Genomic DNA, 230,686 nt, shown 5'->3' with positions numbered 1-230,686 from the left:
GGCAGCTACGTGCGCTACGGCGGCAACTCACGACCGCGCAGCGGCAAACCGAAGAGCAGCATTTGCTCACTCGGTTACTGAGATTACTTGCCCACCGCCGGCCGCGGCGCATCGCAAGCTATTACCCCATGGGCGCTGAAATCAACCCCACCATTCAAGCTGGGCAGTGGCGCGAGGATGGCGAGTTGTATTGGCCGCAAATTCGGCATACCGGGCTGCGTTTTGCCGCAGCCAATAGCAAGCAACTGGAACAAAGTTCAGTCGGCGCTTGGCAGCCAACAAATAGCGCCCGAGCAGCTCCGTTATGGTCGTTCTCTGCAGTGGTCATGCCACTGCTGGCCTGCGACCGTAGCGGCTACAGACTCGGTCAAGGCGGTGGCTACTATGATCGCGCCCTCGCCCGCAGCGCTTGGCATCGCCCCCTACTGGTCGGAGTCGGCTATGACTGCCAGCTGGTAGCAAAACTTCCGCACGAGCCGCATGATCAAACTCTGGACCTTTTTCTCAGCGCCTCCCATGCGCTGGCCTTCACACCCAAAGGACACCGATGGCTTACTGGCTACTGAAATCCGAACCTGATGTTTTTGGCTGGGATCACTTGCTGCAGTGCAAAGATCAGCGAGAGCCCTGGGACGGGATTCGGAACTACCAAGCGCGCAACTTCATCCGCGATCAAATGCGTGACGGCGACTTGGCCTTTTTCTACCACTCCAATTGCAAACAACCCGGCATCGTTGGCATCGCAACCATTCTTGGCGACGCCCGGCCAGACCCTACGGCCTTTGACCCAGATTGTAAATATCACGACCCCAAGAGTGATCCAGACAACCCCCGCTGGTTCTTACGCGATGTACAAGCGCTAAGACCGCTCAAACGGCCGATCACTCTGCATGAACTTAAAGCGCGTGCAGAGGAATTAGGGGACTTTCCACTGGTACGGCGTGGCAACCGGCTCTCCGTCATGCCCGTGGCGCCAGAACACTGGGACATGATCCTACACATGGAAGAGCAGCCCGCAGCCGATTAGAGCCGGCTACGGTCTGAGCGCAGGGTACCGTAGGGCATATCGAAGCGGCGCGGAGGACTGCGACCTAGCAGACCAACATCCCAAGCCAATGCCCAGTAAGGGATGACGGACTCAAGCCAAGCCATTGTGCGAGAAACAAAAAGGCCGCCCGAATGGGCGGCCTTGTTATTTGCAGCACCTAATATCAGCGCTGTTGTTGGGTTACTGCGGGGTTGCCGTCAGTAGGTAGCTGCCAGACCCCGCATAGGATTCAACCAACCAGCGATAGGTCCCGCTGGAGGCGTTATAGCTGATGGACTCATTGCTGCTGCTGGTCGTCGCACTGGCCACATTGCTCCAGGTACAGCCGAAGAGGAAGCCGCACCCATAACGCTGCAAACGCAGATCGAAGTCAGCGCTTGAGGGGCCCACGAGTTCACCGCTCAGCGTGCCGCCAGGGAAGTCGAAGCCTCCTTCAGGATGAATATCGCTATCGCCAGAGCCATTGAGCGTGCCGCTGTATTCCGTGCAACCGGAGCAACCCGCAGGCGCAGCGCTCACCTCCAGCGTCTCTGTTTGCGAGTCGGATTGACCAGCACTGTCGGTGACCGTCAGGCGCACGGTGTAGCTACCATCGCTGCCAAAGCTGTGGCTTACGGCCACTCCGGAGGCGACATTGCCATCGCCGAAGTCCCAGGCGTATGCCAAGTTGGTGCCATCATCGCTAGACGCGCTGGCGTCAAAACTACAGCTCAAGGCATCGCAAGTGCTGTCGAAGGCTGCGACTGGTGGCTGATCGACAGGCTCACTACCACCACCGTCGGCCGGCACATATAGCAGCAAGTTCGGCGTCCCAGCGCTGACCTGAGTCAGGGTTCCCGGCGTTGCCTGAGCGACCACCACATCGCTGACCTGAGCGGCGTTCAGACTCGGAGCTTGGTCGAGCTCGATGGCCACAGCTCCGGCCACATGCGGCGCCGCCATGGACGTACCACTGAGCAGCTTGGAGCCGGCGTTGCTGTTGTGATCGGCCGCGCGAATGCTCGAACCAGGCGCGAAAATATCAACACAGCTACCGTGGTTTGAGAAGGATGACTGGCGGTCAGCACTGTCGCTAGAGGCAACGGTCAATGCCAGAGGCTCTGCGGCTGGTGAGGTGTTGCACGCATTCGCACTATCGTTACCCGCGGCAACCACGGGAAGTACCCCCGCTGCATAAAGATTACGGGCGGCTTCTTCTTGCGCACTTGAACGCCCGTTCAGCGTTCCCAAGCTGAGGTTTGCCACAGCTGGTTTTTCGGCGTTTTCCGCCACCCACTCCATGCCAGCAATAATGGCACTACCGGAGCCCGAGCCCAAACAATCCAGCACGCGAACTGCATGCACAGTGGCACTTTTGGCAACCCCCCAAGTGGTCCCCATGGCCGTACTCGCAACGTGGGTTCCATGGCCTTCACAGTCCTGCCAAGCGTCGGGGTCCGGCGCGAAGAATAGCCCGCTGGACACAAAGTTACGCGAAGCACCTACCCGGCCTGTAAATTCAGCATGATCTGGGTTGATGCCAGTATCAATGACATACACATGGGCACTGCTTCCAGCCGAAGCTGGGTAGGTGTAACTCCCATCCAGTGGCAGATCCTCTTGGTCAACACGGTCCAAACCCCAAGTTGCATTGGTTTGCGTACCAAAAGCCACCACTTGGTGATCCTGCTCAATAGCCTTGACCAGGGGATTTTGAGCCAAGAGCTGAGCCTGTGTGGCGTCCATGCGCACGGCAAAGCCCTGCAGCACAGTGTCGTATTCAAATAACAGCTGGCTACCCGGGATGCCAGCCAAGAGGGATTGAACGGTCGAGCTGATGTCACTGACCTGCGCGGCATCCATAGTCACAATGTACTGGCCGTGAATGCGGCCTTCGTCAATAGCGGCCTGCGCACCGCCTACCACGGCCAGACCGAGCGCTAAGCTCGCAAGCTGTTTATTCATGGGTTCTCCAAGTGTTCTGTCCGCGATCGCTCATGGCGCCCGCGGAGGACGTCGGTTCTCACGCTGCTTCCCAGCGCCTCTCTACAGTCGGCGCTTTGTCCGTGATTGTCTGTAGTGAGCCCTGACCGTAGGGCGTAGTGAAATCTGCACGTCCACGTGGTGGTCCATGCGCAGCGGCGCAGCCGCTCCAGCCTCAGCACCCAGGTTGAGGCAAAGAACCCTGGGGCAAAGCCCCGATTGGGCACTAAGCCGCCCTAGGATAAAAACAAGCGGTAAGCCGGGTTTTGCGTTTCTTCGCTGTAGCGATAACCGATTCGGTCCATGACTTCCCGACACGCCGCAAGATCCGCCTCAGGAACCTGCATTCCGCAAAGGACTCGGCCGTAGGCTGCGCCATGATTACGGTAGTGGAACAGGCTAATGTTCCAACGATTGGCGACCGCTTCAAGAAAGTCCAATAGGGCACCCGGTCGTTCGGGAAACTCGAATCGAAACAAGTGCTCATCATGGGCCTGCGCCGACCGGCCGCCAACCATATAACGAATGTGTACCTTCGCCATCTCATCGCCGGATAGATCGGCCACGGTGAGACCAGCTTCCCGCAGTTCAGCCACAATGCGTGCGCACTCTGCGGTACCAGAGCTGAGCTTCACCCCCACAAACACATGGGCTTCGGAAGCATCCGCGAGTCTGTAATTAAATTCGGTGATGGCCCGCCGGCCCAAAATTTTGCAAAAGCGCAGGAAGCTGCCTGGCTCCTCCGGAATGGTGACCGCCAATAATGCTTCGCGATGCTCACCCAACTCTGCCCGCTCCGCGATATGCCGTAGACGGTCAAAATTCACATTGGCGCCTGAGTTAATACTCACCCAGGTCTGCTGACGCAGCCCGGGATACTTTTCTCCATAGGCCTTCAGTCCGGCCACCGACAGCGCCCCGGCAGGTTCCAGCATGCTGCGGTTATCTTCAAAGACATCGCGCACAGCTGCGCAAATTTCGTCCACGCTGCAGGTAATGACCTCGTCCACCAGGGATTGCGCTGCCGCAAAGGTATGCTCGCCAATGCGTTTAACCGCCACCCCATCAGCGAACAACCCCACCTGGGGCAAGGTGACCGGCTGCCCAGCCGCCATGGCAGCAGCCAAACACGCCGCATCGTCTGGCTCGACTCCGATGATGCGGGTCTGGGGAGAGTGTGCCTTCACCCAAGCCGCGATTCCGGCCAACAACCCTCCGCCGCCAACGGGTACGAATATGGCATCCGGTCGCGTGGGGCACTGTTCTAGAATTTCGCGCCCCACCGTGCCCTGCCCGGCGATCACTAAGGGGTGGTCATAAGGTGGCACGTAGGTGAGACCCTGCTCCTCTGCCATACCCTGCGCATGCGCATTGGCCTCGTCAAAGGTGTCCGCATGCAGAATCACCTCGCCGCCGAGGGCGCGCACCGCATCCACCTTGATGGAAGGCGTGGTACGCGGCATGACAATCACGGCCCGCATGCCCAGCTCACGTCCTGCCAGGGCCAAGCCTTGAGCATGATTGCCGGCAGAAGCCGCGATGACCCCGCGTGCGCGCTGCTGCGGACTTAAGGACACCGCCATGTTGTAGGCACCACGCAACTTGAACGAGCGAACCTCTTGCAGATCCTCGCGTTTGAAATACACCTCGTGGCCCAGGCGTTGACTCAGCTTGGGTGCCCGTTCCAATGGGCTTTTGCTGGCGACCGCGTAGACATTTGCCGCAGCGATCATAGCGGGGTAATCCGGTGACATCGGCTCCGTCCGACTGGCGACCTAATCCCGCAGCATACCCAATCCGCGGCTCAGACATTGTTATGGTGTGCGGCCGATTGATGAATTTCTACGCAAGAGAAGCAACAGAGTGACGAATAGCATTCGCATTGGTTTTATCGGCGGCGGCAACATGGCCGAAGCCATCTTCAGCGGCATGATCAAGCAAGGCTTTGCCCCCCAGTCCATCATCGTGAGCGTGCGTAGCGAGGAGACCCGGGCTCGGCTGGAAGCCGATTACGGCGTGCATGCCGTGTGCGACAACGCCAGAGTCATCCGGGAAGCGCCTATGGTGATGCTCGCGGTCAAGCCTTATCAAATGCGGGAGATGCTGCAGCCCCTGCAGGGCCTGTTGGCAGAGCAGCAACCACTCCTCGTGTCGGTGGCGGCCGGCCTGAACGTAGAACAGCTTCAACGCTTTGCCGGAGGGCCTTTACCCACCGTGCGCTGCATGCCCAACACCCCCTCACTGGTGGGCTATGGCATGAGCGGATTGTTTGCCTCTGCCGAGGTGTCCGCCGAGCAAAAAAAGGCCACCACCCAGGCCATGCAGAGCGTGGGCGCCGTGCAATGGTGTGATGCCGAGCATGAAATCGACATTGTCATTGCCTTAGCGGGTAGCGCCCCTGCGTACTACTTCGCCATGATGGAGCACCTGGAGGCAGTGGGCCTGCGTCTGGGCTTATCTGCGGAGCGCAGCGCCGAGTTAGTACGCAAAACCGCCATGGGCGCAGCCCAGCTCGTCAATCAAACCGGCACCGCTCCTGGCGAGCTCCGGCGCAAGGTGACCTCGCCCAACGGCACCACAGCGGCGGCTCTGCAGGTGCTCATCGATCATGATTTTGCCGGCCTATGGGACAAGGTCGCTGATGCAGCAATTGCCCGCGCCGAGGAGCTCACACAACAACTTGACGCCGACTAAACCCTGGTCGCCCAAGCTCTTCCGCATGCTTTATTGCACAATGCCCAAGGCCACGAGCGCGAGCCGATCTGACACAATCTCAGTGTTTCGCTCTCGCTGCTTCGTGTCATCATCGGTTGAATCATGAGTCCGCTAAACGACGCCTCGCTATTTTTAGTCAATACCGTGTTCGGCCTGTATGTATACACGCTGATTGCGCGGTTTTTGCTGCAAGCCAGTCGCGCCGACTTCTACAACCCTTTGGCCCAGTTCATCTGGCGGGTCACCAACCCTGTGGTGCAACCTCTACAACGCTGGATTCCGCGCTGGCGTAGTTGGGATCTGGCAACCCTGGTCTTTGCTTGGGTGGTATTGGTGGTCAATTTGAGCTTGGACTTTGCACTGCTAGCAGTGGCTTGGTCGCCTACGGTGATCGTGCTGGCCGGACTCAAGCTCGTCCTGATGTTCATGACCTTCTACACCTTCAGTATTTTGATTCAGGCCGTGATGAGCTGGTTTGGGGCCGCAGGTCACAGCCCCGCTTATGGCCTGCTCTTTGCCCTGAATGAGCCTTTGCTGCGACCGGTCAGGCGTCGCCTGCCCCCCATCGGTGGACTGGACCTCTCTCCGCTTCTCGTGATCATCGTCTTGCAGGTCTTATCGATTTTGGTGCCATTGGCACCCGTTCTGCGCTAGTTCCTGCGCATGACTGCTGCACCCGGGTCAGTCGGGTTAGTCCAACCCGAGGATATTCACTTCGCAGAGCCGCTGCCCTTGGATTGTGGCAGTGAACTTCCGCATTACACCCTGCGTATCGAGCGCTACGGGCAACTCAATGCCAAGCGCAGTAATGCGGTGCTGATCTGCCATGCCTTGTCGGGGAACCATCATGCCGCCGGCATTCACCATGCCGATGATCGCAAGCCCGGCTGGTGGGATGCCTGTATTGGCCCCGGCAAGCCCATCGATACCAATCGTTTCCATGTGGTAGCCCTGAACAATATCGGCGGGTGCTCTGGCTCCACGGGCCCGTTAAGCACTGGACCAACCGGCGATGCCCCTTGGGGGCCAGATTTCCCCATAGTGACCGTACGTGATTGGGTGCGATCCCAAGATCGTCTACGAGAGCGCCTGAGCATCCCCCGATGGCAAGCCGTCGTCGGTGGCTCGCTGGGAGGAATGCAAGCCCTACAGTGGGGTATTGATTATCCGGAGCTTGTCGCGCATGTGGTCGCCATTGCCGCTGCTCCGCGCTTGTCCACGCAGAATATTGCTTTCAATGAGGTTGCCCGGCAGGCCATCCTGACCGACCCAGAATTCCACGGCGGGCATTACCTCAAGTATGGCGCTCGCCCGGCCCGAGGCTTGGCATTGGCTCGTATGCTGGGGCACATCACCTATCTCAGTGATAGTGCCATGGCGGATAAATTTGGGCGGGAGCTGATGAGTGGCCAACCGCAATATCGCTTTGAGCCTGAGTTTCAGGTGGAGAGCTATTTGCGCTATCAAGGCAGCCGCTTTATTGATCAGTTCGATGCCAATACTTACTTGCGCATGACCAAGGCCTTGGATTACTTCGATCCCGCACGAGACTATGGCGGGGACCTCGTTGCCGCGATGGAACGCATGCAGGCACAGCTGCTGCTTCTGGCCTTTTCGCGGGACTGGCGCTTTTCCCCGCAACGCAGCGAAGAAATTATGCAGGCAGCTGTACGCGCCGGACGCTCGGTGAGCTACGCCTGTATTGACTCGCCATTGGGGCATGACGACTTCTTGGTCCCGGTTCCTGAATATCTGCAAATTTTTAGTGCTTACATGCGCCGCGTGGCCGAGGACTGTGCATGAACAGCGTCATCACACCCAACAGCTTGCGTAGCGACCTCGCAGTCGTCAGCCAGTGGGTGCAGCCAGGGGCTCGAGTCTTGGACCTGGGATGTGGCGACGGCGCCTTACTGGCGTACCTGCAGCAACAACGTCAGGTGCAGGGCTATGGCTTGGAGCTGAACCCAGACAAGCTCCAACAATGCTTAGGCCATGGCGTGAATGTGATCCAGCGCGACCTTAACGCGGGCTTGGACGATTTTCGCAACCAAAGTTTCGACGTCGTCATCCTCAGCCAGGCCTTGCAGGTGGTGGAGGCTCCTGATGCCCTGCTCCGCGACATGCTGCGCGTGGGCCGCCAAGGCATTGTGACCTTTCCAAATTTTGGGCATTGGAGTACCCGCCTGGGCCTGCTCCTCAATGGCCGCATGCCAAGAACGCGCAGCCTTCCTGCACATTGGTATGACACCCAGAACATTCATTTATGCACATTGAAAGACTTTGAAGCCCTGTGTGCGGAGGAAGGTTTTGCCATCGTTCGCCGCGCGGTCACTGATGCTAATCATCAGCACAACGCTGGAGCCCGCATCTGGCCGAATTTAAGGGCGGAAGTAGGCTTGTATTTGTTGGAAGGAGCCGGAGAATGAAAAGCTGGTGGACTGTTTTTGCGGTACTAGGCGCGCTGTGGGCGGGGACCGCATCCGCTGAGCAAGCCATCCGTAGTGGTGATTGGGTACTGCACTATATGACCCTGAACACCACCGAACTGACGCCAGATGTGGCCAAGACTTATGGCGTGCGTCGCAGTAAGCGTCGCGGTTTGCTGATGCTCAATCTGCAAAAAGCCCAGGGGCCGGTGAAGAGTTACGATCACAGTGCGGAAGGCACCATTCGCAACCTCGTTGGGCAAACCAAAATTGAGGAGCAGCGACGGGTTGAGACCAAAGACGCCATCTACACTTTGGTGACCTTTTCTTATACCCACCTGGAAACGCTACGCTTCGACTACCAAGTGCAGCCTGAGCAGAGTGCGGAACAAATCAGCCTGAAATTTCATCAGCAGATGTTTACCCCAGGCCGTTAAACCCAGGCGTAGTACTCGCCCTTTTGCCTCAGGAGCTCAGCTCGTCCGGTGCGGCTTCATGCACCGTGAGTAGAGGCGCAGTTTCCATCATGTGCCGGTCCGCTTGGCGGATCTTCAGCCCCAAATTGGTTTGTGACTCGGCATAGTGCAGGGCATTGCGTAAGGAAATACGCCCCTGCCGATATAAGGCATACAAGGTCTGGTCAAAACTTTGCATCTGTTCATCCGGCCCCCGCTCCATGGCGTCGCGAATGTCTCCAACGCGGCCGTCGCGAATCAAGTCCGCTAAATAGGCGCTACGCGCAAAATAGTCCGTGGCCAATACACGACCACCACCTTCGGCGGGGAGCAGGCGCTGCCCAATGACACTTTTGAGGTGCAAGGCCAAGTCCTGAAACAGCTGCTCTCGCGCATGCTCGGGGAACATATTCACCATCCGCTCCAAAGCTTGGTTGGCGGAGGTGGCATGCAGAGTCGCCAGGCAGAGGTGTCCTGTGTCGGCAAACATGAGTGCATGCTGTGCCGACTCCCGGTCACGAATTTCTCCAATGACAATCATGTCTGGAGATTGGCGCATTGCACTGCGCAGCGCTTGAGCGAAGCTGGGCGTATCTAAGCCAACCTCACGCTGATCGACGATGGAGCGCGCATGTTGGTGCACATATTCCACCGGATCCTCAATGGTCAGAATATGGCCGCCAGCCCGTTCAGCGCGATGCCGCACCATAGCCGCCAAGGTGGTGCTCTTACCCGATCCGGCCGCTCCAACCACGAGGACCAGACCGCTTTGAAACATGGCGGCCCGACTCGCCACCTCTGGCAGGCCCAACTGATCAATTTGTGGCACTTGCGCGGGAATGCGGCGTATTGCCATCGCGACTTCTGCACGCTGCATGTACAAACTCACACGGAAGCGACCTAAGCCTGACAGCACCACAGCAAAACTGATGTCCTGTTGGACTTCAAACTCCTTTTGCTGCGCTTCGGTCATCATCCCAAAGCCCACCTCGCGCAGTTGCGCAGCCGTGAGCGCTGCGGTTTTCACAACATGACTACGCCCGTCAATCCGCACATGGGGCGGAGCACCCGCGCTCAAGAAGGCATCAGAGGCTTTCTGCGTATGCATTAATTGCAGAACAGCGCGTATATCCATCGGCAGAGAAGTCTCCTGTAGCCGCTGGCCCAGAACCAAAGGCAGTGAAAATTCAGCTCCAAGCACTGCAAGGCATAGACCACCGTCAAACACGCTCGGCTAAGCACAGCTTTGCAGCTCGCAGTACCATGCGCGGTGTTTTTATTGTCGCGGTGACCCCATGCGCCTACTGAACTTCATCGGCTTCGTATTCGCTGCAGCTGCGCTATTGGCTTGTGGAGCCGCAAATTCGCCAGATGGCGGAGTGCAAGCCGAAAGCGCATGGATTCGCGCTAGTGTGCCCGGCTCCAAAGTAAGCGCCGGATATTTGACGCTACGCAACACCAGCTCTGAGGATGACGCGGTCGTTGCCGTGGAGATCCCGGGTGTAGGCAAAGCCGAGGTTCACAGCATGAGCCACTCTGAGGGCATGATGCGCATGCGCCCACTCGAGTCCCTACCCCTTCCCGCAGGGCAAACAGTTCAGCTGCAGCCTGGCGGAACCCATCTCATGTTGATGGGTGTGGAAGAGGCGTTTGAACTCGGAAGTCAGCGTTCAGGCCGTATCCGGCTACGCTCCGGCCAGACCCTTGAGCTGCGCTTCGATATTCGCAACCAAGCGCCAAACTCATGAGTGATCGTCTCAGCATCGAGCGCGAGGGCGCACTCGCCATCGTGACCCTCACCCGACCTGAAAAACGCAATGCGGTGGACTGGCCCATGCTTCGCGCTTGGGTAGACGCGCAAAAACAGCTTCAGGACGATCGCACCCTACGCGGAGTGATCATTCGCGGAGCTGGCCCATCTTTTTGCGCCGGCCTGGACTTCCCCACCTTTTCGCGTCAACCCGCGCGCATTATTCAGGGCTTCTTGCAGCCGGGCGGTGACGGTACCAACCTCTTCCAGCAGGCCTGCCTGGGCTGGCGCAACTTGTCCGTTCCGGTCGCCGCAGTCATTCAAGGCCATTGCTTTGGTGCTGGGTTACAACTCGCCCTAGGCTGCGACTTTCGCTTTGCAACTCCTGAGGCCCAACTGTCGATCATGGAGATCAAATGGGGATTGATCCCTGATATGAGTGCCAGCATTACCTTGCGCGAGCTCATTCCCATGGACCTGGCTAAGCGCTTATGCATGACTGGCGAAGTCTTCGATGCGCCGCAAGCCCAGCAGTGGGGCTTGGTGAGCGAGGTTGATGATAGTCCTGAGGCCCGCGCTCGCGAGCTGCTGGATCGCATCAGCCAAGGTTCTCCCGATGCTGTGGCCGCTAGTAAGCACTTGCTCCAAGAAACGTGGATGGCTGACAACGGCGAAGCACTCGCGGCTGAACGTCGTTGGCAGCGCCGAATGCTGACCGGCCGCAACCAACGTGTGGCGATGAAACGCAATATCAAAGGTGCTGATATGCCCTTTGAGCCCCGCCGCAAAGGTCTATAAGCCATGGCTCAACCACGCACGTCAACGAAGCGGAAACGAGCCCGCACTCAGGCCAAGCGCGATCAGCTTCCAGCACCAGCTGAGCGAGATCGTGACAGCGCTCTGGTGCCGGCCATGGAAATCGGTCGCGGTCTTTTTGGTCGCTTGCAGAATTTTGCCGCAAGGCTTCCCGGCGCCGACTTGGCGGCAGAAGCCCTAGCCAGCGCCGAACAAATCGCCATCCGCGAACTGCGTAATCGTCTACATGACCTGGATGATGACGAAAAAGAGGCGATTGAAGACACGCCGGCCAGCCTGGCCAAACGCCTGCACCCACAGATTCTGCTGTCCAGCCTGTTGGATGAGGCCGTAGAGCAACACCGCGACGAAGCCCTGCGCTGCGCCTACACCGCAACCTTGTTGCAGCTCACGCCAGACCAGGCCTTGTTGTTGGCGGCCCTGTCTGACGGTGGCAGCTTCGCCCTGGTGCACCTCGTCACCGCCTCGGCTTTAGGCCGAGGTGAGCGCGTCGCCGGCCACTTTTGCACCCTGGCGCGCAAGTCGCCCGTCAAGGTCCGTGAGCATGTCCCTCGCCACATTGTGCATATGCAGCAGCTCGGCTTGGTACAAACCGGGCCGGAAGACAAAAGCTTGGAGATGGATTACCAAACCTTGGAGGGCGACCCCCAGGTTCGTAAGCTGATCAGCGAAGGTCGCGGCCAGGGCCGCAACTTGCGCCCGCAACGACAAAGCCTGCGCATTAGTACTTATGGCCGCGACTTATGGGATTATTGTGCGTCGGGAACCGCCGCGAAGGGACCAAAAAGGTCTGGCTAAGGGCGCCCGACCAGCAAAGGGTTGGCGCTGATCATATTTGGGGAGACTTACAACATGCTCACTCAGGCATGGGCCGATTTTCAAGCAAATATGTGGCTGTATCTGTCGATGCCCCTGACCAGCGGCATTGTCGGCTACGTCACCAACGTCATCGCCATTCGCATGATGTTCCACCCCCTGGAGTTTGTGGGCATCCCTCCCTTTTTGGGCTGGCAGGGCATCGTGCCGAAAAAGGCCGGCAAGATGGCGACCATCTCCTGCAACACCCTTGTCCCGCACCTCGTCACCGAGGAAGAGATCTTCGCGCGCCTGGACCCGGCGCGGGTCACGGAGGAAATCGAAGGCCCCATTGTCTCGATTATTGAGAACATTACCGACGAGGTCATGTATCAATATGAGCCGGTCATTTGGGAAAACACGCCCAAGGCTGCGCGCCGGCTGATTCTGTCACGCATTAAGAATGACGCCCCCGAAGTGGTGGAGTCGGTGATGGCTGAAATTCGCGAGAACGTGAATGAAATGTTCGACCTAACCGACATGGTCGTAACCACACTCAGCCGGGATAAACAGCTGATTAACCGCGTATTTTTGGAGGTGGGCAAAGAAGAGTTCACCTTTATTGGGCGCTCGGGCTTCTATTTTGGCTTCCTCTTTGGTCTGGTACAGATGGTGGGCTGGACCTTCTTCAAGGCCGACTTTCAACTACCCCTTTTTGGCCTACTGGTGGGCTATCTCACCAACTGGATCGCACTGCGCATGATCTTTAGGCCGCAGCAACCTCGCCGCTTCGGCCCCTTCCTCGTGCAAGGCCTGTTTCATAAGCGGCAACAAGAGGTGGCGCGCGACTACGCACAGCTGATTGCGGACGAAATCGTCACCCCCTCCCACATCATTGAAGCCGTCCTCAAAGGGCCCTATTCGGATCGGGTTTTCAGCATGATTTCCCGGCATGTCAAAACCATCATCGACGAACAGTCGGGCTTGGCCAAACCCTTTGTTGCCTGGACGGTAGGCACGAAGCGCTACATCGACATGAAAAATGAGGTGGTCGATCGACTTGTCGCCACCCTGCCCCAGGCCGTAGCCCATGTGGACCACTACGCGACGCAGGCCATGGATATCTCGCATACCTTGAGCGAGCGGTTGGGAGCCTTATCGCCGGATCAGTTCGAAGCCATGCTGCGCCCGGCCTTTGAAGAAGATGAATGGATGCTCATTGCTGTGGGCGCAGGCTTGGGCCTGATGGTGGGTATTGGCCAATTGCTCATGTTTAAAGCGCTTTCGGTGGCGCAAACAGCGGCGCTGGTAGGTGGTCTCAGCGCGTTGGCATGAATGACTCGGTCTGGTGGATGACTGCGGCAGCCTTTGTGCTGGGCATGGTGCTGCCTTGGTGGCAGATGCGTCGGCGCATTCGCCGCCGCTTTGCTCAGCGCCTACAGGAACAGCTAGGTCAGCAAGAATCGCCTTCTCAGCCCGACAGTCACGTCAACAACACGCCTGGAGATTTGCAAAAACCGAGGAAATCCGCACAATCCTAGGCTTGGAGAACCACAGGACAACCAATCTCATGGCGAATACCACTGCCTCTGCGTGGAAGACACTGGCATTGCTCTCGGCGGCGCTATGCATGCTACCACTGAGCGGATGTGACGATGACGACAACACCGATGCCAGCAACGACGAAGTTGTTGTGCTGCCCAGCGTTGCTTTAAACAGCCGCGATGATGTGATTAAGGCCGTGGCAAGCGTATGGGCCTACGCCCAGCCCTATGTCGCGGAGTCGGCCCCAGTGCGGCCACAACCTCAAAGCGGCGAAACTGAGGGTCAAGTCAGCGAAGACTGTGCTGACGGCGGCTCGGTCACTTTCGATGAAGACCTGGCCATTACCACCTACGACAACTGCCGCAACTCTGTGGAAAGCACAGAGACTGTGGACGACGGCGAAGGCAATAGCGTGGAAGTGCAAGTCGTAGATCGCACTGTGCTCGACGGTGTCTTTAGTGAAGACTGTGCTGAGGACATTCAAACCAGTGCCGATCGTTGTCTGACGATCGTCCCCTTGGTCACGGAAACCGTCCAGGAACGCACCCAGGGTGAAGGCGACGATGCTGAGACTACAACCAGCAGCACGCGCAGCGACCAAGCAACCTTCATCGGCGTCGTCGACATGGACAACGGCTACCAATTGCTCATTAAGGATGACCGCAGCGACCGCCGCACCCAAACCGATGGCAGCCGCAGCGAAGTCCGCAGTCAAATCGAGGACTTCCGTTTAGGTGTGGCCAACACTGGCGACGCGGACAACCCTGCATTTGTGTTGGAGCTCGACGGCGAGATCAATTTCGACGACTTAGCCGATCAAAGCTGCTCCACTGGGTTGGTACGTATCGGCACTGGAGAGCCACTCAGCGTGGACCCCGCTGCAGGCACGGCGCCTAGCGCCGGGGAGCTGCTGCTGTCTACGGCCGATGTGGGTGGTGTGGGTGTTAGCTTTGCCAGCAACGGTGACATTAGTTTCCGCCTCGGCGGCGAAGCCCTCAGCGCAACCGCTGAAGAGCTTTCCCAGGCCTGCGTTGGTGCCTACGCGGCTGCCACTGATAACGAGGACGATGGCGGCGATAGCATCTTCAGCGGCTGCCCCTTCGATCCCCTTGCCTGCTTCACCTTCTAAATGTAGAGCCTGCTGCGGGCTCGTTGCTACGAGCCCGCAGCCATTACGACAACAATAACTCGTTTTAACGGAGCCTCTGGCGATTCCGCCAGGAGGAGACGCCATGCACAATCTACGCGTGTTCAGCCCGCTCCTCGTAGCGGGCGTGCTTCTGTCTGCCTGCGGCGGCGAACCCAAAATCGGCAATGGGAATGATGGCTCCAGCCCGCCCGTCACAACCTCGCGCAGCGGCACCCAAGAGCATGTAGTCATTAGTTCGCCCGTTGATAGTGCCAACATTTCCTTCGAGCTCTTCGAGCCCGATCAGGTAGATCCTGGGGGTAGCTACCCGCTCATCCTGCATGGCCACGGTTACGGCGGTAGCCGCATCCAAGAACGTAGCGGTTTACTCGCAGCACTCACCGCCGCCGGCTACTACGTCATCTCCATAGACCAACGCGGCTTTGGGGATTCGGGCGGTGATGTGCGCGTCATGTCACCAGATTTTGAGGGTCAAGACCTCATTCACATTCTGGACTGGGCAGAAAGCCTACCCGGCCTCGCCCGTGACAGCAGTGGCAATATGCGGCTCGGTGCCTATGGCAGCAGCTATGGTGGAGGTTTCCAACTTCTGCTTCTGGGCGCTGATCCCAAGAACCGCTTGGATGCCCTTGCGCCGGACATCACCTGGCATGACCTGCGCTACAGCCTCAACCCCAACAACGTCATTAAGTCCGGCTGGGTATTGGCCCTGGTCGCGGGGGGAGAGTCTGGGTCCGGGTTCCGTCAAGATGACTTTATTCGCGAAAGCCTCGTCCAAGGCTTGCTCAGTAATGAGTTTCCCGCTGCCGCCAGCAACCTGTTCGCGTACCACAGCCCTGTCTACCACTGCGAAGGCCTAGAGGTGGAGGAGCAAGATTTTCTCCTCGCTATGCCAGATCCAGGGCTGGTACCCTCCCGGCGGCTTCCCAAGGTGGATGTGCTGCTCACCCAAGGGATGCGTGACACCTTGTTTAACTTCAATGAAGCAGCCGCGAATCTCGCCTGCTTAACCCAAATGGGCAGTCGCGTGCGATTGTTGACGCATGAAACCGGCCATATTCTTCCCGCTTCGGTGCCCGATGATATAGCCGACCAAATCGATCCTGCTTTTGCTCTGGTGACTCCACCGGCCTTCCAAAGCGCCGGCGGCACTCGCAGCTGCGGCAATATTTCGCTCGACAGTGCCACTTTGGCTTGGTTCGACGCCAGCTTAAAGGGCCAGGAAGCCGCCTTCTCTGCCATCACCGCAAACCTGAATGGCATCTGTATGAGCTTAGCCGAGGGTGATGCCATCGAGTTGGATCGGATCCCACGGGGTGGGCGCGGCTTCTCTGTGGATATTAATACCCCGCAACTCAACTCAGCCCTCGCCGTGGCTGGTTCGCTGACTGGAACCGTAGCCCGTGACCTGGTTCTTGCAGATATCCCGCTCGGCATTGCGGGCGCCGAAGGCGCGGTAGTTGCGGGCATACCGCAGCTGGCCCTCAATGTGATAGACGCCCTGGGGATCGGCCAAAGCGAATGCATTGCGCCGCTTGCCCAGGCCTCATGCGATCCAATCTACTGGCTAGCCCTGACTCACCGCCGGCAGGGCGAGCAGCAGCGCAGCATTATTGATGACCAACTCACCCCCCTACGCGGCTTTGGCCAACATGGGGACAATCTACAACCCTTAGACATGACGGGCGTCGCCGAGCGGCTCGCCCCCGGCGATGAGCTTGGTTTGCGAATCTTGGGCTTCCATGCCCAGTACCCGGTGACCTGGTCACGCGACATTGCCGTTCCAGCCGCCACTATTTCAGGTGAAGTATCCATTCCGGTCATTGACGGCAGTCTCGACGCTGTCCCCTGATGTCGTCCGCTGATTTCATAGAACTAGGTCTGACCTACCATCGGGAGACCTGTGGTCAGCCGCAATAGGTGTACACGCATAACTCACCACCGCTTTATGCGGGGTTTTTTTTGACCTTCAATCCATTTCGCGCGTAGGGCGCTCTCGCACAAACAGTTGGCACAGCTTTCGCTGGTGGGGTGGCTCAGAACCTTCATTGAATGCTGCGGTGATTGTGCAGCGGAGAACGTCATGTCCACACGACTGCCCTACAGGCTTCGCCGTCCCTGCGCCGACAATGCTGCGCCTCAACATCGCTCTGCTTTGCCTGAGGCCATCCTTGGCCTGCTGATGCTGCTCGGCGCTTGTGGTGGCGGGCCCACTGAGTCGGAGCGCGCGTCTGAGCACAGCCCGGAAAAACACTTTGAGCTCGTCGAAGCCACGTTGGCCGACGTGCATGCTGCGCTTGCAGGTGAGCAGCTGTTGGCGGACGGCAGCACCTTGAGCTGCGAAAAATTGGCGCAGATGTATATCGATCGCATATTGGCTTATAACGATCACCCGCAGCCTAACGGTGGCAGGCCCATTCGAGGGGCGCTCTACATCAACCCTCAGGTCATCAACCAGGCCATACAGCTCGACCAGCTGTATGCACAAGACAGCGGGCCGGGCTCGCGCAGCCTCCACTGTATGCCCGTACTCCTCAAAGATAACTACGACACAGTCGATCATCCATCCACGTCTGGCTCTTACGCCATGTTGGGGCACCAAGCCGGGGTCGATGCTCACTCCGTGGCCGGATTGCGCCAAGCCGGAGCATTGATATTGGGCAAGGCCAACCAGGATGAGTTTGCCTTCTTCACCACGGGCTTTTCCGCACGGGCCATTCAGGTCAGTAATCCTTACAACACCGCCGAAAGCCCTGCGGGCTCCTCCTCCGGTACAGGGGCGGCCATAGCCGCCAACTTTGCCCTCGGTGGTACCGGTAGCGATACCTGCCAATCCATTCGTCACCCCAGTTCAGTCAATGGACTGGTCGGCATTCGTCCTAGTGTTGGGGTTATTTCGCAGCATGGGATCTTCCCGCTGTCACACGCCCGTGATACTGGCGGCCCGATGACGCGCACCGTCCGTGATGCCGCTTTGATGCTCGAGGCCATGGCCAGCGTAGATCCACGCGACCCCAAAACTCTAGAGTTTCCAGCAGACCAGCGCCCTAGCAGCTACGGCCAGTTCTTGGACCGCGAGAAGCACGGGGTCGCTGGTCGTAACATCGGCGTACTCCGTCAATTGGGCAACAACACCAGCCCCGCCGGCACGGGTGCCCAGGCAGAACTAATGGCTGCTGCCATCGATGACCTGAAGGCACTGGGTGCCAATATCTTTGATATTTATTTGCCAAATTTTCAAAGTCGGGGGGCTGGCTCCGCCCACTTCGACATGAATGACTATTTCAATGTCTTTGAGTCCGAGGGTGGCACCAGCGCCCGCCGCTGCGTCAGCAGTAGCCGGGCGACCTCCAGCAATGATCGTGCAGACTGCCGATTAGACCAGGGCATTGTTGAAAGCCTGCGGGTCGGCCCACGCAGTGCAGCCCTCATGCTCAGCACCGGGCTGGGCGACCCAGACCGAGATCAGTCCGCAGATGAGCTCCAAGCCATTGCCGATGAGCGCGCAAAAGTGACGTCCATTATGGACAACTTAGTCGATGAGCAAGGCGAAGCAGTGCTCGATGAGCGTGGTCAGCGCGTACGCCTGGACGCCTTCATCCTGTCACCCGGCCCCAGTGGAGGACGAACTTGCGACTTGGGCTCCACCACCCAAATGGGCAGTATCGTCGTTCCCATTGGCGTAGATCCAAGTGTAGGAGTACCGCGTGGGATGGAAATCTTTGTGCGTCGCTTCGATGAGGCCACGGCAATCGGTATTGCTTACGACTACGAGCAAGCCACACTGCACCGGTTCCCTCCAGACATCGTTCCCAGCCCTCTGACCGCCTTCCCCACTTTGCAGGCCTTCAATGCCGCGCAACAACAAGCCTTGATGACTGCAACTTCGGTCGCCCCCGAGGATGTGGACCTGGAGACCTACTTAGAGGCCCTGATTGAACTGCTGGGCCCGGTGAGTCCCAGGCCGTGAAAGCGGATGCTGGCATGGCTTAGCGCCGGCGCTCATAAGGCTTACCGTGCAAACCACCGGATTGTTTATTTCTGGGCATCCCCAAAAAGGTACCCATATTGTCATCTTGATCTTGGACAGCCTGAGGTTGCTCCGCAGTGCCAGACTCGGCCGCTGCAAGCCGCCGCAACGCCTTCATACAGGCTGACGCCGCCGCTTGACGAGCAATTGCGGCGCGTTCTTCAGACCACTGCGGGTCCGCAAGCTCCATTTCCGCCATGGTGTGCTCCACAACGGACCGGCAGTCTGCTGTGGAGGCTTCGCCTTGAACGGCGTGAGAGCTGCTGACACACCCAGCTAAGAGCAACCAAACGCAGATAGGGCTATGACGCATGAAGCGGCTCCAGAGTAAGTAGGCCCTGCAGTGTAACGGCAGCCTGCCGATGACCTTGCCCCATTCTGGTGCGCCATCGCCATACGCATCATTCAGGGCTGAAGAGGTATGCAGCCTAAAGATGCTTCTACAGTATTTTTCTTATTTTCTATCAATGCTTTATTGAAGTTGGCCTGATTCCTGCTCCACCTGACCCGACTGCCAGCAGGCAGATCGCAACGATTGAAACAAACAACGATTGGACAGAAGGGATCACCATGATGAATAGCAAGCGCTTTGCACAAGCAGCTTTGATCGCGGGGGTGGCGGTCAGTGGATCAGCCATGGCCGAGTTAAGTGGTAACTTAACGGTCAACAACAACTACGTATGGCGCGGCCTCACGCAAACCACTAACGAAGCATCTGTTTCGGGCGGCATGGACTACGCTCACGAATCAGGCTTCTACGCTGGCACCTGGATTTCCAACGTGCAGTACGGTGCCGACGATAACTACTCTTACGAGCACGATCTGTACTTCGGCCTCTCCGGCGGTGACACCGTCGCTTGGGATGTTGGTTACCTGTATTACAACTACGATAACGACACCAACTTTGACTTTGGTGAGGTGTACTTCAGCCTAGGCATGGGTGGCTTGAGTGCTACCGCTTACGTGTTGACGAATACCGAAGCTGCAGAAGGCCCCGGCCAAGACTTTGGAGCTGGCGAAGCCACCTACTTGTCGCTGGACTACGGCTTTGAAACGGCCAATGGTCTCGGAATCTCCTTCCACGTGGGTAGTCACGACGGTGATTTCGTAGAAGCCTTCAACGGCATCGAAGGGTACATGGACTACAACGTTACCATCGCCAAAAATGGCTTCGGGTTGATGGTCAGCAAAACCGATATCGAAGAAGACGAATCTACCGGTTCTCAGGGCTCCCCTGGGCTGAGCAACGACGACTTCAAATTTGTCGTGTCCTACTCGGTCGATTTCGATCTGAACCCTTAATCGGGTGATGCGAATTTCCGCTGGCGCTGCCCAATCAGCGCTAGTGGGATTAAAGAAGGGGCCGCAAGGCCCCTTTTTTATGGTGCGATCAAGCGCGCCTCGGCGCTGGCTGATGGCTCTGGCTCACCATGAGCTGTAGATCTTGCAAGGCGACCCGCACCCGCTCTTGATACTCCACAAGCTGCGCATCAGTGGCCGACTCCGGCACGAAAATGGGCTCACCGTAGTGCACATCAATGCGGGTAAACGGATACGGCAGGCGAAAACGATCCCAGCTGCTAAAGCTCCAATATTGTCTGGGCATTGGCAAATACGGGATGATGGGCAGCCCGGTTTGCCGCGCCATATCTACAATTCCTGGTTTCACCTGATAGATGGGGCCCCGAGGACCGTCTACGGTCACCGCCCCGGGCAAGCCTGAGCGCAGGGCCTCGATCATGGCCTGCTTGGCTGCTTGTCCACCTTTATCACGCCCCTTACTGCGCGAGCTCCCACGGGCCACTGTATGGCCCAGGCTTTCACATAAATGCGTAACCGGGTTGCCATCACCGGAGCGAGACACGATCACCACATGACGTCGTCCGGTTTGCGCCAAGATGCCCGCGAATAGGTTTTGGTGCCAAATCGCCAGCAAACAGTGCTCATGACCGGCTGGGCCACGAACGCCAGGCTGGCCCTCCCAACGGAAGCGGTAGGTGGCAGCCAAACTGCGCACCACACCCGTAATTAGTATGGACATATCCCTTCCCAAGGCGCCCCAAGTTGGAGCAAATAGAAAAATCCCACGCAAGGTCTGCGCCATGGCGTGTTGTCGGAGAAAGCCGCCGGCGAAGCCATTCTGAGACCTGAGCTGCCCCTCAGCTCTAGCGAGCCCCAACGAGGCTGCTCGACACCGAAAAACGTGTATCCGCCACCACAGTAGGCGCGTCCGAAGGGCTAGGGCAGAAACCCAAGCTTGACTTCCGCACGGGCGAATCGCTGCGAGCTACGACCATCGACTGCGGCCGAGCATGACTAGTTCGCCGCTGCAGCCTGCGCGGGCGACAAAGACCGGCAGCGCCCCCTTCGCGACGACCAATCATTGGCGGAAGACAACAGAAGACGAAGGCAGGCCTTAGGTCTTCATCCGCTAGATGAACCCGAGCTGACCGTGGTCAGCAGGAAAGACCTTAGCTGGGTTCGGGGATGCGCGCCGGCCATGCACTGGCATCCAGGTAATTGCGGTATCCATGCCAAGCCGCATGCCCCAATAGCGGCAACAGCACCCAGCCAGCCAGATACAAGGTGAGCACGTCGATGACCACGACAGCGACGATGATGGTGCCCCACATCAGCATCGCAGGTTTGTTGCGCAGCACGGCGTTCACACTACTCAGGACTGCCGTAATCGTGTCGCTGCGCCGGTCCAGCATCATCGGTAAAGAAAAAGCACTGGCACTAAACACAACGACGCAAAATATGGCTCCGACCGCCGTACCAACACCTAAAAAGCTCAGCCAGCTCTGCCAGGAGTCGCCTTGCCCAGCCGGAACGAAGACGCTAACCATCATGGCCGAGCGCGCCCAGAGCAGAAAAACGACGAGCAGCACCAAGGCGAAGACCATAGCGTCCCCCAGGGCCTCGCGGGCTAAATGCAGCGTGGAGCGCAGGCGCACGGGGTGAATATCCATCGCCCGCTGTGCACTGGCCGCGTAGAGACCCATGGCCAAAATGGGGCCCAAAAAGACAAATCCACTGATGAGCCCCAAATACAGGCCTGCGTTGCCCCAATACCAAGTCGCAATACTCAAGGCCCAACTGACCATTGTCATAAGGCCGCCATAACTCAAGCTCACGACAGGATTGGCGCGGATGTCTGCCCATGCCAACCTCAACCATTGCCAAGGCGCTGTGATGGGGATATCCCGGCAGGGAGCCAACATTGGGGGGCTAGAGTCGTCAGAGGCCATGCAAACAAGAGGACCAGGCGAGTCTTGATCCTACTCCCCCCAACCACCCTAGCCCAAGGCCGAGCAATGGACTCAGGATGACCAGCAGCTGGTGCCACCCGCTAGCGCCGGCCACAGATGCGCTTTCAGCGTTGCGGCCCGCAAAGAGCAGGAGGCGCATAACCCGGCCGCGTCATGGGCTGGGCAATTCAGCCGCAGACCGCAGGGCGCGGCACAATCGGCTCAAACACTAGATGTGACGCGAAACCAACACACCAAGCTGGGAGCCAGACATCACAATACTTCGCCACATTTGCGCCCATGGCCCCATGTTGGCTGGACCCAAGTCCCGCGCTTCATCGCGGTGGGAACACTCATCCTCACGAAAGCGGCTGAGCTGCTGCTGCAGCGCCCTCGCGTGTGGGTAGGACTCCAAGGCCTGTAACTGCGCGGCATAGTGCTGATCGACCATGCTTTCCACCGCATCGATGCTGCGATACACCATAAACGCGCCGCCCAATGCGCTTAGCGCTCCAAGCGTCCAGCCGGCCAATCGCCATATTGGCAGTAAGCGGCTGCGCTCCGCGGGCGGTAGCCAAGCCTCAAAAAAGGCCAAATGGCGCTGCTCAGCACGCAAATGCCCACGGGCAAAGCGGCGTACAGCCGGGTTCATACTGCAACTTAGAATGCCGCGGTAAATCCACACCGCGCCGGTTTCGCCAGCGTGATCTGTGCGCAGCTCGGCGCGCAGGGCCGGCGGCAGCTCAAGCTCGCTCCAGCTGGGAATCATAGGCTGACCGGCCAGCGTAGCTGCACCCACCAAGCCACGATCACCAGCAGCTGCAGCATATTGATGCTCACAGACAAGCGATGCCCGCGGGCAAACAGCCTTTGTGCATGGCGGTCCCCTTGCAGCATCTGATCTCGGGCCCTATTGATCCGCGGCATCAAACGCTGGCGAACCCACAAGGTGCTCAGCGCAACCGCAGCGAAAGTAGCACTAAGCCAGAAGGAGCTCAGCATAAAAGCCGCCGCCAACAAGCCAGAAAGCACAATCAGGTACAGGTAGTAACGCGGAAACAGAGCGCGTAAAAAGCGCCCTGCAGGCTCATCTTCCAGGACGATAAAGACAGTAGGAGCCACCACTAGCGGGAAGAAAATCATACCGCCAAGGAGCAAGGCCAAGAGGGTGTCTGTCAACATCGGTAACAAAGTCATAAGGAGTCCACGTAGAGGGTGTTGTTTTTACGCTTCAGCAGCCCTGACAGATGTCGTAGACGAGGGCTCAGCTCTTGATAAGGTAGTGAATGAATTGTCACGACACTGCTAGATGACCACCCGATTTCTCAGTCTTGTTTTCCTTGGACTCGCTGTTCTAAGCACTCACGCCAGCGCCGCTGACCGCATCACAGGTGCACCCTTTGCCACTCGGTCGGAGGTCTTGGCCCGTCAGGGAATGGCCGCGACGAGTCACCCACTCGCCAGCCAGGCTGCCCTTGATATTCTCAAAGCCGGCGGCAGCGCCGTCGATGCCGCCATTGCAGCCAATGCTGTTTTGGGCCTGGTGGAGCCGGTCGGCAATGGCATCGGTGGCGACCTTTTCGCCATGGTCTGGGAGGCTGACGCGGAAAAGCTCCATGGTTTAAATGCCAGTGGCCGCTCCCCCAAAAGTTTGGACTTAGCCAAACTCAAAGCTCTGGCACCCGACGGCATTCCGCCCTATGGGCCGCTACCCGTCACCGTTCCTGGCTGTGTGGACGGTTGGTTCACGCTGCATCAACGATTCGGCAAGCTCCCCATGGCGCAGGTGCTAGCGCCTGCTATTCGTTACGCCACTCAGGGCTTTGCAGTGACGGAGTTAGTCGCGTACTACTGGGATAAGTCCGTGCCGCGGCTGCAAAGTTATCCTGGCTTTGTGGAACAGTTCACGATTGATGGGCGCGCGCCAGTCAAAGGAGAGATCTGGCGTAACCCACAATTGGCCCGTACGCTCCAGGCCCTGGCTGATGAAGGAGCTGAGGTCTTTTACCAAGGGCGGATTGGCCGTCAAATCGGGGAGTTCATGCAACGCCATGGTGGTTTTCTCAGCCCCAAAGATATGGCGGAGCACCGCTCAGAGTGGGTAGAACCGCTGAGCATTAACTACCGCGGCTATGAGGTATGGGAGCTCCCCCCAAACACGCAGGGGATTGCTGCATTACAAATACTGAACATCCTGGAAGGCTTCGACATTCGGGCCGCCGGCTTTGGCAGCCCCGAGCATCTGCATTGGCTTATAGAAGCCACCAAGCTGGCCTTTGCCGACCGCGCAAAGGTCTATGCAGACCCTCACTTTAGTCCGGCCCCCATCAAGACTCTGCTCTCCAACCGTTATGCCCGCCAGCAACGCAAGCGTATTGAGCAAGGTTCGGCGCTCCAAACCGTGACTTCGGCTGTATTGGAACAAGCTGGTGACACCATCTACCTCACCACCGCGGACGCCGAGGGCAACATGGTGTCGCTGATTCAGTCGAATTACCGCGGCATGGGCTCTGGCATGGCGCCAGATGGGCTGGGCTTCATCTTACAAGACCGGGGGCAGCTGTTTTCCTTGGACCCACAGCATGCCAATGTCTATGCGCCGGGCAAACGCCCCTTCCACACCATCATTCCTGCCTTTATCACCCATAAGGGAAAACCCTGGGTGAGCTTTGGCTTAATGGGCGGCAGCATGCAGCCCCAAGGACATGCCCAAATTGTCATGAACCTGATTGATTTCCAAATGGGCCTTCAGGAAGCTGGTGATGCGCCGCGCGTGTTTGTGAGTGGGGCCACCAGTCCGACGGCTGATCACAAGGTATCGATGGTTGATGGGGGTCGCGTTCACCTAGAAACGGGCTTTGACTACACCAGCATTCGCCAGCTCATGGACTGGGGCCATGATGTGGGCTACGCCCATGGCCCTTATGGTGGCTACCAAGCCATACAACGTTTGCCCAATGGCGTGTATGCCGGCGCCTCAGAGTCCCGCAAAGACGGCATGGCTGCTGGGTACTGAGCGGCAAAGGTCAGCAGGCCCAATAGATGCGCCCATCGCGCCGCAGCGCAGCGCTGCAGCGGTCAAGACGGGGCCGCTGACCGCCCCTTCGGCCTGATTGATGCGCAAAAAAAAGAGCCGGCAATCGCCGGCTCTGTTGAATCTTGCTTGTTGCAGAACCCTTAACTCGGGAACACCCGCAAGGTGCTGTGCGTGAGCTGGCGCAGGATCCGCACCACCTGACAGGTGTAGCCGAACTCATTGTCGTACCACACATACACCACGCAGCGGTTCGGTGCCGTTTGCGTTGCTGGGCCATCGACAACCCCAGTGCTACGCATGCCCACGAAGTCGCTGGATACCGCATCAGCCGCCTTGGAGAAGCCAATTTGTTTTTGCAGTTCTGAGTGCATGGCCATATGACGCAGGTAGTCGTTCAATTCCTCCGTGCTCGGGCTGCCCTCTAGGTTCAAGGACAACACGGCCAAGGAAACGTTTGCCGTTGGCACCCGCACAGAGGACCCCGTTAACTTCCCAACCAGTTCCGGCAATGCCTTGCCGACCGCCTTGGTGGCTCCGGTTTCGGTCAGCACCATATTCAGCGGTGCACTGCGTCCGCGACGATTGGCACCGTGATAGTTATCAATCAGGTTCTGGTCATTCGTGTAGGAGTGCACCGTCTCCATATGGCCGCTCACAATGCCGTACTTGTCATTGATGGCTTTGAGCACGGGCGCGATGGCGTTGGTGGTGCAGGATGCTGCGGAAATGATCTGATCGTCGGCGGCAATCATGTCCTGATTAAGGCCGTGAACGATATTTTTTAGGTCGCCTTTGCCAGGGGCGGTGAGCACAACCTGGGAAATGGCTCCGGAGCTCAGGTGCCGACTGAGGCCTTCCTCGTCACGCCACGCCCCGGTGTTATCGACCAATACAGCCCCGGAAATACCGTGAGCTGCGTAGTCCACGGCTTCTGGTTTATCGGCATAGATCACCTGCACCCGTTGGCCATTAATGATCATGGCCTGATTTTCACGATCTACGTCAATGATGCCTTTGAAGGGTCCATGTACGGAATCGAAGCGCAATAGGCTGGCCCGCTTTTCCAGATCATCGCCCTTGCCTTTGCGGACTACGATGGCGCGCAGCCGTGCCCCATGTTGGCTGCCGGGGCGATCGCAAAGCAGACGCGCCACGATACGGCCGATACGACCGAAGCCGAATAGCACCACATCTTTTTGTTCGGCATGCGGAGCGTCTTCTTTGGTGGCTTCTAGCGCCGGCGCTAACTCGGCCTGCAAAAAGGCCTCCAGAGTCAGGCCCGACTCAGCACTACGAAAGCGCGTCGCCAACTTGCCCACGTCCACATGCGCCCGCTCTACTGGCATACGCCCCAAAAGCTCAACGATTTTTAGGCTCTCACTGGGATGAATCGCTGCATCTTCTACTTGGCGGGAGAATTCATGCGCCTTGAGGATGTCACTCACCGCCCGCTTGACCAGTAACTGCCCGTATACCGAGACTTCTACCGAGCGATTGCGGTAAAGCTGACCAACCAGGGGAACCATGGCCTCCGCCGCCCGCTCTTCGTCATCCCATTGAGCAATTGTCAGGTCCAGATCTGCACTCGTCATCCGCATCGTTCCTCATCGTTAACCCTGCTCCGGCTGCATCAAAAAGTGTCGCGCACTGTGCGCGACAACTCTGCGCAACTCCAGCAGGAGCGCTAAAAAGGCCGCTATTTTAGCCTGAGGTAGCCGCTTAAGCACCGAGCCCCCAAAACAAAAAAGCCGGACATGCCTTACGACATATCCGGCCCTGGTGGCATCGTGTGAACTAGGTGGCCATTAAAGGCTGCTTTTCCAGCTTCGGCTGGGGCAGCCTCAATACTCGCAGGCGAACATCCTTAAACCAGGATCTGCGAGCGGCGTGCATCCCCAGCGACAACTGAGGTAGCCACCAGTTCACCCCGCAACGGGATTCCAGCAAGCCTAAATAGCGATAAAGCTAGGCTAGGCATACTTGGGATGCGAGCTGAACTAGGTACCACCGTTCAGTCAACCTGACCCACCATGAGGAAGGTGGGCCAGGCTTGATCCATCGAGGAGGTCGACGTCCGCTTAGAAGGACATCCCAACGTTCAGCTTGTAGAAGTCACCTTCTTCGCCGCCAGCAGCATCGATCTGGGAGCCAGCAGTGAAGCGGGCGAACAAGCCGGAGTCCACGCTGAACTGCACGTAAGGACCGAACCACTTGTAGAGAACGGTATCGCCATCCGCACTAGGAATGTCTAACCACTCATAGTGCAGACCGCCTGATGCGAAATCGGCGAACTTGTAACCACCGTTGATCCACAAGTGGAGGAAGTCGTTACCGTCGCTATCCGCAGTGGCGATGTAGTAACCGTTGTACGACTCGAGTTCGAAGTAATCATCCGAGTAGTTGATGGTCAAGCTGGGGACGATACCGTCGCCAAAGTTGCCTGCACCATCGGATGGGCCAGATTGCAGCACACCGTTGGTGATGCCCAGTTGTGGCTTCACATTCAGCTTGCCATCCATGTACTTCAGGTTCACACCAGCGCCGAACTCAGTCCAGAGGTCAGCACCACCGGGGGCGTTGCTGGCGAAGTCAGGCGTGGTCCAGAAAATACCGTAGAAGGAGAAGTCCATATTCTCGGACAACGCCATCAGGCCGTTAAAAGAGGGGTAAAAACCGAAGAAGCTATCCTGGTTGAGCATCACCGTGTAAGAGCTCTCTGGAACCATCAGCTCTTGAGCGGGGGCAACGGTGGCTACACTGGAAAGGCCGGTGACGGTCATCGCGAGTGCGGCCTTAGCCAGCCGCGCAGATACGATCGACATAGTGATGTCCTCTGTAATGATCTTTGTTGAAGGAATCACCAGCCTTTACGACCCTGGGCCGCACGCAATACCTGCCGCCGCCAAGGGACGTGCAGGTCTGGCAAAAGGGATAAAGCAACCGCCGTGCCAATTTTCTCGAGCAGCGTTCAAATCACGTCAATACGAGGATGTGAAGCGCCAGCGAGTACCACAATGGCTAGGGACCCTGAGCGGTCGCACCATTTTGGTGCCCACCCTTGTGCATCGCACAACAGCGAGGCAGACCCCTTATGCGCGTGGAATCGCAACCATATGGTTGTCAAATTGCCAATTCGGCATGAGATAACGCTCTTGCGAAGCACCGGCAATCACGCCATGGCCGGAGCTGGCCCACCAAGAATCACCCTGAGCCGCCACTCCTGACACATCCGCCAAAGGCCGACTCTGCAAAGCCGCGCCGCTCAAGGCATCCCAAACTCCCATGCGCCCCGAACGCGGGCTGGTTGCCAAGACCTGCCCTTTATTCGCCTGCAGGTGAACACTCAGAACGTAGCCATACCACGCTTCCCAACCCTCGACGGGAGGCTCCAGCATGACCAAGGGGCCGTTACTGCGCGCGCGGCCCAATAGTGGGGTTTGAGCTAGAGGGCCATCGGCATGCTGGAAACCGACAAAAACCCCCTGTGGCCCAACGTCCAGATGTCGAATGCTGAGCTTGGGATCCGCCAAGGTATCAATACGCTTAACACCGCCGGTCGCTGCATCCAGCCAGGCCAGATTAGGCGGCTGCTCGGCGACTAAGCGCTTGTCATCGCCGTTGGCGTACTGCTCAGCGTAACCGCCATTTGCAACCACGAGACAATCTCCATGCAGGGCGCACTCATGGGGGTCCAGTCCGGCTGAAGACCAGCGCTGCTCTAGCCGCGCACGGCCCCAATCAAACTGGAGAATTTCGCCGCGAGGCTGGCCATGTGTCGCATAGGAGGTGGCCGACACCCAGACCTGCTGTCCATCAGCTGCAAATAGTCCATGTCCATTAAATTGGGCCTTATTCGGCACAGCCAGGGTGCGCAGTAGCCTCCCATCCTGGGCTGCAATAATCCACACCCATTGCCCTGGCCGCCGAGCGAAGACTGCGAGGTGATCGCCACCAGGGCTCACAGCAATCGCATGACCACGCGCCGGCAAGAGGCAATCCCAGTACACCTCGGCCGTCACCGGATCGAAGGCAACCACCGCATAACCGCCACTTGTCTTGCGAACACAGCTCACCAGCATTCCCTGTCGGGATCGGGTGATGTGCCAAGCAGAACCACCGGCCCCCAGCAGCGCGCCCGCCGCCAAACCACCCAGAAGCTGACGCCTACGCATTCAGACTCAGTCGCCGTCGTCGCTGTTGAAGCCACTCCCGGTACGCACCGCAATGGCGTGACTCACTACTTCAAAGATTTCCAGCCGCACCTGATCGCGATCCACTTCTGGCTGAGCTAGTAAGGCCAGAGCCGTTGCTGGATGCACCACCACATCTTTCATGTGGTAGCAGTCCACATTATTGGGCATGGGCGGCAAGGCGCCGTCTTGGTGGTAATCGCGCTCGATCACTTCTGGGTCAAGTTCTGACCAGCGCGACTCGATTTTTGCAGCCTCCTCCAGATAGCGCTGACAATCGGGAACCGCAGTCACGTAGTCCGGTACGACTGAGACGCCCAAGTCCAGCATGCGCTGCGCCATTGGTCGGAGCTGCTGGACCGAAGCATCGGCTTCTATCCCCTGCAGAAAATCCCGAGCCACCATTTCATACTCTGCCAGAGCCTTCTTTGAGGCCGGCGAAACGCGGGCCATAGCCTTGGAACTGCTCTGGCCGACTTGCGGAGTCGCTGGCTGCGCGCCGGTGTCTTTGTCGCAAGCACTGAGGACCAAACTCAGTGTCACCGTGAGGAATGCGAATCGGAAGTTATGCATAGCTGCCTCAACCATTTCAAGCCAAATCCATCGCCCTCAAAGACGCCCTAGCGGGTCTTAAGCAGCGAGAAAAAGAACAAATCACTTTGGCGCCATCTTATCGAACATTCCCGCAGAATCGCATCTGCTATTGCTTTTGCGAATGGTTCCCATTATTATTTATTCACAGATGAAGTCTTCCCCCCAATCCAAGTCCACCTCGCAAAGTGTGGCGATCTGTCCGAACCCGCCCAGGAGGCGGGTTCTTTTTTGCAGCAGAGCGGTGCTCATCCGTGTCACAGTGCCACGCAGAGCTCGCCCCGTTTCATGTTCTAGGAACAACCCATGCTGCGAATGGCCCTTTACATCATTACTGCCAGTCTATTCCTCACCGCCTGTGAGCCAGCAAGCCGCTGTGACCGACAAATCACGCGCGCCAGCCAAGCTGTAGACTCGGCCCGCGCGGCGAAGTCCGGCCTTGCGAAACTCAATGGCGACCTGTTGCAAGCCTCGGCCAAAATTGCCAGCGCTGAGGCCAAGCGAATTGGCAAAGACTACGAGGGCTGCATCGCTGAAGCGCTCGCCGCCGCTGATCTGGCCAAAAAGGCAGCGAATCCTTAAACCAAAATCAAAGGGCGCTCTGGCCGTTCACTCCACATTCTGCACCTGCTCGCGCATCTGCTCGATGAGCACTTTCAGGTCTACAGCCACTGCCGTGATTTCGGCGTCTAATGACTTGGAGCCCAAGGTATTGGCCTCGCGGTTGAACTCCTGCATGTAAAAGTCGAGCTTGCGGCCAACGGGTCCGGCCTTGGTCATGACTTCGCGCACGGCCTGCACGTGGCTGCCGAGTCGGTCTAACTCTTCGTCTACATCGGCGCGCTGCGCGAACTGGGCCAGAGCGTTATCGCGACGCTCTTCGTCCATGTCGGAAATATCTTTGAGGCGTTCAGTCAGCTTTTCGCGCCAGCGGCGAGTTTGCTCTGGCAGACGTGCGCGAACCCGCTCCACATTGGCCTCGATAGCTTGCAGACGCTCTTCAAGCATGACGGCTAAGCGCTGCCCCTCTTCTGCGCGGCTAGCACACAATGCCTGGATAGCCTCGTCCAGTGCTGCCATAACCTGAGCCGCAACGGTATCTGCATCGACGTCAGTTTCCTTAAGAACTCCCGGCCAACGTAATAAGGCCAGCGGGTCCAAGGCCGCCACAGAGGGCAGCTTCTGGCTCAAGGTAGCGTAGGCCGTGCCCAGCTGATTCAATACCGCCTCATCAAACTCGAGCTGGGCCTGCGGCTTGGCGCTACCGTCCAGGCGCATATTCACATCGAGCTTGCCACGCCCAAGGTCTTTGGCCAGACGTTGGCGCACTGCGATTTCTGTACTCCGCAACTCCTCCGGCTGGCGAAGGAAAACCTCCAGGTAACGATGGTTCACGCTGCGAATTTCTAAGCTGAGCTCACCCAGCTCAGTAGAGGCCTGAATACGGGCGTAGCCGGTCATGGAATGCAAAGTGGCTGTGCTCATGAATGAGGTGCGTAGGAAGTAAAGCGTTTTAGGATACAGGGCTGAGGTCGCTATACTCCGGCGCCCATCATCAAAGACTGCATTTATGCTCCGTCACGATCATCGTAGCGCTGACACTCTCCGCGACATTTCCATCGAGGCTGGCGTTTCCCGCCATGCCGAAGGCTCCGCGCTCATTCGTGCCGGCCATACTCAAGTCATGTGCACTGCCAGCGTGGAAACCCGCGTGCCACCTTGGCTGCGCAACACGGGTAAAGGCTGGGTGACGGCTGAATACGGGATGTTGCCGCGCTCCACTGGTGAACGTATGGGCCGCGAAGCGGCGCGAGGTAAACAAGGTGGGCGCACCTTGGAAATCCAGCGGCTCATCGGGCGTTCCCTGCGCGCAGCGGTCAACTTGGAAGCTTTGGGCGAAGTATCAATCACGGTTGACTGCGACGTCATCCAAGCCGATGGCGGCACTCGCTGCGCCGCAATTACCGGTGGTTATGTGGCTTTGGCTCAGGCCCTGGATCATGTGCACAAAACGCAAAAGCTCAAACGTCACCCATTGTTTGGACAAGTTGCCGCCGTATCCGTTGGTATTGTGAATGGCGACGCCGTGCTGGATTTGGATTATGTGGAAGACTCCGCCGCCGAAACCGACTGCAACGTTGTTATGAATGAGGCCGGCGGCCTCATCGAGGTCCAGGGCACAGCCGAGGGACACCCCTTCCTGCGCAGCGAGCTGGACCGCATGCTGGATTTGGCCGAAGGCGGAATTCGTCAGCTGCACGAGATTCAAAAGCAGGTGCTTGGGCGTTAAATGATGGACAGGATCGTGCTGGCCTCTGGTAATGCAGGCAAGCTGCGCGAGCTCAGCCGCGCACTACTGCCCTTGGGTGTGGAGCTATTGCCCCTGTCGGATTTTACGAGCACCCAAGCGGAGGAGACAGGGCTAAGCTACGTGGAAAACGCTCTGATCAAAGCGCGCCACGCCGCGGACGCAAGCGGTCTGCCGGCATTAGCCGATGACTCAGGCCTCAGCGTCGACGCCCTCGGCGGTGCTCCTGGGGTTTACTCCGCTCGCTACGCTGGTCCAGAGGCGGACGATGCAGCAAACCGCGCCAAGCTGCTGCAAGCCCTGGCCGAGCAGCCACAACGAACAGCTGCTTTTCATTGTGTTTTAGCGCTGGTGCGCTCAGCCCAGGACCCCCTACCTCGAATTGCTCAAGGCCACTGGGCCGGTGAAATCCTGCGCGCCGAACGCGGCGACGGCGGGTTTGGCTACGATCCTGTCTTTTTTGACCCTGATCTAGGCTTAAGCGCCGCCGAGATGAACCCCGAGACGAAGCAAGCGCGCAGTCATCGTGGTCATGCTGTGCGCCAATTACTGGATCAACTGCGCCGCGCATGAGCCTGCCGCAGCCCGGCGCGTACGTACACCTGCCCTGGTGTGTGCGCAAATGTCCCTACTGCGACTTCAACTCGCACAACCTGCGTGACGATAGCGACTACGTTCAATACGTTGATGCAGTACTCGCCGATCTGCAGTGGACTCTCAATGAGCAGGCTTGGCGCCCACTGCGCAGTGTGTTCTTCGGTGGCGGCACTCCCAGCCTCTGCCCTCCAGACCAAATCGGCCGCATTATCCAGGCATTGAAAACTGGCCCCGGGCTGCATCCCGCGACTGAGATCACCTTGGAGGCCAACCCTGGCACAGCTGACGAAGCTCACTTTGCCGGCTACCGGCAGGCAGGCGTTAACCGGCTCTCGATTGGTGTGCAAAGCTTCCAGGACGACAAGCTCAAAGCCCTGGGACGGATCCACGACCATCAGGCAGCGGACCGCGCCATCGCACTGGCCCGTGCTGCCGGCTTCGACAATATCAACATCGACATCATGCACGGCTTACCAGGCCAGAGCTTGGAAGACTCCCTGTTCGATTTGGAGCGCGCTCTAGACCACCAGCCCGAGCACTTGTCCTGGTACGAGCTCACTTTAGAGCCACAAACAGCCTTTGCACGCCACCCCCCAGAACTTCCGGCGGAAGATGTTCTAGCCGCCATAGAACGCCAGGGCAGACGCTTACTGCGCGGAGCCGGATTCCGGCGCTACGAGATTTCGGCCTGGGCCCAACCCGGCCGCCGCGCTAGGCACAACCTCAACTACTGGCGGTATGGCGACTTTCTGGCCCTGGGCGCTGGCGCCCATCAAAAACACACTGGCGCCCATGGCCACATCCAGCGCAGCGCCCGGCAGCGTGCTCCGGGCCGATATTTGGCTTGCGCCGGAAGCGCGCAGGTTCTCAGCCAATGCTCGCAGCCAACGCCAGCCGACCGCCAGGAAGAGTTCTTGCTCAATGCCTTCAGGTTGGTGCATGGCTTTAGTCTGCGCCAGTTCGAACAAACCACTGGCTTGGAACGCGCGCGCCTAGCGCCCGGTCTGGCGCAGGCGCAGCATTTAGGCTTGGTACGGCAGTCCAATAATCGTGTACAACCCACGGCGTTGGGACTACGCTATCTCAACAGCTTGCTGATGTGCTTTGCAGAGGCCACCAACGCAGGGTAGAATGCGCAGTTCTCTGGTACACCTTGTTAATGGGGCCACGGCCATGAAAGCCGACATTCATCCGCAATACGAAACTGTTACCGTTACCTGCAGCTGCGGTAACACCTTTGAAACCCGCTCCACCCTGTGCGAACCGCTACAGGTGGAAGTGTGTTCTGCCTGCCATCCGTTTTACACCGGCAAGCAGAAGATCCTCGACTCAGGTGGTCGGGTGAACCGCTTTAAGGAGCGCTACGGCAAGTAAAGCCGCCTCGATCACAGCCACGTTTCACCGCTACTGACTGCAACGGATCGCCAGCATGACAAACCGGGTTCAAGCCGCACTGGATTACCACGAAAAGCCACAACCCGGAAAGCTGGCGATCTCTGTTACCAAGCCCTTCACGACTCCTGAAGAGCTTTCCCTGGCGTATTCGCCTGGGGTCGCAGAACCCGTCAAAGCGATCATGGACAACCCGGAGGATGCGTACCGCTACACCTCCAAGGGTAACCTTGTGGGTGTGATCTCGAATGGCACCGCTGTACTGGGTCTGGGTAATGCTGGCCCATTAGCCTCCAAGCCTGTCATGGAAGGCAAGGCGGTGCTGTTCAAGAAGTTTGCTGATGTCGACGTTTTCGACATCGAAGTCGATGCGGCCGACCCTCAGGACTTCATCAATACGGTGGCGAGAATTGGCGCCACCTTCGGCGGCATCAATCTCGAAGATATCGCGGCACCGCATTGTTTCGAGATCGAACGTGCGCTGCAGGAGAAGATGGACATCCCCATCTTCCACGATGATCAACATGGCACCGCCATTATTGTGATGGCCGGCCTACTCAATGCCCTGGAACTGCAGGACAAGCATCTTGGTGATGCGCGCATCGTCTGCCTCGGGGCCGGCGCCGCCGGCATAGCGAGCCTCCGTCTGGCCATCGCCATGGGCGCCAAGCGCGAGAACATTTTTGTGATCGACCGGCAAGGGGTCATCCAAAAATCGCGCGGCGACATGGTCGACTTCAAGGCCGAGTTCGCCCAAGACGGCGGGCCACAAACCTTGGCCGAGGCCATGCAGGACGCCGATGTGTTTATTGGCGTATCGGGGCCAGGCTTGGTGACACCGGCGATGGTGCAAAGTATGGCGGCGCGCCCCGTGGTATTTGCCCTCTCCAACCCCGTACCGGAAATCATGCCGGACGAGGCTAATGCCTGCCGGGATGATCTCATCATGGCGACTGGCCGCAGCGATTTCCCCAATCAGGTGAATAACGTCCTCGGCTTCCCGTTTATTTTCCGCGGGGCTCTGGATGTCCGCGCTCGCGGTATCAACACAGAAATGCACATCGCCGCCGTCGAGGCCCTGCGCAACTTGGCCCGCGAGCCTGTGCCAAATTCGGTTCTCGAGGCCTATGGACGCAGCGAATGGTCCTTTGGTCGCGACTACATCTTGCCCACGCCCTTGGATCCTAGACTCATTGACGTGGTGCCGGCGGCGGTTGCTCAGGCCGCAGTCGTATCCGGGATTGCCAGAACAGGCTACCCTAAGCACTATCCAGCGCGCTGATCTTGCCGCCGAGCGGCGGCGGGATCGGGTTGCGCGACGAATTTAGTGACTTTTTTTAAAACGCGAACTAGGAGAACTCTTCCGATGAGCGCCAACTATCAGTTCACCGGACCGGATGGCCAAAGCCTGACCGATCTGCCGGTGGTTGAAGGAACAATGGGGCCCAAGGCCGTCGACGTCCGTGGTTTGTATGCCAATACCGGCATGTTTACCTATGACCCCAGCTTTAACTCCACCTGCTCCACCGAGTCGAAGATCACCTACATCGACGGAGCCAAAGGTGTGCTGCTCTACCGCGGCTATCCTGTGGATCAGCTGGCCAAGCATTCCAGCTTTATTGAAGTCTGCTACTTGCTGCTCTATGGGGAACTACCCTCCCCAGCCCAGCTGGAGGAGTTTGATACCGCAATTCGTTATCACACGATGATTAACGAGTCACTGCGAAGCTTCTTTAATGGCTTCCGCTACGACGCTCACCCTATGGCCATGATGGCTGGAGTGGTAGCTAGCCTGTCGGCCTTCTACCATGACACCACCAACATTCATGATCCGGAGCATCGCAACATCTTTGCTCGGCGCATGATTGCCAAAATCCCAACCATTGCGGCAGCAGCCTACAAGCGCAGTGAAGGCCAGCCCTTCATGTACCCGCAAAACAAGTTGGATTACTGCTCTAACCTGCTGAACATGCTATTTGCAGTGCCAGCAGAAGAATATGAAGTGGATCCCATTGCAGCCAAAGCACTGGACGTACTCTTCATTCTGCATGCCGACCACGAGCAAAATGCCTCCACCTCTACAGTGCGGCTAGCGGGCTCCACCGGCTGTAACCCCTACGCTGCAGTGGCGGCTGGCATTACAGCCCTATGGGGTCCTGCGCATGGCGGCGCTAACGAAGCTGTGCTGCGCATGCTGGACCAGATTGGCGATATCTCCCAGGCTGATAAATTTATCGCCAAGGCGAAGGACAAGAACGACCCCTTCCGCCTGATGGGTTTCGGCCACCGCGTGTACAAAAATTTCGACCCACGCGCCACCATCATTCGGGAGTACTGCCACCAGGTCCTAGAGCACTTGGGCATGGAGAACGATCCTAAGTTCGAATTAGCGCTCAAGCTAGAACAGGTTGCCTTGGAAGATGATTACTTCAAAGAGAAGAAGCTCTACCCCAATGTCGACTTCTACTCCGGCATCATCTACAAGGCCCTTGGAATTCCTGTGTCTATGATGACGCCGATGTTTGCCATTGCCCGCACCGTGGGCTGGGCAGCGCACTGGCAGGAAATGACCGCAGACCCCGGCAACCGCATCGGCCGTCCTCGTCAGGTTTACACGGGCGCACAGCCCCGGGACTACGTGGACTTGAGCAAGCGCTAAGCCGCATAAGCGCCGGAAAAAAGCACCCGTCATGGGTGCTTTTTTTTTGGGGGCGATCTCAAAGGAAAACGCTTCATTCCCTGCCCCATATCGTTTTGGTGATCCACCCTCGGCCTGGTGCAACCTCAGAGCCCTCTGAGACATTGATGGAGGCTCCGCTCTGCAGCGAGGCTCAGGCGTGTGACTCCCCTCTGAGCATGCATTCATGGAGGGCGCCGCAGGCGCCCAGAGTGACGACACCCCTTCGGCCATGGACGACCGCATGGAGCCTATCGGCTCAATGAGCAGCCTGCCCTGAGTAGTCTTTCCCGGTTGATTCACCGCTAGAAGAGAAGGTTAAACAGGACGCGTACGAGGCCTGCTCATACAAGCAGAACCTGCATTGGTTCTTTGGTGACCCATGGCAACCATGCTCTCTCCAACCCCGAACAAAACGTAGTTATTCGAAGGGCCACGATTGAGATTCACGCTGATTGCCGCGTTGTGGCGCAATCAGCTCGCGGCTTGCAATTCCTCTAAGCTCCAGCGCGTCATGGGCCGACCATCGATGATGGAGGCAGGCGACCAACGCCGATCTTGCTGCGAGAATATTGTGATCTCCACCTCCGGCCCACGCCCATCGCCCAAACAGCACATGGGAAGAATAAGCTCGCGCCCGTCTGGATGGCGCAGCCGAGCTTCATCTTCTTCGTAAGGCCAGCCGCGATCTGCCAAAAAAATGTCTACCTGTTCGGCGGGGTCGGAAAAAAGGTGCAGCTCCAAGGGCGAGCGCTGCGTCGCCAAACCACTCACTGCCGCGCCCACTACACGCGGATCAAAAACGCTGAGGGATGGCATCAAACGCCGCGCCAGCGCACGTAATTCCTGTAAGTAGGCGGCCGTCTCTTCGCCAGCAAACAGCTCCAGATAAGCCCTCAAGGCCTCAGCCACTTCCAAGTTTGAGGGCATCTGAGGGCGCCTCAGGCCTAATCCAGATACCGCCTTTTGTTTGGCAAAAGCCCAGTCGCGGATACCCGCCTCGGCCAACAGCCGAGCTGCTTCTTGAGCAATGTCAGCGCGCTGTTGCTCCCGCCCAGGCAGGGTGTCGTGCAGGGAAGTCATAGACCTCAAAATAGCTCATCTAAGAGCTCCTCTGCAGCGTCTTCCTCAGGACTGGATGAGGTAGCCGCCGCGGCTGGCCCATTTTTGCGCGGCGCCTGGTCGGGTAATTTGCCCTCCAGGAACATCTCTTCACGGCCATCGCTGGCCAACAGCCCGGTCTCCGGATCGATGCGCGCGATCACGACGCCCGGAGGGGGTAAAAATTCCTTGGGTGGCAATCCTGGTAAGGCCTGCGCCATGAAGTCCATCCAAATGGGCAACGCGGCACGCCCACCTGTTTCGCCCCGCCCCAAGGGGGTGAGGTCATCAAAACCAATCCAGGTCACTGCCACCAAATCTGGATGGAATCCAGCAAACCAAGCGTCCCGCTGTTCATTGGTGGTGCCGGTTTTACCAGCAATGTCCTTTCGTCCTAGGGCACGCGCCTTGCGCCCGGTCCCGCGCTGGATTACGTCGCGCATCATGTCCCCAACAATAAACATGTTGGCGGCTTCTAAAGCGCGTGGCGCCGGGCTGAACTGCGGCTGCGAGGGTAGTCCGGCTGGCTCGGCCGCAGCCTCTATAGACGCGTCATCCACGGCAACCTCGGCGACCGGCTCTCCGGGTGGGTTCTCTAGGCTATTGGCGGCGGCCTGCGGTGCCTCCTCACATTCCGGACAAGCCTTTAATACCTGGGCCACTTCCACAACCGCTCCGTCAGCGGTTTCCACACGTTCAATGAACCATGGCTCCACCACAAAGCCTTGGTTGGCAATGACGCTGTAGGCCTTGGCGATGTCCTGCGGGCTGAATGTGCCACTCCCCAAGGCAATAGACAGGTCGCGCGGCAGGTTTTGTGCATCCAAGCCAAACTTCTGCGCATAGTCGCGAAATTCCGCGATTCCTACCCGTTGCAAAACCCGTATCGAAATCAGATTACTGGAACGCACCAAGGCCTCGCGCAGGCGAGTCGGCCCGCGAAAACGGCCATCATAATTTTCCGGGCGCCATGCACCACCCAAAGCGGGGTCATCGAAGACCACCGGAGCGTCATTCATGACCGTAGCCGTGGTGAGTCCAGACTCCAGCGCCGCCGAATACAACAAGGGCTTGAAACTCGAGCCCGGCTGGCGTTTCGCTTGAACCGCCCGATTAAATTTACTGAGGAAATAGTCGTAACCGCCGACCAGAGCGCGGATTGCCCCGGTTTGCGGGCTCATAGCAATCAGAGCCGACTGGGCCTGGGGGGCCTGCGCCAATTGCACGTCGGACTCCGACCCCCGCAAGTAGGCCCAATCTCCCGGCCGCAAGTCTTGCCTGGCGGTGCTCCACGGTATCTGGTCGGCAATCAGGGCATGCAGCTCCCCTTGAGCATCCAGAACATGCCACTGGTGAGCCTGCTCATCAGTCTGCGGGCTCACCGCTACCACCAAGGCGGCCTCGAGGCCAGCCACGTCAGGCATGTCTTCCAACCACTGCGTGGCCCAGGCCATGCGCGTATCCAAACTCGCGCCGAGAATGCGCTGTGCATCGAGATTAGTCGGCAACTCGGTACGCCCAGGAGCGCCGCGCCAAGCGTGTCTGGCGTCATAACTGAGTACACCAGCGCGCACCGCTTCTGCGGCCGCGCGCTGCAAGGAAGCATCAATGGTGGTGTAGACGTTCACCCCGCTGGTGTACACGGCCGTACCGTAGCGCTGCACCAACTCAGCCCGCGCCATCTCGGCCACGTACTGCGCATCCAAGCTGATGTCACTAGCAGCCAGGGCTTGCTTAACCGGCACCGCCTTGGCAGCCAACTCCTCCTGCTCCGTAATACGGCCCAATTCGCGCATCCGCCGGAGAACGTAGTTTCTGCGCAGCTCAGCGCGCCGCGGATTGGCCACCGGATTGTAGGCAGACGGTGCTTTGGGCAGCCCTGCGATCATTGCCGCCTCCGCCAAACTCAGCTCATCCACCGCCTTGCCGTAATAAATCCGTGCCGCCGCCGCCACGCCGTAAGCCCGTTGACCCAAGAAAATCTTGTTCAGATACAGCCGCAGGATTTCTGTTTTGGCAAAGCGCTGTTCCAACCGAAAGGCCAACAAAATTTCCCGAATTTTGCGTTCGTAGCTTTTTTCGTTGCTCAAAAACAGGTTGCGCGCCAATTGCATGGTGATGGTCGAGCCGCCCTGCGCCTTTTCGCCCGTGGCAATCAACACCCAAACCGCGCGCAACAAGCCTTGATAATCGACTCCAGGATGCTCGAAAAACCGATCATCCTCGGCGGCCAAGAAGGCATCAACCAACACCGGGGGAACATCCTCCCAAGCCAGTGGTTCACGCCGTTCTGCACCGAACTCGCCAATCACTGTTCCGTCCCTAGCCAGTACCCGCAGGGGCTGATGCAACTGCAGCTCCTGGGCTTGCTCCACCGGCGGCAAATCACGTGAGAAGTACAGCAGCACGGCCGCGACTGCGAGCAAAGCGAGCAGCCCCATGGCCACGCCGGCCAGCAGCAACGGTTTCAGGAATCGAGCCATGGAATAAGCCTGGGTTGGACGGTGTGCAGGAAAAGCGCAGACGATGCAGTAAGAACCCGAAGGCGAACACGCCAAGCGCGCATGCACCGCTACAGGCTCCTTATGGATTGCGTAGTTGTGCAAGCCCTGGATCGATAGTTTACCTTTGCAGACTTAATGCGCACAGCGAGCGCCATTGGGAGAGCGCATGAGGCGAAACATCCGATTGTTTGGGGGGAAGGACCACAGCCTCGTTGGGGTGGATATCAGCAGCGGATCCGTCAAAGTGGCGGAGATGCGTCCCACGAGTCACGGCTTTGAGCTGTTGGCTTGCGGGCGGGCTGACCTGCCAACGGGAGCGATGAATGATCGACAGGTTGCCGAACCCGAAGAGGTCGGCAAGGCTCTGTCGCGGCTACTACGGCGACTGAATGTCAACAGCCGAGACGCTGCTGTGGCTGTGACTGGCAGCCCTGTGATTACCAAAGTGATCACCCTTCCAGCCAGCTTGTCTGAGCGGGACATGGAGGAGCAAATCCGTTTGGAAGCGGACCAGTACGTTCCGTATCCTATTGAAGAGGTCAACCTGGATTTCACCGTGCTCGGGAATGCCGAACACGCTGATGGCCAGCTGAAGGTGATGTTGGCGGCCTGCCGTTCTGAAACCATCGACGAACGACTGGCAGCGGTTGAAGCGGCCGGCATGACGGCCAAAGTTGTCGATATCGAAGAGTTCGCGCTGGATAACGCTATTCTGCACTTCGCCATTCCACCGCAAAGCCACGGGGTCACGCTTGTGTGTGACATCGGCGCACATCACACCCTGTTATCGGTGATCGATGGGCATAGCCCCATCTATAGACGTGAGCAAAACTTTGGCGGTCGCCAGCTCACCGAAGACATCATGCGTCATTACGGCATGAGCGCGGCTGAGGCTGAAGAGGGTAAGCGCAATGGCACCCTCCCAGCAGACTACCCTAGCGAAGTTCTACCCTACTTCATCGACGATTTGGCGCAGCAAATTGATCGTGCTTTGCAGTTGTTTTTTGCCAACACCAATACCTACACCAGCGTGGACCGCATGCTCTTTGCAGGCGGCACCGCAAGCATTCCAGGCTTGCCCGAAACCATAGAAGAGAAGCTGGGCGTGAAGTGCGAACTGGTTGATCCCCTTGCTCAGGTCAGTATGGGGCCGAACCTCAGGCGCACCATCGCACGCACAGAAGCTCCTGGGCTACTGGTAGCCATGGGCCTGGGCATGCGCGGAGGCGATCTATGAACCGTCTTCCAGGCGAAATTCGGGTCAACCTGCTGGACTGGCGCGCGGCTCGTCGAGAAGCTCGCCAAAAACGCTTTATGGCCATGCTGGGTGGTGGGGCCTTTGCTGGCTTTTTGCTGGGTTTCGGCATCATGCAGGTGTATCAGGCCCAACTCCGGGGGCAACAGGACCGCAACCAGCGCCTGAGTCAGGAAATCAAGCTCACCGAAGCCAAAATCCAGGAAATTAAGGACCTGGAAAAGCTGCGCGAAGACCTGATTGCACGGACACAGGTCATTGAAAAACTCCAACAAAGTCGCGCTGAAACCGTGCACTTTTTTGACGAATTGGTGAAAACGGTTCCCGACGGGCTGTACCTCACCCGCGTCGAACAGCGTGAAGGTGATACGCAAATCGATGGTATTGCCGAATCTAATGGACGCGTTTCCACCTACATCCGCAACATTGAGGCATCCGAATGGATGCATCAGCCCAGGCTGGTTTTCATTCGCGCCAAAGAGAGCAACCGCCGCCGACTCTCAGAGTTTTCTTTGCGCGTCAAAATTGGCTCAGCCGCCGAGATGCAGGCTCCCAAAGAGGGATTTAGCGAATGAATCTCAATGAACTTGGACCGCAGATTAAAGCGCGGCTGGAGGAGCTCCAAGGTCTAGATACTTCCGATGTTGGAAGCTGGTCTGACTTTATCTATGGTTTCTTCACCGTGCTGGTCTTTATTGTCGTGGTGGCCGGCATGCTCTATCTGCAAGTGCAGCCGGTACAGGACCAAATTGACAGTGCACAACGCAAGGAACGACAGCTGCGTAAAGACTTTGAGGAAAAGCAGCGCAAGGTGGCCAACCTCGATGCCTACCGCGCGCAACTCGAAGAAATGCGTAAAAGCTTCGCCGGGCTGCTGCGTCAGCTACCCAGTGAGACCGAAGTCGCCAGCTTGCTCAATGACATTTCGCAAACGCGCGTAGCCGCTGGCTTGGAAGAAGAGCTATTCCAACCCGAAGAAGACCAGCCACGTGAGTTCTATGCGGAAATGCCCAATAGGATTGAAGTCGCGGGCGAATTTCATGATATCGCCAGCTTTGTCAGCCAAGTCTCGGCCCTGCCCCGCATTGTGACCATCCATCGCACACGCCTAGCTCCGCACCCGGACAAAGATGGCCTCCTGCGCATGACTGCGGTGGCCAAAACCTATCGCTACCTAGAAGAGGAGGCTAGCCCATGACGAGCCTGCGTCTGGGAGCCATTGCCGGACTGGCCTTGCTCAGCGCTTGCGGTAGTGACGGCGATGATCTGGATTCCTACATCGCAGAAGTGAAGTCGCGCAAATCGACCGCGGTTGAACCTATTCCTCAGGTGTTGGTGTATGAACCGCACCGCTACACTCAAGCTGAGGCGCGCGACCCCTTCTTGCCCTTTGCTCAGGGTCTTACGGATGCCACCGCAGCGGTGAGCACATCGACTCTAGCCCCAGACCCCAATCGCAACCGGGAGCCGCTTGAGGCTTTCCCTCTGGAAGCGCTCAGACTCAAAGGGCGTTTGGGATTTCAAGGGCAAGAGTTTGCCGTTATCGAAGCGCCGGACAACAAAGTGCACCGCGTACAAGTCGGAAATTACATGGGACAAAACTACGGGCGGATTTCCGCCATTACAGCGGCCGAAGTACAGCTTGAAGAAATCGTACCGGACGGCCTGGGGGGCTATACCAAGCGCACCGCCAGCGTGTCGTTGACGGGAGAAGAAGAATGAAAACCTGCCTGCGAATTGCCTTGCTTGCTGCAACAACGTTGACTCCGCTGTGGGCTCATGCCGCCACCCTCACCGCCATTGATGTAGAGCCAACGCGCTCCGGCGCTCCGGTGCAGCTCAAGCTGCGCTTTGACGGCCCAGCACCGCAACCCAGCAGCTTTGCGCTGGAATCTCCGGCGCGCATCTCGATTGATCTACCGCAAACCGAAGTTGGCCTCACACAGCCACAGCGAGCGGTCAATCAAGGTGTGGTTGAGTCCTACATCGTGCTTGAAACAGAGGCGCGGACTCGTATTGTCTTGAGCTTAGATGAGTTAACCCCACACTCCTTAGAGCGTAGCGGCAACCAGATTCTGGCCACCATTCAACCCGCTGTGAGTACGCCTGGAGCACAGTCCCGTGCTGAACTTCCTGCGGCCCGCATCGAAGATATTGATTTCCGGCGCTCGGAAACCGGAGCTGGGCAAATTCAGATTAGCTTATCGACCGCCCAAGCCAGCGTTGATGTCCGGGATGAAGGCGGCTTGGTGGTTGCCGAGTTCTTCAACACCCAGTTAGACACCCCCGCGCAAAAGTTGGATGTTCTGGATTTCGCCACGCCCGTCAGTCAGGTCACCGTGAGCACCCAGGGGCCTAGTTCACGCGTCAGCATTCGCCCGGTCGCGAATGCCGAGTTTGAGCGTGTGGCTTATCAGGTTGGCAAAACCTTCACGGTGGAACTCGCCCCCCTCACCCCGGACGAAATTGCCCGCCGCGCCCGTGAGGAGCCCGAGTACACGGGCGAGCGCATCAACTTCAGCTTCCAGGACATCGAACTGCGCGCATTACTGCAAATCATTGCAGACGTTGCGGGCAAAAACCTGGTGGTGTCTGATTCTGTGGTCGGCGAACTGACCCTGCGCTTAGAAAACGTGCCCTGGGACCAGGCACTGGACATCGTGCTGCGCACCAAGGGCCTAACCAAGTCCATTGAAGGCGATGTGATGTGGATCGCGCCGACTCAAGAAGTGGCCGCCAACGAAAAAGAACAGCTACAGGCCATGCAACAACGCATGGAACTGGCGCCGCTGGTCACCGAAGTGATCCAGATCAACTATGCCAATGCAGTGGACTTAGCCGAGTTGCTTGCCAGCGAATCGGGGGCTTTTCTCTCGGACCGCGGCCGAGTGAACGTGGACGAGCGTACCAGCGTGCTCATCGTCCAAGACACACGTGAACGCTTAGCGGATATCCGCCAGCTGGTGCGGCAACTCGACATTCCTGTTCGTCAGGTGCTGATCGAAGCCCGAATTGTCATTGCCAATGATGACTTCAGCCGCTCCTTAGGGGTGCGTGCTGGCGTTACCGGCGGCGAGAGCGCCGGGGACACCATCATCGGCATCGCTGCTGGTGGGTCGCAGCAAGCTTACGCGACCGCCCTGACCTCGGGGCAAGGTGGCCAACAACAACAGCAGCAACAACAAGGTGGTGGCGCTGAAAGCCTGCGCGGTAGTCTGGCACCCTTCATTGTGGATAGCATTCGCCGCGGCCAACAAATTCCCATTACCGGCCCGCAGTTCCTACCGAATATTGACTTCCCGGCCTCGGCCCCAGGATTGAACCCGTCAAACATCGCTCTGTCGGTTCTCAGCGGGGATTTTCTTCTAGACCTGGAATTGTCCGCTGTTCAAGCTGAAGGCAAAGGCGAGGTCATCTCCTCACCGCGAGTGATGACCTCAAACGGTATGGAGGCCTACATTGAGCAAGGCGAAGAAATTCCCTTCAACTCGGCAACAGCCACACAAAACCAAGTGCAGTTCAAAAAGGCTGTGCTGTCACTGCGCGTCACGCCGCAGATTACTCCGGACGACAAAATCATCATGCAGTTGCAAGTCACGCGTGATGCCCGCGGCCAGCTCACACCGCAGTCCGGCGGCGGACTCGCTGTCGGGATCGACACTCGCCGGTTGAACACACAGGTCTTGGTCGGCAATGGCGAGACCTTGGTACTGGGCGGTATCTACGAGCAGGACCAACAAAGCACGGTCACTAAAGTGCCCCTGCTCGGGGATATCCCCTACCTGGGCGCCCTGTTCCGGCAGAAATCCATCGATAATCAAGCGCGCGAGCTGCTGATCTTCATTACGCCAAAGATTGTCGCCGAGGACGTCGTCGTTCGCTAGGAAACGCTGATTTCATCGCTGCGCTTGTCATCTGAAACGCCGGCGGTGCGCGAGATCCTCACGTACATTTAGCACGCTGCGGTCTCTGTGCTCCGGCGGCGCTCCACCTGACTACGCTCGCGGATTAACTCAGCGTTCCCTCCACTTGCAGTGGCTGCAGAACCCCCTCAACCGATCACCGGCGGCTTAGACGCCGAGACGAAATCGCTGCACTCGTGACATGAAACGCCGGCGGTGCGCGAGATCCTCACGTACGTTTAGTACGCTGCGGTCTACGTGCTCCGGCGGCGCTCCATCTGACGATGCTCGCGCCCGAGCCCTGTGCCCCCCGGCTATCGAAGGACGTAGGCGCGACCCGCTAGGAGAGTGCCAGCCGGACGTACGGCAGCAGCCCTCCCGAGGATAGAGGCGGCTTCTTAAGTGCAATGGCTGGCGAAGAATTCGTAGCCGGCTCAGGGTGCGTGCATCAGCTCTAGCAGACGCGGCTGTAGATGCGCATTCCCGGCAACGGTAGATGTGGTCTGTAGCCCAATGGGGCCTCCATCGAGGTCGGTGATCACACCACCAGCCTCACGCAGGATCACGGTGTTGGCGGCAATATCCAAGATATTCAGATCGGACTCCAGTACCGCATCAATTCGACCGGCGCTGAGCAGGTGATAGTGGTAAAAATCGCCATAGCCGCGAATACGATGCAACTTCGGCAACAGGGTGCCCAAGGCCTGCCAACGAGCCGGCTGCTGGGCCAAACCCGCAATATTCCCCGTGGACAGGGTGGCTTGACTCCATTCGTTAACATCACTGACCTGCAGAGACTCACCGTTGAGCCATGCCCCTTGGCCCTTTTCAGCGCAGGCCAACTCATCGAACAACGGGGCGCAGGAGACGCCCAGAACCAGCTCCTCCCCCTGCATCAGAGCAATCTGGGTGGATATGAAGGGATAACCACGGACAAAGCTCTTGGTTCCATCCAGCGGATCAACCAACCACATGAACTCCGAGTCACTGTCGGAACGACCGGTTTCCTCGCCGAAGAACCCATACCCTGGGCAGGCTGCATCCAGAATTTCTCGAATGCGGTGTTCACAGGCGATGTCCACCTCGGTTACCGGGCTGGCATCGGCTTTGATCTGAACATCGAATTGGCTGCGGTAGCCTTTACGAATGAGGTCGGCGGCAGCTTGAGCGGCGTCTATAGCGGCCTGCAATCGAGGACTCGGCGTCATGGGATGAGATTGCGTTAAAGATGTGGCCGGCCAGTCTAATCTGCAGCGACCGCGGCTGCTCAGACTGGCCCTTCCGATAAATGTTTAGGCGTCCCCCATGCACATGGTGCAGGTTCTACACGGAAGATACGGTCGCAGTTGCGCTGCCAGCCCATGACCGTTGGGAGCTGCAGCAATTGGTCAATGTCGCTATGCTCCGAAACTTAGAGGGAAAGGTGTCTGCCCCATCGGGAGTGGTGGCAGGTGAAACGGGAAGCCGGTAAAAAGCCGGCGCTGCCCCCGCAACGGTAATTCGCGCGGCGTTCGATCATGCCACTGGGCCTGCCAAGGTCTGGGAAGGCCAGAATGCCTGACCAACGCGATCAGCCCGGAGACCGGCCTGGACCACTCTTTTCACCGGCTTGCGGAGGGCAAGGCGCGCGATGAATAACCGTGCATCCTGGCAGGGGGGATGCGCATGGGCTCTGATGCTGGTGGCATCGGGGCTGAGTGCGCGTACCGAACTGCCGCCAGTATCTGTGGAATCTTCAGCGCCCGCTGCGCGGGTGGCCCTGGACGGCTTGCGCCCGGACCTCAACCTGGCGCTTCGGCAGCTACCCGGCATGCAGGTCCGCAGCCGGGGTGGATTGGGCGCCTACAGCGAAGCCAGCCTGCGCGGCAGCAGCAGCCGCCAAGTCCAGGTGCTGCTCGATGGAGTTGCGCTACCGACTTTGGGTGGCGCGGCCTTCAATCTCTCCCTGCTTCCGGCCGCTGCCCTGGACGCTGCCACCCTGGACTATGAACGCAGCCGCGGACTCGCCGGCGACCTCCACCTGCACACTCGAGAGTCCAACAACGCCTACGCCGAGGCCAGCGTGGGTAGTTTTGGCAGCCAGCATCTGGGACTGGGCGGCTGGCAGGGCTGGCATGCTCAAATTCAAGGGGCCGACAACGACTTCCCCCTGCGCAACCCCTTCAAGCCTTTTGACCCCAGCGACCCCCAACGGCGGGCCGATGAACCGCGTAATAATGCGCAAACCGCCCAGGGCAGCCTGCTCTGGGCAGGGGAGTCAGCGCACCGCGCCCTGCTGGTGTGGAACGAGGAGGCGCTACCCAATCAGCGCAACACTGCCACGAATGAAGCCCAGCTACGTACAGCCTTGGCGTTCTGGGCCACGCGACTCAACAGCGGGCTGAGTCTGAGTCTGGGCTGGATGGATGAAGACTTCAGCGACCGCCGCGCGCAGGTGGCCCTGGCGGCCAGCGAAACCCGCGCGCAAACCGCCAGTATTGAACTCGCCCTTCCGCAAGAGCGGATGGATGGCGAATACCGGCTGGGGCTTTATCGCTACCGGGCACGCGATGCCCGTGGTGCCGCCGGCGATGTGGACGTCACCCGCGTGCAGTTGGAGCTGCCCTGGTCATGGGTCGGGGCGGCGGGCACGCTGCAAAGCTGGGTACAGCTCCAGCCCTATGCCGACCTCAGCCCGCAACTGGGCGATGACCAGGGCCTGGCCGGCCAGCTCGGCCTGCGTTGGGCCCCGCAAGTCCATCTGAGCAGCGCCATCCAGCTGCGTAGTCGGATTCCCAGCTTATTTGAGCGTTACGGTAACCGCGGACTCTTCCAGGGCAATCCGGACTTGGCCCCGGAACACGCCTGGGAGTGGCAACTGCAGTGGCAGCAGCCTGACTTTCAGGCCCAAGGCTTTGTGCGCTGGCTGCAAGATGCCATCGTCCCGCAATACACCGCCCAGGGCCTGGGGCGTAGCCAGAACGCCGGCCGCGCTCTAGTCGCTGGCCTCAGCATGAATCTGCAACGGAACTGGGGTCGCTGCGGACAACATGGCCTCAATGTAGATCTGCTGCATACCGAGGATCGCAGCAACCGCGTGACCACGGGCCGCCAACTCCCCGGACGCGCCCCCATCCAAGCCATTTGGAGCAGCCTGTGGGCGCTGCCCGGATCGCTGGAGCTGCGCTACCTCTTCGCGTTTGAAGACGGCGCCTTTTTCGACAGCCTGAATCTGCTGGCCACGCCCACCGTGCGGCGCCACGACCTGCAGCTGCAGGGCCGGTGGCAGCAATGGTTGTGGCGCCTGGAGGGCCGCAACCTCAGCGACGCGCGCTATGCCCGATTCAATGGCTTTCCGGAACCCGGCCGGCACTGGCAGCTCAGTCTGCGCCGGTCCTTTTAATACTCATTCCCTTCGCACAAAAAAAGAGGACATATGAACCGATTGTCTAGGCCCTTTTCCGCTGGAGCATGGCTAGCCTGCGCACTCACCCTGGGTGCATGCAGCGAGTCGGACTCGATCAACCCTGGCAACAACGCACTGCCCGCCGGCAACACGGCCGTGGTGGCAGCACGCGCTGCAGACTTCAGCAGTGGTGCTCACCTGCTGCTGGACCTGGACGGCGGCCTGAACAGTGCCCCGCTAGACCCCGGCTCCTCTGACCTGAGGGTCATCGGCGATGGCAGCACGCTGTATCGCTTGGCACGCTTTGGCAGCAACACGCTGAGCCGTTACACCAGCGATGCACCGGGCGTTGCAGAAGCCACCTTCTCCACCGAAAGCGCCGAGGAGGACACCCAAAGCAATCCTTCCTTGCTGGTTCCCGCTGGCCCGGGTCTGGGATATTTGCTGCGCTATGGCAGTGGCGCGCTCTGGGTGGTTAACCCGCAGGCTGCCACTGAGGCCGATTTCTTCCGCAGCACCATTGACCTCTCCGGTTTTGATAGCGACGGCGTTCCGCAAATGAGCGACGCGGTGATCATCGGTGGGCGGCTTTGGGTGGCGCTGCAGCGTCTGAACCCCAACTTTGCCGCCACGCAGGCGGGGCTGTTGATTGCCATTGATCTTGCGGATGACCGTGTTGTGGATTTAGACCCTGCTACGGCGGGCACTCAGGGCTACACCCTGCCCATTCGCAACCCCTCGACGCTGATCCCCACGCCGGATGGACAAACGCTTCTGGTGCAGGGTGACGGCGGATTTGATGGGAGTTTCAATCCCGTCTACGAGGGGGGGATTGCGCGCGTGTCCTTGGCCGATGGCAGCAGCACATTGCTGGTGGACGATGGCACGGCTGAGGACAACCCGCGTGGGCAGATCCTGGGCATGGCCCGTGATGCGCGCGGTCAGATCTGGTTCACGGCCGGCGCTGCCTTTGGAGGAAGCAGCCTATACCGCTACGACCCCGACAGTGAGGCCATCACCCTCTCCGCGGTCAACGCCACCCAGCAAACTCAGCTGAGCACCTTGCAGCTTGGCCCCCAAGGCCGCCTGTGGGTGGGAAGTGCCGGTGTGGATGGCAGCCAACCTGAAATACTGCTGCTCGACACGCAAACAGACAGCCTGCTCAACCGCAGCCCACTCGATCTGGTGCCTATCAACATCAGCTTTATTCAAAGCGCGTCACCGCAGTAGCGATACGGGGCGGCGGATGAGCGGTTATTCCGCCGCCCCATGTGTGCAGAAGTCCGCTCGCATCGCGGACGAGACCCGCGCCCACCTTCGCCGTTCCCGTCACGGCATAACGAGTGTCCGCATAGTCTCATGCGTAGCCCCACGGACCATCATCCGCAACGCGGACCAGCCGACTGCTCAAAGACAGGCGATGAGGCAGAGGCTCGCCGCCACCAAAGTTGGTTAAGATGCGATAGGGGTGTCGCACAACAACGCAACAAATCTGTGCCACTTCATGAACAAAGGAATCGGGAGGCCAGGATGAGCTTTGGTGTGGTGTTGTGCGTTGTATTTACCGTGACCTGGGTTGTGGGCATGCAGGCGCAAAGTGGCGCTTTGGTGACCATGCTGGGCGTGAATGCGGCGCTACAGCTGCTGCTTTTCACGGCCGTAGCCTGCATTCCTTACCTGCGCACACAGCGCATGTCCTATGTAGACATCGCGTGGCCTTTTGGCGTGGCTACCATCGGCGTTCTCATCCTGGTGCTTGGTGATGGCGCGCTGGTGCGCCGGGCATTGACGGCCAGCGTGTACTTATTGATTGGCTTACGCATGGGCCTTGGCGCTCTGACCATGGCACGGAAAACCGGGGTGATATTTCACACCGAGTTTCCGCGTTATCAGTATCGGCATATGGTGTTTGAGAAAGCCGGCACCCGCCACATCCGCCTCCACGTCTTGGCCGAAATTATGGCCCAAGGTTTGGCTAATGCCTCTGTGCTGGCACTGCCTGGCTTTTTATTAGCGATTAACCCCTCGGCTGAGCTCAGTGCTTGGGAGCTCAGCGGCCTCGGCCTCTGGCTGATCGCTTATCTGCTTGAGTCTACGGCGGATGCCCAGAAATTGGTGTTCATTCATAAAAACGCAGACCCTCAGGGTGTGTGCAATATTGGCCTGTGGCGATTCAGCCGTCACCCAAACTACTTTGCGGAATGGTTGGTTTGGACGGGCTTAGTGATTGCCGCGGCACCCTCTTGGTGGGCCCTCAAGGACTCTGAACCCGCTTTCATTTGGGGGGTGTTGGGTCTAGGCAGCGTGGCCGCATCGGGCATGATGTACACCACCTTGGTATATCTCACAGGGGCCGTGCCCGCCGAGTACTACTCGGTGCGTAAACGTCCGGCTTATGCCGATTATCAGCAGCGTACCAACCGCTTCTTCCCCTGGTTTCCGCGCTCAGAAAAATCTCTCAGCTGAGCTGGCCTCCCCCACAACCGCACCGCACATGGTTAGCATTCGGCCAGCACTCGCGTCTGATATTCCTGCTCTGCGACGCTTAATATCTCGCTCCGTAGAACAGCTCCAGGCTGCCGATTACGACGCGGCCCAGCGACGCGCCGCGCTAGGGACAATCTTTGGCATCGACAGCCAACTTATCCAGGACCAAACCTACTATGTCGCTGAGGTTGGAGAGGAGCTAGCAGCCTGCGGCGGCTGGAGCTACCGCAGCACCCTCTTCGGTGCCGATGCGCACAAAACGCAGCCAGACTCAAAACTTCAGCCCGCTACGGACGCCGCCCGCATACGCGCCTTTTTCGTCGCTCCCGCCTTTGCCCGTCAAGGCTTGGGCAGCCGCATCATCCACCATTGTGAAGACCAGGCCAAACTGCAGGGTTTTAGGGCTTTTGAACTCGGCTCCACCCTAAGCGGTGAGCGCTTTTATCTGCGCCATGGCTATCGTGAGATCGAACGGGTTTGGGTACCCTTAGCCAAAGCAGACCCCTTAGCGATCATCCGCATGCGTAAGCCCTAGCCTCCTGCAGGAAAAAACCTGCGTGATTGGTGGCGGCCTCACTGCTGCTGTGACGACTCTGCATCCCTGCATTCTTGTTGGACCCTACTCCCATGTTCGACTACACCTGGGCCCACTGGGCCGCTTTTGTCTCGGCCACAATGCTGCTGAATTTGTCGCCTGGCCCAGATCTGGCTTACATCCTCGGCCAGACCATCCGGCATGGTCAACGGGCCGGCTTTGTCGCTGTGATGGGAATTTGGACGGGGGCCTTTACCCATGTTGCCCTCGCGGCTCTGGGCTTGTCCGCCGTTCTGGCAGCCTCCGGCCGCGCCTTTACCGTGGTGAAATGGTTGGGAGCCGCCTACCTGGTCTGGCTGGGCGTTCAGGCCCTGCGCTCCGATGGGCGCTTCTCCGTCGAGGGTCAAGCCGCTCCACCACGGGCGCATGGGCGCATTTATCGTCAAGGCATGCTGGTCTCTGCACTCAACCCCAAACTCGCTCTGTTCTTCTTAGCCTTCTTACCGCAGTTTGTGGTTGCCGATGCCGGCCCAGTCGGGGCGCAGCTCGCCTTGCACGGAAGCCTGGTCATCGTGTTGGCTGCCTTTGTGGAGGTTCCTGCCGTGCTGCTGGGCAGCCGGCTGAGTCTGGCGATTAGCAGTAACCGCAATGCCGCTGCCTGGGTCGACCGTGGCCTGGGCTCATTATTTATCGCCCTCGGCCTGAGGCTGGCTTTAACTAGCTAGAAAGCAGGCCCTCGCATGGCGAGCATGGGTAGGGATCAGCGACAACGAGCATCTGGCAACACACGCATGAGCGGGCGGCAGGGCTGACCGTATACTGCCGCCAGCGATCCAGGAGACCATGCATGCCAACCATCATGATTACGGGTGCCGCTCAAGGCATCGGCCGCGCCACAGCAGAGCTGTTCTTAAGCCAAGGCTGGACCGTCGGCGCCTTCGACATCGACTTACCCCTGTTACAGGAATGGGCAGCGGTTTACTCCGAGCAGCAGATCTTTCTTGGCCACCTCGATGTGTGTGATGGACAGGCCTGGCAAGACGCTCTGGAGGCCTTCACGACATTTTCAGAACAGCCTCTGGACGTGCTCCTCAACAATGCGGGCATCCTGGCAGACGGGCCCTTTACCGAAGTGTCTTTGGATAAGCACCTGGCCATCATGGATGTCAATGTCAAAGGCATCATGACCGCTTGCCACACGGCCTACCCCTACTTGCGATCTGGCAGCCGGGTTATCAACTTATCCTCCGCCTCAGCCCTGTTCGGTCAGCCTGCACTGGTGAGCTATGCCGCCAGTAAGTTTGCCGTGCGCGGCTTCACCGAGGGCCTGCATTTGGAGTGGGCGGCGCAAGGTATTCATGTCTGCGATCTTATGCCCTTGTTCGTGAATACCCGCATGGTCGGCGGAATGACCCAGGTGGCCGCCACCAAAAGTTTAGGGGTGAAGCTGGTGGCGGAAGATGTGGCTCAGGTGGTGCTCAAAGCGGCTACGGAGAAAAAGCCACGGCTGCATTACCTCGTCGGCTTGGGCACGCATGCCTTTAGACAGGTGCTGCGGATGCTTCCAGACTCCGCCGCTATTGCACTTAATCGGCGTCTGACCGGGGCTTGACTGCGGCCCCGCTGGGCGCTGCATCCAGACGCTCGGGGAGGTGATCCATCACCACCGACAGCCGATCGCCCAACTGATTCTCCAGTGCCTTGTGCATTGCACGCGACACCTCTGGCAGTACGGCCTTCTCAACCAATGGGCGTAAATTCCAGATCACCGCCGCCAAGTCGCCAATTTTGTCCGACGGGGGCAGCCCGCCTTGCCACTGCGGGTCAACCACGTGGCGCGCCACCATCTCGACCATGCCCTGCGCGACCCTCTCGACATTTGCCCGCAAGCCCGCAATAAGATCCAGCATTTCCTCCAGCGGGATGCCATAGGCTGCTAGGGCTTTTCCAGCGGCCATTAATCGCGGGCTGGGGATCTCCAGAGTTTTTCCGCGCATCCGCACCACGTCCAGAGCCACCGCTTTACTTAGCGTGGCGGCGGTGAACTCACCGTGAAAATCGTCCTTGAGCTTTTGTAGCGTCGTTGTTTCTGGCAGCTCCTCCACAAAAGGCTGCGTCACCGCCACCTCCAAACCCAACAGCTCGGTGAGGTCACGCCCCTCCTGCCAAGCCACCATGAGTTCACCAATGGAGTTCAGGGTGTAGCCCCGTCCCAGCATGCTGGCGATGATGCGTAAGCGAGCCAGGTGATTATGGTTGTAGTACCCAGTTCGGCCACGAATTTCCGGTGCTGGCAGAAGGCCACGATCCTGATAGGCCCGAACATTACGCACCGTCGTTCCGGCCACGCGGGCAAGCTCGTCCACGGTGTATTCCCGCGAAGATTGTCCGCTGAGGTCTTGGTCGTGGGCGTTGGCTGCTAAATCCGGCATATCGCGCATGATACCCAGTCGTTAGCGCAGACTGTAGCGCTGAGCCCCATTTTTCACCCACAGCTCCAGCGATGCTCACCAGCGGGAAGCCGGCGTGGAGCACTCCCGATCGTTGGCTGGGGTTGAGGCCAAAGCCCTGCCCATAGTGGCGTTGTGGATGAAAGCTTAGGCATCACAGGGCCCAGCCGATGCTGCCAGCCACCGGCTCACGGAGGAGGCGAAATCCCTGCAGCCTAGGGCTAAAGTCGCAGACCCAAGCCTTGAAACATTGTCATGATGGGGCGTGGTGGCACTGCAACTGCCTGCCTACGGGGCATCACTATTCACTGGAGACAACCGGCATGACGAATAAACATAAAGACCAACTCGACCAGTTCATGCAGGGGCTCAAACGCCGCAACCCTGCCGAGCCCGAGTTTCATCAGGCCGTGTGTGAGGTGGCTGAACATATTCTTCCCTACCTGGACACGCGTCCTGAGTTCGCGCAAGCGCAGATTTTAGAAAGGCTCACCGAACCCGACCGGATTGTGAGCTTTCGCGTGTGCTGGGAAGATGACCAAGGGCAGGTTCGCACCCAACGCGGCTACCGCGTACAACACTGCAATGCCATCGGCCCCTACAAGGGCGGCTTACGTTTCCACCAGCACCTCACCCAGTCGGTGTTGAAGTTTTTGGCCTTCGAGCAAACCTTTAAGAACTCGCTCACCGGACTCCCTATGGGCGGTGGCAAAGGAGGCTCGGACTTCAACCCCAAGGGCAAAAGCGACCGCGAGGTGATGCGATTCTGCCAAGCCTTCATGACGGAGATGCACCGCCACATTGGCCCCTACTGCGACGTCCCCGCCGGTGATATCGGCGTCGGCGCTCGCGAGATTAGCTACTTATTCGGCCAATACAAACGTATTCGCAATGAGTTTGTGGGTGTACTCACGGGTAAGGGCTTAGCCTTTGGCGGCTCCGAGATTCGGGTGGAGGCCACCGGTTATGGCTGTGTGTACTTCATGGAGGACATGCTCAAACACCGCGGTGAAGATCTGGACGGGCGCAAGTGTCTGGTATCAGGCTCCGGTAATGTCGCCTTATATACCAGCGAAAAAATCATAGAGCTCGGCGGCAAGGTGCATAGCCTGAGCGACTCCGACGGGAGTATTTATGACCCTGAGGGTTTAAATGCAGAGAAACTCGCTTTTCTCAAAGATCTCAAACTCAACAAACGCGGCCGTATTCGCGATTACACCCAAGAATACAAAGCGGAGTATCTGGAAGGACAAGCCCCCTGGAGCTTAGAGGGAGAACTGATATTCCCCTGTGCCACGCAGAACGAACTGGATGGCGAAGCCGCCAAACAGCTCATTCACAATGGCTGCCAGGCCGTCGCAGAAGGGGCCAATATGCCTTGCACCAAACCTGCCATTGAGGCTTTCCAAGGCGCGGGCGTGCTATTTGCGCCCAGCAAGGCCGCCAATGCCGGCGGTGTTGCCGTGTCTGGACTCGAGATGACTCAAAACAGCATGCGCCTGAGTTGGGGACGTGAGGAGCTCAACCAACGCCTGCGGCAAATCATGGGCGACATCCATCGGCGCTGCGTAGAACATGGAGAGTCCTCCGAGGGGCCGGTGAATTATCTGCGCGGCGCCAATATTGCCGGCTTTGAAAAAGTGGCCTCCGCCATGCTCGCCTATGGGGTGATCTGATAGGACCGTATTTCACTGCAGCTGGTCACCATCGAGCACCTGATCGAGCTCCGCCAAGGCCTGGTCCAAATCGGCATTGATTATGCGTACGTCAAACTCACCGGCATGGCTGAGCTCTGCCTCTGCCTGCGCCATGCGGCTGGCGATGACCGTATCGCTATCTTGGCCGCGGCCGCGTAAGCGCCGCTCTAACTCTTCCAAAGACGGAGGCTGAATGAATACGCTCAATACCTCAGGCCACTGTTCGCGCACCTGTCTGGCCCCTTGCCAGTCGATGTCGAGGATCACTAGGTCATGGCTTCTCAGCGCTGATTCGGTAGCCGCGCGTCCCGTGCCATAGCGCCGCCCATACACCCCAGCATGCTCCAAGAAGTCTCCAGCTTGCACCATGTTTTCAAAGGTGGCGTCATCGACGAAGTGGTAATCCACGCCATCTTGCTCACCCGGCCGTGGCGACCTTGTGGTGTAGCTCACCGAAAAGCGCGCCTGACGGCCGCGCTGCTCCCAGCGCTCGATCAAGCGATGCGCCAAGGTGGTTTTACCCGCTCCAGAAGGAGCCGTAAGAATGAGCAGTATGCCCTGTGCCATGGACTGTTCAACATGCTGAGATAGGTTCCTGCGCAGTGTATTTGTCCTCAGCACAGTCTGCTCGACAGAAGTGCCAACGCCGTCGACTTTGGCGTAGCCATGTAGTGCATTGTGTGTTGGTAGCGCTGGTAGGGGCGGCGTCGCCGCAAAGCTGGGCACTGAGTGATCGCGATACACCAGTACCCGAGCCCGAGATGTTGTATTTCCACTGCGACACCACCAAGCATAGCGACAGAAATCTCATTGATATGGCCCGCGAAGGGCTCAGTGAGTGGCTATGTGAAGCTAACCTGTGGGTAGACGGGATGTTGGGTGGCGTAGCTGATGTGCAGGCCGCCCGCCAAAGCCATGGGCGCCTCTCTGTGGCCGTGGGTTTTTCGGAGCGAGAAAGCTGGGACTTCAACCTGCGTCTTCGAGTACGGGTGAATCTGCCAAATTGGGAGGACCGGCTCAGCGCCTTTGTGGGCCGGGAGCCAGATAATGACTTTGTCTCCGGCCGTTCTGAGGGCTTGGCCCTACGCGAGGAGTTTCCGGTACTCGAGGACGAAGAACAGTGGCTGGCCGGCCTGGGCTATAGACTGCCCACGGGGTATCGCATTCGTTCTTCCTTTGACGTTGGCGCGCGCAGTTTGGATGATCCCGAAATCTTTCTACGCCAACGTATTTTGTGGAACATCACCACGGGCAACGCCCATTTAGTGAATCTGCGTCTGATTCCGTTTTGGACCAACAAGGACGATTTGGGCGTCACCTTCGGCCTCGATGCAGCGGTGACCACCTCCGATACCACCCTGCTTCGTTGGGACTATGTGGGCACCAAATCAGGGGTCACACAATCGGTAGATTGGCGGGGCGCCATGGTTCTCTACCAGAGCCTGGGAGCGGCAACCGGCATCGCTCTGGAGTTCTACGCCACCGGCGATACTGGTCGGGCGGAAAGTATGCGTGAGTACGGCATGCGCACCATCTATCGCTGTCCTCTGATTCCCCGAGAACTCTTCTTACTGGCCAGCATAGGCAATGGATGGTTTCGTGAGCCCGACGGCAGTACGCTCAGAGAACGCTTTTTTAATGCCAATATCGTCTTGGACATGCCCTTTGGGCTCTGACCCACCCTTGTCATGCCTTGTTGGCACTATCTCTGCACCCACACCTCGCGATCTCAGATGACATTCGTTGTTGCTCACGCGCTCATGCGGCCGAACTCAGTCTTGGCTTGCACCGGACTCGGCTTGCTCCTTGCCCTGTTGGCCGGCTGCGGTGGCGGCCGAGCAGACCTCGGGCGCGACATATCCGAGCTTCCCCCTATGTGTGACCGCGATGCCCTGGTGCTAGAGCGGGGTTTCGAGCCATCCGAGCGGCGCAGCTACGCCTATTTGCCGTTTAACGTGCCGGCAGGCACACAGCGCATTGAAGTGCTGTATGGCTGGACCAGTCGTGACTTTGTCCCTGGCAACCCCTTGACGGCAACAACGGTAGATCTGGGACTGTGGGACAGCCGTGGACTGGAGTCTGGCTTTCGTGGCTGGGGCGGCAGCAGGCAAGGACGACTGGATAGCGATAGCGGGCCAGTCTTCATCCAGGCGGATAGTGCCGATCGCGGCTTTGAGCCCGGCCCTATCCAGCCGGGTATCTGGCATGTGGAACTGGGGCTCGCCGCCACAGGCAGCCAGGGCGCTGATGCCGAGGTCCACATCCGCTGCCTGCCAGAGGCACAAACCCTGGAGACTCGCCCCAAAGCCCCGCTAGACCCCAACTACGTGGCACGGAGCACGCCGGGCTGGTATGCCGGCGACTTCCACATGCATGGCTATCACTCCAACCCCCAAGCACCTGACTGGACCGGCGTGATTGAGCAAGCCCGCGCAGCCGGGCTAGACCTGCTGATGCTCACCGACTACGTCACCCAGCGCCACCACGGGGAACTGGCGCAGGCACAAGCTGCCAACCCCGAACTCCTGCTCTGGCCGGGGCGCGAGGTGATTACCTACTTTGGTCACGTGAACGTGCATGGCACGGTGAACGGCAGCCCCGAGTACCGCCATGGCTATGGCGACATCACGATGAGCCTGATTCAGCAACAGGCCAAAGCAGCCGGCGCGCTGTTTCAAATCAACCATCCCACAATTTTCCCCCCACCTCTATTCTCGAACCTATGCCGGGGCTGCGCCTACGAGCTAGACGCCTTCACGGATTTTTCAGCCGTCGATACGGTGGAAGTAGTCACCGGACCGCCACTTGTTGATGGCGCAGATGTGGGCCTACCCTCGCTCGGCGTCCAAATCGAAAACCCCTTCATCACTACCGCCATAGACTGGTGGTTGGACAAGCTGCGCCAAGGTTTCTTCATGACCGCCGTGTCTGCTTCGGATTACAAGGGCGTCGCCAGCCCTGCCGAGCGTGAGCGCGTTGGCTACGGCAGCTCGGCCACGCAAATCTATTCGGCTGAGTTATCGCGCAGTGGCATTCGCGAGGCCCTGCAACAGGGCCGCGCCTACGTTCAAGTACGGGGGGTAAACGACTCCCCCACAGCCGAGCTCATGGTCACGACCAGCGATGGCCAACAAGGCAGCTTCGGCAGCCAACTGCAAGCCGACCAAGCCACCGCACAAATCAGCTTACAGGGGGCGAGTGGCCAGATCCTCACCCTTTATCGTGACCAAGTCCCCGTGCACTCCCAGGTGGTCACTACGGATCCCTATGTTGGCAACTTCACAATGTTTCGGGTTCCCTTTGATGAAGGCCCACTGGGCAGTATCTGGCGCTTTGAGACCCGCGACATCGCCAGCCGCACATTGATTAGCAACCCTGTTTTCCTCCAGCCCACGTCAAACTAATCACCCGCCGCCACTCACCAACCCCCTGATCAGCGCTGCCCAACAGTGGTAGCGTGAACGTGGCTATGAGTCCAGGAGGATCCGGTGTCACAACGTCAGGAAACAGATGCCCTTGGAGCGGTTGCGGTGGACGAGCAGCGGCTTTGGGGAGCGCAAACACAACGTTCTTTGCAAAACTTTCCTATAGGTCACCAGCGGCTGCCTCGGGTGTTCATCCAGGCCTTAGGGGAAGTGAAGCGGGCCTGCGCTCAAGTTCACCGGGAGAGCGGGGCGTTGGGCCAAAACCCAGCCGAGGCAATCATGCAGGCTGCCGCTGAGGTCGCAAAGGGTGACTGGGATGGCGAGTTCCCCTTGGTGGTCTGGCAGACCGGCAGCGGCACCCAGACCAACATGAATGCCAACGAGGTCATCGCCAACCGGGCCAGTGAACTCCTCGGCGGAGAGCGCGGCCAGAATCGTCTGGTGCACCCCAACGATGACGTCAATCGCGGGCAATCCTCCAATGATGTCTTCCCCACGGCCATGCACGTGGCGGCAGCCCTGCACACCCACCGTGAGTTGCTGCCCAGCCTGAGCGCACTCCGGCAAGCACTGCAGGACAAGGCCGAGGAGTTTGCGCCCATCATCAAGATCGGTCGCACCCACTTGCAGGATGCGACCCCGCTGCGTTTGGGGCAGGTCTTCGGCGCATATGCCACCCAGCTCCAATACGGAATTGAAGCGGTCCAACAAGCGCTGGAGGACGTACTGGAGCTGGCCCAGGGCGGCACGGCCGTGGGTACTGGGCTCAATGCTCCAGCAGAGTTTGGGCCCAAGGTCGCCAAAGTTTTGAGCCAACGCTGTGGACTGGCATTTCGCAGTGCTACGGACAAACGCGCCGCTCTGGCCGGGCAGGAAGCCCTAACCCGACTCAGCAGTGCGCACCGGCAGCTCGCCACCAGCCTGCACAAAATCGCTAACGATATTCGCTGGCTGGCCTCTGGCCCGCGCTGCGGTCTGGGTGAGATCACGCTGCCTGCCAATGAACCCGGCAGCTCCATCATGCCCGGCAAGGTCAACCCCACCCAGTGCGAGGCACTGACCATGGTCTGCGCCCAGGTCATCGGCAACGACACCACAGTGGGCTTCGCTGCCAGCCAGGGACAGTTCGAACTCAACGTCTACAAGCCGGTCATCATCCACAATATTCTGGAGTCCAGCACGCTGTTGGCCGATGCCTGCCAATCCTTCCGCCAGCGCTGCGTTGCGGGCATTACGGCCAATGCGGAGCGCATCGAGGAACTGCTGGAGCAATCGCTAATGCTGGTCACCGCGCTCACTCCGCAGATTGGCTATGACGCAGCAGCAGCCATCGCCAAAGAGGCCCATGCCCAGGGCATCAGCCTGCGCGAAGCCGCCCTGCACAGCGGCCAGATCAGCAAGCAAGACTTTGAGCGCTGGGTGCGCCCAGAGCAGATGCTGGGACCGGAGGACTCCGAGTCATTCTGAATCTGCGGGGCTCGAACCGAAGATATGGAATAAATACGCGAGGAAGTGCTTGGGCGGCACTCCCCTGCTCTCGGTCCGAAGCGCTATCGAGGTCTAGTCGGCCAAATAAAGGGCTTGAGGTTTTCACGGAGATGTCACAGCTCACGCGTATCCTCCCACGCCCGAGAACCTGACATTTCGGCCAGTGAGGCCGACTCCCCCATGCCCCACAATCGACGCACGTTTTTGCAGGCCTGCGCGGCCTCCGCGATCCTCTCTGCCTGTCAATCTCCTTCGCAAACCCAGGCCACAGCCCGCTCATCTTCGGTCTTCACCCATGGCGTGGCCAGCGGTGACCCCCTTGCCGACCGGGTGGTGTTCTGGACCCGTGCCCTGCCCGCGGACGGCATCAGCCCGGTGGAGTATTCCCTGGTTGTGGCCACCGACCCTGCTCTGACCCAGGTTGTGGCAACCGCCTCGGGCATCACAGAGGCCGGGCGCGACTTCACGATCAAAGAGGACATCGCCCTCCCCTTTCCCGGCACGACTTACTACTACCGCTTCAGCGTGGGGGATGAGCAATCTCCGCTGGGTCGTACGCGCACAGCCCCCTTAGGCAGCAATGAGCACCTGCGGTTTGCCGTGGTGGCCTGCTCCAACTATGGCAACGGCTACTTCAATGCCTACCAGCAGATTGCCCGGCGTGCCGACCTGGATGCCGTCATTCATCTGGGCGATTATTTCTATGCCGGCGCGTCTAACGCCGTACGCGACACCAAGCCTGGTGGTGAAGTGTTCACGCTGGAGGGTTATCGGCAACGCTTTCAGCAGTACCGCACCGACCCCGATCTGCTGGAATGCCATCGCCAACATCCCTTCATCACCATCTGGGACGATCACGAATCGGCCAACAACTCCTTCCGCGAGGGAGCTCGGGCCCATGGCGAGGGTGAAGGGGACTGGAGCGACCGCAAGGCCGCTTCCATCCAGGCCTACTTCGAGTGGCTGCCCGTCCGCGAGCAGTTCAACCCGCTGAGTAACCCCAATGCCCACCTGTATCGCAAGCTGCAATACGGCGAGTTGCTGGACCTGGTGATGCTGGACACCCGCCTGCTGCGCGATGAACCACCCGCCGACTCGCCCGCTTTGTGCGAACCGGCCCTGACCGATCCCAGCCGCCAGATGCTGGGCGAGGTGCAGGAAGCCTGGTTGGGCGAGGAACTGCGCAACTCCACCGCGCAATGGCGCATGATCGGGACCAGCGTGATGCTGGGACAATGGAAAATCTTTGGTCTGCCCGACCAGCCCACCTGCGGCGGTCTGTATTTGAATGCCGACCAATGGGATGGCTTCCAGGTGGCCCGCGAACGCATCTTCGATTTGCTCGAAGAGGTGCCCAACTGTGGGTTTATCACCGGCGACATCCATTCGGCCTGGGCGCTGGACGTGGTCCGCGACCCCAACAACCCGCTAGCCTACAACCCTGTCACCGGCGAGGGCTCACTGGCCGTGGAGTTTGTGTCCAACTCGGTCACTTCCGCCTTCCCGCTGGACAATGGTGATCTCGGCTTTGTGGGCCAGAACCTCCATGTGAAGTTCATCGAAACCGACATGCGCGGGTACATGGTCATGGACATCACGCCGGAACGCATGCAGGCCGATTGGTGGTTTGTGGATACGGTTGCCATGCCCAGCGAGGTAGAAGCCTTTGGCGAGTCCTACGCCTGCGACCACGGCAGCAACCGTGTGCAGCGTATTGGCAGCCCAAGCGCCGAAAAGAGCGACGCGCCCGCCTTGGCTCCTGAGGACGGCGCCTCTACACCGGTATAGGCCGGCGCACCCCTCATTGCCCGAGACATGATGCGAGGCTGCGGTATGACGTGTGCTGCGGATGGCAAGGTCCCCAGCGCGTTGCGCCGCCGGCCTCCGGCTCGGCACTGTAGCGGAGCGCCGGGCCGCTGGAGGATCAGGCCGCGCAGCGGGGCCAGACACGACGTCTGGCCCCTGCAGACCCGCAGGATGCGGGTTTCTGCAGGCCCCGCAGGCGGACCGAAACAGCGCGTAGCGTGTGCCGGGCCGGAGGCCGGCGGCTTGCGGCAGGGATCTCGGCCAATCCCCGCGAGCCGCAGGGAAAAACCTTCGCGCAGATGCCAAGGCCCACCTCCGCGGACTGAGCGCTCCTGCTGATCCGGCACGGGTCGGGGCCGCCAGACGGGTCTCCTGACCCGGCTGGCGGGAGCGGGCGTCCTGCCCGCTCCCCTGCGGGCCTGATCCGCCCCGCGCCGGGCCTCCGCGCATGTCCGCTGCGTTGAGCCTTGCCATCACCAGGCGTCGTGCTACGCCAGGATGGCCCCAGCGCGTTGCGCCGCCGGCCTCCGGCTCGGCAGCATCAGCCCTGTGAGCGTCGCCAAGCCGCCAATTTGCGGGCATCCGGCTGCAGCACCACCCCCGCTTCCGTGACCAGGGCATCAATCAAGTGCGCTGGTGTGACATCGAATACGGGATTCCAGGCCGGAGTTTGAGCAGGAGCCAAAGGCTGCCCGCGCAGAGATGTGAGCTCGCTGGCACTGCGTTCCTCGATGGGAATGCCGTGGCCATAAGCCAAACCCCAGTCAATCGTCGCTAGGGGGGCCACCACCATCATTTTCACGCCCAGACTGCGGGCCAAAACCGCCAGGCTAAAGGTGCCAATTTTGTTGGCGGCATCCCCATTGGCAGCGATCCGGTCCGCGCCCACAATCACCCAGCTTGGGCGCAACTGGCGCATCGCCCAGGCCGCCGCACCGTCCGCAATCAACCGATGAGGAATCCCCTCTTGTGCCAGCTCCCAGGCAGTCAGCCTTGCCCCCTGCAACCAAGGCCGCGTTTCGTCCACGATGACCTCGCGAACACGACCTTGAGCATGCGCCGTACGAATAACCCCTAAGGCCGTCCCCCAGCCCCCAGTCGCTAGCGCCCCCGTATTACAGTGCGTAATCACGATTCCACCTGGCGGGAGCAAAGCGGCGCCATGCTCCGCCATTCGCTGATTGAGCTGCGCGTCTTCGGCCTGCATAGCTTGAGCCAACGCTAGCAACTGGGCCGGGTCTCCATCGGGTACGGCTGCCATGGCCGCGTCCACGGCCCAGGCCAGATGAACCGCTGTGGGTCGCGCCGCCTTAATAGTCCGCGCAGCCGCAGCCAACTCCAAACCCTCGCGTCTAGCCAAAGCCAAGGCGTAGGCGCCGGTCAGACCAATGGCCGGGGCTCCACGGACGGCCATGTTGGCAATGGTCTGGACAGCATCCACCATGCGCACACAGCGAATCCAATGCGTATCTTGGGGTAGCAGGCGCTGGTCCAAAATCAGTAAGGCCTCATCTTGCCATTGCAAAGGGGCCAGCAATGCTCGGGTCATCGGTACAATTCAATTTTTTGGGCAACAGTGACTATTGTCGCTGACCATAGGGCTGGTATGACAGACACACAGATCATTCGCGCCCGCTGGATCATTCCCGTGGTTCCGCAGGCAGAGGTCATCGACGACGGCATCGTCGTAATGAGCCAGGGCCGTATTGAGGCTATTGGTCCGGCGAAAGACTTTCCAGAGCTGGAGCCTGACCAGCACTTGGACCAGCATCTGCTGATTCCCGGCTTGGTCAACGCACATACCCACCTTGCCATGACGCTGATGCGCGGTGTCGCCGACGACCTGCCCTTAATGACTTGGCTGCAAGAACATATCTGGCCGCTAGAGGGGCGGATGATAAACGCCGAGTTTTGCCATGACGGTGCTCTGCTGGGCTTGGCCGAAAGTCTGCGCAGCGGTGTTACCTGCGTGAACGACATGTACTTCCATCCCCAGGCCACTGTCGCTGCCTTGGATCAACTCGGCATGCGCGGCCGCGTGGGGATGATTGTGCTCGACTTCCCCACGCCCTATGCCGACAGCCCAGATGCTTATTTTGCCCGTGGCCGGGAGCTCCATGACAGCCTGCAAGGGCACGCTAGGGTGGGCACCATGTTTGCTCCGCATGCCCCCTACACCGTTGGCGATGAGAGCCTGAGTCGCATCCGTGCGCTGGCCGATGAGCTGGGCGTGCGTGTGCATATGCATGTGCATGAAACGGCGCATGAAGTGACTGAGGCACAAAGCCAAAATGGTCATCGCCCGTTGGCCAGACTGCAAGACCTCGGCCTGGTGAACGAAATGCTCACCGCCGTGCACTGCACCCAAATGGAGGCGGCCGAAATGCAGCTGCTGGCCGATGCGGGTGCCAGCGTTGTGCATTGCCCAGAGTCGAACCTCAAACTGGCCAGTGGCTTTTGCCCCACTGCGGCTTTGGCGGAGGCCGGCGTTAATCTCGCTCTGGGCACCGATGGCGCCGCCAGCAATAATGACTTAGACCTCCTTGGTGAAATGCGTACAGCCGCTCTGCTCGGCAAGGGCGTCGCGCAACGCGCCGATGCCTTACCGGCCTTTCAAGCATTGGAAATGGCCACTATTGGTGGTGCCAAAGCTTTAGGAATGGAGGACCACATTGGCAGCCTAGAGCCTGGCAAAGCTGCTGACATGGTGGCTTTGCGCTGTGATGACTGGTTATCGCAGCCAATTTTTGACCCTCTCTCCCATCTGGTTTACAGCGCTCAACGTAACCACATCAGTCAGGTATGGATAGCGGGCCAGGCCCGCGTCAACCAAGGCAGTATTCAGGGGTTGGACACATCGCAAATCAAAAACACCGTGGCCGAATGGCAACAGAGGATGCGTAATGACAACACCTAGCCTAAACGCCGACGCGAAGGAACTACGAAACTTCGACCAACTCGCGGCAAACTGGTGGGACCCCCAGGGCCCCATGGGCGCACTGCACCAGATCAATCCCCTGCGTATGCAGGTGATATGCGAGGCAAGCCCAGTGGCCGAGCGCAAAGTCTTGGATATCGGTTGTGGGGGCGGCATCCTCAGCGAAGCTTTGGCGCAGGCTGGCGCCCAGGTAACGGCCTTGGATCTGAGCCGCGAGGCTCTGGCCGTGGCCCGAAGCCATGCTCAAGAGTCCGGGCTCAGCATCGATTACCGCGAGCAATCCGCCGAAGACTGTGCCCAGGCTCAGCCAGGGAGTTTCGACCTCATTTGTTGTATGGAGATGCTGGAACATGTTCCGGCGCCAGAGTCGGTGGTCGCCGCGTGTGCCGACTTACTCCGCCCTGGCGGCAGCGTGGTATTTTCTACACTGAATCGCCACCCCATGGCGCTCATCCAAGCCATCGTCGGCGCGGAATACCTGCTCAATATGGTGCCGCGCGGGACCCATGACTACACCAAATTTATTCGCCCTTCGGAGCTAGCCCGCTGTTGTCGCGAAGTTGGCTTGGAAGTGCAAAGCACGCGCGGGTTGGGCTACAACCCGCTGACCCGCAGTTTTAAGCTGCATCAAGACCTGCGCGTGAATTACTTTTTGACGGCGACCAAGCCATGAAAGCCCGGCAAGCCTGGCTGTTCGACTTGGACGGCACCCTGGCCGACACCGCCCCTGACCTGATTGCCGCCGTCAATCGCATGCGCCAAAGCAGGGACCTTGATCCGCTACCAGAGGAGCAACTACGCCACCAGGCGAGTAATGGTGCCCGCGGACTCTTGAAGTATGGTCTGGACTTGTCGGAGTCGCAGCCCGAGTTCGCAGCTGCCCGCCAAGAGTTCCTAGACCTCTACGCAAGCAATCTTTGCGAGCACACCCGCCTTTTCCCAGACGTGAGCCATATTCTGAATCAGCTGGAGTCTGCAGACATTGCCTGGGGTATTGTCACCAACAAACCCATCGCATTAGCACGACCGCTGATTGAGGCCTTGCAGTTACGCCCTGCGGTGCTCCTCGGGGGCGACAGCGGGACCCGCGCCAAACCTGCTCCCGATCTACTCTGGCTGGCGGCAGCCCACATAGGCATCTCGGCATCGCGTTGCCGATATTTGGGGGACGCTCCGCGCGACATACAATCCGGACGGGAGGCTGGCATGCAGACCATTGCCTGCGGCTGGGGTTATGTGGAACCCGAGGATGACAGCAGCACCTGGGGCGCCGACCTGTATGCGCGCGAGGTGCGTGAACTCAGCACACTCATCCCCCAGCGATAAATCCTTTTCTCACTGATACAGCTGACCAAACAAACCATGCGAATCTTGATCACCGGCGCCACGGGCGTCCTCGGCCGTGCCCTGTGTTTGGAGCTAGTACGCCGCGACCCCCAGGTAGAACTGATTGCCATGGGTCGCCGCGAAGATAAACTGGCAGCGCTGGACGATGCGGTTCAAGAGGCCGGAGGTCAGGCGCCAATCCTGGTACCACTCGATTTTTCCAAGGCAAACCCAGCCCATATCACGGAATTACGCCAAGCTTTGGAAGACCAAGGTTTGGATGCGCTGGTACTGTGCGCGGCTACGCATACCGGGCTTCACCCCTTGGATCACCTCAAGCCCGCGGATGTGGACACCATTCTTAAGGTCAACCTCCACGCCCCTATCTGGCTGCTGCATCAATTCCTGCCTTTACTCAAGCAAGCTGCTCACGGGCGCGTGCTAGGAGTCAGCGACGAAGTCGGACGTAGCGGCAAAGCCTTTTGGGGAGCCTATGGTATTGCCAAGGCCGGCTTGGACACATTACTGGAACAGGTTGCCGCCGAAGCCGAGCAAAGCTTGGAGGTGCGACGTGTCGTTCCGCCGGCCCTACCCAGCCCCATTCGGGGCTTGGTCTACCCCGGTGAGGACCCGCGTACGCTCGCCAATCCCGCCCAAGTGTGCCAACCTTGGGCTGAGTGGCTTCTTAGCCCCAAGGAAGGCACTCCCGCTGAAGTTCGCTAAACACAGAAGTTATGGGCAAGTAACGGACCACACATGCTGTGCTGCGAACCAGAATGGGTTATACAAAGAACTGAGGCACTGAAGGACATATACGGTGGATAACCACGCACGCATACTCATCGTTGATGACGACGAGGACATTCAAGACCTGCTTTTCGCAGAGTTGGATGATCGCGGTTACATCGTCGACTTGGCTGGGGACGGTAGCAGCGGGCTCCAGCTGATTCAGGACAACGAATACGACCTCGTTCTGCTCGATATCAATATGCCGGGCATGAACGGCTTTGCCCTGTGTCGTGAATTGCGCGACCACCTGCATGTGTCGGTGCCAATTCTCATGCTAACTCTACGCAGCACCGTCGATGAGCGCGTCGAAGGTCTGGAGGCCGGAGCCGACGATTACCTCTGCAAGCCCTTCGAGATTACCGAGCTTATGGCGCGCATGCGGGCCCTGCTCCGCCGTGGTCGGCCAAAAGTCGGGCATGTTTTGCGCGTGGGTGACCTAGAGCTGGACTTAGAGCGTAAGCAGGCCAGTCGCGCTGGCCAACCCATCCATCTCTCCCCTATTCACCTCAAGCTGCTGGCCACGCTGATGCGCGACTCGCCGAATCTAGTGAGTCGGGACACCCTAGCGACCCAAATTTGGGGCGACGAGCCACCGGACTCTGATGCACTGCGCGCGCATATTCACACTCTGCGCGCCGCAATCGACAAGCCCTTCGATAAAGCCTTGCTGCAAACCGTGCCTAAGTTGGGCTACCGCCTGGGCTAGACCCAGGCCACGCCAATGGCAGCGCAAACCTGCGCCAAGAGCTAACAAACGTGCCTGGCTAGCTTTTCGTGAACTCACCTTGGCTAAACCCGAGGTGGGTCTGGGGCAGGTCTTCAGCCCGGACCTCTGCTACGCGCTTGGCGCCCACGCTTTTCCTCGCGCTGCGGCACAGCTAAGCCCACCGCCTCATAAACGGCGGCAAACTCTTCGGCGGTGAGGTCACGGCTCCGGCCGCTGGCAACCCCACGGGGCACCTCTACCGGGCCATAACGCACGCGCAATAAGCGCGACACCTGACCACCAACCGCTTCAATCATGCGCCTGACTTCGCGGTTGCGCCCCTCGGCCAGGCTGAGCCTGTACCAATGATTAGCCACACTACGATCGGGGTCGGTTTCCGGCCGGATAGAAGTCACTCGCGCCAAACCGTCGTCCAGCATCACGCCTTCGCGCAGCTGCTGCAAGGCGCTCTCGCTAAGTCCGCCCAGCACCCGCACCGCATATTCGCGCTCAATTTCATAAGACGGGTGCATCAAGCGCGCCGCCAGCTCACCGTCATTGGTCACCAGCAATACGCCGCTGGTATTGATATCCAAGCGGCCTACGGCAATCCAGCGGCCGCCTTGCAGGCGTGGCAGGCGCTCAAAGATGGTGTGGCGCTGCTGGGGGTCATTGCGACTGACCACCTCGCCCACTCGCTTGCGGTACACCAAAACGCGCGGCGGAGCCTGATGACGCAAGCGCAGGGGCTTGCCATCCAGTTCGAAGCGGTCATTGGCCGTCGCCTGAGCGCCAACAGCGGCGGGCTCACCATTGATGTGCAGCCGCCCCTCGCTAATCCATCCCTCAATCTCACGCCTAGAGCCTAAGCCCAAACGGGAGAGCAAACGTTGCACACGCTCTGGCGGGTCTTGCGGCTTATTCGCCGCTGCTTCAGCGCGCCGTTTGGCAGCCGCGCGCTCGGCTTGGCGGGGACGACTAGGCCGCCGGCCAGCGCCCCCTTGAGGGCCCGATCTACGACTCATTCTGGGGTTTATCCTCGGCAGGGTTCGCCGTTGCGGGCGGCTGCTCAGCGGCTTGGTGGCTTGGTACCGGGACCACAGCTTGCTCAGGGTGAGATTGCGCCTGAGCCGCCGGATCAGTCCCAGCATCTTCGGCCTGCGCAGCATCGCTGCGGCCTTCCGGGGCTTCATCAACGGGGGCAACCAAGCCCTCCATATCGATATCAAGGGCTTCCAAAGCCGCCTGCAGCCGCTGTGGGTCATCCAGATCTGGCAATGGCGGTAGCTGATCCAGGCTCCGCAGATTGAAGTCATCTAAAAATTGGCGCGTCGTCGCCAAAAGCGCAGGCCGACCAGGGCCCTCACGATGACCAACCTCCTGAATCCAACCCCGCTCCAACAGCGTTTTGAGAATATTCGCCGACAGGCTCACCCCGCGAATTTCCTCAATGTCGCCACGCGTGAGTGGCTGTCGATAGCAAATCAAGGCCAGCGTTTCGAGCAGGGCCCGAGAGTACTTTTGCGGCTTCTCTTGCCACAATTTCCGGATCCAAGGCGTATAGCTTTCACGAATTTGGATCCGTAACCCGCTAGCGACCTCAACCAACTCTAAGCTGGTGCTTTCTAGGTCCTGCTGCAGGCTCTCAATCGCCTCGCGAAGCTGACTTCGATCCACATTGCGCGCTTCGCGCAGCAGATCCAGCATGCGGCTTAATGACAAGGGTGCATCGGCGGCCAGCAACAGGGCACGCACAATTTCGGTGAGAGCTTGTTGACTCATTCTTGAGGTCCCGCCAAGCGTAATTCCACATCGCCATAAGCCACTGGCTGCACCAGGGCGACGACGCCATTGCGCGTCAGTTCCAATATGGCCAAAAACGTCACGATGAGCCCTGCGCGCCCCTCATCCTGTGACCATAAGCTGAGCAGGCTTCCACTGCGATGCTGGCCAAGATACTGCAAAACACGGCTCATACGTTCGCGCACCGACAGTGGCTCGCGGCTGATGCTGTGCGCTTTCACCAATTCGGTACGGCGCAGTACATCATGCAAAGCAAGGAGCAGCTCTTTGAGTGCCGGTGGTGGGGGCAGGCTGGCCTCTGGCGCCTCATAGCGGGCCTGTGCAGGCCAAATATCCCGGTGCACCCGCGGCAGTAGGTCCAATTCCTGGGCGCCAATGCGGACCTGTGCATAGGCTTGAAGGCGGCGGGAGAGCTCGGCCCGAGGGTCCACTTCTTCGCCGTCCTCTTCGACCACCTTGGGTAGCAGCAAGCGAGACTTAATTTCCGCCAGCCAGGCTGCCATGACCAAGTATTCACCGGCCAGCTCCAGGCGCAATACATCCATGAGCCGGATGTACTCCAAATACTGGGCAGTGATCATCGCCACTGGGATATCCAGCACATCCAAGTTTTGGCGCCTAATCAAATACAGCAATAAATCCAGCGGCCCCTCGAAAGCATCCAAGACCACCCGCAGCGCTTCTGGCGGAATGAAAAGATCGTCGGGCAGCTCCGCTAAAGGCTCACCGCGAACACGAATATCCTCAGCGGGCGGCTCAGCGGAAGCAGAATCGGGGGCAGCCACCTGGCTCATTGCAAGAACCCAAGCACCTCGTGCACTTTTGCAATAGTCGCCTCGGACCGCTCGCGTGCCACTTGCGCACCACGAGCGAGCACGGCATCCATTGCAGCTTGATCGGCGCGCCACTCTCGGTAGCGTTGCTGAATGGGCTCTAGTTTGGCCACTACCGCTTCGGCGATATCGCCTTTGAATTTGCCATAGCCCGCATCGGCGTACTCGGCTTCCAGATCGTCGATCTTGCGGTCGGTGACCGCCGCAAAGATTTGCAGCAGGTTACTGACTCCGGGTTTAGCTTCGCGGTCATAACGCACCGTGCCATCCATATCGGTGACCGCGCGTTTGATTTTTCGGGTGAGCACCTTGGGCTCATCCAAGAGGTACAAGGCATTGGTCGGCGCATCATCCGACTTGCTCATTTTAGCCGTAGGCTCTTGCAGCCCCATCACCCGCGCGCCTACAGGTGGGATGAAGGGCTCAGGCACCGTGAAGACCTCGCCGTACACTTGATTAAAACGCTGCGCGATGTTGCGCGTGAGCTCCAAATGCTGTTTCTGGTCATCGCCCACCGGAACCAGCTGCGCCTGATAGAGCAGAATATCCGCGGCCATTAACACCGGGTAATTAAAGAGCCCGGCGTTAATGTTGTCGGCATGTTTGCGCGACTTATCCTTGAACTGGGTCATCCGGTTCAGCTCTCCCATTTGGGTATAGCAGTCCAGGATCCAGGCCAGATGACCATGTCCACGCACCTGGCTTTGGGCCACGATGGTGCTGCTCTCCGGGTCAATCCCGCAGGCCATGTAAAGCGCTAAAAACTCTAAGCAGCGCTCACGCAAAGCGGCTGGGTCCTGCCGCACGGTGATGGCATGTAAGTCCACCAGCAGGAAAGTGCAGTCGTAATCCGCTTGCAGCGCCGTCCAGTTACGGATGGCACCGATGTAATTGCCCAAGGTCAGTTGGCCAGAGGGCTGGATGCCCGAGAGCAGGACCGGTTGCGTCACGGAGTACGTCCTCGCAAAAGCCCAGCATTATAAGCCTAGGCGCGCGGGATCCCCGAGGCCTTCACGTAATAACTCCGGAGGTTCCTGCGACAAGTCCACCACGGTGGTAGGGGCATGGTTGGTTTCGCCGCCGTCAATCAGCAAGTCCAGCTGCTTGGGCGGCAATTCATCGAACTCCCAGCCCTGAGTCACGGCTGTATCAGAGCCAGGCAGAAAAGCCGTGCAAGCCAGCAAAGGCTCCCCTAATTCCGCCACCAACGCCTGCGAGATGGGGTGCGCGCAAACCCGCACACCCACCGTCTTGCGACGATCCCCTTGGACGCGCCGCGGAACCTGATGACTGGCTTTGAGGATGAAGGTATACGGCCCTGGGGTTCCCGCCTTCAGGATACGGAAATGCCAGTTATCCACGCGGGCGAACTGCGAAATCGACGACAGATCTGGGCAGATCAAAGTAAACAGGTGGTCCTTGCCAAATCCCCGCAATCGTCGAATGCGATCTGCTGCGTCTTTAGCATCCAGCGCGCAGGCATAGGCATAGGTGCTATCCGTAGGCATGGCGATCACGGCTCCACTACGGAGACTAGCCACCGTTTGTGCGATCAGGCGGGGCTGCGGGTTCTCAGGGTGGATGGTGAAAGTTTGCACGTTGACTGAGGGCGGGGGTTAATTCCGCAGTGTCTCTATAATTGGGGCATGCGACAACTGCTTGACTCCTCTCCGGCCCTGCTCTTCTTAGCTGGCGTGCTCTGGGCCGACATCTACACGGCCACCCTATGGCTCATGTTGGCCTTGGTTGCGCTGGTGCTGTATTACCGGGTAACCGAGCGCATTTGGCACAAAATGCACCTAGGCACGGCGGTTGTTGCTGTGGTGCTGGGCAGCCTGACGCTGGCCATCCGCGATCCTTTGTTTATCAAGTACAAGCCCACGGCGGTGTACGGCATCATCAGCGCAATCCTGCTGGGCAGCCACTTTGTGGGCGATAAGGTCCTGCTGGCTCGCCTGCCTCAGGCCATGGTCGACCTACCCGATAAGCTGTGGCGGCGAGTGAACCTCGCTTGGGTGCTGTTTTTTGCCGCATCGGCTGTGGTGAATGCCATTTTGGCCGTTCAACTGAGCGACGAAAACTGGGCCTTAGTCAAAACCTTTGGCTTCCCGGCGGCTTGGTTTTTGTTTGTGATGGCGCACCTGCCCTTTACTGCGCCATACATGAACATTCCGGAGAAGGATTAAATCATGTGGTATGCCATCATCGGCCGCGATGCGCCGGATAGCCTGGCCAAGCGTATGGAAGTGCGGCCTGCGCACCTGGAGCGTATGCAGGCGCTGCGCGAAGACGGTCGCGTCTTGCTGGCGGGCCCTCTGCCCGCTATCGACAATGACGATCCAGGGCCTGCCGGATTCGCCGGCAGCCTGATGGTGTTGGAGTTTCCCAATATCGAGTCTGCCCGCACCTGGGCGCACGCAGACCCTTACGTCACCGCAGGCGTCTTTCAAAGCGTCGAAGTACACCCTTTCAAGCCGGTATTACCATGAGCGTTCCCGCCCGTAACCCTGAGCGCATCCGCATGATGGAGGAGCGCTTCAACAAGGCCTTCAGCCCCCGCGAGCTGAGCATACGCGACGACAGCGCTCAGCATGCCGGCCATGCCGGCGCTGCCAGCGGAGCGGGTCATTTCTTCGTCCACATTCGGGCTGCTGAATTTGCTGGCATGCCGCCACTGGCTCGTCATCGGGCGGTTTATGCAGCCGTAGACGACATGATGGGTAGCGAGATCCACGCCTTATCCATAGACGCAGCCGAGTAAGGGACGATGAAGAGAAAGCCGCCGCGAAGGCGAAGCCAGTGGCGGCTGACGCTGGGCTTTTTGCTATGCCTGCATGCGTTTTCAGCCCAAGCTTGGGACTGGCTGCCTGATGATTTGCAGTGGAACGCGGGTGTTGGAGTTGCCGGTGCAGGCTATCCAGCCTGGCGCGGCGCCTCCGAAGCCGAGTCCTTGGTCTTGCCCCTGCCCACCTTCTCCGTGTGGACACCCCAAGCTGAAATTGGCAGCGAAGGCTTAGAAGCACAAAAACGTTTTGGCGCGCATGGCCTGCTGCGCTTCTCGGCCAGTGGCTCCTTGCCGGTCGATAGCGACGCTTCGGCCCTGCGCACCGACATGCCGGACCTGGATCCCACCGTGGAACTAGGACCAGCACTAGGCTGGCGCTCAGCACAATATGGCCCCTGGCACTGGCGAGCCGAAACTCTGCTGCGCGGCGTGATGAGTGTGGACTTCGAGCAGCCGCAGTGGCTGGGATGGACTCTACAACCTCGCGTTGCCCTGCATTGGCGCAGCGGAGTGGTGTCCAGTCAACAGGCTATTCGTGCGCGTGTTGCCGTTGGCCCTATTTGGGCACAGCAAAAACTCCACGCCTACTTCTATGACGTTCCTGCGGAACTGGCAACAGCGCAGCGCCCGGCCTTTCGCAGCCGTGGTGGCTATAACGGCACCCGTGCCAACTTCAGCCTGGACTGGCTGCAAGGCCGCTTATTGGTCTCGGGGTATGTGGGCTACGACGATTTGCGCGGCACCGCCTTTGCCGACAGCCCGCTGCGCCCTGAAGATCAGTATTGGCTGATTGGCAGCTTCATGAGCTGGAGGTTCTGGGGGCCGCCACGTCCCATAGACCTAGAAAGCTAAGCAGGTCCGGGCCATAACTTTTGTTGCGCAGCATTGCCGGCTGAGCTCAGCACCGCCAATACCTTTGGCAGCCCCTCGCAGGGCATAAAAACACTGACACGCCGGCGTCATGCTCCAGCCACAGATCACGCCATGGGGCCAGACGCCTCAGTCCACTGCTCAGCCTCCCGTCTGGCGCTGTCTACTCAGGGCGCCTCATGCCTTGGGCCGTGATCTGGTGCATCCACAGGCACCAAAATTTCGTTGCGGCGTAAAAACCAAGGCAGCATGGGTGGGTTGTAGCGGGCCCAAACAGCTTCGCCAATAGCCTGATAACCGCGGTCCGCGATCCAGCCTTCTAAAAGGCGCAAGTGCTCGCGATAGCGTGCCTCGCTCCAAAATCCCGAGTAGCGAATAGCCGCCATGTAACGTGGCGGAACGGCACGAATATAGACCTCAGGGTGTGTGGGCTGCGGCGCCGTCTGCGCGCTAAATTTTGCTGGCAGCATGAAGCTTATAGCCCACTGACCCTGCACTTTGCTTTGGCCCACAGGGGCGGTCATATCGATTGTCTGACCAGACTGAACCTGCCCGACTGGCGCCGTCATAGACACCTTTTGCGCAGCCTGATTATCACCAGAGATATACCGAAACAGTCTGCGGAAAGCCTTGTTTCCGGCTTTTTTGAACTCGGCCTCAACCAAGGTTTCAGCGAGCACATGCCCTTGGTAATACCGCAGTTCGTAGGGCTTATCTGCCACAAGCACCCGATATTCCGCTTCTTCTGTGGCCATGGATACACTCGCAAAACCAAAGCTGCCTAGGATCATGATCATCAATAGCGGCTTCAACAATTGGTTCATCCCCATCGTGACCATCCATCTACAGCACATCGTCTCGGCGACCCCAGTCGGCGTGTGCTTAGGAGCTGGGACGGTTACGACCAAGCTGGTCGTGACTGGATACCCACTCGTCAGCCACGATAGCCGCCGCTAATGAGAGGTCTCCGGCAAGAACCGTCGCCCCAATAATTTCTGCCAGCTTCCGCGCCTTACCTTGCCCATAACAGCCCAGCATGTTGAGGCATTCACGCTGCGTCGCCAACCCAGTACCACCTCCATAACTGGCACAAATGACCGACGGCAAAGTCACTGAGTAGTACAAATCCCCGGCCGGGGTGAGCTCGGCAAAGGTGATACCCGTATGCGACTCCACCACATTGGCTTCGTCCTGCCCGGTAGCAATGAACAAGGCCGCAATACCGTTTGCAGAGTGTGGGCCGTTATAGGCGGAGCCCGCCAAAACGGCTCCCGCCATAGCGCGGGTGCGTAAACGAAAAACAGCCTCCGGATCTGCGCGCATTAACGAACGCAGTACATCCGATTTGATTGTCGCCTCAGCAATCACACGTTTGCCCCGCGTGTGCAACATATTCATATGGGAATGCTTCTTGTCGGTTTCTATACCGCCGCTTAAGGCGTAGTACAGCACCTCCACCGGACTCTGCGAGAGTATCCATTGGCATGCCGCGTGCGTGGCCTTGCCCGTCATGTTTTGGCCCGCTGCATCACCAGTGGTGTAGTTGAAGCGGGTATACAGCTTATTAGCCACCACCCATTTTTGAATGAACTGCAGTTGCCCCACCGATGTGCTGGCCTCTGCCGCGGATTTGATCTGCGCGAAGACCTCGTCTAGCCAATGGGAAAAACGCACAGCCTGTCGGGCACTGGCAAATTCGAACAAGGGCGCACGCTGCATGAACTCCTCAACCACGGTCACCGTGACGCCGCCGGACTCAGACAGGACGCGCATACCACGACTGTAGGAGGCGACTAAGGTGCCCTCGGTGGTCGCCAATGGAACATAAAACTCACCCTGCGCATGTTGCCCATTGATCAGCAGCGGACCGGCGACTCCAACGGGCATCTGCACCACGCCGATGAAGTTCTCGATATTGCCTGCTAGTGACTCCGGCTCCACGGAGTAATGCGCCGTATGCTGCAGGGACTCTCCCGTCTGCTCCTGAACAAATGCGCGCCTCAGAGCCGCGGCCTCTTCGGAGTAGTCTTGATGCTTGATGCGGGGAATAGGCTTTCGCATGGGGCTCCTCTCAGTGACAGGCTGCTGCAAAGTTCACGACGCTGCGGCGCTATCTGAGCAAGGGTACTCTGTTCGGACCGCATCCCAACAAAGGGATTGCACTCTGTCTACCTGAAGGCCGGCATCTCAAGCGGGCGCCGGGTCGAGGACATCGCCATGTGGAAATACAAGGGTCAGACACGCCCCTCTTTTGCCATCGCACCCAAACCTGGTCAGGAATCGGTCTGGGATTACCCTCGCCCACCGCAACTGATGGCCGACCACCGCCGCGTGGTGGTTAGATCTGACGAGCGTCAGTTAGCCGCGACCAGTACGAGTTTCAGACTGTGTGAAACGGCGAGTCCACCCACGTTTTATCTTCCTGCGGACTGTGTGGACTGGGATCAACTAGTCCCAGCGCCGGGAGCGTCACGCTGCGAGTGGAAAGGTGATGCGCAGTATTGGGCCCTGAAAACGCAACCCGGTACGCCAATCGCTTGGAGCTATGCCTCACCAGCGCAACCGTATGCCGCAATCAAAGACCATGTTGCCTTTTACCCAGCCGCTGTTGCCTGCTTTGTGGATCAGGTCCGAGTACGCCCTCAAGCTGGCCGCTTTTACGGCGGGTGGATTACCCCTGAGCTGGTCGGCCCTTTTAAAGGTGAGCCTGGTACCGGACATTGGTAACGCAGAATGCAAGGCTCAGTCGCATTGATCCCGACCCACGGCGCGAGCGAACTCGGCACATTCAACGAGCGAAGGTCTACGACAGGCTGTGAGCAGAAACTGACATGGCCAATCGGGGTCGACTACACCGCTGCACTTAAGCCACCGGCTTTTGCCTACTGTGGCTAGCGGCACACTCACAACTTCGCCCCGGTGGTGATTAGGACCTCTGCACCCCACCAGAGAATCCCTCCGACGTCATATACCCGCTCGCCGAGCTAGGACCATACCCATGCAGCACCTTGCGCCTTATTCCACAACACCTCAAGCGCCTCTGCACAATGCTCGACTCCCGCGGCCAAGTACAACCGCTGCGGCTGCTGAACAGCCTCCAGCGACGGCAGCACTGGATGCAGGCGATTTAGCCCGGTATGGCTTGGCCTTAACCCCTGGGAGCTTACTCAAAGCAGAAACGGTCTTTGAACGTCCGGCCTGGCTCTTCGGGCACCGTGTAAAGTCCTGCTCCATTGGCGCTTTCACCTTTTTCAATGCAGCAGGCACTACCAGTGTGTATCGCACACGCCTGGGGCGGTACGCCCAAATTGGCGAGTCCAGCATCATTGGCCCTCCTGAACACCCCATGGATTGGTTTAGCAACCACCCCTTCGCCTTTACTCGGCCCAGCCACATCCCGGCCATGTATGAGTTCGCAGATTTTGCACGCCTCGCACCTGCAGACAGCGATGAGCCAGCCTGGGCTGAGAGTGCACCACTCACCAAGATTGGGCACGAGGCCTACATTGGCGCAGGGTGTTTCATCAAGCGCGGCGTCAGTATTGGTGATGGTGCGGTCATTGGCGCAAGGAGTGTCGTCACCCAAGACATACCGGCTTACACCATTGCGGTGGGATCTCCTGCAAGGGTCATTCGCGACCGCTTCGCTCCTTCGCTAGTGGAGCGGTTTTTGGTATTGCAGTGGTGGCGCTACGACTTAGCACCGCACAAGGCACAGCTCGATTTCGCCGAGGTCGAAGCCACCTTAGACACACTGGAGCAACTCCAGAGCGAGAACAAGCTAAAGCGACTTATGCCCGCCACCTACCGAGTGTGTGAGCAGCAACGATGCTATCGAGTAGAGCAGCTCTCCCGCCCCCTGTACGACTAAACAACCACAGGCAGAGCACCGACGAGACGAACCGCAGGCGGCCAGCGCCGCGTGTGTTCATAGCTCAGGTAAGGCCTCGCCTTCGGCAAAAAAATCCATAGACACAGAATTTAGGCAGTAGCGCATGCCCGTGGGAGGTGGGCCATCCGGAAAGACATGCCCTAGGTGACCATCACAGCGCGCGCAACGAATTTCCGTACGAATCATGCCGTGACTGGTGTCGCGAATCTCACGAATGTGATTGGGGGCGTAAGGGCTATGAAAGCTCGGCCAGCCACTACCCGAATCAAACTTGGAATCGGAGCGGAAAATGGGCAGCGCGCAGAGCTTGCAGGCGTACACACCAGCCTGCTTGTTATCCAGAAGGCCACCGCAAAAGGGATGCTCCGTGCCCTGGTTCAAAAGCACCCGCCGCTCCTCGTCATTGAGCTTGGCGGCCAGTTCCTGTTTGCGCTCGGCGCTCAGGGGGGTTAGATCGAACTGCATAGCCCTGCCTCTGCTTTCAACATCAACCTGGATCTTCACCATATCAGTACATGGCTGCCACTTTAGCAGCCCTGCGCAGTAGCTCCGGGCATGGGACAATACATCCATTGCGCGGCCCATCCAGCGCCCGCGCCTTCCCCAACTAGCCTATTGCGAGGTTTGCCAAGGTGCCCTCGCCGCCTCCGTCTGTTGCGATTGTTGTCGAACACAGGGCGCAGGCGCCAAATCTCCAAGGACGATCACCGTGCTCGCTGCCAACAACATCACCCAGCAATTCGGCGCCAAGCCACTATTCGAGAATATTTCGCAGAAGTTTGGCGAAGGCAACCGCTATGGCCTGATCGGCGCCAACGGCTGCGGCAAGTCCACCTTAATGAAGATTCTGGGCGGCGACTTACAGCAAACCTCGGGTAACGTCAGTCTGGATCCTGGCGAGCGCATCGGCAAGCTGCGTCAGGATCAGTTCGGCTTCGAAAAGTACACGGTCATCGACACCGTCATCATGGGCCATACCGAACTCTGGGCGGTCAAAGAAGAGCGTGATCGCATCTACGCTCAGCCTGAGATGAGCGAAGAGGATGGCATGCGCGCCGGTGAGCTGGAGGCCCAGTTCATGGAGTTTGACGGTTATAGCGCCGAGGCACGTGCTGGCGACTTGCTACTAGGCCTCGGAATTCCCGAAGCGCAGCACTACGGTTTGATGAGTGAGATTGCTCCAGGCTGGAAGCTGCGCGTACTACTCGCCCAGGCCCTGTTCTCCGAGCCAGACATCCTGTTGCTGGACGAGCCCACCAACAACCTCGACATCCACACCATCCAATGGTTGGAAGATACGCTCAATCAGCGCGACTCCACCATGATCATCATCTCCCACGATCGCCACTTTCTCAACAGCGTCTGCACGCACATGGCCGACCTGGATTTCGGCGAACTGCGGGTATACCCCGGCAACTACGATGACTACATGTTGGCCTCGACCCAGGCCCGTGCTCAGCTCATTTCGGACAATGCCAAGAAGAAGGCGCAAATCAAAGAGCTGCAAGCCTTTGTGGCTCGTTTCTCTGCCAACGCCTCCAAGGCCAAGCAGGCTACCTCCCGCGCCCGGCAGATCGACAAAATTGAACTGGCCGAGGTTAAAGTCTCCAGCCGATCCAACCCCTACATCCGCTTCGAGATGGAAAAGAAGCTCTTCCGCAATGCCCTAGTCGTGGAAGAAACCAGCAAGGCCTTTGGCGAGCACGCCATTTTCAACAAACTCTCGTTCACTGTTGAAGTGGGCGAACGGGTGGCTGTAATTGGGGAAAACGGAATCGGCAAATCCACCCTGCTGCGCATGCTCATGGGCGAAGCCGAATACGCGCCAGACAGCGGCAGTGTGAATTGGTCTGAGAATGCCAACATCGGCTATTACGCCCAGGATCATTCGGCAGATTTCGACTCCGATATGACCCTATTCGAGTGGATGAGCCAATGGCGCCAACCCGGCGACGATGACCAAGTCATTCGCGGCATCCTAGGCCGCCTGCTCTTCTCGGCCGATGCCATCACCAAGCCTTTGCGCGTCCTATCAGGAGGCGAGCAGGGCCGCATGCTCTTCGGCAAAATCATGCTGCAGCGGCCCAACATCATCGTTATGGACGAGCCCACCAACCACATGGACATGGAGTCCATCGAGTCGCTGAACATGGCTTTGGAGCTTTTCGAAGGCACCTTGATCTTCGTCAGCCATGACCGCGAGTTTGTCTCCAGCTTGGCCACTCGCATCATTGAACTCAAAGGTGACCGCTACGAAGATTTCGGTGGGGGCTACGAGGACTATTTACGCAGCCAAGCCTGAGGCTGCGCCCCTCATCTGACCTGGCGGCGGCACTCGCCAGGCGACGGCAGGCACCTCACATAGGCCCAACTTGCGGCGGCTTGTTCGAAGCATCCATACGGCTCGCCCCGGCGGGGCTACGCGCCGTTTTGATGCGGTCAAAACGGTTGTCGCTCCAGCGGCGGACGACCTTGCCTCGCTCGCTGAGGCCCTCAATTACTGTTTTCTCAGAGCGCATCCCTAGAGGAAGAACACGGCGAGGGCTTCGGCCATCTGGCGATAACCGGCTGCGTTCGGGTGAATTTTATCGGAGCGTAAGTCAGCGTCGGATAGAACCTCACTGACCACATCAGCCAGCAAAAATACCTGGGCCTGAGTCGCCACCTCGGCATAGACCTCGTGGTCCGACAAACCGAAAATCGCAGGCTTTGGAACCGCAATCAGAACAACCTGCGCCCCGTGGCTTTGACTCAACTCAATCATCCTTAGCAAGTTGGTTTTTATACTTGCTACGCTCTGACGACGGAGTAGGTCATTGCCGCCCTCCAGGAGCAGCACCACATCGGGGCGGTGTTCTTCCAGTAACTCTGAGATCCGCCGCACACCCGCAGAGGTGGTTTCCCCGTTCACACCCGCATTAATGACGCGCTTCCCGGTGAGCTCTGCGAGGACACTGGGGTAGCTCTGGGATTGCTTAGCCCCATAACCGAAGGTGAGGCTATCCCCAAAGGCAAGGATGGTGCGACTAGCGCTTAAATCAGGCGGCGGCGTGGAACGCCCGCAACTCAGCAAGTACCCACATACAACCAACAAAATCCCCATACGCAGCGGGGCATGAATCATCCTTGCGAGTCGACAATGACGCATGAGAACAAAGATCCGAGAAGGTCTTCGCCTACTCTAGGGAGGCGCTGAATAAATCGCTGTGCTCGCAATCTGACCCACCGGCGGTGCTCGCCAGTAAAAAAAAGAAGCCTCACATATTGCCTATATGCTGCAGCTTCTGCGCTTCGGCGGCGGGCCACCTTGCTTCGCTCGCGGCTTTCTTAAGCGCCTCCCTAGCCCGCCCACGATGATCATTCCCAACATCATTTCCATGCTGAGCATGGAGCTCCCGATAACGGCATGGCGATAAGTCGCTATCCGCTTCAAACCCGGATGGCCGGATCTCCTGAACGCCCCGTTGGAGCAAAGCCCACGCGTACATGTGTACCGCGCTGGCTACGATTTTTGCTCCAGCGAGGCCACTAAGAAGTCGACGAACATGGTGGTTGGGTTTTCGCTGTAGGTGCCCGATTGTCCGGAGATGTTGGCGATGTCTTTGAATAAGCGCCGGGCCTGGCGGTATTTCAGAGCATCGTAGCCGCGCAGGTTATCCAAGCCGGAGAAATGCATGATGAGCTTGCGGTCTTGGTGGCTGCTGGCAAAGCGCGTCAAAACCTGCTGCATGCGGGACATGCGCTGGGTCGCAAAAGGATGCATGGCACCGCCGAGGTCCATCTCTGTAGGCCCCACATCACCAATGACCATCACAATCTGGTGATGATTGGCTTGTGGGCGGCCAAACATACCGACCGCCAGCTCCGAGGCTTCGAGTACGCGAGAGGCTCCGCCGCGCGGGCGAATGGCGCTGAGCCAGTCTGCCACACGCCGGTAGCTGACACCCCCATCATCACTAGTACGGCGAATGGTACTCAAGGCGAAACGCTCCATTCGCGAGGCATTCCGGGCGTGCGCGTGCGCGATGATGCCAATCCGAAACTCCTTGGTGACATAGGGAAAGAGCTGGGCCATACGCCCGACCACCTGACGCAGCTCGCGAATTTCGTCGCGCATTGAGTTGGACGCATCGATCACGACCACGATCTCGACGATGCGTTCTTTGATGGTGACGGTATTGATACTGCGCTGGGCATCAATCGCGGAGACTTGCTCGGCTTCTATCTCCGCTTGGGTGACTTGGAGCTGCTCTTGCAGACCCGACACCAGCGCCTGAAGCTCATCGCGACGCGCGGCAGCGGCCTGTTGCCGAGACTGGAGGATCAGCTCTTGCTCAAAACGTTCGCGCAATAGCTCGGCTTGTTGATTGGCTAAGGTCGGCTCCTGCGGCGTGGAACTGACAATGGGTGTCTTGGGTAGAGCCTGACCGGTTTTGATGACCACCATAAAGACGGTCATCAACAAAATGAAGATGGCCATGGTGGCGAAAATCACATCGCTAAAGGACTCATAAAATCCTCCATGGGTTGTTTTCCCTCGGCGCGAGAACATGAACTAGCCCAGAGCTGCCAGGACGAGCAGCGGCAGCATGTCACCAGGCGACTCGGAATAGGCATCGTCCTGCTGCAGGCTGGCGGCGGCGGCTTTGAAGAAATCCTGACTGCGCTGGAACTTGATGCGCTGGGCACCTGAGCTTGCGTTGATTTCGTCGGTGCCCGTATACAGCCAGATGGCGCGCCGGCGGAGCCCCTCCCTGGTCCACTGCCTGATGCGATTTTGAACCGCCGTCGCACTGGCTTGATTCGCAGCACTGATGGTCTGATCGCGATATTGGTCTTCGTACGGCCCAACATCGCCGATCACAAACAGGGCCTGTTGGCCATCAAAAGCCTCCGCCGCCGAAAACTGTTGTAGGGCTAGGTCAGCGGCCCGCTCAAAAGGGGCACTACCCGCCTCGGCGCGAATGGGCGCTACAAAGTTTTCCAAGGCCCGCAGGCTGCTACCACCATCGGCGTTGAGCTGGCGGATAGTTTGCATGGGGAACACACGGGTCACGTCGATATTTTGCGGGTCTCGACGATAGGCGACCACACTGATGCGAAAAGTTTTGACGATACGCGGCATGGCCTTAGCCAGCAGCGCAATGCTCTCGCGCAATTGATCAATTTCACGCTGCATGCTGCCGGTAACATCGATCATCACTGCGAGCTCCACATCGCGAATCTCTTTGCCCTCCAAGCCCTGATACTGGGCCGTGACCTGCTCCAACTGTTCCTTTTGGCTTTGCGCCTGTTCCAGGCTTTGTTGGAGCTCTTGCAAACGCTCTTCCAGAGCTGCCACTGCCTGTTCTTCGGGTAGGCGGCCCATCTGCGGAATATCGAAGGGGGCAATGGTTGGCAGCTCGGCTTCTGGCTGCGGTTCCACCGGAGGGGAAGCGGGGTCTCGGGGCTGGTTGAGGGCCATGAATACGCACATCAACATGACCATGATGGCCATGGTTCCGAACATCAGATCAGACACCGTCTCAAAGAAGGTATCTGGCGAAGACGGCTTGCGCGCCATAGGCTTACTTCAAGCGGCCAATAATGTGAACTTCGCTGAGTTCGGCCACCAGCGCCACGAACTCCGATATGGAACGCTCGACAATCCCCGTTAGCACTCGCAGAACAACACCGCCCAGCACAGAGCCCATCAGCGTGGTCATAAAGGCCACTCCCAACCCGGCCAGCGGCCCCTCGTCCCCCGCCAGGGCGCGTAACAGACCATCACCGCCTCCACTCGCCATCATCACATCGGTGAGACTGTTCATCATCAACATCAGCCCCAAAATGGTCCCTATGAGCCCCAAGGTGATGAGCACACTGGCAAAGAGTTCCACCGCCTTATTGTCCGCTGATAAGCGCTCATGGAGAATTTCAATGAGCACAGCTTGCGAGGGTTCGTGGCCACTCTGGCTCATCGATTCCAGCGCAGCGATGTGGCGCTCAAAGTAGTACCGGCGACTGCCACGTGGTGTGGACTCTTGCAGGTTGGGGATCTTGTGAGCCAGCCTTTGAATGGCCTCACGGGTATGTTGCGAAGGCTTACCATCACCAGTGCTTTCGCGGTCACGATCGATGGCGGGGGCAAGTTCGCGAACCACATCGCCGGCCCGGTCGGCTTCGTTTTGCAGCATCCGCATCACCCCATACTGTCGGCCGATCAGAGTGGCAGCCAGGCCCAGGATCACCCCATACATGGTGTACTCCACCACATTGGACAAACCGGGATTCGTCCAGCTCACGGCAAAGCTGGTCCCAATGGCGACGGTGGCCAGGAGCAAAACGCTCAACCAGCGTAGCCAGCTATTGAGTGCATTCATTCAGGTGTCTCGGTTGCGCTAGTCAATGACCGTCGTGGCGCTGCCCGCGCTGGGATTATCCGGGCCTACGTCGGGATCATAGGGTCGGCCTGGCGGTAGCGGCGGAATACCACCCCGGGGCAGGTTCTGGGGCAACGTTGGGGGTTGCGGCGCACTGGCACTATCAGCAGCTATGGCGCCTGCATCTGGCGTCTGAGAATCTGTTTTAGCGGCAGCCGTTGCCGCGTCGGCAGACGGGGACTCGTCGGCTCCGGAAGGATTGTCAGGCGTCTGAGTCTGCTCCAGTTCGGCAAACGCCACCTGCAGTACATCGTGGCTTTGGTCTACATCGATCTCTGGCAGCATAGCTAGCTGGGCCCCGTCACTCGCCTGAGTGAGGTCTTCCAAAAGGTAGCGTGCGGCGGCTAGGGAACCTTGCTCAGCCACGCCCTCGGGCATCTGCACCACCTGTTGGAGAAACTCGGGGGTGTTCATGGGCGCATGATCTTTGGTTCTAAGCAGCACATTCGCCAAAGCTAGCTTGGCGGTCCTTGACCCCGACTGGGCCTGCGCGACGAGTTTCTGCCAAGCAGCCTGCGAACCTGCTTGCGCGGCCAGAAGCTCCATGAGCGCTAGTTTTTCTTCCGGCGACAGCGCCTGAACCATGTGCTCAGGCTTGCCCACCGCGCGCGCCAGAGTGGCATCCTCCACAGGCTGGTCGCGGCCGGACCATTCCTTAACATCCGCTGGCGGACTGGGGCGCTGAGCCGCTCCTGGCTCAATGGCTGTGGTGGGCTCCATCGACGGCGCAGCTTCCGGAGTCGCAGCGGGTTCAGCGACCCGGGTTGGGTCCGTCGTTTGTGGCGGAGTAATCCTCCACTGCTCAGCCACCCGCACCGGGAACTCCATCACCGGCTGTGTCGCCGGAGACATCATGGCTTGTATGTGTAGCTCACGGGCCTGGGGGCAGCGTAGCCATGCCTTGGTGGCAATTTGCGAAATGGCATCCTGGAAGCGCTGATTCAGATAGCCAAAATCGTCTGGTGATGTCGCTTCGACCCGTACGGTCACTGGGGCTTGGCAGGCCTCGGATTCCAGCAAAGCCTTGTAGGTTCCATCGTCGAAGACCACAGGCGCGGCCAAAACCCACAGCGGCGCAAGAAGCAACCCAGCGCAGGCCCAGTGCCTAAGCATTGCGAAGAATTTCCGCTGCGCGATCCAGGAGCTGCTGCTCAATGTAGCGGTCCAGTTCGTTGATAGTTTGTTGCTGCCTGGCCAACTCATCCAGGAGGGCTTGGCGCCGCGCCCAGTCGGCATCGGCCTTATCTTTCTTAGCCTCTAGTGCTTGTATTTGGCTTTGCAGAGACTGAATGTCTTGCTGAATCAACTCGATTTCCGCTGTCTTCTTCCCCATTTCCTGACGTAATGCTGCGGCTTTCTGGCGCAGCGGGGACGTGGACCGCTCAACCGCCGCAAGTTCGGTCTGTGCCCTTCGTAGCTGCACTTGCAGCTCTTGGCTGCGTGTTTGCGCGGCCGCCACCTGCGCTTCGCGCTCTTCAGCACGCTGCCGCTGCTCGTCAAGATAGGCTTGAGTCTGCGTATTGGAGCCCATGGCATGCTTGACCCCGCAAGCCGCACTCCACCCTGCGGTGCTCTTCCCACAATCGGTAGCGCAACCGAGCAGAATGATTGGCAAAACCACGCTGAGTAGTGCAACCCGCATCAGCGCCTCCGGTTGATGGTTTGGTCGGCGCTGGCAACTTCTTCCTGAATGCTTTGCTCCACGCCATTGAGACGCTGTATGGAGGCGAGCAACTTGTTGCGCTGTGCTTCTAAGGTCGCTTTGGCTTGCAGTAACTGCTGGTCATTCGGGGTGGCATTCAACAAATCCTGCACGGCCGCTAACTCTTCATCGACCAAGCGTTTGCGGGTTTGCAGATTCAGGCGTTGCTCTCTCAAGGCCAAACGCTGTGTATTCAGGGTATTGCGTAGTTCTTCGGCTTGCGCCACATAGGCCTGGTCCGAGCGGGTTCGCCGGTTGAGTTGCTCTAGCTCACGTCGAGTTTGTGCGATAGCCTCTTCAGCCTGCCGCGCCTGCAGGTCGGCTTGGTAAATCTCGTCTTCCGCAGCGTTGAAGCGCCGCTGGTATTCCACTTTTTGAGCGTTGTATTGATTCCGGCCCTGGTCAGAGAGACCACCAACCACGGCACCCGCGGCTCCGCACACTGCGGCTGAAGTGCCGACCGCAGATTTACTGCCCCCCACCAGCGCAGCCGCAATAGCGCATCCCGCGGCGCCGCCCAGAGCAAATATGCCGGCACTGTTCGAGCTTTTGGGTGTAGCAATGGGAGCCCCTGCGGCAGCAAATAAGGCTTCGGTACTACTTGTGGATTGGGTAGCGCAGGAGGCAAACAGAATCGCCAAGATCAGAGCTGGCGTATATCGGAGCTGAGCATAGGGCATGGCGTTTCTCCTGAGTTGCGGCTCTGGTTGGGTCTCAGTGTTTCAGATCTGCGGCTCAGCGATTAGCTGCGCACTGAAGTAATCCTGAGCGGAGCCGTTTGCTGGCACCGATTCCAGCAAACGCAATGAGGTATCGATGGCTTCTTTGGCAGTTTTTTGCGTGGCGCTGAGCTCAGCTTTGGCCGTAGCAAAGTAAGCCTGGACTTGCTCTGGCTGGCGCAAGTAAAACGGATGCAATGTCACCAGGGCACTGGCCCAATTGCTGCCAGCGTTGCGGTAATCCTCGATGGACTGTTTAACACTCATCTGAAATGTCAAGGCCATTTGTTCCTCGTTACGCTCTTGGGCCTCTTGTAGATACGCCCGATCGAGCTCCAGTTTGCGAGTCACCGTGGCGCGCAGCTCAGCAGCATTGGAGATGGTTCGGAAGATTTCTGAAAATTCATGCCCTTCTAAGCTTGGCTGGGACCGGAAAACGCCACTGTCCCACAGAGCATAGCCAGCGCCTGCACTCGCTAAACAAACAATCACCAGCAATAAGCCCAGCACCAGCTTCCCTCTCCCGCGAGGCGGAGGAAACTCGGACCCAGTTGCGGCCGAAGCCGTGGACGCTGCTGGTGCTTTGGAAGAGTTGCCATGATCCTGCGACTCCTCAGAAGGTTTTTGGTTCGTTGGAGGTATGTAGATGCTCATCGCCGCCTTGGGTGTCCTCATGCTACTACGCTCGATATTACCGAGGCTGGAAGTCGTCCATCCAGTTTGGACAACAACCGAGCATCAGGGTGCAACCACCGGGTATCCAAGCAACAGAGTTCCCTCGGTCACTCGCGCACAGCAGCGCTCAACTCAGTATCAACCACATGGCGACGCCCGCCATCAAGACTGCGCTGGTACGGTTAAGCCATTGTCCCAATCCACGCTGAACCAAGGAGTCGCGCAGCACCCGGCCGCCCTGGGCGTAGATCAGCAGACAGCAAAACTCGATGACCACCATCAGGCCCAGCAGGACGCAGGCCTGCGGTAACAGCGGTTGCTGTGGGTTGATGAATGGCGGCAGCAACGCCGCAAAAAATACCCAGGCTTTGGGATTCAATGCGGCGGTCACAAAGCCCTGGGAAAACAGTTGGGAAACCCCGACGACAAGCTCAGGGCTGTCCAGGGAAATGGGCGCAGGGGAATTCCAAGCGCCCCATGCCGACCACAACAGGAAGGCAGCGCCCAGCAGCTTTGCGACGGAAAACACAGCGGGCGACTGCATGAGCAAAGTACCAACGCCGGCCAGAGCGGCAGCACCGACCAGGGTAATCCCAATGAGCTCCCCCAGCATCATCCACAAGCTGCGGCGCAGCCCGATTCGGATACCTAGCGACAGCGCCAAGGTCATACAGAGCCCAGGGCTCAAGGCAATCACAAAGAAGCTCAAGGCAAAGGCGAGCACCTGAGTAGCGTCCATATCAGCAATCACTTGGACAGACGGGAAGGATGAAAAGACCGGTGAGGGCGTCGGCTATAGCTGCTTGCTTCAATCGCCCAGCACAGCACAAAGCAGGGAAAGGGGTTCAAGCCAAGCACTGGCCCAATCATAGCTCCATAGACGTGGCGCTCAGCCCTGCCCGTGTTGGCGGAGGAGTATAGCCTCGAGGCTTTGCAGCTCGCGTCCAGCCACCTATGCTGAGGGGGGTTCTATTTGGGTGAGTGCCCATGCTCGGTCTTATTCTTCGCACCCCAGCAAGGCCCTTCGCCAAGCTGATGCTTTTGTTGGGCATCATGGCGGCGGCCACCAGCAATGCGGCCGGCCCTGCCATGCCACAGGCTGGTGATGACCTTATGCGAGTGTATCGCGGCCTCCATGCCCATCCGGAGCTCTCCTTCAAGGAAGTTCAAACCAGCCGTTACCTCGCCCATGAACTCCAGGAACTCGGATTCTCTGTGAGCACGGGGTTGGGAGATGCCTGGGTGCGCGACAAAGCCCATAGTGCCGTCGGTGAGCTAAGGCCGGGTGTGGGCGGCTATGGCGTGGTCGGCGTGTTGCGCAATGGCCCCGGACCTACCGTCTTGATCCGCACCGACATGGACGGACTACCCGTGCCCGAGAACACGGGCGTGAGTTACGCCAGCACCGTCGAAGGTCAGACCTGGACCGGGGTCGACAGCCCGGTGATGCATGCCTGCGGGCATGATGTGCACATGACCAGCTGGGTGGGTACCGCCCGCGAATTGGTGGCCAAACGCAGGGATTGGTCCGGCACTTTGGTATTGATCGCCCAACCTGCCGAAGAGATCGGCCTGGGCGCACAAGCCATGCTGGAAGATGGGCTGTACGCGCGTTTTCCCCGGCCCGATTACAACCTGGCCCTGCATGTATCCGCCGCCACGCCGGCAGGGACGGTGTCCTATTCCTCCGGCTGGGCGCTGGCCAATGTGGACAGCGTAGACATCACCGTGCGTGGGGTGGGTGGGCATGGGGCCTACCCGCACACCACGGTGGATCCGGTGCTGATTGCGGCCCATATCGTCACCAGTCTGCAAAGCCTGGTGGCCCGCAATGTGGACCCGCAAACTCCCGCGGTGGTCACGGTGGGCTCGATAACGGCCGGCGCCAAGCACAACATCATTCCGGAGCAGGCCCAACTGCTGCTCACGGTGCGCTCCTACGCGGATGACACCCGCAAGCTGTTACTCGATGGCATCCGCCGCATTGCCAAGGGTCAGGCAGCGGCCTTCGGAGCACCCGCCCCCACCGTCGCCGTGGAAACCGACTACACCCCGGCCACCTACAACGATCCCGACCTCACCCGCCGCGCCATGGCCGCCATCGGCCGCGAAATCGGCAAGGACCAGGTGCAAACCATCACCGCCGTGATGGGCGGCGAGGACTTCTCTCAATACGGCCGGACCAGCGACAAGATCCCCAGCCTGATTTTCTGGGTGGGCGCCGTGGAACCGCAGCGCTACGCCCAAGCCCAGAAGGGTGGTCAAAGCCTGCCATCTCTGCACTCACCCAGCTTCGCCCCAGATGCCGCAAAGACCATCGACACAGGCGTACGCGCCATGACTGCCGCTGCCTTGGCGCTGCTTAAAGAGGATTAACGGGGCGCTAGGAGACCAAGACGGCTTTTACCACCACCCTGTCATGGAGGCGCTGAAGACATCCGCGAGCCAGGCAAAGTGGCCCGCCACCGGAGCACAGCGCCCGCAGCATATGGGCGATATGTGGGGAGTGCGCGCATCTCCGGCGGGTCAGATTGCAAGCGCAGCGATTTACCCAGCGTCTCCTTAGGGTGCGAAGGCACTGCCGTCGCAAGAAGCCTTGTCCTCGCCCTGAGCAAACCAGATCGGCGTGGTGACCGCCACAACTTCGTCCAGGCGCTCATCGCCATCCTGGTCGGCGGTGTCAATCACGCGGGCGAATAACCACTGCTCTTCAGGCTGGTCAGGTGCCTGGGCGTAGGTCAGCTCGGCGCCATCCACGGCGGAAGCAACAATGCCACCTGCGCCCACCAGCTCAATGCGTGGCGAAGCCACACCCGAGACCTTGACTGAGAAGGTCATTTGGCGACCGGCCGGCAGGCTCACGCGGCTGCCCATGGGCCAAGCATTCGATGCCGCTCTACGTCCGAAGGGGCTGAAGCTCATCTTCGGGCGCCACCAGGATGACGCCATGCGCCAACTCGAAAATCTGCTAAGCGCAGGCCTTGGGCACTCCGATCGTGTAGACGATGACTTTGGTCACAACGCCCTCGCTGCGCAGACGCAGCGCTCCTTGGTTGGCGATTAAGGAAGCCGGGTTGACTCTTCGTCATTGACGCAATTCAATCCTGTGCCTAAGCCATCATTCTTGATGCGTACACGAACGCTGTACTCCGTCACGCGCTGAATCGGACCTGCGATCGTACGATCCTTTAATTACTTTCCTCTGGAAGTCAGAAGCTGGGCCCCTACTCAACCGCCCCCCCCGGCTGTCAGCGGCGACCCACACATGCCAATAGCGATTGACAGCCGCGCACGGTTGTCGTAGAAAAGAAAAAGCCATGACGACGCGGCTAACTTGCGGGTCAAGGCTGGAGAACAATGAGGAAGGATGTCAACAGAGGTCAGTGCGCCTCGGCCTGTGCGTTGCACAGGCCGTATTCATTGATAAGGCCTCCGTCAATGCGGAGGGGCAGCGCACGGCAGCTGTGCGCCGAGCGTGATCGTGGGTCCCATCAGAAACGATGCTTTGAACCCGTGGCACGAGCTGTTGTATGCCGGTTTCTGCAAGTGAGCCCGAGACTATTACCCAACGCCATAACACTCGCCGTAACACTCGCCGTGTTGTCAGATTTCCACATCGTTCCGGCGCACGTCCTCGATCGGGAAAGTCTGGCGCTACCGCGTTTCCCTGCCGATCCGGACCGCGCGCACCGAAAAAAATTCACTTTAGATTGATGCGGATCATCGGCCCAGGCCGGACGATCCCGTCATAAGCTGCGAGGACTCAGTGTAAGAGACCTCGTTCATAATCAACACCGGAGGGAACACATGAGAAGTGAAATATTAACGTGGGTCGTATATCTGGCCGCTGGCGCGACATTGACGATACCTTTTCAATCCGACGCTGACGGATTTCAGTATTTGGGAAGTAGAGACATTGACTTCATAGAAAGTGAGATCGTCGAAATCGAAGGACTCGATAAAGGTGAGTCGTGCCGTTTTCTACTCACGGATACTTCTAGTGCTCGAGACTCAAGCAACAGAAGATTGCACGTATATCGCGCGATCGACTATGAAGAATGACGCGCTCTCGTGGAGGTGGGAACTGTAAGATCCACCTCAACTGATGCAGCTGGCTTCACTATACCCGCATCCACAGTCTTGCCAATTGGGGTTGCAGCGGGTGTCTCTGGACCGGCGGGATTTTCGGTGGGCACAGCCGGAGTCGAACTCGTGGAGCTGGAAGCCTTGCTAGAACTTTCTGACTTGTTTTCAGACCCTCTTACTGCAGCGGATGAGGCGGCCGACACAAGAAATGTCTCCTGTGGATTCACTGTCGACGTTATAGACAACGAAGCAGTCTTTGCACACCAGCTGAATGAAGCGACTCCCTTGATAAACAAGATCGTGAGTGGGATTAATGTTAGAAATTCCCGCTACGAGTGGAATTCATTCTGTTGGAATGGTGGGTATTATCAGCCTCTATCGGAATCTCATTCTTCAGTTTATGCAGAACAGCAAACGGAGACCGCCTTTTTCTGGACGCCGGTCGACGAAGATGGCGAACCATCTCCATTTCTTAATGAGCCATTCCTCTCCGGCTCCACAACTTATTGCAATAGAGAGTATGAAACTGGTGATTTCAGCATAATGGGCCTCGGAGGTGCCGCTACACTCCATGCGCAAATTCAAGAAATCCCAACTGTCTACGACTGTCCATCCACAGGAAAACCCATGCTTCTGGCGTGGCTTGGAGCGACAGTAATTGCAAAGGTTACCGCTACCCGCGGAGCTCCTTTGGTCGTAAACACAATGCTCCACGAATTCATTAAAGATCGTGTTTGCGCGGACGGTGGCATAGAGTGGACTCCGCCGACGGTAATGATTTCCGGTAATTGCAACTGAGTGACTCATGCTCATTACGGCAGATTTTTTTCAGGGGTGGGCATAAATGCTCACCCCTCTATAATTCTTATAACCAACATGCTGCAGTGTGCGCGCTACGAACTCCAGTTCGCGAGGAGTAGATAGATGGGCCATTCAACGAATATCAGTCAAAACGGCACTCGTGTATTGGTGCTGACATCCATCATTGCTTCCATTTCTCTGACTGGATGTTTCGGGGGAGTGGAAGGAGGGACTTTATATGAGCCTGGCATTAGCGACCATAGAAACACGCGCTCCTTTGAGCCATTAGTCAATATAACGGAGTTCCATTGGAGTATGAGCGTAGCGGGATCATCCAGCTTATCCACTCGCATTAGGTTTCGCTTCCCCGAAACCCAGGGTCTATGCACCATTATTTTTATGACCCGATCAAACGCTTCGGATGTATCGTGGGTAGAGGCGATGAATCGGATTGAGTTCCCAGAGGTCATATGGCCGTCAGAATTTTCTTCAGCGAGATTCAGCGGCGAAGCGGAAGTACTGTACCTCGATGCGCTCGGGCTGCGATCGATCGAGAGGATGGGCGAGATCTATTCAGAGGCCCTTGAGGTGTACACGGGCGAGTCACCCGGCGGAGATGTCGTCATCACACAGATATCCAACCGATTCACTGAGCACTCAGGACCCGAGCGCATGGGGTCTGTGACTTGTGAAGACCCATTCGATGTTGTGGGCGCCACATGGGGAGATGAAGCTTATTTTCGCGACATCACGAACGCAGAAGGCGTTGGGTTCCAAAGCGGTGACCTCTCTACAACCGCCGCCTCGGCCAGTCTCAGCCTCAACAGCGACAACTCAGGCGCGTACTTCGGTTCGCTCAACGAGTACAGCGCCACCGTCATTAGCCACCCCGAGGGAATGGACGTTTTGGCATCTGGTGGGGTTCGCGAATTCCCAGCGGGGCCGGGCCAATACCAATTCGACATCAGTCAAGGGGGCGCTGATGCGGGATGGTTCGTAGCAGCATACGGCATGGATCAATCTGTCAACTTGCGTGAAATTCAATTAGACGACTCGCCTTTCGAAGAAGTTTGCATGAATGAGGTTTGTGGGTACATTCCGCGCGGTCAGTCGGACCAAGATCGAAGGGGAAAGCAGGCGTTCTCCTGGATAAGGAATTAGACCGAAGATGGAGCCATCAAATAACAACAGCATTGGCACTTGTAACATCGCTAGGACGTTTGTCGGCGTCATTTTTTGGCTATATTGGCAGGCTGCGCGGGAAGGGGTTTCTCATTTCCGATACTAACCTCCAACACTCATCGTTCGAGCGATAATTATCGCTATCGCGATGCCGCTATCGCTGTGCCGCCTCAAAGTGCAATAATTCTGGCGAATGCTCTCGAAGTATGGCGCCAGATTGATGCTGAAAATTTAGCAGAGCACGCTTTGTGGGTATTTATGTTTCAGTCGGCATGCCCGCTTCAATCCGATGCTCAATCACTGCTACATGAGCTGGCGGAAATTTTCACCTCGTCTGCAGCAATGGACGAGGGATCTGGGGGTTGGGTTGTTAAAGCGACATCTTCTATAAGACAGATCGAGATGAATCAGAGCCAGCTGACGAGTTGGGTTGATTCCGCATCAAGGCTATCCAAGGCAAGTGGTTGCCAGTTAACAGCTTGGGAGATCGTGGATGTCAATGCCAAGAAGGTTTATCGCAGCGAAATTTCTGCCAGCTCATAATTATCTGATTGAACTCATCACCGGACGTCAGTTCGTATCCCCCATGATTGGACCCTAACCGCGAGTCGGTGGCGGCGAACATGCACGTGGTCCGCTTCCGGTACTGGCAAACAAAGTTGTCCACATTGTCATTCAGCTTCATATTATGAAACTCTTGTTTGATCGAACGCGGGATCATTCAGCCGAACGGCACCGATGAGGGTCCAGTTTCGGGTTGATCTCTTCCCGCGGCCAGGTCTTTACTGACGCCACTTTTTGAAACGGCCTTCCGGTTTTGGAGAATCGCCGCATCTCCTCCGGAATAGCGCTATGCCGACGAAACGAATCACAACGCTGTGTGCCGACGCCGCTCGTCGTACCCACGTATAACAGCCTCGACCATTTGGCGAACACCAGCAATATCAATATACCCACCAACGGGATAGTCCGCTCGATATTTCAGCGAACGAAACAAATATTCAGAGTATGGATCGTCATCATTAATGGGCGTACGAACGCGTGATGTCCAGGCGTTCCGGCAAGGCTGTAAAACTCCCCATTCTTTCGGCTGCCGTGGTCAGCACGAGGACGCCGTTCCCACCATGTTGTTAGCGCGTGAAAGCGCTGCCGTCGCAAGAGGCCTTGTCCTCGCCCTGAGCAAACCAGATCGGCGCGGTGACCGCCACCACTTCATCCAGGCGCTCATCACCATCCTGGTCGGCGGTGTCAATCACGCGGGCAAATAACCATTGCTCCTCAGGCTGGTCAGGGGCCTGGGCGTAGGTTAGCTCGGCACCATTCGCAGCGGCGGCAACGATGCCCCCCGCGCCCACAAGCTCAATGCGTGGCGAAGCCACACCCGAGACATTGACCGAAAAGGTCATTTGGCGACCGGCCGGAAGGCTGACGCGGCTGCCCATGGGCCAGCGCGGCTCCGTCTCCAGTGCCGGCCGTGCCGAGAACTCCACACGCACATCGTTATAGGCATGCGCCAGGGCATAGAAGCGGCGAGCCAACATGGCCTGCTTGAGGCTATCGGGGCTGCGATCCGGGGCAATCATGATGGTTTTGGCCCGTTCCGGACGCGCCCAAGACTGGCCATGCTCGTCTTCGGCGCCAATGGGGCCGAGGTGCCAGCCCTTTCTCAGGGCATGCGCGTACCAACCACCCTCTGGGGCACCGTTGTCGCCGTCGTAGTAATCGCCGGACTTGCCATACATTTCGATGCCCACCACCCGCTGGGCTACTTCGGCGCGGTATTCGAAGTCGTTCCAGTTGTAGGCCGGATCGCCGTTGTAAACCGTTCCGCAGGTCTCAGCCAGTGGCCCCAGTTCTTCACAGGCCGCATGCAAGGTGTCTTCACGGCCGGGATGGTTGAACACCGCCAAGCCATCATTCCCTCCCAACAGATCCGCAGGCAGCCCAAACCAAAGCCAGAAGTCCTCCATGGAGATCAGATAGCCGGTGGTGGTCTTGGCGTTCCAGTCAAAGCTGGAGAAGTAGACATTGATGTGACCGAAGCGATCAGAGGTCCACTCGAAGCCGCGGAAGGCAGTGAAGTCTGGCGTCGATGCTTGCGCGGCCATGTCCGCGGTGCGCTCCCATTTCAGCACGCCATCCGGCGACGCTTGAACACAGGCTGGCAAGTCCGCCGAGGCGCAGTCGCCGTTGGCGGTGATCGGCAGGCGGGCGTTATCCGAGTGCTCCGCGCTGCCCATGAAATCCAGCCCCAGCTCTGCGCCAGCGGCAAAATAATCAGCAGGCGTAGTACCCACAGCCCCATCCGAGAACCCGCTGTGCTCATGCATGGAGCCCAGCAGATGCGGCCATTCCAGGGCGGCCTTGCAGACGGCGGGCGCATCGGATCGATCAGGCACCGATGTCACCTCGGTGGAATCATTACATGCCGGCAACAGCACGATTGGCGCCGCGCAGCACAGCAGGCGCAATACCTTGGGGAGTTTCATAGCAGTTCTCAGGGTTCTCTGCACCGTGAATAAGGGGGAGTAACGGTGCCTAACCTCTCACTATGCACTTACTCCATGACGGCTATATGAACGTCGTCTGCCCGCACATCAGGTTCAAGGACGACATAAGTCTGGTGTTGTCGTGTAGAGCGAGGGTCGACTGCGTACTCAAGATCAGCCTTTAATTTCGGCAGAGTTGAGTGCGACGCAGCCGTTGCTCGCTGCGCATGACGTGCAAAATGAAGACCCGCCCATCCACTTTAGAATGCCGATAAATGACGCGGCAGGGTGGCTCAATCACCTGTCGGTAACGCTTGCCGCCAAGTTCGCTGGGCAGCGATCCGCTATCCGGGTGCGACTCGAGTTGATCGACGTGTGCGAACACATTTTCCACGAGTGACCTCGCAGCCTCAGGGTTATCCAGCGCAATGTAATCTGCAATTGCATCCAAATCCGCGAGTGCGGGTTCAGTCCAGATTACCTCAGCCATCGGGCCATTTTGGACTTGGCCTCTTGATGGGAGACCGTGCGGCCATCTTCGACGGCTCGCTCCCCTCGCGCGATTCCCTCCAGTACACTAATCTTGTCTTGAAGCTTCTCGTAGCTCTCGATATCTACGAGATACGCCGATGGGAGCCCATGTTGGGTGATCATGATGGGTTGTTTGTCGCGCGCTAATTCGCTCAGCAAATCGCTGGCTTTACGCTTCAATGTGGTGACGAGTTCGGTCCGCATATAGTGATACTAAAGTGTCACTCACTAGCATTCAAGGGACCGGGTCAACCGCCTAGTTGAGGACGCGCGCAACTAGCCTCTGGGCCACATAGGCTAGAAGATAAACCTGTACTTCCCCTCCTGCTCTTGAATAGGGCGCCTACGCCAAAGGAATCTCAAACCGCTCCAGCAAGGCCAACAGCTCCGCCTCGGACCAGACCTCGATCCCTAGATCCTGCGCCTTGGCGAGCTTGGAGCCTGCGCCCGGCCCGGCGATCAACAGGTCGGTCTTGGCCGAGACTGAGCCGGTAACCTTGGCGCCCAACGACTGCAGATGAACCTTGGCCTGGTCGCGGGTGAGCTGCTCCAGGGTGCCAGTAAGCACAATGGTTTTGTCGCGCACCGGGCTGTCCTCAGTGGCCTGGCTGCCGCCCGCATCCTCGGGCCAGTGCAGGCCAGCTTCCAGTAGCTCCATGACCATGGCGCGGTTCACCTCGGTCTCGAAGAAATGGCGAATATGCGCCGCCACAATGGGGCCGATATCCCGGATGGACTCCAGCTCCTGCTGGCTGGCATTCATCAAGTCCTCCAGCCGGGTAAAGTGCGCGGCCAGCAACTGGGCCGTGACTTCCCCTACTTCCCGAATACCCAAGGCATACAAAAAGCGCGCGAAGGTGGTTTGCTTAGCCTGCTCCAGGGCCTGAATCACATTAGCAGCCGATTTGGCGCCCATACGCTCCAAGCCCAGTAGCTGCTCGGCATTGAGCCGGAACAGGTCCGCCGGCATGTCCACCAGCCCGGTTTCCACCAGGGTAGCCACCAACTTATCGCCCAGTCCCTCCACATCCAGTGCCCGCCGCGACACCATATGCATCAGGCCTTGGACTTTTTGCGCCCGGCAGTTCAGGCCATTGGGGCAGCGAATGACGGCTTCGTCGCCGACTCGCCGTGCGGGTGTGCCGCATTCCGGGCAGGACTGGGGCTCGGTCACTTCGACGGCCTCCGCGGGCCGCAACTCGGCCTGCACACGAACCACCTCGGGAATCACATCACCGGCACGCTGCACGATGACGGTGTCACCGATGCGCACATCTTTGCGCCGAATTTCATCCATGTTGTGCAAGGTGGCATTGGAGACCACAACTCCGCCCACTTTGATGGGACGGAGCCGCGCCACCGGCGTGAGGGCGCCGGTACGGCCAACCTGCCAATCGATGGACTCAACCGTTGTGCTGGCCTGTTCGGCGGCAAATTTCCAAGCGATGGCCCAACGCGGTGCGCGGGCGACCTGGCCAGCCTCTTCGCGTGCGGCGAAGTCATCGACCTTGATGACCTGCCCGTCGATATCGAAGGGCAACTTCGGCCGCTGCTCTTGCAGCCATTGGTAATAGTCCATGCAGGCCGTCAGATCCTGCGCCGGGCGGACCTGCGCGGCAACCTTAAAGCCCCATTGCGCAAGAACTTCAAACAGCGCGCTTTGGCTAGGGGCTACTGCTGCGCTCTGCCCGCCCAGGCCATAGGCAAAAAACTGCAATGGCCGGCGTGCGGTCACGCGGGCGTCGATTTGGCGCAGAGAGCCGGCGGCGGCATTGCGTGGATTGGCGAAGAGTTTGCTGCCCTCGCTTTCAGCGCGCTGGTTGAGCGCAGCAAAGTCGGCGTGTGTCATCACAACTTCGCCACGCACCTCCATCCATTCTGGCCAGCCTTCACCGCGTAAACGCAGTGGCACCGAGCGAATGGTACGGACATTGGGTGTTACATCCTCCCCAGCCGTCCCGTCACCGCGAGTCGCGGCCTGCACGAGCAGGCCATGCTCATACCGTAGCGAGATGGCCAAACCATCCAGCTTGGGCTCACAGATGTATGTGGGCCTGCGCTCCAGCCGTTTACGTAGCCGGACTTCCCAATCCTGGACTTCTTCCGCACTGAAAGCATTGGCCAAGCTGAGCATGGCTTGGGCATGCTTCACCGCCGCAAAACTAGTTTCTACCGGGCTGCCCACGCGCTGCGAAGGAGAATCCGGAGTGAGTAGCTCAGGGTAATCTGCTTCCAGCTCTTCCAGCTCACGTCGCAGCGCATCGTAGGCGCCATCGCTCAGCTCGGGCGCATCTTCGACGTAGTAAAGATGATCGTGCCGGCGCAGGGCCTGCGCAAGCTGCGCATGTCGATCACGAGCCGCCGCCGGAGCGGCGCCCGATTCAGCCAAGGGCGCGCCCTCGCACCTGCTCGCGCATCGCTTCCATACCCTCAATGGTCAGCGGCTGACGCTGGGCATCAACTAGTTCGGCATCAAAGCGGTCACACAGGCTTTCAGCCGTGGTCAAGGCATCTTCCAACACGGCTGGAGCACTCGAGGCCAACTGGTCCAGCTCCAGGTAAAACACCAAACCTGGAGTGCTGAGATTGTCCGCCTCGTCCGGGTTCAAGGTGCCGGGTTTGGTGATAGCGCCCACGCTGTATAGGTTGCGGCCATCAACGCCCCGCTTATGGTAGTAGCCGTGCTCGCCAAAACTCAGGCCCGCCATTTCCAGGGCCGGGTGCAACTCTCCCGCTGGCAGCGGCTGTGCTTGGCGCTGGTGAATACTAATTGCGAGAATGCCTGCCGGCATCGCAGGCGCACTGTCGTCCAGCGTAGGCTCGCTGCGGTCACCCATTTTCCGGGGCTTGCCCACTAAGCCATCATCATCAAATAACGAGATCTGCTTTTCTTTAGGCGGATGCTTCCACACCGCCTGCTGGTTACTGCGGCGTCGCACCTGCCAGTAGATCCCCCCCACGGCTAAAACCGCGACGACCAGCAGTACCATCTGCAATTCGTTCATAACTGCCTCAAGCCGGTTCTTCAGTCATTGCAACAGCTGCACTCACGTCCACGCCCACCAGGCGGGATACGCCTGCCTCCTGCATGGTTACCCCGTGCAAAGCGTCAGCCATCTCCATTGTCACCTTATTATGCGTGACTACGATGAATTGCACGTGTTCGCTCATTTCGCGCACAACATCACAGAAGCGAACCACGTTGGCATCATCGAGCGGCGCATCCACCTCGTCGAGCATACAGAAGGGCGCGGGGTTGAGCTCGAACAACGCGAAAACCAGCGCAACTGCCGTTAGCGCCTTTTCCCCGCCAGAGAGCAAGGCAATGGAGGCGTTCCGCTTGCCTGGAGGTCGGGCCATGACCTTCACGCCAGCACTAAGCACATCGTCGCCCATAAGCTCCAATCCCGCCTCGCCGCCACCGAACAAGCGCGGAAAACGCTCCTGAAACTTGGCATTGACGGTGTCATAGGTCTTTTTGAACAAGGCTCGTGTTTCTCGGTCAATCTGCGCCATCGCTGATTCCAGCTGCTCCAAAGCAGCGCGCAGATCGGCATCTTGTTTGCGCAGGTCCTCCGCCCGAGCTGACTCCTCCGCAAACTCCTCCACCGCAGCCAAGTTCACTGCACCAAGGCGAGTGAGTTTGTTCTCAAGTTCTTCCAGCGCCTGTTGCACGCCGCGCAAGCTGTGGTCCTCGTCTACGGCTTCCTGAGCAGTCCGCGGACTCAAGCCATGCTCTTGCATCTGCTCGCGCAAAGCCTCCAAGCGGCTACGTAGCCCTTCCCTCTCCAGCTTCGCCTCTTGTAAAGCCTGCAAGGCAGCTTCATTCGCCGCCCGCGCCTGCTCCAGGGCCTTCTGCGCTTGCTGGTGCTGCTGCTGGGCCTGCTGCAGCGCTTGTTGAGCCTGGTTGCGCGCGTCTACCTTGGCGGCATGCACCGCCGCCGCCTCTTCGCGCTGATGACCACGACTTTGCTCCAGAGGCAACTCCTGCAAAGCCTGCTCTGCCCGCGTCATGGCGGTTTGCAGGTTCTCCAGACTTTGCGTGCGCGCACTGACTTGTGACTCTGCCGCAGCCCGGCGCCGCAGCCACTGTTCACGCTGCCCACGCAGGGCGTTGAGCTTCTGCCGCAAAGCCTGCAACTGCTGTTGCAGACCTTGAGCTTGCTGCTGCGCCTCACGCCAGCTTTGGTCTGCCTGTTGTGCAACCACCTCACGTTGCTCTAGCTCGGCTTCGGCAGCGCGCAATGCCGACTGCCTTTGCTCTAATTCGACGTCTAGCGTTTGCTGATCTTTTTGGCTGGCCTGCAATGCCGCCTGACAATCTTCTAAGCGCTTGCCGTGCCGGTCGTGCTCGGCCTGCGCGCGATCAATCTGCGCCTGCGCTTGGTTGAGCTGATGACGCACCTGATTCAACTGCTGCCCCGTGGCAGACCAAGCTGACTCCGCCGCGCTCAGTTCTTCTTGCGCTTGCCGCAGGCTGGCTTCGGCAGATTCCGCACTGGCTTGCGCCTGCTCCCACCGTGATTGCGCTTCCTGCAAGGCCTTCTGCCGCAATAAGACCCCACCGGATTCGTCATCTGTACTTGCCGCACGCACAGCGCCCGCCCAGCGCATTTCTCCGTTGGGTAAGGCGCAGGCTCGATACCGCTGCAAAGCCTCGGCAACCTGATTCACGTCGGGCACAAAAGCCACGTCTTGCAGCATGGCCAACACAGCAGCAGGCGCGTGAACGCCATAGGCTAAGCACTGCTCAGGTGCATCTGGCAAGGTTTCAACGCTGGCAGTAATAACCGCAGAAGCCGTAGGCAATTGGGCCTGCGGCAAACGCTCCACCAGAGGCGCCTGCAGCCACTCCCGTAGAACGGCCTCTACAGCGGTTTCCCGGCCGGCTGGCACCTGCAGCACCTCACCCAGAACCTGCGTCCAGCTCATACCTTGATCTCGTAGCTGCTTTTCCACGTTACGGTCTGCGGCGCGCAGGCTACGCTCTTGCTCGGCCTGCAGCACATCTCGGCGCGCCTGAGCCTGATTACGGCTGGCGAGCGCGGCTTGCTGCGCTTGCTGGGCCGCTTGACGCTGCTCCCGCGCCGACTGCAGTCGGGCGGTTGCGCGGTCCTGAGCCTGCTCCGCGTCGCCCCGTTGTTGCTGAAGTCTGCTCAGCTCTGCGGCCAACGCCTCAAGATTTCCCTGCGGCGGGTTCTGACGCAGCTGATCCAGCTCCTGCTCCAGCTGTGCCAAGCGTCGTTGTAGTTGCTGCTGCTGGGAGCGCAGCTGTTCCAACCTAGCCTGCTCCCGTGCGCGGTTAGCGCGCGGCTCCTCAGCGGCCCGGCGCGCCTCAAGCAGGGACTGCTGCGCCGCCGACAAGGCCTCTGCCGCCGTACTTTGACGCTGGTCTTCGCCTTCCTCGGCGCTGGTGAGCTGCTGCAGCTCGGCGTCCATCTCCTGGAGAGCAGCGTCCGCACGCTTGTGCTCCTCTCGCGCCTGCTCCAAGGCGCTTTGCTGGCGCTGGGCATCGCTGCGGAGTTGCTTCAACTCATCTTCACGGACACTACGGAGTTGTTGCTGATGCGCTAGCTCTTGGTCGATCCGTGCCAGCTCGGCTTGGCTGGTGTAGAAAGCCTCGTCCGCCTGTTGTTTGGCCGCTTGCTTAGCGGTTTGAGCTTGCTCGGTGTTTTGTACCGCCACCATGGCATCTGTGAGGTCTTGACGAGTGGCGTCGGCAGCGGAATTTGCCTGGGCGATGGTGTTATCCCCGCCTTGCTGGGCTTGCTCTAGCTCCCGCCAGCGCAAGCCATAAAGCGCGGCCCGCAGCCCACGCTGCTGACTGCGATACTCCTTGTAACGCTCGGCCGCCCGCACTTGGCGCTTGAGCTTGGCCAAGCGGTCATCGATCTCGCTCACCAGGTCATTCAAGCGCTCCAGGTTTTCACGGGTATGTCGGATACGAATCTCGGTTTCCCGTCGCTTTTCCTTATAGCGGGAGACGCCGGCCGCCTCTTCGAGCATTCCGCGTAGATCATCAGGCTGCGCTTCAACCAGGCGACTGATAGTGCCTTGTTCAATGATGGCGTAATTTGCTCGCGGCCCCAGCCCCGTGCCCAAGAACAGCTCGGTCACGTCCTTCCGCCGGCATTTCTGGCCATTGATGTAGAACACCGACTGCCCATCCCGGCTGAGCTCCCGGCGTACCGCCACCTCCGTGTACGCCCCCCATTGACCGACCAGAGTGTTGTCGGAGTTGTCGAAGACCAGCTCAATGGAGGCCCGCCCCACCGGTTTACGCGTGCGCGACCCGGAGAAGATGACGTCTTCGAGGGAGCTACCGCGCAGCTGACGCGCACTGGACTCGCCCAGCACCCAGCGCACGGCATCAATCAGGTTGGACTTACCACAGCCGTTCGGCCCCACAATCGACGTGAGGTTGCTGGACAGGCGCAGCTCCGTTCTATCGACGAAAGATTTGAACCCGGCAAGCCGAATGGCCGAAAGACGCAAAGCCAACCCCCTGACAAAAACGGGCTAGTGTAAATTACCGCCTCCCCCGCTGACAGCTTATTTTTTGGCCATGTCCACAAGCCCCAATCAGGATCTGGAAACCTTTCCTAACCCCAAGCCCGAGCGCGACTTCGTCATTCGCATGCGTATGCCCGAATTTACTTGCGTATGCCCGAAGACCGGACAGCCCGACTTTGCCACGCTGTATCTGGACTACATCGCCGACCAGCGCTGCATCGAGTTGAAGTCTTTGAAGCTATATCTGTGGTCCTATCGCGATGTAGGCGCCTTCCACGAGGCCATTACCAACAAGATCGCGGATGACCTTGTGGCCAAGCTAGAGCCCCGCTACCTGCGCCTACGTGCCGAGTTCTATGTGCGCGGCGGTATCTACACGGATGTCATTGCCGAACACCGCGCCGCCGACTGGACCCCACCGCCGCGGGTCGCACTCGATTAAAGATCAGCCTCCCAGCGCACCGCAGGTCAATTCTGCGGTGCGTTTGATGTTCATGGAACGATGGCCGAAGGCTAGTCGGAATGCGGCCGTTGACTGTGGTATCGACGCAGCAAGGTTTGCAGCGCCTTGAGATCGGCATAGCCGAACTCCTGCATGTTCAAGCCTTCGACACGCCAAGAATGGTCAGGCTCCCCCAAACCATCACACACCGCTGCTGCGGCCGTGAAATCCTGCTCACGGGTATCTGCATTGATGGTGATCAAGGTCGCCAATCCGGCGCGCGCCGCGGCTGTCAGACCCATGGCAGAGTCTTCGATAGCCACCGCGTTATGCGCCGGCACATGCAGCTTCTCTAGGGCTTTGCGATAAATATCCGGCGCGGGTTTCTTACGCTTCACTTCTTCGCCGCTCACGATCAGGCTGAGCTGCTGCTGCAGGTCCGGACCCAGCGTATGCGCCAATAAGGGCTCCAAGCTGCGCCTAGACGCATTGGTGACCAAGGCTACGCGGACTCCCGCATGACGCGCCTCTCGAATGATACGACCGATGCCATGGCGCAGCGGCACCGACCCCGATTCCACCCTTTGCCGAAAAATGCGCGACTTAGCCGCATGGACCTGGTTGACCCAGGCCGCAAGATTGCGCTCCGCAGCATCGGCGTGCTGCCCCAGAGGCGGCTTATGTGCCGCCACGAAGTGACGGATGCGCTCCTGCCCCCCAGGCTGCAACAGAAGATCGTCGCGGTAGAGATCGGCGTCCCAGGTCCAGGGCAACTCTAGTTCGGTAAACGCCTGGTTGTAAGCGGGCAAGTGACCCAGCGCTTCGGTATCGGCGATTGTCCCGTCGACATCAAACAACAAGGCTTCAAGCCGAATATCCATTCCACCAGAGTCGTGCAGCGCTGTTCGTGCAGCATAGCGCGGCTCTGCGTGGCGCGCAGAAATGGTTTTTTTGTGCAGTGCGAGCTTGCGCTTCGGCATTACATTTGCTACCAATGCGCGGTTTCCATTTACTGACTCTGACCGCAACACACATGAGCACCAGCACGCCGAACCCAGAACTGGGCTCCTTTGCCCCCTATCAACCCTCCGAGGGGGAGGAGTACATGAGCGCCGCACAGCGTGCGCATTTCCGGCAGATTCTTGAGGCGTGGAAATCAAATTTGATGGCCGAAGTGGATCGCACCGTGCACCACATGCAGGACGAAGCGGCCAACTTTCCAGACCCCACAGACCGCGCAACCCAAGAATCGGAATTTAGCTTGGAACTGCGGACCCGCGACCGCGAGCGCAAGTTAATTCGGAAAATTGAAAAAACGCTGCGCCGTCTAGATGAAGACGAGTTTGGCTTCTGTGACTCCTGCGGCTCCGAGATTGGCATTCGTCGGCTGGAAGCACGCCCCACGGCCGATCTTTGCGTGGACTGTAAGAGCCTGCAGGAAATTCGCGAGCGTCAGTTAGGCCGCTAAACCGCCGCGCGCCCCTATGGCGCTAAGCATGTTGCGCGCCGGAATCCATGCGCTACCGCGGTCGCTTTGCTCCGTCTCCTTCTGGTCCACTGCACCAGGGCTCGCTTTTTGCGGCTCTGGTGTCTTGGTTGGATGCTCGGCGCGCGGGCGGGGAATGGCTCTTACGTTTCGAAGACGTCGACACTGAGCGCTGTCAACCAGAGTTTCAGAACCTCATTCGCCAGCAGCTTCGTGACTTTGGTTTGGAGTGGGACGCCGAACTCCCGGCTCAATCCACCCGCAGCGACCGTTACCGAAGTCTAGTCAGGCAGTGGTGGGAGCAAGGCCGGATCTATGCCTGTGCCTGTACCCGGCGCGACCTCGCCCTCTTTCGGCGCGCAGGCGAAACCTGCTATCCCGGCATTTGTCGCGATAAGCAGCTGCCTATGGAGGGTCATGCACTGCGCTTTCGCCTACCCGAAGATGCTCAGCTAAGCTGGACCGACCGCTGGCAGGGGCCACAGCAGGTCAATGTTGCCGCCCAATGTGGCGACCCCGTGCTACGCCGCCGTACGGGCGACTACAGCTACCAGTTTGCGGTGACCATCGACGATGCTGAGCAGGGCATCACTCATGTCGTGCGAGGCTGTGATTTGTTGCCATCGACGGGTCGCCAGATGCTGCTACTTCAAGCGCTCGGTGCCCCAGTTCCACAATACGCCCACCATCCCATCTTGTTAGGCTCGGACGGCAATAAGCTCAGCAAGTCGACGGGTGCTACAGGGATTCGCGCGCACGATGCCCCCACGAAGCTACACTCGCTTTGGCAAGCCTTCGGCTACGCCTGCCCGGCAGAGCTCGCCACAGCGCCTGTGGGCGAGCAACTGCAATGGGCCCTAGAGCAACCAGAAACACCTTTTCCTGCGGCATCTGGCACACTAGCGCCTTTCGTGCAGTGCAGCAGCTGAATGGCTAAGGTCCTGAGTCGCCGCGGGAATTCGCCCTCGGTCCGGCTGATCAACAAGTATCCCAACCGTCGTCTGTATGACACCGTCATCAGCCGGTACATCACCCTGGAAGAGATTCGTGACCTCGTCATCAACAATGTCGAGTTCCGGGTGGAGGATAAGCGGACCAAGGAAGACATCACCCGTAGCATTTTGCTGCAAGTGATTATGGAGCAGGAAGAAAAAGGCACGCCCATCCTCTCCAAAGACGTGCTGCTGCATATCATTCGGTTTTACGGCGACACCATGCAAAATAGCGTCAGCCATTATTTGGAGCTGTCGTTAGAGCTATTCTCCGACCAACAGGCGCAATTTAAAGACCAAGTTCGCAAGTTAGTCGGCAGTGCCGGCAACCCCTTGCAGTCGCTCAAGGAACTTGCAGACGACAACCTCCCGCTGTGGCGTAAAGTACGCCAGGAGTTTGTCTCCAGCATTAGCCTCAAACGCGACGCCAATACTGCGGGCAAGGACGACCACGCAGACGCGGACACAACGCCCGCCAGCAAGAAGCCACGCGCAGGCTAAGCTGACGCAGGCTGGCGCTGCTGTGTTGCTCGCAAGCGCGAACCAGGCCCACTCAAGACATGGGCCCATTGTCATCCGGCTGTCACCGAGCTTTGGCACTCTGGCCCGGCTTACAGACCCCCACCGGCATCGCCATTGTGCGAGCCGGACGTGGGGTCACCAAGCCAACTTGTCTTGTCCGCCCGGTTTAATTGTGCATGGAACCTCAGCGGGGTTCGGGCAGCAACAGGAAGCCCACCACCGTGGTGATTACAGCGAACACCAAAGGGATACCACAGCCCCGCGAACATGCTGCCAAAGGCCGCGACCAAGGCAAATGCCATCGGCGGTAGCAAACCACTCATCCGGTCATTGACGGCATGGCAGGGCAATGCAGCGTCAGCAACTCAACGATTCACGCTGCGGTGTCATTCACCGCGGAGAAAAATTGCTTGCAGGTTATGCTCGCCAGAGCCCCGTAGAGGAAGAATTGGAAATAGCGCTCGGGAGGGCATCTGGTGACATCGCCTGGAAGGGCGCCAGGACGGGAGTTTCAGCGCGCAATCCCTATGTCAGCAGTTTTGTCACCAACCCGCCGACATAACGGCAACATTGAGTATGATCATGACGCCTCCGATCTTGAGCAAGCAGAGCACTTGCAAAGGGTCGTTGAGCGCGACAGGCTGGTTAGTGCCTTTAGCTGTCACTCGATAAACGGGTTCATCAGCAAATCCGGGACCGGCCAGCCGTCAAGATCTTTGACGTTTCGTGTTACCAACACCATGCCGCGTGCCTGCGCAGTAGCTGCTAAGAGACCGTCGATAACGGGGAACGGACGGATACATTGAGCGCGTCCCCATAGTTGTGCTGCATTCAAATCAATGGGAAGGATCCGATCGAAATATCCGTCGATGATGCGACTCAGCCAGGCTTCAAGGGCCACACCCTGTACCGGGTCGCTCACTCTTCTAGCTTCGATTCCTTTACGTATTTCGCCGACCACCAGTACGCTCAGGAACAGCGAGTCTGGGTCGGCTTGCCCGAACCATTGCTCAACACCTTGATTGCGACGGCCTGGTGGCTTGCGCAGTTCACTGAGAATGTTGGTGTCGATCAGGTAATTCACAGTGCAACATCACGTCCTGTATCTCGTGGACGCTCAAAGATTTCGTCGTCTCCACTAGGGATACCAGCCAACAGGGACTTGAAATCATTCTTATCCTTGTGACTTCGCAAAAGCACCGAGCGAAGCAACTCCCGATGCTCCTCCTCGGCGGAGCGCCCATGCTCGGCGGCGCTGATCTTGAGGGCTCTCACGACTTCGTCTTCGAGGTTTCTGACAATAAGTTGGGCCATCGTCATCACGACCGATATCATTGATATCAACAAGTCTAGCCCCCTACAGTGTAGCGATCAAGCAATGACTGCTACGCGCCCAATCCCAGCGTTGCTAGTCATAACCCGTTCAATGATCCGAGCTGCCCTGACCTGCCCCCCAGAGTCATCCCGGGCATTGTTTAGTCGCGTGCCGGGAGGTGCCGCTCAGCACACCGTACTCAGAATCCGTAGGGGCAGAGAAGTAAATCCGTGTAGACGGCTGCGATGATGGCTACACCGGAAGCGGTGAGATTCGGCTTGACCAGCCCCAACGTGCCCTCAGTAAATCGCGCTTAGCACCAGGACGCACAAGCCCGTCGTCGTCACCGGAATCAGCACGGACACGACAGCGATGTCCTTGTAGGCCTCTCGGTGCGAGAGACCACAGATCGTCAAGAGCGTGATCACGGCGCCATTGTGCGGAAGGCTGTCGAACCCGCCACTGGCCATCGATGCGATGCGGTGCATCAATTCCAGCGGTATGCCAGCCTCTTGCGCCAACTGGCTGTAAGTCTCCCCCAGCGCAGCGAGGGCGATGGACAAGCCGCCGGAGGCTGAACCGGTGATCCCGGCGAGCGTGTTGATCGCAACCCACTCCGAGATCAGTGGATTGCCCGGCGAGATGTTGATCACCGCATTCTTAACCAGGGCAAACGCAGTGAGCCCCGCGATTGTCGCCCCGTACCCCACTTCCGATGCCGTGTTGAATGTGGGCAGCAGTGAGCCATTGGCGGCGATACGCAAGGTGTCCGTGAGTCTATCGATCGATCGCAGGTGGATCAGAATCACGGCCAGGTTGGCGACGACGAGAGACAGAATCATCGCCCACAGACCGCGCACCTTGCCGATCTCCGTTCCACCGTAGGTTGCCTCAGCCAGATAGGCCGTATCCCAGGTTGGGATCACGTACTCGACCAGCACAAAGTTAACGGCGATCACCAGCACGATGGGCAAGACTGCCAGCGCAACGGGCGGCAGCTGCTCACTGGTCGCAGTGGGTTCGTTCGTATGCCCCTCGCCATAGCCCTCGCCCTGCTGGGCGGCGAGATGCCGCTGCCAGTTTAGCCACAGCACGCCCCCACCCAGCATGCAGGCACCACCAACCAAACCCAGCAGTGGCGCGGCAAAGGCGGTGGTCTGGAAATACGGCATCGGGATGAGGTTGTGAATCTGCGCAGTTCCCGGTAACGCCGTCATCGCAAAGGTGAAGGCCCCGAGCGCGATGGTTCCGCCGAGCAGGCGCTTTGGAATATCCAGCTCGCGGAAAAGCGCGGCGCCCAAGGGGTACACCGAAAAGGCGACGACAAAAGCCGACACGCCGCCGTACTCGAGCAGCCCGCAGGCCAGGACAATGGCGACAATCCCATTTCGCGCACCGAGCCGGCGAATGAACAGCTTGGCTATCGCACGCGCGCAGCCGGTGTCTTCCATCAACTTCCCGAAGATCGCACCCAGCAGGAAGATGGGAAAATACTTGATGGCGAAACCGCCCATCGCGGACATGAACACCTGCGTGTAGGTCGCCAGCAGAGGCACACCGCCATTGAAGACACAGGCCATCAAGGCCAGCACGGGGGCCAGAATGATCACCGACACGCCGCGGTAGGCGAGGTACATCAACAAACCTAGCGACAACACAATGCCGATGATTCCGATCATGCCGTATCTCCCTGCACAGTACGGTAGCCGTGGCATCGCGGCTCCATTCGTTGCGACGCAAAGCCTATCGCAACCATCCAAACACCGTGTCGTTGCTCCGCTGGCCCTACGAATACTTTGCGGTTAAGGTCGGCCCATGTTCTCAGGGACGCAGGGTGTTCAAATTTTTGTGTCACCTAGTGTCCTGTCTCCGAAGTTCGTTGCATATCAGCGAGTCAGAACGCGGTGTGCCGCTAGGCGCGCTCGCGCAGGAATGGTTGTTCCATTTCAAGCGAGCGCAACACCGCGGAACGCCGCGTTCTGGCTCGCCCGCAGGGAGCCCCTCAAATCGCCCGCTACCGCGTTGCGCTCCTTGGCAAGGGAATGACCATTCCCGGCGGAGCGCGCCTTGTATCGAACGATTTGAGGGGCTCTGATATGTAACGAACTTCGGAGACAGGACACTAGATGGGCTTGTGATGATCATCATGCTCCCACCGAAGCTCATCGCCGATTCCTTTTGGGGTTTGGGGTGTGTACACGATGAACTCTAGGTTCGGATACAAGCTTTCCATGTCACCGGACTCTATGCGCCAAGATGACCTTGAGCTTGGGTTGCTCCGCCGATTCAGTCTTCACGGTAGAGTTTGAGAATGCTGGAAAAATCCAAGCTGGCCGACGACTGACTGTGTAGGGCATAGAGGTTCCGCGCCAACTCGCCCAGAGGAATCGCCGCCCCCGTTGCGGTAGCCGCGCTAGCAGCCAGGCCCAAATCTTTGAGCATGAGGGCGCTGCCAAAACCGCCGCTATAGCCGCGCGAAGCCGGAACGCCGTCCATCACACCGGGCCAAGGGTTGTATTTCTCCAAGGACCAGTTCCCACCTGAACTTTTCTGCATGATTTCCGACAGCACCGCCGGATCCAAGCCATTGGCTACGCCCAGTGATAGAGCCTCAGCAGTACCGGCCATATGAATCGCTAACAGCATGTTGTTAGCAATCTTCGCAACCTGACCGGCGCCATGCGCCCCGGCATGAAAAACATTGGCCCCCATAACGTCCAGCAAGGGTTTTGCCCGTATCAAAGCCGCCTCCGGACCACCGACCATAAAGCTCAGCGTTCCGGCTTGCGCTCCTGCGGTTCCACCAGAGACGGGAGCATCAATGCAATCCAAGCCCTGCTGCGCAGCCGCCTGGGCCAGATCACGCGAGGTTTGGGGCGCAATCGTGGAACAGTCCACCACAAGCGTGCCCGCCGCTAAGGTCTGCAACAGGCCATCTGGCCCCAGATAAAGGCTTTGCACATGCGCACTCGCTGGCAGCATTGAGATGACGATATCGGCCCCGCTGGCCGCTTCCTGGGCTGAGGCAGCCACTCCCGCGCCGACCTGTTTAGCTTGCTCACAGGCCTCGGGCACCAGATCGAAAACTTGCAGGGCATACCCGGCCTGCACCAAGTTCTGGGCCATTGGCCCACCCATATTCCCCAGACCAATAAAGGCAATATGCGACATGTTCCTTGTCTCCCCTAAGAGTAATTAGTGCGGGCGCCCGAGATCTGCCAGAGGGTGCGGCCCTTCCCAACGCGGCTCTAGCCAACGCTCGATGAGCTCTTGCCCTACCTGATCCCAGCCTGCGGCTTGCCAGCGTGGGTTTTTGTCTTTGTCGATGATCAAGGCGCGTATGCCTTCGGCAAAGTCACCCAAGGCGCAGCAACCCAAAGCTGCTGCAAACTCTGTGCGCAGGACTGTGGCCAGGTCGGCGCGCTGAGTGCGCTGCTGCAAGTACCAACCTAAAGCCGCCGAACTCGGCGCACCGCGCGACAGTGCTTTGGCATGCGGAGCCGCCCAAGGCTCGCTGTCGGCCCAGTCTTCAAGCGCTGCCTTGGCTTCCAGCGGGGTGGGCAATGAGGCAATGTTCGCCAACGCTGGAAAATGCGCAGCGAGGCTGCTTGCAGGCGCGAGCGCAGACTGTGCGTGCAGGTAGCGACGCAGCAAAATCTGGTCCTGCTGGGTATCTGCGGTCCACTCTACGCCAGCCAATCCACGCATAACCGTGTCTTTTTGCTCGTGTGGAATATGCAGATCAGCCAAGCCGGCAAAGATGGCATCCCCGGCATTTAAGCGTGCGCCAGTCAAGGCTAAATAGCGACCGATACCACCGGGCATTTTGCCGAGAAACCAACTCCCACCAACATCCGGGAACAGGCCAATCCCAATCTCTGGCATGGCCAACATAGATTCGGCGGTAACAATGCGGTTTGCGCCGCCACAGGCCAAGCCAATTCCTCCGCCCATGACGATGCCATGCATCCAAACCACCAAGGGCTTTGGGAATGTATGCACGGTGTAATCCAGGCGGTATTCCTGACCGAAGAACTGTTGTGCGTAGGGGTTAGGCTTTTCACCATACTCCTGCATGGACGCATAAAGCTGTTGTAAATCCCCGCCCGCACAAAAGGCTTTGTCACTGGTGGCGTCCAGCCATACGGCCACCACCGCAGGGTCTGCAGCGCTGCGATCCAAAGCCTGCTGCAGTTCTTCCACCATATCCAAAGACAGAGCGTTCAATGTCTTGGGGTTATTCAGACTGAGGATGGCAAGCTGACGCCCCTGGCCCAAATCCTGGTGTTGGACCTGCAAGATACTCATGCGCCTTTGCTCCAGCGCGGCTGGCGCTTCTCCAAGAAAGCCGTAACACCCTCGGCTTGGTTCGGCCGATCGAAGAGCGCAAGAAAGGCTTCCCGTTCGGCCGGGAGTGCCGCTTGCGCCGGCGCGCGCGCGGCCTGGATCAAACGTTTGGACGCCATGACCGCATCAGGAGACTGTTTGCTGACCTTAGCGGCAAGACGCTGCGCAGCCGGCAGCACCGACTCCGCGTCAACAACCTCTTCCACCAGGCCAATCCGCTCGGCCGTGGCGGCGTCAATGCGCTCGCCACAGAGAATGAGCCGCTTTGCCCAACCTTCACCCACCAGATGCGCCAACCACTGAGTGCCGCCAGCACAGGGCAATAAGCCAACAGACGCCTCGGGCAAGGCCATTTGGGCGGAGTCCGAGGCGATCCGCATGTCACACGCTAATGCGGCCTCAAGACCACCGCCCATCGCGTAGCCATTGATCGCCGCAATCGTTGGAAGAGGGCAGCTCGCCAAGGCCTCAAAGGCTGCACCAAAAGCCTGCGCCATGGATGCTCCGGCGAGCTTTCCACCTTCGGCAAAGGTTTTGAGATCGGCGCCCGCGGAGAAGAACTTTGGCCCCTCACCGGTGATGATGAGTGCACGCACCTGAGGGTTATGGGCGATCTTGTGGAGCACACCCGGCAAGGCACGCAAAGACTCCAGAGTCCAGGTATTTGCCGGGGGGTTGGTGATGGTCACAATGGCTGTGCTGCCGTCGATGCGCACAGGGAGTTGATCACTCATACGAATCCATCCAGGTTGTCTTGATCCAGGGCATGGCGGCCAACAATAAGACGCATGATCTCATTGGTACCCTCCAAAATTTGGTGCACTCGCACATCCCGCAGCAGGCGTTCTAGGGGGTACTCTTTGATGTATCCATAACCGCCATGGAGTTGCAAGGCCTCATTGCACACCGTGAAACCCACATCGGTTGCAAAGCGTTTCGCCATGGCGCAATACACACGGGCCTCCGCTGCGGAGGCATCCAACTTAGCCGCCGCTAGGCGAACCATCTGACGCGCTGCCACTAGCTCTGTGAGCATATCGGCCAATTTATATTGCACCGATTGAAACTGGGCTAATTCTTGACCGAATTGTTTACGGCTGCGGACATAGTCCAGGGCGGTCTGCAGTGCACCTTGAGCAGCGCCTAAAGAGCATGTGGCGATGTTAATACGGCCACCATCCAGCCCTCTCATGGCGATCTTGAAGCCATCGCCTTCCTCACCAAGACGCTGACGCGCTGGTACCCGCACCCGATTGAAGGCGATGGCACGTGTAGGCTGACTATTCCAGCCCAGCTTGGCCTCCTTCTTGCCGTATTCGATACCCGCACTTTGGGCATCCACGGCAAATGCGGAGATACCGCGAGCGCCATCATCGCTGGTTCTGGCCATGACCACTAACCAGTTGGTCGCCCCCGCACCGGAAATGAACACCTTATTCCCGGTAATGAGGTAATCATCGCCATCAACCTCAGCGCGCGTCCTCAACGAAGCGGCATCTGATCCGGCGTTCGGTTCGGTAAGGCAATAAGACGCGAGTAATTCCCCACTCGCCAGACTCGGCACCAACTCCTGGGCGAACTCTGCTTGGGCCCACTGAGACACCATCCATGTGGCCATATTGTGGATGGTGATAAACGCTGTGGTGGAAGGGTCGTAGCGTGCCAGCTCTTCAAAAATGAGATGGGCATCCAGGCGCGACAATCCCATGCCACCATGGCTGGTGCTGGTATACAGCCCACAAAAGCCCATGGCACCGGCCTGCGCAATGGCCTCCCGCGGGAAGATGGACTGCTCATCCCAACGCGCGGCATGCGGCTCGAACTCCTTGCGGGCAAAGTTGCGCGCCGCATCCTGAAACGCGCGCTGATCATCAGATAGTTCGAAATTCATGGCCTTAGCGCAGGCTAATGGTGGTGTTTACTCCCGTGCTGGCTTCGTCATCAAACCAGCGCTCCGTGACGGTTTTGGTTTGGGTGTAAAACAAGATCACCTGCTTGCCATAAGGGCCCAGATCGCCCAACTTCGAGCCCCGCGACCCCGTAAAGGAGAACAGCGGAACTGGCACAGGAATGGGAACATTGATGCCCACCTGCCCGACGTCGATTTCGTCTTGGAACTTACGCGCTGCCGCACCAGACTGGGTAAAGATGGCAACCCCGTTGCCATTGGGGTTGGCATTGATGAGTGCAATAGCGTCATCCAATGATTCCACTTCGCAGATCACCAAAACCGGGCCAAAAATTTCTCGGTCGTATATATCCATTCCAGGCTTCACCCCGGAGAAGATCGTGGGACCAATAAAGTTGCCCTGGTCATAGGGTGGCGGCAACTGCAGGTCGCGCCCATCCAGCTCCAATGTGGCGCCCTGCTCTACACCCCGTTCAATCAAGGACTGCACGCGACCGCAAGCTTGAGGCGAGATCAATGGTCCTAGGTCGGTGTCTGCCTCTTGCCCACCATTCACCTTAAGCTCCCTGGCCTTGGCAACCAGGGGAGCGATCCACTCCTTCGCGGAGCCCACCATCACCGCAACAGAGGCCGCCATACAGCGCTGGCCTGCGGCGCCGAAAGCGGCGCCAGCAAGGTTATTTAGCGCCTGCTCCCTGTGGGCGTCGGGCAGAACTATCGCGTGATTCTTCGCCCCCATCATGCACTGTGCCCGCTTACCGTTGAGCGTGGCCCGCTGGTACACATGGGTGCCAACCGGCGTTGAGCCAACGAAGGAAACGGCTTTAATCAATGGGTGATCACAGATTCCATTAACGATGGTCTCGCCGCCGTGAACCACGTTCAGCACACCAGCAGGAATGCCCGCGTCGATGGCGAGTTCGACCAGGCGCATGGTCACCATGGGGTCTTGTTCTGAAGGCTTGAGAACGAAGGTGTTGCCGCAGGCAATAGCCATGGGATACATCCACAAGGGAATCATCGCGGGAAAATTGAAGGGAGTAATCCCGGCGCATACGCCCAGCGGCTCCATGATGGTGTAGGTATCGACACCGCCGGCGACCTGGTGCGCTCGTTCGCCCATTTGTAGGCTGCCTATATTGGCAGCATGCTCAACGACTTCTAGGCCCCGAAAAACATCGCCTTGCGCGTCTGGTAGCGTTTTACCCTGCTCCTTGCTCAAAATGAGCGCCAGCTCATCCATATGCTCACGAATCAGCTGCTGATACTTCAAGAAAATTCGCGCACGCGTCCCGATGGGCGTTTTGCGCCAGGTCTGAAAGGCCTTCTGAGCACTGCGTACCGCCTCATCCAGCTCAGCCTCGGTGGCGAAAGGCACCATCGCTAGCACCTCTTGCGTGGCGGGATTCCGGACCTCACGCCAATCTTGCGATTGCGATTGGCGGAACTCTCCGTTAATCAACAGCGGGATGCGGGGGGCGTCCACCGCGGACGATACAGCTGCAGCCGTTGTCATACCTGTCATGTCTCCTGGGTTGGGCAGCCTTCATCGAGGCCATTTCGCGCCGGAACAGTTGCCAAACACGTCCTTAACGTATTTGACACCTGCGACCATGGTCTGACGCAACGTTGAAGAATAGTGTCACATTTCTGTGCCGCTCTGCAGCATAGCGAGGCAAGCCATGACGCACTGTGCATAAGGCGAAAATGTTGATTCACCTCGAATTTCTGGGCTGCATGAGGGGCGCGGGACTGCGTTGCGCCATTCTTGCTTAGGCCTATATCGCCAGCGTCCAGAGCATTTGTGAACACGTGTTTTTTGCTGCGCTGCACTTGCGCACTGCACAAAACCTGTTTATACTGCACCGCAACATGAGTAAATACTCATACGACGTGAACCACAGGGTTGCACGTTAAACCGAGTCTCCTCCAGAAAGACGCAAAGTCTTTCTCGCACCTTGACCCCCGGCAACCCCGGGGGTTTTTTAATGCGCGCTATCTTTGGTCAGCTGCACGGGGGCTTTCACCGCGTTATGCAAGGGCAATTTTTCTGCGCGGTTGAGTACGGCCATTTTCGAGTGAGCTCTGGCTTTTCTGAGCGCCACCGAGCCATGCCCGCAGCACGCCACATTGCTTCCGCGACGAACCCAAAAAAAAACCCCGCAGAGCGGGGTCTTTTCCTTGCAGATCTTCACTATCTTGGCATAGATGCCAACATAGACTTAGTCCTGCTGCTCCTCCAGAAGCGCCTTCATCGACAGCCGAACTCGGCCTTGTTTGTCGATTTCTAGCACCTTGACTCGGACAACTTCACCTTCGGACAACACCGAGGACACGTTATCCACACGCTCGTTGGAAATCTGTGAAATGTGCACTAAGCCATCTTTACCAGGCATCAGCGTCACAAAAGCACCGAAGTCCATAATCCGGGCCACTTTACCCTCGTAGACTGCACCCACCTCGATATCTTTGGTGAGCTCGTCAATACGCTTGATGGCTGCATCGGCTGCGCGACCATCGACCGCAGCAACACGGATCGTGCCATCGTCGTCGATGTCGATCGTGGTGCCGGTTTCTTCGGTGATAGAGCGAATGGTCGCCCCACCTTTGCCGATCACGTCGCGGATGCGATCTGGATCAATCTTGATCGTGGTAATCCGCGGCGCATAATCCGACATGGCTTCGCGAGGTGCATCAATAGCACTGGCCATTTCATTGAGGATGTGCAGGCGGCCTTCGCGTGCCTGAGACAAGGCCTGCTCCATGATCTGACGGGTAATACCGGCGACCTTGATGTCCATCTGCAGAGCAGTCACACCTTCTGCGGTACCCGCCACTTTGAAGTCCATATCGCCGAGGTGATCTTCGTCACCCAGGATGTCGGTGAGGACCGCGAAGCGATTGCCTTCCAGGATTAAGCCCATAGCGACACCAGCCACCGGTGCTTTGACCGGCACGCCGGCATCCATCAGTGCCAAGCTAGTACCGCAGACACTGGCCATGGAGCTGGAGCCATTGGACTCGGTAATTTCACTCACCACGCGCAGGGTGTAGGGGAACTCACCGCTATCCAGCGCTGGCAAAGAGGCCGCAATACCGCGGCGAGCCAAACGACCATGACCAATTTCACGGCGCTTAGGTCCACCCATGAAGCCAGCTTCGCCAACGCAGTAAGGCGGGAAGTTGTAATGCAGCATGAAGCTGTCTTTGTACTCACCCTCCACCGCATCGATGAGCTGAGCGTCGCGGCCCGTCCCCAATGTAACGGCGACGATGGCCTGGGTTTCACCACGAGTAAACAGGGCCGACCCATGCGCACGCGGTAGAACGCCCACTTCTACATTGATAGGCCGGACGGTACGCGTGTCGCGGCCATCAATACGCGGCTGGCCTTCAAGAATCTGGCTGCGCACAAAGGCCTTTTCCAGCTTGGCAAAGGTGCCTAGAACTGCGCCGGCGTCATACTCAGGCTCATCACCAGAGCACAGAGCCTCAACCAGACCTTCGCGAACAGCAGACAACGCCGCTTGGCGTTCCTGTTTATCGCGATTCGCATAGGCCTGCGAGAGCTTGTCGCCCAGCGCTTGTTCAACCTTGGCTTTAAGGTCTACATCTTCAGCAGCGGGTTCAAACTCCCACTTGGGCTTGCCGACTTCGGCAACTAGCTCATTGATGGTGTCGATCACCACCTGCATGGCTTCATGCCCGAATAGCACTGCCCCGAGCATTTGCTCCTCGCTCAGAACTTTGGCCTCGGACTCCACCATCAAGATGGCATCTTTGGTTCCGGCAACCACCAAATCCAGCTCGGACTCAGCAAGCTGCGTGCGACTGGGGTTGAGCATGTACTCGCCATTGGCGAACCCAACCCGCGCACCACCGATAGGCCCTTGGAAGGGCAAGCCTGAAATAGCCAAGGCAGCTGAGGCGCCAATCATGGCGGGAATATCAGGATCGATTTCAGGATCTAAGGACATCACCGTAGCGATGACCTGAACCTCGTTCATGAAGCCCTTAGGGAACAAAGGCCGCAGGGGACGATCGATTAATCGAGAAGTGAGTGTTTCCTTCTCGGTTGGACGACCTTCACGTTTGAAAAAGCCACCGGGGATCCGCCCGCCAGCATAAAACCGCTCTTGGTAGTTCACCGTGAGCGGGAAAAAGTCTTGACCTGGCTTGACGTCCTTACGTCCAACCGCGGTGACCAAAACAGCGGTCTCGCCCATGCTGACGAGTACAGCGCCCGTTGCCTGGCGGGCGATTTTGCCCGTTTCCAAACGAACCGTATGGTCGCCGAACGGGAATTCCTTAATGGTGGCTTGCACTTATCTCTTCCGTACCTATTTCCAACTGAACAAACACAAACCCCCGCGAATGCGGGGGTTTGAAAACTCTCTCAATGACCTTAGCGGCGCAGGCCTAAGCTTTGAATTAGCTCTTGGTAGCGCGTGAGGTCTTTACGCTTCAAGTAATCCAACAGCTTGCGCCGACGATTCACCATACGCAGCAATCCGCGGCGACTGTGGTGATCCTTCTTGTTGTTTGCGAAGTGCGGGGTCAGCTCGTTAATGCGGGCAGACAGCAGGGCAACTTGAACTTCGGGCGAGCCGGTATCACCGTTGCTACGCGAATACTTTGCGATCAAGTCGCTTTTATTGGTGGCGGACAATGCCATGTAACCTACACTCCAAAATGGGTTAGCCCAGCTCAATTCACCGAATCTAACCATGACAATAATGATGATGACCTCTATCTTGCTGGAGCTCAGCAATTAGATTGGTCGATTAGCCTCGCATTATAGCCCGGCTTTAGACCCTGAGGCTAGTGGCGCCTGCCAAGCCTCAGCTGAGAACACTCGCTCTGGAGCCAACACTTGGCCCTCCACGCGCGCAGTACCCAGCACACGCCCCGATGCACTCAGTATGAGCGCAGTCTGATTGGGCCGCGCAGACGAATCTACGGGCAGTAGCACGCTGCGGCCATGCCCAAAGTCCGCCTCAGCGTCGATGCCAATGTGTACACGCGGCAAATGCGGCCAGCCCTGCCCTACCGACAGCACCAGGCGTCTTAGTGCGTCTGGGCCCTGCTGAGTAAAAGCATCCAGGGCCACCATCTGCTCAGGCAAACCTGCCACTGCTGTACGACGCAGGCCCGATAGATGGGCGCAGTGCCCGCAGTATCTGGCGATATCTTCCGCCAAGGTCCGAATGTAAGTCCCCTTGCTCACACGGGCCCTCAACTTGGCTTGGGCGCCATCACGATGCAGCAGGCTCAATTCATACACATGTATTGAGCGCGCTTCGCGGTCCACTTCCTGACCGGCACGAGCCAGTTCATACAGAGGCGTTCCGTCCCGCTTCAGCGCGCTATACATCGGCGGAATCTGTTCTTGCGCCCCCTGAAAGTGAGCGATTGCACGCGCCAGCTCGGCATCGGAAGGAGGCGGCGCTTGTTGAACCTCAACGGTTTCGCCGTCCAGATCGCCGGTACTTGTCCGCCGCCCAAACTCCATGACGAACTCGTAGGTCTTATCCCCTTCTAGCGAGTACGCGCTGAGCTTAGTTGCGTCGCCCAAAAGAATGGGCAGCAAGCCTTCGGCCAAGGGGTCCAAACTGCCGCCATGCCCAGCTTTGCGCGCGTTCAGAGCCCGGCGCACTGTTTGCAGTGCATGGTTTGAGCTGACTCCCGCAGGCTTATCAAGTATGACCAGCCCGCAGATATCGTCTCCGCGGCGCCGACGGCTCATTCGGGGTCCGTCGGGTCCTGAGGATCGGCAGGAGACTGCGCCCGACTTGCTCGAAGTTTGGCCTCGAGGGCGAAGGCCTTTTCTTGCAGTCGATCGGCGACGAAATGCAATCGTGGCACACGCCGCGCGTGCACTTGCTGGGCCAACTCGTGACGCAAATGACTTCCCGCCTTGCGTAAGGCCTCTACAGCTTCGTCCAAGTCGGCGTTTGGGTCTAAGTGGCTGACCCGAACCGTTGCATTGGCGAAGTCCGGACTGACGTCAATTTCCGTAATGGTCAGCAGCGTGAGGCGGGGATCACCCACCCCACGCTGTAGGATCATCGCCAAAGAACGTTGGAGCTCTTCGGCAAACCGCCGCGGCCGCCCGCCTCCAGAATGCTTCACGCCTCGGCTGACTCTTCCAGAGTGCGCTTCACTTCAACACGCTCGAAGCATTCGATGCGGTCGTTCTCATGAACGTCGTTGTAGTTCTTCACCGCAATCCCACACTCCGTGCCGGATTCCACCCGATTGACGTCGTCCTTATGGCGGCGAAGCGATTCCAATTCGCCTTCGAAGATAACGACATTGTCGCGCAGCACACGAATTGGCAAGCCGCGGCGTACCGAACCTTCTTCGACCAAACAGCCGGCGACCGCGCCGAATTTGGAAGAGCGGAAAACATCGCGAACCATCGCCACGCCAACAATCTTCTCGGCAGTTTCGGTGCCCAGTAGACCGGAGGCTGCATCGCGAACGTCATTAATCAGGTCATAAATGACCGAGTAATAACGTGGTTCTATGCCGAGCTCACCTGCCCGGCGACGAGCGACAGCATCAGCACGGGTATTGAAGCCCACCAGCAGCGCTTCCGAGGCATGAGACAAGTCCACATCCGATTCGGAAATGCCGCCCACGCCTGCACCAACCACTTTGATGGACACTTCATCCGTGGACAACTTGGTCAGGGAATCAATGAGCGCTTCCACGCTGCCTTGAACATCGCCCTTAAGCACGATGTTGAGCACCCGAGCCTCGTCTTGGCTGAGCTGCTGCGTCCAATCCCCAGCCAAACGTCGCTCATTGGAGCGTGCACGCGACTCCTTCAGCTTGGCGGCGCGAACCTCGGCCAGTTCTTTGGCCTTGCGCTCGTCAGACACCACCAATACTTCATCGCCAGCATCCGGGGTGCCATCCAAGCCCAGTACACGCACAGGTGTTGCAGGGCCGGCCTCCGTGGCTGGCTTGCCTTGGTCATCAAACAGCGCACGCACCCGGCCAAAATATTGGCCTGCGAGGATCTGATCGCCTTTACGCAGAGTGCCGCTGCGAACCAGCACGGTCGCTACACTACCGCGCCCACGCTCAATGGATGATTCCACCACAACGCCTTCGGCAGGACCGTCAGCACGTGCCTTGAGCTCAAGAATCTCGGCTTGCAAGGCCACGGTTTCCAGCAGCTCGTCTACACCCTCACCAGTGATGCCTGAGACACCGATGAAGGGGCTATCACCCCCCCAATCCTCAGGAATGAGCTCCAGCTTGGACAGATCATTCTTCACCCGGTCGGGGTCGGAGTTCTCTTTGTCGATTTTGGTCATCGCGACCACAATCGGAACACCCGCAGCGCGCGCGTGATCAACGGCTTCACGGGTTTGGGGCATAACAGAGTCATCTGCCGCAACCACCAAAATCACCACATCAGTCACGGCCGCGCCGCGGGCACGCATGCGGGTGAATGCCGCGTGACCCGGTGTATCGAGGAAGGTCACGGTACCGTCACCCGCTTGGACGCGGTAAGCGCCAATATGCTGGGTAATGCCACCGGCCTCACCCTGGGCCACTCGGGCCTTACGGATGTAATCCAACAAGGTGGTTTTACCGTGGTCGACATGCCCCATGATGGTGACCACCGGTGCACGCCCAACCAGATCCGTCGCATCTTCGACCTTGAGCTCTTCTAGCAGTTCTTCTTCCCGGTCTTGGCTGGCCACACGCTTCACCGTATGACCCATTTCCTCAACCACGAGCTGAGCGGTATCCGTATCTAAGGTTTGGTTGATGGTGGCCATGACGCCCATACCCATCAGCACTTTAATGAGCTCGCCAGCCTTGACCGCCAAGGCAGAAGCCAGATCACCCACGGTCATGTTCTCGTGGACTTCTACCTCGCGCACCACCGGCGCTGTTGGACGCTCGAACTTGTGCGTGGTTTCGACTTTGACATTGTCGTTACGGCGGCCGCCCTTGCGGCGCCGGCCACGTTTGTCCGCAGCCACATGCAGCTGTTCATTCGCACCACGCCGACCACCGGCGCGCGCCTTGGCCTTCGCCAACTTGCCCGCTTTGGTCTTCTCGCGTTCCAGCTCTTCTTTAGCCTTGGTCAGGCCCGCCTCTTGCTCCTTGGCACGCCTTAAATTCTCGAGAACGCGCTTACGCAGCGAACTCACTTCTGTGCGTAACTTTGGATCTTCGCCGGCATCGGGAGCAGCATTGGTTTCATCGGCCGGCGTGGCCTCTGCAGACTTCGCCGCTTCAGCCGCTTTGGCCGCGTCCTGCTCGGGCTCATCAGCAGCCTTCGCGGGTTGTTCCGCAGGCTGGGGCTGCTTCTCTGGCTTGGCCTCATCCACAGCGGCTGATTCACTCTTCGCGGCAGCTTCAGGCTCAGCCTCAGGCTCTTCAGCAACAGCTTCAGCCGGGGCAGCCGGCTCTTTCACTTCGACCTTGGCCTCTTCTTCGGCAGCAGGCTTCGCTTCGTCCTCGGACGGCGCGGCCGCCTCAGCAGGCGCGCTTTGCTCTTCTACCGGTGCTTTATCAGCATCTGCCTTGGGCTCGGGTTTGGCCTGCGCCGTAGCCTCCTGCTTTGGTGCTGGCTTGGCTGTGTCCTGAGTCGCCGCAACCTTTGCGTCCTGGTCTGGCTCAGCCTGAGCAGTCGGCAATTCTTCTTGCGCGACTGGCTCTGGTGCTGCCGGGGCTGCTTCTGGCTGTGGCGGTTGCACCACAACACGCTTTTTGCGCACCTCCACGTTAATAGTCTTAGTGCGCTGACCACGCCCAGGCGTCACCTTGAGCTCACTTTGCTCTTTACGCTTGATGGAGAGCTTGCGCGCGCCACCCACTTTGAGGGAAGGCCGGTCAGACTGCCCTTGCAAATGCTCCAACCACTGACGTTTTTGGTCGGGGTTGATCTCTGCATCCGCGTTATCGATCTTGACACCAGCATCTGCCAGTTGGGCCAGCAGCCGATCCACCGGCGTACGGGTCTGCTCTGCTAGGTCTCGTACGGTGGTTACAGCCATGCTTATTTCTCCGTCACTGCGGCGGCGGGGTCCTCATCGGTAAACCAATGGGCACGTGCTGCCATAATCAGCTTCCCAGCTGCCTCAGCATCCAGCCCGCCTACGCCTTCAATTTCATCAGTGCCCGCCTCGGCCACGTCCTCACGGTCGGGGAAGCCGGCCACAGCCAGCGCCTGAGCGAGCTCGGGGGTCATACCATCGAGGTTGAGCAGGTCCTCGGTAGGATCTTGTACATCGCCTTGTTCGGCCTGAACAATGGCGGACGCCAATAGGGCGTCGCGCGCACGATTGCGCAGTTCTTCGACGATGTCTTCATCAAACTCTTCGATTTCCAACATCTCTTCAGCCGGCACGTAGGCCACCTCATCCAAGGTGGTGAACCCTTCTTGCACCAAAATGGTGGCCAGCTCTTCGTCTACATCCAGCTGCTCAACAAACAGTTGCAGAACCTTGCCGGTTTCTTCTTCCTGCCGCGCCTGCACGTCTTCGGCGGACAGCACATTGAGCTTCCAGCCAGTCAGTTCCGAGGCCAGACGAACGTTTTGACCACCACGGCCAATGGCCTGCGCCAGTTTGTCTTCCAGCACCGCGATATCCATGGTGTGGCTATCTTCATCAACGATGATGGAGTCCACATCGGCTGGTGCCATGGCATTGATCACGAACTGCGCAGGGTTGGCATCCCAAAGCACAATATCGACGCGCTCGCCAGCCAACTCGTTAGTCACCGACTGCACCCGCGAACCGCGCATCCCAACGCAAGCGCCCACAGGGTCGATGCGCCGATCTTTGGCCTGCACGGCAATTTTTGCGCGCGAGCCAGCATCACGTGCTGCGCCTTTAAGCTCGATCAAACCCTGGCCAATCTCCGGCACTTCCAGCTTAAACAGCTCCATTATCAATTCCGGCGCTGTGCGGCTCACAAACAACTGCGGCCCGCGAACATCCGTGCGAATTTCTTTTAGGTAGCCGCGAATGCGGTCATGTGGACGCACCGGTTGACGGGGGATTTGCCACTCGCGCGGGATAATGGCTTCCGCGTTGTTGCCCAAGTCCAAAATTAGGTTGCCGCGGTCAATACGCTTGACCTCGCCACTGACCAACTCGCCAATCCGGCTCTCATACAGCTCGACAACCTTGGCACGCTCGAACTCACGGATTTTCTGCACCAAGTGCTGCTTTGCAGCTTGCGCAGAGATACGCCCGAAGTCGATGGACTCCAAAGGCTCTTCAATGTAATCGCCGATAGCGATATCCGACTGCATTTGCTGTGCACGCTCGAATAACACCTGCCGCGTAGGGCCTTCGAACTCTGGATCTTCGTCATCCACCACCAGCCAGCGGCGGAAAGTTTCGTAGTCGCCGGTATCCCGGTCGATCGTCACTCGGATGTCGAAATCCTCGCCATAGCGCTTGCGGGTAGCCGCAACCAGCATGGCCTCCATGGCCAGGAAAATATCTTCCGGTTCTAGGTCGCGTTCCGCGGAGAACGCTTCGACCACTCTCAGGACATCTTTACTCATCGCGAGCAACCTCAATCAAACTATGACGACTGCGGAGCATTCGGGTCCGGCACAAGGCGCGCCCGGTCCACATCCGCCAACGGAATGGAGAATTCGGTGCCGTCTACCAGCAGCTGCACCTGACCATCGCTTGCACTCAAGATGAAGCCACGGAAGTTGCGCCGCCCATCCAAAGGCACGGCCATCTTGACCTTGGCCTCACTGCCCACAAACGCCAGAAAGTGCTCTTCCTTCACCAAGGGCCGATCCCAACCCGGGGAAGAGACTTCCAAGCGGTACGCTTCCGGAATCGGGTCTTCAACTTCAAGCTGGGCGCTGAGCGCGCGGCTCACCGTTTCGCAATCTTCCAAGCCAATTCCGTTGGCATGGTCGATGTAAACGCGCAAAATGGTGTCGTGACCCGCCTGGGCAAATTCCAGGCACAGCAATTCATAGCCCAGGCCCTCTATGGTCGGGGCGATTAACGCTTCAATGTCACGTGCCAGCGGCAAATTACCTCACCCTTGCCCGCCTAGCGAGCCCGGAGAATAGACAATAAAAAAGCCCCTAATCGGGGCCCTTTGTTTTGCACCGTCAAATAAGTTGGTAGCGGGGGCAGGATTCGAACCTGCGACCTTCGGGTTATGAGCCCGACGAGCTGCCTGGCTGCTCCACCCCGCACCAGGGCTTCGTACTATAGCCCGAGAAGTGCCAGTAGGCAACCCTCGGTGACTCACCAACTACAAAACAAGCACTTAGCCTCGGCTGCCGAGAGCTTAGTGCGCGAGGCCCGCACCACGGCATAGAGCGTGCATCAGTCAAGGGCCCGTTTGCGGTGCGCTCAATACACCTGAGTCACCGTCTGCCCTTTCAGGTTTCGCATGTGATGTCCGCCTCTCCCCACGCCAGCCTAGACACGCCTCATGAGCCGGCGCATACGGCCACGGGTGAGCATCCCCCAGAAACGCGTCTGGCAGAAGTGCTGCAGCAACTGCATCAAGCCGCGAACCCTCAACATGCTCATGACCTAAGCCGCATTCGGGGCTTGAGTACGCTGCTGGCTCAGGACCCAGCCGGCGCCGAACTATTGCAAGCAGTCGGCGACGAACTGGAAGCCATCCAAGAATGTTTGGAGCATTCCCAACGGCTGGAAGCCATTGGCCAGCTGGCAGCGGGCATCGCCCACGAGATCAACACCCCCATCCAATATATTTCAGACAACACCAGCTTTTTGCAGCAAGCCTTTGGGCACCTGCTTGAGGACCGCAACTGTAGCCCGCAACGCCGTCAGTTCATCCGCGAGCAAATCCCCGAAGCGCTGGGGCAAATTGTTGAAGGCTTGCAGCGGGTCATTTTGATTGTGGCTGGCATGAAACGACTCTCGCGGGCCAGTGACGAGGAAGTGGTCGAGGTCGATTTGCAGGAGGTCATCGACACAGCCTGCCTGGTATCACGCAATGAGTGGAAATACTGCGCGCAGGTGCGCACGCATTTTGAGGGGGAGTCAATGCAGGTGCAGTCCAAACCGCAGGAGCTTTACACCATTCTGCTCAACTTGTTGATCAATTCGGCACATGCCATTCAGACGGAGATTGATCGCGGCCGCTACCACCGTGGTCAAATCGATATTCGCGCGCAGGTCGAGTCCGCCGGGTTTTGCTTAGGCGTTGACGACAACGGCTGCGGCATCGACCCCAAGATTAAGCAGCGCATCTTTCAACCCTTTTTCACCACCAAACCCGTTGGCCAGGGAACTGGTCAAGGGCTCGCCATATTAAAAACGTCAGTCGAGACCCGCCTGGGCGGCCGCCTGGAGGTCGATAGCACCGTGGGCCAGGGCACTCGCTTCAGCATTTGGATTCCGCAGGGCCAAGCCAGCTCATGAAGGTATTGTTTCTCGATGACGAGCCTTTGGTCCTGCAAGGTATTGCCCGCTCACTGGCTTTCGCCCCCGAACACTGGATGCTTGAATTTTGCACCACTGGCCAGCAGGCGCTTGAATCCATGCGCGCCACCTCCTACGACATTGTTTTCAGCGACTTAAGAATGCCCGACATGTCTGGGGCGGAGGTTTTAGAGGCCTTCATGCGCGACTCCCCCAACACCTTAAGGGTGATCTTGTCGGGGTATAGCGATGACCAGCTCACCATCGCAACCTTGGAGGTGGCTCAGCAATTTTTGGTCAAGCCCTATAGTGGCGACGCGCTGATTGCTCTTATCCAGGCGCAGGAAAGCTATCTACAAGAGCAACACGACCCCGAAGTCACCCGTTTGATCGGTAGCTTACGCCGACTGCCACCGGCACCGTCAGCCGTACACATGATGCGGCAGTTGGGCGCTGACAATGATGACCTAGAAGCCATCGTCGACATTGCCGGACGAGATCCCAGCATGACGGCAATGGTGATGCGCATGGCTAACTCAGCTTACTTTCGGCCCGCCGATCCCATTTGCGATTTACATACGGCAGCGTTGCGCTTGGGCACGCAGACCCTGAAAACTTTACTGCTGGCCGCGGGCATCTTTCGCAAAGATGTCTTCACCGCTTCCACTGAACTCGACGCTTTTAGTCGACGCGCCATACAAGCGGTTGGCATCGCGAAGGTCTTGTGCGCGGCTGAATGCGACCAAGCCATGCTCACAGCCACGCTACTCGCCGATGTTGGACGCATCGTGCTGCATTGCAATGGACATCAGCAGTGGGCGCCATCCGATCAGCCCGACGCAGACTGTCACGCTGCCATTGGCGCATACCTCCTGCAATGCTGGGGGCTTCCCAGCGATATTGTCAGCCTGGTGCGCCACCATCACCAACCGCAGCGCGCCCCCGCGGACCTTGACCTCAACGCATTGCTGCGCGTGCACCTGGCAGTGAGCCTGAGTAACGCTGAGGATCTAGATCATGACTTTATTCACAACAGCGCCGAAGGGAACAGCCTTCTGGAGCTAGCATTAGCACAGCCTGCCGCTGTGGAGACCTCTGATGTCTGACCATGCCGAAGTCATCTTTGTTGATGATGACCCACATATTCTGGCCACCTTCGAGCGCGTTTATTTTGAGCGCTTCAATATAGCCACCTTCGAGAACCCGGCACAGCTGCTCGACGAGCTAGAGCAATACAGCGCCGCGAAAGTCATCGTGGCGGACATGCGAATGCCACAAATGAATGGGACCGAACTGCTCAGGCAGATTCGCGACCGCCGCCCGGACATGCAGCGAATCTTGCTCACCGGCCAGGCAGAGCTCAGCGATGCAGCAGAGGCCGTGAATAGCGGCGGCATCCACAAATTCCTGCTCAAACCCTGCCCTCAGGATGAGCTCGCCGAGCACATTCAAGCCTGCATCCAAGCCTATGAGGCCACCCAAATTGAGCACGTGGTGTTGTCCACCACGCTGCATGCCACCGTCGCAACCCTCTCGGATGTGTTGTGCTTGGCTAGCCCGGAGGCATCCGGAGTGACGGAAAGACTCAAGGCCGCAGTCACATTTTTGCTGCAAGACCCCGCCATCGAGGCCGACCCGCAGGTCGCGTGGACACTCCATGCCGCCGCAGCGCTCAGCCAAATCGGTCAAATCGGCCGCGAAGCCGCCAAAACCAAAGCGGACCGGCGCGATGTCGCCATGGCGAGCGCCAAGATCATCAGCCGCATCCCGCGCTTGGAACAAGTGGCGCTCATGGTGCGTAACCAATATGGCTTTAGCGACCAACTCGGTGATTTGGGCGCCATTCGGGGTGCCATCTTGCTGCAACGCATTCATACGCAGGTGCATGACTTAGCAGAGATTGCCGCGCCGACCGCAGCCTATGCCAAGCACCCCAAACTGGAAGACTGGGTTGCCATCGTCGATGCCCAGTTACAAGACTTTCTGCCTACCGATCAGCCCGACCACCGTGTGAACTACGCCGCTCTGCGGCCAGGCATGATGCTCGCAGCAGACATTCTTACCGACCGTGGGGTGCTGGTTTTGCCCCGTGGGCATGAGTTCACGCAGCAGACCATCGACGCCGTGTTACGCATGGTTGATAAAGAGCAACTACCCCGCTCCGCGAGCTTTGCTATCAACCTTACAGACCATGTCGACACCAGTGTGTCGACACCCGTGGCGCAAAGCCAAAGCGCATAGATGGGCCGCCGGAACCGCGTCGCGAGCCGGCATAAGCCGGCCCGCCTATGACCCGCAGGCTGTGCCTTGTACAACTAGGCTTTAAATGATTTCGCGCAAGCCAAAGACTTTGAGATAGGCCGTTTCCGGCAACGCCGGATGAACCGGATGATCGGGCCCCGCTCCGCCCCGATGAAACACACTGAACTGACGACCTTGCTTCGATGCCTCTCGCTGCACAACTGCGAGCAACTCATCGGCCGGCATATGGTGGGAACAACTCGCAGCGAACAGGACTCCTCCAGGGGCCAACACCTGTAAGGCCAAGTGGTTCAAACGGGCGTAATGCTCTCGGCCTTTGGCGAAATCTTTGCGGCGCTTAATAAGCGCCGGAGGATCCACCACAATCAAGTCAAATTGCCGGCCAGCATCCCGCATACGACGCAGTGCCTTGCTGGCCTCCTCGGCGTGGGCCTGCACACTGAGCTCCGCATTCCTGGCCGCCTGAAGTAAAGCTTGCGTGGCCACGGCTGAGGCATCTATGCAATCCACGCTCTGCGCACCATGCGCAGCGGCGCCAAGACCCCAGCCCCCGAGGTAGCTGAAGACATCGAGCACACGGCGCCCGGAAGCCATGCCTGCGAAGAGCTCACGATGCGGGCGCTGGTCATAAAACCAGCCGGTTTTTTGCCCAGCACCCAGATCACAGCGGTGAGTCACACCACTTTCTTCGACCTCTACATGGGCAACAGCTGCGCCCACCCACTCATCGGCCTCTGGCAGTCCTTCCAGCTGCCGCGCCGGATTTGCATTGCGAAACAGCACAGCACTTGCCTTGGTCAGCTCCTGCAACACTGGCAGCCATACATCGCGCAATGCGGCCATCCCCGCCGTATTTTCTTGCACTACCAGCACATCACCGAAGCGGTCCACGACCAGGCCGGGCAAATAGTCCCCCTCCCCATGGACTAATCGGTAGAAGGGCGCGGTGTATACGGCTTCACGAGCGGCCAAGGCTTGGCGCAATCTCTGCGCAAAAAAGTCGGCGTCAATGGTCACGGGCTCACGGCAGAGGATGCGAACGGCAATCAAGGTGGCCGGATTCATGTAGCCACGCGCCAACCACTGCCCTTGCGCGTCTTCTAAGTCAATCAACTCTCCTGGGGCACGCTCCCTAATCGGCGTGACCTTGGTGTCGATTTGATTGGAGTACACCCACAGGCTGCCCCGTCGCAGCTTATGTTGCTCTCGTGGCTTGAGGCGGAGCACAGGAATTTGGTTTTTCATCGTTCCATCATGCCTGGATCGATGGAGTTCCCGCCGAGACAGGGTGCTTCACGCGCCGCGCAGGCCTAAAACAAGGCCAGCCAGGAAGAGCCCATGGCAGTATCGCCTTCATGACTAGTGTCCAACACATGCATTATTCGCCCTACGTCAAAACCAAAAAGATGCCGTGGTTGCGCCGCTGCCTGGGCTTCGGCTTGGTCGGGGGATTGATGTGTGTCGCCGGCTGCGCCTCCCAACCTCCTCTAGTGGCGGAGTTCCCCGCAGCACTGGAGGCGAGCCACCAGCATCAGGGTCGCTTCTTCAACCCTTGGGAGCCTTTTGAAGTGCAATATGGCGCATTGCTTCGCGAGCTGTTCAAGCCCAACCGCTTTGCCGGACAAGAATTTGGGCCGGTTCCGCGGGTCAATCCTGTCGCCGGCCATGGGCAAGGAGTGCGCTGGCTCGGTCATGCCACCATGCTCATCGGAGAAGGCGACGATTATGTGCTCACCGATCCGCACCTGACTGAGCGCGCCCTGCTCATTAAACGCAAAACAGCACCAGCCCTCGCCCCTGAAGACATCCCTCCTCTGCTCTTTGCTCTCATATCCCATAACCACTACGACCACCTCGACGAAAAAACGGTATTGGCCTTGCCCGCGGACACACCCTGGCTCGTGCCGCTGGGCCTCGCTGACTGGTTTCACGAGCGAGGACGTCATCAAGTGCAGGAACTGGATTGGTGGGAATCAGTTGAGGTGGGCGGCTGGACGGCCCATTGCGTTCCGGTGCAGCATTGGTCCCGTCGCATTGGCCAACCCACGAATAGCACTCTTTGGTGCGGCTGGGTACTGGAATCCCCCCAAAAACGATACTTTTTCGGAGGCGATACCGGTTACTTCCCTGGCTTTGCCGAAATCGGGCAGCGCTTTCCCAATATCGACGTGGCCATGCTGCCGATTGGCGCCTATTACCCGGAGTCTTTTTTGCAGTATCAGCACATGAGCCCGGATGAGGCCCTGCAGGCCTTCACGGATCTTGGCGCCAAGGTGATGCTGCCCATCCATTGGGGTAGTTTTAAGCTCACCCGTGAGCCTGTGGCCCAGCCACCCCAAGCACTGCGAGCAGCCCGTGAGAAACGGGGCCTGAATGCGGAGCAAGCCCCCGTTCTCAAGCTAGGAGAACTATGGACTTGGCCCAGCGCGGGCCCATAACCAAGCGTGCAGGCCGAATGTGACATGTAGCGGCGTGGAGAATTAGCGAGATATGTGCTGGGGCAGACTCAACCTGCCTTTTTTTGGTTTCTGCCCTGACGACTGAGACTATTGTTGCTCGACTTTCAGACCACAGGCGCGCTGGCCGCTCAACTAACTATGTTGGCTATATTCCACGCTACCCCGCCGAGCAAAAAAAAGCCCGCGGCTTTGAGGCCGCGGGCTTCGTAGTGAACGCCCGCTCAATGGCAGGGCGTCATTACACGGATCTAAGCGCAGCCTAAGACACGCCGCGAACGCCCAAGTCCGGCGAGGCCTAAGATGATGAGCAAGATGCCCGGCATCGCGCCCCCACCACGGACTCCGGTGCTGCCACCTGCAGGCGGGTTCACCACACCGCCGGTGCTGTCGCCACCGTCGATGATGCCGTCAGCCGAGAAGTCGTATTCCCAAATGCCGCGTCCAAAGGTCGAGGCGTAGAGCTTGTTGGGGTTGTCCGGCTTCAACACCACCTGCGTCATGGGCGCATTGGGGATATCCCCCAGAGGGGCCCAGGTGCTGCCGTTCAGATCACTGGAAATAAAGGCACCCACGTCGGTGGCCACAATGAGCTGGGTGCCGCGCTTGATGATGTTGCGCGCATGGACTGCTGGGAGATTCCCGCTGATGTCGCGGAAAGATTCACCAGCATCGGTGCTCACATACACATTGCCCTCACCGAGCTCGGTGTTGGGATCCAAATAGCTGCCCGGCGGAATCCAGGTGCGGTTAGCGTAACCCGCCAAGGTCACATACACCGTTTCCGGGCGGTCCGGATCGATTTCCGTGGAGGTAATGAACCGGTTCGGCAACCCAGCTGCGGCGGCGAAGTGCCAGCCATCCGGCTCACCCTTCACTGGAGGCTCATCGCCACCTACGTTGGTCGCCAGGCCATTCTGGATGCCGGTTTCCCAGTTCCCTAGCAGATCACAAGGACCACAGAAGGCCACATAGGCTTGGCCATCGTAGAGGTCGATGTGGGTCATGATGTTGGTTTGGCCAGTACGGGCGTTGGTACCGAGGTTGAACACCTCGCGCCAATCCAGAGCCGGACCCTGCGTTACCGCCACCACTTCCGGCCCGGCCGTCATCACGTGCAGCGGGTCGGTGGGATCCATCGTGAACCAGTTAGCGAAACTCGGTGAACTGATAGGCGGGTTGGCTGCGGTGTAGCTCAGCCCCCCATCCGTGGTGACGTTCAAGGCTCCCACCTGAATGGTCAACCACGCATAGTCGCTGTTGTTGGGGTCCACCGAAGCAAAGAAGCCGTCCCCACCCAGGTTTTGAATGCGCTCACGCGTCTGGCCGTCGATGTAGCCGGAGCCGTTGTCTTGCAAACCAAACCAGATGCGACCGTCGTTGGCGACCGCCAAACCATAGGGCAAGAGGGTATCAAAGCCTTCGTTGTTGCCGATACCCCATTTGGAGTTGTCCATCTCCTCACCGGCCGCCACACACTGACGACTGACGCCGCCGTCATGTCCTGCGAAGAGGCAAACGCCGCCATCTCCGGTAGGAATGTACAACGCGTCATGTTGGTCAGGGTGCGTGGTGGTTTCGGTGGTAATAGGCCGGTTGTTGGGGCAGACCGGCAGGCCCAGACTCAAGGCCAAACAGGAATCCCCCGCAAAGTAAGTGCCGATGACGTTGTAATCGCTGGGCCCTTGCTGGGCGATCCCGTTTTGCCCCACCAGATCCGTGGTCCGCGACTGGAACACTTCTTCCAGCCCAAAACCCAATCTCGTCGGGAAACCCAGCGGATCGGTGCGTGTGGGGTCGGGCAGGATCCACATGTTGTACCAAGACTGAACCCCTGGAGCCTGAATCGCGGCAAGGGCGGCAAACGTGGAGCCGGAGAGCGGATTCAGAGCAATCTCCACATCATCCGCCATGCGAATCCAGCTATCACCGAAGTCGGACGACACATAAATGCCATTGAGCGAGGTGGAGTTGGGCACGCCGGGGTTGGGGATAATGCCGTCGGGAGCATCAAGTACGGGTACGCCGCCGTTAAACAGCACCGCGTCGCCGAGGATGGCGTAAACAATGTTGTGATCCTGATCTGGACCGTAAGCCGCACCAAGTTCCAGCCGGCCAATGCGTTCCTGCGGGGCAAAGCCGATGTTGCTCAGCCCATCACCAGACACATCGAGCTTGGTGAAGCTGTCGGGCTCACCGGTCGCGGACTTATACAAGCCATTGCCGGGAGCATGCACGGTGCCATCCGGGAAGGTGGCCTGACCCGCACGATAGCCCACAGCTGCCAGAACTTCCCCACCGACTTCATCGGTGCTTCCTCCAGGCTGCTTGACGATGACGTCGGTGACAAAGTTGGCAAATTGGCAGGGTCCGAAATCTTCTACACCCGCGCATTCCGGCGAGGTGGGCAGATTCACATTGACGAAATTGGAGCCCGCGTCGGTTGAGCGGAACAAGCCCTTGGACGTCGCCACATACACAATGTCGGGGTTGGATTCGTCTACGGCGACTTCAAAACCCAACGCCCCATCGGGCACGCCATTGGCTTGGTTCCAGGTCGCGCCAAGGTCGTCGCTCCAAAATGCTCCTAAGCCGGAGTAGGTATTGCCACCCATGAGGTGCTCACCGGAAACCACCACCAGACGACCACCGCGAGCCGGAGTCCACTCCACGGCGCCGTTGATCAGCGTGGGCATGTTGTCGCCAATGGGCTCCCAGAAATCACCCAGTTCCTGCACGGTGTCGCCTTCGGACATCCAGACCCCGCCGGTGCCGATCAGCGCGAACAAGCGATTGGCTTCAGGGTCATAGGCGAAACTGTCCACACGACCCATGGCAGTGGGAATGCCCAAGCCTAGACCGCCGCGCTCGGGATCATCGAGCAAGGGCCCGCTGCCGTATTCGGTCCACGTGCCGCTAGCACCCGCCACTTTGGGTTGCAGGGCTTTCATGGCTTGCTTGGCTTCGACTGCTTTGCGATAAGCACCTTTTGGTACCGGACCAACGCCAGCGGTCAAAGCGTCGTTTGCCGCCAGAATCTCGCCTACAGGCTCCGGATGCTTGTTGTTCAAACAAAACTGTTCGCCATACTGCTCCTCGATTCCCGCCAATTGGGAGTCGGTGAGTGATGGACGAAATTCGCGGGCGTACTCCGCCGTGTTTACGACAGAGAAGCCTCTGGGGCACTGCTCAGCTTCGCCCGTTGAGAGGCCCGGGGCCGTTTGGGTGACATACCACGTCGTCGATACGACAGCGGCAGCAGCTCCCAACCCCAGGGGGATCTTAAATTTCATGGTGTTCTCCAGTCCAAATCTGCGGCGCATGACAACCGCATGGGGGAAGTAAACAGTAATCCGAACGCCGGTTTATTGACAAATAAGGCTGGCGCAACAGGTCACCGTCGTGCAAGCCACGTGCCAATAACGCGACGCCTCAGTGCATCCAATGCCGAAGTCAGCGCGAATAGCTGTGTGACTCACCAACAAACGCCTAGCGCGTACACCGGAGGATGTATGAACACCCTGAAGAAGACGGCCGTCTTCGCAGCAGCTGCTGCTTCAATGGCAAGCGGCCTCAGCGAGGCCTCTAGCCACCGCGAGGCCCCATTTATTACCACGGCGCCTAAAGTAGACGGAACGGACTTTTACATGTTCCGCAGCTACGAAACCGGACGTGATGACATGGTCACGCTGATCGCCAATTATCTGCCCCTGCAAGACGCTTACGGCGGTCCTAACTACTTCAGCTTGGACCCCAACGCGCTCTACGAGATTCACATCGACAACAGTGGCGACGGCGTGGAAGACATCACCTTCCAGTTCCGCTTCAACACTGAAGTAAAGGGTTTGTCCCTACCCATCGGGGAAGCAGGCGCCGAAAATAATGTGGCAGTGCCGCTGGCCAACATTGGCGCAATTACCGCCATGGACAGCAGTGCGCAAAATGTCGTTGAGACCTACACGGTCAATGTGGTGCGTGGAGATCGTCGTACGGGCTCCAGCAGCCCTGTTTCCGACGACAGCGGTAACACCGTATTCGCCAAGCCCATCGACAACATCGGCAACAAATCGATTCCCGATTATCCAGCTTACGCCGCCAGCTTTGTGCACGACGTACAAATCCCTGGCTGCGACGGTGATGCACGCATTTTTGTGGGCCAACGCCGTGAAGGCTTTGTGGTCAACCTCGGTGAAACCTTCGACTTAGTGAACATCGCTGTGCCGGTCGAAGAGCTTGGCCCTGCCGGCCAAGACGCTCGCAACCTCGAAGCAAACATCATCGCCGACAAGAACGTCACTTCCTTGGCGCTTGAGCTTCCCTCAGCATGCTTGACTAACGGAAGCGACCCCGTCATTGGTGGCTGGACTACCGCAAGCTTGCGTCAAGCACGCGTGCTCAACCCTGAACCACAGCGCACAGACGGCAATAGCGCGATCGCAAACCCAACAGGCGCTGAAGTTGCCGGAGGCGCATGGACACAGGTGTCGCGCCTGGGCTCACCACTGGTTAACGAGGTTGTCATTGGCCTTCCTGATAAGGACCTGTTCAATGCTTCAGAGCCGGCGAATGACGCCGCCAACTTCGCACCTTATGTGTTGACACCATCCTTACCCGAGTTACTGGAGATCTTATTCGGTAGTGCTGGCGTTAAGGCCCCTGATGTCTTCCCACGCACCGACCTCATCTGGGTCTTTCTTAACGGTATTCCGGACGTCACACGGCCTGCCTCGGGCATGGACACAGTGCTCTCCGAAATGCTCCGGCTAAACACAGCCATTGCCCCTACCCCCATGGGTGATCAAAGTGATTTAGGCGTGCTGGGCGGTGACAACGCTGGCTTCCCCAACGGTCGTCGTCCGGTTGATGATGTTGTTGATATTGCTCTACGCGCCGCCATGGGCGTCTTGATTCCCCAAGATCAAGACCCGGCCTCCGCAGCCTCGCGGCAGTTGAGCTACACCGACGGCGCTCGCCCGAACCCCATGGACTACAAGGCAGGCTTCCCCTACCTTGCCGACCCCATTCCAGGTTCGCCCAACGAAGTCGCAGGACGCTAAGCCATGGCTAGGTTTGTAAAACTCAGCCTAAGCGGAGCGTTGTTGTGCGGGGCCTTGGTGGCGTGTTCGGAAACGGATGGCACCCTCAATGGCCCGGTTGCAACACCGACTCCGGTGGTCACCCCGACTCCGGTGGTCAGCACGACCTCTGAGGTACTGCAAACGGCTCAGCAGCCAAATGACACTGCCGAACCTTTTGCTGTCAACAACGGTGCCTTCAGCTTTAACGACACCGCCGAAGACACCCAGCCTCAAGCGATCAACAACACACCGTGACCGCGACTATCAGCCACCTCCGCAATGTGCGGGGGTGGCTTCTTTGTTTGCTGCTCTGGCCAGCCATTGGCCTCACGCAGCCCTACCTCCCAGATGACGACCAGCTGATGTTGGTCGACATTCCTGCCGAAGTGCAGAGACTGCGCAGCAGTCAATCGACTCAGATTCCGCTGGTGCAGGCTCGCCCCATGGCAGAGCTACTACTCCGGCAATACAGGCAGAGCGGCGACCCACGCCAGCTGGGCCGGGCACAGGCATTACTCCAGCCCTGGTTAGATCGTCCCGACACTGCACCCTCTACAGCATTACTCGGCGCTCAGCTTGCCCAAGCCGGACACGATTTTGCCTACGCCCAGCAGCTGCTGATGCAGGTTCTGCAGGCCAAACCCAACAACCCCCAAGCCCACTTGGAGCTGGCCAATATCCTCCGCGTGCAGGGGCAATTTGCCCAGGCCGCCGAAGCCTGTGCAGGCCTGAATGGCGCCGATACCACTTATATTCGCGCGGTTTGCACGCACAGCATGGCCAGCCTACAGGGTCAGCTTGATTCCGCCTGGCAGCAGCTCAACGCTCTACGCCCACAAACGATCACGCAGCCAGCAGCAATTCAAAGCTGGTTTTGGAGTGAATGGGTAGACATGGCTCAGCGCCGCGGCGACGTCGCCAGCCTAAAACAGGGCTGGTCCTCCATACCTAGCCAGCATCTCCGCGACGGACAGCTTTTGCACCAATTTCTGGACTGGCTCATCAGCCAGCAACAGTGGCTAACAATCCTTGAACTGACCGAACCCGAGAACACCGACGCGAGCACCAACCCTGCCATTCTTGTACCGCGTTTCTTAGCCTTAGACGCGCTCAAAGACCCTCAAGCTAAACCAGTTTCTGAACAACTGATTACGCTCTGGCGCGCTCTACAAACGCGCCCTGCCAGCCAGCGCCACGGGCGGGAAGAAGCGCGCTTTTGGCTAGCCGTGGGCGAGGCTCAAAAAGCTTTGGATGCGGCCTGGTCACACTGGCAAAATCAGCGCGAGGCTGCAGACACTCTCGTCCTCGCCCAAGCCGCTGTTGCCGCCGAGGATGATGCCGCTTTGAACCAGCTACAAAGTTGGCTGCAGAGCACGGGTTACGAAGACCGCCGCCTGCCCAGCAGGGTGCAACCATGACTCAGAATCGACTGGCAAGCCGGGGACTGGTCCTGCTACTACTCACTGTATGGGCCACATGCTCCCTCGCGCACCGGCCCAGCGACAGCTTTATAGAACTAGAACTCCAGGAGCAAGGCGCCAATTTGCAATGGGCTATCGCCTTGCAGGATTTGGTGCTAGCCATCGACCTAGACAGCAACGCCGATGGCCAGCTGCAATGGGGTGAGCTTAATTCGCAGCAACATCTTGTAGTGGCGATGGCGCAGCGTGAGTTGCAGCTGCTCAGTGCTGACTCACCCTGCACGGGAGACTTCGCTCCGCTACAACTCATTGATCGCGACGGCCTACGGCACGCATTCTTGCAGGCGCAATACGATTGCGTTGTAACGCACCTGAAGTACCAGTTTCTGCAGGAGCTGGACCACAGTCATCGCGGTGTATTGCGAGTGCAGCACCCCACGCAAGACTCCCCCCAACTTCGGTTACTACAACCGGGTGGGAACTACGTAGAGCTTAGCCCCGGCGCCCATGGCGCCTGGCAAACCTTTTACGACTATGTGGTGGAAGGCGTGCACCACATTTGGATTGGATTGGACCACATCCTGTTTCTTCTGAGCCTGCTGATTCCCAGCGTACTGCGTCCTGCGGAGCGCGGCTGGAAACCAGTGACGGCGCTCAAACCAGCCCTGCTCGGCGTGGCCGGTACGGTTACAGCCTTCACGCTGGCCCACTCGATCACCTTGAGTGCGGCTGTGCTGCAGTGGCTGTCCTTACCCATTGTCTGGGTAGAAACCCTCATCGCGGCCTCGGTCGTCTTTGCGGCGATCAACAACATCACCGGCTGGGTACGCCAGCGAGTCTGGGTACTGGCTTTTAGTTTCGGCCTCATCCATGGCTTTGGCTTTGCCGCGGTGCTTGGGGAGCTGGGGCTGCCTACGGATTTGCGCTTGCTCAGCTTGCTGGCCTTCAACCTGGGGGTGGAGCTGGGGCAGCTCGCCATTGTTATTGCAGTGGTCCCGCTGTTCTACCTGCTGCGAAACACGTGGCTGTACCGCACCGGAGTTCGCATTGGCGGCTCGTTGGCCGTCGCCGCGCTCGCGAGCTGGTGGCTGTGGGAACGCTGGCCGCGGGGATAGAGCCGTGCTGATTGACAGCGAAGATAAAGGCTTCTCTGATCATCGGTTTCCACAGATGACCGCAGATTGGAAGTCGCTATCCAAGCGCCGACTGATGTCATCGGAGGCCATAGCGAACTATCCGCATAGCGCTCAGCGGTGGTAGCAGCCCGCATCTCATTCTTGAAGCGCTTCTCGCCCACCGATTCAGGTCACTGCCACTCAAATATCTGCGTCCATCTGCGAAAATCTGTGGCTCAAAACCCGCTTGAAGCCTGCAGCTCTCACCTGAGCGAGCGACTTCGCTAAGCTCTTGGTTGATCGGTCGCCATGCCCGGGAGGGGTGTCATGACCAAGACCAAAGGCTCTACTTTTCGGTTACGCCCTCTGGGTGCGATGAGCGACTACCTCAACCAATTGGTGGAAGCGCAACTGTGGGCCCAAGTATTGGTGGGCATGTTTGCCGGCGTTCTGGTCGGCTTAGCCATCGGCCCTGCGGCAGGCTGGCTCAGCCCCTCGCTGAGCCTGACCATCGGTAACTGGTTGGCCTTCCCCGGTCAGTTGTTTTTACTCAGCATTCAAATGATTGTGGTGCCGCTGGTTTTCGCCTCCATCGTGCGTGGGTTGGCAGCCGGACCAGGCGGAGGCCAACTGCGACGTCTGGCGCTATGGACCATTGGCTTTTTCTGCCTGAGCACCGCAGTGGCTGCAGCTGTAGGCATCACGGTGGCGGTCTGGATTGAGCCGGGTAGCTATCTGGTGGTTGCTGAGCCCCTGCCCAAGGCATCTACCGCCGCAACGGGCTTACCCGCCCTGCAGGATGTGCCGGCTCGGCTGCTGAGCATCCTGCCGGGCAACCCCCTGCACGCCTTTGTGGAAGGACAAATGCTGCAAGTGGTGCTATTCGCCTTTGTGGTCGCAGTCGCGACTTTGTCCCTGCCGCCGGCCACGGTGAAGCCCATCATGGAATTGCTGGTCGCCATCCAGGAAGTGTGTATGGCCGTGGTGCGCTGGGCTATGAAACTGGCCCCGCTGGCCGTATTCGGTCTCATGGCGCAACTGGTGAGCCGCACCGGCTGGCAAACCCTGTTGGGCCTGGGGATTTACGCCGCCACGGTCCTCTTTGGCCTGGCCTTGGTCATGCTGGGCTATTTGCTGCTACTTCGGCTCTGCGCCGGAATGCGGCCGTTAGCCTTTATTCGCAATACCCGTGACCTGCTGTTGCTGGCGTTTAGTACATCCAGTTCCGCCGCGGTGATGCCCATGTCGATGCGGGTGGCCACTGAAAAGCTGCAATTGCGCGGAGGCATTGCCCAATTTGTGCTGCCTCTGGGCGCCACCATCAACATGAATGGCACGGCCCTGTATCAATCCGTAGCCGCAGTTTTTCTGGCCCAAGCCCATGGCGTGGACATTGGCGTAGGCGGCCTGGCACTGGTGGTGGCTATGGCGGTGGGGGCTTCCATCGGCTCGCCGGCCACACCCGGTGTGGGCATCGTGATCCTGGCCAGCATCCTCACCAGCATTGGCGTGCCACCCTCGGGTGTGGCTCTGATCATGGGCCTGGACCGACTGCTGGATATGTGCCGAACGGCGGTGAATGTGGCCGGTGATCTGGTCGCCTGCGCCTTCGTCGACAAATGGGTGATGCGCGACTTTCAGCCGCCAACAAGCGCCGCTCAACCTGCAGACGGAGGCGACTCCACACTGGCGACTTCGTCTTCCGCAGATTAAGTAATGAAGAGCCGAGGGCTGCTTATGCTCAAACCCGGTGCCAATCGGAAAGGTTAGAGCGGGGATCGAGGTTGTTTTTTGCCACAGATTGGCGCAGATGAACGCAGATTAGTGGGTGGCACCTGAAGTCGATTCACCCCAGTCAATGCTTGGCGTACTCCGGATGCAGGTGGATAAGTACTTATCAGACTTGATTCACGCTGCATGTGCCTAGCGCAGGTTTTGCGGTCTTTGCTCAGACGCTCGCGTCAATAGTGTCGATCGGCAGACTCATGCTCAATAATTGGCCGTCCGCTGTGCATAAAGATGCTTGGCAGCTCTGCGCCGTCGCGACAATAATGCGATCTGCGGGATCGGCATGATATTGGAGCAATTCAGTCGCCCGGATTCCAATGCTCCCCGTAACTGGAATCTCGGTTACGCCATCATCGAGAATTCGCTGACGCCAGATTGCCGGGCCGATGTTGAGTTTGAGTCGCCCCATGTCGTTCAGCATCGCTGCTTCCCAGAAAGAAATGGCAGAAACCAAGATTTCACCCTGAGCGTGCGCTTTCTCAATGGCCCTACGCGCCTTGGCGCCCAGTTTTCTGTCGCCGCTACGCAACCAGATGAGGGCGTGGGTATCCAGCAGGATCACCGCGCCGCATCCCATTGCGTAGGAATCGGCTGAAGAATATCTCCGACAATGTCGATGGAGCCCGCGTCGGCACCGAATAACGGCTTTGGAACTGGCTTTGCAGCCGTGACCGTGACGATAGGTTTACCGTGTTTGGTAATCACCAAAGGCTCTCCTGACTGAGCCACCTCATCCATGAGCCTCAGACACTTCGCCTTGAACTGTGTTGCCGAAATTTCCATCAAAGAGACCATAGTCATGACTATGGTCATTTTAGTGACCTGCATGCGCGTCACACAAGCCGCTCTGCAGCCTCTAAAGATTATTGCTTTGACTGAAGGCTTTGCCGTTAAAACTCTGATGTGTTCGAGTCCGTACCCATCTGCGGCAGCAACTAGAGGAGTTCTCCGCAGTACCGTTCATGGCGGCTTGCGCTTTGAACATTATGATCTGCGCAGCTCATAGCTCGCGTTAAAGATGCATTTTTTGCCGCAGATTGGCGCAGATGAACGCAGATTAGTAGGTGGCACCTGATACTGATTCCCTTTGATCAATGCACGGCGTACGGCTGCTGTGTCGCGAAGGGTGCTCATGAACAGTTGATCCAAGTGGCGGCTCATACCTATGGAGCCGCTCCCTTGAGAGCGAGTTTCCGCCTCCATGCAGACTTGAGCGGACTTAGCCAGCCCCAAATTCCACAGCAGCCTCGCCTCAGCGTTGCAAGCTTTCGCCCCTGCAGGAATCTGCGTCAATCTGCGGCGACACTCCGGCATCGCATTGGCACAACTGCTCTTGCGAGCGTGTGGCCGCAGGCTCGCGGGCCCACATAGATCTCGGCGAAACCATCACACCCCTCGGGAACTAAGGCCTCATGGTCCGCACCCGATAGAAGCTTGGCTCCAAAACAATCTGCGTCAATCTGCGACCAAGACCCCAACCTCAGGAGCGCTGCCAAGGCCTAATCCTGCACCAAGCGCAGCAAGCGTTCCCGCGCTTCCACCAAGCTGCCAGCGCCAGCGCTGAGCTCTTGCACGGTACCGGCGCAGGGTGCGGTGACGACGGTTTCCATCTTCATGGCTTCGAGAACCAGTAAAGGCTCGTTTTGCTTCACCACATCGCCTTCGCTGACCAGCACCTTGCTGACGACGCCGGGCATGGGGGCGCCCACATCGCCAGGGTCTTTGGGGTCGACCTTGGGCCGTTCCGCCACCTTGTCGGAGCCGGCGCGAGCCACGCGCACGATGCGAGATTGGCCGTTGAGCTCGAAGAAGAGCTTGCTGATGCCCTCTTCTTCCTGGTCATTGCGACCCAATAGGCGGATGAGCAGGGTCTTGCCGCGGTCTATGTCCACATGCACTTCTTCTTCGCCGGTGGGACCGTAGAAGAAGGCGGGCGTGGGTAGAACGCTTACATCGCCGTAGCGCTGCCGATGGGCCACGAAGTCCTTGTACACTTGCGGATACATCAGATACGAGGCCAGGTCGGTATCCGTCACCGCCTCGCCGGTGGTCTCGGCCGCTTCGGCGCGGGCGGCTTCCAGGTCCACCTCGGGCAAATCCGCACCGGGACGCCGGCTACGCGGCGCCTCGCCTTGTAACACCTTGCGCTGCAGCGCCTCCGGCCAGGGCTCGGAGGGCAAGCCCAAGTCGCCTTTGAACAAGGCCACCACCGAAGCCGGGAAGTCGATGGGCACATCGGGGTCGGCCACCTGCTCCGGCGTCCAGCCGCGCGCCACCATCAGCAGAGCCAAATCCCCCACCACCTTGGAGCTGGGAGTGACCTTCACAATGTCGCCAAACAACTGGTTCACATCGGCATAGGCCTGCGCCACTTCAGTCCAGCGCGAGGCCAGCCCCATGCTGCGCGCCTGCTCACGCAAATTGGTGTACTGCCCGCCGGGCATTTCGTGGCGATACACATCCGCGGTGCCGGAGCGAATATCGGGCTCGAATGGTGCATAGAAGCGGCGCACATCCTCGAAATAATCGGAGAGCTGGCGCAGCTTGGCCGACTGCAAGCCCGTGGCCCGCTCCGAATGCTCCAAGGCGGCGACCACACTGCCCAGATTGGGCTGAGCCGTCAGGCCCGAGAGGCTATCCAAGGCTCCGTCAACGGCATCGCAACCGGCATCGATAGCGGCCAAGATGCTGGCCCCACCCAGCCCGGAGGTGTCATGGGTGTGGAAGTGCAGCGGCAAGCCCACCTCTTGCTTGAGCGCCTCCACCAAAGCCTTGGCGGCCTTGGGGCGGCAGATGCCGGCCATGTCCTTGATGCCGATGATGTGGGCGCCGGCGGCCTCCAGGGCCTTGGCCCGCGACACGTAGTACTCCAGGGTGTACTTGGGCCGGCTGGCATCAAACAAATCGGCCGTGTAGCAAATGGTGCCCTCGCACACGGCGCCGGATTCGATGACCGCATCCATGGCCACGCGCATGCTATCCACGTTGTTCAGCGAATCGAAGACGCGGAAAATATCGATGCCGTTAGCCGCAGCCTGCTGCACAAAATAACGCACCACGTTGTCGGGGTAATTGGTGTAGCCCACGGCATTGGCAGCCCGCAGCAGCATCTGGAAAGGGATATTGGGAATAGCCGCACGCAGGTCGCGCAGGCGTTGCCAGGGGCATTCATGCAAAAAGCGCAGCGCCACATCAAAGGTAGCCCCGCCCCAACATTCCAGCGACAGCAGCTGCGGCGCCAGGCGGGCATAGGCCGGTGCAATGGCGCGCATGTCGGCGCTGCGCATACGGGTCGCAAACAGGGATTGGTGGGCATCGCGCAGGCTGGTGTCGGTAACAAAGACCTGCGGCTGTGCGCGCAGCCATTGCCCGAACTCTGCCGCGCCCAGCTCTTGCAGGCGCTGGCGCAAACCATCCGGCGGGGCCTGACGGGTATCGACCAGCGGCAACCGGGGCTCGGCCAGGGGCAGCGGCGGATGCGAACGATCGCGCATTTCCGGATGACCGTTGACGATAACCTCGCCCATGTAGCGCAGCAGCTTGGTCGCCCGGTCTTTGCGCTGGGGGAACTCAAAGAGCTCCGGCGTGTCGTCAATAAAACGCGTGGTGGCCTCACCCGACTGAAACCGCGGGTGATTAATCACGTTTTCCAAGAACTGCAGGTTGGTGGCCAAACCGCGAATGCGAAATTCGCGTAGCGCCCGATCCATACGAGCAATGGCCGTACCCAGCGTGGGTGCCGAGGCCGTCACCTTGGTGAGCAGGGAATCGTAATGCGGTGTGATCACAGCGCCGGTATAAGCGGTGCCACCATCCAGACGCACCCCGAAACCAGCCGGGCTGCGATAAGCCAGTAGGCGCCCATGATCGGGGGCAAAGTCGGCTTCGGGATCCTCGGTGGTCACCCGGCATTGCAGGGCGTGCCCGCGAAACTCAATCTGATCCTGGGTCGGTAGTCCGGGCCGGCTGCCCTGCGGCTGCAGTCCAATGGAGGCCCCCTCGGTGACCAGAATCTGGGCCTTGACGATATCCACGCCGGTGATCATCTCGGTCACCGTGTGCTCCACCTGAATACGGGGGTTCACTTCGATGAAGTAAAACTCGCCGGTGTCGTCGTCCAGCAAAAACTCCACCGTGCCCGCATGGGAATAGCCCACATGGGCACAGAGCCGGATGGCTGAAGCGCAGAGCTCTTCGCGCTGCTGCGGGCTCAGGTAGGGGGCCGGCGCCTGCTCTACCACCTTTTGGTTACGGCGCTGCACCGAGCAGTCCCGCTCGAACAAATGCACCAACTGGCCCTGTTTGTCGCCCAGCACCTGCACTTCCACATGCCGGGCCCGCTGGACCAGTTTCTCCACGTACACGGCATCGTTACCAAAAGCCGCTCCGGACTCACGCCGGGAGGACTCCAGGGCTGCGGCCAGGCTGGGGGCATCCATCACCCGGCGCATGCCGCGCCCGCCACCGCCCCAACTGGCCTTGAGCATGACCGGATAGCCCACGGCGTCGACCAAGGCCTGAGCCTGCTCCATATCCCGCGGCAACTCGGCCGAGGCGGGCAGTACCGGCACCTGCGCGGCTTCGGCCACCGCGCGCGCGGAGACCTTATCGCCGAGAGTGCGCAGCACCTCCGGGCTAGGCCCGACAAAGGCAATACCGGCGTCGGCGCAGGCCTGAGCAAAGTCGGGGTTTTCTGACAAAAAACCGTAGCCGGGGTGAATGGCATCCACACCGGCCTCAACGGCAATGCGAACTACCGCATCAATGTCTAGATAGCTGCCTACGGGCCGGCCGGCCGGGCCGAGCTGGTAGCTCTCATCAGCCTTAAAGCGATGCAGAGCAAAGCGATCTTCAAAGGCATAAACCGCCACGGTGCGAATGCCCATTTCGGCAGCCCCGCGCATCACCCGAATGGCGATCTCGCCGCGATTGGCCACCAGAATCTTCTTAATCGTCATCACTCATGCTCCCCTACACCGCTTGTTGTCTACATGGAGGATCAGCCTCGTCCCTTAGCTGAAGCGAAAGGCATGCCAAGCATGCCCAGACGACTTGCAGGCTGCCCGAGTTGTTACCCTCCGGCATCGTCGCCACGCTAAGACGCTCACAGCGTCGTTATCCGCCTACCGACAGTACACCAAGCGACCCCTTAGGAGCGGATAGTCACCCAGTTCGGTACTAGCTGGCGCACAATTGCATGCAACCCCGTTTGAACACAGCAATGAAACGAGAACCGATGATGAAAATGATCTTGATAGGGCTGGCATCACTGTTTCTGCCCTTATCTGTGTGGGCCGCCGAGGGCATGTGGACCCTGGATAATCTGCCCAATAAGGCCATGCAAAAAGAGATCGGCTTTAGTGCCGACGAGGCTTTTGTGGACAAATTGATGCAGTCCTCGGTGCGGCTGGAGAATGGCTGCTCCGGCTCATTTGTCAGCGGCCAGGGCTTGGTACTCACCAATCACCACTGTGTGCGCCGTTGCGTGCAGCAGTTGTCCAGCAAAAACCAGGATTACATTGCCGAGGGTTTCCTGGCCCGCGAGCCGGCACAGGAGCTGCGCTGTCCGGCAATGTCCGTCAGTCGCCTGGAAGAGATCAGCGATGTGACGGCCGAGGTGAACGCGGCCACCGAAGACAAAACAGAGGAAGCCTTTGCCAAGGCGGAAAAGGCCGAACTTGCCGCGATTGAGTCAGCCTGTACTGAGCAGGCCCCCGCGGGCGGCAAGTGCGAGGTGGTCAAGCTGTACCAAGGCGGGCGCTATCACCTGTATCGATACCACCGCTTTGATGATGTGCGATTGGTATTCGCACCAGAGCAGGCCACCGCCTTCTTTGGTGGAGATCCGGATAATTTCAACTTTCCCCGCTACAACCTGGATATGGGCCTGTTGCGGGTGTATGCCAACGGCAAACCGGCGTCGATCGCGCAGTACTTTCCCATCCAGCCTGCAGGGGCTGAGGGCGGAGAAGCCGTTTTCATTACCGGCCACCCTGGTACCACGCGCCGCGGTCTGACCGTGGCGCAGTTGACCACCCAGCGTGATCTGGAATTGCCCCAGCGTTTGATGCTGGCCAGTGAATGGCGGGGGTATCTCACCCGCTATGCAGCCGAAGGCGCCGAGCAGGCGCGCATCTCGCAGGGCGACCTCTTCGGCATCGAAAACGGCATTAAGGCCCGCAAAGGCATGCTGGAAGCGCTGCAAGACCCGGAGGTCTTTGCCTTTAAGGCCCGGGAAGAAGCGCGCCTGAAGGCCTACGTCAAAAAATCCCGCAAGCGCCGCAAGCTGTACGGCGATGCTTGGGAGCAAATCGAGCAGGCGCAAACCACCCTGCGCAACATCTATTGGGAATATCGCATGCTGGAGGCGGGCTCCGGCTTCGCCAGCACCTATTTCGATCATGCTCGGGCGCTGGTGCGTGGCGCACAGGAGCGTACCAAGCCCAACGCCGAGCGTTTGGAGGAGTTCAGTGAGGCCCGTCTGCCACGCGTGGAGCAGCAGTTGTTCAGCGAAGCGCCGATTTACCCTGAGTACGAAGAAGTGACCCTGTCCTTTTCGTTGGCCAAACTGCGGGAGTACCTCTCGCCAGATCACCCGGTGGTGAAGGCGGTGCTGGGTAAAGACTCTCCGGAAACGGTGGCCAAGCGCTTGGTGCAAAACACCAAGCTGGGCCAGCTCAAGTACCGCAAAGCGCTCTGGGCCGATGGCGGCCAAGCCGTCGCCAACAGCGATGATCCCTTCATCGTCTTGGCCAAGCTCATTGATGAGCCGGCCCGCGCCCTGCGCCAAACCTACGACAATGAGGTCAAAGCCGTGGAGACGGCGAACGCCGGCAAGATTGCTGCCGCACGCTTCGCCATGCTGGGCACCAGCGTGTATCCGGATGCCACCTTCAGCTTGCGTCTGTCGTATGGGCAGGTGCGGGGCTGGGAGGAGAAGGGCAAAACCATTGCGCCCTTTACCGCCATTGGCGGTGCCTTCAATCGCGAAACCGGCGCAGAGCCTTTTGCTCTGCCGCAGAGTTGGCATCAGGCCAAAGCAGACTTGGACCTGAGCACCCCCTTCAACTTTGTGAGCACCAACGACATCATTGGCGGCAACTCCGGCTCACCCGTGATCAACAGCCATGCCGAAATTGTGGGGCTAGTGTTTGACGGGAACATCCACTCTCTAGGCGGGGCCTTCTGGTTTGACGAGCGCCGCAACCGGGCCGTGTCCGTGCATGCGGCCGCCATTGTGGAAACCCTGCGGACGGTCTACGACGCACAGTTCTTGCTGGACGAGATGACGCTGCGTTGAGTCAGCGGACAAAAATGCTTCTTCGCCGAACACTGCGGATTGAGCCGGTGACCTTTGCTCGGCAGCTCGGCCTCACTTGGCTCTGATTGGAGCAACATCACGCATCTGAGGATTGAGGATGAGGCTATTCTGAAGAGCCGGTGGTGGCAGGTTGGAGTGTTGGCCCGTTAGGGCCGCATTTCCGAGCGCCGTAGGCGTCTTGTCGCGACTGTGGTCAATCGGCCACGGACGGCCGATTAAGGCTTGCCGCGACACGACGTCGCGTCAAGCCGACCACATCAAGCACAAGCCGCCGGAGGGCACCGCGCAGCGGCGCGAGGAACAGCGGCGCTAACGGACCAACACGCTCCACGCCGCGAGTGCAGCAACGAGGCGCCGTCTGTCATCTACAGAGCTGGCTTAAGCCCAGCTGCCGACCTACGAGGAGGGTAAATGCTCAAGCCATCAAGTTCTGCAGACCTGAGCCAGTATCCCGCTAAACCGCGATGAACCATTAAATAGCCCTGTGTTGCTCCTGGGAGTCGCGAAGGAGGCGAGGAGCGGGAGCCATCTGGCGAGACCCGACGATCTCGCTAGGCCACAAAGTCGGGCATCGGCACTACACTCAGACCATCACCATCGCCCCAAAGGCGGTGACGAATGAAAGGATGGTCGATTCTGATGAATGCCACCCTGCCGCAGCCAAGAGATACAGACCATGAGCGTAGACAAACTCGGCAAGACCGACGACGAAAGAATTGACCAGGTTGTGACCCTGCCACCGCCTGAGCACCTCATTCGCTTTTTCCCCATTTCGGGCTCAGCCATTGAAGATCTGGTAGCAAGCACCCGGCAGAATGTGCGCAACATCCTCTCCGGCCAGGATGATCGTTTGCTGGTGGTGATTGGCCCTTGTTCCATCCACGACCCCCGTTCGGCGCTGGAGTACGCCCAGCGCTTGGTGGCTTTGCGCGAAAAGCACGCACAGCACCTGGAAATTGTGATGCGCGTGTACTTTGAGAAGCCGCGCACCACCGTGGGCTGGAAGGGCCTGATTAATGACCCCTACCTGGACCAAAGCTTCAAAATCGACGAGGGGTTACGCATCGCCCGGCAGCTACTCATTGATATCAACAAAATGGGGTTGCCGGCTGGAAGCGAATTTCTCGATACCATCTCTCCGCAGTACATCGGTGACCTGGTCTCCTGGGGCGCTATTGGCGCTCGCACCACCGAGAGTCAGATTCACCGCGAACTAGCCTCGGGGATTTCCGCACCTATTGGCTTCAAGAATGGCACCGAGGGCAACATCAGCGTCGCGGTCGCGGCTATTCAGGCGGCGGCCAATCCGCATCATTTCCTGTCTGTACACAAGAGTGGGCATGTGGCCATCGTGCGGACCCTAGGCAATCCCCATGGACACTTGATTCTCCGCGGTGGCTTAGAACCCAATTACGACGCTCAGTCAGTAAGCCAAGCTTGTGGCGTGCTTAAAGAGGCTGGTCTCATCGATCGTGTCATGGTGGACTGCAGCCACGGTAACAGCCAAAAAGACCCTGCCCGCCAGGTCGATGTGGTCAAAGAAATCGCGAGCAATATCCGCGCCGGTCATAGCGGTGTGTTTGCGCTGATGATTGAGAGCCACCTCAAGCATGGGGCGCAGAAAATGCGGGTCGGCACCGACTCTCCGGATGCATTGGAGTACGGCAAGAGCATCACCGATGGCTGCCTGGGCTGGGATGACTCCGCCGCGCTACTCGATCATTTGGCCGAAGCCGTGGCTCAGGGCCGTGAACTGAGGCAAAAAGCCTAGCGGTCTGCGTGTCAGGGCCGTGTTGGAATGGGGTCGGCATGAATGACCACATCCAAACTCTGGAAGCGTGCCTGTAGGCGTTGAGCCGCATCTGCGGTAATCGCATGCGCTTGTTCCAAGCTTAAGTGGCCAGCCACCTCTAAGTGCACTTGCAAAAACCGTTGTGGACCTGCGCGCCGGGTGCGCAGGTCATGCCAGCCCATCACCCCTGGTGTGGCCTGCAGCACCGCCTCCAGATCGGCCCGCTCATCCGCAGGCAGTTCCTCATCCATCAACTGCACCAAGGCTAGACGCGCGACCGTCCAAGCCAAGAAACCCAAATAGATCGCCACGAGCAGCCCTACGAGGGGGTCAATCCACACCCAGCCCCACACCGCGCTGCACAGCAAGGCCAGCACGATGCCTGCGTTGACCACCACATCGCCCAAGTAATGTGCGGCATCGGCTGTCACGGCAACAGAACCACTGGCGGAAGCCGCCCGCCGTTGCACTCTGACCAGCACCAAGGTCAACACGATGGAAAGGAGCATCACTGCCACGGCCCATCCGGGCTGATGCAATGGCTGTGGCCGAAACAAGCGTTCTATGGCGTGTAGTGCCACTAATACTGCGCTCCCCGTGAGGAGTCCGGACTGTGCCAGAGAGGCCAGTGGCTCTATACGTCCATGACCAAAACGGTGCTGGGCATCCGGAGGCTTCCTTGCGTAGATCATGGCCAGCAATAACGCGGTTGACGCCACGGCGTCCATTAAGGAGTCCGCCATGCTTCCCAGCAAGGCCAAGGACCCCGTAAACATCGCTGCCGCAGCCTTGAGCAGTGCCAAGGCGATGGCGCTGGCGATGGCAATGCGGGTCACCCAAAGAGGCTGTAGCCAGCGCTCTGCATCCGACGCACTCATACTCGGCTCCCTAGCCTATGCCCGGCCACTGCGAGGGACGGCGCATGTAGATCAGTCTAGAGCACAGTCTATGCAGCCAGGCGCAAACTGGGTAACAGCGTCTGCATGCTCAACCCACTTGAGGCACATTGGTAATTATGAGTCAGCCCAGTCCAGCCCCAACCCTGCGCCGCAGCCTAGGTCCTTGGAGTATGACCCTGTATGGACTGGGCACCATTGTCGGCGCCGGCATCTTCGTGCTCATCGGCGAAGTCATTGGGGTGAGCGGCTCTGCAGCCCCGGCCGCCTTTGTTCTGGCCGCCTCCATTGCCGCGCTTACTGGTCTAAGCTATGCGCAGTTAGCCGCGCGGCACCCACGTAGTGCAGGCGAAGCCGCCTACGTCAACGCTGCTTTTGCACGCGATTCGCTGACCCTGATCATAGGCTTAGCCGTGGCTCTGAGTGGGATGGTCTCGGCTGCCACCATGGCTCATGGCTTTGCCCGCTATCTCAGCAGCCTCATAGCACTGCCCGCTCCGCTCGTTACCCTGGGCTATCTGGCGGCACTGGGCGCGGTCGCCACCTGGGGCATTCGCGAGTCAGCGGCTTTGGTCGGCCTGCTCGCAATCTCCACTGTTGTGGGCCTACTTGCGATTGTGCTGGCAGTTGTTGGTGGCGAAGGACATTGGCAATGGCCGCAGGCTGTTGTTCAGTGGCCGGGGCTGCGCAATACCGCCTGGTTTAGCGGTGCATTCTTAGCCTTCTATGCATTTATTGGCTTCGAAGATTTGGCCAATTTGGCCGAAGAAACACGCCATCCTGGACGGACCTTAGGCATTGCCATTCCCCTATCGATGGCGCTTTCCGCCATGCTGTATGTGCTGCTCTGCATTACTGCCTTAGGCGCTTTACCGGTGCAGGAGCTGGCCGCCTCCGCTGCGCCGATGGTCACTCTGCTGGAATACAGCGGTTACCCCGGAGCAACTATCGTTGCTGTTTTGGGTTTGCTGGCAATTACCAATGGCGCCTTGGCCCAGCTGATTATGGCCGCAAGGGTGCTCTACGGTTTATCCCAACAGCGTCAGCTGCCAGCTTGGTTGGCCAGTGTTCACCCTGGGCGGCATACTCCCTGGGCCGCTACTGTTGTTGCCACGGGTTTCACCATGTCTTTGACCATGATTGGCGGCTTGGTGCTACTGGCGCAACTCACAAGCGCCCTCATCTTGCTGATTTTCACCATGGTGAATCTCGCCTTGGTCGCCCTACTCCGCCAAGAGAAGCGCCACTGGGGACGCTACCTCTTGCCCCTGTTAGGCGCCGCCAGCGCCAGCGGTTTGCTGCTACTGGCAGTGCCTGGAGGGCATGCTTAAGAGGCCACAGCGGCCTCCTGAGCCTTATCCCGCACCCGGCGCAAATCTCGCACCAAGTCCGGGTCCTGCATGTCGATGTAACGCGGCAAATCTGCGGCGAAGCCTTCGGGCTTCACAGCCAAAACATCACAGTCGACGGTGTACAGCAAAGCCTCCGATACCGTGCCGAGAATGGCCTGACGAAGTGCTTTCCGGTAGGTGGTACCAACAACCAGCAAATCCGCCTGATGTTGGCTCACAAAGTCTTGCAAGCCTGACTCGACCACGCTGGTTTGCAAAAAGTGGCAGTGCTCGGCACCAATACCCTGCGCGGCAGCAAGTTCAGCGAATACCGTACGCGCCTGGTTCAGCTGATCTTGGTACACGCGTTCAACCCGCGACAGCTCCAGGGTGGTGTAGGGCAAGGGCGGCATCGCATCGTAGGCGGCGACTAAATCCAAATCCGCCTGACTGAGCTCGGCCATGCTTTGCGCCATACCGATAATGTCGCGATTGAGCCCGCGGGGCTTGTCATGTCGGTTCACTGGGTCCACGGCGGCCAGCACTCGCTGCGGCAGAGCCTCTGTCTGGCGTACCAACATCAACGGCGCTGGGCATAAACGCAACAACTGAGCGTCTAAGGGCGTCAACACATGGCGGGTTAACCAGGCCGCATAACCAATATCCTTGATGACCAAATCAGGCTGACTACGGGCCACCTGTGCCGCCATTGCGGCATGCAAAGGGTGACCCCAGTAAACGCTGCCCACAGCCTCGATTCCGTCCTTGCAAAGCTCCGCACATCGGGACTCCAATGCCGACTCCAGGGCATCTAAGCTGTCCCGGATGGTGACATTCATCAGCCACTGATCCCATTGCCCCCAATGAGCAATGGAGCGTTCGTAGGCAAAGGCAGCCAGCTCCAGGCGCGCGCCGCTGGCCTGGGCTAAGGCAGCGGCACGCTGCAACGCTGGGGAGTGCAGATCTTCCGCGTTGACAATGACAAAGATGTGGTCAAGCTTGGGCATGGTTGTGTCTCCGGCGAGCCTGACACCCTTGTACCCTGATCATGGACACGGCATCTTGACCTGGGTCAATTCATCAAGGGACATGGCATGAGCGGGCCACGGCAGTCTCAAACGGAGGTCTCCCACAGCACTGCAGTCCGCCGCAAACCTATGCTGCGGCTGCGGCCTCGCCCCAATCGTCGGCTTCCGGCCGAGCTTCATGCTGAGCCGGTGTATCAACAAGCCTGCCAATGGCCTGAGCATGAGCGCGAACAGCGACTCGCTGTTTTACTCAGCCGCCTGGATCAGAGCCATTGGCGGCATGGGGATCCGCTGCAGCTCTACACCGCTGGGCGCTGCGCTTACGCGGCCATGCTGGCCAACATAGCTGCAGCTGAGTCCGAAATATTGCTCGAGTCCTACATCATCCGGAATGACCAAACGGGCCAGAGAATTGCCCGCGCACTCGGCTTAGCCGCTCGGCGTGGGATCAGCGTGAAAATTTTGGCTGACGCCTGGGGCAGCTCCAGACTGCGCCCGCCGTTCTGGGAGGCCCTGGCTGATGCAGGCTCCGAGTTTCGCTTGTTTCGACGGCCACGGTCGGCACCACGAATCTTATTACCCATTCTTGATCACCGTAAGCTGCTGATCGTAGACCGCCAAATCGCCTACACGGGCGGTATGAATATCGCCGATGAATACCATTATGGGCGTGATGGCATGCCCCCCTGGCGGGATACGCATATCCGCGTACAAGGCAGTCTCGCCGTGGACATGGCTAGGCTATTTTTCGAGAGTTGGGAACTCGCCGGCGGCGATGGCGTACTCATTCCCAGCAGTACAAGCAAAGCCCAAGCGGGGCCGCGCTCGCTGCTGTTGGACACCCTGCCAGGACGTGGACAACAGGAAATGCATGCCGCCATTGCGGGCTTACTGGGCGCCGCAAGGCAGCGTGTCTGGATTAGCAATGCCTATTTTGCACCGCAGCCTTGGTTGCTCAAGATGCTGGCGGATTGTGCACAGCGGGGGGTGGATGTTCGCCTATTACTCCCTGGCCCCACCGACGTCCCCTGGGTACGTTACGCCGGGCAGGCAGCTTATACCCAACTGCTGCGTGAAGGGGTTCGAATTTATGAGTACCAACCGGCGGTGCTCCACTGCAAAACCATGCTGGCCGACCGAAATTGGGGGCTCGTGGGCTCCACCAATTGGGACGCACGCTCTTTTCGCTGGAACCACGAATGCAACGTGCTGGTTTGGGACCATGCCATCAATGCCGAATTGGCTCAGCATTTTGAGCAGGATCTTCACCACAGCCTAGAAATTAACCTGCGAACATGGCGCAGACGACCTCTGGCGCAGCGTCTCCGCAATGCGCTCTTTGCATTGTTCAGGGCCTGGTTGTAGGTCGGCTGCGCACCCTATGCACCGGCCAAGAGCTCAGCCATTTGCGGCCGCAGAACTTGGGCCCAGCGGCGAACTTTGCAAATTGACGTAGGTCATGAACCATGGGTGTGGGATCGGGCAGGCTCGTGACTGGACTCGCCATTGCGCACTGTTTTGGAGGTGATCATGTCTACTGTGTCTCATATTTTGCTGGCAACGGATCTTTCCCCCGCTAGTCGCCATGCCGCCGAGCATGCGGCAGCTTGGGCGCGGCGACACCAAGCCAAATTACACCTGTTCTATGTGCAAACGCCCCTGCAAATTGAGTACAGCTGGCTGGCGTTTGCGGAAACCGCCGAGCAAATCGAGGAGGTACAACAAGCAGCAGATAAAGCCCTGAGCAAATTGGCAGCGGAGCTCGACGCTCCCTGTACCTATTCCAGCGTGCGCGAGCCTGCAGTTGCCCCCACTGTTGCGGACTACGCCAAGAACAATGCGGTGGACCTAGTTGTTGTAGGTAGCCATGGCTACAAGGGTTTAGCGCATTTTGCGCTAGGCAGCGTTGCGGCTGAAGTGGCTAGGCTCAGCCCCGTACCTACGCTGGTAGTGAGCAGCAAACACGCGCAGCCACCAGAAGAACTAGGCGCGATTCTGGCAGCCGTCGATTTTTCTGCTCTGGCGCATGATGCTTTCCGCTATGCCGGTCAGCTTGCTGAGGCAGCCAATAGCAAATTGATCGCCGCTCATGTGGTTGATCCTGCCCCATTACCTCCGTATTACCACGATGACTTCTTGCAGGCTGGTCAAGAGCAAGCCCGCAAAAGTTTGGATCAATGGCTGGCCGAAACGGAGCTATCCGAGCAAGCCGAGGGGGTGATTTCCCATGGGCACCCTCACCAAAAGCTGGCTGAGCTCGCCAAAGATTTCGCTGCTGATCTGATTGTTATGGGCTCACAGGGCTTACGCGGTTTAGACCGCTTTCTTCTAGGGTCGACCGCCGAGCGCGTTCTGCGCGCAGCGCCCTGCCCGGTATTGGTCTACCGCAACGACCTCTACGCCTAAAAACCACAATCCTAAGCACAGCGCCGGAATCTCAGATTCCGGTGACTGTGCTTGGCTCCTTACGGCCTGGTATCACAGCCCTAGGTCTGCATCCGAGAAGGCGTAGAGCTCCCGAAGCGCTCAGCGCGCAATGGAACCAGATACTGGACAATTTTTACATTGAGGGCGATATTGCAGGCTGCCGAAGCTTGAGAACCGTCGGCATCTACAAAGGAGAACCTCATGAAAATCGCGCCCCTCGCGGCCATCGCGCTGCTGTGTCCGTTGACCGCACTCGCTGCTACGCCTTCCAGCGGCACTTTGACCATTTATGAAACTGAGCTGAGCTTTGGCGAAGGCCCTGTGGTCGGAGTCAACCCTACGCCCGCTATCGCTGCCGAGACCGGAACGGGGATTAATTGCGAGCCAGGGATCACCTGTGACCGCTTTGACCTCACCATTGATGTCCCGGACAACCTGACCGAGGTGTACCCCACGGCCATTCTGCGCCTGCAGATGTCCTGGACGAACCCCACTGGCCTGGAAGTTGAAGACTATGACTTCTACGCCTATGACGCAGATGGCAATGAAATTGGCTCTTCCGCAGAGCTGAATGCCAACAACCCCAACGAAGCCATCACGCTGGCCGTCACCGGTGGCGTGTCCGAGATTCGCCTGGATATGGTGTATTTCGCCGTGGCCGGCTCTACCTATGAAGTGGTCGCAACCTTAGACTTGGGTCAGCCCTCACCAGATGCTGACCTCGAGGCCTTCTTTGCCGACAACCCGCCCGATGATGGCGCCATGGGCTTCTTTATTGCTGCCGACGAAGATCAGCGTACCGCGCAAGCACGCTCTGCCCAGTCCAGTGGCGGTGGTGGCTTGGGCGGCCTGTTGCTGGTGTTGGCCACTTTAGGATTGCGCCGCCGAGGCTGAGTTCGCCTGATTAAGCGCATCAACAGGCCTCGCAACTGCGGGGCCTTTTTCTTTTTTTGGACCCTGAAGCAGTGATTCGCGACCACTGAACAGGGCCCGAGCAGGCACAATCAACAACGCGCCTAGAGTGAGCCCCCGGCAACCCAGAATTTTTGGGGCGAGTTCCGCAGCGCGTCCCCCATCTCCTGCACCGACCCCTATGCCTGCTCTGCACCGTCTCCTGCTTGCGCTTTACGGCGTTCATCTGCCGCTGGTTTGTCTCGCGCAAACAGCGGAGTCAACCTCGTTGGACGCGGTGGTGGTGACCGCCACCCGGGAGGCAACGGCAGTCGATCAGCTACCAGCAGCAGCCACGGTACTGGATGCTCAGGAGCTACAGGAACGTGGACTGGAGCGCATTGGAGATCTGAGCCGCCGGGTACCCAACTCCCAACTCAATCTCACACCAACCAACACCTACTTGGTCATGCGTGGCCTGGGTACAGGTGAGGTTCGCAGCGCCGAGCAATCCGTAGGCGTGTTCATTGATGGTGTTTACTACGGACGCCCACAGCTTGCCCTATTTAGCTTTTATGACCTGGACCAGGTCGAAGTCTTGCGTGGGCCTCAAGGAGCGCTGCTCGGCAAGAACACCATCGCCGGGGCAATAAACCTGCGTACCCGTGACCCTGAGTCATGGAGCAACGTTCAGGGCGCAGTCTTAGGCGCCAGCCGTGATCGCGAAGAATATCGTGTCGCCGCCAATCTGGCGGCGTCGGATCGGCATCAATTCCGACTCGCCGGCTTGGTGCAACGGGAAGATGGCTATTTGTTCAACACCACATTGCAACGCGAAGATTTGGGCCGGCCGGGCGAAGCTCTGCGCGCAAAATGGCAATGGCAGCCGCAGCCAGAACTGCTGATGCAACTGAGTCTGAGCCATGCCGCCGTGCGTCAGACCGGGGACGGTTTTGAGTTGATAGCTGCCAGCGATGAGGAACTCGCGCTTTATCAACAATACGACGCACAAACCAACACCGACCCAGCCGACAGGCGCACCGCTACCGACAATGCCAACTCGGCGGGTGATATCGACGGCCAAGACGCGCATTGGCGCCTAGAGTGGCGTCGAGGCGCCGCCTTTTGGCAGCTCTCAGCGCATGCCTACCAACAACAGGTGATTGCCGACTTTGATGCCGACTTCACCGCGATTCCCCTGCTGACCTTTCCCTCCACGGAAGACTATCGCCAATACAGCTTGGATTTACGCAGACAACACACATGGGGGCTATGGGATATCACGATGGGTCTCTACGCCTTCCATAGCGATCTGCAGCTGCGCGTGAACATTGGCCTGTTGCCCGAGGGTCTGGCCGGACTGAGCCGTGGAGTGCCACTCCTGGGCAACGCGGTGCTGGCCCCACTCGCTGCAGCACTCGGCCCCATCAATAATCTGGCCAGCGATACATCCCGTCATTTTCTCGACCAGCAAATCCGCACCATGAGCGGACTGATTGCCGCCAAACGCCCACTGAGCAGGAGCTGGTCCCTGCGCACGGACTTACGCTATACCTACGAGCGCAAACCAGGGCGAGCGGTACTGGACTATGACAACAGCGGCCTGATCTTCCAAACCTTTTTGGGGGAGTCGCCATACGATGTGGAGGATGAAGTCCTCGCCAGCGCGTTTACGCCCCAGCTATCGCTGCTGTGGTCACCACCTGATTCAGGCTGGAGTGGCTACCTCACGGCAGCGCAAGGCTTTAAAGCAGGAGGGTTCAACAATTTAGCGGCCCAAGGGGACCAGGTGATCTTTGAGCAAGAAGACTCCACCACCCTAGAGGCTGCGCTACGTTGGGAGCGCGGTGGATTGCGCGCCGAACTTGTGGCCTTCGCCACCCGCTTCGATAATTTACAGGTGGCGGTCTTCGACGGCACCCGCTTTTTTGTCGACAACGCCGCCGCGGCGCAAAGCCAGGGCGTGGAAACAGCCCTGCTCTGGCGACCATGGCCTCAACTAAAATTGGAGTTTGCTGCTGCTGCCTTGAACGCGCGTTACCGTGAATTTCGCAATGCGCCCGCGCCAGCCGGGAGTGACTCAACCACGCAAGACCTCTCAGGCCGCACCTTGCCACGGGCGCCCCGCTACAGCGGCCACATGGGCATGGAATACCGACAGCCACTACCGGGTTTTGATCTCAGTGTTGGCCTTCAGGCGGAGTGGCGCAGCCGCCAGTTTTTGAACCTGGACCTAGACCCCCTGCATGAGCAGCCTGGGTATCTGCGCTGGGATGCGCAAATGGTTCTGCGTCCTGCCACGCTGCCCCTAGACCTGATCTTGAGCGGGCAGAATTTGAGCGACAAACTCGTACGCCGCGAAGCCGCCGCCGCGGCCCTTTTCGAGAACACCCGTTTTGGCAGCCATGCCCCACCACGTACCGTGGGAGTGATGTTGCGCAGCTACTGGGAGTTTTAGTAGAACCAAGCCCGGCGCAGGCGGCTGATTTCACACTTCAATGTCGCCAGGACCTCAGTCAAACAGCCTCAGGAGCGCTCGCGGCTACTTTTAGGGTGAGCCAGCCGGCATGAAGGTCAGGGGCTGCTCGGCGGCTGGGCCATGCCGTGTGGACTCGAAGCTGGAGTTTGCCTCGCAGGTCTGACAGGCGTGCATGAGTTTGTCACGGCGCATTTGCTCCAAGGCTTCTTTGTGATAGGTCTTCAGTCGCGCCAGGTACTGGTCAACCACCTGAGCTGCGGGCATGCCCAAGCGACCCACCTCCGGAGACTGCGGCAAACAACATAAATGCACGCTGTGATGCGGCCCATTCACCAACATACCCGAGGCGGTGGCAAAGCAGCTTCTGCCTGGCAACGCTCGCGGCAAGATGCGCTCAAACCATGCCTCTTGATAGCCCTCGCAACCGGCGCGCCCCCGCCCGGTATGGAATACCGTGGGGTTGGTGTAGTACTCGGCAATGCCGTCCAGCCTGGTAACTTCGGCGCGAACAAATTCGTCCACCGTATCGGTATTCACCACAATGCGCAAACGCTCTCGGGGAACAACCTCTAGCAGCTGATCGATGCCTTTGAGCTTGAGCGTGGAATACACATACAGCTTACTCACGGCAGGGTCGCGCATGGCTCGCTCGCCGACCTGGGCTAAGTACTCTGGGCGCATGAGTGGCTCGCCGCCATAGTAATGCAGCCCTAGAGGTTTACCCCTGCGCCGATATAACTCTTGCAGCAGGTCAAAGAGCATGTCTTCGCCCACATCCAAATCCGCTGGAGGCCGACCGGGCAGGGAATCTACGCAGCAGAAATCACAGCGATAAGGGCACTCCCAGAACGGCACATAAAAGATGCGTGACAGCATGGGAGTCTGGCGCAGGTTGTGCCAGATGACGGAGGCGAGATCGCTGACCATAGATTCTCTTTGCTTGAATTCACAGCCCCATCCGCCTTGTCGAATCAATGCCTTTGCACAGCAGCTGCAGCCTTGGCGGCTCTCTGCAGGCGGTTGGGGCCACGGAACATTGACAGGCCCCGGCATACTAAGTGTTTGGGCCCGTCTGTGCTGGATGGGCCTCAGTATTGATCAGCAAAGGATTGGCCACCTTGACCCAAGACATCACCATTACCCGTCCGGACGACTGGCATGTGCACCTACGCGATGGGCAGATGCTCAAGGATGTGGTGAATTACACCGCAAAACAGTTTCACCGGGCCATCATCATGCCCAACCTGAAGCCCCCTGTGACAACGGTGGAAGCTGCCGTGGCCTACCGCAATCGCATTCGCGAAGCCCTAGACCCAGCACTTGATTTTCAGCCATTGATGACGGCCTACCTCACCGACGACATTGATCCCGCAGAGATCACGCGAGGGTTCGAGTCCGGAGCCTGGACGGCCGCCAAAATGTATCCGGCCAATGCCACCACCAATTCCAGCTCCGGAGTCACCGATGTGCGCAACATCGAGGCCGTGCTCGAGCGCATGGAAGAAATTGACATGCCGCTGCTCATTCACGGCGAGGTCACCGACCATAACGTGGATGTTTTTGACCGAGAGGCTGTGTTCATCGACACCATCCTCAAGCCACTCATTGAGCGCCACCCGGATTTACGCGTCGTGCTTGAGCACATCACCACCCGTCAAGCAGTGGAGTTTGTGCGCGCCGCTGGTCCCAAAGTGGCCGCAACCATCACTGCGCATCACTTAATGATCAACCGCACCGATCTGTTCCGTGGCGGAATTCGACCACATCTCTATTGTTTGCCCATCGCCAAACGCGAAGAGCATCGCCAAGCCCTGCGCGAGGCTGCTACCAGCGGCGATGCTGCCTTTTTCCTCGGCACCGATACCGCGCCGCATAAGGTGAGCGACAAAGAGTCCGACTGTGGCTGCGCCGGTATCTTTTCCGCCCCGGTCGCTATCGAGACCTATACCCAGGTCTTTGCCGAAGAACAGGCCTTGGACAAGCTTGAGGGCTTCGCTAGCTTGCATGGGCCGGCGTTTTATCGGCTCCCGGAAAATAGCAGCAAGATCACCTTGCGCGCGCAGGAGTGGTCGCCTCCAATGCACATCCAGCTCAGCGACGGCGACAGCATCCGCCCCTTCTGTGCTGGCGACACCTTGCACTGGAAGCTGGTCGCATAAGGCCCTAAGCTCATGTCGATACTGGTTCGCAGGTCGAGCCGCGATACCGGATCAGTACCCGCCCTTCGTGCCGGTCAACCGAGGACACACCATGGCTCTGATGCAACCACTGCGTAGTTTTGACCACAGCCGCACAGCCGCTGGGCAGCAAACTCGTGTGGAAGATACGCGCGCTTGTGCACAGGATTTTCGCGAGCAAATGTTAGCTGGCCCCAAGGTTCGCTACTTTGAGTCCTTTGACCTAATCCGGGTGCCCTACCCCAGCCGGTATGGCCTCCGCAACGCCTTTTCCCGCGAACGCTGGGTGGAGTATGTGCATCTGCAGAATCGACTTTTTGTGGTGCAGTTCGACAGCTCAGAGGGCGTAAAAACCTTGCTGGTGTCGCCATCCGACCATGAGCGCAATGGTGAAACACCCTTCTTTAAACGCGTCCAGGCGAGCACACCTCAGTTCATTATCGACCGCATCGTTCAGCGCCAGGCAACAGTCCCGCAGGTTTTAGACCGACTGGGCTTGGCTCCTGAAGACGTGGACTACCTTACCTACGACCATTTGCATACGCAGGATCTGCGACGCTGGTTGGGCAGTGCTGATGATGAAGCCTTCTTCCCCCAGGCCAAGCTACTCGTCCACGCACAGGAATGGGCCAGCGCCGCTGACCTCAACCCTTATCAGGCGGATTGGTACTGCCCCCAGGGCACCAAAGGCATTGCCGAGGATCGTCTGCTGCGTTTTGAAGGCTCGGTGATGCTCGGAGATGGGGTCGCCTTAATCCACACTCCTGGCCATACCGAAGGCAATCATTCCATCGTGGTGCATACCGACGAGGGGCTATGGGTGATCAGTGAAAACGGCATCTCGGTGGATGCTTATGCTCCAAGTTTGAGCGCTGCCGCTGGCGTCGCTGACTACGCAAAGGCGCTGAATACCGAAGTCATTATCAACGGCAACACCTTAGAGAACTCCGTGGATCAATACATTTCCATGGTGGCGGAAAAAACCATTGCCGGCCCCAGCAGCCGCGACCCGCGCTACCCCAATATGTTTCCCTCGTCAGAGATGATGCCTTTTTGGCTCTTTCCTGGCGCCAAGCCCAGCTTCACGGTAAGCCATGCACGGCATGGCAAATTACTCAGCGGGACGGCGCTACGCCAAGTCCGTCACGCCCAGGCCGCCGCATAAACCACAGCTCAGGGCGGCGACACCGTCACTCAATGTGGAACTGACGCTCGCTGCTGGTTTTTTCATCGCAGCTTAGCCTAGCGCGCCGGAACCCCTGTTACACAAGGTGGGTCTTTATACGGACCATACCTGTGTGATGGGAGGGACAAAAATGCAGGTACCGCTGTTGGACTTGCAAGCCTTACACCAGCCATTGCGGCCAGCCCTGCTGCAAGCCATGCAGCGTGTCGTCGACTCCGGGCAGTTCATTGGCGGCACCGAAGTGGAGGCCTTTGAGGCCGAACTCGCCCGTTACTGCGGCGTGCCCCACGCTATTGCTATGAGCTCTGGTACAGATGCGTTGCTAGCCCTGCTCATGAGCCTGGATCTTGCGCCCGGAGCAGAGGTGATCACCACCCCCTTTAGTTTCGTGGCTACTAGCGGTTGCCTAGCACGACTCGGCTTGAAGGCCGTCTACGTCGACATCGACCCAATCACGTACAACATCGATGCTGAGGCCGTCGCCTGCGCCATCAGTTCCAACACCGTCGGCATCTTATGTGCCTCCTTATTCGGGCAGTGTGCCAACCTCAGCCGCTTGGAAGATCTGGCTCAAGCCGCCGGCATCTGGCTGGTGGATGACGCAGCCCAGGCCCTGGGCGCCAAGCATCATGGGCAGCGCAGCGGACAGATTGGCCTAGCCGCCACCACCTCCTTTTTCCCGGCCAAGAACCTCGGTGGCTTGGGCGATGGTGGTGCGGTGATGTGTTCAGACCCAGAACTTGCACAGCGGCTGCGGCATATTCGTAATCATGGCTCAGCGCGGCCTTATAGCCATGACCTGCTGGGGGGAAACTTTCGCCTGGATGCCCTACAAGCCGCGGCGTTGAGGGTGAAGCTGCCCTACCTGGACGGGTGGCTGGAGCAACGGCGGGCCCAAGCCCATCGCTATGACCAAGCCTTGAGTAAGCACCCCTGGATTCGCACGCCAAGCACGGCCGCAGGGAATTGGCATAGCTACAACCAATACGTGGTTCGGGTCCCCGAAGCGCGCCGTGAGGAGTTACGCACCCTGCTGAGTCGGCGCGGTATCGCCAGCGCCGTGTATTACCCCAGCGGCCTGCATGAACAACCCTGCTTCCAGCATTGGGGATACCACACAGGAGACTTCCCCCAGACCGAACTCGCCGCCCGTGAGGTACTGGCCCTGCCCCTACTCGGCATCGATGGCGACATGGTGGTCGCCGCCCTTAAGGAGGCTTAAGCATGCTCAAAACCGCAGTCGTCGGAGTCGGCGCATTGGGCTGGCACCATGCCCGTCTGTATCAGGAATGCGCCAACGCCAGCTTAAGCGGTGTTTTCGACACTTGCCCCCAGCGATGTGCAGACATTGCCAGCAAGCTCGGCGTTCGCGCCTATACCAATTTGGCGGAGCTGGCCGCAGATGCCCAGGCCGTGAGCGTGGCCGTTCCCGCTCATCATCACTTTGCGACAGCGCGCGCATTGCTCCAGGCCGGCTGCCATGTCCTCGTAGAAAAACCGCTGACCACCCAATTAGAAGATGCCCAGGAGTTGGTCGTCCTGGCCCGGCAAAACAACCGTCTACTCCAGGTCGGGCACATCGAGCGCTTCAACCCCGTCGTACAAGCCTTGCAACCGCATCTGGAGCAGCCCCGATTCATCGAAGCCCACCGCCTAGCCGGTTTTCCGCCGCCTCGACCGGATCTGCCGCCGCGCGGCACCGAGGTGGGCGTGGTGCTGGACCTCATGATTCACGACATCGACTTAATTTTAAGCCTGGTGCACAGCCCACTCATCCACGTGGACGCAGTGGGCGTATGCATACTCAGCTCACATGAAGACTTGGCCAACGCAAGGCTGCGTTTCGCCAACGGCTGCGTTGCTAATCTCACCGCCAGTCGGGTGTCCACCAAAACCATGCGCACCTTAAGGGTCTTTCAAGATCAGGCCTACCTCCGCCTGGACTGCCAAAGCCGACAAGCGGAGGTGTTTCGCAAAGAGGGCAACCGCATCAATCATCAGGCCGTTGAAGTTGGCGAGCACAACGCATTGGCCGAACAACTCGGCAGCTTCGTAAGCAGCGCATTGCGCGCCGAACAAGGTCTGGGGTTGCATGCCCCAGTAGACGGGCGCGAAGGCCTACGTGCGCTGGAGGTGGCGCATCGTATTCTTGCGAGTATTCAGGCCCAGGCTGCGCTCAATCCCCCCCCAAGGCCGCCAGTGGAGCTGGCTCTGGCGCCTGGCGCTCCGGCAAGAACCAGCTCAGAAATCGTGTAAAGCCAATGGCGTTCCCCTTCTCAAAGTCCATATGACTCGCAATAGCTACTGCGGGGTTGATTTGCCGCCCCAACATTTGCTTCCAGACCAGTGCTTCGGTCTGCACCCGCATGTCTAAGTCGCTGAGCAGACGCGGCACCGGATCCAAGACGCCACGACGCAGCCACAGGGTCCAGGCTTCGCCGGTATCCCTAAACTCCAGCCCCACGCGCATCTCCACATCCAGGGTTTTCTCCGCCTTAAGGTTCGTCGCCAATGCATCCATGACGGCGCTCATGGGCAGCGCCCGCACCATGTCTACGCTGCCACTATTGACGGGCTTGAGGCGCAGGCCCTGACCCAGTTCCAAGGCACTCATCAAGTAGTAATGGCGAGCATTCGGGTTAGTTGCGGCTTCGCCCAGCGCCAGCAGGGCACCGACTCGCGCCTGCCGGGCATTGGTGGACTCTGGCTGCAACCTCAGCACCCAGTCAGAGAGTTGCAGCGCCCATTGCCAATCCTGAGCATCCAAAGCGGCCTCCAATTGATCTTGCAAGGCATCGGCACCTCCAGCCAAGTCGGCCATGCGCTGCGCTTCATCCATGGGCGTTAAGGGGTCCAGCTGACTAGGGTTGCCGTCAAACCAGCCTAGGTTGCCAGCAAAGACCGACCGCGCCGACCAGCGCGCCGTACCGTAGAACTCTTGTAAATAAGGTTCGCTGGCCAAATGGGGCGGCAGCTTGAGCCGAGCCACGATCTCATCGGGTGTCAGTCCCATGTTGATGTAGCGCACGGTCTGGTCGTACACAAAGCGGATCGCATCGCGATAGTTGGTCAGCACCCGCTGAATGTCCTCCGCCCCATGCAGCGGGCGTGTATGGCTAGGCGCAATGTGCTCTACCGGCAAAGCCCGCATTTTGTCGATACTCGCCGCCCATTGCTTCAAAGAACGGTAAGGTGTTCCCCGAATGGTGTACAGGTTTGGGAAGGTCTTGTAGAGGTTGTCGCCAACTGCCAAAGTCCCTGTTTGCGGCAGCCACACGAAGATTTGATCATTGGTTTCCCCTGGGGCGTGCACCAGCTCCAAGTCCACCCCGGCAATACTGAGTTCCAGCCGCTGGTCGACGGTTTGCGTAGGAGCTACGAAACCAAACTCGGAGTTTTCGTCAATCGACAAAAAGGGACCAATACCGTCATTCACCAAGCCTTGCGGATCTAGCTCGGTACCGAACATCCGAAACGAACGCGCCGTGATAATCGGCCGATACTCACTGACCACGCGGTATACATAGTCTGCGGTGTCGCGATGCGCCAGAACTTGGACCGGACGCTCTGGGTCGGCCAACTCTTCAATGAAGGCCTGGGCACCGAATACATGATCGGTATGGTTATGGGTATAGATGATGGCCGCCAGGGGCTTAGCGGAAATTTCGCGGAACAAACGCGCCACTTTCCGCCCTTCGGCCAGGGTCTCCATGGTGTCGATGACGATGAGGCCATCGTCGCCCTCAACCAAGATACTGTTTGCCAAACCGTAGCCGATGGCAATCCAGATTCCTGGGGCGATTTCTTCGACGCCTTCCCGAAATTCTTCGCTGTGCTTATCCAAAGCCTCCACGCTAGCCACCGCCACGCGCTGAGAATCTACATGGCTTTGGCCACAGCCCAGCAAGGCCAAACACAGTCCCCCAATCCAGAGTGTCTTCATCTCACGGTCTCCCCAAATGTGCTCGGCATCAAGCGCCGGAGTTTGTCGCAGAGCATAACAGCGCATCCGGCATTCGGTTGTGAAGTTGCATCGTAGACGATATATTGAACACGATGAATGCCGAGATCGAAGTAGATCTGGGAGCGCTGGCGATTGCCCTGCGCCGTATTAACCATGCTTTGGACCGGCATTCGCGCCGCCAAAACGCGCTATCGGGGCTGACGGCTCCCCAAGCCCTCACCCTGGCAACTCTGGCTCAAGCTAGCGAGCCCCTCAGTATCACGGCCCTGAGTCAGGCAGTGTGCTTATCCCAAGCCACCACCACCGATATCAGCTTAAGGTTGGCGACCAAAGGCCTGATTGAACGGCGCCGAGATGCAGATGACAAGCGCCGTACCGTGGTACACCTCACCCCTGCCGGCCATTTGGCATTAGGCTCTGAAGCCGGCTTACTACCGAGCAGCTTTCTAACCACTTTTGCCAACCTCCCCCCAGCGCGGCGGCAACGCCTGCTCAGCGGCGTGCTCGACTTGGCAACTCTGATTGCCGAGCAAACCCCTGCAAACGATTAAACGAGACCCCTATGTGTGGACTGCACGGAGAAATCCGCTTCGATAACCAACAGCCTGACCGGCAAGTACATCAACGCATTAACCAGCAGCTGAGGCCACGCGGCCCTGATGCTGAGGGCTTTTTTGCCCAGGGGCCCTTACTGCTCGGTCACCGCCGACTCAAGATCATTGACCTCTCCGATGCCAGCGCCCAACCCTTCGTAGATGAGGCCGCAGGCTATGCCATGGTCTTTAACGGCTGCATATACAACTATCAGGAGCTGCGCAAAGAGTTGGAAGGGCGTGGCCACAGCTTTCGCTCCCAGGGCGATACTGAGGTCATCCTTCGGGCCTGGATTGAGTGGGGCCCAGACTGCGTGCACCGGCTCAATGGCATGTTTGCCTTTGCCCTGCACCACCTCAGCTCTGCCCATACATGGCTGGTCCGTGATCGCCTGGGCATCAAACCTCTTTACGTCCAAGCACTCCAAGGCGGCTTACGCTTCGCCTCGACCTTGCCGGCCCTGCTGGCCAGTGGTGATGTGGATAGCAGCATTAACCCCGTGGCCCTCCATCATTACCTCAGCTGGCATGCTGTGGTTCCACCACCGCACACCATCGTAAACGGTGTGCAGAAAATGCCCCCGGCGACAATCCGTCATATCCAACCCGATGGGCGCATCCAAGACACGCTGTACTGGAAACCTGAGTTCCCAGCCGATGACGGCCAGCGCTCAGCCGCTGATTGGGAAGAGGAGCTACATGCCGTCATGCGCCGCGCTGTGGATCGACGCATGGTGGCCGATGTGCCAGTGGGAGTATTGCTATCAGGCGGCGTGGACTCCAGCCTCATTGTGGCCTTGCTGGCCGAGGCCGGGCAGTCTGGCCTACACACCTTCTCAGTCGGCTTCGATTCGAGGGGCGATACCGAAGGCGATGAGTTCAAATACTCCGACCGCGTAGCAGCCGAGTTTGGCACCACGCACCACAAAATTCCGGTACCGGAAACGGAAATGATGGCGGCCTTGGATCCCACGATCCGAGCCATGAGTGAGCCTATGGTAAGCCATGACAATGTAGGCTTCTTTTTATTGTCACAGGCCGTCAGCCAACATCTCAAAGTTGTGCAAAGCGGCCAAGGCGCGGATGAAATTTTTGCGGGCTATCACTGGTACCCACCGATGCAGCACACCAGCGATCCGGTGCAAACCTACGCCAAAGCCTTTTTTGACCGTGACCAAGCTGGTATGGCCCAGTTGCTAGAGCCGGATTGGCTGGCCGAGCCGGACCCTAGCCAAGCCTTCGTTCGTTCACACTTCGACTTGCCTGGCGCAGAGGACCCCGTGGCCAAGGCTTTACGCCTGGATACCCAAGTCATGTTGGCCGACGACCCGGTTAAACGCGTGGATAACATGACGATGGCCTTCGGGCTTGAGGCACGGGTGCCTTTCTTGGACCATGAAGTGGTCGAGTTCGCCGCCCGTGTGCCTAGCCAATTGAAACTGGCCGATGGCGGCAAAGGCTTGCTTAAGAGCCTGGCACGCAAGCTGGTTCCGCGCGAAGTCATTGACCGGCCTAAGGGGTATTTCCCGGTGCCCGCGCTGCGTTATCTGCGCGGCGGGCTGCTGGACCGCCTGCGTGACAGCTTACTGGACCCACAGGCCTGCACCGCGGGCATCTTGCAGCGTCAAGCCATTGAAGACCGCTTGGCCTCCCCCGATGACTACATCACTCCATTGCGTGGCTCCGAAATGTGGCAGATCGGCCTGTTGGAACTGTGGCTGCGTGAACACCTACGAGGGCAGACATGAGATCGCGGACTGCGCGCAAGCTACGACGGCCCGACCGTCTGCATCGGCGCATTGATTCCACCAAGGCTCCAGACCACCCCCTGCGACCGGAGCAGCGCAACGTCACACTAGATTGCGGTTGGGGGCGTCTGCTCTTCGGCCAAACCTTCTCTAGTGACCCGGCCGAGCTGGTGGACGAGTTGTTACGAGAACAGTCCGACCGGCGCGACATGGCCATGTATGTCAGCGATCCTCATGTGATCGTTTCCTATGCGCCCCAAGATATCTTTCTCGACCCCTCGCACACCTTCCGCCTGGAACTCACGCGCCTACGGCCCCAAGAGCGCCCCCCAGACAACATTCAGATTCGGCGCATTCAATCCCGCGATGATGTAGATGCGGTCAACCGGCTCTATGGCCAGCATCATATGAAGCAGGCCGATGCAGACTTCCTGGTCGACAATTTACGCGACCGCCGCCGCGTTGTTCTGGTGGCCCTGAACCCTGATGGACGAATCATCGGCACGGTCACAGGCATCGATCACGTAGAAACGTTTAATGACCCTGAGCAGGGCTCGTCGTTGTGGTGCCTAGCGGTAGACATTCACCATGCCCTACCCGGTACCGGCGAGGCCCTGGTGCGCAACTTGGCTGGGCGTTTTCTGGGGCGTGGTCGTGCCTGGATGGATTTGTCGGTGATGCACGACAACAAACAGGCCATCGCGCTGTACGACAAGCTTGGCTTTCACCGCGTGAATGTGTTTTGTCTCAAACGTAAAAACACCTTCAACCGGGGTCTGTTTGTGGGGCGCGAGTCGCATGACAATCTCAACCCCTACGCGCAAATCATCGTTGATGAAGCCCTGGCGCGCGGTATTCGGGTGCAAATACTCGATGCTGCCGGTGGTTACTTCAAGCTCGCTCACGGTGGGCGTAGCATCCGCTGCCGCGAGTCGCTTACCGATCTCACCTCGGCCGTCGTGATGAGCCGTTGTGCCGACAAGGCCTTGTGCGCACGTATGCTCCGCAAAACCGATGTGCGCGTCCCTGCCCAAATGTTTGCGGCAGCAGCCGAAGACAACCGCGAATTTCTACAGCGTTTTCAACGCATTGTGGTCAAACCTGTAGACGGCGAACAAGGCGCTGGCGTGAGCGTGGACATTCGCGACGAAGACTCCATGCAAGCGGCCATTGAATCTGCCCAAGCGCATGGCCGCGTATTGCTGGAGGAATATATCCAAGGCAAAGATCTACGCATTATCGTCATCGACTACCAAGTGGTGGCCGCAGCCATCCGCGAACCCGCTGCTATTGTGGGTGACGGACGCAATACTGTGGAAAATCTGATTTTGAAGCAGTCGCGTCGACGCGCGGCGGCAACCCAAGGGGAAAGCCGTATTCCCATGGACGGCGAAACCATCCGCTGCGTGGAAGCTGAAGGCCATCGCATGGATGAAGTTTTGCGTTCCGGTTCACGATTGCAGGTACGCAAAACGGCCAATCTGCATACCGGCGGTATCTTGGTGGATGTGACGGAGCAACTCCACCCTGCCCTGCGTAAAGCCGCCGAAACGACCGCGCGCACCTTGGAAATCCCGGTCACCGGATTGGACTTCATGGTCAAGTCCGCGACCACCCCCGACTATGCATTCATTGAAGCCAACGAGCGCCCAGGCTTGGCCAACCATGAGCCCCAGCCCACTGCGCAGCGCTTCATCGACTTACTCTTTCCGGAAACCGCATCATGAAAGGCATTAACAGCAAGTATCTGGTCGAACAACTCAAAAACCTGCTGGCCATTCCCAGCCCGGCCGGATATACCGACGAAATCGTCCGCTACACCGGCGCCGAGCTCGAAAAAATGGGCATCCATATTGAGCTCACCCGGCGCGGAGCCATCCGCGCCACGCTGCCCGGCAAGATCAAGAGCCCAGATCGCGCCATCGTTGTGCACCTCGATACGATTGGCGCCATGGTGCGCGAGCTCAAACCTAACGGGCGATTAGGCCTGGCCATGATTGGGCATTGGTCCTCGCGCTTTGCCGAAGGCGCCCGTGCGGATGTACTCACAGATTCGGGCAAACATCACCGCGGCACCATCCTGCCCCTCAAAGCCTCAGGCCATGTGTACAACCAGCAGATCGACACCCAAAAATCCAGTTGGGATCATGTCGAACTCCGCGTCGACGAGTTTTGTCATAACAAACAAGATCTGGCTGACCTGGGTATTCAGATTGGCGATTTCGTTGCGGTGGATCCGCGTACGGAGGTCTCCGAGTCGGGGTTTATCAACAGCCGCCACCTTGATGACAAAGCCGGGGTAGCCGCCTTACTTGCCATGGCCAAGCTGGTTGTGGAGGAAAAGCGTCAGCTGCCCACCGATTGCCACCTGCTTTTCACGATTTCCGAAGAGGTGGGCTCGGGCTGCTCTGCCGTGCTGCACCAGGACGTGGCAGAGATGGTCACCATCGACAATGCCACGCCAGCGCCCGGCCAGAACTCCAAAGAAACCGGCGTGACTATTGCCATGAAGGATCAGGTCGGGCCCTTTGACTACCACCTAACACGTCGTTTGATCGACTTGTGCAAAGAGAATGGCATCCTGCACCAGCGCGATGTGTTCCGCTATTACCGCTCTGACTCAGCCTCCGCCATTGAAGCGGGCAACGACATTCGCACCGCACTGATCTGCTTTGGTGTAGACGCATCTCATGGTTATGAGCGCACGCACCTCAACAGCCTGGAGAGCATGGCGGGACTACTCCTGGCCTATGTCGAGAGCGAACCGCTCTTCCTCCGCGACCAAAAAGATCTCGCTCCCTTGGAGGGCTTCGTTTCCGGCGCAGATCACCACCAGGCCGGTGCTGAACATCAGCAGTCCGGCGCGGATGACAAGCAAGACTAGTTCAAACAGCTTGTGTATTTTGGAGGCGCAGGCTGTTCCTGCGCCCGCATTTCTTCGCAGGCAAGCGGCGTCACTTTGGCGCAAGACAGTGACCGGACTTGCACTGCGCTGCTTCGCTTTGGCATAGAGTGCTGTACTCCAATCGCGACAATGGGAAGTAGTGATGAAGGTGCGTATTGAAATCGAGCTCAACCCCGAGGAGTTCCGCCAATTGCTCGGCCTGCCCGATGTAGCTGGAATCCAGGAAGACCTCATTCGCTACGCGCGTGATCGACTCGCGCAATCGGGGGAGAATTTTGACCCGGTCAGCTTTTTGCGCGACACCATGACCGGTAAACGAGGGTTACGGGCCTGGCGCCGCTTCATCGATGCCAGCTTAAGTCCTGAGGAAGATACCGAGGCCGCGCCGGAGTCTCGCCGGCGCAAGCCCCGTACCAAAGATGCCGACGAGGACTAGTGTCCCTAGACAGAAGTTCGTCGCACACATGCGGGTCAGCATGGGGTGTGCCGCCCTGCCCGCCTAGGCAGTGCTAAAGGGCAAGAAGGCCCAAGCTCATAGCAAGCAACAGCGGTATCAGAGCCAGACTCGCCAGCACACCATCATGAACTAGCGTCGCGGTCGCCAACACCGAGACGGTAGCGCCGAGCAAAGAGGAGCTAAACGGCACCAGTTCCAGCAAGGGCATGAGTGCCCCCAGTAAGGCACAAACTCCTGGCACCAGGCGCTGCAATGGGGGGTGAAAGATCAGCGACCAACGCGCACGACTTTGGCGGTCTAACCACTCCACCAATGGGCGCATTTTCTCCAAAGCGGCACTCAGGCGTCGTCCGGAGATTGTCCGGCGGAGTATCCATTGGGGCAGCCAGACCCTTTCCATGCCCAAGAGTTGCTGCAGTGCAATGAGGGCAATCATCACCCCACATACGCTAGAAAATAGTGGGATACCACTCAAAGGCGAGGTGACGGCCAATGCCGGCACCAGCAAAAGCGGGACAAAGCTGGTTGGACCGAAGGCCACCACCACATCCTCTATGGACACCTGCTGAGCGCTGGCCCGTTGCAATGCTTTCTCGAGCACAGCCTTCAAGCTACCAGGCTGCCCGCTCGGCGGTGCTTCGCTCATGGGCGCAGCATGCCAGCAATAAGGGCATAAAAAAACCGGAGCACCTGGGACAGATGCTCCGGTCGGGGTTGGTGAGGAACCACTCTCACCGGGGGATACCCGTTAGCGCTAGGGATTAGCTAGCTGCTGTTGTGCTTTTCGCAGCCGCCGTTTTAGCGGTGGTTTTACGAGCAGTGGTCTTACGCGTGGTGGTGCGCTTGGCCGCAGCTTTTTTAGCGGCAGGCTTTTTGCCTTCCACAGCTTTAACAACACCTTCGTAGCCCGTTTTGCCCAGCTTTTGCAGCTCTTCAGCAGTCTTCAGCACAGACTCTTTGGACTCTTCAAAAGCCTTCACAACGACGGTGCGACCCTGCGGCAGGAAGTCAGCTGGCTTTTCGCTGACAGCCTTGAAGCCGGCTTCGCGAGCCTTGGTCACACTGGTTTTGGCTTGACCGTAAAGGTCTTCAGCGGCGTCTTGGTTGGTTTTGGCAACGGTTTTCGCCGTGGTGCTCACCAGATCGCCAGCCTTTTTCAAGGTGTCGGTCGACACTTTGATGGCGTTTTCAGCACGGCCACTGACCAGCTCAAAGCGGCTCTTGGCTTCGCCGCGAACTTTTTCTACGCGAGTTTCAGCTTCTTTACGCAGCGACTCGACGCGAGTTTTGGCTTTTTCGATGATTTCTTGTACTTGCATTTTTGGCTCCTCCCCACTCAAGGGATCTGCAAACGAATTACGATGACAGCAAATCCGTCATCTGCCGGATATGTTGCAGTGCATCATATGTGTGCAGTGCAACAATTGTCAAGTGTTGCGTTGCAACAATTTCCATTCGAAGTGACAAGCAGGACCCATGCCCGATATCAGCGCAATCTCTTACTGGCTTCAGCCGCAGCACTGGCAAGACAAACTGTGGCAGCCACCTCAATCGCGGGGGCAAGCGGCACTGCAACGCATCGCACAGGTTGTTTACTGCTCCATCCGCGAGCTCAGTCAGGGTGACCTCACACTACGTGCGATGAGCTTGGTGTACACCACCTTACTGGCGCTGGTTCCCCTGCTCGCCTTGAGCTTTTCCTTATTCAAAGCCTTAGGGCTGCACAACCAGATTGAGCCCATGCTGATGAATCTGCTGCAGCCCTTGGGTGCAGAAGCTCCACGCATCACCAGCATGCTTTTGGACTTTGTCGATAACGTCAAGATCGGAGTGCTTGGGTCTATTGGCGTGGCGATGCTGTTTTACACCGTCATTTCCATGATTCAAAAAGTGGAAGCGGCCTTCAACCACGCCTGGAAAATCCCCAGAACCAGGCCCCTGAGTCAGCGTGTCTCCCAATACTTGGTCCTGCTGCTCTTAGGTCCACTGGCCGTATCGCTCACTGTTGGCGTCACGGCGAGCCTGTCCTCGAATCGGCTGGTGAGCACGCTGCTCACGATGCCCGGCATGAGCGAAGGTGTAATTTTGCTGGGTCGTCTCACCCCACTACTCATGGTCTGTGCCATTTTCAGTTTCTTATTCGTCGTCATTCCCAACACACGGGTACGTTGGGGTGCGGCCATGATGGGGGGTTTATTCAGTGGCGTGCTATGGCAGCTGGCCACGGTGGGCTTTGCCGAATTTGCTGCCGGTAGCAGCAATTACAACGCCGTGTATTCCAGCTTTGCCATCCTCATTTTGCTCCTCATCTGGATGTACATCGCATGGATGATCTTGCTGCTGGGCGCGCAAATCACCTTCTTTAGCCAGAACCCGCAGTATCTGACGGCGCGCCGTGAGGCCGGAGATTTATCACCGCAGGGCCATGACGCACTGAGCTTGAGTCTGATGCTCGAGGTGGCCAAGCGGTTTAGCGAGCAGCAATCTCCACCCAATGCTGAACAACTCACAAAGCAGCTCAAAGCCCGACCAGAGGCAACCAATATGCTCATCGCCAGACTGTTGGAGCAAGGCTTGCTACGGGAGACCAGCGACGGAGGATACCTGCCCGGAGCGCCGATTCAGGCTCTAAAACTGTTGGATATCTTGCAAGCCTCACGCAACCCCATTCATACAGGGGGGCACGTGACAGATGCCCGCTACGCGGCGGTGACCACCCTGGCCAGCGAGCTTGAGCAGATGCGCTGCGAGCATCTCGCCGGGCGCAGCCTGGAAGATCTCCTGCGCTGCAAACCAGATTAGCTGCTATCGCGCGGCAGCACTTAAAACTGCCCTACCGGGACGAGAGCAACACGCCTCAACCGCCCATACCCAGGCCAGGGTGATGCCCGGTCGCGGACACAATGCGTTTCTCATAAAAAAACCGCAGCTTTGATGCTGCGGCTTTTTTAACTATATCGGCAGGTAGGTTGCCCTCAAGGCTACCTTTAGCGCCGCGCCCGGCCCTTCTTGGCCACCGGCGGCGTGTTGTTGGCCTCCGGCACGGTAATGGTGAGTTCCAAGGCCTCAGTGGTGTCGTCTTTGCTCACATCAATAGCCACCGCATCATCGGGCACCTGCACATAGCGGCGGATGGCTTTGAGAATGTCACGCTGTAGCTCTGGCAAAAAGCTGGGCGCACCACGTTCGTGCATACGATCAGCCACCACCACCAACTTCAGCCGCTCACGGGCTTCGCTGGCCGTAGACTTTTGACGTTCGCGAAATAGATCAGTCAACCAGGACATATCAATCTCCGAACAAGCGGCTGAATAGGCCTTTGCGTTCAATGGTTACGAAGCGCAAGGGGCGGTCTTTGCCAAGGAAACGATCGACAAGGTCACCGTAGGCCACACCGGCATCGGTCTCTTCTTCCATGATCACGGGCGTGCCGGCATTAGAGCTATTCAGAACCGTTTTCGACTCTGGGATGACGCCCATCAACGGAATGGCAAGAATGTCCTGCACATCTTCCACCGAGAGCATTTCCCCTTGCTGCACACGCTCCGGAGAGTAACGCGTAATCACCAAATGCTCTTTGGGTGGTGTGCCGTTCTTGGCGCCGACCGTTTTCGACTGTAACAGCCCTAGCACCCTGTCCGAGTCACGCACCGACGACACTTCGGGGTTGGTCACCACCAGAGCTTCGTCAGCGAAGTTCATCGCCAGGAATGCGCCTTTTTCAATACCCGCCGGGGAGTCGCAGACGATGTAGTCGAAGTCTTTGGACAAATCATCCAATACCTTCTTCACACCTTCTTCGGTCAGCGCGTCTTTATCGCGCGTTTGCGAGGCGGCAAGAATGTACAGGTTGTCGACCCGCTTATCTTTGATCAAAGCCTGCTTGAGATTCGCTTCGCCATGGACCACGTTCACGAAGTCGTAAACGACCCGGCGTTCGCAGCCCATAATCAAGTCAAGATTCCGTAGGCCCACATCGAAGTCGATGACGACCGTTTTGTGGCCGCGTTTGGCAAGCCCACAAGCAAAGGAGGCACTGGTGGTGGTTTTCCCCACACCGCCTTTGCCCGAGGTCACCACAATAATCTTCGCCACGATTGATTCCCCCTTCAGAGACGATTTCGTTCTATTCAGCCTGTAGCCAGCTTAATCTAGCGCCTGGAAATCCAGCCGCTCACCATCCAATTTGATGTGGACGGGTTTCCCGCGCACCTCCGCAGGAATATCGTCCGCCACCACGTAAATACCCGCAATTGCCACTAACTCTGCTTGCAAAGAGTGGCAGAAGATGCGCGCATTGGTATCACCCTGCGCCCCAGCAATGGCGCGTCCACGCAGTACACCATAAATATGTACATTGCCGTCGGCAATGACCTCAGCGCCTGCGCCCACCGGCGCGGTCAGCGTCAGGTCGCCCTGCCGTATGTATAGCTGCTGCCCGGAGCGCACGGGCGTATTGTGCACTTTGACGGCAAAAGGCTCAGCCGTAGGTGCCGCTGGCGGCTCCGCGGCCTGGGCTGGCGCGGGTGCAGCTTCGGCGGCTGGTGGTGGAGCTGGAGCCGGAGCTGGCGGCAGATCGGCCACCGGCACCTCGACCACATCTCCTTTGCCGCCAGGATCGCGAATCACCGCCAAACCGGTGCGGCGAACAGCGGCCTCCATCGACGCCGCGCCACGAACTGCACCGATGACCTTCAGATGCTCCTTGCGGCAAATGGCCAGCAGACCATCAACATCGATAATTTGCACTTGTAGATCCAAAGCCACGGGCAGTTCGCGCAGCAATGCAGCCTGAATCAGGTGGTCGCGCAGGGTTTGCGCGATCTGCTCCAGGTCATTGGTATAGATGCGCAGTAGCGAAACGCTCAACATGCGCCCTTTGAACTCCAGCGTTGGGCGTCCGTTCGGTGTGCTCATAGATTTGCAAAGTGTAGTCAATAGGAGGCGTGCCGGCCTCGTTGGCCACCTACCCCAAGCCGCGCAGGATACTCTGTCTGCTTCACAGGCTCCAATGGGAGGAGAGGAAATTGCGAAGGTCCGAGTCAATGATTGCCCCAGTACGCGGCTTAGATTTGCATCTGCGCCATTGGCCAGGCGAGCGCAGCGGTAGCTGCTGGGTCCTGCATGGATGGAGCGACACGGCCGCCACTTGGGATCGTGTTGTTCGCCATTTGCCGCCGGACTGGCCGGCGTATGCCCCGGACTGGAGAGGCTTTGGACATTCTTCGCGCAACACCGATACCTACATCTTTCCGGACTACCTCGGCGACTTGGATGCTCTACTCGATCTGTATTCCCCAGAGCCCATAGACCTCATCGGTCACAGCATGGGCGGACAGATCGCCGCGCTTTACGCAGGCTTGCGACCAGAGCGCGTGCGCCGTCTGGTGATTCTTGATGCCTTGTTTCTACCGCTGAGCCCTCCAAGCAAAGCTCCGCAGCGGCTACGCGAGTGGCTGGATGACCTGCGCAAACAGCCCAGCGACAAAATTTATGACTCTTTGGAAGACTTCGCCCAGCGCGTTGCCAAATATCACGCTGGCCTCGATGCGGCTGGGGCGATGGAAGTGGCCAGCGCTTGGAGCGAATCATTAGCTGATGGCCGAGTTCGGCTATTGGCCGACCCGCGGCACCGCCAGCGCGGACCATTGCTCTATCGCGACGAGGAGGCTTTGGCCATTTTTGGGCAGATCCAGGCCCCTACGTTGATTCTGGATGCAGCGCAGTCCAACCTCAAACACATGTGCCCGGCTGAGGTCCGTCAAGCTAGGCTAGACGCCATTGCCAAGCATCAACACCAGGTTTTGGACAACTGCGGGCATATGCTCCATTTTGATGCCCCGGAACGCACCGCCGCCGCCATTCAAAGCTTCCTCAGCCAAGACTGAACCCAGCATTGTTGCGCCGCTGAACCAGACCGGCTCGAGGCGGCGTGATGCGCTTTAACAAAAGCCTTGCACCGTGCAGGCAAGCCCTTGTTATTCTTGCAGAGCCTGTGTTTTTCAGGCCGCCGCCCATGCACCAAGAGGACAACCCGTGTTCTGGATTCTGAGCCTAATTGTTTTGCTGTTGGCACTGAGCTTCTGGCGTGCCTCCCTAGAACGTAGCTTTATCTTTACGGGTGCGTGGCTGGCTGCCCTCAGCCTGCTCGGTGAACCGGGCTGGTTTGGCGGCGGGCTGCTGTGGCTGGTGTACGGAGCAGCCGCATTGCTGTTGCTCCGCGAAGACATTCGCGCACGCTACCTCGTCGCTCCCGCCTTCGCTTTTATGCAAAAAGTGCTGCCCAGCATTTCCGACACCGAGCGGACGGCGTTGGAGGCTGGCACGGTGTCTTGGGATGGCGAGCTGTTTAGCGGTCGGCCCGATTTCGGCAAGTTGTTTGCCACCCCCATGCCGCGCTTGTCGGCACGTGAGCAAGCCTTTCTGGATGGACCCGTCGAAACATTTTTGCAAAAGCTGGATGGCTGGAAGGTCAACGAGGTCGAAGCCGACCTACCGGCCGCTGCCTGGACTTACCTCAAAAAAGAAAAATTCTTCGGCATGATCATTCCCGAGGAATATGGCGGCTTAGGCTTTTCGGCGCTAGCGCATTCTGAAGTATTAGCGCGCATTGGCTCGCACCCCGCTGGCATGGTGGCCAGTTCCATTGTGGCCGTGCCGAACTCGCTGGGCCCGGCTGAGCTATTGCTCAAATACGGCACCGATGAGCAAAAATCGCATTACCTGCCGCGGCTGGCCGTGGGCGAAGATATTCCTTGCTTTGCGCTCACCAGTCCCTGGGCCGGCTCGGATGCCGCCAGCATTCCCGACCATGGCGTGATCTGCAAAGGCGAATGGGAAGGCGAAGAAGTCGTAGGAATGCGCCTGACCTGGGATAAGCGCTACATCACCCTTGCTCCGGTGGCGACTGTCTTAGGTCTGGCCGTCAAACTCCGCGACCCCGAGAATTTGTTGGGCCGGGGCGAAGACCTGGGCATTAGCTGCGCATTAATTCCAGCCAAGACTCCTGGTGTGAACATTGGGCGTAGGCACTGGCCCATTTCCGCGCCATTTATGAACGGGCCCACCTCAGGCAATGAGGTGTTCGTGCCACTAGATATGCTCATTGGCGGGCCAGTAATGGCCGGCCAGGGCTGGCGCATGCTGATGGAGTGTCTCTCAGTGGGCCGGGCCATTTCCCTACCGTCGGGCTCCACCGGCACCATCAATGGTCTCAGCCGGCTGACCAGCGCTTACGCTGCCGTTCGCCAGCAATTCGGCATGCCCATAGCCAACTTCGAGGGCATCAGCGAAGCCCTGGCCCGGATGGGCACCCGCAACTATGCGGCTACCGCCGTGCGCTGGATGACGGCCAGCATGGTGGATATGGGGGATAAGCCCAGCGTGCCCTCGGCCATCGCCAAATACTCCTGCACCAGCATGCTTCGCGAATCTTCCATTGATGCCATGGATATTCATGCCGGTAAGGCCGTGATGGTCGGCCCTGCCAACCCCATTGCGAATGCCTACATGTCGGCGCCAGTATCGATCACGGTTGAAGGCGCCAATATTCTCACCCGTAGCCTGATGATCTTCGGCCAGGGCGCCATGCGTTGCCACCCTTATGTGCGCGAGGAAATCGACGCCATAGCCGAAGGCTCGCAAGCCCGCTTCGGGCGCGCTTTGATGGCGCATATTGGCCATGCCATCAGCGCCGCTAGCCGGTCTTTGGTGTTGGGCCTGATACCAGCCCTTGCGCCAGTCCCAGAGCGTGGCGGCGTGCATGTGCGCGAAATCCGAAGCCTGGCCCGCTACAGCGCAAACTTAGCCCTACTCACGGAGCTGTGTTTTGCCACCTTGGGCGGCAAATTGAAATTCGCCGAAAGCATTTCTGGGCGTTTGGCGGATGTGCTCAGCCAGCTATATATCGCCTCTTGCGCGTTGAAGCGCTTCGAGGATGACGGCCAGCCTCAGGACGACCTACCGCTTCTGCGCAGCGTCTGCGCCCAGGCCAACCACAACATCGAAGAAGCCCTGCATGGCGTGCTGCACAACCTGCCCTCCCGTCCAGCAGCCTGGCTCGCCCGGGCGTTGATCTTCCCCTTAGGTCGTCGCGCCTTGGGTGTCAGTGATGCACAGCGGCGCGACATCGCCAAGCTGATGACCACGCCTGGGCCGGCGCGTGATCGCCTCACGGCCAGTTGCTGGACCCCGCATGCTAAGTCGTCGGTGGCTGTGTATGAAGCAGCTTTTTCCGCCCAGCGGGATATTGCACCGCTGCAAAAGCGCTTGGCGAAGGCTGTTCGCGAAGGACAATTACAAGAGGCCGCCCCGGCAGCTTTAATTGCCGCGGCCGGCGAAGCCGGGATTCTGGCTCCCCACGAGCTGGAACAAATGCAGCAGGCTCAAGCGCTTATTCATGAGCTAGTCGCCGTGGATGACTTCCGCAGCCAAGACATGGCCCGTAAGCCAGCCCGAACCACCAGCAGTAAAACCAGCGCCAGTCGCGCCAAGAGTAGTCCGCGCAAAACCACGGCGCGCAAGTCTACGACTGGCAAAAGCACCCGGACCGCCAAGGACACCGAAGACGCATGAGCGTGATGGCCCGAGCCCCACAGGAACTCCATGACCAAGAGGTCGATGTACTGGTCATTGGCGGTGGTATTTACGGTGCCTGGACGGCGTATTCGGCCGCACGCAAAGGTTGGAAGGTGGCTTTGGTGGAGCAAGGCGACTGGGCTTCGGGCACCTCCTCAGCCTCTTCCAAGCTCATCCATGGCGGACTGCGGTACTTGGAAAACTTCGAGTTCTCGCTGGTGCGGCACGCCCTGGAAGAGCGCCGCGCTCTGGCCGAGCTCGCGCCGCATTTGGTAGACCCAGTGAGCTTTATGGTGCCCATCTATGCGGGAGATAGGGTGGGCCGCACCAAGATGAAGGCCGGCCTTACGCTGTACGACCAACTCGCCGGCAGTGGGCAGCCCACACCAGGGCACAAAAGCTATGACGCCAAAGGACTGCTGCAACAGCTTCCCTACCTCAAAGCCGAGCAGCTCAAGGGGGGCTTCTCCTACGGCGACTGCCAGGAAGACGATGCCAGGGTCACGCTGGAAGTCGTACGGGCCGCCATGCAGGCCGGCTGCAAGGCCTGCAATTACCTTCAGGCCGAACCCCACATTCAACGCGGACGGGTCAGTGGGGCTAGCCTGCATGACCAAATCGATGGTCGCCGCTACAAGATTCGCTCCAGGCTCACAATCATCGCCGCTGGCCCCTGGTCCATGCAGTTGCTGGGTGGACATGGCCCTAAAGCCAAACTGATCAAAGGCGTGCACCTGATGCTACCTCCCTTGCCGGAGCCGCGTTCAGCCTTTTTGCTGACTGCCCCGGTAGACGGCCGCGTGTTCTTCGTGATCCCTTGGTACGAACAAACCATTGTGGGCACCACCGAGTCCGAGTTTCGCGGCAACCCTCAGGCCGCGCCCATTCTTGAAAGCGAGGTGGACTATCTGCTCAGCTCCACCAACCGCGCCCTGCCCGGCTTGAACTGGACCCGCGATAGCGTGCGCGGCGCCTGGGTGGGCGTGCGCACCTTACTCGAGGCCGAGGCTGGATCCTTATCTGCCGTGAGTCGCGAGTTTTCGGTACATGCCCCCATGCCCGGCGCATTAGTGCCAATGGGCGGCAAGTTCACCACGGCCCGGCGTGATGCTGAAGAGATACTGGCCGCGGCGCGTCGGCAACTGGGCGCACCGCCTAAGGCCGGCAGCACAAAAATCCCACTACCGCGCAAACCAAATGCTGAGTTCAAGCCTTGGCTTGAGGACATTGCGCAACGTGGACAGTCGCTGGGGCTGGAAGCGCGTACGGCCTACTGGGTTGCTAAGCGTTATGGCAAGGATGCTGCCAACGTGCTGGATCTTGTCGAAGACCAACCCGAACTGGGCAAAAGCCTAGGCGACCTGCCCTTTTGCCGCGCTGAAGCCATCTACGCCGCACGCGAAGAAATGGTGGTGCAACTTCAAGACTTGGTCCGGCGACGTATGCCGCTGGTATTGATGATGCCGCCCAACGAGGCCGTGCTGGACGACTTATCTCACTTGGTTGGCCAAGAACTGGGATGGGACGCAGCCGAAAAACGCCGACAAGTTCAGCGCTCCTTAGCGCGCTGGCCGCGCATTGTGAGCGACGATAGTGTTGATCCGCTCACCGGTGACCCCCGCGAGGTCTCAGCCGCCTAAAGCAGTCGACTTCAGCCTAAGAACTACGATTTTGGCGTAGTTTTTGGTTATAACCCTCGCCAAGGGGTATACACCAATGGCGGTGCAGTATGACGGAGCTTTCCTCAGTCTGGTCTGAGAACGTGGATACAGTTCTGGACGGTCTAGGCAGTCGGCGCACTGGCTTAGACGCAGCCGAGGTGCAGGCACGGCGAATGCAATGGGGTTTGAATCAACTCCCCCAGCCGCCCCGCCCTGGTCCGCTGCGACGTTTGGGCCGTCAGTTCAATAATTTGCTCATCATGGTGTTACTGGTAGCAGCCAGCATCACCGGCGTTCTCGGCCATGTCATTGATACCGGGGTCATCCTCGCAGTCGTGATCATCAACGCCATTATTGGCTTTGTGCAGGAAGGTCGAGCTGAGGCTGCCCTTGACGCTCTGCGCCATATGCTCGCCCCGCGCGCCAATGTACTCCGCCATGGGCAACGGCAAAGCATTCCTGGCCAGGAGCTCGTACCTGGCGACATTGTGGTGATTGAGTCAGGCGACCGTGTTCCCGCTGATCTTCGCTTACTGGAATGTGCCAACCTCACCGTAGATGAGGCCATCCTGACAGGCGAGTCCGAAGCAGTCCGTAAACAAATCCAAGCTGTGGCAGCGGATGCAGCGCTCGGCGACAGGCTGAACATGGCCTACAGCGGAACGATGGTTGTGGAGGGGCATGCTCTAGGAGTGGTGAGCCAGATCGGCGCAGAAACGGAGATTGGCCGAATCAGCCACATGATCGAGCAGGTTCACACGCTCAAAACTCCACTGATCCAGCAGATGGAGGGCTTCGCCCGCTATCTCACCGTGTTTTTGTTGCTGCTCTCCGCTGCAGTACTGGGCTTCAATATCGTTGTGAATGAGGCACCGTTCGCGGAATCATTTATGGTCGTGGTTGGGCTGTTCGTAGCCGCCATACCAGAAGGGTTGCCGGCGGTACTCACGGTCACACTGGCGATCGGGGTTCAAGCTATGGCGCGCCGCCACGCCATCGTACGCCGCTTACCGATCATTGAAACCTTGGGCGCGGTGTCGATCATCTGCTCGGACAAAACCGGCACATTAACCCGCAATCAAATGGTGGCGACCACGATCATGACGGCCACTGGCCCGATACGGGTCTCGGGAAGTGGTTATGCGCCCCATGGCAGCTTGGAAGGGGCGCATGAGCCCAGCATCTTGCAAGCCCTGGCGCGGGTAGCCGCCCTGTGCAACACCGCAGCATTAGTAGAGCAACACGGCCAATGGCGGGTCGAGGGCGACCCCATGGAAGGGGCCTTGCTTGCGATGGCTGGCAAACTGGGGCACTCCATTGATACCCGCCCGCAACCGGAAGCCAGCATCCCCTTTGATGCCCGTTACCGCTATATGGCTGTACTTCATGATGGCCTAGCGCTGATGAAGGGTGCTCCGGAAGTGCTGATTGCCCAATGCACTCAACAACTTGGCCCAAGCGGACCAGAGCCTTTGGATACCCACTACTGGCAGAACCAAGCGGGTGAAATCGCCGCCCAAGGCCAGCGTGTGCTGGCGCTAGCGCACACTCCATTGGGTAGTGCTGAACTCGATCATTCCAGCCTGAAAGGGCAAGGGGTGTTACTTGGCCTGGTGGGACTAATAGATCCGCCACGTGAAGAGGCCATCACAGCTGTTGCGCGCTGCTATGAAGCCGGCATCACCGTGAAAATGATCACGGGCGACCATGCTGGAACCGCAGCTGCGATTGGCCAGCAAATTGGCCTCAAACAAACTCAGAAACCACTGAGCGGACATGACATTGATGCTTTGGATGATGCGGGATTAGCTCTAGCCATTGCAGGCAGCGATATCTTCGCCAGAACCAGCCCGGAGCATAAGCTGCGACTGGTACAGGTGATGCAAAGCCAGGGAGCGGTTGTGGCCATGACTGGTGACGGCGTCAACGATGCCCCAGCGCTGAAACGCGCTGACGCCGGAATAGCCATGGGTCTCAAAGGCTCCGAAGCCGCTCGCGAAGCATCTGATTTTGTGCTGGCCGATGATAACTTTGCGTCCATCGTGGCAGCAGTGGAGCAAGGGCGTACGGTTTATGCCAACCTCAAGAAGGTCATCACCTTCTTGCTTCCGGTGAATGGCGGTGAATCAATATCGCTGATCATTGCCGTGCTGTTCGGCTTATTACTACCGATTACACCCTTGCAGATTCTATGGGTGAACATGGTCAGCTCCGTAGCATTGGCCATGTCACTAGCCTTCGAGCCGGCCGAAGAGCGGCTGATGCAAAAGCCGCCCCGGTCACCGCATGCCCCCATCTTGTCGCGCTTTATCTTGTGGCGGGTGCTGTTGGTCTCGGTACTTTTTGCCATTGGCATCTTTAGTCAATTTACCTTAGTGCATGGCCAAGGCGGCAGCCTTGATGAGGCCCGAACTATGGCCCTTAACAGTTTGGTGGCCATGGAGGTCTTCTATCTCTTCAGCGTGCGCTATCGGCATGGAGCCTCGTTAACCTGGACGGGCATCCAGGGCACGCCGGCCGTGTTGATCGCTCTGGCCGTGGTGGTGCTGCTACAGCTGGTGTTTACCTATGTGCCCTTCATGCAAATGCTGTTTCACAGCGTGCCACTAAGCCCACTACAGGTCGCGCAATGCAGCGTACCGGGCGTTGCGCTCATGCTGCTGCTAGATCTAGACAAGCGCGCCGCGGCCACTTGGAAACGGCGTCGCGAACGGCCCTCGCCGCACTATGGGAGGCAGCCTAAGGGATAGCAACGGCGCGTAGGTATACTGCGCCGCTTTGCCGTTGCTGTACTGTTGCTGTACTTGGGAGAACCGCATGGCTGCGCAAGCAAGTTTTGGTGCCAAATTTGGGGCCGCCGTGGAACGCATGGGGCGCAAAATCCCCGACCCCATCCTCATTTTCATGGCCTTCTACCCGCTGGCCTTTGCCATCACCGTGGCCTTGGGTGGGCTGCAGTTTGAAACCGCAGGTACCGGCGGAGAGATGGTTCAGTACCACATTAAGGCCATGTACGAGGCCGAGCATGTGCGCTGGATTTTCGACAACGCCCTGCTTGCAAATTGGCTGGGCTTTGGGCATGGCGTGCTCGGTGTCATTTTGGTGGTGATGCTCGCCATTGGTGTGGCCGAGCACTCCGGGCTGTTTGGCGCCCTGATCAAAAAAGCCGGCAGTCACATTCCTCAGAAACTCTTGCCTTTGCTGCTGGTGCTCATTGGCATTCTGAGTTCGGTGGCCACCGACGCGGGCTACCTGGTGCTGATTCCGCTTGCGGGCCTACTGTACGCGGGCCTGGGCAGAAACCCACTCATCGGTATGGCTGCTGCCTTTGCAGGGGTGTCAGCCGGGTTTAGCGCCAATCTCATTCCGGGCCCGGTGGATGTGGTCATTGGCATGAATGCGCAAAGCTTTGCCCAGGCCCAGGGCATTGCCTTCGCCAATGCCGCAGGTGAGCCACTCAACCCAGCCACCATGCATTGGATTTTTATTGTGGTGTCTACCTTTGTACTAGCCATTACCGGTTACTGGGTCACACGCCGCTACATTGAGCCCAAGTTAGATGGGCAGGAATTCGTCATCCCAGACGACCTGCGTAGCGCCGAGTTTGGCATTAGCGCCGACGAGACCAAAGGCTTGCGTGCTGCCGGGTTAGGTACTGTCGTCGCTGCCGTATTGATTGCTCTCCTCAGCATGGGCCCGCTGGCGGCTTACACCAACGAAGCCGGACGCGTCGTCAAGCCTTACTTCGACAACATCATCCTGCTTATTTCCTTGTTCTTTGTTGTCACCGGCAGCTTTTTTGGCTTTGCCACCGGCAAATTCCGCAGCGCCAATGATGTAGTCCAAGCCATGGTGAGCCAAATGAACACCATGGGCTACATCCTGGTGCTGACCTTCTTCTGCTACAACTTTTTGGGCCTGCTGAGCTACTCCGGCCTGGGCTCCTACATCACCTACCTCGGAGCTCAAGGGCTACTAGCGCTGGGCTTGCAGGAGTTCCCGGTCTTACTGCTGATTGGTTTTGTGCTCACGACCGCGCTGATCAACTTGGTGATTGGCGGGCTCACCTCTAAGTGGATGCTATTGGGGCCAATCTTCGTACCCATGCTGTACTTTGTGAACCCAGCCATGACCCCGGATTACGTCGCAGCAGCTTTCCGCGTAGCGGATTCATCCACCAACATCATCACGCCGATGATGGTCTATGCCGGCGTAATTCTGGCCTTCATGCGCAAATACCGGCCGAACATGAGCTTTGGTGATCTATTGCTCATCATGCTGCCTTACTCACTGGCCTTCTTGCTGGTCTGGACGGCCCTGCTGGTGCTGTTCTTTGTCACAGGGCTGCCCTTAGGCGTTTGAGGCCTGTCGGCCTGCGGCTGGCGCTAGGTAACGTCAGCCGCAGGCCGAGCTTCGCACTAGTACAAGCCCATACGACGAGACTGCGTCTGCTTGTCGTCCTTCGCAGGCATCGGAACCTGGAGCAAGCGGTTCGCATCTGAGCGAGCTTGCTCAACCACGTCATCCACGGCCAAGGCGACTAGATCCTGAAACACCACCGAAGGTGGCGCCTCGCCGTTGTCGGCCAGCAGAATTGCCACCGCGCCCGCGACATGCGGCGCCGCCATGGACGTGCCTTGTAGTTCTTTTTGGGCATCGTCCGAGCTATGCCAGGCCGATAAAATTTCGGTTCCCGGAGCAAAAATATCGATGCAGTCTCCGTAGTTAGAAAACTCCGCGCGTTCGTCACGGATGGTGCTTGCCCCCACCGTGATGGCATTCGCCACACGCGCCGGGGAGCTATCGCAAGCGTCCTCATTGCTGTTTCCCGCCGCGACCACCATGGTGATGCCCTGATCAATCGCATTATTGACGGCTTCATCTAAGGAGCGGCTAGCCCCGCCTCCTAAGCTCAGATTAGCCACTGCTGGCACCTGGGCATTCTTCGTCACCCAATCCACTCCTGCAATCACATCCGCAGTGGTACCAGAGCCCGCGCAATCCAACACCCGCACTGCGTGCAAGCGTACCTGCGTCGCAACGCCGTAACCCTGCCCGCCGACCGTACCGGCCACATGGGTACCATGGCCGTTGCAGTCGTCCCAGTCTGGGCGGGAGCCGCTTTGCTCATCATCGTCGCCACCGGAACCGCCCCCGAGCAAACCACCAACCGTGTCGCCAATGGCTTTACCCAAGTCGCCACCTAAACCCGGAGGATTTTCCGGCGCTGTGCCCGTCTGGGCAAAATTGGCCCCGTTGCCCAAGCGCTTTGCAAAAGCCCGATGCGTGCTCCGAATACCGGTGTCGACAATGTATGCATGGACGTCTTGGCCCTGATTCATAGGCTGATAGTCACCATCCAGCGGCAGCTGCGGTTGGTCTACGCGGTCCAGCCCCCAAGGCGGTCTGGCAACCAAGCTCACCCGGCCAACTTGCTCCACGTAGCGCACTCCAGGCTGCTGCAGCAGCTGTGCGACCGCTGCCGGCGCTGCGCTAAGCGCGAAGCCCTGAAAAGCTCGGTTGTATTCATGCAGAACTCGCCCGCCAACCAAACGCGCCAAGCGATCCGCCAAACAACGTTGAGACCTGCGCTCCAAAGCCACAATAAACTGCCCCGGAACCGCGTCTTTGACCTGAATAACATCAGCCGCCTGAGCGGGCTGAAGGCTCATACCGACGCTGATCAGCGCGGCCGCTAAAGCCAGCCCCCGGCGCAGATTGGATGGTTGTTTCATGGTCTGTCCCCTGTAATCCCAGTATGGGATGTGCAATTTGCGAGTCACATTACCAAGTCCTCAGGAATTTTTGATGGCATTGGTTATGCTCAAGCGCTCATCCAAGGATAGGGCGGACACAGCATGGCGTTGCCACTCAAAATCTTATTGGCATTTGTAGGGCTGACGGGCCTGACAATTAGCGGCGTACTAATTTGGGTTTTGGCCATCTTTGACCCCAATGACTATCGCGACGACATCAGCCAAGCTGTGCTCGAAAAAACCGGCCGTGAACTGGAGCTCAGCGGCCCCATAGAGCTCCGCCTGTTCCCCTTTGTAGGAGCCGAAATAAATGATGTGCGACTCGCCAACGCCCAGGGTTTTGGGCCCGAACCTATGGTGCAGATCGGCCAAGTCCAAGCCGAGGTAGAGCTTTGGCCCCTGCTCACCCAAAATACCTTGCGCGTGGGTCAGGTACGTGTCGCCGATCTGAGCCTGCGCCTAGAGACCCGCGCTGAGAGCACAAACTGGGATGACCTGGCCAGCCTGGCCGAGCAGGATTCCGGTGATACGGTGCGCGTGGACACCGAGGATGGCGTGGTTGAAGTCGAAGAGAGCGGCAATACCACCACCATCAAAACACCTGAGAAAACCACGGTGATTGTCCAAAAGGACACGCCGATGGATATCTATGTGGCCGGCGTGGAGCTGACCAACATTAGTTTGGTCTATAGCGCTGACGAGGAGCGAACCGAGTTAACCCTGGACCAGTTACGGACAGGCCCCATTGCGCCCGGCGAGACCTCTACGATTGCCCTACTGCTCAGAGCCAGTCTGCCCGACGACCTCCAAGCCCAAGTCGAGCTCGAGTCGGACTGGACATTTGACCCTGAGGGCCCCTTGCTGGAGCTCAGCCAAAGTGAACTCCGCGTGACGACCCAGGGGCCCAGCGTGCCTGGTGGCAAGCAAACAGCGATCGCCCGGGGCGGAGCCCGTTATGACGGGGCTCAGCAACATGTAGAAGTCAGCGATTGGCGACTGGAGAATGCAGGCATGCAAGCCACCTTCAATGCCGACCTGGATTTGAGTGCTGGACAACCTCAGGGCAGCGCCAGTTTGCAGACCAATGCCTTTGTGGCCCAAGAATTCAGCCAGCGCTTTGGAATTCCCCTAGGCGATGGCAGCCCCGGCGGCCCAACTCAGCTGGCGCTGAACCTCAGCTTGGAACCACAGCGTATTCGTAGTACGCGTTTGCAAGGTCAACTCGACGGTGCGCCATTTAACGGCAGCGTAAGTGTAGTGACCTTAGAGCCGCCTCAGCTTCGAGCGCAGTTTCAGCTAGATCGCTTTGATCTAGACAATTGGACACCACCAACGGCGGAAGAAGAGCCAGAAGAGAGCGGCGATGAAAGCGGCCCTGACCCACTCGACCAGCCTCTACCCTTAGACATGCTGGCCGAACTCGATATAGAAGCCAAGGCCACGATCGGGGAGTTCTTGGGCGCCGGCGTCAAAGCCAAAAACGTGACCTGGCAAGCGCGCGCACGGCCGGGCCAGGCCTTCACATCCGAGCTCACCATGCAAGCTTATGGAGGCCAGCTGAAGGCCAGCAATACGGTGGACTTCAGCAAAAATACGCCAAAGACCGGCCTACAGCTCAGCATGGCCGCTGTCGGACTTGGTCCCCTGCTGCAAGACACCATCGGGGAACAATGGCTTAGCGGGTTAACCCAACTGGACCTGGACTTAGAAGCTGTGGGCACCACGCCGCGGCAGCTACTCGCCAGTGCGGCTGGGCAAGCCTCCTATTTGTTGAAGGATGGTGCAGTTCAGGGCGTTTCCTTGGTCGACATCATCAATCAGGGCCTGAGCAAAACCAAAGCCGCCGAGGATACGCAGGCCGCAACAAGTTTCTCTGAATTTGCAGGGAAAATTCTGTTTAGCTCCGGACAGGCTAAAGCACAGAACCTTCGCGCCGACAGTGAGCTGCTGGCTGTGAGCGGCACTGGCGGCCTAAATATGGAAGCGCTGGCCTGGGATATGCAGCTACTGCCCACACTGAAAGACCATCCGGTCATTCGCAAGAATAAGGGGCTGGATAAGTTGATTGGACTAGCCGTGCCCGTGCAAATCAGCGGACCACTTACCGCCCCCCGGTTCCAAATCGATGTGGAGGGCGCACTCAAAGCCCGTGCCCAGCAGGAGCTTGACGCCAAGAAACAAGAGCTCAAACAAGACCTGGACCAGCGTAAAGAGGAGCTCAAGGACGAAGCCAAAGACAAACTACGCGGCAAACTGCAGGACCTGTTTGGCGGCAACAAAGACCCGCAATGATGCTTCAGACTCGAAGACTGAAGCTGCGCTTGCTAATCTTCGCCGCCAGTATTTGTTATTGCACCGCGGCCATGCCGGCAAAAATCGATCATATTGATGTGGCCCATGAGGGCAAGCGCTACCGCGTCACCATGCGCGCCCGCATGGATGTGGACGCCGGCCGCGCTTATGCCGTGTTTACCGACTTCCCCCGTCTGGTAGACATCAACCCCGCCATCATTAAGGCTGAACCCATCGATGGCGCTGCCCCTGGCCTGCAGCGGGTACACACCCAGGTCCGCGTCTGCGTCATGAGCGTTTGCCGCGTTTTTGATCAAGTTCAAGACATGCAACTCAAGCCGCCGGAGCAGCTCAGTGCGCAAGTGATTCCAGAGCTGTCCAATTTGCGCTTCGGCCAGGCGCAGTGGCGCATATGGGACCAGGAGGGCGAGGCGCACCTGCACTTCTTTGCCGAAATAGAGCCCGACTTTTGGATTCCGCCCATCGTTGGACCATGGCTCATCAAGCGCAAGTTGCAGTCCGAAGCCGAAGAAACCGCCAACGGTATCGAGCAGCTCGCCTTAGCATTGGCCCCGCCACAGCAACCAAAGGTGATCGAAACCACCCTGGCAGGAGCGTTGTAAGCCCTTGGCGCCACCCTCCCTAGCCCAGCGCGTACTGGGCTGGCAAGCCACACACGGGCGTCATGACCTACCCTGGCAGCATCCCCGCACTCCCTACCGTGTGTGGTTGTCCGAGGTGATGCTGCAACAAACCACGGTCAGTGCAGTTATCCCCTACTTCAAGCGCTTTGTCGCGCGTTTTCCCGATGTAGGCCCACTCGCAGCCGCCCCCTTGGATGAAGTTCTCAGCCTTTGGCAGGGCTTGGGTTATTACGCCCGTGCGCGCAACCTCCATGCCTGTGCACAGCGCATTCAAGAAGACTACGGCGGCGAGTTCCCAGCCAATAGAGAAGCGCTAGAGGCGCTACCTGGCATAGGCCGTAGCACTGCTGCAGCCATCTGTGCCCAGGCATTTGGCTTACCCGAAGCCATTCTGGATGCCAATGTGAAGCGCGTCTTCAGCCGGCATAGCGCCGAGCAGGAGTGGCCAGGGAAAACCGCCGCCCAAAAACGCCTGTGGTCTTACGCTGAGTCACATCTCCCTAGTGTCCGCCTGCCGGACTACACCCAGGGATTGATGGATTTAGGCGCCACCATCTGCATCCCCAAACAGCCCCGATGCGGCGAATGCCCCATCGCGGATGACTGCCAGGCTCTTCGACAAGGGCTGGTGGAATCTCTGCCGATCAAAGCACCGCGCAAAAACCGTAGCCGCCGTCAGCGTTATTGCCTCATGTGGCTGAGCCGCCGCCCAAAGGACCAAGCAATTTGGTTGGAGCGTCGTCCACCCTCGGGCTTGTGGGGTGGTTTATGGTGCCCGCCACATTCAGAGCTGTTGGAGGCTCAGCCTCCTACACAAGACCATGCACTGAAAATCAAGCATGTCTTCACCCACTTTGACCTGCACATCTATGTAATGCTGGACGAACCGCCTCAGCCCACAGCCAACGGCGTGGCCGAAGAGTTGGAAGCACGCTGGGTCACACCCCAGAATATGGGGCAATACGGACTACCCACAGCGGTTCATCGCATCCTGGAGAAATTGAGTAATGACTGAGAACAGCCCCCGCATGGTGCACTGCGCTAAATTTGACGAAGAGCTACCCGGCCTGCTCAAACCACCCATGCCTGGCGAGTTTGGCCAAAAACTCTACGAGCAAGTGTCCCAGCGCGCGTGGCAAGAATGGCTCGCCCACCAAACCCGCCTTATCAATGAATATCGCCTAGTGTTAGCCAAGCCCGAGGCGCGGAAATTTTTGCGCGAAGAAATGGATAAGTTCTTCTTCACCAAAGGCAAACTCACACAAACAGGCTACGTTCCTCCGCAAAGCTAGGTGCGACACATGCAACGCCGAAGGAAATCAGCGCGAAGGACTTGACGCCAGTGCCCAGCTCGCGTTTAATACGCGGCTTGCTGCGCAAGGCAGCCACGCCGCACTGAACAAGGTTCTTTAACGGCGACAAAAAATGGCCAGGTAGCTCAGTTGGTAGAGCAGGGGATTGAAAATCCCCGTGTCGGCGGTTCGATTCCGTCCCTGGCCACCATCTAATTCTACTATCCAAGCATTGCCGTGACTCGCCCAGGCAACAAAAAATCGAGAGCCCAGTGCATCGATACTACTTGGGAGAATGGTTGAAGGGCGGAGCATATTGCTGAGGATCAGCAATCATGTACCAGCAGCCCTCAACTGCATAACAGGCGATGTTGGGGCGTCAAGCCGCCTGGTAGAACTAGGCGGCACCCGGTATACCTCTCAGGCTTTTTTAAGCTTGTAGGTGCCTTAGGTTCAAGAATGGGCTTGGCAGAGCACGGCTTCATCAATCGCTACGCTATCCTGGAATGAAACTCAATGACGCGAAATCCCGAGCGAAGTTTCCGGAATCGGAAAGCCGCCCCCCCCAAAAAACGATGAGACCTTCGGCAGCTTGGTTTCATTGCCATGTAGCCCTACTAGACGATGGGCTCTGTTGAGGTGCTCCACTTTGTCTGCAACAAGTGAAAAGTCACTGCTAGTGCCTGTCCCGCTACAGCCAAACAAAGTTTCTAAAGGGCCGCACAAAAAATCTCAATAAAATGTCGCGTACAGTGTCGATTAGCGCTCCGCTCAGGCATCAACAAGATGTCGGGAAAGAATATCCGGCAGATATTTCACATATTGGAGTCTTAAAAGATGCAGTACATGTTGATGTTTTTCGAACCCTCCAGCGACTTCGCCAAGCGTAATGACCCGGCGGCCGCGCAAGCCTACTGGGGGGCGTGGACACACTACGTTCAAGCGATACGGTCCGCTGGAGTTGTGGTGAATGGCGATGGTTTGCAGCCACCGGAAACTGCTGTACGAGTACAAGTTCGAGAGGGGAAACGGCAGGTACAGGATGGTCCATTCGCCGACAGCAAAGAATTTCTTGGAGGATACTTCGTGATAGAAGTTGATGACCTTGAAACGGCCTTGGAGTGGGCCGCGAAAGCCCCGAATGCTGAAAATGGGTCCACCGAAGTCCGACCGGTACTACCGCCGCCTCTTAGCTAAGCCCGTACATTGAATAACGCGGTGAAAGAAGCCTCCCGAGTGGCAGCTTATGCTGCTCGGGAAGCCTACGGCCGTCTCCTAGGACGCCTGGTACGCCAATGGGGAGATATTGTATCGGCTGAAGATGCGCTGGCCGACGCCTTGGTTCAAGCTCTGGAGAATTGGCCAGTTGCCGGCGTTCCTGATGCCCCTGAGGCTTGGCTATTAACGGCATCTAGGCGCAATCTGCTGCAGAAGGCTCGTCATGACAGGGTCCGCGCCGCGGCGTTCGCGGCATTAGAGGTGACACCGCCGCCGGCAAATAGACTCTCCCCAGACTTGGGAATAGACGATGACCGTTTGCGCCTATTGTTCGCCTGTGCCCACCCCATCGTACCCATATCGATACGAACTGCCTTGATGCTTCAAGTAGTGTTGGGCTTCGACGCTCGCGACATAGCAAAGGCGATGCTAGTGTCTCCGTCGGCACTCGCACAACGATTAGTGCGCGCCAAACGACAGCTTGCGGCACAGGCGTCAGATTTCGTTGAGCCAGAACGAGCAGAAATGCCCTCGCGTCTACCCGCGGTGCTGGAAGCCGTCTATGCTCTCCTCGTACTCGGTGCACAACCTGACTCCGCTAGATCTGCTGATTTGGATCACACTTGGGCAGCCGACACTCTGGCTGATGTGCTTGCCGCGGCTTTACCTGCAGAACCTGAGGCACTTGCTCTAGCAGCTCTCGCACGCTACTGCCGCGCACGAAACAGCCGCGACAGCTTGGTCGACACTCCGTACGTTCCACTCGATGAGCAAGACGCTCAAGGCTGGGACCAACCGATGATCAACGAGGCAGAGCGGTTGTTGTCTGCTGCAGCCAGGTTGCGTCAACCAGGACCTATGCAACTAGAGGCAGCCATCCAATCCGCGCACTGCCAACGTCGAATGACGGGAGAAACGCCCTGGAAGGCTATCGCTTCACTGTATTCCCAGCTCAACGCGCATTGGCCAACCATTGGCTCCCGCGTTGCTGGAGCCGTTGCAATAGCGAAGGCAGGACAGTTGGAAGACGCCCTTTCGGAACTAGACGGTCTCCCGAGCCGCCAAACAATGAGCTACCAGCCATGGTGGGCGGCTCGTGCTCACATTCTGGCTCAATTAGGCCGAGCTAGTGATGCCAACAGGGCTTACCTACAGGCCATTAATTGCACACAAGCATCCTCAGTGCGGCGGTACTTGGAGCAACAGTTGCGCCTGCACCAGCTTGAGCAGGAGGATTATCAACCCCCTGCCAGCGAGCTGAGTAAGTGGAACTGAGGCAGGTTCACCAACCAGGGGCTGGCGCTTCAAACCCCACCAAAACAACGGCTTTGCGCCTGCTATGCAAGCAAACTAGCCTGCGCCAAAATTGACCTAGGCAGCTTTGGCGGACACCTGTTCCTGCCCGCCGAGTAGAACATCGGCGTGGTAGAAGCTGGCTTTGATGGCGCCATCAGCGGAAACGGCGTCCACCAGAGTTTCGGCAATCGGGTTCTTTCCGGTGACCTCGTAGGACACGCCATCACGCTGGTAAATCCAACCCGTCAGATCTTGTTTGCTCATGCATTGCTCCGAGGTATGTGGGGGGCGACGACATATTGCAGCTAGCAGTATACGTACCATGCCCGGCTAGCAGATGACCAGCGCTGCGGCGACATCTACCCCGTAGTCGCCACGCAACACGCTTGCTTCAGCAAACAGCTGTGTAGCCATTGTTATTGAATTGTCATCTGCGCAGGTAAAATGGGGCTTGTCACAGTACCGTAGTCGTAACGCCATATTCGGCGCGAGCGGCGCATAAGGAATAAGTTTGAAGGTCACAGTTTTCGGGACAGGCTATGTGGGACTGGTCAGCGGCACCTGCTTAGCCGAGATGGGCCATGACGTCATTTGCGTGGATGTCGATGAAGCCAAAGTCGATGGTTTGAATCGGGGTGAAATCCCCATCCATGAGCCCGGACTAGAGCCAATGGTATTGCGCAACCGCGAGCGCAAGTCCTTACGCTTCACCACTGATGCGGCGGCAGCCGTGGAGTTTGGCAAAGTCATTTTCATTGCAGTGGGCACGCCTCCTGACGAAGATGGCTCGGCGGATCTGCAATATGTGCTGGCCGTGGCGCGCACCATTGGTGAGCACATGAGCGAGCACAAATTCGTGGTGGACAAATCCACGGTACCTGTGGGCACCGCAGATAAAGTGCGTGCGGCCTTAAGCGAAGCTCTTGCGCAGCGTGGCGCCGACCTGCCTTTCGATGTGATCTCCAACCCGGAGTTTCTCAAAGAAGGGGCCGCCATCGAGGACTTCATGAAGCCCGACCGCATCGTAGTGGGTACCGAGTCTGAAGAGGCCACCGCGGCCATGCATCAGCTGTATGCAGCCTTCGCACGTCAGCACGAGAAACTCATTGTGATGGACGTGCGCTCCGCTGAGCTGACCAAATATGCAGCGAATGCGTTGCTGGCCACCAAGATTAGTTTCATGAACGAAATGGCCAATCTCGCCGAGCGCCTGGGAGCAGATGTGGACGCTGTGCGCCGGGGTATAGGCTCCGACCCGCGCATCGGTTACAAGTTTATATTCCCCGGTTGTGGCTACGGCGGCTCCTGCTTCCCCAAAGACGTACAAGCTTTGGAGCGTACAGCTGACTCCGTTGACTACCCAGCGCGCATCTTGGCGGCCGTAGAAGCCACCAACGCTGAGCAAAAACACACGCTATTTAGAAAGCTGAGCGCCCATTTCAAGGGCGACCTTGCAAACAAAACCATCGCCGTTTGGGGCTTGGCCTTTAAGCCCAACACCGACGACATGCGCGAAGCACCCAGCCGCACTTTGATGGAGTCGGTTTGGGAAGCAGGCGGCCGCGTACAGGCCTATGACCCGGCTTCGATGAATGAAACCCGGCGCATTTATGGCACTCGCCAAGATCTGGTGCTTGCCGCCTCAGCTGGAGATGCACTCGCCGGAGCCGACGCTTTAGTGATTTGCACCGAGTGGTCAGAGTTCCGCACGCCGAATTACCCATTGATGGCCAAAGCTCTGAAGACGGGAGTCATCGTCGACGGCAGAAATCTGTGGAACCCCAAAGAAGTGGCGGCCCAAGGTTTCGATTACTACTGCATCGGCAGACCCCATTTCCCTGCGGCCAAAGCGCAGAGCGCTTAGGGGAGCGATCCACACCTCGCTAAAGCGGGCCGATCAAGCCGGGAGCCGGAGGGAAAATGGCCGCTCATGCTGAGTATGCTTTGCTCTGCTGCTCCTAGCTCGATTTAACGGCTATTTGCAGCCTGCGATTGATACGGTCGAGCTTTCAACCTGGGGGCAAGTCTGTCATGCGCGCAAGGCAGACCTTGATCAAGAAGTGCATGCGCGTGTTACATTGTGTTGCAGTCTTTCAGGATGACAAGATATGAGCACGAGCACAATTCATGTCCGAGTGGACGATGAAACCAAAGCAAAGGCAACCCAGGCACTCGAAGCGATGGGGTTGGATTTGTCTACAGCCGTGCGTGTTTACTTGGCTCGAATCAGTGCCGAGCAGAGGCTGCCTTTCGAGCTGCGAGTGCCAAATTTGGCTACTAAACAAGCCATCCATGAGCTAGAAAGCGGGCAAGGTCACAGAGCTAAAAGCGTAGATAGCCTGTTTGATGAACTCAGTGCGGACGATTGAATATTCCTCCCAGTTCAAACGGGATTATCGCAAGGCAAAACGGAACCCCAAGTTCCGCAAGCTTGAAGGTTGGCTCAAGCCGGTGATTGCTGACTTAGCAGCGGATGTGTCTCTAAGCGACCCTCCATATCGAGACCACAAACTTTCAGGCGTGTGGGTGGGCTATCAAGAGTTGCACATCAGGCCCGATCTATTACTGATCTACTCTAAGCCTGACGATGAAACGATCCGGCTTGTCAGGATTGGCTCCCACTCCGAATTATTTGGTTGAATGCTTTAGGCATCAGGTTGAAGCCTGTTGCCTGCAAGTTAGGGTTGGATTCCTGAGCATTCAGCGCTGTGCTGCAAATTGCCGTTTTAACTGCCACCTACGGCGGCATACGGTATGGTTGCCGGCTTTCCTTAATCCACTCCCCTTCCCCCCAGGGTGTTGTTGTGACTCGCATACTCGTATTTCTCGCTGCTTTTTCTTCATTCGCGGCGCAGGCTGCTATTGAGCAAACCAAAGGCGACTTTGTCGATAAGTTCCGCCAGCTCGATGAATCTCTGCCTACCGCCAATGCCTACCGCACAGCCGGCGGTGAGCCTGGCCATGCTTATTGGCAACAAGAAGTCGATTACGACATTGATGTCCGCCTAGACGAAAACGCTCGTCGTCTGAGCGCCAGCCAAACTGTGAGCTACACCAACAACAGCCCCGACACCCTGCGCTTTTTGTGGCTGCAGCTCGATCAAAACCGTTTTCGCAGAGATTCCCTAGCCGAACGCTCGTCGGCCTTTGCAGATGCCAGCCGGCGTGGCCCCAAGGTCACTGACGAGGGTGGCGTAGCACAGCTGAGTTTGGATGAGCTGCGGCGCCAGCATGCGCTTGCCGATAACGACTTCGGCTTTGAGATCAGCAAACTCGTCGACAGCAGCGGCCAAGATCTGAACTACACCATCGTCGGCACCTTAATGCGTGTCGATCTCTCCAAGCCTTTGGGTCCCGGTCGAACCACCCGCTTCAAGCTGGATTACGCCTTCAATATTGTGGAGGAGAACGCGGTGTGGGCCCGGGCCGGCTACGAGCATTTCCCGGATGACGAGCGCGAGGGCGGAAATGACATCTTCTTGCTAGCCCAATGGTTTCCACGCTTGGCGGCGTACACCGACTACGAAGGCTGGACCAATAAGGAGTTTTTAGGCCGCGGCGAATTCACCCTAGAGTTTGGTGACTACAGCGTAGACATCACCGTACCGGCAGACCACATCGTATCGGCGACGGGCGAGCTGCAGAACTCCTACGAGGTACTCAGTAGCGAGCAAGTGCAGCGGCTAAAACAAGCACGCACGGCGGATGAGCCCGTATTTATCGTCACGCCTGAGGAAGCTCTGGCCAATGAAGCGCAGGGCACCAAGGCCAGTAAAACCTGGCGCTTTGCCGCTCAAAACGTGCGCGACTTCGCCTGGGCCTCTTCCCGCAAATTCATCTGGGATGCCCAGGGCTACCAACAAGGCGGTGCAGTACAGCCTTTGGTCATGGCCATGAGCTTTTACCCCAAAGAAGGCGAGCCGCTGTGGTCAAAGTATTCGACTGCGGCTGTGATTCATACCATGGAGGTGTATTCCCGCTTCTCCTTCGACTACCCCTACCCCACCGCGCAATCGGTGAATGGGCCTGTCGGTGGCATGGAATACCCCATGATTACTTTCAACGGCCCGCGTACCGATTTGCAGGATGACGGCAGCCGCACCTACACCCTGGCCGAGAAGCGCTTCCTGGTGGGGGTGATCATCCACGAAATCGGGCACATCTACTTCCCCATGACGGTGAACTCGGATGAGCGGCAGTGGACCTGGATGGACGAAGGCCTGAACAGTTTCCTGGACGCACTGGCCTGTCGCGAATGGGACCCCGACATTCCCTGGCATGTGGAGCCGCGCGATATCACCGATTACATGCGCTCGGACTTCCAAGTACCCATCATGACCCAATCTGACAGCGTGCTACAGCTGGGCCCGAATGCATACTCCAAGCCCGCGGTTGCGCTGACCATCCTGCGCGAGACTATCCTGGGCCGAGAGCTATTTGACTTCGCGTTTAAAGAGTACTCCCGTCGCTGGCGTTTCAAGCGGCCCACTCCGGCCGATTTCTTCCGCACGCTGGAGGAGGCCTCTGGGGTCGATCTAGATTGGTTCTGGCGCGGCTGGTTCTACACCACCGATCATGTGGACATTTCCCTAGACCGCATTTGGAAACTGCGTCTAAACACCACCAACCCCGATATCGATTTCGCCCGCAGGCGCGAGTTTGAAGCCGATAAACCGGCCTCACTCACGGTGCAGCGGAACCAGGCCGAGGGCCGCCGGACATGGGTAGAACGCAACCCCAATATTCGCGACTTCTACGATGCCAACGACGAGTACACCGTCACCAACGAAGAGCGCAATGATTACCGCGAGTTTCTGGACGACCTAGAGCCCTGGGAACGCGCCACGCTCGACCGCGCTATTGAAGAAGACCTCAACTATTACCTGCTGGAGTTCTCCAACCTCGGCGGCTTAGTCATGCCAATTTTGTTGGAGCTGGAATTTGTGGATGGCAGCACGCGCCGCTACAACATCCCCGCCGAAATCTGGCGGCGCAATGCTAAGCAGGTGAAAAAGCTGCTGGTGCTAGATAAAGAACTCCAAAGCGTGACTGTTGATCCGCAGTGGGAAACAGCCGATGTGAATGTGGACAACAACTACTACCCACGTCGCTTCGTGCCTTCGCGTATTGAAATGTTTAAAACTCCCGACCGCGAGGGCCTGGAGTACCGCGACATCATGCAGGACAGCAAAACGCAGCTTGATGTGTGCACCGATGACGCGGACGCTGCAAATCTGCCTGAGGAATGCGAGCAGCCATGAGCTGCTTCCTGCGCCCAGCCTGGCTTCTAGCGATAGCGCTGCTAATGAGTGGCATCGCCAGCGCCCATCAGGCCAAAGAAGCGATCACTCGGGTGCTGTTCAACCCACGTACGGAAAACATTGAAGTCATGCACCGCTTCTTGGTGCATGATGCTGAGCATGCCGTGCGCGAAATCTTCGCGGCAGATGCCGACATCTTGGGCTCTGCCAACACTCGCGATCGCTTCGCCGAATACGTGAGCCAGCGATTCAGCCTGCACGACCAACAAGGCCAACCGATTCCACTCCAAGCCGTGGGCCACGAGATCGATGGACGCTACCTCTGGGTGTACGCCGAGGCTCCCATCCCCAGCAAGCTAGAGTCACTATCGGTTCGCCACCAAGCCCTGCGAGACATCTGGCCCGCACAGGTCAACTTGCTCAATGTGGACTACGGCGGGGAGTCGCAATCGGCACTCTTCAGTGGCGGCACCACGGAGGTTCAAATCCGCCTACGCTGAAGCTGAAGACATTCATACCTGATTGCCAATCAGCTTCAAAGTTGCCTTGGATGAACTCAAGGAGTCGAACAATCGTTCGCGCTGAGTGTGGATGCGCTTCCCCTGGCCTTGCGAAATGTTGACCCCGCAAGCTCAACAATCGTCATTGGCCGGGATTCGGTAGTCTGGCCAACGGCCTCCACCGCGCAAGCGCTGAGCTGACCCTGACTGGCGCTTCGATTACCGCATCGGCACCGTTGAATCTGGTGATGCCGATCACCGGCAGCGTTACCGTAGTGGGTAATCAAATGTGCTACATCCACAGCAGCCTTATTGGCACGGTCTCTACCCTTTACACCGCAAAGGACTCTAACGCCACAGCCCTCAGCAGCCTGCTCACCATGACAGTAGGACCTTAGGGCTTGGACTTATTTAAGGTATCAACGCTGGACCCGAAGGGCAGCTAAACCAGCACCGTAACGCCCCCTGTGATAAGTGGCGACAGAAACACTACCAAGTCACGCAAATCTTCCCTTAACGAGGTCGCGACGCCGGCATCTCTACGCCAAGTCAAGCGCTCGTCAAAGGTTTTGAGGTTTTGTTGAGCCTCCAACGTCCTGACCTGCACGAATAACGCTGCACCAACCGGAAAGAACAGGATCGCGAAGACAGTTAGGAATAGCATCGAGCCACCTATTCCAAAACTCAGCGCCCATGCGACATGCCATGGCTCGCCCCCCGCCGCCAAGGCCAACCAGTAGTACAAGAATACAATTTGAGTCACGCCCACGCTAAGAAATACTGATGTCGAATAAAAGAGCCCCCTAACCGCAAATATATCCCTACGCAGCACCTCTAACGTTAAGGGCTTGGTGCGATAGGAGCACGCCGTGACAGCCACAAGCAGCATGAGAATCGTAATCATTGCGAGAGCGAGGCTTACGTCCACCAACCAGGATACATGTGCGTACTTCTCAGACGCGACATTACCAACAGCCATCCTTACCTGGTTGGACGTTAGATCTTTTTCTATATGAAAGCTGAACCAAACTGCGATTAAGCTGCACACGCCTAAGAATAGGATTGCAGCCCGAGCATAGGCCCCCGAGAGCCGGCTTTTGGCGATTATCACAGCGTGAGTAAATGTAAAGGTTGAAACTACCCACAGAATTATTGAAGTACCCGCCCAAATCATACGATGTCGATACTCCATAACACAGGGCGTTTGATCAGACTCACACCTACCATAATCTACAAAGCTATAGTCCGCCCAATAAAATGTATGGTTGTGACCAGCACAAAGAATACAAGCATTGGAACGGCCATCATCGGCAGAGCCTTGTTTTGCATAACGTCACCTCGCATTTCTATTTATGACAGCAATGCGACCCAGGCCATATTACTCGCTAGCACCCCAAGCCAAGCGGCCTCGTATGGATGATCAACTATTGATCTACACCTGCAACGCAATCGCTCACGACGACAGCATGTCTCAAAATATGCGCCAAAGCAAAACTCTCAATCTAAAACTTTCTCGTCAGCGTGAGCCCGCCAAGCCGACGCTAGCAGATCAGCTTTTACACCATGGTTTTTTTACGAGGCCCTTTATGAGGGGCAACTATTGGGCTACCCCTACCGCCATATGGTGAAGACTTTTCATGTTGCCGTCTGGCAAAAGCTGCTACAGGCCTGGTCCAGATTACCCCAGCAGGCAATAGACCGGCTCCAAGCCGTCTTACCCTAGTCCATTCTGCAGGGCTTTGAGGAAGGCCAATCTGCCCAGCCACCTCGAGGCCTGGGTATTAGACCCAAAAACTACCCCGAACCCTAACTACCAACCCACGAGGCTAGATAGACGCTGCCCCCGCAAACCGTTCTTCTATAAAAACCGGAACTGCAGACCGCCTAAAACCCCGAAATCTACAGACTCCCCTGCGGCCTCAAACTCACTTCGGCTTTGGCCACCCACGGTGAGAGGAAAGGCATAGCGTCCTATTTGCAGAACCGGCCCAATGTACCAACGCCAAAAGTCTTGCCGTACCACTTCATTACCTTGGGCTTCTACATCAAAGTGCGTGTAGTCAGCGCCTGCCTCTAAGCGCAGGTACATGACGCCCAAGCCACTTTGCCTGCCACTCCATAGCGTGTCTCCTGCTCTGAGGGCCAACCGGTAGCGGTAAGCGGCGGGCGCACTCACCGCGACCTCGCGCATACCCCCACCGCCACCATCACCCTCATCTGGACTCAAAATAGGCGGTAAAAGTGGGGCTAGAAGCCCACCGCCCTCTCCAGAGTCGTCCCCGTCAGAATTATTTGCCAACAAGGGCACCTCTACCGAGGCGTCCAAAGGCCTCAGGCGCATCGCCTCCAAAGACACTGCAATGCGGCGGTTGTGACGAATTGCCGCTTGAGATTCCTGGTCATCATTGGCAGTTTGCCACTTTAAAAAGCCATCAAAGCACTCGGTCGCACCATCCACAGACTCTTCAGCACAGACGCTCTGCATCGTGCGTTCAGAGTTCCGGCCTTTAGCCCCCAACCCACTTAGAGTTTGGGACAAAAAACTCTCTATGCTGGGGCTCAAGCTGATTTCCCAATCAATGCGCAAACCACTCGCGCTGGTCCCCACCAACGAATCGGCTTCTATATGCCGTAAACGCAAACTGAGTTGAGAGGTGTTGGAGATAAGTTGCGCAAACTCATCGAGGCGGGCTTTGCCGGTAGCTTCAATCACCCAACGATAGGGCGCAGCGGATTCCACAGCCGCGTCTTCCAGAATCTCGTTCAACATCCTAAGACAAGGCGTTGGAAGATCTTTAATCTTGGCAAGGAGCAGATCACGCTGTGTAGGCTGCGCAACTCCGGGCAAAGCACAGGGTTGGTTTTCTGCTTCAGCCAGCTTTTTCGCAGCACGTTTTTCAACGCCTCTGAATACAGTCCTGGCGTGTTGCTCCCCGTATCCAATAGCCCCTTGGACGATTTGTGCAAAGAGTCTGCCGTAACGCTCACCATTGCCACCGAATCCGAAGCTCCAATCTCGGCCTAGCGTGGCTAACACCAAATCAACTTCAAGGGCGTCGCTAAGGTCTAGAGACTCCTCCAGACGCTGCAGATCTTCCTGGGCGCCCGCGTCCCTCAGGGCCTGCGCCAGCGGTGGCGCAAGCTCGGGGTCCAGTACTGCCGCCGGTCGTAGCAACAAGCTACGAGCAGGAAGAGAATCCGCCGCCTCATCCCCACTTACTCTTGCTATCAAACCTGCGTTGGGCTGGTTAGGTCCAGCAAATCCGCCACTGTTAAAAAGAGCAAAGCGCCCCGGAACCAAAGCGTTAAGGACGGAGGTGGCAAGAACACCAAGGTTCGCACCTTGGGGTGCTTGTTCTAAACTCTTTCGTATTCCCTCGCGCAGTTTAGGTAGCGCCTCCTCTGCGGCTCGCTGGTAGCTCGGTATCGCCCTCTTAGCCTCATCAAAATGTTCACTGCGACAGCTGCTAATCGTCGCGTCGAAGTTTGTATCTGGCTTCTTAAGTGAGCACTCAAACGCATGTAAGGGTGTTGGCAGCAGAAATATCAGAAAAATCTTGGAACACAATACCTTGGGCATCTGATTCATACCACCGAGGCTTCAAAATACGAAGAATGAAACCAGACTGAACCCCCATCGTGGTGCTGGAAGGGTACGGCCAGCGAGAGCACATCTGAAGGAGGAACAGGCTTAGTTCCCTTGTGACCGGGCAAAATCACCGCCGCGCTTACCAGAGCCTGGGCCGCGCGGGCCTTCGAAGAACTCAGGGTCACATGGAGCTCGTACTCTCCAGACTCCGTCAGCTGGTAGCGAGCGGGCTTGCCCTTGGCCAAATGGCGACCATCCATCGGCGCTATATCTTCTGTCTTGTCGCTAAGCAGCTTGAGTGTCCGCGACACCAGCTCCACGCCTGCCACGTTGGGGGGCTCATCACAACGTAACTCCACCACGGTACCCGCAGGCAGAAAATGCAACCCCACCGGGCCATTCTCATCGGATTTAGCGGCACTAGGACCAAACTCAATCGCATTTGAGCTCACCTCCATCTCGCGGCGCGAGTACATCTGCTGCTTCCACTCTTCCACCGCCAGCACCAAACCTTCGGCCAGTTCTTGCTTACGCTCTACCGCCAGCTTGGCCTCCTCGCGGTTGTCACCAAAAAAAGGCTCCACCAACACTGAAGGAATGTGAAAGAGCTGGTTCACACTGAAGTAACCCCTTTCTCCGGCACTTAAGGGGCGTTTCTTCAGCCCACGGTCGCCGCGACCGCTGCGCTCAAACACTCGACACATGTGCTGCTGAACCAAGGTGGCGAACTCAAACTCGTGCACCCGCTTATGGTCTTGGTCATCGCAGTACAAAGTCTCGGTGCCCGCCACCTGGCCGTTGAAGGCATTGAAGTGCAACTCGATGGCGCAATCGGCCTCCCACTCGGCGACGGCATCGTAAGCTGCGGCAATGCCTCCGCCGTCGCGAAAAAATATCTCCACCTCGTGGGCGCGGCTACGGGCGAATTGTGCAGCCAACTCGGCCAAACCGGTGTTGTAAAGATATTCACTACTCGCAATGGGGTACGCCCCTGGCGCACCTTGTCGTTTTTGGGTATGCCCTACGATCAGGGCAATGCGACTAGCTAGTGGGTTCATGCTGGTTTCTCCTCAGTGGTTTTTGCGTTCTCTTGGGGGCGAATAGCGCTGCGCACACTGCCCAACTTGTTCAGCAGGTCAAACCAAAACGGTGCACCCAGGCTGATGGCAAATGCGGTAATGACTATCCCCACCGCTTTGTTCAGCCATGCCAGGCACCTGCAGGAGGGCGCCTGAATCTCCTCCGGCTGTGATCGCGATGGCTGAAGTAGCGGTTCGTCTTTCCAACCTAGGGGCAGACCCAGGGTCTCCACCAGCGCTAGCTGGGCGTTGATCTCCTCACGCAGGTGTTCCTCGCAGCCTGGGTCGGCCGGCGACTCACAGTTTTGATACCAAGACTGTTTTTGGCTGTCCCGCAGATGGGTCAAGGTACTGCTCACCACCGCTTGGCGCAGGTCTGGGTTATTCGATAGCGTGGTGGCAATGCGCAGGGTATCGGCATTACTCAACAGCGCCAGCAGTAACCCGCAACCGAGCAAAATCAGTTTCACATGGCGGCGATACCAGCCCGAGAAGCGCTCAGTGGATTCTTCAAAAAACTTGGCGAGTGCTTTGCTTTGCTCAATTCGCGCCTGCTCTTCATCACCGTCTTTGGCTAGGGGGAGGTTGGCGCTGGCCGCCGCCCGAATACTGGCAAACAGCTGCTTAGTGGGCTCGCTCTGAGCGATCTCAGACAGGCTCTGAATAGCGGCAGCAAACCGTTCCGGCGGAATGTAGGAGGGTAGTTTACCGTTGATGACCTGCGGCACAGATTTACCACTGCGCAGAGTTCCTGGTTCGGCGCGACCCGGGAACAAGGAGGCAATGTGAACACTGTTATAGAACTCGGCTAGAGCTTTGGCCGTGTCATGCGTGGAGCCGGCGTCGCTGCCGAGGATGAGCATTTCCTCTACGCAGTTCGCGAGCAATTTGCCGCGCCGGCGTAGCCATACCTCGATGAGCTCCACCAGCAAAGACGCGACGGTACTCAATATGAGGTACACCACCGTGAGCCCGATTAACACATCTAGTAACGAGAGCAACATACGTCCCCTCCTCGCTGCACTGTGCTGTGCAGTCCGCCCCGAAAAACCAGGCAAAAATATTTGCCGTTGTATTCATGCAATTCGGGGAAACTCCACCAAAGCGGACAAACCGCGTCCGCCTTGAGCAGCAATTCCCGTTAGAAGTTGCAAAGACCTAGCCCCGGGAGAGGTGATGGAGCAACGCTCTGACCTTGGAGGCGCCCTTAAAGGCCGCCCCGTATTTGCCGTATTTGAGGGCGGCGGTGCTAAGGGCATTGCCCACATTGGCGCCCTACGTGCGCTGGAGGATGGTGAGGCCGATATTCAGGGGGTCGCCGGAACCTCGGCCGGTGCCATTATGGCCGTGCTCAGCGCTGCGGGCTTTGAGGCAGCCGAGCTCTTCGACCACGAGAACAAAACAACTCTCTTTGGAAACCCAGACTTTCCCTTCAGAAAGGTCACTGATGTACTTGGTGCCAATGCCTGGTTGCAATTGCGCGTCCTCCGCGCCACGGGGGCTATCTGGGCTCAGGCCATGCGCGGGGGGCTTGGTTTCATTGGCCTGGCTTTAGCCGTAATAGCGTTGGCTTGGTGTACGCAGGCTCCCGCGTGGGCTGTCCTAGTCGGCTTGTTTGCCAGCATTGGACTGCTGGCTTTGTTTGTCGTGGGGCTGGCCTGCCTGGGCATGGTTTCGCTGCAGCAGCTGCGTAAAAACCTCAACCTCATTCTGCGCTGGAAATGCAGTCAGCAGCAGCAAAATCTCCCAGCGAATGAAAAAAACCCGGCTCTTGAGGCGCTCATCCAAGAGGGCAGCAGCGAGATAACCTTCGCGCAAGCCAAAGCCCTGGGCTGGAAACCTATCAAGATCGTCGCTTCGAACATCACCCAAGGCCGTATCGAGGTTTTCAGCGAGGCCACCACGCCCCATGTCAGCCTAGCCGACGCCGTAGCTGCATCGATCTGCATTCCCATTTTATTCCGCGCAATTCACCTAAAGCCGGCAGCGGAAGCACCTCACTCTGCCCCAAGCAAACCCTCAGGCACTCCGCTAGAGGCTGCCCATCACAGTTATGTTGATGGCGGCATGCTCTCAAACCTGCCAGCCTGGGTCTTCGAGGAAGAGCGCTGCTTAAACCCGGACGCGGCCGTGATCGCCGTTGAACTGGAGGCGCCCCCCGCCACGACCCAAGCTCCTAACAGGCTGAGTGGCCTCGCATTTTTAGGCGCATTGGTCCGAACGGCGATTTTTGGCGCAGGAGCGCTTAGCAAGCGCGTGCGAGGTCTACTGATTCCCCTTCAGCTAACCCCCCTCAAGCGGAATGGCGAAGTGCTACAACTGTTGGAGTTTGACGTTGATACCTTGGACGCCCAGGGCATCATCAGCGACGCGCACACCTTCGCCATGGAGCGTTTAGTAGACCAGCTCGTTCGCATACCTAGCGAGTTAAGGGAGTTCACCGAAGGCGTGCGTGCCCTTTTCCTGAACGTGATCGCCGACGAGGACCTGGGTAGTCTGTTCCAGACCCATGGCAAGCCCGCGCATGTACGCGTGGCGATTGCAACCCGCCCCCGCAACCACCTCAGCAGCTGGAAGCTGCATGATGGAGCCGGTTTTGACGATAGCCACCCTGATCGTGAGATCTACCTACCCGACCCCGGCAGCCTTGTCGCCAAAGCAGTTGCACGAGGTCGGGCGACGCTGGCCACCAAAGCCACTTTGGACAATCTCTGCCAAGAGGGTGGGTTGGCGGGCCAAACCTTGCAAGCCAATGGATGGTCAGAACTTTGCTGGAGCATTGCGATCCCATATTCAAATGGCCAAACCAGCGCAGCGCTGGTCATTGATTCGAACGCTGAGCTTATGCAAGACGAAGCGGTGGTAGAGCAGGAATTGGACTTAGTCCTGCAAAGCATTCAAACTGAGTTCGACGGATTGCAGCAGCGCATCGAAGGTATGGAGCCACGCTGATTCGCAGAGGAATGAGCCATGAAACTACGCAATTACAGCGGTAAAGACCGCTTCGAAGCCAAAGATCCACAAGACCAGCCTGAAAGCATTGAGGAGGCCATCAGACTCTTCAAGGCGCGCAGTAACAAGGTGCTTGAAGAGGCCCGAGCATCGCAAGATCGCCAGGAACAGGTTGTGAAAGGGCTTAAGCATGTGCGGCCTTTTGTAACCCTCTGACCCCTGACTGCCCATCTAATTCCTGGCGTACCTTCGCCCTAAGGAGCCCAGCTTAGGCCTCTGTTCTGCCTTCTGAAGCTCGAAAAATCGTGCCGTTGCAGCAGTGTCTTGGCACCTGAAGTCAATAACCTTCGCCCTTAACGCCTTAAGGTGTTTTCCAGAACCGCCCCGCAGACCACGGGAACCGGAAGGAGACACCGCACCATGCCGAACAGTCCACAAGGGCTCAGTCGCCGCTCATTATTAAAAAGTGGCGGCGCCTTGGCCGTTGCCAGTTTTGGCTTACAAGCCTGCTCACCCAACGGGGGGCGCTATACCGTAGCCAACGATCGCTCCACAGGAGCTAGCTTCTTAAACGAGGCCGAGCTGCTTAGCCTCAACGCGCTAGCCGATCGCCTTATTCCGGCTGGCATTGGCCCCGGTGGTGGTGCTACCGGTTGCGCCGACGCCATCAATATTTTGCTCTCGGCCTTTGCCTTTGACCCGCCCATGATTTTTGCTGGCGGGCCCTTTTCGGATCGGGGCGGTGCGGCGGAGAACGACTTTCTGAACTTCCTGCCCTTGGATCGCTACGAGCAAACAGCCTGGCGGCTGAAGATCGAGGGCAGTCAGGGCCTCCCGGAACGCGAGTTCAATGGGCCCGTGCTGGGTTGGCAGCCCATTTACCAAGATGGTTTGGCGCGGCTGAATGAGCGCGCCGCCAGCCTGGGCTTTGCCGACTTTGTAGCCATGCCGGCGCCCGCGCAGGAATTGTTGATGCGCGATGGTCAGGACTTACAGATCAGCCAGTTGATCGATGTGGCCTTTATGCACTGCCTGGACGCCATGTATGGCGCACCAGAGTACGGCGGCAACAAGGATCTGGCCGCCTGGGATTTCACCAACTACGATGGCGACGTGCAGCCGCGCGGCTACACCGCCGAGCAGGTGACAACCCCGGACAACCCCGGCCTGTTTGATGTGTTCCTGCCTGGCAGCAACCGGCCACTGGCACCCTTGCTTCCGGTTTTGGATGCGGCGCAAAGCGCGCAAGTCATCCAGACCATGCAGGCGCTATTGCTCAGCCATTCCGCCGAAATGTCTTTGGGCATGATGCTGGATAGCCAGGGCAGTTGGCAGCGGGTACAGCGCATGGTCCAAAGTTGGCAGGGAGGAGCATGAGCATGGCCAAAACCGCCATCATCATTGGCTCGGGCCCGGCCGGGAGCATCGCCGCCTGGGAGCTGGCGCGTGCTGGCTGGAAGGTCACCGTACTGGAGCGGGGTCGTAACCTCCGTCCTGGCCTGGGCGAAAAACCCAGTGCCGAACTCGGCAGCTTGTATGGCAGCGATGAGGTCAAATCGGCTCGTGCCTTTGGCTTCCCCGACCCGGTACTCGAACCCATGACCGGGCGCACCCAATCCGAGGCGCAGGATGGGCTGGAACGCACCGCCGAAGGTCAGGTGGTGAATATGGGCTCCGCCGTGGGCGGCACTTCCATGCATTACAACGCCAAGTTCCCGCGCTTTTGGAAGCAGGACTTCACGCAGTTCTCCGACCTCGGCCCCGTCGACGGCGCCACCATGGCCGATTGGCCCATTAGCTACGAGGACCTGGCCCCCTACTACGACGAGGTCGAGTATCAAATTGGCGTGCAGGGCGATGTGGACAAAATGCCAAGCTTTGTTCTGGAGCAATCGCCACGCAGCCGGCAGTTTGTGATGCCGCCCAACCCCACCGGCTATGCCGCACAGCTTCTGGCTGCCGGAGCCCAGCGGCTGGGCTACCAGCCCTTCCCCTATCCGGCTGCGGTGAACTCCGTGGAGTTTGATGGTCGCCCGGCCTGCAACTCCTGCGGGCTGTGCTCGGGTTTTGGCTGCACCATCAACGCCCGTGGCGATGCACTGGTGTCCTATCTGAATCCAGCCATGCGCAGCGGCAATGTGGAGCTGATCACCCGCGCTCTGGTCTATCGCATCAATACCAATGCCGCGGGCACTAAGGCCGTGAGTGTGAGCTACTACGATGACCAGCAGGTCTCGCATGACCTCTGCGCCGATGAAATCATCCTCGGCGGCAGCCCCATCCAAACCGCGCGCCTGCTGTTGATGTCGGCCAACAGCAGCCACCCTAATGGCCTGGGCAATCGCTCCGACCAGGTGGGGCGCAACATGATGTTTCATAACTTCATTCTGGGCGGGGCCCTATTCGAGCGGGATATTCAATCGCTGCGCGCGCACAGCACCACCCTGGAATTTGACGATCTGGTCGGCCCGTTCACCGGCGCCGAAGCCCAAGCATTTGGCCTGCCCTATCTCAAGGGCGCGCTGGTACAGCTGGGCTCCGGACTGCCTCTGCTTACCGAGGCCTACACCTATGCCGGCTATACCGGCTGGGGCGCGGCGCATAAAGCCTTGATGGGCCTCTCGCCCATGCGCCAGCGCATTGCCGGCCTGCAATTCGTGGGCGAAGACCTGCCACAGGCCAACAACCGTATTGACCTGGACCCCAGCGTAAAAGACTGGAATGGGCTGCCCGCAGCCCGCGTCACCTATGCCCCGCACCCACACGAGAAAGCGGGCGGGGTGTTCTTTGGGGCCAAGCTCGAAGCCCTGTGTTTGGCCACACCGGGGGCGATTGCGGCTGCGGTTCTTCCCAACCCCAACTTATCGGATGCCGCGCCCAGTACCTTTCACCAAGCCGGCACCACCCGCATGGGCAACAACCCCGATACTTCCGTCTGCGACCGCTTTGGCCGTCTGCATGAACTGGATAATGTGCATGTGGTGGATGGCTCTACCTTCCCCACCTTCCCCGGCTTCAACCCCACACTCACCGTACTGGCCAACTCACTGCGCATTAGCCGCCATCTCGCTCAGGGGACCTCATGAAACAGTTTCTTCTTGCTGGCGCAGCCGCGCTTCTTGCCGCCTGCAGCGGATCTGAGTCGGGGTTTGGCGGCGGCGCCGAGCTAGACAACAGCCCCTTCAAGGCCCTGATCTACTCGCGCACGGCAGGCTTTCGGCATACCTCCATCGAAGTCGGCATTGCCGCCATCGAACAACTGGGGGCGGATAACGGCTTCAGTGTGGATGCCACCGAAGACCCCACAGCCTTCACACCAGAAAACCTGGCCAACTACGACCTACTGATTTGGCTCAACACCACTCTGGATGTTTTGGACACCCCCGAGCAGCAAGCGGCTTTTGAAAACTTCATCAAAAGCGGCGGCGGCTTTGTAGGCATTCACTCCGCAGCCGACACCCACCACGACTGGCCCTTTTACTCCGAGCTAGTCGCTGCTCAGTTCCTCGCGCACCCCCTGCTCAACCAGCCGGGCACCTTGCGCATTGAAGACCCCGATCACCCTAGCATGGCGCATTTAGGCGACACCTGGTCCATTCCCATTGAGGAGTACTACAGCTTCAAATCCAACCCGCGCGGCGCCGTGCGCGTGCTGATGAATATCGACGAGTCCAGCTACCTGCTCGAACCCAACACCAGCTGCAACCCCGCCGGACCAACCTTCCCCCAAGGCTACTCAGGCGAGATGGGCGATCACCCCATGAGCTGGTGCCACGACAAATTCGCCGGCCGCGCCTGGTATACCGCCCTGGGCCACTCCGAATACCTCTACCAACAAGAGGATTTTCTGCAGCACATCCTCCAGGGCATTCTGGTTGCCGCCCGCCGCGTACCGGCCCAATGCGGCATCAACCCCAAGCCCGTCGGCGTGCCGGAGTATGTGGAGCCTGTGCTGGAGGGTTGTGAGAACCAGTTGCTGCCGTTTTAGGGCGTTTTTGCCATTGGCGCCGCAGACCCTGCTCCCAAAGCACAGTTCTCCTTAACCGTCCCGCCTAGAGCCTCAGGGAAGAGTTAGCCGAGAGGGTCAAGAGCACAAGCAATGTTGCCTAAGGCTGCTCGTTCAAAGCGAGAAGTTCCAGGCCCAACTTGCGCCCGCGTTTGATGAGTGTCCGATCCAAGGTCACAAAGGGCACCCTACCGGCCAAACTTGCGTGCAAAGCATCGGCAAAATCCAAGCCCTTTCGATGCAGCTCCACAGCCTGGAGCACCTCGCTTGCCTCGCGCATGTGCACATTTGCGTGCTGACAAATAAAACTCGCGAAGGCGGCGAAGTCCTCTGCTGAGTATCCATAACGCGAACGCAATACCCATTCGGCCTCTAGCATCACCGTGACCGGCACATAGCAACGCTGAGCGGCCATGAGTTCATTGACCAGAGCGGCGTCCTCAGCCACGTCCGCTGTGGCCAAGCGCACCAACAGGTTGGTGTCGAGGGCAATCATTCCTCGTCCAGATTCACCGGCTGACAAAGCTCTTGCACCGACAACTGACGTCCTTTGGGATTTCGTGACCGCCAGGTCAAAGACTGCTCCTTTGGCACAGCCAATGGTCGCAGAATGATTTCTCCATCGCGCACGATCACCTCCAGCTTGCTGCCCTGGGCCAGTAGCATCTGCTTACGAATGGCCTGAGGAATCACCACTTGGCCTTTACTCGTCAAGGTTGTTTGCATGATCACACCGAGATGTAAGACAGGGTAAGACAGTAGCGTTTTAGGGCATGACTCGCAAACTCCGTCGCTCCAGACCAGCGCGCGGCGCCCTGTGCCTGTGACAGAGCGAGCGGCACAAGACTCGCCGCGTAGCACGCTCAGAGCTGCAGCTGCCCCCACCCACTAAAAGTGATCATCAAGCCAACCAATAAATTGAAAGAACCACACGAAAACGAACCAAGGGCTGAGCAGAACGAGACCAATAAAAGCGAAGCTGGTCATCACATCGATATCGTCATCCAAACCCAAAGCCAAGAACCAAACCAAAGCGAAAAAAGTGAGGTTGGTGTACTTGCGGATCATTGTTTGGACCCTCCAGGGTGGAATGTCAGTGTGATTCCAGCCTAGGCCAGTACAGGCTCAATCCATGAGCCACAGCTTGATCTGAGCACGGCGGTGGATCGTTTGCCCGAGCCATTTTTTTCCGGATTACCAATGACGCTGAGGCAAGATAGCGAGGCGATACGGTAGCGGTGGCGTACGTACGGCAACGTACCCGAGCCGTGGCACCACGTCGACCAAGTTAAAACGCCGATTGAAGCGGTAGCAAAACTCGGCGAGGTAACACGGGGCAAGAGCGTTGCAGGAGACTTACAGCGTCTCTGAAGGTATCGGCATGTTTAACACGCAAAAACAGTCGATTTCGGCGCCAGAATGCAAGATCAGCAATCTAAGACACATCGCGACTTTTCGCCCAACGTTGCAGCTGCTTCACAACGTGGTCCTGCGGGATGCGTTCCTGCTCCAAGCCCCGTCCACCATAACGTTCGCTGAGCAGGTCGTGGTAAAGACTGGTTTCGTCTTCAGTCAGACCATCTGGCAAAGCGGGATTCGGAGCTGTTTCCAGGCCCATACCTTCTCGAAAACACTTCAAGGTGGCCAGGTCCATCATTATCGGCTGAACATGCGGCTGTTCGCGTCTGGCCGAGGCGAGGAAGTTCAAGCCCCAGGTATCCAGGTCACCCCAGTACCCAAGCCGGCGCTGAGCGAGCCACGGCGCAGCCAGCCATCCAAGGTTGTTCCCAAACCCGCATATGGCCAATGTGCCGGGGAGCTCCGGCAAGCTGAAGGCCGGCTCCATGTTCTCAACCAACAGGACGGTTGTGCCTGGCAGCTCAGTTTGGTGAAGCTCACTCGCTGGCAACTTGAGGACGTCTAATCCACCCAAGGCCTCACGAACCATAGGGTCCAGCGCTCGTATCAGGAGCCAGTGCGAGGGACGCGGCGAGCAGTTCAGCCACATCAAAAAGTCTTCAGAGCTGTCGCCCCGGTCGTTGCCTTGAGCGCTGCTTGCACCATGCATAGCAATCAGCAAGCGCAGATTGTCTTCAAGAAACTTGGTGTCGACGCCACGTAAAGGCAGGCTCCTCAAGTAGCCGCCGCGCCCCATCCCCCGGTTAAGCTGCCGCAGAACGGCCACACACTTCTCGGAGTGCTCCGGAGTGAGGGAATCAAGCCAATCGAGCCTTCGACACACCGCAACGGCAGCGTTGGCGTCCCAGGTGTTGATGGGTTCCAATGCTGTCTGCCAGCGCTCCCAATCCTGCTGTGCGTCCCCGCCGAGAAAGCTGGCAAGTTCCGACATTGAATCCAGCTGGTAGTGCGTCGGCAATTGTGTTTCGCCGATCTGAGGCAACTTGCGCACCTCCAACGTCACCTTCCCCGGCCCGTTCCACACGGCCCAGGATCTGACGTAGTCCCTGAACTTATCCAGGTTTGCTAGGGCGTGCCGGCCGGTGGGCGGCCTCAGCGAGGCTCTCAGCGGGAACGCGCGTTCACCACTGAGCCGCGCACGTAAGCGTTCGGAGCGTTCCCATTCCTGCTCTTGAAGCCGGATGCGCAGTTCATCCGGTGTTACCCCCCAGGTCGAACTCATCAGGCAAGGACTTCGATGTCCTGAGCGACGGTAGAGCGTCCGGCCCGGTCCGCTAGTCGCCGGTCGATTTCTTCCCAAGTGACTTGGCTGAGTCGGCTCTCATGACAATCCTGATTTCGCTCGATTATCAATAGGGAGCGAGCAGATTCGCGCGCCAGATTGAGGTTTTTGAATGGAGTAACCAGGTTGACATGCAGATGAAGCTCACGAAAAACCCGCAAAACCCGGCGACTCACCGCTTCGGCCGTGTTGGAGAAAGCCTCGTCCAGAAATACTGTGCAGTACACGGGGAAATCGGCACCCTCCGGCGTCAGCACGTAGGCTAGCGACGCCGCGACGATGGTCCCGGCAAAAGCTTCCTTCTCGCCGCCGGATTTCCCGCTTGAGGAATCCAGAACATCCAGCACGTCCCCCGTCGCAGTCTGGATGTCCTCGGCAAGAAAGCTGAGCTGGAATCTCGGATCCAGCAAGCGCTGACTCTCCAGGCTGCTGGCCGTCGCCGGCGCAGAGGCCTTTTCAAGAATCTCAACAACCTCTACGAGCTGCACGAATCGCTTTTCATGATCGTCACTGGTTACGGCAGCCAGCACGGCGCCGAGCTTCTGATTGAACTCGCGTACATGCGGGAATTCTTCCCGTCGAGCACGGATCTGCAGATGGGTTCCCGCCCTAAACTCGGTGCGCACCAAGACACTGTTGATGGTCTCGATCCGATCACGAATATCATCCAGCTCGTTATTGAGTTGCTGGCGAATGCCGGCCAATGACTGTGTTGTATGGCGGTTCAACCGCTCACGAAACTTCTCGACCAGTTCCGGCAGCCCTTCGCGATCGATGTATTCTAGACGCTCCAGGTAGCTGGGCAGGTCGGCAAGGCTCAGGCCCCATTCAGCGGTAATGGCGCGCCATTCGTCCTTGCCGCGATAGCCGCCCATGACACCGGTAATTGCGCTTTGCTTACTGTTGATCTTGCCGCCCACATGGCTCAATTCTCCGTTGATCTTGCCCAACCACCGATCACGCAGCTCGCCGAGGTCATCCAGCTGAGGATCCCGCAGTTGCCCGACTCGGGCATCCAGGCGGTCCCGTGTGAGGTCATCAATCGGGAGCTCGGCAAACCGCTTGGCCCGGTCCATCTGCTGCTGGGCAAATTCGAGGTCTTTCGCCCGGCTGGCGACCTCCCCATCCCGCTCGGAAAGCTTCACCTGCCAATTTTCTCGACTCACCTTGGCACCTTCAAAGGCGAGCCGAGAAACTTCGAGATCGCCGCCCGCAGCTCGCAGCTTTTCAAGAGCTGCGGACAGGTCGTCACGCTTTTGCATGGCATCAGTCAAGTCCAAAGCGTTCCAGTCAAAGCCCAACAGTTTTTTCCATCGTTCGATGTTCTCGCCGACGCCATTCAGGGCACCCCGGCTTACGCGCGCATTTTTCTCGGCTTCTGTGAGCGCGTGCTTCGCTTCAGCCAAATCGTGCTGCAGCGTGGCGAGACGACGACGGTTGGAAAACCCCAGGCACCAGTCACGCCGGTCGTCGACCCGCTTGAGATCCTTCTTCTCGAAGCGACCCTTGTCGCGGTGGATCAGCCCTTCCTGGGTTAGCGAAAAAGGAGTCCGGTCAAGCTCGCTCGTACTCGCCACACAAGCCAGATCGTGGCGTGACAGGAAGTGCTTGAGCCAGTCGCGATAGGGATGCTCGCGCCAGTTCAGCTTGTGGAGAAAACTGCTTTCGCCAAAGCGCGCCGGACCAGCATCCGTGCTGGCAGTCTGGACCCGAACGTGCAACCCCAGATGCCGCGCGTTCAGCCAGGCCGTAATCGCGGAATATCGATCCGCTGGCACCGCGAGCGTGGTACGCAGACCACCCAGAGCACGTTCGATAGCGCCCTGCCATTGCGTGTGCTGATCTCGCACATCCAGCATTTCGCCAATGAAGACCAGCTCGTCTTGGCTAAAGTCCAGCGCCTGCGCAAGCTCATCTCGCATGCGCAGATAGCGCGGATCGATATTGGAATCCGGCCTACGTTCGACTTCCAAAAGCTCATCCGACAAGCGGTTGACCAGCGCCTGAGCTTCGCTGAGCCGACCGGCCGCGCGACCAAAAGCATCCTGGGCCTTTGTCTGGCGCTCTGCGAAATCGTCTTTTTCGCGTACTGCTCGCGCTTGGTTCTCGCGGAACTGTGTCACATCAAGGCGATCATCAAGGTTCAGCTCACTCGCAACGGTCTGATACTCGCGAGCCTTGTCCGCAGTGGCCTTCAGCCTGTTTTGGGCGGAATCCAGATCCTTCTCCAGGGCCTGAATCCGATCACCACCCGCCTTGAGATAGTCCGCATGGCGATCCTGTTCAAAAGCCTGAGCCTCCACCAGCTCATGTTTTGTTTGATCCCGTGTCGCGATGGCGGCCTGCAGCCTCGCATCGCGTTCTTGTGTTCGGCGGGCCCACAGTTCCCACTCCTGCCTCGCCAGATAAGCCGGGAGCGCGCTGCGCTCGGCCTCTAGTCGTCCTCTGCGCTCGGTCAGCGTATCCAACTCGTTTTTCAGGCTGGGCAGCGGCGCGAGCGTGTCCCGCTGCCGGCGTGTGTCTTCGAGTTCCCGGTGCGTTGCTACAAGATCTTCGAATTCCGTCACCGCCTTGCGAGCGGATTCACGAACCCGACTGGGCTCCAAAACGAATTCCCGGATCAGACGCGTCAAGTCGTCAATCTTCTTGAGCCCGAGTGCTCGGGCCAAAAGAGCCGGAGCGTTGGCGTTGTCTAGATGCAGGACACGGCGATGAGCCTCCTGGAAATCGCTGAACTGGTCGAACACGACGACTTGCGCATCGTCGCGATACCGGGTTTTCACCGCGCGCTTCTGTCCAGCTTCGAACTCCTTCAATACTTCGGCAAGTTCGAGCTCGCCATGGGCCAGAAGGAACAACCTGGCCACGTCGGCAACCGCACTGGACGCTGTCGTCAGCCAGAACAATCCGGCCAGCGTGACCACGCTGCCATCATCCGCGCGATAGCAAGCGGCCACTGCGCTGATGGTCGCTCCATTGCGCTTGGATAGCACCTGGGTTCTGCCGCCATCCTGGGCACGGCCATAGCTGCCACGAACATAGGACACCAACGACCGGTCGGTTCGATCGCCCTGTGCAGCAGCGATGTTGAAGCTAGCCTTGCCCGACGGCAACAGCAGAGCGGTGAGACCGTCGATGAGCGTTGATTTGCCTGCGCCATTGTCGCCAGTGACCAGCGTACCCTGCGGATCGATCTCGGCGTGATGGAGGCCTTTGAAGGAGCCCCAATTGAACACCGACAATCTGGCCAGACGCATCTGACCATGCGGAAACAACCCGCTCTGCCCAATACTCTCACTCACCAGCAGGCTCCGATGCTTGCGGTCCAGCCTCATCGGCCATGCGTCGATACTCAACCAGCAATTGTTCCAGCATCTCGGCGCTGACGACATAGCGGATCACCGGCGTGATCTCGAAGCGATCTGCCTCGCCCCGTACCGCTGCCAGAATACGGCGCTTCTTCATCTGCTCGATGGAGCCATTCAAGCGTTTGCGGTCCTGACTCTGGCTCGCGGTGAGTGGCAGAAAGGGAATCAGGCGCTCGGCAACCTGGTCGAGCTCGATCGTGATGCGAGAATCTCCAGCCGTCTCACGGTCCAGGTAGTGCCGGCGCAAGACCAGCAGTATCAGCGTGTCGTACAGGGTCAGCAGCCGCCGACTGATCAGTGCCGGGGAATCTTCTGCGCCCTCATCGGCATCACTCTCCGCCTCCGGCATACCCTGGAGCAACAAGGCGAGTCCTGCAGGCTCATCGATCTGCATCCGAAGATACATGTCAGCCAAATGGTTACGGATATCTTCTTGATACCGGCACAGCGCGTCAAAAACGAGCCGCCGTGAATCTGCCATCACAACGCCTTGCCGCATCAGTTCGACGACTGCGCGACGCGCCTCAGGCGCAAGGCGTCCCTGCTGAATGACTTCAGTCTCGTCCTTAACGGCGCTCTCGTCGCTCATAGGGCGAGCTCCTCCAAATGGACGGGGAACATGTCTGCAGTCAGCAGGTAGGAAGGGATATCGGCCCTCAAGAAATCACCCTCGCGAGTCTGAACGACGACCCGCTCTCTGGTCTCATCGCGTGGTGCCTGGACGGCCTGAGCTACGCGAATGCAGGCCACGAGTTCTTCCAGCCCGCCACGAACCGGGCGCTGTGCGATCAGTTGAGCCAAAGACATACCGCCCCGATCGACCAGCAAGCCCCGAATCTCGGCGGCAATATCGAGCACCTTGATGGTTTCCAGATAGTCCAGTACGTCTTCGCCTGGACCCAGCAGACTTTCCCGCACTGTGAGTTCACCGATTTCCAGCGCCTCTTCTGGCAGCCTCAGCCGCAAACTGCTGACCGAATGGACTTCAGCGCGGCCGCTATCAAGCCCCATCCCGCAAGTGGCACGAGGAGATACGCCCCGGTCGCGAAGATCAATCGCAACTTGTTCAAGTTGGGTCAGAAGACGCGAGACGGCGCGATTTTCGCGAAACTCGTTGCTTTCCACATACGCGCGCAAGCTCTCCTCGGTACGCCGGCGCACGTTCAGAACCCGTTCACTTTCACGCCCGAGTTCCCGCACCAGATGGGCCAGAAAATGGCGCTGGGATGGCGTCACGGCATCTTCGATTGCAAGCTCCAGGATGGAGCGAAGCTGCTCGCGAAATTCGGTCGTACGCAAATCATCGCTGAGCAGGCTGAAGAATCCGGCGAAAGCGCGCCCCGCTTCCGTGCGCGACAACGCATCTTCCTCGTGCAACAGCTTTTCCAGAACCGCCCCACGGTTGCTGTCATCCTGGATCATGTCAACGCGTAGTTGCCGATCCATATGACGGATTTCGTCTTCCAGCCGGCGGAAGTCGCTACTCAAGGTGGAGGCCAGGTGATAAACCTCGCGCAGGCGTTCGCGTTGTTCCTCCGCGCTCAGATGCTCAAGCTCGCCCCCCTTCAGCCTTTGAATCTGGCCGGTGATCGCATCGCGCTGCGCGGTCAATGCCTCAATCCGCACGTCGGCATCCGGTGACAGCGCCATGGCTAGATCCCGAACGGCGTCCTGAACGATTCGCAAATGGGAGGCACTGGTGCCCTCGACCCGTTGATCAAGGCCACGGGCGAAGGCCAACGCCAACTCCGCAGCGTCGGTCAGGCTTAAGTAAGAATCCTGCTCACGCAACCAGCCGCTGGCGATCCATTCGCGCAGATAGCTGGTCGCCGATTCCTGGTAGTTCGCGCCGGATTCGCGAAGCCGGCCGAGTTCAACGTCGAGCGCTATCTTGGCTCGTGCGATCGGGATCTCCAGTTGCTCGCGAAACAGGTCGCCCAGTGTCGCGAGGATCAAGGGAGCATTGCTTGCGGCCAGCAGACGCCAAGCAGGGTGCATTTCCCGCTGGGTAGAAAATCGGGCGAGCTGGCCTCCCAGGTTCATGAAGTAGACACCGATTGAGAGCAAAAAACCATGAACGATGAAAAGCTCAAATCTTGAGCCTGTCAATGCTGAAATGCGATTACGCCCTATTGTTCCTCCACTTGAGTGCAGGCCAGCCTGCTACTTTTCGAACCCATTTAGCCCAACACCAGAGTGAACGCAAATAGGCTTCAGGTGGAGAATGTCATCAGCCATGAAGCGGTCCTATGCCAGCTCTACAAGGGGCTCACCCGCTGCAAGAGCCGGAATAAGATCAGGTAGCGTGCGCTTAAAGCCTTCGATGGTGATAGCTCGGCTGGAGTTGCCAAATCATACCCAGACGACTTGAGGTCCGTCGGTGGCCATAATCCGTTTTGTGGCGAAATCATCGTCTCTGGACACGATGACATAGCCGTTCTCGGAGGCGAATGCCCAAATGGCTTCATCGTCCGTACTGCCCATATCGCGGTCAACGACATGCTCCGGTGGGAAGCCTTGGCAGCTGAGCCAACGCGCCAGAGCGGGCGGTAGCTGCATATCAATCAAAAAGCGCACTTAGGCAGCGTGAACAACGGGATGATCGGCTTGTTTCGCCGCGTATTCCAGCACGGCGCTGATGTCCTCAGCTTCCAGGTATGGATAGTCCTCAAGGATGTCATCGCGAGACATCCCTGACGCCATCATTTCCAGAACATCGGTGACGCGAATGCGTTGCCCTCGGATGCAAGGGCGCCCGCCGCACTGTGCAGGATCGACCGTAATGCGGTGTATCTCACTCATGAGCAGGCCTTTTGTCGATGGCTTCCGCCGGAAGCGGGCCAAAAATGAACGAGTCGACTTGATTGCGCGCTTGGAATTGCTGCACATCGCTGCCTAGAAGCCAAACAGCCCCGCCAGAATGCACCCAGTGCGGCCCCAACTGCAAGATCATAGGTGCGCCGCGACATCGACACCCTGGCCTCACAGTGCATTCAGCCCCCAACCCGCTTTCAAGCATGGATGGACGACGTCATCGCTCAAGTGGATACGCACTTGGAGGCGGTGTGCCAACACTCCATCCGGGAGGGAGCGCCGGAAACCCATATGGCGACGCTAGCCAGCGCCATTCGCGACCAGACTCAACGCTGGGGATAATTCGTCCTGTCGTGAAGACGCCCCTAGCAGTCTCAACGAGCTACGCGTACAGCAATTCGCCAAGTTGGATCAAAAGCGATCGCCAGGGTTGTGTTACGTGCCGCTGGTGCGGCAGTGAACTTGATTCACGAAAATAGCATAGGCAAAGCCCAGCAGATCAAAAGCCACGCTGCCTCCAACTGACCGCAGGAGCGCATCTCGCATAGCAACGGCACCGCTTCGGGGCGCGGCGTTCTAACTAGGCTCATGCTCGATAACCGACCGAAACACCGCCAGCTAACCAAGTGCGTGATCCAGCGCCTCTCGCATTTCATCGATACGCACGTGGGCAGCCGCAGCATTGAGCGCAGCGATCTCGTCATTGAGAAAACCGTCATGTTTGTCGAACCGCTTGGCCGGCGCCTTGGCAATGACCTGGACTGGATTAAGGCTGGCAGCACGAACGTGCTCCATCACGTTTCGAACTTGTTTTTCCGCACCCTGAGATGTTGAGTTCTTGCCCCCAAACTCCCAGCAGGCATATCCACACCCCACTTCGATATCCTCAATATCGAGTGCTTCGGCCGCCCATACGAATGTTCTCAACGCGGCGTCGCTATGCCACGGGAATACCATGACCTTGTCGCCCCATGGAACAAATGCGCGATCCGCGAGATTAAGTCGATCGAAGCTCTCCCGTGCCTGCTCAAGTAACGCCTGAGCGCCACTACTCAAATAGCGCGGCTGATGGTCTGATTGGTATAAAGTTAACATCCGCTGTCGCACTTCAGCTCCAACAAGAGCACCAGCACCACCAAACAACGGGGCTTTCCCCGCCGGCGCTGGCTTAACGATGATTCGCTTTTGCTGATCATCAACCGAGGTCACCTGCCAACGGCGCCCACTGAAGAGCAGGTAATCGTTGATTTTGACCACTTGAATGATTGGGAGGGTGCCTAGCCGCTTGGTAACCGTGCGCACCTCATATTCTTCGTCAGACATAAATGCGGAATAGAAGTCATAGTGGTTGACTAGGCGTTCCCCTTTTTCACCCAGCAGAAGAATACCTGTGCTTTCCTGGCGGATCAGATCCTCGTCACCCAAATTCCGGAGGAACTGTCCAAATACCCCTGTCGAAGTATTCTGAAAGGGACCTTTCTCGCACAGTATCTGATACAGATTTGCGGCAGAGGATCCCCCCCGTTCGGCAATGACTGATAAGACCTGCTGGATCAATGTCGACAAGTGCAGGCGAGATTGGTCCGGGGACTCATACCACTTCTCAAGAAGTAGCTCGACCATGGCGATGGTCTGTACAAGCTGCAGGCGTAGTTGATCCGATGGCTCTGACTGCGGGGTAATCTCATCTTCCGTAACGAATAGTCGAAGTACCGAGTCTTCCCCGCGGCGTCCAGACCTTCCTAGCCGCTGCCGGAGAGCCGCTACCGATGGTGGGCAACCGACCTGCGCAACAGAGGACACTTTGCCGATATCGATGCCGAGTTCTAGCGTGCTTGTGCAAACTGCCGTTGTGGGCTTGTCACCCTGCTTGAGACGATCCTCAAGGCTGTGCCGCATCGTGCGATCAAGATTCCCGTGATGTGGGAAGTATTCATTTGGAACGCCTAGCCGCTCCGACATCCTACTTAGCGCATCGGTCAACGACTCCACACGGTTTTTCGAATTTGCGAATACCAGATGGCTATCACCACGAAGTTTGAATATCCACTTTGCAACAGGGTCAGGAGCGTCAGACTGCTTTTCTTCACCCGTAGGATCCAAGGAAGGGTTCAACTGCATCGGAACCTGCTCGATGCCAACCAGCAGTATCTGAAGACCATGTCGGTGGCTAGAGTCTTCACAAATGGCGACGTGGTTGCCATTGCCTGGGCGAAGCGCGTCAGCAGCCAACTGCAAATCTCCAATGGTTGCACTTAGACCAACGCGCGGCAGGCGCCGGCCTACAGCTAATTCCAATCTGGCCATTAAGGACTGCAATTGGCGGCCGCGTTCTGTCCCCAAGAAGGCGTGCCACTCATCGACGACTACTGCTCGGGTATTACCGAAGAGCTGCCGCATTTCATGCCCGCTGATGCAAAAGTTGGCCTCAAGAGATTCTGGAGTGATGAGCAGAATACCCTTAGGCTCTTTTCGAAACTTCTGTTTTTCCGACGCTGAGATATCTCCATGCCAGCGGTATACCGGAATATTGGTGTCGCGAAGGATGTCTTTTAGGCGTTTAGCCTGGTCGTTGATAAGCGCCTTCAGGGGACAGATGGCCACGACCAAGCCCTGCTCGTCGGGCTCAGAAAGCAACCTTGTTAGCAGAGGGAAGAACGCGGCTTCAGTTTTGCCTCCAGCAGTCGCGACGCATACCAAGGCATCTCGCTCATAGTCGTTGAGCAAGACTTCACCAACCTGTTCTTGAATCCCACGAAGGCTCGACCACTGCTGACGCCAAATCCACTTCTGTATGGCAGGATCAAGGCGCTCAAAGATCGAGCTTTGCTCTGTCATCTGATCAATTAGAGCTTGAAGCTCGCAAGCGCATCGTCATCGTCGCCAGATTCGGTAGCTACAACAGCCGACGGTGAAGGAGGTTCCTCTTCGTCGTCAAATGGCTCCAGGTTTTCGCCGGCGTCCTTTTCAATGCCTACCTTGCCAATCAACTGTTCAACCTGCGCTCCAGGGTTTTGCTCAAGAACAGCCATCACGTGAATAAATGAGCGAATCGTATTTCGAGGAGTGCGGAAATACGCCTCCCCAATGGTCTTCGCGCAGTGATGCATAAAGGCCTGGATATCCGCATCTTTGAGCAGATAGTTCTCTTCTTTCCCGCTGGCCTGCACATGGCGAAGTTTGTGCAAGAGGATGACCAAGTCCTCGGGAGCCAAATTCTGAAGCCGAATGACAGGACCGGATAGATCAATCAGCCCGTCTTTTGCAAAGGCATTCATTGCCAAACGAGACCGAAGGGCTTCGTAGGAATACAGCCCGCGGTAGTCGTCCATCAAGAATTCCGGCGTTCCTCCGAATAGGATCGAAAGCCCTTCTGATGCTCCTTGTAGAGCGTCGTTCAGGATTCGAAGAACTTGCTCATAGTTCGCGTTCCGAGCCCGGGTGTTGCTCATCTTGTAGAGGTTGACCATCTCGTCGAGCGAAACCATGAGCCCTTGGAAACCGGCGTGGCGGATAAAACGAGCCATCAACTTCATGCTGTCGTAGATCGCATCATCATCAATGATGGTTCGAACACTGCCCAAGGCCTGCCGAGCCTCAGTTTTTGTTGAATACTCCGCTCGCAACCAGCGAATGGCTGCATTCTTCAGGGCATCATCACCATTGTCGTGGCCATGCCAATAACGCTCAATGACCGATGCAAAGTCGTAGCCTCCCAGCATCGAAGACAGGTCATGGAGACGTTCTTGAATAATCGTGCTGACGGTTTGCCCGCTCTGGCCTGCCTCCTGTTTTGCCGTAGACACAAAGCGCTGAACAATGGCCTCCATAGCGCCGCCGTCCGGCTTTGTCTGTGTGGAAATGTTTCGCATCATCTCGGCATACAGGCTACGAGCTTGGCCGGCGCTACCCTGAAGACGCCTAGAAGGATTGAGATCAGCCTGTGTTGTCACTAGGCCCTTCTTCATGGCAATCGCTCGTACAAGCGTCAGGAAAAAAGTCTTTCCCGCGCCGTACTCGCCGATAATGAAACGCACAGCGGAACCTTGGTCAGCAACACGTTCAATGTCTTGTAGCAAGGCATCAACTTCAACAGCTCGACCAACCTGAATGTGGTGCAGGCCCTGACGTGGAACTACCCCAGAACGAAGGGACTGCAAAATGGCATCGCGTTCGCGAGGACGAATAGACATGGTGCGCCTCTACTAAGCAGCCGCTGTCAATGCGGCATATACGTCGGAATCGAAATACAAAGGGTCATCATCTTCAATGACGGTAGCATCGGCCACCGCTAGTGCACGCTCATTGATGACCTCAAGCGCTCCATCAGCGAATAGACCAAGCTCATCAGCCCAGCTTTCAAGGTCATCTCGCGTGGGGCTGTTTGCTTCAGCAATTTTCACTAGAAGCTGGGAGTGGGCGGCATCCAAGCCCTGGATGGTCCCCTCGGTCTTAACAGGCTCTGGCGGAGTCTCATCCTCATCAACAAAGACGTCCCGGAGCACGGATTGAACGCGTGCCGTTTCCGCCAAACGTTTCGCCAATACGTCTGCATCGATTTGCAAAACGTTCTCTGATGACTTCTCTTGTGGTTCAGCGCCAGGCGGCTTCGGAATCTCTCGATCTTTGTTCGTGGCATCGATATCAGGCGCTGCAGTGCGAACAGGTGCTTCAGGAGCCCCATGCAACCGATCCCAAGCATCCGCAGCATTAAGCCCTAGCGACCGGTACAAGCGGTTCATAGTGGCCACCTCGTCGCCACTCACCGTGCCGTCCGCGGCTGCCATGGTGACAAGGTAGTCAGCAACCACTTGACGCTGCATGTCATTCAGATTCTCCAGCTTAGCCTTCAGGCCTGTCTTTGTATCTGGCTTGTGCTCAAGCATCCAGGTGGCATGTGCGGCCAAGCGGAATCGCTCAGGGTGTGACAGCTGAGTCTGTCCGCTAATCAGCTTGCTCAGCATCTGGCGTTCTTCAGAAGCCACCACGCCGTCCGCAAGAGCAACCTGGACACCAAGATCAATCAGCACAGCTGCGACCTCATACTCATTGCTCGGTGCTTGGGGGGCATTTTTCCCGGCGGGAAACAGATAGACGTTTCCGTCAACCTCAGGAACGAATCTCCCGAATCGGCGATCAGGTTCCATCCCATACCCCAGTGATCCTACGAGTCGAGCCAAGGTGACAGCATCAGATTTGGTGAACTTGGACTTGTCAAGGTGCGGAAGAAATGAGATGAGGTCGGAAACCGGAACCCGCTGCAAACCATTTACTGCCTTGCCCGCACGAATGGTCTCCCGCAGCTGCTTAGCAACCGTGCCATGGTTGTCTGCTTGGTTCCGCGCCAACTCTGGCGGGAGATGGCTCAGAGCCTCCGCTGTGACGTCGCTTTCAGGGTTCTTTCCTCTCCATCGTGAAAAAGCAGAAAGTTCATCCTGTACCGAGTCAACAAGGTCTGCGATCGGGGAAAAAATCGCCGAACGTCGAGCAAGATTCGGAATCGGTTGAGGCAGGTCAATCCGAGTACTTCCGTTTCCGCGCGCAAACCGATAATCCAAGGTTGTTCTATAGCTCTTTCCCTGCTTAACCGAAATGCCATCCGGGTACTTTTCCGCCAATCGAATGCGAAACAGTTGGGCAAACTCATGAGGGCAGCGGCGACCTGCAGTACGAATTCCGAAATAACCAGCGTCTAAACCAGCAGCAAAGACTTCATCGGGAGTCAGCAACCCCGACCTTTCAGCCTGTAGTCCGGCAAGCAGCATGCAATCTTGGTAGTCACCGTCTTGCATCGCAAGCGCCTCAATCGACGGAATGGGAAGGTCTGCTCCAGGAGTCGTTAGAGCAAGAACGTTCCGCAATGCCGTGGCGTAGCCCCGAAAGCTCGAACTAATCGGGCCAAACAACTCTAGCAATCTTTGAACCTCCCGATAAATCGCGGGACGCTCGGAAACCGCCTTTTCTGAGAGGCCAGGGTCGATCAACGCTCGACGTTCCAAGCCATAGAAGTACAGGAAAAGAAGACCGATATCGATGAGTGGATCTTTCGCCCCGTCAGCCAGCCAATCGAGATACTGAGTCCTCGCGCCTGGTGGAATTTCCCTGTACGACGGCCAGTATCCCAGGTCGTATTTCCGATTTGCGTCACCCACCTTTAGCTGAGGGAAAATCAGCTCTGGGTTTGGGTTTGAGCACCAGCCGTCTGGAAGACCAGCGACTTCGTCTTTTGATATGTAGACGCCACCATTCGGCGCAACCTTCTTGTTGGGAAGCTCTACGGGTTCCCCCAAAGGGGTCCAAGCCCAGTCTGGTGGGCATTTTCCGGGCTTCCGACCATCTGAAATCGTGAACTCCACTTCAAAATCTCTAGTGGGACGAACGGTTTCACGTTGCTCGCGTTTCGGTGGCGACTTTGCCGTTGGTGATTTCCCGCTGCTGCGAGACCAGACAACGAGCCCGGCAGCGATAACGACAATGATTAGCAGCTCCACGAAATGCCCCCGCTACCCGCAAAGAAAACAAGGCTGCTCGTCACAATGCAGCTCAACGAACTCTCCGGCATGGCTCCTCCGAATTATTTTTTACCCATTCTAGCCTTGATCAATCTCTGGACTTCAGCAGGTGCCAGTTTTTATCCAGCCTCTTGAGACTTATTCGTTATCTAGTCAGTGATTGGGTTTTCCCTGAGTGACTACGGCGGCCCATCCAGATTAGCTGGCAGGAGACTATGCGGCCCGCGGGCTAACTTGCCGATTAATTTCAGCCTCCGATTCGATTTGGGCTTTACGCAAGTCGTAAGCCGCTTGAAGGTTGAGCCAAAACTGGGCGGAGCCACCGAAGTAACGCGCCAATCGCATAGCTGTATCTGCTGTCACACCGCGCTTTTCACGAACGATATCGTTGATACGCGGGGCCGGTACGCGCAGAGCAATGGCTAGTGCATTGGCGCTCATGTCCAAAGGCTGCAGATAGTCCTCACGCAGAATCTCGCCAGGGTGAACGGGCCGCATTCCATTCTTAATCGTCATGTCAGATACCTTCAGTGATAGTCCACAATTTCAACCCTCGCCGGGCCATGTTTCGTCCAGACAAAGCACACTCGAAACTGCTTATTGACCCGAATGCTGTACTGACCCGCCCTGTCGTTGCTCAGCGCCTCTAGCTGATTACCAGGCGGCACCCTTAGGTCTTCCAGTGCCGTGGCCGCATCGAGTTGAGCTAACTTTCGCTCGGCAATACTTTTGAAGCTGGAGAACTTCCGGCTTTTCCCCGTGGTGAAAAGCGCTTCAGTGTGCTTGCAAGCGAAGGACAGAATCATGAGGAGAAGGTATAACGGACTTCGTTATATGTCAACCGTTAAATCTAGTGGATGGTTTGCGGGATGTCGCTCGTAGTACAGTTCCGGCGGGGTGTTTTGGCAGTAGTCAGACAGGTTGTCACCGTCATTCTCAATAACTTCATGGCCAACAAGAACGCACACTTACCTAATCTATCGGCCAACCGTGACAGGACTCCATGATTCGGCTGCACTGCACCCAAAAGCTGCTCGCTCAATTGCCCTTAGATGAGGGCGGCCGTTTACCCGAGCCACCGCCCTCCTACCTCTCCGCCGGGAATCATGAAGAGTCGCTCCTGAGCGGCTGGCATGGCCATGTACTCAGCATTCAACGGCGGCATTGTGTGCTTTTGCTACACGACACCACCCGATTCCCGGTTTTCATTCCAGCTTTGAAGAAACCCGACCTGGCCAAACTGGACCTGCACTTTGCTCATAGCTTCATGAATACCCTGCTGAAGTCTGGCGCCGATGATCAGCTGATGGATGGCGCGCAACGGGCTTTATCACCCTTGGTTTGTGATGCGCAGTGCAACCGTTCAGTCCAGGCGACGATGAATCAAATGGCACAGGACCTCCGCCAGTTGATTGATCACCAAGAGATCAATACTGCGGACATCACCGGGTACCGTATTGGTGCATGGTTGGCCGATAGGCCCTGCACGGTGAAAGGCTATAAAGGCTGCATTTGGCCTCAGCAGGCCATGCATGAGCTGCTCGGCAACTCAGCCGAGCTGTCATAGCAACGGTGTCATGCGCACGCTTAACTACTCAGCCATAGACATCACGGGCTTTGCCGGCATCCGTGAACAGGTCTTGGTACAAGACCGTCAATACTTCAAGCGCTACCCGGCGGACGAGGTTCGCGATGGCTTTGGCAGCTGCGTGTATCTGGCCCATGCCTATTTCACCCCCGGTGGCAGCACGGGGCTTCATCATCACCAAGATGTGGACATCATTTCGATTTTTACTCGGGGCGAGGTGGTGCACCAAGGCAGCTTAGGTGATGGGGAGCGCTTCAGGCCTGGTCAGGTTCTGGTGCAATGCAGCGGGCCCAGCAGCTTTAGCCATAACGAGATCAACGCGCTAGCGGAGGTATCGGGCATGGTGCAGTTGTGGTGCGTGCCAAGTTGCGACAGCGCGAAGCGGCAACGCCATAAGGTGGTGGCCTTGCCGGAACACGGCTTACAGCGCGTGTATGGAGGTAAAACTAACGACGCTCAGACGCGCATTGCCAGTGATACCCAGCTCGATATTGCTGTGCTCGATGGCGACAGCCGCTTGTTGTTGGAGGGCGCGTGCCGCCTGTATGTGTTTGACGGTGAGGGACACGTAAGCGAAGGCGATCAGCATCTTCCCCTACCTCGAGGGACGCTCTGTGATGGAGCCAACTTGACGATCTCGGGACCATGCCAAGTGTTGATCCAGCGGCGTCTCGACACGGTTTAGCGACGCGCGCTGCTCTGCCAACTGCGATATCCCAGGGTGGGAGTTGGGTCTGGTGAAAGCCTGAGTACTTATAGGACATTGACGCAGCCCGACTAAGGTCCAAACTAAACCTAGAGCTCTTCCGTGGTTCACTAAGCCATACTCGCGTTGGAAAGACTACAACAGGGACACATCATGAGCGATCTGGGCACTCAGTCAGACCACGACTGCCAATTTGACCAGGGCTGCAGCGCCTTGAAACTGGTAGTCAAGCCACACGCGAAGGACCTGGGCACTCAGTCAGACCACGACTGCCAATTTGACCAGGGCTGCAGCGCCTTGA

Annotated in this window: 203 protein-coding genes, 2 tRNA genes, 2 pseudogenes and 1 riboswitch (1 of these 208 cut by a window edge); of the genes and pseudogenes, 112 read left to right on the top strand and 95 right to left on the bottom strand. The window is 58.5% G+C overall.

Annotated elements, in window-relative coordinates:
- Together KI787_10840 and KI787_10835 are read left to right on the top strand one after the other, a co-directional pair.
- Positions 1-566: the 3' portion of a 5-formyltetrahydrofolate cyclo-ligase gene (locus KI787_10840; protein ID MBV6630450.1), read on the top strand. It extends 25 nt beyond the left edge of the window; only the last 566 of its 591 coding nucleotides appear in the window; its start codon lies off the left edge, out of view; its stop codon occupies positions 564-566.
- Positions 548-1,027, top strand: a complete 480-nt coding sequence (locus tag KI787_10835) for an EVE domain-containing protein (GenBank protein MBV6630449.1) — start codon at positions 548-550, stop codon at positions 1,025-1,027. Before KI787_10840 ends, KI787_10835 begins: the two co-directional genes overlap by 19 nt.
- A 201-nt stretch (positions 1,028-1,228) precedes the next feature.
- On the opposite strand, the gene KI787_10830 is transcribed toward KI787_10835, so the two are convergent.
- Positions 1,229-2,992 carry a S8 family serine peptidase gene (locus tag KI787_10830; GenBank protein ID MBV6630448.1) on the bottom strand — a complete coding sequence of 588 codons (1,764 nt, stop codon included), beginning with the start codon at positions 2,990-2,992 and terminating at the stop codon, positions 1,229-1,231.
- 254 nt (positions 2,993-3,246) lie between these two features.
- Positions 3,247-4,764 carry a threonine ammonia-lyase, biosynthetic gene (gene ilvA, locus KI787_10825; protein ID MBV6630447.1) on the bottom strand — a complete coding sequence of 506 codons (1,518 nt, stop codon included), beginning with the start codon at positions 4,762-4,764 and terminating at the stop codon, positions 3,247-3,249.
- Positions 4,765-4,873: 109 nt separating this feature from the next.
- On the opposite strand from ilvA, the gene KI787_10820 reads away from it, so the two are divergent.
- From KI787_10820 to KI787_10800, 5 genes are all read left to right on the top strand, one after another.
- Positions 4,874-5,704: a pyrroline-5-carboxylate reductase gene (locus KI787_10820; GenBank protein ID MBV6630446.1), complete on the top strand. Its 831-nt coding sequence runs from the start codon at positions 4,874-4,876 to the stop codon at positions 5,702-5,704.
- A 123-nt stretch (positions 5,705-5,827) separates the two neighbouring features.
- A complete protein-coding gene (locus KI787_10815) occupies positions 5,828-6,379 on the top strand; it encodes a YggT family protein (protein ID MBV6630445.1) in 552 nt (183 codons plus the stop codon).
- A 9-nt stretch (positions 6,380-6,388) separates the two neighbouring features.
- The gene (locus KI787_10810; protein ID MBV6630444.1) at positions 6,389-7,528 is read left to right on the top strand and encodes a homoserine O-acetyltransferase; all 1,140 of its coding nucleotides are present in this window, start codon (positions 6,389-6,391) and stop codon (positions 7,526-7,528) included.
- A gap of 23 nt (positions 7,529-7,551) precedes the next feature.
- Positions 7,552-8,151 carry a methionine biosynthesis protein MetW gene (metW, locus tag KI787_10805; protein MBV6630443.1) on the top strand — a complete coding sequence of 200 codons (600 nt, stop codon included), beginning with the start codon at positions 7,552-7,554 and terminating at the stop codon, positions 8,149-8,151.
- On the top strand, positions 8,148-8,588 hold the full coding sequence (locus KI787_10800) for a DUF4426 domain-containing protein (GenBank protein ID MBV6630442.1): 441 nt from the start codon (positions 8,148-8,150) through the stop codon (positions 8,586-8,588). Before metW ends, KI787_10800 begins: the two co-directional genes overlap by 4 nt.
- Before the next feature lie 28 nt (positions 8,589-8,616).
- On the opposite strand, the gene KI787_10795 is transcribed toward KI787_10800, so the two are convergent.
- On the bottom strand, positions 8,617-9,741 hold the full coding sequence (locus tag KI787_10795; protein MBV6630441.1) for a PilT/PilU family type 4a pilus ATPase: 1,125 nt from the start codon (positions 9,739-9,741) through the stop codon (positions 8,617-8,619).
- Between the two features lie 160 nt (positions 9,742-9,901).
- Between KI787_10795 and KI787_10790 the strand changes: the two genes are divergently transcribed.
- From KI787_10790 to KI787_10755, 8 genes are all read left to right on the top strand, one after another.
- A complete protein-coding gene (locus KI787_10790) occupies positions 9,902-10,354 on the top strand; it encodes a copper chaperone PCu(A)C (protein MBV6630440.1) in 453 nt (150 codons plus the stop codon).
- Positions 10,351-11,154, top strand: coding sequence for a crotonase/enoyl-CoA hydratase family protein (locus KI787_10785; protein MBV6630439.1), 804 nt, complete (start codon positions 10,351-10,353; stop codon positions 11,152-11,154). The genes KI787_10790 and KI787_10785 overlap by 4 nt, the downstream gene beginning before the upstream one ends.
- A 3-nt stretch (positions 11,155-11,157) precedes the next feature.
- Positions 11,158-11,970, top strand: coding sequence for a DUF4393 domain-containing protein (locus KI787_10780; GenBank protein ID MBV6630438.1), 813 nt, complete (start codon positions 11,158-11,160; stop codon positions 11,968-11,970).
- A 54-nt stretch (positions 11,971-12,024) separates the two neighbouring features.
- Positions 12,025-13,302: a DUF445 family protein gene (locus tag KI787_10775; GenBank protein ID MBV6630437.1), complete on the top strand. Its 1,278-nt coding sequence runs from the start codon at positions 12,025-12,027 to the stop codon at positions 13,300-13,302.
- The gene (locus KI787_10770) at positions 13,299-13,508 is read left to right on the top strand and encodes a hypothetical protein (protein ID MBV6630436.1); all 210 of its coding nucleotides are present in this window, start codon (positions 13,299-13,301) and stop codon (positions 13,506-13,508) included. The genes KI787_10775 and KI787_10770 overlap by 4 nt, the downstream gene beginning before the upstream one ends.
- A 29-nt stretch (positions 13,509-13,537) precedes the next feature.
- A complete protein-coding gene (locus KI787_10765) occupies positions 13,538-14,641 on the top strand; it encodes a hypothetical protein (GenBank protein ID MBV6630435.1) in 1,104 nt (367 codons plus the stop codon).
- 103 nt (positions 14,642-14,744) lie between these two features.
- On the top strand, positions 14,745-16,514 hold the full coding sequence (locus tag KI787_10760; GenBank protein ID MBV6630434.1) for an alpha/beta fold hydrolase: 1,770 nt from the start codon (positions 14,745-14,747) through the stop codon (positions 16,512-16,514).
- Between the two features lie 231 nt (positions 16,515-16,745).
- Positions 16,746-18,632, top strand: a complete 1,887-nt coding sequence (locus tag KI787_10755) for a hypothetical protein (protein MBV6630433.1) — start codon at positions 16,746-16,748, stop codon at positions 18,630-18,632.
- Positions 18,633-18,651: 19 nt separating this feature from the next.
- Here the strand turns inward: KI787_10755 and KI787_10750 are convergent, their stop codons facing one another.
- Positions 18,652-19,005 carry a hypothetical protein gene (locus KI787_10750; GenBank protein ID MBV6630432.1) on the bottom strand — a complete coding sequence of 118 codons (354 nt, stop codon included), beginning with the start codon at positions 19,003-19,005 and terminating at the stop codon, positions 18,652-18,654.
- Between the two features lie 257 nt (positions 19,006-19,262).
- On the opposite strand from KI787_10750, the gene KI787_10745 reads away from it, so the two are divergent.
- A complete protein-coding gene (locus KI787_10745; protein ID MBV6630431.1) occupies positions 19,263-19,994 on the top strand; it encodes a TorF family putative porin in 732 nt (243 codons plus the stop codon).
- A gap of 88 nt (positions 19,995-20,082) precedes the next feature.
- Here KI787_10745 and KI787_10740 read toward each other — a convergent pair whose 3' ends face one another.
- The 4 genes from KI787_10740 to KI787_10725 all read right to left on the bottom strand — a co-directional run bounded on the left by KI787_10740 (position 20,083) and on the right by KI787_10725 (position 23,125).
- On the bottom strand, positions 20,083-20,733 hold the full coding sequence (locus KI787_10740) for a lysophospholipid acyltransferase family protein (GenBank protein ID MBV6630430.1): 651 nt from the start codon (positions 20,731-20,733) through the stop codon (positions 20,083-20,085).
- A gap of 430 nt (positions 20,734-21,163) precedes the next feature.
- Positions 21,164-21,943 (bottom strand): DUF2189 domain-containing protein, encoded by a 780-nt coding sequence (locus KI787_10735; GenBank protein MBV6630429.1) that lies wholly within the window; start codon positions 21,941-21,943, stop codon positions 21,164-21,166.
- Between the two features lie 229 nt (positions 21,944-22,172).
- On the bottom strand, positions 22,173-22,712 hold the full coding sequence (locus KI787_10730; GenBank protein MBV6630428.1) for a demethoxyubiquinone hydroxylase family protein: 540 nt from the start codon (positions 22,710-22,712) through the stop codon (positions 22,173-22,175).
- Positions 22,709-23,125, bottom strand: a complete 417-nt coding sequence (locus tag KI787_10725) for a DUF4149 domain-containing protein (GenBank protein MBV6630427.1) — start codon at positions 23,123-23,125, stop codon at positions 22,709-22,711. The genes KI787_10730 and KI787_10725 overlap by 4 nt, the downstream gene beginning before the upstream one ends.
- A gap of 127 nt (positions 23,126-23,252) precedes the next feature.
- Between KI787_10725 and ggt the strand changes: the two genes are divergently transcribed.
- Positions 23,253-24,959, top strand: a complete 1,707-nt coding sequence (gene ggt / locus KI787_10720) for a gamma-glutamyltransferase (GenBank protein MBV6630426.1) — start codon at positions 23,253-23,255, stop codon at positions 24,957-24,959.
- A 161-nt stretch (positions 24,960-25,120) separates the two neighbouring features.
- Here ggt and KI787_10715 read toward each other — a convergent pair whose 3' ends face one another.
- The 4 genes from KI787_10715 to KI787_10700 all read right to left on the bottom strand — a co-directional run bounded on the left by KI787_10715 (position 25,121) and on the right by KI787_10700 (position 29,743).
- Positions 25,121-26,572, bottom strand: a complete 1,452-nt coding sequence (locus tag KI787_10715; protein MBV6630425.1) for a glyceraldehyde-3-phosphate dehydrogenase — start codon at positions 26,570-26,572, stop codon at positions 25,121-25,123.
- Positions 26,573-27,058: 486 nt separating this feature from the next.
- Positions 27,059-27,802, bottom strand: coding sequence for a hypothetical protein (locus tag KI787_10710; protein ID MBV6630424.1), 744 nt, complete (start codon positions 27,800-27,802; stop codon positions 27,059-27,061).
- Between the two features lie 267 nt (positions 27,803-28,069).
- Positions 28,070-29,152: a DUF1513 domain-containing protein gene (locus tag KI787_10705; GenBank protein ID MBV6630423.1), complete on the bottom strand. Its 1,083-nt coding sequence runs from the start codon at positions 29,150-29,152 to the stop codon at positions 28,070-28,072.
- Positions 29,153-29,158: 6 nt separating this feature from the next.
- The gene (locus KI787_10700) at positions 29,159-29,743 is read right to left on the bottom strand and encodes a hypothetical protein (protein MBV6630422.1); all 585 of its coding nucleotides are present in this window, start codon (positions 29,741-29,743) and stop codon (positions 29,159-29,161) included.
- Positions 29,744-30,067: 324 nt separating this feature from the next.
- On the opposite strand from KI787_10700, the gene KI787_10695 reads away from it, so the two are divergent.
- Positions 30,068-30,343, top strand: coding sequence for a hypothetical protein (locus KI787_10695; protein ID MBV6630421.1), 276 nt, complete (start codon positions 30,068-30,070; stop codon positions 30,341-30,343).
- A gap of 27 nt (positions 30,344-30,370) precedes the next feature.
- On the opposite strand, the gene KI787_10690 is transcribed toward KI787_10695, so the two are convergent.
- Positions 30,371-31,246, bottom strand: coding sequence for a YicC family protein (locus KI787_10690; GenBank protein MBV6630420.1), 876 nt, complete (start codon positions 31,244-31,246; stop codon positions 30,371-30,373).
- A gap of 85 nt (positions 31,247-31,331) precedes the next feature.
- Here KI787_10690 and rph point away from each other — a divergent pair, with 85 nt between their 5' ends.
- The 6 genes from rph to KI787_10660 all read left to right on the top strand — a co-directional run bounded on the left by rph (position 31,332) and on the right by KI787_10660 (position 36,717).
- Complete coding sequence (gene rph / locus KI787_10685; protein MBV6630419.1) at positions 31,332-32,051, top strand: ribonuclease PH; 720 nt, start codon at positions 31,332-31,334, stop codon at positions 32,049-32,051.
- Between the two features lie 3 nt (positions 32,052-32,054).
- Positions 32,055-32,642, top strand: a complete 588-nt coding sequence (gene rdgB / locus KI787_10680; GenBank protein MBV6630418.1) for an RdgB/HAM1 family non-canonical purine NTP pyrophosphatase — start codon at positions 32,055-32,057, stop codon at positions 32,640-32,642.
- Positions 32,639-33,796 carry a radical SAM family heme chaperone HemW gene (hemW, locus tag KI787_10675; GenBank protein ID MBV6630417.1) on the top strand — a complete coding sequence of 386 codons (1,158 nt, stop codon included), beginning with the start codon at positions 32,639-32,641 and terminating at the stop codon, positions 33,794-33,796. Before rdgB ends, hemW begins: the two co-directional genes overlap by 4 nt.
- 43 nt (positions 33,797-33,839) lie before the next feature.
- On the top strand, positions 33,840-34,040 hold the full coding sequence (rpmE, locus tag KI787_10670) for a 50S ribosomal protein L31 (protein ID MBV6630416.1): 201 nt from the start codon (positions 33,840-33,842) through the stop codon (positions 34,038-34,040).
- Between the two features lie 55 nt (positions 34,041-34,095).
- Positions 34,096-35,340 carry a malate dehydrogenase gene (locus tag KI787_10665; protein MBV6630415.1) on the top strand — a complete coding sequence of 415 codons (1,245 nt, stop codon included), beginning with the start codon at positions 34,096-34,098 and terminating at the stop codon, positions 35,338-35,340.
- Between the two features lie 84 nt (positions 35,341-35,424).
- Positions 35,425-36,717 (top strand): citrate synthase, encoded by a 1,293-nt coding sequence (locus tag KI787_10660; GenBank protein ID MBV6630414.1) that lies wholly within the window; start codon positions 35,425-35,427, stop codon positions 36,715-36,717.
- A gap of 492 nt (positions 36,718-37,209) precedes the next feature.
- Here the strand turns inward: KI787_10660 and KI787_10655 are convergent, their stop codons facing one another.
- Both KI787_10655 and KI787_10650 read right to left on the bottom strand, forming a co-directional pair.
- Positions 37,210-37,818 (bottom strand): hypothetical protein, encoded by a 609-nt coding sequence (locus tag KI787_10655; GenBank protein MBV6630413.1) that lies wholly within the window; start codon positions 37,816-37,818, stop codon positions 37,210-37,212.
- A 5-nt stretch (positions 37,819-37,823) separates the two neighbouring features.
- Complete coding sequence (locus KI787_10650; protein ID MBV6630412.1) at positions 37,824-40,319, bottom strand: PBP1A family penicillin-binding protein; 2,496 nt, start codon at positions 40,317-40,319, stop codon at positions 37,824-37,826.
- Between the two features lie 187 nt (positions 40,320-40,506).
- Here KI787_10650 and pilM point away from each other — a divergent pair, with 187 nt between their 5' ends.
- The 5 genes from pilM to pilQ are packed head-to-tail and all read left to right on the top strand — an operon-like array spanning position 40,507 to position 45,479.
- Positions 40,507-41,577, top strand: a complete 1,071-nt coding sequence (gene pilM, locus KI787_10645) for a type IV pilus assembly protein PilM (GenBank protein MBV6630411.1) — start codon at positions 40,507-40,509, stop codon at positions 41,575-41,577.
- Positions 41,574-42,170: a PilN domain-containing protein gene (locus tag KI787_10640; GenBank protein MBV6630410.1), complete on the top strand. Its 597-nt coding sequence runs from the start codon at positions 41,574-41,576 to the stop codon at positions 42,168-42,170. The genes pilM and KI787_10640 overlap by 4 nt, the downstream gene beginning before the upstream one ends.
- Complete coding sequence (locus KI787_10635) at positions 42,167-42,793, top strand: type 4a pilus biogenesis protein PilO (GenBank protein ID MBV6630409.1); 627 nt, start codon at positions 42,167-42,169, stop codon at positions 42,791-42,793. Before KI787_10640 ends, KI787_10635 begins: the two co-directional genes overlap by 4 nt.
- Entirely contained in the window at positions 42,790-43,317 is a 528-nt protein-coding gene (locus KI787_10630) for a pilus assembly protein PilP (GenBank protein MBV6630408.1), read from the top strand. Before KI787_10635 ends, KI787_10630 begins: the two co-directional genes overlap by 4 nt.
- Positions 43,314-45,479: a type IV pilus secretin PilQ gene (gene pilQ, locus KI787_10625; protein MBV6630407.1), complete on the top strand. Its 2,166-nt coding sequence runs from the start codon at positions 43,314-43,316 to the stop codon at positions 45,477-45,479. The genes KI787_10630 and pilQ overlap by 4 nt, the downstream gene beginning before the upstream one ends.
- A 452-nt stretch (positions 45,480-45,931) precedes the next feature.
- On the opposite strand, the gene KI787_10620 is transcribed toward pilQ, so the two are convergent.
- The gene (locus KI787_10620; protein ID MBV6630406.1) at positions 45,932-46,705 is read right to left on the bottom strand and encodes an inositol monophosphatase; all 774 of its coding nucleotides are present in this window, start codon (positions 46,703-46,705) and stop codon (positions 45,932-45,934) included.
- A 196-nt stretch (positions 46,706-46,901) separates the two neighbouring features.
- Positions 46,902-47,103, top strand: a riboswitch (cobalamin riboswitch).
- Positions 47,104-47,127: 24 nt separating this feature from the next.
- On the opposite strand from KI787_10620, the gene KI787_10615 reads away from it, so the two are divergent.
- The 6 genes from KI787_10615 (at position 47,128) to KI787_10590 (ending at position 53,516) form a co-directional block, all read left to right on the top strand.
- A complete protein-coding gene (locus KI787_10615) occupies positions 47,128-48,879 on the top strand; it encodes a TonB-dependent receptor (GenBank protein ID MBV6630405.1) in 1,752 nt (583 codons plus the stop codon).
- A gap of 33 nt (positions 48,880-48,912) precedes the next feature.
- The gene (locus KI787_10610; GenBank protein ID MBV6630404.1) at positions 48,913-50,112 is read left to right on the top strand and encodes a hypothetical protein; all 1,200 of its coding nucleotides are present in this window, start codon (positions 48,913-48,915) and stop codon (positions 50,110-50,112) included.
- A gap of 300 nt (positions 50,113-50,412) precedes the next feature.
- Positions 50,413-51,348 (top strand): DUF1295 domain-containing protein, encoded by a 936-nt coding sequence (locus tag KI787_10605; GenBank protein ID MBV6630403.1) that lies wholly within the window; start codon positions 50,413-50,415, stop codon positions 51,346-51,348.
- Between the two features lie 28 nt (positions 51,349-51,376).
- Positions 51,377-51,904: a GNAT family N-acetyltransferase gene (locus KI787_10600; protein ID MBV6630402.1), complete on the top strand. Its 528-nt coding sequence runs from the start codon at positions 51,377-51,379 to the stop codon at positions 51,902-51,904.
- A gap of 92 nt (positions 51,905-51,996) precedes the next feature.
- Positions 51,997-52,629 (top strand): LysE family translocator, encoded by a 633-nt coding sequence (locus tag KI787_10595; protein ID MBV6630401.1) that lies wholly within the window; start codon positions 51,997-51,999, stop codon positions 52,627-52,629.
- A 122-nt stretch (positions 52,630-52,751) separates the two neighbouring features.
- Positions 52,752-53,516, top strand: a complete 765-nt coding sequence (locus tag KI787_10590; protein ID MBV6630400.1) for an SDR family oxidoreductase — start codon at positions 52,752-52,754, stop codon at positions 53,514-53,516.
- Here the strand turns inward: KI787_10590 and KI787_10585 are convergent.
- Complete coding sequence (locus KI787_10585) at positions 53,491-54,345, bottom strand: MerR family transcriptional regulator (GenBank protein ID MBV6630399.1); 855 nt, start codon at positions 54,343-54,345, stop codon at positions 53,491-53,493. The genes KI787_10590 and KI787_10585 overlap by 26 nt on opposite strands.
- Positions 54,346-54,677: 332 nt before the next feature.
- Between KI787_10585 and gdhA the strand changes: the two genes are divergently transcribed.
- On the top strand, positions 54,678-56,030 hold the full coding sequence (gdhA, locus tag KI787_10580; GenBank protein ID MBV6630398.1) for an NADP-specific glutamate dehydrogenase: 1,353 nt from the start codon (positions 54,678-54,680) through the stop codon (positions 56,028-56,030).
- A gap of 12 nt (positions 56,031-56,042) precedes the next feature.
- Here the strand turns inward: gdhA and gmk are convergent, their stop codons facing one another.
- On the bottom strand, positions 56,043-56,618 hold the full coding sequence (gene gmk / locus KI787_10575) for a guanylate kinase (protein ID MBV6630397.1): 576 nt from the start codon (positions 56,616-56,618) through the stop codon (positions 56,043-56,045).
- 113 nt (positions 56,619-56,731) lie between these two features.
- Here gmk and KI787_10570 point away from each other — a divergent pair, with 113 nt between their 5' ends.
- The 4 genes from KI787_10570 (at position 56,732) to KI787_10555 (ending at position 62,752) form a co-directional block, all read left to right on the top strand.
- Positions 56,732-57,727: a hypothetical protein gene (locus KI787_10570; GenBank protein ID MBV6630396.1), complete on the top strand. Its 996-nt coding sequence runs from the start codon at positions 56,732-56,734 to the stop codon at positions 57,725-57,727.
- Positions 57,728-57,784: 57 nt separating this feature from the next.
- Positions 57,785-59,455, top strand: coding sequence for a CehA/McbA family metallohydrolase (locus tag KI787_10565; protein MBV6630395.1), 1,671 nt, complete (start codon positions 57,785-57,787; stop codon positions 59,453-59,455).
- 84 nt (positions 59,456-59,539) lie between these two features.
- Positions 59,540-60,943 carry a class II fumarate hydratase gene (fumC, locus tag KI787_10560; protein ID MBV6630394.1) on the top strand — a complete coding sequence of 468 codons (1,404 nt, stop codon included), beginning with the start codon at positions 59,540-59,542 and terminating at the stop codon, positions 60,941-60,943.
- Positions 60,944-61,144: 201 nt separating this feature from the next.
- Positions 61,145-62,752, top strand: coding sequence for an alkaline phosphatase D family protein (locus KI787_10555; protein MBV6630393.1), 1,608 nt, complete (start codon positions 61,145-61,147; stop codon positions 62,750-62,752).
- 559 nt (positions 62,753-63,311) lie between these two features.
- On the opposite strand, the gene mtnA is transcribed toward KI787_10555, so the two are convergent.
- Positions 63,312-64,319, bottom strand: a complete 1,008-nt coding sequence (gene mtnA, locus KI787_10550) for an S-methyl-5-thioribose-1-phosphate isomerase (protein ID MBV6630392.1) — start codon at positions 64,317-64,319, stop codon at positions 63,312-63,314.
- Positions 64,320-64,376: 57 nt separating this feature from the next.
- On the opposite strand from mtnA, the gene KI787_10545 reads away from it, so the two are divergent.
- The 5 genes from KI787_10545 to KI787_10525 all read left to right on the top strand — a co-directional run bounded on the left by KI787_10545 (position 64,377) and on the right by KI787_10525 (position 68,529).
- Positions 64,377-65,687 carry a TRZ/ATZ family hydrolase gene (locus KI787_10545; GenBank protein MBV6630391.1) on the top strand — a complete coding sequence of 437 codons (1,311 nt, stop codon included), beginning with the start codon at positions 64,377-64,379 and terminating at the stop codon, positions 65,685-65,687.
- Positions 65,674-66,381 carry a bifunctional 2-polyprenyl-6-hydroxyphenol methylase/3-demethylubiquinol 3-O-methyltransferase UbiG gene (ubiG, locus tag KI787_10540; protein ID MBV6630390.1) on the top strand — a complete coding sequence of 236 codons (708 nt, stop codon included), beginning with the start codon at positions 65,674-65,676 and terminating at the stop codon, positions 66,379-66,381. Before KI787_10545 ends, ubiG begins: the two co-directional genes overlap by 14 nt.
- Positions 66,378-67,034, top strand: a complete 657-nt coding sequence (locus KI787_10535) for an HAD-IA family hydrolase (GenBank protein MBV6630389.1) — start codon at positions 66,378-66,380, stop codon at positions 67,032-67,034. The genes ubiG and KI787_10535 overlap by 4 nt, the downstream gene beginning before the upstream one ends.
- A 36-nt stretch (positions 67,035-67,070) precedes the next feature.
- Positions 67,071-67,757, top strand: a complete 687-nt coding sequence (locus KI787_10530; GenBank protein ID MBV6630388.1) for an SDR family NAD(P)-dependent oxidoreductase — start codon at positions 67,071-67,073, stop codon at positions 67,755-67,757.
- A 94-nt stretch (positions 67,758-67,851) separates the two neighbouring features.
- A complete protein-coding gene (locus tag KI787_10525; GenBank protein ID MBV6630387.1) occupies positions 67,852-68,529 on the top strand; it encodes a response regulator transcription factor in 678 nt (225 codons plus the stop codon).
- Positions 68,530-68,642: 113 nt separating this feature from the next.
- Here the strand turns inward: KI787_10525 and KI787_10520 are convergent, their stop codons facing one another.
- From KI787_10520 to KI787_10500, 5 genes are read right to left on the bottom strand one after another with little or no spacing between them, the layout of a single operon-like run.
- On the bottom strand, positions 68,643-69,554 hold the full coding sequence (locus KI787_10520; protein MBV6630386.1) for an rRNA pseudouridine synthase: 912 nt from the start codon (positions 69,552-69,554) through the stop codon (positions 68,643-68,645).
- Positions 69,544-70,311: an SMC-Scp complex subunit ScpB gene (gene scpB, locus KI787_10515; GenBank protein ID MBV6630385.1), complete on the bottom strand. Its 768-nt coding sequence runs from the start codon at positions 70,309-70,311 to the stop codon at positions 69,544-69,546. The genes KI787_10520 and scpB overlap by 11 nt, the downstream gene beginning before the upstream one ends.
- Entirely contained in the window at positions 70,308-71,126 is an 819-nt protein-coding gene (locus KI787_10510; protein ID MBV6630384.1) for a segregation/condensation protein A, read from the bottom strand. Before KI787_10510 ends, scpB begins: the two co-directional genes overlap by 4 nt.
- Positions 71,123-72,115, bottom strand: coding sequence for a tryptophan--tRNA ligase (gene trpS / locus KI787_10505; GenBank protein MBV6630383.1), 993 nt, complete (start codon positions 72,113-72,115; stop codon positions 71,123-71,125). The genes KI787_10510 and trpS overlap by 4 nt, the downstream gene beginning before the upstream one ends.
- A 27-nt stretch (positions 72,116-72,142) precedes the next feature.
- The gene (locus tag KI787_10500) at positions 72,143-72,763 is read right to left on the bottom strand and encodes a threonylcarbamoyl-AMP synthase (GenBank protein MBV6630382.1); all 621 of its coding nucleotides are present in this window, start codon (positions 72,761-72,763) and stop codon (positions 72,143-72,145) included.
- A 48-nt stretch (positions 72,764-72,811) separates the two neighbouring features.
- Between KI787_10500 and KI787_10495 the strand changes: the two genes are divergently transcribed.
- Genes KI787_10495 through KI787_10480 form a run of 4 tightly spaced genes read left to right on the top strand, consistent with a single transcriptional unit; the run spans position 72,812 to position 74,802 of the window.
- Positions 72,812-73,351 carry a septation protein IspZ gene (locus KI787_10495; protein ID MBV6630381.1) on the top strand — a complete coding sequence of 180 codons (540 nt, stop codon included), beginning with the start codon at positions 72,812-72,814 and terminating at the stop codon, positions 73,349-73,351.
- 3 nt (positions 73,352-73,354) lie between these two features.
- Complete coding sequence (locus KI787_10490) at positions 73,355-73,654, top strand: YciI family protein (GenBank protein ID MBV6630380.1); 300 nt, start codon at positions 73,355-73,357, stop codon at positions 73,652-73,654.
- A 32-nt stretch (positions 73,655-73,686) separates the two neighbouring features.
- Positions 73,687-73,926 (top strand): BolA family transcriptional regulator, encoded by a 240-nt coding sequence (locus KI787_10485; protein ID MBV6630379.1) that lies wholly within the window; start codon positions 73,687-73,689, stop codon positions 73,924-73,926.
- Between the two features lie 6 nt (positions 73,927-73,932).
- The gene (locus KI787_10480) at positions 73,933-74,802 is read left to right on the top strand and encodes a MipA/OmpV family protein (GenBank protein MBV6630378.1); all 870 of its coding nucleotides are present in this window, start codon (positions 73,933-73,935) and stop codon (positions 74,800-74,802) included.
- Positions 74,803-74,987: 185 nt separating this feature from the next.
- Here KI787_10480 and KI787_10475 read toward each other — a convergent pair whose 3' ends face one another.
- Positions 74,988-75,644, bottom strand: coding sequence for a heme-binding protein (locus KI787_10475; GenBank protein MBV6630377.1), 657 nt, complete (start codon positions 75,642-75,644; stop codon positions 74,988-74,990).
- A 58-nt stretch (positions 75,645-75,702) separates the two neighbouring features.
- Positions 75,703-76,881, bottom strand: coding sequence for a hydroxymethylglutaryl-CoA reductase (locus tag KI787_10470; GenBank protein MBV6630376.1), 1,179 nt, complete (start codon positions 76,879-76,881; stop codon positions 75,703-75,705).
- 156 nt (positions 76,882-77,037) lie between these two features.
- Between KI787_10470 and KI787_10465 the strand changes: the two genes are divergently transcribed.
- Positions 77,038-77,547 carry a DUF427 domain-containing protein gene (locus KI787_10465; protein ID MBV6630375.1) on the top strand — a complete coding sequence of 170 codons (510 nt, stop codon included), beginning with the start codon at positions 77,038-77,040 and terminating at the stop codon, positions 77,545-77,547.
- Positions 77,548-77,818: 271 nt separating this feature from the next.
- Positions 77,819-78,691: a CatB-related O-acetyltransferase gene (locus KI787_10460; protein ID MBV6630374.1), complete on the top strand. Its 873-nt coding sequence runs from the start codon at positions 77,819-77,821 to the stop codon at positions 78,689-78,691.
- Between the two features lie 57 nt (positions 78,692-78,748).
- Here KI787_10460 and msrB read toward each other — a convergent pair whose 3' ends face one another.
- Positions 78,749-79,177 carry a peptide-methionine (R)-S-oxide reductase MsrB gene (gene msrB, locus KI787_10455; protein ID MBV6630373.1) on the bottom strand — a complete coding sequence of 143 codons (429 nt, stop codon included), beginning with the start codon at positions 79,175-79,177 and terminating at the stop codon, positions 78,749-78,751.
- A 244-nt stretch (positions 79,178-79,421) separates the two neighbouring features.
- Between msrB and KI787_10450 the strand changes: the two genes are divergently transcribed.
- A complete protein-coding gene (locus KI787_10450) occupies positions 79,422-81,014 on the top strand; it encodes an ABC-F family ATPase (GenBank protein ID MBV6630372.1) in 1,593 nt (530 codons plus the stop codon).
- 219 nt (positions 81,015-81,233) lie between these two features.
- On the opposite strand, the gene KI787_10445 is transcribed toward KI787_10450, so the two are convergent.
- The 9 genes from KI787_10445 to KI787_10405 all read right to left on the bottom strand — a co-directional run bounded on the left by KI787_10445 (position 81,234) and on the right by KI787_10405 (position 88,969).
- Positions 81,234-81,836 carry an arylesterase gene (locus KI787_10445; protein MBV6630371.1) on the bottom strand — a complete coding sequence of 201 codons (603 nt, stop codon included), beginning with the start codon at positions 81,834-81,836 and terminating at the stop codon, positions 81,234-81,236.
- A gap of 378 nt (positions 81,837-82,214) precedes the next feature.
- Positions 82,215-83,264, bottom strand: coding sequence for a VWA domain-containing protein (locus tag KI787_10440; GenBank protein ID MBV6630370.1), 1,050 nt, complete (start codon positions 83,262-83,264; stop codon positions 82,215-82,217).
- Between the two features lie 3 nt (positions 83,265-83,267).
- The gene (locus KI787_10435; protein MBV6630369.1) at positions 83,268-84,275 is read right to left on the bottom strand and encodes a hypothetical protein; all 1,008 of its coding nucleotides are present in this window, start codon (positions 84,273-84,275) and stop codon (positions 83,268-83,270) included.
- Positions 84,276-84,279: 4 nt separating this feature from the next.
- Complete coding sequence (locus KI787_10430; protein ID MBV6630368.1) at positions 84,280-85,074, bottom strand: MotA/TolQ/ExbB proton channel family protein; 795 nt, start codon at positions 85,072-85,074, stop codon at positions 84,280-84,282.
- An 18-nt stretch (positions 85,075-85,092) separates the two neighbouring features.
- A complete protein-coding gene (locus KI787_10425; protein ID MBV6630367.1) occupies positions 85,093-86,247 on the bottom strand; it encodes a hypothetical protein in 1,155 nt (384 codons plus the stop codon).
- On the bottom strand, positions 86,240-86,776 hold the full coding sequence (locus tag KI787_10420) for a hypothetical protein (protein MBV6630366.1): 537 nt from the start codon (positions 86,774-86,776) through the stop codon (positions 86,240-86,242). Before KI787_10420 ends, KI787_10425 begins: the two co-directional genes overlap by 8 nt.
- A complete protein-coding gene (locus tag KI787_10415; protein ID MBV6630365.1) occupies positions 86,776-87,516 on the bottom strand; it encodes a hypothetical protein in 741 nt (246 codons plus the stop codon). The genes KI787_10420 and KI787_10415 overlap by 1 nt, the downstream gene beginning before the upstream one ends.
- A 42-nt stretch (positions 87,517-87,558) precedes the next feature.
- Positions 87,559-88,230 (bottom strand): hypothetical protein, encoded by a 672-nt coding sequence (locus KI787_10410; GenBank protein MBV6630364.1) that lies wholly within the window; start codon positions 88,228-88,230, stop codon positions 87,559-87,561.
- Positions 88,231-88,357: 127 nt separating this feature from the next.
- Positions 88,358-88,969 carry a LysE family translocator gene (locus KI787_10405; GenBank protein ID MBV6630363.1) on the bottom strand — a complete coding sequence of 204 codons (612 nt, stop codon included), beginning with the start codon at positions 88,967-88,969 and terminating at the stop codon, positions 88,358-88,360.
- Between the two features lie 248 nt (positions 88,970-89,217).
- Here KI787_10405 and KI787_10400 point away from each other — a divergent pair, with 248 nt between their 5' ends.
- Positions 89,218-90,606: an amidohydrolase gene (locus tag KI787_10400; GenBank protein MBV6630362.1), complete on the top strand. Its 1,389-nt coding sequence runs from the start codon at positions 89,218-89,220 to the stop codon at positions 90,604-90,606.
- 186 nt (positions 90,607-90,792) lie between these two features.
- Here the strand turns inward: KI787_10400 and KI787_10395 are convergent, their stop codons facing one another.
- Positions 90,793-91,179 carry a hypothetical protein gene (locus KI787_10395; protein MBV6630361.1) on the bottom strand — a complete coding sequence of 129 codons (387 nt, stop codon included), beginning with the start codon at positions 91,177-91,179 and terminating at the stop codon, positions 90,793-90,795.
- 1,122 nt (positions 91,180-92,301) lie between these two features.
- On the opposite strand from KI787_10395, the gene KI787_10390 reads away from it, so the two are divergent.
- The 3 genes from KI787_10390 to KI787_10380 all read left to right on the top strand — a co-directional run bounded on the left by KI787_10390 (position 92,302) and on the right by KI787_10380 (position 94,842).
- Positions 92,302-93,114 (top strand): hypothetical protein, encoded by an 813-nt coding sequence (locus KI787_10390; GenBank protein ID MBV6630360.1) that lies wholly within the window; start codon positions 92,302-92,304, stop codon positions 93,112-93,114.
- A gap of 444 nt (positions 93,115-93,558) precedes the next feature.
- Positions 93,559-94,278 (top strand): hypothetical protein, encoded by a 720-nt coding sequence (locus tag KI787_10385; GenBank protein MBV6630359.1) that lies wholly within the window; start codon positions 93,559-93,561, stop codon positions 94,276-94,278.
- Positions 94,279-94,353: 75 nt separating this feature from the next.
- Entirely contained in the window at positions 94,354-94,842 is a 489-nt protein-coding gene (locus KI787_10380) for a hypothetical protein (GenBank protein MBV6630358.1), read from the top strand.
- A 587-nt stretch (positions 94,843-95,429) separates the two neighbouring features.
- Here the strand turns inward: KI787_10380 and KI787_10375 are convergent.
- From KI787_10375 to smc, 6 genes are all read right to left on the bottom strand, one after another.
- Positions 95,430-96,788, bottom strand: coding sequence for a hypothetical protein (locus KI787_10375; protein ID MBV6630357.1), 1,359 nt, complete (start codon positions 96,786-96,788; stop codon positions 95,430-95,432).
- Positions 96,789-96,969: 181 nt separating this feature from the next.
- Positions 96,970-97,278, bottom strand: coding sequence for a type II toxin-antitoxin system RelE/ParE family toxin (locus KI787_10370; protein ID MBV6630356.1), 309 nt, complete (start codon positions 97,276-97,278; stop codon positions 96,970-96,972).
- Complete coding sequence (locus tag KI787_10365) at positions 97,266-97,523, bottom strand: type II toxin-antitoxin system Phd/YefM family antitoxin (GenBank protein ID MBV6630355.1); 258 nt, start codon at positions 97,521-97,523, stop codon at positions 97,266-97,268. Before KI787_10365 ends, KI787_10370 begins: the two co-directional genes overlap by 13 nt.
- 139 nt (positions 97,524-97,662) lie before the next feature.
- Entirely contained in the window at positions 97,663-99,708 is a 2,046-nt protein-coding gene (ligA, locus tag KI787_10360; GenBank protein MBV6630354.1) for an NAD-dependent DNA ligase LigA, read from the bottom strand.
- A complete protein-coding gene (locus KI787_10355; protein MBV6630353.1) occupies positions 99,701-100,324 on the bottom strand; it encodes a cell division protein ZipA C-terminal FtsZ-binding domain-containing protein in 624 nt (207 codons plus the stop codon). Before KI787_10355 ends, ligA begins: the two co-directional genes overlap by 8 nt.
- A 7-nt stretch (positions 100,325-100,331) precedes the next feature.
- A complete protein-coding gene (smc, locus tag KI787_10350; protein MBV6630352.1) occupies positions 100,332-103,814 on the bottom strand; it encodes a chromosome segregation protein SMC in 3,483 nt (1,160 codons plus the stop codon).
- A 70-nt stretch (positions 103,815-103,884) separates the two neighbouring features.
- Here smc and queF point away from each other — a divergent pair, with 70 nt between their 5' ends.
- Positions 103,885-104,274, top strand: a complete 390-nt coding sequence (queF, locus tag KI787_10345) for a preQ(1) synthase (protein ID MBV6630351.1) — start codon at positions 103,885-103,887, stop codon at positions 104,272-104,274.
- A gap of 71 nt (positions 104,275-104,345) precedes the next feature.
- Here the strand turns inward: queF and KI787_10340 are convergent, their stop codons facing one another.
- Entirely contained in the window at positions 104,346-105,254 is a 909-nt protein-coding gene (locus KI787_10340) for an HAD-IA family hydrolase (protein MBV6630350.1), read from the bottom strand.
- A gap of 53 nt (positions 105,255-105,307) precedes the next feature.
- On the opposite strand from KI787_10340, the gene dksA reads away from it, so the two are divergent.
- The 4 genes from dksA to KI787_10320 all read left to right on the top strand — a co-directional run bounded on the left by dksA (position 105,308) and on the right by KI787_10320 (position 107,836).
- Positions 105,308-105,742: an RNA polymerase-binding protein DksA gene (gene dksA, locus KI787_10335; protein ID MBV6630349.1), complete on the top strand. Its 435-nt coding sequence runs from the start codon at positions 105,308-105,310 to the stop codon at positions 105,740-105,742.
- Between the two features lie 47 nt (positions 105,743-105,789).
- On the top strand, positions 105,790-106,689 hold the full coding sequence (gluQRS, locus tag KI787_10330) for a tRNA glutamyl-Q(34) synthetase GluQRS (protein MBV6630348.1): 900 nt from the start codon (positions 105,790-105,792) through the stop codon (positions 106,687-106,689).
- On the top strand, positions 106,690-107,253 hold the full coding sequence (gene phaR, locus KI787_10325; GenBank protein ID MBV6630347.1) for a polyhydroxyalkanoate synthesis repressor PhaR: 564 nt from the start codon (positions 106,690-106,692) through the stop codon (positions 107,251-107,253).
- A 370-nt stretch (positions 107,254-107,623) separates the two neighbouring features.
- Positions 107,624-107,836: a hypothetical protein gene (locus tag KI787_10320; GenBank protein MBV6630346.1), complete on the top strand. Its 213-nt coding sequence runs from the start codon at positions 107,624-107,626 to the stop codon at positions 107,834-107,836.
- Positions 107,837-107,935: 99 nt separating this feature from the next.
- Here the strand turns inward: KI787_10320 and KI787_10315 are convergent, their stop codons facing one another.
- From KI787_10315 to KI787_10240, 16 genes are all read right to left on the bottom strand, one after another.
- On the bottom strand, positions 107,936-108,358 hold the full coding sequence (locus tag KI787_10315) for a type II toxin-antitoxin system VapC family toxin (protein ID MBV6630345.1): 423 nt from the start codon (positions 108,356-108,358) through the stop codon (positions 107,936-107,938).
- Entirely contained in the window at positions 108,355-108,588 is a 234-nt protein-coding gene (locus tag KI787_10310; protein MBV6630344.1) for a DNA-binding protein, read from the bottom strand. Before KI787_10310 ends, KI787_10315 begins: the two co-directional genes overlap by 4 nt.
- A 300-nt stretch (positions 108,589-108,888) precedes the next feature.
- On the bottom strand, positions 108,889-110,268 hold the full coding sequence (locus tag KI787_10305) for a GntP family permease (protein MBV6630343.1): 1,380 nt from the start codon (positions 110,266-110,268) through the stop codon (positions 108,889-108,891).
- A gap of 607 nt (positions 110,269-110,875) precedes the next feature.
- Complete coding sequence (gene mmsB, locus KI787_10300; GenBank protein MBV6630342.1) at positions 110,876-111,760, bottom strand: 3-hydroxyisobutyrate dehydrogenase; 885 nt, start codon at positions 111,758-111,760, stop codon at positions 110,876-110,878.
- 24 nt (positions 111,761-111,784) lie between these two features.
- Positions 111,785-112,897, bottom strand: a complete 1,113-nt coding sequence (locus KI787_10295) for an enoyl-CoA hydratase/isomerase family protein (GenBank protein MBV6630341.1) — start codon at positions 112,895-112,897, stop codon at positions 111,785-111,787.
- Positions 112,894-113,670 (bottom strand): enoyl-CoA hydratase, encoded by a 777-nt coding sequence (locus tag KI787_10290; GenBank protein MBV6630340.1) that lies wholly within the window; start codon positions 113,668-113,670, stop codon positions 112,894-112,896. The genes KI787_10295 and KI787_10290 overlap by 4 nt, the downstream gene beginning before the upstream one ends.
- Entirely contained in the window at positions 113,667-114,827 is a 1,161-nt protein-coding gene (locus KI787_10285) for an acyl-CoA dehydrogenase family protein (protein ID MBV6630339.1), read from the bottom strand. The genes KI787_10290 and KI787_10285 overlap by 4 nt, the downstream gene beginning before the upstream one ends.
- Before the next feature lie 4 nt (positions 114,828-114,831).
- The gene (locus tag KI787_10280) at positions 114,832-116,361 is read right to left on the bottom strand and encodes a CoA-acylating methylmalonate-semialdehyde dehydrogenase (protein MBV6630338.1); all 1,530 of its coding nucleotides are present in this window, start codon (positions 116,359-116,361) and stop codon (positions 114,832-114,834) included.
- 706 nt (positions 116,362-117,067) lie between these two features.
- Positions 117,068-119,170 (bottom strand): polyribonucleotide nucleotidyltransferase, encoded by a 2,103-nt coding sequence (pnp, locus tag KI787_10275; protein MBV6630337.1) that lies wholly within the window; start codon positions 119,168-119,170, stop codon positions 117,068-117,070.
- Between the two features lie 80 nt (positions 119,171-119,250).
- The gene (gene rpsO / locus KI787_10270) at positions 119,251-119,520 is read right to left on the bottom strand and encodes a 30S ribosomal protein S15 (protein MBV6630336.1); all 270 of its coding nucleotides are present in this window, start codon (positions 119,518-119,520) and stop codon (positions 119,251-119,253) included.
- A gap of 120 nt (positions 119,521-119,640) precedes the next feature.
- On the bottom strand, positions 119,641-120,591 hold the full coding sequence (gene truB / locus KI787_10265; GenBank protein MBV6630335.1) for a tRNA pseudouridine(55) synthase TruB: 951 nt from the start codon (positions 120,589-120,591) through the stop codon (positions 119,641-119,643).
- Positions 120,588-120,977, bottom strand: coding sequence for a 30S ribosome-binding factor RbfA (rbfA, locus tag KI787_10260; protein MBV6630334.1), 390 nt, complete (start codon positions 120,975-120,977; stop codon positions 120,588-120,590). The genes truB and rbfA overlap by 4 nt, the downstream gene beginning before the upstream one ends.
- Complete coding sequence (infB, locus tag KI787_10255) at positions 120,974-123,871, bottom strand: translation initiation factor IF-2 (GenBank protein ID MBV6630333.1); 2,898 nt, start codon at positions 123,869-123,871, stop codon at positions 120,974-120,976. The genes rbfA and infB overlap by 4 nt, the downstream gene beginning before the upstream one ends.
- 2 nt (positions 123,872-123,873) lie before the next feature.
- Positions 123,874-125,394 carry a transcription termination/antitermination protein NusA gene (nusA, locus tag KI787_10250; GenBank protein ID MBV6630332.1) on the bottom strand — a complete coding sequence of 507 codons (1,521 nt, stop codon included), beginning with the start codon at positions 125,392-125,394 and terminating at the stop codon, positions 123,874-123,876.
- Between the two features lie 20 nt (positions 125,395-125,414).
- Positions 125,415-125,885 (bottom strand): ribosome maturation factor RimP, encoded by a 471-nt coding sequence (gene rimP / locus KI787_10245; GenBank protein ID MBV6630331.1) that lies wholly within the window; start codon positions 125,883-125,885, stop codon positions 125,415-125,417.
- 92 nt (positions 125,886-125,977) lie between these two features.
- Positions 125,978-126,054: transfer RNA gene (locus KI787_10240), tRNA-Met, on the bottom strand.
- A 205-nt stretch (positions 126,055-126,259) separates the two neighbouring features.
- On the opposite strand from KI787_10240, the gene KI787_10235 reads away from it, so the two are divergent.
- From KI787_10235 to KI787_10225, 3 genes are read left to right on the top strand one after another with little or no spacing between them, the layout of a single operon-like run.
- Positions 126,260-127,258 carry a hypothetical protein gene (locus KI787_10235; protein MBV6630330.1) on the top strand — a complete coding sequence of 333 codons (999 nt, stop codon included), beginning with the start codon at positions 126,260-126,262 and terminating at the stop codon, positions 127,256-127,258.
- Complete coding sequence (locus tag KI787_10230) at positions 127,255-128,364, top strand: HDOD domain-containing protein (protein ID MBV6630329.1); 1,110 nt, start codon at positions 127,255-127,257, stop codon at positions 128,362-128,364. The genes KI787_10235 and KI787_10230 overlap by 4 nt, the downstream gene beginning before the upstream one ends.
- A complete protein-coding gene (locus KI787_10225; protein MBV6630328.1) occupies positions 128,357-129,499 on the top strand; it encodes a response regulator in 1,143 nt (380 codons plus the stop codon). Before KI787_10230 ends, KI787_10225 begins: the two co-directional genes overlap by 8 nt.
- An 81-nt stretch (positions 129,500-129,580) precedes the next feature.
- Here the strand turns inward: KI787_10225 and KI787_10220 are convergent, their stop codons facing one another.
- On the bottom strand, positions 129,581-130,765 hold the full coding sequence (locus tag KI787_10220; protein MBV6630327.1) for a class I SAM-dependent rRNA methyltransferase: 1,185 nt from the start codon (positions 130,763-130,765) through the stop codon (positions 129,581-129,583).
- A gap of 110 nt (positions 130,766-130,875) precedes the next feature.
- On the opposite strand from KI787_10220, the gene KI787_10215 reads away from it, so the two are divergent.
- Positions 130,876-131,958, top strand: coding sequence for an MBL fold metallo-hydrolase (locus tag KI787_10215; protein ID MBV6630326.1), 1,083 nt, complete (start codon positions 130,876-130,878; stop codon positions 131,956-131,958).
- A 269-nt stretch (positions 131,959-132,227) separates the two neighbouring features.
- On the opposite strand, the gene KI787_10210 is transcribed toward KI787_10215, so the two are convergent.
- Entirely contained in the window at positions 132,228-135,269 is a 3,042-nt protein-coding gene (locus KI787_10210; protein MBV6630325.1) for a hypothetical protein, read from the bottom strand.
- Positions 135,270-135,488: 219 nt separating this feature from the next.
- On the opposite strand from KI787_10210, the gene KI787_10205 reads away from it, so the two are divergent.
- The 5 genes from KI787_10205 (at position 135,489) to KI787_10185 (ending at position 141,303) form a co-directional block, all read left to right on the top strand.
- Complete coding sequence (locus KI787_10205; GenBank protein MBV6630324.1) at positions 135,489-137,033, top strand: DUF4331 domain-containing protein; 1,545 nt, start codon at positions 135,489-135,491, stop codon at positions 137,031-137,033.
- Between the two features lie 3 nt (positions 137,034-137,036).
- On the top strand, positions 137,037-137,309 hold the full coding sequence (locus tag KI787_10200) for a hypothetical protein (GenBank protein MBV6630323.1): 273 nt from the start codon (positions 137,037-137,039) through the stop codon (positions 137,307-137,309).
- Between the two features lie 47 nt (positions 137,310-137,356).
- Positions 137,357-138,472: a tetratricopeptide repeat protein gene (locus KI787_10195; GenBank protein ID MBV6630322.1), complete on the top strand. Its 1,116-nt coding sequence runs from the start codon at positions 137,357-137,359 to the stop codon at positions 138,470-138,472.
- On the top strand, positions 138,469-139,590 hold the full coding sequence (locus tag KI787_10190) for a HupE/UreJ family protein (protein ID MBV6630321.1): 1,122 nt from the start codon (positions 138,469-138,471) through the stop codon (positions 139,588-139,590). Before KI787_10195 ends, KI787_10190 begins: the two co-directional genes overlap by 4 nt.
- A gap of 327 nt (positions 139,591-139,917) precedes the next feature.
- Positions 139,918-141,303, top strand: coding sequence for a dicarboxylate/amino acid:cation symporter (locus KI787_10185; GenBank protein ID MBV6630320.1), 1,386 nt, complete (start codon positions 139,918-139,920; stop codon positions 141,301-141,303).
- A gap of 235 nt (positions 141,304-141,538) precedes the next feature.
- Here KI787_10185 and KI787_10180 read toward each other — a convergent pair whose 3' ends face one another.
- The 3 genes from KI787_10180 to KI787_10170 form a co-directional block, all read right to left on the bottom strand.
- The gene (locus KI787_10180) at positions 141,539-141,940 is read right to left on the bottom strand and encodes a type II toxin-antitoxin system VapC family toxin (protein MBV6630319.1); all 402 of its coding nucleotides are present in this window, start codon (positions 141,938-141,940) and stop codon (positions 141,539-141,541) included.
- The gene (locus KI787_10175; GenBank protein MBV6630318.1) at positions 141,937-142,164 is read right to left on the bottom strand and encodes a type II toxin-antitoxin system prevent-host-death family antitoxin; all 228 of its coding nucleotides are present in this window, start codon (positions 142,162-142,164) and stop codon (positions 141,937-141,939) included. The genes KI787_10180 and KI787_10175 overlap by 4 nt, the downstream gene beginning before the upstream one ends.
- Before the next feature lie 713 nt (positions 142,165-142,877).
- On the bottom strand, positions 142,878-146,336 hold the full coding sequence (locus KI787_10170; protein ID MBV6630317.1) for a pyruvate carboxylase: 3,459 nt from the start codon (positions 146,334-146,336) through the stop codon (positions 142,878-142,880).
- 281 nt (positions 146,337-146,617) lie between these two features.
- Between KI787_10170 and KI787_10165 the strand changes: the two genes are divergently transcribed.
- On the top strand, positions 146,618-148,678 hold the full coding sequence (locus KI787_10165) for a S46 family peptidase (protein ID MBV6630316.1): 2,061 nt from the start codon (positions 146,618-146,620) through the stop codon (positions 148,676-148,678).
- A gap of 697 nt (positions 148,679-149,375) precedes the next feature.
- Positions 149,376-150,470 (top strand): 3-deoxy-7-phosphoheptulonate synthase, encoded by a 1,095-nt coding sequence (locus KI787_10160; protein MBV6630315.1) that lies wholly within the window; start codon positions 149,376-149,378, stop codon positions 150,468-150,470.
- 11 nt (positions 150,471-150,481) lie between these two features.
- Here the strand turns inward: KI787_10160 and KI787_10155 are convergent, their stop codons facing one another.
- Positions 150,482-151,369 (bottom strand): cation transporter, encoded by an 888-nt coding sequence (locus KI787_10155; protein ID MBV6630314.1) that lies wholly within the window; start codon positions 151,367-151,369, stop codon positions 150,482-150,484.
- Positions 151,370-151,506: 137 nt separating this feature from the next.
- On the opposite strand from KI787_10155, the gene KI787_10150 reads away from it, so the two are divergent.
- Positions 151,507-152,718 carry an amino acid permease gene (locus tag KI787_10150; GenBank protein ID MBV6630313.1) on the top strand — a complete coding sequence of 404 codons (1,212 nt, stop codon included), beginning with the start codon at positions 151,507-151,509 and terminating at the stop codon, positions 152,716-152,718.
- Here the strand turns inward: KI787_10150 and KI787_10145 are convergent.
- Positions 152,715-153,725, bottom strand: coding sequence for a universal stress protein (locus KI787_10145; protein MBV6630312.1), 1,011 nt, complete (start codon positions 153,723-153,725; stop codon positions 152,715-152,717). The two genes, KI787_10150 and KI787_10145, sit on opposite strands and share 4 nt — an antisense overlap.
- An 87-nt stretch (positions 153,726-153,812) precedes the next feature.
- On the opposite strand from KI787_10145, the gene KI787_10140 reads away from it, so the two are divergent.
- The 4 genes from KI787_10140 to KI787_10125 all read left to right on the top strand — a co-directional run bounded on the left by KI787_10140 (position 153,813) and on the right by KI787_10125 (position 159,522).
- On the top strand, positions 153,813-155,111 hold the full coding sequence (locus KI787_10140; GenBank protein MBV6630311.1) for a hypothetical protein: 1,299 nt from the start codon (positions 153,813-153,815) through the stop codon (positions 155,109-155,111).
- 165 nt (positions 155,112-155,276) lie between these two features.
- Entirely contained in the window at positions 155,277-156,152 is an 876-nt protein-coding gene (locus tag KI787_10135) for a universal stress protein (GenBank protein ID MBV6630310.1), read from the top strand.
- 222 nt (positions 156,153-156,374) lie between these two features.
- A complete protein-coding gene (locus KI787_10130) occupies positions 156,375-157,067 on the top strand; it encodes a hypothetical protein (GenBank protein MBV6630309.1) in 693 nt (230 codons plus the stop codon).
- A gap of 199 nt (positions 157,068-157,266) precedes the next feature.
- On the top strand, positions 157,267-159,522 hold the full coding sequence (locus KI787_10125; protein MBV6630308.1) for a TonB-dependent receptor: 2,256 nt from the start codon (positions 157,267-157,269) through the stop codon (positions 159,520-159,522).
- A gap of 90 nt (positions 159,523-159,612) precedes the next feature.
- Here the strand turns inward: KI787_10125 and KI787_10120 are convergent, their stop codons facing one another.
- Positions 159,613-160,470, bottom strand: a complete 858-nt coding sequence (locus tag KI787_10120; GenBank protein MBV6630307.1) for a radical SAM protein — start codon at positions 160,468-160,470, stop codon at positions 159,613-159,615.
- A gap of 203 nt (positions 160,471-160,673) precedes the next feature.
- On the opposite strand from KI787_10120, the gene pyrC reads away from it, so the two are divergent.
- The 4 genes from pyrC (at position 160,674) to KI787_10100 (ending at position 165,162) form a co-directional block, all read left to right on the top strand.
- Positions 160,674-161,702 (top strand): dihydroorotase, encoded by a 1,029-nt coding sequence (gene pyrC / locus KI787_10115; protein ID MBV6630306.1) that lies wholly within the window; start codon positions 160,674-160,676, stop codon positions 161,700-161,702.
- 91 nt (positions 161,703-161,793) lie between these two features.
- On the top strand, positions 161,794-162,885 hold the full coding sequence (locus tag KI787_10110) for a hypothetical protein (GenBank protein MBV6630305.1): 1,092 nt from the start codon (positions 161,794-161,796) through the stop codon (positions 162,883-162,885).
- 151 nt (positions 162,886-163,036) lie between these two features.
- Complete coding sequence (locus KI787_10105) at positions 163,037-164,128, top strand: DegT/DnrJ/EryC1/StrS family aminotransferase (protein ID MBV6630304.1); 1,092 nt, start codon at positions 163,037-163,039, stop codon at positions 164,126-164,128.
- A 2-nt stretch (positions 164,129-164,130) separates the two neighbouring features.
- Positions 164,131-165,162 carry a Gfo/Idh/MocA family oxidoreductase gene (locus KI787_10100; protein ID MBV6630303.1) on the top strand — a complete coding sequence of 344 codons (1,032 nt, stop codon included), beginning with the start codon at positions 164,131-164,133 and terminating at the stop codon, positions 165,160-165,162.
- On the opposite strand, the gene KI787_10095 is transcribed toward KI787_10100, so the two are convergent.
- On the bottom strand, positions 165,083-166,849 hold the full coding sequence (locus tag KI787_10095) for an MBL fold metallo-hydrolase (protein ID MBV6630302.1): 1,767 nt from the start codon (positions 166,847-166,849) through the stop codon (positions 165,083-165,085). The two genes, KI787_10100 and KI787_10095, sit on opposite strands and share 80 nt — an antisense overlap.
- 113 nt (positions 166,850-166,962) lie before the next feature.
- Between KI787_10095 and KI787_10090 the strand changes: the two genes are divergently transcribed.
- The 5 genes from KI787_10090 (at position 166,963) to KI787_10070 (ending at position 172,552) form a co-directional block, all read left to right on the top strand.
- Positions 166,963-167,421, top strand: coding sequence for a MarR family transcriptional regulator (locus tag KI787_10090; GenBank protein ID MBV6630301.1), 459 nt, complete (start codon positions 166,963-166,965; stop codon positions 167,419-167,421).
- Positions 167,422-167,432: 11 nt separating this feature from the next.
- Positions 167,433-169,211 (top strand): N-acetylglutaminylglutamine amidotransferase, encoded by a 1,779-nt coding sequence (locus KI787_10085; GenBank protein MBV6630300.1) that lies wholly within the window; start codon positions 167,433-167,435, stop codon positions 169,209-169,211.
- Positions 169,208-170,938, top strand: coding sequence for an N-acetylglutaminylglutamine synthetase (gene ngg / locus KI787_10080; GenBank protein ID MBV6630299.1), 1,731 nt, complete (start codon positions 169,208-169,210; stop codon positions 170,936-170,938). The genes KI787_10085 and ngg overlap by 4 nt, the downstream gene beginning before the upstream one ends.
- The gene (locus KI787_10075) at positions 170,935-172,095 is read left to right on the top strand and encodes an osmoprotectant NAGGN system M42 family peptidase (protein MBV6630298.1); all 1,161 of its coding nucleotides are present in this window, start codon (positions 170,935-170,937) and stop codon (positions 172,093-172,095) included. The genes ngg and KI787_10075 overlap by 4 nt, the downstream gene beginning before the upstream one ends.
- A 163-nt stretch (positions 172,096-172,258) precedes the next feature.
- Complete coding sequence (locus KI787_10070) at positions 172,259-172,552, top strand: hypothetical protein (GenBank protein ID MBV6630297.1); 294 nt, start codon at positions 172,259-172,261, stop codon at positions 172,550-172,552.
- 73 nt (positions 172,553-172,625) lie between these two features.
- On the opposite strand, the gene KI787_10065 is transcribed toward KI787_10070, so the two are convergent.
- Positions 172,626-173,219, bottom strand: a complete 594-nt coding sequence (locus KI787_10065) for an exopolysaccharide biosynthesis protein (protein ID MBV6630296.1) — start codon at positions 173,217-173,219, stop codon at positions 172,626-172,628.
- Between the two features lie 115 nt (positions 173,220-173,334).
- Positions 173,335-173,892 (bottom strand): hypothetical protein, encoded by a 558-nt coding sequence (locus KI787_10060; protein ID MBV6630295.1) that lies wholly within the window; start codon positions 173,890-173,892, stop codon positions 173,335-173,337.
- Positions 173,893-174,049: 157 nt separating this feature from the next.
- Between KI787_10060 and KI787_10055 the strand changes: the two genes are divergently transcribed.
- Complete coding sequence (locus KI787_10055; protein MBV6630294.1) at positions 174,050-175,375, top strand: YihY/virulence factor BrkB family protein; 1,326 nt, start codon at positions 174,050-174,052, stop codon at positions 175,373-175,375.
- 185 nt (positions 175,376-175,560) lie between these two features.
- On the opposite strand, the gene minE is transcribed toward KI787_10055, so the two are convergent.
- Genes minE through minC form a run of 3 tightly spaced genes read right to left on the bottom strand, consistent with a single transcriptional unit; the run spans position 175,561 to position 177,445 of the window.
- Entirely contained in the window at positions 175,561-175,860 is a 300-nt protein-coding gene (gene minE, locus KI787_10050) for a cell division topological specificity factor MinE (GenBank protein ID MBV6630293.1), read from the bottom strand.
- A 1-nt stretch (position 175,861) separates the two neighbouring features.
- A complete protein-coding gene (gene minD, locus KI787_10045) occupies positions 175,862-176,668 on the bottom strand; it encodes a septum site-determining protein MinD (GenBank protein MBV6630292.1) in 807 nt (268 codons plus the stop codon).
- A gap of 51 nt (positions 176,669-176,719) precedes the next feature.
- On the bottom strand, positions 176,720-177,445 hold the full coding sequence (gene minC / locus KI787_10040; protein MBV6630291.1) for a septum site-determining protein MinC: 726 nt from the start codon (positions 177,443-177,445) through the stop codon (positions 176,720-176,722).
- Positions 177,446-177,618: 173 nt separating this feature from the next.
- Between minC and KI787_10035 the strand changes: the two genes are divergently transcribed.
- The 5 genes from KI787_10035 to KI787_10015 all read left to right on the top strand — a co-directional run bounded on the left by KI787_10035 (position 177,619) and on the right by KI787_10015 (position 187,173).
- Complete coding sequence (locus KI787_10035) at positions 177,619-178,461, top strand: alpha/beta hydrolase (protein ID MBV6630290.1); 843 nt, start codon at positions 177,619-177,621, stop codon at positions 178,459-178,461.
- Between the two features lie 148 nt (positions 178,462-178,609).
- Positions 178,610-181,147, top strand: coding sequence for an acyl-CoA dehydrogenase (locus KI787_10030; protein ID MBV6630289.1), 2,538 nt, complete (start codon positions 178,610-178,612; stop codon positions 181,145-181,147).
- Complete coding sequence (locus KI787_10025) at positions 181,144-182,790, top strand: glycerol-3-phosphate dehydrogenase/oxidase (GenBank protein ID MBV6630288.1); 1,647 nt, start codon at positions 181,144-181,146, stop codon at positions 182,788-182,790. The genes KI787_10030 and KI787_10025 overlap by 4 nt, the downstream gene beginning before the upstream one ends.
- Positions 182,791-182,879: 89 nt before the next feature.
- Positions 182,880-185,561 (top strand): HAD-IC family P-type ATPase, encoded by a 2,682-nt coding sequence (locus KI787_10020; protein ID MBV6630287.1) that lies wholly within the window; start codon positions 182,880-182,882, stop codon positions 185,559-185,561.
- Between the two features lie 67 nt (positions 185,562-185,628).
- Positions 185,629-187,173 (top strand): AbgT family transporter, encoded by a 1,545-nt coding sequence (locus tag KI787_10015; GenBank protein MBV6630286.1) that lies wholly within the window; start codon positions 185,629-185,631, stop codon positions 187,171-187,173.
- A gap of 56 nt (positions 187,174-187,229) precedes the next feature.
- Here KI787_10015 and KI787_10010 read toward each other — a convergent pair whose 3' ends face one another.
- The gene (locus tag KI787_10010) at positions 187,230-188,546 is read right to left on the bottom strand and encodes a S8 family peptidase (protein MBV6630285.1); all 1,317 of its coding nucleotides are present in this window, start codon (positions 188,544-188,546) and stop codon (positions 187,230-187,232) included.
- 123 nt (positions 188,547-188,669) lie between these two features.
- Here KI787_10010 and KI787_10005 point away from each other — a divergent pair, with 123 nt between their 5' ends.
- From KI787_10005 to KI787_09975, 7 genes are all read left to right on the top strand, one after another.
- Positions 188,670-190,859 carry an AsmA family protein gene (locus tag KI787_10005; GenBank protein MBV6630284.1) on the top strand — a complete coding sequence of 730 codons (2,190 nt, stop codon included), beginning with the start codon at positions 188,670-188,672 and terminating at the stop codon, positions 190,857-190,859.
- A gap of 71 nt (positions 190,860-190,930) precedes the next feature.
- Positions 190,931-191,482 carry an SRPBCC family protein gene (locus KI787_10000; protein MBV6630283.1) on the top strand — a complete coding sequence of 184 codons (552 nt, stop codon included), beginning with the start codon at positions 190,931-190,933 and terminating at the stop codon, positions 191,480-191,482.
- A 4-nt stretch (positions 191,483-191,486) separates the two neighbouring features.
- The gene (gene mutY / locus KI787_09995) at positions 191,487-192,518 is read left to right on the top strand and encodes an A/G-specific adenine glycosylase (protein MBV6630282.1); all 1,032 of its coding nucleotides are present in this window, start codon (positions 191,487-191,489) and stop codon (positions 192,516-192,518) included.
- Between the two features lie 13 nt (positions 192,519-192,531).
- Positions 192,532-192,795, top strand: a complete 264-nt coding sequence (locus tag KI787_09990) for an oxidative damage protection protein (protein MBV6630281.1) — start codon at positions 192,532-192,534, stop codon at positions 192,793-192,795.
- Positions 192,796-192,930: 135 nt separating this feature from the next.
- A tRNA-Phe gene (locus KI787_09985) sits at positions 192,931-193,006 on the top strand.
- 626 nt (positions 193,007-193,632) lie between these two features.
- On the top strand, positions 193,633-193,992 hold the full coding sequence (locus KI787_09980; GenBank protein MBV6630280.1) for a hypothetical protein: 360 nt from the start codon (positions 193,633-193,635) through the stop codon (positions 193,990-193,992).
- A gap of 21 nt (positions 193,993-194,013) precedes the next feature.
- Entirely contained in the window at positions 194,014-195,288 is a 1,275-nt protein-coding gene (locus KI787_09975) for a hypothetical protein (protein MBV6630279.1), read from the top strand.
- Between the two features lie 96 nt (positions 195,289-195,384).
- On the opposite strand, the gene KI787_09970 is transcribed toward KI787_09975, so the two are convergent.
- Entirely contained in the window at positions 195,385-195,573 is a 189-nt protein-coding gene (locus KI787_09970; protein ID MBV6630278.1) for a hypothetical protein, read from the bottom strand.
- 247 nt (positions 195,574-195,820) lie between these two features.
- On the opposite strand from KI787_09970, the gene KI787_09965 reads away from it, so the two are divergent.
- The 5 genes from KI787_09965 to KI787_09945 all read left to right on the top strand — a co-directional run bounded on the left by KI787_09965 (position 195,821) and on the right by KI787_09945 (position 201,070).
- Positions 195,821-197,173, top strand: coding sequence for a UDP-glucose/GDP-mannose dehydrogenase family protein (locus KI787_09965; protein ID MBV6630277.1), 1,353 nt, complete (start codon positions 195,821-195,823; stop codon positions 197,171-197,173).
- Between the two features lie 244 nt (positions 197,174-197,417).
- The gene (locus KI787_09960) at positions 197,418-197,678 is read left to right on the top strand and encodes a type II toxin-antitoxin system RelB/DinJ family antitoxin (protein ID MBV6630276.1); all 261 of its coding nucleotides are present in this window, start codon (positions 197,418-197,420) and stop codon (positions 197,676-197,678) included.
- Positions 197,665-197,949 (top strand): type II toxin-antitoxin system YafQ family toxin, encoded by a 285-nt coding sequence (locus KI787_09955; GenBank protein ID MBV6630275.1) that lies wholly within the window; start codon positions 197,665-197,667, stop codon positions 197,947-197,949. The genes KI787_09960 and KI787_09955 overlap by 14 nt, the downstream gene beginning before the upstream one ends.
- Before the next feature lie 1,322 nt (positions 197,950-199,271).
- Positions 199,272-200,570 carry a hypothetical protein gene (locus KI787_09950; GenBank protein ID MBV6630274.1) on the top strand — a complete coding sequence of 433 codons (1,299 nt, stop codon included), beginning with the start codon at positions 199,272-199,274 and terminating at the stop codon, positions 200,568-200,570.
- Between the two features lie 44 nt (positions 200,571-200,614).
- Positions 200,615-201,070: a hypothetical protein gene (locus KI787_09945; protein MBV6630273.1), complete on the top strand. Its 456-nt coding sequence runs from the start codon at positions 200,615-200,617 to the stop codon at positions 201,068-201,070.
- Between the two features lie 442 nt (positions 201,071-201,512).
- Here KI787_09945 and KI787_09940 read toward each other — a convergent pair whose 3' ends face one another.
- The 4 genes from KI787_09940 to KI787_09925 form a co-directional block, all read right to left on the bottom strand.
- Positions 201,513-201,974 (bottom strand): hypothetical protein, encoded by a 462-nt coding sequence (locus KI787_09940; protein ID MBV6630272.1) that lies wholly within the window; start codon positions 201,972-201,974, stop codon positions 201,513-201,515.
- Between the two features lie 954 nt (positions 201,975-202,928).
- On the bottom strand, positions 202,929-204,650 hold the full coding sequence (locus tag KI787_09935; GenBank protein ID MBV6630271.1) for a hypothetical protein: 1,722 nt from the start codon (positions 204,648-204,650) through the stop codon (positions 202,929-202,931).
- Between the two features lie 5 nt (positions 204,651-204,655).
- Positions 204,656-205,717, bottom strand: coding sequence for an N-acetylmuramoyl-L-alanine amidase (locus KI787_09930; GenBank protein ID MBV6630270.1), 1,062 nt, complete (start codon positions 205,715-205,717; stop codon positions 204,656-204,658).
- A complete protein-coding gene (locus KI787_09925; GenBank protein MBV6630269.1) occupies positions 205,714-206,742 on the bottom strand; it encodes a hypothetical protein in 1,029 nt (342 codons plus the stop codon). Before KI787_09925 ends, KI787_09930 begins: the two co-directional genes overlap by 4 nt.
- Before the next feature lie 172 nt (positions 206,743-206,914).
- On the opposite strand from KI787_09925, the gene KI787_09920 reads away from it, so the two are divergent.
- The 5 genes from KI787_09920 to KI787_09900 all read left to right on the top strand — a co-directional run bounded on the left by KI787_09920 (position 206,915) and on the right by KI787_09900 (position 212,678).
- Entirely contained in the window at positions 206,915-208,690 is a 1,776-nt protein-coding gene (locus KI787_09920) for a patatin-like phospholipase family protein (GenBank protein ID MBV6630268.1), read from the top strand.
- Positions 208,691-208,708: 18 nt separating this feature from the next.
- Complete coding sequence (locus KI787_09915; protein MBV6630267.1) at positions 208,709-208,906, top strand: hypothetical protein; 198 nt, start codon at positions 208,709-208,711, stop codon at positions 208,904-208,906.
- A 204-nt stretch (positions 208,907-209,110) separates the two neighbouring features.
- Complete coding sequence (locus KI787_09910; protein MBV6630266.1) at positions 209,111-210,067, top strand: gluconate 2-dehydrogenase subunit 3 family protein; 957 nt, start codon at positions 209,111-209,113, stop codon at positions 210,065-210,067.
- A 2-nt stretch (positions 210,068-210,069) separates the two neighbouring features.
- Entirely contained in the window at positions 210,070-211,776 is a 1,707-nt protein-coding gene (locus tag KI787_09905) for a GMC family oxidoreductase (GenBank protein MBV6630265.1), read from the top strand.
- Positions 211,773-212,678: a ThuA domain-containing protein gene (locus tag KI787_09900; protein MBV6630264.1), complete on the top strand. Its 906-nt coding sequence runs from the start codon at positions 211,773-211,775 to the stop codon at positions 212,676-212,678. The genes KI787_09905 and KI787_09900 overlap by 4 nt, the downstream gene beginning before the upstream one ends.
- A 118-nt stretch (positions 212,679-212,796) precedes the next feature.
- On the opposite strand, the gene KI787_09895 is transcribed toward KI787_09900, so the two are convergent.
- From KI787_09895 to KI787_09850, 10 genes and pseudogenes are all read right to left on the bottom strand, one after another.
- On the bottom strand, positions 212,797-213,192 hold the full coding sequence (locus tag KI787_09895; protein ID MBV6630263.1) for a type II toxin-antitoxin system VapC family toxin: 396 nt from the start codon (positions 213,190-213,192) through the stop codon (positions 212,797-212,799).
- Positions 213,189-213,422, bottom strand: a complete 234-nt coding sequence (locus KI787_09890; protein ID MBV6630262.1) for an AbrB/MazE/SpoVT family DNA-binding domain-containing protein — start codon at positions 213,420-213,422, stop codon at positions 213,189-213,191. Before KI787_09890 ends, KI787_09895 begins: the two co-directional genes overlap by 4 nt.
- Before the next feature lie 162 nt (positions 213,423-213,584).
- Positions 213,585-213,764, bottom strand: coding sequence for a hypothetical protein (locus tag KI787_09885; protein ID MBV6630261.1), 180 nt, complete (start codon positions 213,762-213,764; stop codon positions 213,585-213,587).
- 126 nt (positions 213,765-213,890) lie between these two features.
- A pseudogene (locus KI787_09880) lies at positions 213,891-214,037 on the bottom strand (IS1595 family transposase).
- Positions 214,038-214,131: 94 nt separating this feature from the next.
- The gene (locus KI787_09875) at positions 214,132-215,337 is read right to left on the bottom strand and encodes a hypothetical protein (protein ID MBV6630260.1); all 1,206 of its coding nucleotides are present in this window, start codon (positions 215,335-215,337) and stop codon (positions 214,132-214,134) included.
- Positions 215,337-218,753 carry a hypothetical protein gene (locus tag KI787_09870; GenBank protein MBV6630259.1) on the bottom strand — a complete coding sequence of 1,139 codons (3,417 nt, stop codon included), beginning with the start codon at positions 218,751-218,753 and terminating at the stop codon, positions 215,337-215,339. The genes KI787_09875 and KI787_09870 overlap by 1 nt, the downstream gene beginning before the upstream one ends.
- Positions 218,692-219,354 (bottom strand): DUF4194 domain-containing protein, encoded by a 663-nt coding sequence (locus KI787_09865; protein ID MBV6630258.1) that lies wholly within the window; start codon positions 219,352-219,354, stop codon positions 218,692-218,694. The genes KI787_09870 and KI787_09865 overlap by 62 nt, the downstream gene beginning before the upstream one ends.
- Positions 219,351-220,808: a DUF3375 domain-containing protein gene (locus KI787_09860; GenBank protein ID MBV6630257.1), complete on the bottom strand. Its 1,458-nt coding sequence runs from the start codon at positions 220,806-220,808 to the stop codon at positions 219,351-219,353. The genes KI787_09865 and KI787_09860 overlap by 4 nt, the downstream gene beginning before the upstream one ends.
- Positions 220,809-221,012: 204 nt before the next feature.
- Positions 221,013-221,342 (bottom strand): annotated as a pseudogene (locus KI787_09855) (DUF5615 family PIN-like protein).
- Positions 221,343-221,567: a DUF433 domain-containing protein gene (locus tag KI787_09850; protein MBV6630256.1), complete on the bottom strand. Its 225-nt coding sequence runs from the start codon at positions 221,565-221,567 to the stop codon at positions 221,343-221,345.
- A gap of 153 nt (positions 221,568-221,720) precedes the next feature.
- On the opposite strand from KI787_09850, the gene KI787_09845 reads away from it, so the two are divergent.
- Entirely contained in the window at positions 221,721-221,921 is a 201-nt protein-coding gene (locus tag KI787_09845; protein MBV6630255.1) for a hypothetical protein, read from the top strand.
- A gap of 276 nt (positions 221,922-222,197) precedes the next feature.
- Here KI787_09845 and KI787_09840 read toward each other — a convergent pair whose 3' ends face one another.
- The 5 genes from KI787_09840 to KI787_09820 form a co-directional block, all read right to left on the bottom strand.
- Entirely contained in the window at positions 222,198-224,417 is a 2,220-nt protein-coding gene (locus tag KI787_09840) for a DEAD/DEAH box helicase (protein ID MBV6630254.1), read from the bottom strand.
- An 8-nt stretch (positions 224,418-224,425) separates the two neighbouring features.
- A complete protein-coding gene (locus KI787_09835; protein MBV6630253.1) occupies positions 224,426-225,772 on the bottom strand; it encodes an ATP-binding protein in 1,347 nt (448 codons plus the stop codon).
- A 12-nt stretch (positions 225,773-225,784) separates the two neighbouring features.
- Positions 225,785-228,070, bottom strand: a complete 2,286-nt coding sequence (locus KI787_09830) for a TerB N-terminal domain-containing protein (protein ID MBV6630252.1) — start codon at positions 228,068-228,070, stop codon at positions 225,785-225,787.
- A 234-nt stretch (positions 228,071-228,304) separates the two neighbouring features.
- On the bottom strand, positions 228,305-228,589 hold the full coding sequence (locus tag KI787_09825; protein MBV6630251.1) for a HigA family addiction module antidote protein: 285 nt from the start codon (positions 228,587-228,589) through the stop codon (positions 228,305-228,307).
- Positions 228,590-228,618: 29 nt separating this feature from the next.
- The gene (locus KI787_09820; GenBank protein ID MBV6630250.1) at positions 228,619-228,897 is read right to left on the bottom strand and encodes a type II toxin-antitoxin system RelE/ParE family toxin; all 279 of its coding nucleotides are present in this window, start codon (positions 228,895-228,897) and stop codon (positions 228,619-228,621) included.
- Between the two features lie 197 nt (positions 228,898-229,094).
- Here KI787_09820 and KI787_09815 point away from each other — a divergent pair, with 197 nt between their 5' ends.
- Both KI787_09815 and KI787_09810 read left to right on the top strand, forming a co-directional pair.
- Positions 229,095-229,658, top strand: coding sequence for a hypothetical protein (locus KI787_09815; protein ID MBV6630249.1), 564 nt, complete (start codon positions 229,095-229,097; stop codon positions 229,656-229,658).
- A 10-nt stretch (positions 229,659-229,668) separates the two neighbouring features.
- A complete protein-coding gene (locus KI787_09810; GenBank protein ID MBV6630248.1) occupies positions 229,669-230,364 on the top strand; it encodes a pirin family protein in 696 nt (231 codons plus the stop codon).
- Positions 230,365-230,686: the final 322 nt, after the last annotated feature.

The sequence above is a fragment of the Oceanococcus sp. HetDA_MAG_MS8 genome (genome assembly GCA_019192445.1).
GTDB lineage: Bacteria > Pseudomonadota > Gammaproteobacteria > Nevskiales > Oceanococcaceae > MS8.
The sequence above is the reverse complement of the archived record's forward strand: the minus strand, read 5'-3'. Positions and strand labels throughout refer to the sequence as shown.

What these genes read in the sequence shown, in the direction of transcription:
- KI787_10370 (MBV6630356.1), bottom strand. Translation starts at nt 97,278, where the DNA reads ATGGCTGAGGTAATCTGGACTGAACCCGCACTCGCGGATTTGGATGCA.
- gmk (MBV6630397.1), bottom strand. Translation starts at nt 56,618, where the DNA reads ATGGCACAGGGCATACTGCTCATTCTTACGGCTCCTTCTGGAGCGGGT.
- KI787_10365 (MBV6630355.1), bottom strand. Translation starts at nt 97,523, where the DNA reads ATGCGGACCGAACTCGTCACCACATTGAAGCGTAAAGCCAGCGATTTG.
- KI787_09925 (MBV6630269.1), bottom strand. Translation starts at nt 206,742, where the DNA reads ATGTTGCTCTCGTTACTAGATGTGTTAATCGGGCTCACGGTGGTGTAC.
- rph (MBV6630419.1), top strand. Translation starts at nt 31,332, where the DNA reads ATGCTCCGTCACGATCATCGTAGCGCTGACACTCTCCGCGACATTTCC.
- KI787_10090 (MBV6630301.1), top strand. Translation starts at nt 166,963, where the DNA reads ATGAATGCCGAGATCGAAGTAGATCTGGGAGCGCTGGCGATTGCCCTG.
- KI787_10445 (MBV6630371.1), bottom strand. Translation starts at nt 81,836, where the DNA reads ATGATTCATGCCCCGCTGCGTATGGGGATTTTGTTGGTTGTATGTGGG.
- KI787_10745 (MBV6630431.1), top strand. Translation starts at nt 19,263, where the DNA reads ATGATGAATAGCAAGCGCTTTGCACAAGCAGCTTTGATCGCGGGGGTG.
- KI787_10405 (MBV6630363.1), bottom strand. Translation starts at nt 88,969, where the DNA reads ATGGACGCTACTCAGGTGCTCGCCTTTGCCTTGAGCTTCTTTGTGATT.
- KI787_10770 (MBV6630436.1), top strand. Translation starts at nt 13,299, where the DNA reads ATGAATGACTCGGTCTGGTGGATGACTGCGGCAGCCTTTGTGCTGGGC.
- KI787_10615 (MBV6630405.1), top strand. Translation starts at nt 47,128, where the DNA reads ATGAATAACCGTGCATCCTGGCAGGGGGGATGCGCATGGGCTCTGATG.
- KI787_10020 (MBV6630287.1), top strand. Translation starts at nt 182,880, where the DNA reads ATGACGGAGCTTTCCTCAGTCTGGTCTGAGAACGTGGATACAGTTCTG.
- ilvA (MBV6630447.1), bottom strand. Translation starts at nt 4,764, where the DNA reads ATGTCACCGGATTACCCCGCTATGATCGCTGCGGCAAATGTCTACGCG.
- KI787_10780 (MBV6630438.1), top strand. Translation starts at nt 11,158, where the DNA reads ATGGCTCAACCACGCACGTCAACGAAGCGGAAACGAGCCCGCACTCAG.
- KI787_10700 (MBV6630422.1), bottom strand. Translation starts at nt 29,743, where the DNA reads ATGCATAACTTCCGATTCGCATTCCTCACGGTGACACTGAGTTTGGTC.
- KI787_10010 (MBV6630285.1), bottom strand. Translation starts at nt 188,546, where the DNA reads ATGAAACAACCATCCAATCTGCGCCGGGGGCTGGCTTTAGCGGCCGCG.
- KI787_10730 (MBV6630428.1), bottom strand. Translation starts at nt 22,712, where the DNA reads ATGATTCCCAGCTGGAGCGAGCTTGAGCTGCCGCCGGCCCTGCGCGCC.
- pilQ (MBV6630407.1), top strand. Translation starts at nt 43,314, where the DNA reads ATGAAAACCTGCCTGCGAATTGCCTTGCTTGCTGCAACAACGTTGACT.
- KI787_10235 (MBV6630330.1), top strand. Translation starts at nt 126,260, where the DNA reads ATGTCCGCCTCTCCCCACGCCAGCCTAGACACGCCTCATGAGCCGGCG.
- KI787_10230 (MBV6630329.1), top strand. Translation starts at nt 127,255, where the DNA reads ATGAAGGTATTGTTTCTCGATGACGAGCCTTTGGTCCTGCAAGGTATT.
- KI787_10400 (MBV6630362.1), top strand. Translation starts at nt 89,218, where the DNA reads ATGCTCGGTCTTATTCTTCGCACCCCAGCAAGGCCCTTCGCCAAGCTG.
- KI787_10760 (MBV6630434.1), top strand. Translation starts at nt 14,745, where the DNA reads ATGCACAATCTACGCGTGTTCAGCCCGCTCCTCGTAGCGGGCGTGCTT.
- KI787_10000 (MBV6630283.1), top strand. Translation starts at nt 190,931, where the DNA reads ATGCCGGCAAAAATCGATCATATTGATGTGGCCCATGAGGGCAAGCGC.
- KI787_10835 (MBV6630449.1), top strand. Translation starts at nt 548, where the DNA reads ATGGCTTACTGGCTACTGAAATCCGAACCTGATGTTTTTGGCTGGGAT.
- KI787_10610 (MBV6630404.1), top strand. Translation starts at nt 48,913, where the DNA reads ATGAACCGATTGTCTAGGCCCTTTTCCGCTGGAGCATGGCTAGCCTGC.
- KI787_09935 (MBV6630271.1), bottom strand. Translation starts at nt 204,650, where the DNA reads ATGCCCAAGGTATTGTGTTCCAAGATTTTTCTGATATTTCTGCTGCCA.
- KI787_10125 (MBV6630308.1), top strand. Translation starts at nt 157,267, where the DNA reads ATGCCTGCTCTGCACCGTCTCCTGCTTGCGCTTTACGGCGTTCATCTG.
- phaR (MBV6630347.1), top strand. Translation starts at nt 106,690, where the DNA reads ATGGCTAAGGTCCTGAGTCGCCGCGGGAATTCGCCCTCGGTCCGGCTG.
- KI787_10440 (MBV6630370.1), bottom strand. Translation starts at nt 83,264, where the DNA reads ATGTTCTCGCGCCGAGGGAAAACAACCCATGGAGGATTTTATGAGTCC.
- msrB (MBV6630373.1), bottom strand. Translation starts at nt 79,177, where the DNA reads ATGCAGTTCGATCTAACCCCCCTGAGCGCCGAGCGCAAACAGGAACTG.
- KI787_10765 (MBV6630435.1), top strand. Translation starts at nt 13,538, where the DNA reads ATGGCGAATACCACTGCCTCTGCGTGGAAGACACTGGCATTGCTCTCG.
- minC (MBV6630291.1), bottom strand. Translation starts at nt 177,445, where the DNA reads ATGTTGAGCGTTTCGCTACTGCGCATCTATACCAATGACCTGGAGCAG.
- KI787_10755 (MBV6630433.1), top strand. Translation starts at nt 16,746, where the DNA reads ATGTCCACACGACTGCCCTACAGGCTTCGCCGTCCCTGCGCCGACAAT.
- KI787_09865 (MBV6630258.1), bottom strand. Translation starts at nt 219,354, where the DNA reads ATGAGCGACGAGAGCGCCGTTAAGGACGAGACTGAAGTCATTCAGCAG.
- KI787_10170 (MBV6630317.1), bottom strand. Translation starts at nt 146,336, where the DNA reads ATGACGATTAAGAAGATTCTGGTGGCCAATCGCGGCGAGATCGCCATT.
- KI787_10160 (MBV6630315.1), top strand. Translation starts at nt 149,376, where the DNA reads ATGAGCGTAGACAAACTCGGCAAGACCGACGACGAAAGAATTGACCAG.
- KI787_09810 (MBV6630248.1), top strand. Translation starts at nt 229,669, where the DNA reads ATGCGCACGCTTAACTACTCAGCCATAGACATCACGGGCTTTGCCGGC.
- KI787_10475 (MBV6630377.1), bottom strand. Translation starts at nt 75,644, where the DNA reads ATGAACCAATTGTTGAAGCCGCTATTGATGATCATGATCCTAGGCAGC.
- KI787_10185 (MBV6630320.1), top strand. Translation starts at nt 139,918, where the DNA reads ATGACCAAGACCAAAGGCTCTACTTTTCGGTTACGCCCTCTGGGTGCG.
- KI787_10460 (MBV6630374.1), top strand. Translation starts at nt 77,819, where the DNA reads ATGCAGCACCTTGCGCCTTATTCCACAACACCTCAAGCGCCTCTGCAC.
- KI787_10225 (MBV6630328.1), top strand. Translation starts at nt 128,357, where the DNA reads ATGTCTGACCATGCCGAAGTCATCTTTGTTGATGATGACCCACATATT.
- ubiG (MBV6630390.1), top strand. Translation starts at nt 65,674, where the DNA reads ATGACAACACCTAGCCTAAACGCCGACGCGAAGGAACTACGAAACTTC.
- KI787_10100 (MBV6630303.1), top strand. Translation starts at nt 164,131, where the DNA reads ATGCTCAAAACCGCAGTCGTCGGAGTCGGCGCATTGGGCTGGCACCAT.
- KI787_09825 (MBV6630251.1), bottom strand. Translation starts at nt 228,589, where the DNA reads ATGCGGCCCGTTCACCCTGGCGAGATTCTGCGTGAGGACTATCTGCAG.
- infB (MBV6630333.1), bottom strand. Translation starts at nt 123,871, where the DNA reads ATGGCTGTAACCACCGTACGAGACCTAGCAGAGCAGACCCGTACGCCG.
- nusA (MBV6630332.1), bottom strand. Translation starts at nt 125,394, where the DNA reads ATGAGTAAAGATGTCCTGAGAGTGGTCGAAGCGTTCTCCGCGGAACGC.
- KI787_10740 (MBV6630430.1), bottom strand. Translation starts at nt 20,733, where the DNA reads ATGTCCATACTAATTACGGGTGTGGTGCGCAGTTTGGCTGCCACCTAC.
- KI787_10120 (MBV6630307.1), bottom strand. Translation starts at nt 160,470, where the DNA reads ATGGTCAGCGATCTCGCCTCCGTCATCTGGCACAACCTGCGCCAGACT.
- KI787_10065 (MBV6630296.1), bottom strand. Translation starts at nt 173,219, where the DNA reads ATGAGCGAAGCACCGCCGAGCGGGCAGCCTGGTAGCTTGAAGGCTGTG.
- KI787_10035 (MBV6630290.1), top strand. Translation starts at nt 177,619, where the DNA reads ATGATTGCCCCAGTACGCGGCTTAGATTTGCATCTGCGCCATTGGCCA.
- KI787_10135 (MBV6630310.1), top strand. Translation starts at nt 155,277, where the DNA reads ATGTCTACTGTGTCTCATATTTTGCTGGCAACGGATCTTTCCCCCGCT.
- KI787_09930 (MBV6630270.1), bottom strand. Translation starts at nt 205,717, where the DNA reads ATGAACCCACTAGCTAGTCGCATTGCCCTGATCGTAGGGCATACCCAA.
- KI787_10425 (MBV6630367.1), bottom strand. Translation starts at nt 86,247, where the DNA reads ATGCTTAGGCACTGGGCCTGCGCTGGGTTGCTTCTTGCGCCGCTGTGG.
- KI787_10640 (MBV6630410.1), top strand. Translation starts at nt 41,574, where the DNA reads ATGAACCGTCTTCCAGGCGAAATTCGGGTCAACCTGCTGGACTGGCGC.
- KI787_10375 (MBV6630357.1), bottom strand. Translation starts at nt 96,788, where the DNA reads ATGAAACTCCCCAAGGTATTGCGCCTGCTGTGCTGCGCGGCGCCAATC.
- KI787_10150 (MBV6630313.1), top strand. Translation starts at nt 151,507, where the DNA reads ATGAGTCAGCCCAGTCCAGCCCCAACCCTGCGCCGCAGCCTAGGTCCT.
- KI787_10130 (MBV6630309.1), top strand. Translation starts at nt 156,375, where the DNA reads ATGAAAATCGCGCCCCTCGCGGCCATCGCGCTGCTGTGTCCGTTGACC.
- KI787_10565 (MBV6630395.1), top strand. Translation starts at nt 57,785, where the DNA reads ATGACATTCGTTGTTGCTCACGCGCTCATGCGGCCGAACTCAGTCTTG.
- KI787_10310 (MBV6630344.1), bottom strand. Translation starts at nt 108,588, where the DNA reads ATGGCCCAACTTATTGTCAGAAACCTCGAAGACGAAGTCGTGAGAGCC.
- KI787_10015 (MBV6630286.1), top strand. Translation starts at nt 185,629, where the DNA reads ATGGCTGCGCAAGCAAGTTTTGGTGCCAAATTTGGGGCCGCCGTGGAA.
- KI787_10410 (MBV6630364.1), bottom strand. Translation starts at nt 88,230, where the DNA reads ATGAGGACACCCAAGGCGGCGATGAGCATCTACATACCTCCAACGAAC.
- KI787_10815 (MBV6630445.1), top strand. Translation starts at nt 5,828, where the DNA reads ATGAGTCCGCTAAACGACGCCTCGCTATTTTTAGTCAATACCGTGTTC.
- KI787_10485 (MBV6630379.1), top strand. Translation starts at nt 73,687, where the DNA reads ATGATGGAGGAGCGCTTCAACAAGGCCTTCAGCCCCCGCGAGCTGAGC.
- KI787_10790 (MBV6630440.1), top strand. Translation starts at nt 9,902, where the DNA reads ATGCGCCTACTGAACTTCATCGGCTTCGTATTCGCTGCAGCTGCGCTA.
- KI787_10785 (MBV6630439.1), top strand. Translation starts at nt 10,351, where the DNA reads ATGAGTGATCGTCTCAGCATCGAGCGCGAGGGCGCACTCGCCATCGTG.
- KI787_09915 (MBV6630267.1), top strand. Translation starts at nt 208,709, where the DNA reads ATGAAACTACGCAATTACAGCGGTAAAGACCGCTTCGAAGCCAAAGAT.
- KI787_10285 (MBV6630339.1), bottom strand. Translation starts at nt 114,827, where the DNA reads ATGAATTTCGAACTATCTGATGATCAGCGCGCGTTTCAGGATGCGGCG.
- KI787_10430 (MBV6630368.1), bottom strand. Translation starts at nt 85,074, where the DNA reads ATGAATGCACTCAATAGCTGGCTACGCTGGTTGAGCGTTTTGCTCCTG.
- KI787_10535 (MBV6630389.1), top strand. Translation starts at nt 66,378, where the DNA reads ATGAAAGCCCGGCAAGCCTGGCTGTTCGACTTGGACGGCACCCTGGCC.
- KI787_10060 (MBV6630295.1), bottom strand. Translation starts at nt 173,892, where the DNA reads ATGCAAGTACAAGAAATCATCGAAAAAGCCAAAACTCGCGTCGAGTCG.
- KI787_09910 (MBV6630266.1), top strand. Translation starts at nt 209,111, where the DNA reads ATGCCGAACAGTCCACAAGGGCTCAGTCGCCGCTCATTATTAAAAAGT.
- KI787_10830 (MBV6630448.1), bottom strand. Translation starts at nt 2,992, where the DNA reads ATGAATAAACAGCTTGCGAGCTTAGCGCTCGGTCTGGCCGTGGTAGGC.
- KI787_10595 (MBV6630401.1), top strand. Translation starts at nt 51,997, where the DNA reads ATGTTCGACTACACCTGGGCCCACTGGGCCGCTTTTGTCTCGGCCACA.
- KI787_10095 (MBV6630302.1), bottom strand. Translation starts at nt 166,849, where the DNA reads ATGAAGACACTCTGGATTGGGGGACTGTGTTTGGCCTTGCTGGGCTGT.
- scpB (MBV6630385.1), bottom strand. Translation starts at nt 70,311, where the DNA reads ATGAGTCAACAAGCTCTCACCGAAATTGTGCGTGCCCTGTTGCTGGCC.
- KI787_10435 (MBV6630369.1), bottom strand. Translation starts at nt 84,275, where the DNA reads ATGGCGCGCAAGCCGTCTTCGCCAGATACCTTCTTTGAGACGGTGTCT.
- KI787_10585 (MBV6630399.1), bottom strand. Translation starts at nt 54,345, where the DNA reads ATGCGCGATATGCCGGATTTAGCAGCCAACGCCCACGACCAAGACCTC.
- KI787_10280 (MBV6630338.1), bottom strand. Translation starts at nt 116,361, where the DNA reads ATGACAACGGCTGCAGCTGTATCGTCCGCGGTGGACGCCCCCCGCATC.
- KI787_09980 (MBV6630280.1), top strand. Translation starts at nt 193,633, where the DNA reads ATGCAGTACATGTTGATGTTTTTCGAACCCTCCAGCGACTTCGCCAAG.
- KI787_10600 (MBV6630402.1), top strand. Translation starts at nt 51,377, where the DNA reads ATGGTTAGCATTCGGCCAGCACTCGCGTCTGATATTCCTGCTCTGCGA.
- KI787_10775 (MBV6630437.1), top strand. Translation starts at nt 12,025, where the DNA reads ATGCTCACTCAGGCATGGGCCGATTTTCAAGCAAATATGTGGCTGTAT.
- KI787_10665 (MBV6630415.1), top strand. Translation starts at nt 34,096, where the DNA reads ATGACAAACCGGGTTCAAGCCGCACTGGATTACCACGAAAAGCCACAA.
- hemW (MBV6630417.1), top strand. Translation starts at nt 32,639, where the DNA reads ATGAGCCTGCCGCAGCCCGGCGCGTACGTACACCTGCCCTGGTGTGTG.
- KI787_09940 (MBV6630272.1), bottom strand. Translation starts at nt 201,974, where the DNA reads ATGATTACGATTCTCATGCTGCTTGTGGCTGTCACGGCGTGCTCCTAT.
- KI787_10465 (MBV6630375.1), top strand. Translation starts at nt 77,038, where the DNA reads ATGTGGAAATACAAGGGTCAGACACGCCCCTCTTTTGCCATCGCACCC.
- KI787_10545 (MBV6630391.1), top strand. Translation starts at nt 64,377, where the DNA reads ATGACAGACACACAGATCATTCGCGCCCGCTGGATCATTCCCGTGGTT.
- KI787_10470 (MBV6630376.1), bottom strand. Translation starts at nt 76,881, where the DNA reads ATGCGAAAGCCTATTCCCCGCATCAAGCATCAAGACTACTCCGAAGAG.
- KI787_10715 (MBV6630425.1), bottom strand. Translation starts at nt 26,572, where the DNA reads ATGACGAGTGCAGATCTGGACCTGACAATTGCTCAATGGGATGACGAA.
- gdhA (MBV6630398.1), top strand. Translation starts at nt 54,678, where the DNA reads ATGACGAATAAACATAAAGACCAACTCGACCAGTTCATGCAGGGGCTC.
- rpsO (MBV6630336.1), bottom strand. Translation starts at nt 119,520, where the DNA reads ATGGCATTGTCCGCCACCAATAAAAGCGACTTGATCGCAAAGTATTCG.
- KI787_10795 (MBV6630441.1), bottom strand. Translation starts at nt 9,741, where the DNA reads ATGGATATACGCGCTGTTCTGCAATTAATGCATACGCAGAAAGCCTCT.
- KI787_09895 (MBV6630263.1), bottom strand. Translation starts at nt 213,192, where the DNA reads ATGATTGCCCTCGACACCAACCTGTTGGTGCGCTTGGCCACAGCGGAC.
- KI787_10305 (MBV6630343.1), bottom strand. Translation starts at nt 110,268, where the DNA reads ATGATCGGAATCATCGGCATTGTGTTGTCGCTAGGTTTGTTGATGTAC.
- KI787_10385 (MBV6630359.1), top strand. Translation starts at nt 93,559, where the DNA reads ATGAATCGGATTGAGTTCCCAGAGGTCATATGGCCGTCAGAATTTTCT.
- KI787_10415 (MBV6630365.1), bottom strand. Translation starts at nt 87,516, where the DNA reads ATGCCCTATGCTCAGCTCCGATATACGCCAGCTCTGATCTTGGCGATT.
- KI787_10710 (MBV6630424.1), bottom strand. Translation starts at nt 27,802, where the DNA reads ATGTCGATCGTATCTGCGCGGCTGGCTAAGGCCGCACTCGCGATGACC.
- rdgB (MBV6630418.1), top strand. Translation starts at nt 32,055, where the DNA reads ATGGACAGGATCGTGCTGGCCTCTGGTAATGCAGGCAAGCTGCGCGAG.
- KI787_09900 (MBV6630264.1), top strand. Translation starts at nt 211,773, where the DNA reads ATGAAACAGTTTCTTCTTGCTGGCGCAGCCGCGCTTCTTGCCGCCTGC.
- KI787_10110 (MBV6630305.1), top strand. Translation starts at nt 161,794, where the DNA reads ATGGCTCTGATGCAACCACTGCGTAGTTTTGACCACAGCCGCACAGCC.
- KI787_09970 (MBV6630278.1), bottom strand. Translation starts at nt 195,573, where the DNA reads ATGAGCAAACAAGATCTGACGGGTTGGATTTACCAGCGTGATGGCGTG.
- KI787_10530 (MBV6630388.1), top strand. Translation starts at nt 67,071, where the DNA reads ATGCGAATCTTGATCACCGGCGCCACGGGCGTCCTCGGCCGTGCCCTG.
- KI787_10635 (MBV6630409.1), top strand. Translation starts at nt 42,167, where the DNA reads ATGAATCTCAATGAACTTGGACCGCAGATTAAAGCGCGGCTGGAGGAG.
- KI787_09920 (MBV6630268.1), top strand. Translation starts at nt 206,915, where the DNA reads ATGGAGCAACGCTCTGACCTTGGAGGCGCCCTTAAAGGCCGCCCCGTA.
- KI787_10140 (MBV6630311.1), top strand. Translation starts at nt 153,813, where the DNA reads ATGAGCGGGCCACGGCAGTCTCAAACGGAGGTCTCCCACAGCACTGCA.
- KI787_10490 (MBV6630380.1), top strand. Translation starts at nt 73,355, where the DNA reads ATGTGGTATGCCATCATCGGCCGCGATGCGCCGGATAGCCTGGCCAAG.
- KI787_10200 (MBV6630323.1), top strand. Translation starts at nt 137,037, where the DNA reads ATGGCTAGGTTTGTAAAACTCAGCCTAAGCGGAGCGTTGTTGTGCGGG.
- KI787_10605 (MBV6630403.1), top strand. Translation starts at nt 50,413, where the DNA reads ATGAGCTTTGGTGTGGTGTTGTGCGTTGTATTTACCGTGACCTGGGTT.
- KI787_09905 (MBV6630265.1), top strand. Translation starts at nt 210,070, where the DNA reads ATGGCCAAAACCGCCATCATCATTGGCTCGGGCCCGGCCGGGAGCATC.
- KI787_10025 (MBV6630288.1), top strand. Translation starts at nt 181,144, where the DNA reads ATGAGCGTGATGGCCCGAGCCCCACAGGAACTCCATGACCAAGAGGTC.
- KI787_10655 (MBV6630413.1), bottom strand. Translation starts at nt 37,818, where the DNA reads ATGACTTCCCTGCACGACACCCTGCCTGGGCGGGAGCAACAGCGCGCT.
- truB (MBV6630335.1), bottom strand. Translation starts at nt 120,591, where the DNA reads ATGAGCCGTCGGCGCCGCGGAGACGATATCTGCGGGCTGGTCATACTT.
- KI787_10290 (MBV6630340.1), bottom strand. Translation starts at nt 113,670, where the DNA reads ATGAGTGATCAACTCCCTGTGCGCATCGACGGCAGCACAGCCATTGTG.
- KI787_10660 (MBV6630414.1), top strand. Translation starts at nt 35,425, where the DNA reads ATGAGCGCCAACTATCAGTTCACCGGACCGGATGGCCAAAGCCTGACC.
- KI787_10075 (MBV6630298.1), top strand. Translation starts at nt 170,935, where the DNA reads ATGAAAGGCATTAACAGCAAGTATCTGGTCGAACAACTCAAAAACCTG.
- KI787_10155 (MBV6630314.1), bottom strand. Translation starts at nt 151,369, where the DNA reads ATGAGTGCGTCGGATGCAGAGCGCTGGCTACAGCCTCTTTGGGTGACC.
- KI787_10630 (MBV6630408.1), top strand. Translation starts at nt 42,790, where the DNA reads ATGACGAGCCTGCGTCTGGGAGCCATTGCCGGACTGGCCTTGCTCAGC.
- rpmE (MBV6630416.1), top strand. Translation starts at nt 33,840, where the DNA reads ATGAAAGCCGACATTCATCCGCAATACGAAACTGTTACCGTTACCTGC.
- KI787_10695 (MBV6630421.1), top strand. Translation starts at nt 30,068, where the DNA reads ATGCTGCGAATGGCCCTTTACATCATTACTGCCAGTCTATTCCTCACC.
- KI787_09835 (MBV6630253.1), bottom strand. Translation starts at nt 225,772, where the DNA reads ATGTCTATTCGTCCTCGCGAACGCGATGCCATTTTGCAGTCCCTTCGT.
- KI787_10590 (MBV6630400.1), top strand. Translation starts at nt 52,752, where the DNA reads ATGCCAACCATCATGATTACGGGTGCCGCTCAAGGCATCGGCCGCGCC.
- KI787_09840 (MBV6630254.1), bottom strand. Translation starts at nt 224,417, where the DNA reads ATGACAGAGCAAAGCTCGATCTTTGAGCGCCTTGATCCTGCCATACAG.
- mtnA (MBV6630392.1), bottom strand. Translation starts at nt 64,319, where the DNA reads ATGACCCGAGCATTGCTGGCCCCTTTGCAATGGCAAGATGAGGCCTTA.
- KI787_10165 (MBV6630316.1), top strand. Translation starts at nt 146,618, where the DNA reads ATGAAAATGATCTTGATAGGGCTGGCATCACTGTTTCTGCCCTTATCT.
- KI787_10690 (MBV6630420.1), bottom strand. Translation starts at nt 31,246, where the DNA reads ATGAGCACAGCCACTTTGCATTCCATGACCGGCTACGCCCGTATTCAG.
- KI787_10650 (MBV6630412.1), bottom strand. Translation starts at nt 40,319, where the DNA reads ATGGCTCGATTCCTGAAACCGTTGCTGCTGGCCGGCGTGGCCATGGGG.
- KI787_10205 (MBV6630324.1), top strand. Translation starts at nt 135,489, where the DNA reads ATGAACACCCTGAAGAAGACGGCCGTCTTCGCAGCAGCTGCTGCTTCA.
- gluQRS (MBV6630348.1), top strand. Translation starts at nt 105,790, where the DNA reads ATGCGCTACCGCGGTCGCTTTGCTCCGTCTCCTTCTGGTCCACTGCAC.
- KI787_10055 (MBV6630294.1), top strand. Translation starts at nt 174,050, where the DNA reads ATGCCCGATATCAGCGCAATCTCTTACTGGCTTCAGCCGCAGCACTGG.
- KI787_09960 (MBV6630276.1), top strand. Translation starts at nt 197,418, where the DNA reads ATGAGCACGAGCACAATTCATGTCCGAGTGGACGATGAAACCAAAGCA.
- ggt (MBV6630426.1), top strand. Translation starts at nt 23,253, where the DNA reads ATGACCACCCGATTTCTCAGTCTTGTTTTCCTTGGACTCGCTGTTCTA.
- dksA (MBV6630349.1), top strand. Translation starts at nt 105,308, where the DNA reads ATGAGCACCAGCACGCCGAACCCAGAACTGGGCTCCTTTGCCCCCTAT.
- KI787_10215 (MBV6630326.1), top strand. Translation starts at nt 130,876, where the DNA reads ATGACTAGTGTCCAACACATGCATTATTCGCCCTACGTCAAAACCAAA.
- KI787_10145 (MBV6630312.1), bottom strand. Translation starts at nt 153,725, where the DNA reads ATGCCCAAGCTTGACCACATCTTTGTCATTGTCAACGCGGAAGATCTG.
- KI787_09850 (MBV6630256.1), bottom strand. Translation starts at nt 221,567, where the DNA reads ATGAGTGAGATACACCGCATTACGGTCGATCCTGCACAGTGCGGCGGG.
- queF (MBV6630351.1), top strand. Translation starts at nt 103,885, where the DNA reads ATGTCCACAAGCCCCAATCAGGATCTGGAAACCTTTCCTAACCCCAAG.
- KI787_10420 (MBV6630366.1), bottom strand. Translation starts at nt 86,776, where the DNA reads ATGCGGGTTGCACTACTCAGCGTGGTTTTGCCAATCATTCTGCTCGGT.
- KI787_10800 (MBV6630442.1), top strand. Translation starts at nt 8,148, where the DNA reads ATGAAAAGCTGGTGGACTGTTTTTGCGGTACTAGGCGCGCTGTGGGCG.
- KI787_10510 (MBV6630384.1), bottom strand. Translation starts at nt 71,126, where the DNA reads ATGAGCCAGGTGGCTGCCCCCGATTCTGCTTCCGCTGAGCCGCCCGCT.
- KI787_09950 (MBV6630274.1), top strand. Translation starts at nt 199,272, where the DNA reads ATGGAGGTGTATTCCCGCTTCTCCTTCGACTACCCCTACCCCACCGCG.
- KI787_09875 (MBV6630260.1), bottom strand. Translation starts at nt 215,337, where the DNA reads ATGAGTTCGACCTGGGGGGTAACACCGGATGAACTGCGCATCCGGCTT.
- KI787_09820 (MBV6630250.1), bottom strand. Translation starts at nt 228,897, where the DNA reads ATGATTCTGTCCTTCGCTTGCAAGCACACTGAAGCGCTTTTCACCACG.
- KI787_10355 (MBV6630353.1), bottom strand. Translation starts at nt 100,324, where the DNA reads ATGAACGAATTGCAGATGGTACTGCTGGTCGTCGCGGTTTTAGCCGTG.
- KI787_10735 (MBV6630429.1), bottom strand. Translation starts at nt 21,943, where the DNA reads ATGGCCTCTGACGACTCTAGCCCCCCAATGTTGGCTCCCTGCCGGGAT.
- KI787_10210 (MBV6630325.1), bottom strand. Translation starts at nt 135,269, where the DNA reads ATGAAATTTAAGATCCCCCTGGGGTTGGGAGCTGCTGCCGCTGTCGTA.
- KI787_09885 (MBV6630261.1), bottom strand. Translation starts at nt 213,764, where the DNA reads ATGATCCGCAAGTACACCAACCTCACTTTTTTCGCTTTGGTTTGGTTC.
- KI787_10555 (MBV6630393.1), top strand. Translation starts at nt 61,145, where the DNA reads ATGCCCCACAATCGACGCACGTTTTTGCAGGCCTGCGCGGCCTCCGCG.
- KI787_09890 (MBV6630262.1), bottom strand. Translation starts at nt 213,422, where the DNA reads ATGCAAACAACCTTGACGAGTAAAGGCCAAGTGGTGATTCCTCAGGCC.
- KI787_09945 (MBV6630273.1), top strand. Translation starts at nt 200,615, where the DNA reads ATGAGTGGCATCGCCAGCGCCCATCAGGCCAAAGAAGCGATCACTCGG.
- KI787_10750 (MBV6630432.1), bottom strand. Translation starts at nt 19,005, where the DNA reads ATGCGTCATAGCCCTATCTGCGTTTGGTTGCTCTTAGCTGGGTGTGTC.
- KI787_09815 (MBV6630249.1), top strand. Translation starts at nt 229,095, where the DNA reads ATGATTCGGCTGCACTGCACCCAAAAGCTGCTCGCTCAATTGCCCTTA.
- KI787_10810 (MBV6630444.1), top strand. Translation starts at nt 6,389, where the DNA reads ATGACTGCTGCACCCGGGTCAGTCGGGTTAGTCCAACCCGAGGATATT.
- KI787_10220 (MBV6630327.1), bottom strand. Translation starts at nt 130,765, where the DNA reads ATGAAAAACCAAATTCCTGTGCTCCGCCTCAAGCCACGAGAGCAACAT.
- KI787_10495 (MBV6630381.1), top strand. Translation starts at nt 72,812, where the DNA reads ATGCGACAACTGCTTGACTCCTCTCCGGCCCTGCTCTTCTTAGCTGGC.
- ngg (MBV6630299.1), top strand. Translation starts at nt 169,208, where the DNA reads ATGAGATCGCGGACTGCGCGCAAGCTACGACGGCCCGACCGTCTGCAT.
- KI787_10085 (MBV6630300.1), top strand. Translation starts at nt 167,433, where the DNA reads ATGTGTGGACTGCACGGAGAAATCCGCTTCGATAACCAACAGCCTGAC.
- KI787_10395 (MBV6630361.1), bottom strand. Translation starts at nt 91,179, where the DNA reads ATGGCGTCATCCTGGTGGCGCCCGAAGATGAGCTTCAGCCCCTTCGGA.
- KI787_10620 (MBV6630406.1), bottom strand. Translation starts at nt 46,705, where the DNA reads ATGACGCCGAGTCCTCGATTGCAGGCCGCTATAGACGCCGCTCAAGCT.
- KI787_09990 (MBV6630281.1), top strand. Translation starts at nt 192,532, where the DNA reads ATGGTGCACTGCGCTAAATTTGACGAAGAGCTACCCGGCCTGCTCAAA.
- pilM (MBV6630411.1), top strand. Translation starts at nt 40,507, where the DNA reads ATGAGGCGAAACATCCGATTGTTTGGGGGGAAGGACCACAGCCTCGTT.
- KI787_10105 (MBV6630304.1), top strand. Translation starts at nt 163,037, where the DNA reads ATGCAGGTACCGCTGTTGGACTTGCAAGCCTTACACCAGCCATTGCGG.
- KI787_10340 (MBV6630350.1), bottom strand. Translation starts at nt 105,254, where the DNA reads ATGCCGAAGCGCAAGCTCGCACTGCACAAAAAAACCATTTCTGCGCGC.
- KI787_10295 (MBV6630341.1), bottom strand. Translation starts at nt 112,897, where the DNA reads ATGAGTATCTTGCAGGTCCAACACCAGGATTTGGGCCAGGGGCGTCAG.
- KI787_09860 (MBV6630257.1), bottom strand. Translation starts at nt 220,808, where the DNA reads ATGAACCTGGGAGGCCAGCTCGCCCGATTTTCTACCCAGCGGGAAATG.
- KI787_10520 (MBV6630386.1), bottom strand. Translation starts at nt 69,554, where the DNA reads ATGAGTCGTAGATCGGGCCCTCAAGGGGGCGCTGGCCGGCGGCCTAGT.
- KI787_10320 (MBV6630346.1), top strand. Translation starts at nt 107,624, where the DNA reads ATGCAGCGTCAGCAACTCAACGATTCACGCTGCGGTGTCATTCACCGC.
- KI787_10725 (MBV6630427.1), bottom strand. Translation starts at nt 23,125, where the DNA reads ATGTTGACAGACACCCTCTTGGCCTTGCTCCTTGGCGGTATGATTTTC.
- KI787_10005 (MBV6630284.1), top strand. Translation starts at nt 188,670, where the DNA reads ATGGCGTTGCCACTCAAAATCTTATTGGCATTTGTAGGGCTGACGGGC.
- minE (MBV6630293.1), bottom strand. Translation starts at nt 175,860, where the DNA reads ATGTCCTGGTTGACTGATCTATTTCGCGAACGTCAAAAGTCTACGGCC.
- KI787_10705 (MBV6630423.1), bottom strand. Translation starts at nt 29,152, where the DNA reads ATGCGTAGGCGTCAGCTTCTGGGTGGTTTGGCGGCGGGCGCGCTGCTG.
- mmsB (MBV6630342.1), bottom strand. Translation starts at nt 111,760, where the DNA reads ATGTCGCATATTGCCTTTATTGGTCTGGGGAATATGGGTGGGCCAATG.
- KI787_10070 (MBV6630297.1), top strand. Translation starts at nt 172,259, where the DNA reads ATGAAGGTGCGTATTGAAATCGAGCTCAACCCCGAGGAGTTCCGCCAA.
- KI787_10480 (MBV6630378.1), top strand. Translation starts at nt 73,933, where the DNA reads ATGAAGAGAAAGCCGCCGCGAAGGCGAAGCCAGTGGCGGCTGACGCTG.
- KI787_10190 (MBV6630321.1), top strand. Translation starts at nt 138,469, where the DNA reads ATGACTCAGAATCGACTGGCAAGCCGGGGACTGGTCCTGCTACTACTC.